Source organism: Fibrella forsythiae, from assembly GCF_017353175.1.
GTDB lineage: Bacteria > Bacteroidota > Bacteroidia > Cytophagales > Spirosomataceae > Fibrella > Fibrella forsythiae.
In genome coordinates this window covers 403,701-634,386 of the sequence record NZ_JAFMYW010000002.1, presented here as the reverse complement: position 1 = coordinate 634,386, position 230,686 = coordinate 403,701, and the positions used below count along the sequence as shown (strand labels likewise).

The window sequence follows — 230,686 nt, the reverse complement described above, 5'->3', positions numbered from 1 at the left end:
AGCCATCCCGACCTGATCGAAACCTTGATTGGTCAGGGCTATCGCCTCCGAACAGTATGAGTCTACGGAGCCGAATTGTGCTGGCAGTAGCGGCTGTTTTCGCCATCGTGAGCGCCGTGGCCGGTAGTCTGATGCTGAGCCGCGCCGAACGTAGCCTGCAAACGGCGTTTGATCGGGCCACCAGAACCCGCGCCAACTGGCTTTTATCGATGGTGAACACCGATCCTGTTATGCTGCCCCTGCCCGGTCTTCGCGAGCAGATGCGTGTAACAACGACCAACTACGGCCCCGCCCGCGAGTTGTTCCGAAGCCCCGACTTCCCCAACCCCGACGGATCGCCTCCTGTTAACCGCCGCCGTTCCCAACGGCCCGGAACGTACCCAGCCATGGCCGACAGCTACCGGATGGTTACCGTGGAGTCGTCGGCTGATCAATTTTCCGACAGCCACGTATCGCTGACCCTGGCCGTGCCCGACAGCAGCCTGCAACGCGATATCAAACAGCTCAGGTGGGTGTTTGGCCTTGGCTGGCTGGTGAGCCTGGTGCTGGCGTTAGGAGCCGGTTATGGGGCGGCCGGGTGGCTGTTACGGCCCATCAAAAACCTGGTTGGGCAAGCCGCCCAGATCGGGAAAGCTACCCGGATTGATCCGCTTTTACTGCCGCAAAGCCAGGACGAGCTCTACGAACTGACGGTTGCGCTGAATCGGATGCTGGATCGGATACGATACACGATCGATACCCAGCGACACTTCTTCGGAGCAGCAGCCCATGAACTACGCACCCCGCTGGCAATCATGAAAACCGGGCTGGAAGTTACGCTCAACAGTGGCCGGGTAGCGGCTGATATGTACCCTTTTCTGGATGGTCAACTGGATGAGGTTCGTCGACTGGCCAGGCTGATCGACGAGTTTCTGACACTTAGCCGCCCTGACGAGTCTCCCCCCATCATTCAGTTCACCGAAACACAACTCGATGAGCATCTGGCCACTTGCGCCCGTCAGTTGGCCACCATTGCCGCTGATTACGAGGTAGCAACGGAGATCAGTACACAAACAGGCCCCGGTCTGCTTGTCCTTACGGATGCCGTCAAGCTGGATCACATTCTGTTGAACCTGCTCGAAAACGCCATAAAATACGCCGTTGCCGGCAGTACTGTGGCAGTGCTCGTCGACGGCACGCAGCCTTCGGCAGCTGTTATCCGGATTCAGAATAAAACATCTCGCGAGAACGGCCCGACCATCGAATTAACAGCCCCCTATTTCCAGGCCGACCCGCTGAAGGAAGGGCATGGACTGGGTCTTTGGATAAGTCATCGATTAACAACCTTGCTGGGCGGCCAGCTAACGCTTAGCTGGCAACAATTTAGGTTCACCAGCGAACTACGTATTCCAATACCAACGAATCAGCCCGATAGGGCTACACTCAACTAACAAGCGAAAGCTCTTTATTGCGTTCTTCTGCTTGCGCTCTCCAACGTCTTCATGACCCTGGCATGGTGTAGTTATTTTAAAACTTCGCCAACGCGGCCATGCTACCGCTATTGGACTAGCAACTGGCCAGAGGAAATGGCGCAGGTCGTGATGATGCCCGTTAGTTACCGGGCAAGGCAATTAGCACCAAAAGAACGTAAACGATTGTTGTTGATTGGTTTCGCCGTATTGCCGGTAAGAGGCGTACTGTATTATTCACAAAAGCGCCCAACCATGAAACATGGTTGGGCGCTTTTGTGGCAGAACGGTTTGTTAGAATAACCGCCCCAAGAATATCAGCACAACGGCGCCACCAAAAGCAATGAGCAGATTCATGACCAGGCCGTCATTGTCGGGGTCGTTGCCAAGTCGCCGAGCAATAAAACCACCAACTAAGCCACCAACAATACCAAGAATGATATTGATTAATGCACTGTTGTGGCTACCCATGAAACGGCTGGCCAAATAGCCAGCAACGCCGCCGATAATAATTGAATACAGGAATCCCATGACAATAGTTAGTTAAGTGAAAAGGGAGAAAACATTTAAGTAATAACGCCCAAGGTATAACTAACGGCTCAAAATATTGAGCGAATGGCCGCGCAAATCGGGTGACCGTTTTTGATAAAACAGTCATTATAATATGATTCTTTCTATATAAGATTCGTATTTTCTTCGACCAGATCAGTAAGCAATTCTATATATAAACTAGTTTATGTACACGAAACAACGGCTCCCGCTTCTATGGGTAACACTCCTGATTACGTTGCTGGTTGGGTGCAAAAAAACGGTTGATCCTGCCGTAGTAACGCCGTCTCTCTCCCTGGTTGGCAACTGGAAGATAACCGCCGTTACCTTCACTCCGGGCTGGGTTCAATACACCAACGCCACACCCATCACCGATTATGTTGCTCACCTGAAAGGGAAAGGCGAAACCTGCCTGACCGACATCACGGTATCGTTTACCAGCGCGGGCGTTTACTCAACCAATGCAGGTAGTACCGCTTCTTGTAGCTATGCAGCCGACTCGCAGATCATTCTGAACTACCTGTTCAGTGAAGGATCAACCTTCAGCGAAACCGATACGCAGGCTACACTCTACAGTAAGAACAAGGCGAGTTCAATACCCGTCACGAAATCGGGCACCAGCCAATTGCTGACGATTCAGTTTCAGAGTGATGAAGACCTGAGTAGTAACAAAATCAAGACCACATACTCGGTTACGATGGTCAGGCAGTAGCAGTCGATAGTGGCCCGGGCAAATGAACAGCGCCACTATCGACTTCTATTTATTTCAATTCGGCATCAATACGCTATCAATAGCGTGCACGGTACCGTTGGTGGCCTGAATGTCGGCAGTTGTTACCATGGCCGAACCGCCTTTGGCATCGGTCAGCATAACAGCTTTGCCTTCCTTGCGTACTGTCAGCGTACCGCCGCCTACGGTTTTCAGCTTTTGGCCGTCTTTCAGATCTGAAGCCATTACGTTGCCCGAAACCACGTGATAGGCCAAAATACCCGCCAATTTATTCTTGTTGGCCGCCTGAGTCAGGCTCTGCAACGCCCCTGCCGGTAGTTTGCTGAAAGCCGCGTTTGATGGCGCAAAAACCGTGTACGGTCCGGGTCCTTTCGCCTGATCGGCCAGACCTGAGGCTACGAGCGCCGTTTGAAGCGTAGAAAAATCGCTGGCTCCCGCCAGGTTATCCGCTAAATTCTTGTCAGTCGCTTTCGACTCGCCACCGCCAGTTGGGCGGGTCACAGATGAAGAACCCATAACGGTGGGCGTGGTGCCTGCCGAGGCGGGCCGGGCAGATGTGTCTACTTGTGCGTAGGCCGTGCTTCCTACTGCCAGTAAAGCTACCAGCAGCGTTTGGTTTAGTTGCGTTTTCATACGAAAGGTATTTAAAACCTATTGATATTATAGATTACAACTCTGCATACAGCCCGATTGTTAGTTACCCATCACACAAATCAGACAATTATTACTAACTGATAATCAGCCTTTTTGACCTAAAACAGGTCTGGCGTCATCTAACCGCAGGTTGTTTAGTAATTCTGGGCAGAAATCCATATGATTGCGCCAGGCCTTTTCTGATTATCCGTGTTCACCACCACGACCTCGCAGCAACTTTCACAAATTGCCCTTTCGCTCGTACCGGGCGTTGGTGGCATATTAATTCGTCAGCTTATCAGTTACGGCGGATCAGCCGAAGCGGTGTTGGCCTCGCCTATCGCCCGGTTGTTAAAAATTCCCGGCGTGGGCGAGGTGACGGCCCGTGCCATCAAGCAACCAGGTGTTGTCACCGCTGCCGAGGCGGTGATCCGTCGGTTAGATAAGTTGGGAGCCAGGGCCCTATTCTATACCGATGCCGATTACCCAACCCGCCTCAGAACGCTGTACGATGCTCCTGCACTGCTATACCAGCTAGGAAACGCTAATCTGAATGCACCGCGTACACTTGCGCTGGTTGGTACCCGTCAGGCCACCGAGTATGGGCGGCGAACTACCGAAGAGATTGTGCAGGCCATGCAGCCTTATGGTGTTTCGATCATTAGTGGATTGGCCTATGGCATCGATATCGCGGCCCATCGCGCCAGCCTTCAGGCGGGTTTACCAACCGTGGGTGTTATGGCCAGCGGCCTCGACGTGATTTACCCATCTGTACACAGCCGTACGGCCCAGGAGATGCAGGCAGCAGGCGGTTTACTGACTGAACACGTACCTGGCATTAAGCCCGACCCGCGTTTTTTCCCGGCCCGGAATCGCATCATCGCGGGTCTGAGCGATGCCGTTATTATTGTTGAAGCCGCTGCCAAAGGTGGTGCGTTAATTTCTGCCGAATACGCCAATAATTACAACCGCGATGTGTTTGCGGTGCCGGGCCAGCTTTCGCAGCAGTTCTCGGCAGGCTGCAATAAGCTCATTCGCGAGAACAAAGCACAAATTTACACCAGCCCCACTGACCTGATCGAAGCCATGAACTGGGATCAGGACCCCGCTGCCATGACTCCAGGTAAATCCTCCGCTTCTATTCCGTTACCGCTCGATTTCACCGCGCAGGAAAGTCAGGTGGTAGCCTTGTTGCGGCAGCACCCGGGTATGCACATCGACGAGGTAAGCTGGCAATCACAAATCAGCATGGGCGCGCTGGCCTCGCTCCTGCTCAGCCTCGAATTCCGTGGGTACGTTCGTTCGTTGCCGGGGAAACGTTATGAGGTAGTCTAAGAGCGTGGCACATCCGGGATTCTGCCGTACTTTTGCGGCTCGATTGATACAGGCAATCACGGCCTGCGAATCGGTTAAATCCAGCGAATCCCCGTTCAGATGCTAAGTGAACAAGAAGTAAATAGACGCCAGAAACGCGAAGAATTGATGCGGATGGGTATTGACCCCTACCCAGCCGAGTTATTCGACGTTACCCACACCATCACTACCCTCCGCGACGCCTTTGCCAACAAAGCAGGCCAGGATACACAGGGGGGGTACGAATCACACCTTGATTTTGCGGGCGATGACACCTACGGACAGGTACGTCTGGCTGGTCGGCTGATGGTTTTTCGTATCAGCGGCAGTGCCTCATTTGCCGAGATGCAGGATAGCACCGGGCGGATACAGCTCTATTTCCGCCGCGACGATATTTGCCCCGGCGATGACAAAACGATGTATAATACGGTGTTCAAGAAGTTACTTGACATTGGCGACATTGTGGGCGTGGAAGGAAATATGTTCACCACACAAACCGGTGAGCTGTCGCTCTATGTGCGTTCGTTTAAACTGCTAACTAAATCGCTGCGGCCATTGCCCGTCGTGAAAGAAGTAGTGAATGAGCAAACGGGCGAAAAGGAAACCTACGACGCCTTCACTGATCCTGAACTACGCTACCGTCAGCGGTACGTTGATCTGATCGTGAATCCGCAGGTACGTGAGGTGTTCATCAAACGCAGTAAGCTGGTTAACTCCATCCGGCAGTATTTGAGCGGAAAAGGCTACCTGGAGGTTGAAACGCCTATTCTGCAACCCATTCATGGTGGCGCAACGGCACGCCCTTTCCAGACGCACCACAACACGCTCGATATGACGCTGTATCTGCGTATCGCCAACGAGCTGTACCTGAAGCGGCTGATCGTAGGCGGCTATGACGGGGTGTTCGAGTTTGCCAAGGACTTCCGCAATGAAGGCATGGACCGGACCCATAACCCCGAGTTCACGCAGGTGGAATTCTACGTAGCCTATAAAGACTACAACTGGATGATGGACACTATTGAAGAAATGGTGGAAAAAGTTGCCATCGATGTGGCTGGCACAACCAAGGTGACGGTGGGTGAGAACATTATCGATTTCAAACGTCCCTGGAAGCGCCTGACCATGTTTGAGGCCATTCAGGTATACACTGGCGTTGATGTATCGGCAATGGGCGAAGATGAGCTACGGCAAACCGCCGAAAGCCGGGGCATCAAAACCGATCAGTCGATGGGTAAATCGAAACTGATCGATGAACTGTTTGGCGAGGCCTGCGAGCCAAACCTGATCCAGCCTACGTTCATTACAGATTACCCCGTGGAAATGTCACCGCTGACGAAGAAGCATCGGAGCAAAGCCGGTTTGGTAGAGCGTTTCGAGGCAATCTGTAACGGCAAAGAGATTGCCAATGCCTACTCGGAGCTAAACGACCCGATTGATCAGCGTGCCCGGTTTGAAGAGCAGCTCGAACTAGCCAAACGGGGTGACGACGAAGCCATGGCTATGGACGAAGATTTCCTGCGCGCCCTGGAATACGGTATGCCACCAACCGCCGGCGTTGGTCTGGGCATCGATCGGCTGGCGATGATCATGACAAACCAACCCAGTATTCAGGAAGTGCTGTTCTTCCCGCAGATGCGCCCTGAAAAGAAAGAAGATTTATCGACCGAAGCGGACTTTGCAGCGGCGGGCGTTCCCGAAGCCTGGATTCCGGCGTTGCAGAAACTGGGTTACCTGACCATTGCCCAACTGCATGCTGCCAGCCCCAACAAATTGTTCAACGATCTGGGCGGCGTTCGTAAGAAACTAAAGATGAACGACGTACCTATGCCATCCATCGCTGACGTACACAGCTGGACAGGACACTAAGACTGTTTACTGATGCTACGTGACGTACCTAAGCAGTACAACAGAAGACAGTAAACTGAAAACAGTAAACTTTAAAAATAAAATGCCCCGACTTTTCAGCCGGGGCATTTTATTTTTTCTATCTGACCAACGGTCTGACGAATTAGATCTTGCTGACCTTAACGGCGTTGAGGCCTTTTTTGCCATCAACTACTTCAAATTGAACCCGGTCATTCTCACGAATCGTCACACCGTTCAAGCCGGTAATATGAACGAAAATTTCACGACCATTGGCGTCATCAACGATAAAGCCGAAGCCTTTGCTCTCGTTGAAGAACTTAACCACACCTGTTTGCATAAATTTGGTATAAATTGAATATGTGACTAACCCAGTGCGGGCTCCTCACATGCATGAAGCGCAAAGTAAGTCAATAAGTTTCAGAAGAATGACAGGTATTGTCAGCAAAAGTCTCCATTGACGATAATTTTTATGTAAATGGTTCGTAAAAGGCGAACAAAGCTCACTTATTAGCGTTATGTTTACTCTTCTTCAGGACAACAGACACATGGACCAGAGCTTAAACAGAATGAAATATTTCGTTGAGCAACAAGCTTTTGGCGTATGCGCCCGGCTTGGCGAACGAATGAACATTTCGGCCAGCAGCATCCGGTTGTATTTTATTTACACCTCCTGCCTGACGCTCGGCTCGCCGATTATCCTGTACCTGATTGCCGCCTTCTGGCTGGAAATGCGCACACACATTCGCCGCAACGCAAACCCAACTTTTTGGGATCTATAAGCAGTTAAGGGTTGATAAATCAGTCGGAGGCCTGGCTTTGCCGATACACCAACTGGTATATCGGCAAAGCCAGGCCTCCGACTGATTTATCAACCCTTAATTTTTCCTCTTGTAGAGCGGTACCGTGCTGCACGGTTCGCCATAGAGCAAGCTTTGCACAACAGGAGCCAATACGCGGGTTAATTCAACGTATGCTGCAGTAGGCACTGGCACCTTGCTACACCCTTTTACCACAACTTTTGCCCCTCGATACGCTTCCGGGTCTATATTTCTGATTGCATCGAAATACAGCTTCTCGCTCAGATCCTGTATCGTACCGAACACGATTGCGTTGGCGTAGGGCTGCAACTGCAACGTTAGCAGCATGTAAGCCCAGGTGGGAATAATAGCGTCTTCGGTACAGGTGATGGCTACATTCCGGCCGGTATACTGGCTCCAGTCATGCTCTTTCAGGAACGCCCGAAAGTCTTTCTCTTTCAGGATCATGCCCATAAACAGGTTATCTTTAAGATCATAAACAACCCGTTCGCCGGGATGATAATAGTCTTCCAGATCAAGCGTGACCAGGCCGCTGTTGGCCACACGGTTTACAATAACGTCCGTTTCCATGCCTACAGAACGGCGAGCGACAGATCGAGGTTCAGCGTCTACAGGCTGATCAGCCCTATTTTCATCTCCGTGTCTTTCTCCAGGTTGAACGAGGCGTCCTCAAACGTTGGTGGCCCCATCAGCATCGTGATCTTCGAGAAACCAAATGGTTCTTCGGGCCTTCCCCCTAGCATGTCCATCTGCTTATTATTGTTCAGATCCTGGTAGAGGCGGGCGGCATACGTACCTGCGGGCAAATTAGTAAACGTAATCACTATGGGCCCCTCAGTAGGTACCGTCATAGCTGTGTCTATGTCGGCTTTGCCCATAAAATTTTCGGCTTTGGTCATCAGGCCGACCCGAATGGTGCCCTTCCGCTCCAGGAGGTTACCGACATTGATAGTCAGTGTATAGGTTTTGGCCTGGGCCTGAGCGGCAACATTTGACCCAAGCAGAGCAGCTAGAGAGAGGGTGAGTACGAGCGTTTTCATCGTGGTTATGTGCGTTTGATTTCGATTGAGCCAAAGGTATTTCCAGGGCTGCGATACCTGCAAGCTGATGGGACAAACTGCACGACTTTGGGGCGAATGGGAATATGCTGAGTAGATTCCCTAATTGGCTCTACATTTACCTAAATCTCGACTTAACCTGATGGCAAACCTAAATACCACTGTAAATAAATCACACCGCTACGATGCCATTGTCATTGGCTCGGGCATGAGTGGCGGCTGGGCAGCAAAAGAACTGTGCGAAAAAGGCCTGAAAACGCTTGTACTGGAAAAAGGCCGGATGGTCAACCATGTAGAAGACTACCCGACCATGATGCAGGATCACTGGGATATGGACCATCGCGGCGGCCTGAATTACGAAGACCAGCAGAAGTACCACATTCAGACCCGTAGTGGTTTCGTTGGTGAAAGCACCAAACACTTTTTCACCAATGACCTCAACGACCCGTATGAAGAAACCAAACGGTTCGACTGGATTCGGGGCAACCACGTGGGCGGGCGATCAATCACCTGGGGCAAACATTGCTACCGCTGGAGCGACCTTGATTTTACGGCCAATGCCCGCGAAGGCATTGCCATCGACTGGCCAATCCGCTATAAAGACATTTCACCCTGGTATGCATACGTCGAAAAATTCGTAGGCATCAGCGGCGAAAAACTGGGGCTCGATCACCTGCCCGACGGCGAGTTTCTGCCACCAATGGACCTCAACTGCCTGGAGAAACACTTCAAGCAGGAAGTGATGAAAAAATACGGCAACCGCCCCGTTACCTGCGGCCGTGTTGCTCACCTGACAGAGCCACAGCCCTGGCACCTTGAACTGGGCCGGGGCCAATGTCAGAACCGGAACCGTTGCTCACGCGGGTGCCCGTACGGTGCTTATTTCAGTAGCAACGCCGCTACCCTACCCGCCGCCAATCGGACAAACAACCTGGCTGTTCGGCCTAATTCGGTGGCACATTCGCTGATTTACGATGAAAAGACAGGCCGCGCCACCGGGGTACGTGTCGTTGATTCGGAAACGAAGGCGATGACGGAGTTCTACGCCAGTCTGATCTTCTGCTGCGCGTCGAGCATGGCCACCACCCAGATCCTGCTCAACTCAACGTCGACCCGATTCCCCAACGGACTGGGTAACGATAGCGGAGAATTGGGCCATAACATCATGGATCACCACTACCATGTGGGTGCTATGGGCTCATATGATGGTTTCGAGGATCAGTATTACAAGGGCCGCAAACCGGCAGGGTTGTTTATTCCCAGGTACGTTAACCTCGACGAGAAATCGAAGAACCCGAACTTCCTGCGCGGCTACGACTACCAGGGTGCCGGTGCGGGGCGTAGCAACTGGAGCGCAGGGGTAAATGAACAAGGCGTTGGGGCCGCCTTTAAAGAGTCGCTGTTTAAACCGGGCGGCTGGGGCATGGGCCTGATGGGATTCGGCGAAGTGCTGCCCTACCACGATAACAAAGTGACACTCCACCCCGACAGGAAAGATCAGTGGGGCCTGCCAATTCTGGTGTTCGATGCCGAGTTCAAACAAAATGAATTAAGCATGCGGAAGCAGATTATGGCCGATGCCGCCGAGATGCTTGAGGTGGCCGGCATGAAAAACATCACCACCTTCGATTATTCGGGCGGTATTGGCGTGGGGGTGCATGAAATGGGTACCGCACGGATGGGTCGCGACCCTAAAACGTCGGTACTTAATGGGAATAACCAGATTCACAGCGTACCTAACGTATTCGTAACCGACGGAGCGTGCATGACCTCCTCATCCTGCGTGAACCCGTCGATCACCTACATGGCGCTGACAGCCCGCGCGGTTGATTTTGCCACCAAACCTCAGAACAAGACAGCGCTATGAACCGCCGCAACGCCCTCAAAACCTCAGCCCTGTTTATGGGCTATACCGTATCCGCAGCAGCGCTGACCGAAACGTTCATAGCCTGCGCCAAGGAAGCGCACCTCGATTGGAAACCGATTTTTCTGACCAACAATCAGGCGAACACCATTGCCGAGATCACCGAAACCATTCTGCCCAAAACCACTACGCCCGGCGCTAAAGAGCTGGGCGTTCCGCAGTTTGTTGACAAGATGCTGAAGGAATTACTGAGCGAAGCCGATCAGAAAGACTTTCTTGCTGGTCTGGACACACTGGAAGACCGTTGTAAGTCAGCGAATGGCCAATCGTTTGTCGATTGTACGCCCGCCCAGCGCGAGGCCTTCTTACTAACGCTGGATAAAGAGGCAGCTCCGTTTCCACCTTCATTGTGGGGCATCACGTTAAAACCCGCTGGCCCACCCGCTTTCTACCGCCGCCTGAAAAGCCTGACGCTGCTGGGCTATTATACCAGCGAGAAGATCGGCAAGGAGGTGTTGGCCTACGACCCGGTGCCTGGCCCCTTTATTGCCTGTATGCCGTTAAATGGGCAAAACGCCTGGAATGAGTAAGAGGATTTTGAATTTATGATATCGGATTTGGGATTTATTGCTTATGCCAGCGCAAACTCCGGCGTAAGCAACAAATCCCAAATCCGATATCATAAATCCAAAATTTGTTTCCCCCTACGTTATGAACAATGATGATAGTTTCCCTTCCATCAGCCCCGGCATGGCTCGGGAACGGTTTCTGATAAAAGACGAAGCATGGGAACAGCGCTTCAGGCCTGATTTCAACCAGTTTATTATTGCGCCTTTCGAATTTGCACGGCCTGTCATCAAGCTCCCCGTTCCACCGGGCCGGACCGGCAATCACGCGCTGTTTCTACTGACAGGCGGGCAGGTTGAACTCAGCGTTGGCCATCGGGCATATACCCTTTCTGCCCAGCAGGTAACTGTGATTCCGGCCGGGCAAATTTTTTCAATAACTGCTATCCGGGAAGATACCACCGGATTCATGTGTTTTTTCAGCAATGACTTGCTGATCAGCACCATTCAGGATATAAGTTACAATTTCCTGAAATTGACTACCAGTTCATTGACTGAATTATCGGCTCAGCAAACAGGTTTTCTTACCGGCCTGATGGGTCGGCTGGTAATTGACTATTCCGAATCGGGAGCTAGTCGGACAGATATCATCCGGCCTTATCTGCTAGCAGTATTGAGCGAAATTAACCGGGCCTATGCCGGCACGGTAGCTGCTAAAACAGATGCAGGCGACCGACTTGTTCAGGGTTTTATACATTTGCTCGAGAAGTATATTCGACAAAAAGCCCAGGTCACCGACTATGCCGATCTATTGCATGTCAGCCCCAACCATCTCAACAAAGTAATCAAACTAAGAACGGGGCAATCACCATCTGTCTGGATCGATGAGCGTCGTGTACTCGAAGCCAAAGTCCTGCTTTTTCAGTCAACGCTGACAATCGGGCAGATCGCCGCTGAACTTGGCTTCACCGATCAATCGAGTTTCGGCAGATTATTCCGTAAGTATGCCGACGTAAGCCCGGCTCAATTCCGAAAAATGATTGATTCTGCCCAATCTTTGCCGGGTATGGCCTAACCAGCGTAGAGATGAAGCCCTGAACTTTGCTGCTGAAATTCAGGAATAATAGCCTATGGTTTACTCAATTACCCTGCTGATTCACAGCTATCTGCGATGGTTGGTGTTGGTCAGCCTATTAGCAGTACTGGCTAGCGCATATGCTGGTTTGTGGCGGCCACGCCCCTACCGCCCTACCGATCAGCTACTACGCGTGGTAGCTACGTTTATTGCGCATACGCAACTGCTTGTTGGCACGTACCTCTACACCATCAGCCCCATTATCCGCTACTACTGGCAGTATCGCCCAAGTTTCAGTAAAGCCCCTCAGTTTTCGTTTTTTGGGCTCATTCATCTTAGCCTGATGCTGACGGCCGTCATTCTCATAACGATCGGTTCGAGCAAAGCGAAGCGCCAAACCGATGCTCAACAACAGCTTAAAACTACGGCTATCTATTTTACCATTGGCCTCTTACTCATTCTACTGGCAGTACCCTGGCCATTCTCACCCCTGGCCAACCGCCCCTGGTTCCGCCCTTTTTAAAGGCGGCAAATCGTAGCACTATTAACCCATTACACTGATGAACCTGTTCAACTCACCAAAAATTCGGCTCCGCCTGATAGGCTTTGCCGAAGGACTTTCTTTCCTGATTCTTGTCTTTATCGCCGTGCCGCTAAAACGCATTGGTGGCCATCCTGAAGCCGTTCAGGTAGTTGGCCCTATCCATGGGCTACTGTTCGTCATGTACGTGCTCACCGTTGTTCAGGCCAAAGCGGAATATAACTGGCCGCTGGGCAAAACGCTGTTGGCTCTCCTTGCATCGGTTATTCCGGGCGGTACATTTTATGCCGACCATAAAATCTTTCGAAACCTTCAGGCGGAAACTGACTGATTATTCCATTGCGAGACACAACTCGCCAAACAAGCCATTTCTCGTTTAAAGTGTCTCATCAGGAGATAGGGCGCTTTAATTTACCCGCTGCTTCGGCGTGGTGGTCATGAACTCTTTGAGGTAGTAGGGCTCAAACGTGACCAGCTCTTCGAAGTCACCGGTAGCGTATGCTTTCACGGCCAACGTACCCACTGTACGTGCCGAGGGACGTACCTGAGTAGTCGGAAATATTGCGTTCGCATGCGTCAGTACGGATCGTGCTTTATCAGCACCGTCACCGAAGAAAACTACAGGAGTTCTGGCAAGCAGATCGGCAAAAGACGTTTCATCGAGCACTGTGGCCGAGGTAGCCCGTACTTCGTTTCCTTCCTGATTATAAAACGCACAGTACACCTCCATGCGGCGGGCGTCGATCATGGGGCAGAATAGCGTATCCGGCGGGTAGAACGGACGTACCTGCTCGGTCATGGCAGCTAACGTGTTTATGCCGATGAGCGGTTCATCGAGGGCCATGCATAACCCCTTGGCCGTTGACACGCCAATGCGCAAACCCGTGTACGACCCCGGCCCTTTGGCTACAGCAATGGCCGATACGTCTGCAAGCGCATGGCCGGCATGAGTAACTACATCCTGCACCAACGTAGTCAGGCGCGAGGAGGCTGTGCGTTCAGTAAAGAGTTCGTAACAACCCAGCAAGGTCCCATCGAGTTGATGCAGCGCTACGGAACAAACGGTTGTAGAGGTGTCGAGGGAGAGAATCATTTTGGGGGAATGGAGGGAAAGGGAGGAAAGGGAGAACGGAGGAGAGGGAGGAAGGGGTTGCTGACGACAGTGTTTTGCTCTGCGTCAGCAACCCCTTCCTCCCTCTCCTCCGTTCTCCCCTTCCTCCTCTATTTGCTTCCTTTCAAAATGCGCTCATACTTGTTCATGTCTTTGAACAGATCGAGCGCCGTTTTGATGTCTGTGTCGGTGGTGAATGAGGCTTCTTTGATGCCTTTCTGAAGGTAATAGTGGCCGGCAATTTCCTGTTCCAGCAAGGCCCGAATTTCGGCCTGGAACGTCTTCATGTCGGCGTCTTTACTATGCGACATTTTCGACTTTAACGCCTGTAACTGATTCTGTATCTGGTCGAAATATTTTTCTTTTTTAGCCGACGCTTCCAGTACACCCAAATCTTTTTCAACCTGCGTGGTGTAGTCGTACTCTTTGTCGCCCGCCCATTTTACGAATTCCTGGTACTCGGCATCTGTCAGTTTAAACTCACGCGCCGGTTTAATGCTCGGATGGTCGTGTTTATACTTCACCGCATAATCGAAGATCAGGCCTTTGTTGGTTAGACTGATTGCGATTGGCGTTGGCGTTTGGGCTTCCGTCTGAATATCGGGCGTTACGCCGCCCCCATCATATACCGTCCGTCCGGCGCGTGTTTTGAAGGCGGTGCGGAGTGAATCAGCAATCTTACCGACGCTCCCATCGGCGTTGCGGTGGCTGTAGTCGATGGCCTGAATGCAGCGACCGCTGGGAATGTAGTACTTGGCCGTCGTTATCTTCATCCGGGTTCCGAACGAGAGCGGGCGGGTGGTTTGTACCAGTCCTTTACCGTAGCTACGCTGACCGATCAATACACCCCGGTCGTAATCCTGAATGACGCCCGAAACGATTTCCGCAGCTGATGCCGAGTGATTATTCGTCAGCACAACCACTGGCATTTCAGTATCAAGGGCGGGCGCCTGAGCAGCATATGATTTGTTCCATTCGGTCACCTTCCCTTTTGTGGTAACCACCTCTGAACCACGCGGAATGAAAATATTGGAAATATCGATGGATTGATCGAGCAAACCACCGGGGTTTTCGCGCAGGTCAAGTACCAGTTTTTTCATGCCCTTGCCTTTCAACTCCTGATAGGCGGCACGTACCTCCCGACCGGCAGCGGCCATAAAGTCTTTCAGATCAATATAACCCACCTCGTCGTTGAGCATCCCGTAATACGGCACGTTGGTCATTTTCACCACGTCGCGCATTACCGATATCTCAACCGGATCTTTCTGCCCAAACCGCTTCACCGTCAGCTTCACGGCTGTTCCGGTCTGCCCACGCAGGAGTTTTCCGGTATCGGCATCGCGGCGGGTTTTGATGTCAACGCCGTCGATCTTCAGAATTTCGTCGCCAATCTGCAAGCCCGATTTTTCGGCGGGTGTTCCTTCAAACAGCATCATCACGATGCTCTTATCCTGTCGCGTACCGATCGTGGCCCCGATGCCGTTGTACCGGCCCGTGGTCATGGTCATGTAATCTTCGATGTCATCTTCGGCATAGAAGTTCGTGTACGGATCGAGCGATTTAAGCATCGCATCGATACTCGTTTTGACCATCCGGTTGGGGTTCACCTCATCCACGTAATACATGTTCAGTTCTTTGAACATGGTGGCGTAGATATCAAGGTTACGCGCGATCTCGAAAAACCGATCGTCGCGCGTGAAGGCGGTCAACCCACCCGCAACAAGCAGAGCTGAAGTGCCAAGTATCAGTTTCTTATATAGACGCATAAGGAAAAGTTTTCAACTAACAATATACGATGAATATCGAATAAAGGCCAGGCGAAACACTAGTACGCCCGATGTCCTCCTTCGTTAGTCAGCGCGTATTAGTCATTCGTTTAAGAGCCAATTTCATGCCTTTTTCTATCTCTTCAAACGAAATTTTAGTCTTCGCGGTATAGAGAAATACAATCTGCGCCACCGGCCCGGCAATTTGCTGATTATCAACCTTCGTTTCGCCCCTCGGCACTAACCGATGCTTATGCAGTCGGTACGCTTCCTTCACACGTCGACGCACCGCATTTCGATCTACTGCCTTCTTAAACGCCCGTTTAGGCACGCTGAACAGCACCTGTGGTAACGTACCTGATTCGACAGGGATAGCCATACCTGGCTCAGCCTGTTCCGTTTCAGCTACGTTGCTAAGTCCCTGCCGAAAGTACAGCACCCGAAATGGGTAATGGTAAAAGGTCAATGGGGCATCACCGACTGGTTTTTCAGCAGGTAACGTACCTGGCTTTTCCCGGTGGAAAAGCCTGTCGATGACCTTCCTGCTGGTCAGGTGCTCAGATTTTGGAAAAGTGTGGCGCATACGTTGTCGACAAAAATAACACAGCAAGATGGTCTTCATCATTTTCACCAGTCTATTCCTGCTTCAATCGAGATTTATCGACGAACATACCATTATGTAAGAATAAGCAATCGTTATCAACCAATTCAGATATATTTTTACTTATTTTCTGACCACATTCACATCTGCCTATGAAAAGCAACGTCTCTACGAAAAATCCGGCTTCAGCAACTGGCACATTTGCAGCGATCTTTCCTGAATTTGCCCCTTACCCTGATCTGATCCTCCAACTATGCACTTTGTTAAAACGGCACATTCTGCGCCCTGGTCAGCTACTGGTAACGGCTGGTGACCAAAATGACCGGTTCTACTTCATTGCCAGTGGAATGGTCCGGGGCGTATATCATAACGATACCGATGACAGTACCATCACTTCCTGGTTCGAGACAGAGGGTGGTTATGTGGCCATCCCACACAGCTATTTCAAAAACGAGCCCTCTTTAGAGAGCATAGAAGCACTGGAAACGGGTATTGCTTTCTCCGTATCGCGCGCCGACCTACAACACCTTCAGGTTACAAATCCGGCAATGGGTATGGTGGGGCGGGCCATCCTTGTCCGGTATATGGTTCAGATGGAACATCAATTACGTGCCCTACGCATGACAACGGCGAAGCAACGGGTTGATTATTTTCGAGTACACTTCCCTACCATATACAAAAGAGCTCCGCTGAGACACATCGCCTCTTTTCTGAGCATGACGCCTCAAACACTAAGCAAAATCAGGAATATCCGTGAGTGACCCCATGTTATGGGTACGTTCAGGACGCGCAAACCGGGGAGACGCTAATCGGCGCTACTATCAAAATGGGTTTCAGGCCAACCGGGACGTCAACCAACCGGTATGGCTTTTTTAGTTTGTCTGCACCTGCGGCAGACTTCCTACTGGTATCGTGTGTAGGTTACCAATCGAAACGGCTGCATCGGCGGGCGTCTTCAGCAGGGCCTATCACCGTTCGGTTAGTGCCCAACGTAGCGGAACTCGATGCCGTGACCGTTAAGCAGTCGACTGGCAAAGACACTTACGATGACGCAACGATGGAGCGGTTTGTAGTGCCGCTCGACATCGTTAAAAAAGCCCCGGCGCTGCTGGGCAGTAAACCCCGATTGACTCAGTTGTTTCGCGGAGCATCCGAACTTTCCTCTCTTGATTTATTATGTCTTGCCTGTAACACATACATACTCTCAATACGAAACGAATTGGTTTCTTCTCTCAGGCCAACCGGTATTTACCCGGTGATGCGAAGAGATAGGGAAGGGAGATGCCATTAAAAAAGCCGCTGCTGATGATCAGAGCGGCTTTTTTAATGGCGGGTGAGAGTCGGGCATTCTACCAATATCCTGGCATGACGCAACTCTTCGCCGAGCGCGGTAAAAAGGCGAGCTGAGATCATGTTTGCAACTCCTGTTTACATAATCCGTATTTCTTCGCATAGATTAAGTCACTACTTCATCTAGATTCAGCCGGGCTAATTCCTACACCTGTATACTTGTCATAAGTAAACCCCGCAACAGTTTGGCGACCGAAGGCGGGGTTTACGAGTCTTAGTTCACACTAAAACCAATATGAAGGTATGAAAAATTTACCTTTCTCGCTACTCATGGTAGTGGCACTACTGGCAGTATTTAGCTGTCAGGATGCAAATATTATTACCTAGGATAAAGAGCCTGCTGCGATTCGGATGGTGGATGGTCGAATTAGCTTCCCAACACATGAGGCGTTCAGGGAGACTATTCAGAAGTTAGCGAAAGGGCAAAACAACAAAGGGGAAAACAGCCTTGACGCTTTCGAGGCAACGTTCCCTGGCTTCGTCTCAATGAGAACAGCCTATGATCAACTTACTGAAAAAGATGTCGAACAAATAATCGGTAAGGAGAGGATGGATTACTATTCCAATTTTGTAACAGAAACCGGTGAAGGAGAAGAACGGGAAATAACCTGTGTGATTGGCGATCCCATTCTGGCTACTGTGGTTAATCAGAAAGGGTGGTTACAAATTGGAACCGATTTGTACAAATTTAAATACGATAAGCTTGTACTATTGACAAGCAGCTCTTCTGCTCGTGTGGCCCAGGTTGATGCAGGTTCAGAATCAGGCTCTGACATGATTTTAGGTAAGGTTATCCGTAGATCCCAACCCCTTGGAAATAACGCTCGCTTGGCATCCAGCGACTACTGTTTAGACGAATACTGGATCAGCAACGGTTTGTTAGGCAGTCAGAAAAGACGGATGGCTGGTGTAATCGAATATACGGAGTACTTCCATCCGAATGGCTTATTCTACTCAGACGTTGATCTGTATGTGAAGCACCAAAAACGGGTGTTGGGGGTCTCGTGGTGGGAGGTTAATGCCCCTCAATTAGGCATTAACTGGTCAATTACGATGGATAACTTTAGTCAGCCAAGCTATACAGAAACAGGATCTGTATCGTCCGACAATGATGGATTGATCCGAATATCGTATCCATCATTCTGCGTCACGGGTCCCAACGGTAGTACGGATTGTGGGCGAGTATTCTCCAGAATTTCCACTGGCAATTGGGTACTCTGTTCAGATGGTATCCGACGTCAGTGCTATTTATCGAAGTAATAGCAAAAAAGTAAGCTCCTGAATGGTCGCCCAGGAGCTTACTTTTCAAAAAAATCGCTCTATGAAAACACTTGTTCTTATCATCACCACTACGCTACTGCTGACGAATACTGGTTGGTCGCAAACCCAAAAGGGGATATTGACCGTCGGTGCTAACGTAGCCAGCGGAATTTGGCGTATAGAAACGGCTACACGTACCAGTGTTCACTTAACCCCAAGTGTAGGCTACTTCCTTCGTGATAATTTACTTGTTGGGTTTAGCCTACCTCTTGAGAACACCACCCTGACCTTTTCCAAATCGGCTTCGTTGACTGGTATTGCCAACATCGAGGGCAATACAGTTGGGCTATCATTATTTACCAGACGTTATCTGTCATCAACTCGCTTCAAGCCATTTATTCATGCTGAAGTCAGCTACAATGTAAATTCTTCGCGCTATACGTACCTGCAGGGTCTACCTGAACGATCTGAATCGGGCCAGTTTTTCAGGACAGGTATAGGTGGAGGTGGGGCCTATTTTATAACAGATCGATTCAGTTTGGAAGCAACAGCGACACTTGCTATTGCTAACCTGAATGTCGCTATCCGCAACCAGAAACTCGACCCTTCAAACCGGTATGTAGCCATAGGGATAGGTGGAAACTGGTATGTTGGCAACGGAAAAAAGTGAGTCTTCTTTTTCAACTCAGTTATGTTTCTCGTCAAAAATGCGACCTGGCTATACTGGCTGTTACTACTGGCTTCGCCAGGGTTTTCGCAACAGACCCTCACGGTCGGCGGGTTCGTAGCTGACTCGTCGACGGGAGAACGTCTGGTGGGCGCGGTAGTACGTCCGGAGCAGGCGGGGCGAGGAACCACAACCAACGCCCAGGGTTATTTTACACTGATCGTTCGGCCCAATCAGCAACTCAACGTTTCGTTTATAGGCTACGAGTCGGCCCGGTTCAACGTCGACTCACTACGGAATGGTACCACGATCCTGCTCAGACCAGTCGCTCAAAACCTGGCTCAGGTTACTGTTACGGAGTCCCGTTGGCGTGACCAGGCTATTGGCATTACCACGATACCGATCCGGCAATTGCGTCAGGTGCCAATGCTCTTTGGCGAAAGCGACTTGATGAAAGCCCTTGCCTTCACGCCGGGTGTCACGGTGGGTAATGAAGGCACGTCGGGTTTGCTGGTGCGGGGTGGCTCACCCGACCAAAACCTGATTCTTCTCGATGACGTACCTCTCTACAATCAATCGCACCTGTTTGGGCTGGTATCGACCTTCAACCCCGATGCCGTTAAGAACGTTACGCTGTATAAAGGAGCTTTCCCCGCCCGGTTTGGCGGGCGTCTCTCGTCGGTGGTTGACGTGACCATGCGCGACGGCAACACGCAGGATCACAAGCGGGAAGTAAGCGTTGGCCTCATCAGTTCACGATTTCTGTTTGAAGGGCCATTAAGCAAAAAAACCGCCCTGCGCCCTACCTACATGGTTTCGGCCCGAAGCTCGTATCTGACGCTATTCCTTTTGCCCGTCATTATTGCCTACAACCAGGGCAAGGCCGATAACTATGCCAATTATTGGCTGTACGATATCAACGCTAAACTAACGCTGCCGCTTAGTGCAACGCGGCGACTGAGTGTAAGCCTGTTCAGAGGACACGATTATTTTTACGGTTGGGACGGTGGCAACACCGAACGCTCTAAATTCCAACTCGATTGGGGCAACACCACCGCCACTGTGCGGTATCATCAGGCAATGCAGGGCAACCTGTTTCTGACAGGGATGGTAGGCTATTCAAACTACCAGTATCAGAGCGGCTATACGAACTATGCCATTGAGAATAGGCAACAAAACCTTGTCAATGAGTTTGTGATTGGTTCGTCGGTGCGCGACTGGATTGCCCGTGGCGGGTTAGATTGGCATATACGCGCTGACCTCGAACTGAACACCGGGTTTGAAACTACCATTCACAGGTACGTTCCCTCTGCGCTGCGCACTACATTTACAGTTGGAGAACGCATTCGGCAAGTGACTAATTCACCCATCGATGCCTTCGAGCAAGCCATTTATGTGGACACAAAGTGGCAGCCCAGTCGTAAGCTGACCCTTCAGCCCGGCCTGCGGCTGGTTGGCTACCGGGTAGGCTCCAGTATTTACCCATCGGCCGAACCCCGACTGGCCCTCAACTGGAACACCACAGATAAGTTGGCGCTAAAAGCAGGCTACAGCACCATGCGGCAATTTGTGCACCTGCTAAGCAGTAATGCGGTGGGGTTACCCAACGATATCTGGGTGCCCGCCACTATCACCGTCCCCCCACAACGCGCCAGTCAGCTAACGGTTGGTTTGGCCACGTCGCTTGGTAAAGCCGAAACATGGCAGCTGAGCGTTGAGGGGTATTACAAGTGGCTGAACAACCTCATCGACCTTTCGACGGGCGCCAATTTACTGGGTACGTTTGATGCCACCTGGGAGCAAGCTATAGAGCGTAACGGGCGTGGGTTGGTGCGCGGGCTGGAAGTGATGCTGCACAAGCCCGGCGGGCGGCTCAACGGCTGGCTGGCCTACACCTATGCGCGGAGCGACCGGCAGTTTGCCACCATCAACGATGGGCGATGGTTCCGCGCCAACTTCGACCGGCGGCATGTAGGCAACGTAGTGCTGAACTACCAGCTTAAGCCCCGTGTGGCAGCGTCGGTGGCCTGGCAATACCAGTCGGGGCAACCCGCTACCGTGCCGGTTGCTCTGGTGCGCGACCCGGCCAATGCCTTCTATCCGAATTACGTGTACGGCGACCGAAACAATTTTCAGTCGTCGGCCTTTCACCGGCTTGACCTCAGCGTTGCCTTCACGAAGCAAACCCGCAAACAACGTACCCGAACCTGGACATGGGGAGTTATCAATGCCTACAACCGCCAAAATCCGCTCTTCTTAACCGTCAGCAGCAGTGGCATCTACCCACCTTTTACTCCGGATGACGACCTCTTCTTTCAGAAACCTATCGGTTACCGCTCCGCATTGACGCAGCAATCGCTGTTTCCTGTATTGCCTTATCTGGCCTATTCCCTGAAGCTATGATCCGGCTATTCCTGTTGCTGTTCACTTTTGCCGGGCTACTTTTTTCGTGCTCACGCGATCTGGGCATTGAGCTACCTCATGAGGGCAACCGGCTGGTTATCATGGCCGTGTTGTCGGCCGATGACTCGGTGAAGGTTTTGATGGATCATACGTACCCGCCTACCGGTGAGCAGCTATTCGACGAGGGCGTGACCAATGCCCGTGTGTTGCTATACGAAAATGACCGCCTGCTAGACACCCTCCAGCGAATCACAAAAAACAGATACGCAGCAAAGGGCACCATTCGGCCAGTCATTGGAAAAGCTTACCGGGTTAGAGTAGAAGCGCCCGGCTACCCGCCGGTAGAAAGTCAACCAGAAACCATTCCCCCCTTTCCCGACCTGAAAACAGCAGTGATTGAGAAAAAAGGTGGTGAATACGAAGTAACGGTAGCCATACAGGATGCACCAGCCGTGATTAATCAGTACGAACTTCGCCTGGTTAGTTATTACAAAGAGTGGGAAACGGCGATCAACCTTCGTAACCTGCTCCGCCCCGACGATGTGAGCGATAATTGTAGCTTCCGGGGTAATCTCAACACGTTTTATTACCGGGATATATGTTTTGAGAATGGGTTGCTAACTACGCGCTACGGGTCGTCTCTGCGAGGCACCCCCCAGGGAAGACCTCCCATTCCGCCAGATTCACTGTTTATCAAAGGCAACGAAGCCAATCCGGTGGCAGATCGGGCGATAGTCCGACTACGTACCGTCAATGAATCGTATCTGAACTACTATCGCTATTCACCGTTTGCTGACATTAGTCAGGCGTTTGTCATACCAACTTCACGTTACTCGAATGTAGTTGGGGGGTACGGTATCGTGCTCAGTTACGCTGAACGGGTAGTTGTATTGGCTGTTCCATAGCTTGAATCTGCCCCGGAAAGAGCCTCTTTCAACAACGTTCAACCGGGCAACCTTAGCATTAAAAAAAGCCGCTGCTGATGATCAGAGCGGCTCTTTTAATGACGTATAAGGGTCAGGCACTACATCTTGAAGCGAGCGCCTTTTTTCTCGTCAGAAACGGTCAGTTTCCAACGACCTTTGGCCCGGCGACGAGCAATTACATTCTGCCCGTTAGGCGTTGACATCCGCTCACGGAATCCGTGTTTGTTCCGACGCTTGCGGTTCGACGGTTGGTAGGTTCTTTTCATTGTATACTTGCGACTAAAATGCCTGTTCCTGAATTGAGTCCGCAAAATTAACAGAATCAATCCAAACGGCAAAACGGAATCTGTTTACTGTTTGCAGTTTACTGTCTTCTGTTGCCCCGCTAAAGCAACATAACGTGCCCCGGCAGCGCCACAGAAGACAGTAAACTGCAAACAGTAAACAGAATGAGTTAAACTATTCTCAGTTATGCGGTTAATTTTGCACCCGATACCTCCTGCTTCAGTTATTCTTCAGTTACCCCATGTTCAAAAGAACCAAGATTGTTGCCACCGTTGGCCCTGCCTCTGAAACCAAAGAACAACTTCTGGCATTAGCCCACGCGGGTGTCAATGTGTTCCGGCTTAATTTCTCGCACGGTACGCACGAAGATCACCTCGAACGCCTGAACCGCATTCGTGAAATCAATGCCGAGTACAATATGAACCTGTGTGTCCTCCAGGATTTGCAGGGGCCAAAAATTCGGATTGGCGCGGTTGAAGACCCTAAAAACGGGGTTCAGATCATTGCCGGTCAGCAATTGGTGTTCACCAACGAAGAAATGATCGGTACGGCCAACCGCGTCAGCACGCCATACAAAGGTATGTACCGCGATGTTCGGCCGGGCGAGCGTATCCTGCTCGACGATGGCAAACTGGAAGTGAAAGTAATTGGCGTCGACGGTACCGACGTAGTTACTGAAGTGGTTTACGGCGGACCAATGAAGTCGAAGAAAGGCGTGAACCTGCCCAACACGAAAGTGTCGATGCCATCGGTAACTGATAAAGACTGGGCCGACCTTGACTTTGGTCTGGAACACGATGTGGAGTGGATTGCCCTTTCTTTTGTTCGGGAAGCGCAGGAAATTCTGGAGATTAAAGATTATATCAAGTCGAAAGGCAAGCTGGCGCGCGTGGTGGCGAAGATCGAAAAGCCTGAAGCCATCGTTAACATCGACGCGATCATTGAAGCCACCGACGCGATCATGGTTGCCCGGGGTGACCTCGGCGTTGAACTGCCCGCCGAAGAGGTGCCGATGATTCAGAAGATGCTGGTCGAGAAGTGTAACCGCGCCGCTAAACCGGTGATCGTAGCAACGCAAATGCTCGAAAGTATGATCGATGCGCCCCGCCCAACCCGCGCCGAAATCAACGACGTAGCCAACTCGGTCATGGACGGTGCGGATGCGGTAATGCTGTCGGCCGAGACGGCATCGGGTAGCTACCCTGTGCTGGCCGTTGAAAACATGTCGGCCACGATTCGGAACGTAGAAGCCAACACCGACAAGATTTATTACCGCTACCACACGCAGGTAAATGACCACCCAAGCGAAAACGTCCTGAACGACAATGTGGTAATGAGCGCCTGCCGGTTGGCCCGTGATACGCACGCCAAGGCCGTAATCGGTATCACAACGTCAGGCTACACCGCCGTTCGGTTGTCGCACCACCGGCCAAAGGCATCGATCTACGTGTTCTCTCCAGATGCCCGCCTCCGCAACGTACTGGGCTTGTATTGGGGTGTTCAGGTAATTCCGTTCGAGCCTGATCCGCAAATCACGGTTGACCAGACGGTTGAAGCCATCAAGCAGACGCTGATTGCCCGTGGTTCGCTGGAATCGGGGGATATTTTCGTGAATACGCTGAGCATGCCACTCTCGCAGCAGCGAAAAACCAACACGGTTAAGTTGAGCGTAGTTGACTAATAATCAACGGTTTTACATATAGGAGGACGAATCGTCGTAGGCGAGTTCGTCCTCTTTTTTTGTTATCCCCTTTGCGGCCAGCAGACTGAAGACCTCCGGCACGCGCCGTCGGGCAATGATCAACTCAGCGTTATCGGTCATAACTACCCGGTTCGACTCGCCAGTGGCGTAATAGGCTATCGAGTTTACGTTAATGAGCGCACTCTTGTGCAACCGCACAAAAGCTGGCCACTGATCTTCAAACCATTTCAGATTCCGACATGATAAAATAACTTCCCCGTCGACCTGATGGACATGGGAGTAATTAGACTCACCAATGAGGTAAGCAACGTTCTCAGGCTCAAACGTTTGTTCGCCACGTTTGTAGGGTACGCGCTTCATCAATTTACTGGCTCACAATGTGTTATAGATATATTTATCTACAACACAGTCTAAAATGATGCCAAACTGAATTGAGCGACCGTTTAAAGTTTAATAAATCATCCAGGCGGTAACTGCACGAACAGATTAACGCAAAGATGGATCTTAATTTATTGATTAACAACAACTTATCTACACATACATTACAAGAGCGTATGGCATTGATCTGGTCGGTTCAGGTACCTTTGCGGCTGTGGCACGGGAGATGCTGTAGAGCCAAAACGGACGCTAGTTAGCAACAGTAACAATTACCCGTTGGTAGCGTGTCAGGGCGGGCGTTCCCTGGTCGGTTACCTCCAGAATAAGGTGAATGGTTTGTCCAGCCAAGGCATTGCCAGGTACGTTGACCAACGCCTTGGCCTGATCGGCCTGGTTGATTGTCACGTTCTCTTTATACGTACCTGCTTCTTCGTACTGCCACCAGCGGTAAGCGAGCTTATCCTTGTCGGGATCGGTGGCTGAACCGCTTAACGTCACCTGCTGGCCGGGTTTCGCCCGCAGGTCGTGCGGGTGATTGAGCGTTACGGCTGGCGCATGGTTGGCTTCTTTGTAAGGCTTTACACACCAATCGGCACGGGCGGCGAAGTCGTTTTGCAATACCGGAATCCAGCGCGTTTGTGGGTAGGCCGTCTCTTGTTTTTTGGTATACGGATCGTAATCGGTTACCGTCTTACCATCTTCCCAGCGGTAAGGATTCGTGGCCGATCTCACCATACGGCCACCCCAGCCTCCGTACGATACGTCTTCCATACTGCGCAGGCCAACGTCGATCAGGTAGAAATAGGCGGGTGAATCGCCTTCCGAAATAAAATCGTACTGGCTCAGTTTGTATTTCTGCGCTTCGGCCAGGTCGCCGTGCGTATGTTCGGGGTCGCCGGCAATTTTCTGCCCGTCGCCCCATAGAAAATACGACGATAGCAACGGACCATGACCAAACTTGATGTAGTCGGCAAACCATGCCCCCTTCAGGTACGTCTGCAGTTCGGTCGGTACAACGCGTGGCCACAGGTAGGCGAAACTCCAGAATTGGTCGGAGTTATAGAGCACCCGGATGCGCGGCCAGTTGGGCGCTACGTATTTCTGGTACGTAGCATCCTGATCAAGCACGGCATAGATAATGGCCTTGTCCGATACTTTTTTCTGGATAGCCGCCCAGTTCGCGCTGGTTTTATACTGATCTTCAATGGATTTTAAGGCCCGCGCTACCGTGTTGGTACCACCCCATATTTGCAGGTACACCGGACTGGGGTCGTTATCGAGCAGGATTTTTTTGATCAGGTTAGAGCCGTCGGTATCGTGGTTCATTTCGCCCTCGAAATCGATGTTTCCTACCCGAACCAGATTTTTCAGGTACGTTGGCGATGGGTAGCCGCTGGCGTGTTTAATGAGGTTGGGGTACACCTGAGCGTACTTATCGATATACGTTTCCATCCAGGTGGTGCCTGGCCAGCGCAGGTCGGTTCGCTCGCCGTAGCGTTTGGCGGTGTTTTCCATTTCAGAGGTAAACCGGGTGCCTTTACCATCGCCTTTGTAATGCCACTGCGAACTGCTGTAGACCAGCCCTACAAGGTTAAACTCATTGCTGTATAGCAACATACGAATAAACGTATCCACGTCATCGACCTCACCATCTGTCGTCACGATGGTACGCGCCTTGGCTGATGGTTGCTTCTTCTGCGCGAAAATCGGCTGCCCAAGCAGTAGCAGAATACTGGCTGCACATACTAATAGCTTCATAGAATACTGGTCTCGGGGTTTCAGATTGGAGAGTGATGGCATGGCTGATCGCTTTTGTGTAGCCCAATCCTAAAAAGGATTAATTGGGAAGTACCTGTACGATGACCCGCTTGTATCGGGTCAAGGCGGGCGTGCCTTTGTCTGTTACTTTAAGAATGAAATGGATGGTGTGTGGTACTGTAACAACGGGAGCCGTTACGGGCAGATCGTACAAATTAGACGCGTAGGGCCGAAAACTGATGCGCGCCGGGTACGTTCCGGCTTCCGGGTACTGGTACCACAGATAACTCATCGAATCTCCATCGGGATCAGTAGTTCCGGCGGCGTTCAGGTGAAAGAGCTCGCCCGAATGTACGGTCAGGTTATCGGGATGGGCCAGTGCGGGTTTGGGCGGGTGATTGGCTTCGGCATACGATTTTGTGCACCAGTCTATGCGGGCAGCAAAATCGTGCTGAAAATCTGGCCGCCAGCGCCAGATCGTGGCCAGAATGCTTTTGGCGCCCGGCAAATCGGCGGGCTCGGCATACGATTTTCGGGGCAGCGCATCGGTATATACCGAATCGGCAGCGTTGGTCCAGATGGGGCGGGTTTCAAGTTCGTCGGCGGGGAAATCGGGGCGTACAAACCGACCACGTGGAGGGAGCATCGTAGGCTTGTACAAAGTGTAACGGCCACCCCAGCCGCCGTAATCCGGGTGCTCAGGTACGTTCAGGCCATTCGGGATCAAGCCCAGAAACGTGGGGGTGTCGCCTTCCATACCGTAGGCTACATCTGGATACATCGCCCCCATTGGCCCGTGCCCCTGCTGAATGTGTCTGGCCAGCCACTCGTTACTGATCAGCTCGGCGTGGGTGCCCGCTTCAGTGGTGTTGATGCCGCGCCAGGTAGCCTGTTCGTAGCCATAGCCGGGGCTGCATATAAAGAAAATGCCTGGAAACGTTTTCCGTATCCAGGGGCCCGAATCGTCCTGATCAGAGACGGTGTAGACCCGTAACTTACGGTACAACCGCTCTGCTTTCTCGGCTGGGTACGTTTTCCTGATCGTCCAGAGGGCTTGCGCCAGCGTGTTGGGTCCACCCCAGACCGATACCCATAGCGGACGCTCGTCGGGCTTTTCCAGCGCCTTGATGATCCAGTTGGAGCCTTCCGAATCGCGGCCCTCTCCTACGCCGGCCATGCCGTATATAGGTAACCCCTTTTTGATCGTAGTGGTAAGCGCCTGCGCTGTTGGGAAGCCGGGTTCGTGTTTCAGCAAGTTGGGCTGAACCTTGCCATAGGCCGCCACGATGGCGTGAATGGTTTCGGGGGCAACCCGCGTTTTCTGATGAATGGAGGTTGTGGCAATCAGCCCTTCAATGTCCCATTGATTGGCGTAGGTCAGAAAACGCACCAGCGACTGCGCATCATCGGGGTCAGCTTCAATATCCGTCAGCACCAGCACCCGCACCCGCTCAGGTACGTTCGGTTTTGGCTGCGCAATGAGCGAAAGTGACGAGAAGAAACCAAGTAATAAAAAGCTACGTCTGATGAGAAGCTGGGTCATAGTGGTAGTAAATAACATATGTCTTGCAGACTTGTAGTAGGTTGCTTTCGCACGTATCCGACAGTCCCGGTGTAAGCAAACCGGCTCTCGAAGCCGATGAATCATAAACGTTTCAATACGCTTTCGATACAGCGACCTGCCAACCTTCATACCCGTTGGCAGCAGCCTTGTTGGTCGTTGGCTCTATGGCCGATTTGTCAGTAGCAATACGCTCTAAATGAGCTAAATCATGGAAAATGCCCGCTTTTAAGCCAGCCAGGTACGCGGCTCCCTGTGCCGAAACGTCGGGCATGCCTCTATTGATGACCGGTTTTTCCAACAGATCGGCCAGGAATTGGAGCACGAATCCGTTGGAGGTCAGGCCACCGTTGACCATTAGTTCGGCCAGCGGAATGCCTGTATCCTGTTCCATCGCAACCACCACGTCTTTGATCTGGTATGGAATCGATTCCAGCGCCGCCCTGACGAGGTGGCTTTTGGTGGTTCCAAAGGTCATGCCGGCGATCGACGCCTTCCGTTCCATTTGCCAGTGCGGCGCACCCAGCCCACTAAACGCCGGAATGAGGTATACACCGCCGTTGTCGGGTACGTTGCGGGCCATCGCTTCCGTTTCGCGACTCTCGGCAAACAGTTCCAGGCTGTTTTTGAGCCATTCGATGGTAGCCCCGCAGGTGACAATAACGCCCTCCAGCGCATAATCGACCCGTTCTTCGGTGCTCCAGCAGATGGTAGAAACCATGCCATGACCAGATTCTTTCAACTCGGGGCCAATGTTCATGATAATAGAGCAGCCTGTTCCCAGTGTGGCTTTAGCCGTTCCTGTTGAGAAGCACCCTTCACCAAAGGCGGCCGCGTGGGAATCGCCGATCATGGCTGTCAGTTGCACGGCGTGGTCGAACAGGCCGTTGAAAGTTGATTCGCCGAAGAGCGCAGCCGATGGTGTTGGCTCGGGTAAGTTTAGTTTTGATAAGCCAAAACGAGCCAGCAACTCCTGATCCCAACGGAGGGTTTGCAGGTTGAAGAATAGCGTGCGCGAGGCATTGGTGTAGTCGGTCCGGTAGCACGCGCCGTTTGTCAGCCGGTACAACAGCCAGGTATCGACAGTTCCAAAAAAGGCGTCGTTGGCCTCAATGGCGGCCTGCACGGATGGCACGTTTTCGTTCAACCAGATGAGTTTGGTGCCTGAAAAATAAGGATCGATAAACAGGCCGGTTTTCTGGCGGACCATCGGTTCCAGCCCATCGGCTTTCAGGCGTTCGCAAATAGCGATGGAGCGTTTGCACTGCCAGACAATGGCGTTGTGCAACGGTTTACCGGCCCGGTTCCAGACCACAAACGTTTCGCGTTGGTTCGAGATACCGCTCACAGCGACACTACGCAGATTACCGCCGGATGCCGCAAAGTCACCCAGACACTTGCCCACAGACGTCAGCACGTTGCGGTAAATTTCTTCGGGGTCCTGCTCAACGTACCCATCCCCCCAATACTGCGTTTTCAGCGGCTCCGACGCGCGGGCAACAACCTGACCGTCGACGTTGAAAATCAGCGTTTTGGTACTGCTCGTTCCCTGATCGATGGCGAGAATCATACTTAGCTATTTTTTGATTATGGAGACAGAGGTTACTGGTCGGCCATTCGATACCTTTTTGTCATTCCCCATCTCCTACTCGCTCTTCGAATTCGATTTATCAATGATGACGGCCAGCAGAATGACGAAGCCTTTCACCACCTGCTGCCAGAACGGCGATACGTTGAGCAGCACCAACCCGTTGTTCAGTACGCCGATAATAACGGCGCCCTGCACCGTGCCCAGGATGCTGCCCCGCCCACCCGACAGCGACGTGCCGCCGATGACCACTGCCGCAATGGAATCCAGTTCATAGCTGGTACCGGCGTTGGGCTGCGCCGAATCGAGCCGCGAGGTGACCAGCAACCCACCCACGGCAGCCAAGGCCCCGGCAATAGTGTAGACGATTATTTTAATACGCTCAACGTTAACGCCCGACAGTCGGGCGGCGCTTTCGCTACCGCCAATGGCGTAGATGTAGCGCCCCAAACGGGTTTTGTTGGTGACCAGAACAGCTACTGCCACAATGATGACCGACAGCCAGACTGGCACCGGAATACCCAGAAACCAGCCCGTTCCCAGGTACGTAAATGATTCGCCCAAACCGGTGATCGGGAAACCTTCAGTCCAGAGCATAGTTAGGCCACGCGCAATGGTGAGCATGGCCAGTGTGGCCACGAAGGGCGGCAGCCTGAAGCGGGTGATGGCCCAGCCATTGAACCAGCCCAACGCCGAACCCGTGGTTATACCAGCCAGCATAGCCCCCAGCACCGTAAAACCGATGTACAGGTTGGCATCTGGAAGCTGAATTCCGTTCCGCAGCAGTCCAGCCGTAATGGCACCCGACAAGGCCAGCACCGACCCAACCGACAAATCGATCCCGGCGGTAAGTACTACCAGTGTCATGCCGGTAGAGATACAGACGTTGACCGAAATCTGGCGCATCACGTTCCAGAAATTAGCACCGGTCAGGAATTTATCGGATAGCAGACTGATGCCCAGGCACAGCACGAACAGGGCGATCAGCGATTGAAATTTGACCAAAGCTGGCCGATACGGTTGCAGGGTAAGAGGCATGAGAAAGAAGATTATGGGAGGAACGAGAGAAAGGAGGAATGGAGGAAAGGGGGATCGAAGGGCAAATGTGTGCTTGATACAACCAGGTGATTATGTGAAGCCCTTTCCTTCTTTTTCTCCATTCCTCCTTTCACGTCGAGAGGGCAGCTTTTAAAATGGCGTCTTCGGTAGCATCGGCAATGGGTAGTTCGGCGGTAAGGCGCCCTTCGCTCATGACCAGAATGCGGTCGGCGATGGTTAGCAGTTCGGGAATTTCCGACGAGACGACGATGACCCCCACACCGTCGGCGGCCAGCAGCTCGATGAGTTTATAGATTTCATTTTTGGCGTTGATATCGATTCCGCGCGTGGGTTCGTCGAGCATCAGCAGGCGGGGGTTTGTGGCCAGCCATTTCGACAGTACCACTTTCTGCTGATTACCGCCACTCAAGTTCCGGGTCAGTTGCTTCTCCGACGGCGTTTTAATGCGCAGATCGGCCATGTATTTCCGGGCCAGCGTAGTCTCTTTAGCGTTGTTGAGCAGGCCGCCGCGTTCAATGTGTTCCAGCGCCGTAAGGCTAATGTTCTCCTGCACATCCATGCCCAGCACCAGGCCGTCGCGCTTACGATCTTCGGGCACAAGCGCCATGCCTGCCTGAATGGCCGTGGCCGGGTTGCGTATAGGCACCTGTTGGCCGCCTAGCCAGATCGTGCCCTGGGTACGTTGCGGATGCAGACCAAACAGCGTCTCGAGCAGTTCGGTACGTCCAGCTCCCATTAGGCCAAAAATACCAACCACTTCCCCATGCCTAACCGTAAACGACAGGCTTTTGAGCTGTAGCTCTTCGCTACGAAACGGGTGAGTCAGGCAGATCGAATCAGCCGAAAACAGAGGTTGACGACCGTTCGGAGCCGCCGACAAACTGCTCGAACGGCGGATGAGCTGTACCTCACGGCCCACCATTTTATGGATCAGACTATCGTGGTTGATGGCCTGCATCGCGCCCGATTCAATGGATCTACCATCACGCAGCACCACGTAGCGATCGGCGATAACAAACAGTTCATCCAGCTTATGCGAGATGTACACGATCGCTTTTCCCTGTTGCCGTAACTCGTTGATGATTCGAAATAGCACTGCTACTTCACTCTCCGTAATGGCCGACGTTGGTTCGTCCATGATGATCACCTCCGATTCTTCGAGCAACGCTTTGGCGATTTCGACCACCTGCTGCTGCCCTACTTTCAGATCGGCCACGATCGTGTCGGGGTCGAGCGGGAGTTTCAGTTCGTCGAGCAGTTGCCGGGTACGTTGCCGCATGGCTTTCTGGTCGAGCGTGCCCCAGCGGGTGGTCAGTTCGCGGCCCAGGAAAATATTTTCGGTAATGGTCAGGTACGGAATCAGGTTCAACTCCTGGTGGATGATACTGATGCCACAGGCCTGCGCGTCGCGAATAGAGGCAAACCGCACGGGCTGTCCTTTGTAGCGAATCTGCCCTTCATACTCGGCATATACGCCCGAGAGGATCTTCATCAGCGTCGATTTGCCCGCGCCGTTTTCCCCAATAACGGCGGTTACCTGCCCCGCCTCGAACGACAGGCAAACCGCATCGAGCGCCGTAACGCCAGCAAATCGTTTGGTAACATGATCGGCAACCAGCATGAGGTGGATTGGTAGATTGGTTAATTGGTTAATTGGTTAATTGGTGGCTGGCACCTGTTCAAAGGATCTATCGTCATCCATTAATCAACTAGAGCGCAGTCCGAATCGGTATCACCGTCAAGTCATTCGTGTGCAGATGCGCCTGATTCAACTCCAAGGCCCCAATGAAACTCAGTTTTGTGCCGGGTTTGGCGCTGGCTTTCAGGCCGGGTATTACCTGCTTACGAATGATATCGTTCAGTTCAGCCGATACGTTGTTCAGGTCGGTCGTATTATCAAATTCGGTGATATTGATCAAGCCCGATGCATCGCGCGCGGCGTTGCCGAAGACGAACTCAGTGGCCAGATGGATGGGCTCACCGGTTGGTAATGTCACCGTCACGTCATTGTCGCTGGTGGCTGTAACGGTGCCCTCGCCTTTGATTAGAAAATAGCGGATGTTGCCAATGCCCATCGCGTGCGAATGCGCAGCAAATGCCTTGTCTTTATCTGTTTTCAAGCTGATCAGCAACGTACCCAGATCTGTGGCCATGCCGGGAGCGGCGGGCAGCAGTTTGCTGGTCCAGAACGAGCGGGCGTATTGCGGAGCCTGGAACGCACCTGCAGCCGCCGTACCTGCGGCTTTTATGTCGCTTAGCTTTCTGATATACAATGAATTATAGGCGATAAACCCGAACAGGGCCAGTTCAATAGCATAAAGCAACGGCCTGGGAAGTAGCGGTTTCCGGGCCATTTTCCGGCGGTCAGTGGTTGGGTTCATGGCCGGGTGAGAGTTAGGTAATCGGCAATATTTTTCTGGGTCACTAATTCAACAGCCACCGGCACGCGCTGGGCAAAATCGCGTTTTCCTTTGATGTACGCGTCGGCGTAGCGGGCGGCAGTTTGGGCCATTACCTGTGGCGACTGCATGCCCGTTGCTTTGATCTTCCGGTCTCGAATCGAATTCATCACATCGTCGGCCCCATCAAAGCCATACACGCCCACATCACTGGCTTTTCCGGCGGCAACCAGGGCCTGATACGCGCCCATCGCCATGGCATCATTACCGCAAAAAACCGCGTTGATATCGGGGTGAGCCTGTAACATAGATTCGAGCACGTCCATTGCTTTGTTGCGGTCGAAATCGGCGCTTTGCTGGGCAACCATTTTCAGGCCGGGATAACGATCCACCACGCTATGAAAGCCTTTCGAGCGGTTCCAGGTGTTGTTGTCGCCCACCAGCCCCAGAATTTCAACGTAGGTCCCTTTCTTATTCAGCCCTTTCACAAAATCTTCACCGATGGCCACGCAACCCGAATAATTATCGGACAGAATCTGGGCAGTTGCCGCGCCTGATGCGTTCACCTCCCGGTCCATGCAGAAGACGGGCAGTCCGGCTTCTTTCGCTTTCATCACGTTCACAATCGACCCGTCGGAATCAGTTGGATTCAGCAGAATGGCGTTGAATCCCGACACAATGGCGTTCTCTACATGATCGGCCTCCAGCGCCGTATTATTCTGCGAATCGAAGATCTTTGTTTCGTACCCCAGCAATTTCGCCTCTGCCGCTGCCGACTCCGCCAGCACCACAAACCACGGATTATTCAGCGTTGAAACGATCACCGCCATTTTCTTCGGTGTATTCACAGAATCACTGGCGGAGTGGCACGCGCTGAACAACACGATACAGCAGAAGAGCCCGAGTGCCCCTGGGGGCGGTACTACCTTTCGGAACGTCAGTTGCAGGAGGTGTAAGAGAGAGTTCATGAGTATAGGAGATGGATCACTTCTTCGGTTGCTCTGGCTTCGCCCCCGCCCTACAGGATGCTACGCCGACGTATCACGGATGCACGGTCAGTATCACTCGCTGGTAGCGCGTCAGGGCGGGCGTTTCCTTGTTGGTGGTGGCCAGAATACCATGCACGGTTTCGGGCGTATCAACTTGGGAAGCTTTAGCTAAGGCATTCAGGCTGCATTTGGACGTACTCCCGAACGTTCGGGAGTACGTCCAGTTAAGCGTTAAGTCTTTTGCGTTGGGATCGGTAGCGACTTCGGCACTCAGCACTGCGCCCTGCCTGCTTCAGACCGGTCATTGGCATCCTGGTGGGGTTTGGCACACCAGTCTACGCAGGCAGCGAAACCGTGCTGATTTCATGACTGGTTATTTAGTAAAGCCAGCGCCCTGTCAGCAATACCCGATTCAGACAGGCCGTAGTGGTCCATGATCTCTGTCTGCGAACCAGTCACGGTGTATTCATCAGGAATACCCATGATCCGGAATGGATTTCGATAGCCGTTGCTCATCAGGAACGACGCGCATGCTTCGCCCAAACCACCAAAAATGCTGTGTTCTTCAACCGTAACAATCGGGCTGCCTTTGGCCGCAACCCTTGCCAGCAACTCATAATCGAGCGGCTTGATCGTGTGCATACTGACCACCGACGCCTGAATACCGTGCACGTTGTCGAGGTGCCGCGCTGCCTGCAACGCCGGGTATACTGTTTCGCCCGTGGCGATGAGAACGAGATCGTCTCCCTGGCGTACCAACCGGCCCTTTCCAAGTTCAAACGGGCAGTTGGCTTCGGTCAGCAGTGGCATCGGCTTTTTGCCGAAGCGGATATAAATGGGTGTATCCAGTTCAGCCGCCTGCCGAATGGCCTGCTCCGATTCAAAATTATCGGCGGGAGCTACGATGGTCAGGTTGTTTACCGCCCGAAGTGCCGCAAAATCGTGCAGGCTGTGATGCGTTGACCCCAGCGCGCCGTAGCTAACCCCCGCGCTGATGCCCACCAGCCGAACGGGGTTATTGGAATACGCCACGTCGGTTTTAATCTGCTCGAACGAGCGCGCCGTCAGAAAGCAGGCTGGCGAAACGGCGAATACGTTCTTACCCGTTGAGGCCAGCCCGGCCGCAACACCAACCAGGTTCTGCTCGGCAATGCCGACCTCGATCAACTGCTTCGGGTAGTTCTGCGCGAACGGAACGAGCTTTCCCGAGCCCCGCGAATCGCTGGTCACTACGAGCAGGTTTCGATTCGTCGCGGCCAGTTTCTGCAACGTACCTGAAAAAACATCCAGATTCGCCAGGTACGTTGCTGATGTTGTCGTTATAACGTCTCCCATTGTTTTAAGTAGTTGGAGTAATTGCTTTCGCTTGCATAGCTCCCTTTAGGGCGGGGGTTATGCTAGCGAAAGCAACTAGATTAATTCACTCATCGCCTGTTCGTACTGTGCCGGGTTTGGCACGCCGTGGTGCCATTTCAGCTGGTTTTCCATGAAGCTGACGCCCTTCCCTTTTACGGTATGGGCAATGATCAGGCTCGGCTTACCGGCTTGAAAAGGCAGCGCATCGAACGCGGCTTGCAGGGCGTCGAAATCGTGACCGTCAACGTGGCGCACCGCCCAGCCGAAGGCGTCAAACTTATCGTCGAGCGGGTCCGTGTTACAGACGTCGGCCGTAGGACCGGATATTTGGAGTGTGTTTTTATCGACAATGGCGCAGAGGTTGTCCAGCTTGTAGTGCGACGCCAGCAGGGCGGCCTCCCAGTTTGAGCCTTCGGGCAATTCACCATCGCCCAGTAGCGTAAAGACCCGAAAATCGAGGTCGTCGAGTTTGGCCGATATGGCCGTGCCAACGCTCAGCGATAGCCCGTGCCCCAGCGAGCCGGTATTTTGCTCTACGCCATTGATTTTCTTCGTTGGGTGGCCGATGTAGTGTGACTTGTACTGGCAGAGCGTTTCCAGATCCGATTCGGGGAAGAACCCCTGATCGGCTAACACCACATAGAGTGCCTCGACCGTGTGGCCTTTGCTCTGAATATACCGATCACGCGTGGGCGACTTTGCCGTTTCGGGACTGACGTTCAACACGTTGTTGTACAGCACATTCAATACATCAATACATGACAGACTGCCGCCCGTGTGCCCGGCATTAGCCCCTACAATGTATTTCAGAATCTTCCGTCGGTACTCCACCGACTTTCGAACTAACTCGTTGGTATTCATGAGGTACTGTTCCGAAAAATAAACCAGAACCAGACAATTTGCGTCCGGATACAGGTAGTGAAATGGCACATATCCGATAACAGTAAGGAGCCTGTCCCGTCACTACTATCTGCTTACCCGTATGTGGCTGTGTGTATCGTGCCTGTCTGGCTGGCCTTACCTATTGACAGGGTTATTGTTTGGCCTTTATGAATCCCTGAAGCTGCAGCCAATCGGCAAACCGGTCAATCCAGGTGTCGGTGGGCAGGTTGTGTTTGTCCATACCAAACCCATGACCGCCTTTTTCATACAAATGCAGTTCGGCGGGGCGTTTGGCAGCTAGCCACTGGCTATACAGTTCCACGCTGTGTGGCGCCAAACTCAGTTGGTCATCTGAAGCACAGGCCACAAACAGGGGCGGCGCATCGGCGGCTACCGTACCGCGCAGACTGGCCGGCATATACGCGTAAACGGGTGCCACAAAAGCCGGGCGGTTTTCGGGCGTATAGCCAAAAGCGGCTGAAGCCGTAACGGTGCCGCCCGCCGAAAACCCCATAATCCCGATTTTGTCAGGAGCAACGCCCAATTCGGCGGCGTGCTGGCGAACGTAGGCAATGGCGGCCTTTCCATCAGCCACCGACAGGGGGATAGTGGCTTTATTTTCGGCGTCCCATTCGGCTTTACGCGGGCCGTTGATGCCTGCCATCATGTCGGCAAACGGGTCGTCGGTATTGATATGTGCGGTCCTGTATTTCAATACAAAAGCCGTGATGCCGCGTTTTGCCAACCAGGTAGCGGCATCATTACCTTCGCTGTTGATCGATAGAAAATGAAAGCCGCCTCCCGGACAAATAATAACCGATGCCCCCGTAGCAAGGGCCGGGTCAGCCGGAAAAACGGTCAGCGTCGGATTAACCACGTTGAAGACCGTCATCAGGTTGATGGCGTTTTTATTATTCCGTTTTTCCTCCCATTTCCAGGATTCTGAACCGGGGGCAGGCCCATTGTAGAGCCGGATTTCTTTCTGTTGCGCCTGCGCCATCCCCGCCAGCAGCAGCAGTATACCTATTAGCTGTTTCATCTCCGTTTCCTGTCCGATCAATGCTGATGTACCTCCCAGCCCATGTAGTTCTCCATCGCTTCTTTCAGGACATCAGCCGTTTTCGATGCGTTCATCACCACGTGGTGCTCAAACCCGTTGCGGCAAACGTACTGCATCAGGCCCTGCAGGTTATCGATCTGCGCTACCGCCCGGTTGCCGAAGGTGTTAAGGGCGTCATCGGTCAGGCGGCCTTCACCAATGTAGGCTTTCATAATGCCCTTTGAATCGTCGGTGCTGATACGCCCGTAGGTGAGGGCACTGGCCGGGGTACGTCCCGCCAGGGCACCGTAGGTGTTTTCTTCGCCAACTGTTGTTCCCAGAATCGGGGCGGTGCTGATTTCAATATCGGGCAGGAACGACTTGGCCCAGTTGCCGCAGTGGAACAGCACACATTTGTCGTCGTCGGCGGCGTAATTGTTGTTCCAATCGACCAGTGCGCTTGGCGAACCCGAAGCCAGTTGCATGGCGTACATGCTCAGCGTACCGGTCACATCTACCTCGCAGGCGCTGGGCAGCATATTCTCGCTCATGATACTCATGCTCGTGCAGACGTTGCAGCCGTAATTCTGTTGCAGTGAGGTCCAGCACTGAATAGCCGTAGCATCAAGGGCGTGTTCAAGCATGAAGTCATTGAGTACCACGTCGAGCTTGGCAATCTGTACCAGTTTATCATCGGGTGTGCGTCCGGTGGGCGTATAAGCCCGAATGGCGTCGAGCCGGTCTTTTACCGGCTGATCAGCGGCGGTTAGTTTGTTGGCAACGCCCAGAATATGCGAGAGGTCGACGGTAACGACCGAAATACCATTGCGTTGCAGGATTTTCTCGCTGTAGCGAACCGTATTAAACGCGCCCGGACGTGCTCCAATGGCTCCGATCCGCACATTGCGCAGGCCTTTCACGACCCGGCAAATGCCCATGAAGTTTTTGAGGTCCGCTGCAAAGCTGGGGTCCGACGGATGAACAACGTGTTTGGTCGTCAGTGAATACTTGATGCCGAACTGGTAAAGGTTGTTACAGACTGATATTTTGCCACACCACGCATCGCGCCGCCGGGCCACATCCATGCGGTTCAGGTCGTCGGGATAGGCCTGAATGAGTACGGGTACGTCTAAGTGGGCTAGTTTCAGCGTTTCGGCCACGCCTTTTTCGTCGCCGAAGTTGGGCAGTACCACGAGTATACCCATGATCTCATCGGCATGCCGGCGAAATAGCTCAGCGCATTTCTGTGCTTCCTGAAACGTTTCAACACCACCGAGTTTGGTAGCAGCCTCATCGAGCATTATGGGTTTGATGCCCACTTTCCCGAAGGCGTCAAGCAAATCGGACCGGCATTCGCCTACCAACTTATCGGGGAAGAAATCGCGATTCCCAATAATGACCCCCATCGAGATAGGGCCCGTTGTTCTCACATTCATATGCGCTCAATTGGCTATTGATTAGGGCTTCAGTACGTGGCGGCGGTACGCCCGGGCAAGCCCCGACAGTTTCGTTTGTTTTTCAAAAACCGACTTCAGACCTATCCAGGCTGACGATTACCTGTTGTCGTGGCCAGATAAATGCTATAAGTACAGTTAATTCATTGCAAATGTAAAGTTTTCTTCAATAAATGAAAGCAAATGAAAATAATAGAAATAAATAATAAATATAGTGCGCAGTATGTCTATCACCGTCCCGGCGCTACACCTTGACTGGCCTCTCTTTATCCGTCGCGTATCTTCTGGGCATCATCAGCCATTGAAAGGCATTTTGACGCCCTTTCAGCTGAAAATCAATACCCTCGTTTCGCTCACCGTAGAAATATTTCGTCGATATGACGAGTAAATCTCCCATTCAGGCCTTTTAACGGCAAACAGTATCTTTCTATTTATGAAACGTAGAGAAGCCATTCAACGAGCGGCCCTGATGATGGGGGGCGTGCTGTCGGCTCCTACCCTGGCCGGGGCCATGGGGCGGGTAATTAACACAGGTCCGGGTGTAGCTGTCTCGCCCGAGCAGGAAGCTTTGCTGGCCGAGGTTGCCGATGTGATTATACCCACCACTACCACGCCGGGAGCCAAGGCGGCCGGTGCCGAAAAATTCATCGTTCGCGTCATGCGCGACTGTTACCCTCAGGCAGATCAGGAACAATTCTATACCGGGCTGGCCAAGCTGGATGGTGATAGCAAAACCAAGTTTGGTAAAGGTTTTGCCGCGCTCGACCCGGCTCAAAAAATTGACATGGTCAGGCAGACAATGACTACCGACAAACCATTTTTCCTGCGCATGAAAGAGCTGACCACCACCGGCTACTTCACGTCTGAAATTGGTGCAACCAAAGCCCTCGAATACCTGCCCATTCCCGGCCAGTTCAACGGCTGTATGCCCATGAAACCCGGCCAGAAGACCTGGGCGATCTAAAAAAACCGTTTACTGTTCACGGTTTGCTGTTGCGCTGCTTAGGCACGTGTTGTTGAATTAGCAGCGCAACAGCAAACCGTAAACAGTAAACAGACAACTCACTTCAGACATGTACTTAAACATTGATTCTATAAAAGACCAGACCTACGATGCCATTGTCATAGGGTCGGGCATTTCCGGCGGTTGGGCCTCTAAAGAACTGACCGAAAAAGGGTTACGGGTATTGATGCTCGAAAAAGGGCACCAGCTCGAACACGTCACCGACTACGAATACGCCATGAAAGACCCGTGGCAGACAAAGTATAACGGTCGCCTGACGATGGATCAGAAAGAGTCGCACCCAAAACTGGCGCGCGATTACCCGTATAACGAGATGACCCAGAACTACTGGATGAAAGATACCGACTCGCTCTACAAAGAAGAAAAGCGATTCGATTGGTATCGGCCAAACATCGTGGGCGGTAAATCTATTATGTGGGGGCGGCAAAGTTACCGGCTGAGCGACATCGACTTCGAAGCCAACCTCAAAGACGGCATTGCCGTTGACTGGCCTATCCGGTATAAAGATGTGGCTCCCTGGTATTCGTACGTCGAGAAATTCGTGGGCATTTCGGGTGAAAAGCTAAACCTGCCACAGTTGCCCGACAGTGAGTTTTTGCCGCCAATGGAGATGTACTGCGTGGAAAAAGAGGTGCGGAAACGGATCGAGAAAAACTTCCCCGGCCGTACCATGACCATCGGCCGGGTGGCCAACCTCTCGAAGGCGGGTCAGGCGCAGACGGGCGTTGGCCGGGCGCAGTGCCAGTACCGAAACAAATGTTCGCTGGGCTGTCCGTTCGGGGCGTATTTCAGCACCCAGTCCTGCACACTCCCGCCAGCAGCCAAAACGGGTCTGCTCACGCTTCGTCCCGATTCGGTGGTGACCGAGATCATGTACGACGAGAACAAGAAAAAAGCAACGGGTGTGCGGGTCACCGATGCCGTTACACTTCAGAGCAAAGAGTATTATGCCGGCATCGTGTTTGTGTGTGGCAGTACGCTGGGGTCAACGGCTGTGTTGCTGAACTCCAGGTCGAACCGTTTTCCAACCGGTATGGGCAACGACTCGGGCGAACTGGGCCATAACCTGATGGATCATCATTTCCGCATTGGTGCCTCGGGCGACTGGGACGGTGATCTCGACAAATACTACATCGGCCGGCGGGCGAACGGCATTTACGTGCCCCGTTACCGGAACATCGGCTCCGACAAACGCGATTACCTGCGCGGATTCGGCTACCAGGGCGGCGGCAGTCGGCAGGGATGGCAGCGTAACGTGGCCGAGATGAGCTTTGGCGCCGATTACAAAGAAGAACTGACCAAACCCGGTCCGTGGACAATGGGACTGGGTGGTTTTGGCGAAACGTTGCCGTATCATGAAAACCACATGTACCTCGACAAGACCGAGAAAGACAAGTGGGGTATGCCGCTTGTGGTATTCAACGCCGAGCTGAAAGAAAACGAGCGCAAAATGCGGATCGACATGATGAACGACGCTCAGGAAATGCTGGAGAAGTCGGGCGTGAAGAACGTGAAATCATACGATAGGGGCTCGTACCTCGGCATGGCGATTCACGAAATGGGCACCGCCCGTATGGGTCGCGACCCAAAAACATCGGTCGTTAACGGAAACAACCAGCTTCATGCGGTGAAAAACGTGTTCGTGACAGACGGGGCCTGTATGACCTCGGCGTCGTGCGTGAACCCATCACTGACCTACATGGCCCTAACCGCCCGCGCCGCCGATTTCGCCGTGAAGGAAATGAAGAAGAAAAACATTTGATCGTCTGCCGGTCTTCTTACTAAAAAAGGGACGTACCTGCGCAGGTACGTCCCTTTTTTTTGACGTTTCATCGTATATGTAGCAACTTATACAAAAGAGGTAGGGTAAGGTACACCACAGGGTTCCTTTTTTTGACTTGAATCAAGATAGACCAATTATGAAGCTAGTGGTTCTTTTCAGCCTGATCATCGCCGGCACAGTAGCCAATGCCCAGACAGCCATACCCGCACTAAGTGATGATCCTGTTTTTCGTATCATGCTTCCCCGCCGGATCGTGTATCCGGCCGTAGCAGAACACGCCGGGGTTTATGCCAAAGTGTATGCTGGTTTTCGTATCGACCAGAGAGGGCACGTTCAGGATGTCAGTATTCTGAACCCTACTAAAATAGGGTATGGTTTTGAGCATGAGGTCATCAAGAAGGTAAAGAAGCTTCCGCCATTAGATTCGAAATATGAAGGCAGTTACGCCCTTCCGGTAGCCTTTGCCTTACCCGACTATGGCAATGGCGCCAAGGTAACGAGCCCATCCAATACCTTACCGGACATGTATCTCAGAAATCGGATTCTACTGGCCGAAATAAAGATTGTGGGGAATGTGATGCCAACGGAAAAAGGGCACGAACTGGCTCCCTATACCTTAGGCACCGTTCCGCTAACCAACCGATAACCAGCCTGTTGCTCCGTTCGCAGAAGGCAGAACCAAACAAGGCAAGGCCAATGATTGCGAATTGTAATGCAAATGCTGTATAATGGGTCGACGAAATGCTTTCTACGCCAGATGAGTTGATAGCTTGTATCAGTAGTTGTTCCCATGCCCCTTACTCCCCTGCTTGTTGGCGTCGATGTTGGCACCACGAATCTGAAAGTCCTTGCCATTGACCCCAACACAATGGAACTCGTGGCCCACGCGGCCCGGCCCGTTGAAACAGACGTACCCAAACCCGGCTACGCCGAACAGAACGCCGAGGCTATCTGGCAACTCCTGCTGGACTGTATGGGCGAGCTTACAGCTGAAATAACTACCGCAGGCCGTACCATTGGCGCGCTCTGTTTCAGTACGGCCATGCACAGCATACTGGCGGTTGATGAGGCGGGTACTCCACTCACGGCCGCACTGATCTGGTCAGATAACCGGGCGAGTCAGGAGGCGGCGGTGCTGCGGAAAGAGGATGGCGATCTGTACAAGACGATTGGCGTACCTGTTCACCCCATGCTGCCCCTGTGCAAGCTCGTGTGGTTTGGCCGCCACCAGCCCCGTCTGCTGAAACGCGCTGCCCGTTGGCTCTCGCTGAAAGAATACCTATGGTGGAAACTGACGGGGCATTACGAAATCGATTACGCTATGGCTAGCGCAACGGGCCTGTTCGATAGCCGAAAAGCCGCCTGGCATCGTCCTGCGCTGAAACTGGCGGGTATCAACACCGGCCAACTGAGCACGCCCGTCAACACCACACATACGGTGCCCTATGCTGCCCTGCCGGGGAACGTAGTGCCTGGTTTGCCGCCGGGTACGTTGCTGGTCATTGGTGCGTCAGATGGGTGCCTGGCCAATCTGGGGGCTGGAGCCGTAGAACCGGGCATTACCACCATCACCATTGGCACCAGCGGCGCCGTTCGGCGAACCAGTGTGCGGCCAATCAGAGACGCGCAAAGCCGCCTGTTTTCCTATCCGCTCTACAAACACGAGGCGAGATCAACGACGACTCATCCTGATAAAACGGACGCAGACTTAACAGACTGGTATGTGGTAGGCGGCCCCACCAACAACGGAGCCAATGTGCTGGAGTGGCTGTCGGAGAAACTGGCAAAGCAGGACGTACCCAGCGTTCTGGCCAGTGCAGCCACGGTGCCCCCCGGCTCAGAGGGGCTGGTCTTTCTCCCTTACCTGCAAGGCGAACGCGCTCCGCTGTGGAATGCTACCGCCCGCGGAAGCTACCGCAACCTCGACTGGCAGCATACACAGGCTCATATGGTCAGGGCGGCGCTGGAAGGCGTCATGTTCAACCTGCGGCAGATCGAGTTGTTGCTTGCCCGCCATGCCGGCCCAACACGCGTCATTCATGCCAACGGCGGCTTTGCCCAGTCTGCCTTTTGGGTGCAGATGATGGCCGATGTGTTTGGCGTACCAGTTCGGCTCAATGCCAGTAACGAGAGTGGTGCCATCGGTGCCGTATTGCTGGCGCGACTGGCCCTATCTTTGGGTACCGGCGAACCTGTATCTTTGAGCGACTTAACTCGTCAGATAGCTTTCGGACAAACATTTCAACCCGATTCTGAACGGCATACACTATACACCCAATCGTTCAAGGCCTTTCAGGCGCTGCTTGATATGGTGTAGTGCCGCTGCGGCGGACCGTTTCGACACTACCCTACCGAACGATGGACTTTCTAAATACGCTACTCTTACTGGCTGTTGGCCTGGCTGGGGGCATTGGCCTCACTACCCTATTTCGCACTAAACAGATTGCGCCGGTTACCGATGTTCGTCACGAATCGACGTTGCTGCTGGAACGGATCGAGAAGGTGTTCAAGGTGGTTATGGCAGAGGGGTATTTCTCGGAGATCTACAACTATCAGGACCAGAAGAAAATCCTGTACATGTTCAACGACCCCAAAAAAGCCATGATCATCGCCAAATCGAAGGTGCTGGTGGGTTTCGATTTCCAGAAAGTCCGGTTCCGGTTACCCGAAGCAGCGGAGGGCCACACCGGCAATAAAACCCTGATCGTTGAGTCATTTCCTGAGCCGGAAATTCTGTCGGTGGACACTGATTATAAGTTCTACGATATTCAGGCGGGCATTCTGAATCATTTCGACAGCGAAACGTACACAAGCATTCTGGAAGACGCCAAACAGGCCATGCATAGCCGCGCCCTGCAAAGCGACCTGCCCCGCATTGCCAACAACCAGATTCAGTACATGATGTACCAGCTTGCCGGCTCTATGGGCTGGAGTCTGCAACTCCCTGAAGGCGACCAACGGCGGATCGAGGCCCTGGAACAGGGAAAACCACTGGCTTTGGATGCACCCAAATTACCCTGAAACCACCCGAAGGATAGATAGGTAGGGGCGCCCCTCGTAGTCGCCCGTTTTCGGCCACGACAGTGGCCGCATAATTTTGGTGATGTTATAGCTTATTTCACTGATGAAAACGGGGAAAGCGATGCCTGCAATAACATATACCGATACGCACAACCATCCATGAAGCCAGCCATCGTTGGGGCGGTCCTGGCGGCCCGAAAGCGGGCGGTCACTGTGGCCCATCCTAACATATACACCATCTGCTTTGTTGCCCTGCTATCCGCATGCCAGCCGAAGACACGGCATACGGCCGAGCTAATACCCGCTTTTTATCATTGGAAAGCAACATTCGCCCCTACCCTGGCTGAGCGGGCAACGCTGGATTCACTGGACGTTAAGACGTTGTATATCCGCTTTTTCGATGTGGATTGGGATAGGACCAAACGTACCGCTATTCCAAAAGCAACTATTCATTTCCGGCAACGGCCCGACCCAGGAATGCGAATAGTGCCGGTGGTTTATATTACCAACCGAACGATGGCCAATCTGGCACCTGCCAACGTACCTGAGCTGGCCGAAAACCTGACGAAAAAAATCAGACAACTAGCTGACCAGCAAAGCATTCACATTAATGAAATCCAGATCGACTGTGACTGGACACGAACAACGCGCGGTACTTATTTCAGCCTGCTGAAGGCAATTTCGCAAAAAGCCAGTCTGCCCTTATCGGCTACGATCAGGCTGCATCAGGTAAAGTTCGCGGCGCAAACAGGCGTGCCACCCGTGAATCGGGGTATGCTCATGGCGTATAACACCGGCGACTGGAAACTGACGGATACCCGAAATTCCATCCTCGATCTGCGCGACCTGAAAGCCTACGCTGATTACCTGCCGGGCTATCCACTCCCCCTCGACATAGCCCTGCCACTTTTCCGATGGACCGTCGTGTACCGAAATGGACGCTTTTTAACACTGCTCAACAACGTTGATCAAACGGTGGTCCGGGCTATTCCGGGTTTACAACAACAGGCCGACACGGCCAGGTACGTTGCCACTCGCGATACGATGGCATTGGGCATGAATTTGCGGCGTGGCGATCTGCTTCGCACCGAATTTTGCTCGCAAACTAACTTAAAAGCCGCTGGCGACCTGCTGGTAACACAATTACCCGATCAGAAACGTACTTTTACCCTCTACCATCTCGACTCGGCCGCTTTGCACCCATATGCCCATGATGATCTCAAAACGCTTCTCCACCATCCGTAGAGTTTCGCTGTTACTTGCCATTCTGATTGGTTTTGCCTGTGGCCCCGGTGCCGAGGAGATGGGAGAATTTTTTAGCCTGTTCCAGCCCGGGTCCGCCACCTATTCTTCTGCCGACAGCCGGTATATTTTCACCCCTCAACTTTACAATGCCGGCCTTTTTGGCGTCGATGATGCGCCCGACTCGGCCTCGGCAAAGGCCAATACAGACGCCTGGGTCATTTACCTGGGCGCTGGCTATCCGTCTAAACTCGTAGGCAACGCCCTGGCCGATACGTCGGCAAACAACCCCCTGATCAGCCAACTGAAGGGGGCCAAACCAGAGGCGGCAACGTACCTGCGCTTTGCCTACACAGCACAGCAGGCATCGGGCAATGGGTCGCCCTGGGGTGAAGCGCAGCCCGATACAGTACAACTAGCCCGGCTGGCAGCACAGGCCCGGACAGCGACCCTGGCCACAAACGATCTGTTTTTAAAGGAACGCTATGCCTTTCAGGCGGTAAAGCTGGCCGACGAAGCGGGTCTCTTCAGCCAGAGTCGCGACAATTACGAACAGTTGGTGGCCACCTTGCCCAGGCAGTCGTTCATCAGCGGCTGGGCAAGGTGCCGGCTGGCGGGTGCGTTGCTTTCGCTGGGACAGAACAACCGGTCCGTATTTGAGTTTGCGCAGGTATTTGCCAACTGCCCCACCCGGCGGCTGGCCGCCGAACGGAGCCTGCGTCATCACGGTTTACGCTTTTCCGATGAAGCACTTGCCTTTGCCAAAACAGATGCCGAACGAGTGGCCGTTTTGGCCATCTGTGCCATCCAGCCAAAACAGGATGCGCTTCCATTACTGGAAAAAATGGTTGATTTGGATCCAAAGAATCCACTCATCGAACTGGTTCTGGCGCGGGAAATCAATCGTAACGAATATTATTTCGCCGCAAAACAATTTCCCGGTTACGTGGAAAATGACGAAACCCGGGCCGATTCGGTGGCTTTCGAGACCCGCCGGAAGAACGTACCTGAGTACGCCGGCAAACTGTTATCGTTCACCGAAAAAGCCGCTAAAAACCCCGCGTTGGGTAACCCAGCCTATTACCTGACGGCCGCCGCCTATCTCCAGTACCTCAGCGGCGACTACACTTCAGCCAAAACCACGCTCGATCAGGCCGCGCAACAGCCAACGGCCAACCAGACGCTTAAACAACAGATGGCCCTGCAACAAATGCTTCTGCTCGCTGCCCAACCCGGCCTTCCCGATGCTGCTACCGAGACGGCGCTGATCAGCTACCTGACGCAGTTTAAGCAGGCGAGCGTGCCAGACACAACGGAACCATACAATACCAACTTCCGCTTCACCAACGCCATTCAGACGGTAGGCAAACAAGTAGCCAGCCGATATACAGCAACTGACGATGGCCAAAAATCGTCGGGCTGGTTATCGGGTTGTAGTCAGAAAAAAACAGGCGATAGTGCCCAGATGGCCCAGACCGGCCCCCGGCAGGCAAAAGCATTTCTGATGCGGCTGATTACGACCGGCAACAGCAGCGCGGGCTATTCGCTCTACGACTTCGATGCCCAGATGGCCCTGGAAGATTCAACCTCCCTGCGCACCGCCCGAAACCTGGCTGACTATGTGGTCAATCCGGGTAGTGAATTTGACGAGCGGCTGGTAAAACTGGCGGGTATCGATACCGATTATGCGTACCAACTGCTTGGGCGCCGGGCAATGGCCGAGGAGAATTACCAGGCAGCGGCAGCGGCATTTGCCAACGTGAAACCGGCTGTCTGGCAACGTGAAGCTGTTCGAAACAACTTTGCCATAGACCCATTCAGTGTGAATATGCCGGGTGAAGGGAAACCTCGCAACCCATATACGCCCGCTCAGTTTGCCAGCAAAATGGCTGATCTGCTTAAGCAGGCCATATCGCAGCGCAACGCCGACCAGCGCGCACAGGCCTGGTATACACTGGGTTGCGGTGCCTACAACCTGACTTATTACGGCAACGCCTGGTTTATGCAGCACCGGTTCCGCAGTAGCGCCGAACCATATACCTACCGCTACGGGGCAACTGAAGTAGCGAAACTGGATCATTTCTGGAATGACCCATACTACACCGCGAAAACAGCACAGGTGTATTTCTCGCAAGCGGCCAAACAAGCTAAAAGCCAGGAGTTGGCAGCCAAAGCTACGTACATGGCTGCCCGCTGCGAAGCCAGCGCATTGCTAACGCGGCGCGTTGTAGAAGCCGCTAAAACAGGTGGGTACGTTGCCGACGATGATTCGGTGTTTAACGCAAAAATGCGCGGGCTGGCTGCTTCCGACTATGCTACGTTCCTTAAAACCTATCAGACTCGTTACCGCCAGACCCAGTTTGCGCAGCAGATGCAAACCCGTTGTGCACTATACAGAGATTTTATGGCGGGAGAATGAACTCAAGGCTTGGGAAAGAGGCTTAAGCGCGACCTTTCCGCCCTACAAGAGGCGAAAGCTCATGCGGTGGTGCGGAGTAGTGCCGTATTCGCGAATGGCGGCGCGGTGGAAAGCAGTGGGGTACCCTACATTTTGCGCCCAACCGTAGGCTGGGTACGTTAGGCCAAGCCGTTCCATCAATTCATCACGGTGCGTTTTAGCCAACACCGAGGCGGCGGCAATGCTCAGATACAATGAATCGCCTTTGATAATGCAGGTATGCGGCACCATCGGATAGGGCGTAAACCGATTACCATCTACCAGTAAATGCTCGGGCCGGATGGCCAGCGCGTCGGTGGCCCGGTGCATAGCCAGGAAACTGGCCTTCAGGATATTGAGCTGATCGATATCGGCGGGCGACACTTCAGCAATGGCCCATGCAATGGCCTCGCGCCGAATATCGACCTGGAGTTTATCTCGCTGGCGGTAACTTAGCTGCTTCGAATCGGTTAGAACAGGGTGTCGGTAATCGGACGGTAGTATGACCGCTGCAGCCACAACAGGCCCCGCCAGACAGCCCCGTCCTACCTCGTCGAGGCCCGCTTCAAGAACATTAGGAGTATAATAGGATGCAAGCATAAAAAAGATGTCTTCCGTCTTCTGTTGGGCTGCCAAAATGTAGCCGCTCAACAACAGCCGGAAAGCTGAAAATAATAAACGGAAAACATAAGGCCTTTTTCAATCTTCCAGACTGTTTCCCAGCACGGTGTTTTTCAGGAATAGTGCCACTAGCAGGAAGGAGATCCCCCAGTAGATATAGGGTCGATACTGGTCCTGTATGTCTTCGTAGGTCTGCACCCGAACGGGTGCCCGTTCCAGTTTATCGATGCGGGCAAACACCTGGCGAAGTTGGCCGGCGTCGTTGGCCCGGAAAAATCCACCCTGACCCACAGAAGCAATTGTTTTCAGAATTCCCTCGTCAAACTGCGTGGCAATACCGAGCGTATCGGCCAGGCGGGTACGTTTGCCGACGGCGATGGTATATATTTTCACCCCAAAATTCTGGGCCAGCCGCGCCACCGTCAGTGGATCCAGGTTACCCGCCGTGTTATCTCCGTCGCTCAGGAGGATCAGTACTTTGCTTTTGGCGGGCGAGTCGCGGAGGCGATTGATACTCCGGGCCAGCGCGTCGCCAATGGCCGTTCCCGTGGTGCGGATCATGTTGGGATTCAGTTCCCGAATATATTGCAGCAAGAGGGTATAGTCGGTCGTAAGCGGACAAAGTGAGTAAGCCTCGCCGGCAAAAACGACCAGTCCGATCCGGTCGTTGCGCCGTCCGTTCACGAATGCCTGCGCTACCTGCCGGGCGGCGGCCAGCCGGTTTGGCCGCAGGTCGGTTTCTGTCATCGACGACGAAATATCCAGCGCCAGTACAATGTCGATTCCGTCTGATTGTTCCTCCCGAAGTTGGCGAACAATCTGTGGCCTTGCCAGAGCAATAAGAAGAAAACTAAATGATAGCCAGACACTTAACGGCAACAAAAATCGTAGTGTGCTAACCACGCGCATCCAGATATCGGGGCGCGGCCCAACTATACCCGCCATTGACACCCGTAACTGCTGATGGTAACGCCGCCCGAGTATCCCACGAAATACGAACAGGCTTACCGACAACGGAATGAGCCACAACGCCCATTGGTTATCGTAGTGGAACGACCGGAGGGTTTGGGGTAGTAACCAGTGAATTGCGTACCAGGGCATGAGGAATGGAATGTGCTTTAGACAAGCGTCCGGCTTTCAGCACTCGACCACAAAAATACTGGTAAAGTCAGCCATTCGTGTGTGTAAATCAAGTGAAAACGCAGTTAGTCAAGTCAATCATACGTTTCATGTAGCTACAACTTTGACTACATTACTAACAGATAGAAATAGACTTAAGATACTGTACGTAAGGCTCTGACACAGTGCTTTATTACTTTGACCTACCGTTTAATCAATTTGAGCCATTGGTTAAGAGACCGCTACACTATGCTTTTTGTTAGTCCAGCTAATCTGGCCAGTAAAAAAAGTCATACCTGACCTACTCAATTATTCAATCATCTGAATATAAATTCATTTATACCGTCTATCCGGAAAAAGAAGGCCCATACTTACTCAATACCCGGTATCTTCTGCTTCTACTCTCAACGATAACTACTCAAACCCAAGCATCGGCAGCAACTTGAAATAGTGCAATTTTTTGAATTCACCAAAAATGATAAAAATATAAATTAACATAGTAGTAATTAAAATATTGCAAGAAGGAGACTTTGATATATTCCTAGATAGTCAACTACATTTGTCCTGCTCATCAATCTGGCTGATGGCAAACGATCCACACAGACTATTATAAATCAATGACTTCACTTCGTTTACTTAGCTTACCAAGGCAGTGGCCACTCAAAAAGCCACCGGTAAGCCCCCGCTATTAGAAACGGTATACCTAACTCCAGGTTCCGTTTATACATCACCCCATTTCTGCGCTAATATCGGCATAGTCCTACTTGCCAGAGAAAGGCTGTAACCCAGACTGCATGCATACGCACGCATAGATCCCATATTGCCTATTTGTTCTATCTACTTAGTATATGAAATTGTCAATATGTACTCTTTTGTGTTTTTTATCAGGCACAGGCTGCATGGCTCAACAACAGGCTATCACGATTGACCAAACCGGTAGCAGCAACGCCGTTCAGAGCAGTCAACGGGGCTATGACACGAAGGTCAGCTTACAGCAAACTGGTGCAGCCAATAGCCTGGTAACAGATCAGCAGGGCATTACAAACAAATTGGCAGCTACCCAGACGGGCACCGGCAACCGGATATCGGCATGGCAGCGTCTGTCTACCAACGCCGCTGAAGTTAGCCAGACGGGGGTTGGCTCAGAGGCGTATATCCGCCAGGGAGGTACCGATAACCAGGCAATTCTTCAACAGGCGGGGGCCGGTCACTATGCCGATGTCAATCAATCGGGCCAGGCTTCCCGACTTCAGCTTAACCAACTTGGGGGCAACGGCAACAGGTATGCTGGTAGCCAGGAGGGCAACGACAATCAAATTGATTTAAGTCAAACAGGCTCTGGCAACGCACTGATAATCAACCAATCAGGCATATCAGGCCGTATTGACGGACCAGGGCAGCTTGGCAGCAGTAATCAGTTGCATATCAGTGTGTCGGCCAGTCAGGTGTCGGTACAGGTAAATCAAACAGGATTTGGTAACACAGGTAATTTCAGACAACAATGATCACGGTACTACCAACTATGCTAACGGGCATTGCGCTGCTGACAACTACGGTTGTTTTTGGGCAGGCACAACCCAGCCAGGAAAAACCTACGAGTGACAACCCAGCTGTCTCGACGCCGAAGAATGGCAACTCATCGGTTGTCATTCGGCAGTCGGGCAGTGGCAATCGGGCCGTTGTTCACCAATCTGCCAACGGCACCACAACGGAAACTGTTGTGTCGCACGGTGGCACCAACAGCGTAGAGGTCAGCCACGACGGCCATTCAAAGGTGGTGATTGACCAGCGGGAGGCAGCGCCACAGCGCAAGCCACAGCCCGATTCGACAAAGCGAAAAAACTAACATCAACATACAAGACCACAGGTACGTCCTGTAGCGGAGCGGGCCATTGGCACTGCTCTACCCACGCCCCTAGCTGAGTGTTTACCGGAAATCGCCCCACGCCCCGGCCTATTTGGCTTCATGCGCAGCAAAACTGCTGATAATAAGCAAGTTATTGAGTGACTCACAGACTCTAGTATGAAAAGACTAATCCTTACCGGCGCAACAGTCATTGGTTTCGCCACAGCCTCGTTAGCCCAGAATAATTCGACGGTAAACCAGGTGGGCAATGCCCAAACGGCGGTGTCTACCCAGCAGGGCAATCTTCAGAATGCCAACATCCAGCAGAATCAGGGCACAGGGGGAGCCACCAACTACGGCAATTACGCGGGCACCTTTCAGGGGACAACTGGCGCGCCCAACACAGTCACGAACAGCAGTCGGGTAAACCAGAACGGGAGCGGTACCAATGCGTCGCAGGGAAACCGGGCAGGCATTACACAGACTGGCGGCAACCATGATGCCGAAATCAACCAGAATGCCGGCCTCAACGGCGTTAGCGGCGTATCAACATCGCAGGCTACGCTGCAGAATGCTGCCGGCACAGGCAACCTGGGGGGTATTCTGCAACAGGGCAACGGCAACGCATCTGCGATCAACCAGAACAACGGAAGTACCAGCAACGAGGGGGTCATTTACCAGAACGGGACCACAAACACAGCTACCTCGATCAGCCAGTCGAACAACTCAGACAACAACACGGGCACGATCTACCAGGGCTTTACCGACCCGGCCAACCCGGTTGCCGGTGCGGCTAACAACCGGGCAGCCATCAGCCAGGACGGTGATGCGGGCGCAGGCCTGAGCCAGGGTAACGAGGCCACCGTCAGGCAGTTGGGAACCGATCACCGGGCAACGGTGAATCAGTTGGGAACCGGGATCGGAAACAGCATCGACAATGATGCGTTTGTGAATCAGGCCGGATCGGCTAATACGGCGACGGTAAATCAGAGCGGTAACAGCATCGACAACCTGGCCAACGTAACGCAGAGTGGTTCAGGCAATGAATCGCTGGTTGATCAGATCAATAACGCAATCAGCAACGATGCCTTTGTTACCCAGACAGGTACGTCTGGTTTTGCCAGTGTACTTCAGACAATGGGGTCGTCCTTTGCATCATCCACGATTACGCAGGGCGGTAACGGCAACATGGCGTATACCGAGCAGTTCAAGGGGACCAATGTGGATGGTTTTCCTCCAAGCGAGTATGGCAATGATGCCCGCATTTATCAAAATCTGGTAACGGCGGGTGGTGATAACTGTGCCTTTATCCGACAGGGCACGGCTGGTGCTACCACAGGATCGAATGACAATGGTGCCTCTATCACTCAGGAGGGAAGTTTCAACGAAGCGCGGCTGCAACAGACGGGTAATTACGGCGATGCTACCATTACCCAAAACGGCGGTAGCTCTGCCAGTTCCAACAAGCTACGGGCTGCTTCGGGTGCTGAAGATTCATTTGCCCTTCAGGCTGGCAACAACAACGTGCTGAAAGTAATGCAGACGGCCTCCGGGGCTCCGGGAGCTGGCAACAACGCCAATCTGTCGCAGACAGGTAATAACAACAACAGCACGATTACGCAAAGCAATTAAGCCAGTTCCAGTTCATACCATTTCTAACAGTTCACAGCTTTCACCATGAAAAAACTAATCCTTACCGGCGCGGCACTGGTTGCTTTCGCGGCGGCCTCTTTTGCGCAGAATAATTCAACGGTCAACCAGTCGGGCAATGCTCAAACGGGCGTTTCAACCCAGAATGGCAACCAGCAAACGGCAAACATTCAGCAGGTTGGCACCGTGTCGGGAGCAAACCAGAACTTCGGCAACTACGCAGGTACGTTCCAGGGAACAGCGGGTTCACCAAATACTTCTGGCCCGAACACCGCCAACATCAATCAGAACGGCGGAGCCAATGGTGGTTCACAGGGGAACAGAGCTGCAAGCACGCAGTCGGGAAACAACCAGTTGAGCACGATCAACCAGAACGGAGGCGCTAACGGAGCCAGCGGCGGCGGAACAACTGGTGCGGCTAGTCTGGGAAGCAAAGCGGGCGATGGCAACTTTGCAGGTACGTTGCAAACCGGAGCCTACGGAACGGCTACAGTCAACCAGAACAATGGGAGCCAGAACAACCTCGGCGAAGTATACCAGAATGGAAGTGGCGCTAGCGCTGCCGAGCAAAACCAGGGCACCGTCAATCAGTCGAACACCTCATCGGGTAATACAGGATCGGTGTATCAGGGGTTTGTAGCACCCGGCACCATGAGTTCAGCCGTAAAAGGCAACCAGGCAACCATCAATCAGGGACGTACGGCGGCGAGTGACCCAAACTACACGGTTGGGGTTGCGGCCGAGTCGATCAATAACCGGGCAGCCATCCAGCAAACGGCCGACGGCAACAATGGCCGGATCAGCCAGGGCGCTACCGGCGACGTTGACAGTGACGGAGCCATTTCGGCCGGGCGATCGGCTGGCAGCCAGGCGCAGTTAACTCAGTCGGGGGCCAACAACACCGGCACGATCGATCAGGGTGTTGAATCAGGCAACGCAATTGGCAGCCAGGCAACGCTCAACCAAAGTGGCACCAACAACAAAGGTGAAATTGTTCAGGCTGGCCTCAACTACGCCGTTGACAATGGAAGCACTGCCACAATCATTCAGGAAGGAACGAACGCCGGAAGAACCATTGATGCAGGTCGGGCAGCCGACGTAGGGGCCGGTATCTACCAGGGCTTTGTGGGCACCACGACCGGCAACACCGCTTCGATTCACCAGACAGCGAACAGCAACGACAGCGAAGCCCGTATCTATCAGGCATTTGGCGGCAACGCTACCTCAGCCGGAGATCAGGGTACGATCATGCAGGGGGGCCTTAACAACTTTGCCCAGATCGTGCAAAGCAGTACGCCCTACACCGGCGCTGCCGCAACGGGGTCGGGTAACCAGGGATTCATCACCCAGGTTGACGGAACCTCCGAAAACGACGCCCGTATGGATCAGGGCCGTTCGGAAGACGGTACGGGTGCTACGGCAACAGATAACGTAGGCCGGATTAACCAGAGTGGCAACAACAGTAATGCAGCCATTTCTCAGGGCCGTATCTATTTTGTTGATGCCGATGGCAATGATGTCCAGCTCGGCGCTCAGGACGCATCGGAGACCAACCTGGCCTTAGGCAACAGTTCGGTTCGCAACGACGCGCGGATTGACCAGGTAGGCGGTACGGCGCAGAACGCGAATATTTCGCAGAGCGGAACGGACAATGACGCGACGATTACCCAGACCGACGGGTCAATGAAAAGAGGTGTAATTGTGCAAACAGGCGGTTCGGCCAATGCCAGAGCTACCATCACGCAAAACGAAAACGTGACGAACAACAACGCCAGCATTTATCAGATTGGCGGTACAGACGTAAACGGGTCGGGCATTGGTAATGATGCCGGCATTACTCAGGGCGGCGGCTCTTTCAATGAGGCCCATGTTCGTCAGGGTGCGCAAAGTGGCCCGGTTTCCAACGACAACACGGCCACAATGACGCAGAATGGCAACTACAACGAAGCTCGCCTGCGCCAGACAAACAGCAACAATATGGCAACTGTGATGCAAACGGGAGGCAGCAGTTCAGCCATCACGAACCGGCTCCGGGCTGCTACGGCTGTTGAAGACTCCTTCGCGATCCAGAACGGTATTGGCAATACGCTCAACGTCATGCAGACCAGCACAACAGCGGCTAACAATGCCAACGTGTCGCAGGTAGGAAACGGCAATAGCGGTACTGTTACACAGCAGAACTGATCGTACACGACGACTAATTCACACAACCCATAATACAGTTTACCATGAAAAAGGTAATTCTTACCGGTGCCGCATTTGTTGCGTTTGCCACGGCTTCGTTTGCCCAAAACTCATCGACGGTTAACCAGAATGGTGATCAGCAAACGGCCGTTGCCACGCAGTATGGCAATGGGCAAACGTCGACCATCCAGCAGGATAAGCAGGGCAATACCAACATTGGCAACTTCGCGGCAACCATCCAGGGAACGGCTGGAACGCCCAATACGAATGGCAATACAGCTACGGTATTGCAGAATAACAACTCGCAACGGAACCGAGGCGGTATTTCACAGCAGTCTGGCACCGGAGCTGGTGGCAACAGCGCCCAGATTAGCCAGAGCAACTTTAGCGGTGGTACAACGGGACCCGCCGTTACGGCTGGTTCATCGGCAGCCGATGTTCGCGCCAATAACGGGAACTACGCAGGCATTTTGCAGGAAGGGAATGGCAACAGTGGGGTTCAGGTAAATCAGAACAACCAGAGCCGGGCCAACTTCGGTGAGATCTACCAGTACGGCAACAACAATTCGAACACACAGATCAATCAGAATGGTGATGGTGCCCGGCTCTCTGACCGTAATGATGCAACCGTTCGTCAGGGAGCTTCGGGAACACCAGCCAATGACAACCGGGCACTGGTAAACCAGAACGCCGGAGCGGATGGAGCGTCGGCCAATAACATGGCCACCGTTGATCAGTTGAGTAACAGCCATGAAGCGACTATCAACCAATCGAACAACAGTGCCCAGAACGTAGCTGGTATCACTCAGCAGGGAGGGACTGGCCCAGGATCTGCGGCTACTATTAATCAGATTGGTACGGGCGGCAATGGCAGCAGCAGCAACTACGCGTCGGTTGGGCAGACAGGCGATTTTCACCTTGCCACCGTCAATCAGCTCGCCGGTTCAGGCGGGGCTAGTCTCGAGAATGACGTGTTTGTCAATCAGACTGGTAGCACGAATACGGCTGCCGTTGATCAGAACAACAACAGTACGTACAACCTGGCAACGGTAAACCAGAGCGGGATGGGCGATTTCGCCACGGTAACGCAGTCAGACCGCAGCCAGTATAACGAGGCGACGATCAGACAGAATGGTGACGGAGCAGGAGGACGCCATAACAACGCTACCATCACTCAGGTCAATGCCGGTTCTGACGGGGGTATGATAGCTGGCTCGGGTGGCAACGATGCCACGATCAGCCAGAATATTGCTGGTGCAGCCGTTGGTAACTTCACCCGCGCTGATGGATCGACGACGAACTTCTCGGGTAGTACCAGTGGGGTAGGCTCAAACAACACGGCTGTTATCGAGCAAGGTAGCGCGGGTTATGCACCTGGCACTGACGACAATATGGCAACCATTGTTCAACAGAACAGCGATAACCAGGCTCGGCTTCGTCAACTGGGGAATATGAACAAGGCGGGCATTGAGCAACTGGGCAACGGTAACCTGGTAAACGGGACTGCCGGCGGAACATTTGCGCTGCAGCAGGGAACGGGCAACACGCTCGACATCATGCAGTCGAACGGCGGTACAACGGCGGCTATCAATACAGCCAGCGTAAGCCAGATGGGATCGGGCAATACGGCCAGTATACTGCAGGTCAAGCCCTAGACAGGTTCAGTTCAGGCGAGTCTGGCAGGTACGTCCGGTGACTGTAGCTGCCAGACTTCCGGCTTGTTTTTTTCACTAGTAACTCGAACATGTCATGAAGAAAATCATACTGACAGGCACAGCCCTGATGGCCTTTGCCGCCGCAGGTCTGGCCCAGAGTAATAATGCCACACTAAACCAGAATGGCACGGGTCAAACCGGTCGCCAGCAACAGACAGGAACGTACCTGAACGCCAACATTCAGCAGGTACAGGGGTCAGGTGCGGCTTCCAATACGGGGAACTTCGCCGGCACAACCCAGAACACAAGCGGCCAGGGCGGTACGGCCGTTACAACGGCCAACATAAACCAGCTGACGGGCTCCAATCAGAACTGGGCGGGCGTCAATCAATCGATGGGCCGGGGAAGCACAGCCACGATCAATCAAAGCACAAAAAGCGGTGGCAGTGGTGCCGGTGGCAACGTGGCGGCAGGTACATCGCAGGCATCGGTAGAGGCGCTCGGTGGCAACTACGGCACGGTGAACCAGACCGGCAATACCCATACAGCAGTGGTAAACCAGAACGGCAACGGCACCAATGCCAGCACGGGCAACTTCGCCGATGTGTTGCAGGATGGAACCAGCCAGAACGCAACGACAAATCAGAACGCAGGCACGTTGGGCACCAGCGCCAATAACGAGGCAACCACCCGGCAATACGGTCTCAACAACGTAACTACAACCAACCAGAATGATAACAGCGCGGGGAACAGAGCCTTTGTGAACCAGTATGGGGCCGATGGTGCCGATGCCGGAACAACGGTGACGGCCAATACGGCGGTTATCAATCAATCTGGTTTGGGAGCGGTGTCGAGCACCAACAACACGGCCACGATCAACCAGGGACTGTCGTCGAACGGCGACGAAGGCAACGGAGCCGTAACCACCCAGCGAGGCAACCATAACGAGGTAACCGTTGACCAGATTGGCGACAACAACAGTGCGGGGGTCACCGCTACGCCGATCATTCAGGTTGGGAATGACAACATCACTCACGTTCGGCAAACAGGCGACAGGAACCAGGCCGATGAAATTGAAGCCTACGGCAACAACAACCTCACGAACGTTGACCAGGTAGGTAACCGCAACCAGGCCTTCTCGCGCATGACCCCAACCAACGGTGTCGGCAACAACAATAACAACGTGAAGATCGAGCAGACGGGTAACCTCAACCGGGGCGTGTTTGAACTGCGGGCCACCAATACAGCTGGTCAGCCTGCTTCGCCAAACTTCGTTATCGACCAGGACGGGGCAAACAACTACGCCCGAATGCAGGTACGTGGTGTGGCAGGAACGGAAGCTGGCGCACCCGGCGAAAACAACAAAGTAACCATTGCCCAGACTACGCCACTGGCGGCGGTAGCAACGGCCGGCCAGATCTTCAACGGTGAGATCGACGGCAGTGGCAACGTCGTAAACGTTCAGCAAACGGGTACATCAGCCGCGGCGAATATGGCCAACACGATCGGTTCTGAAAGCAGCCCTACCACAGTTGGTTCACGTGGCCTGGTTGTTAAGGGTTACCAGAACACGGTTGACCTGACACAAAACGGAACGGTGAACAGCATCAACATGTCGATCGATAATAGTGCCACCGGAGCAGGAGCAACCGGTAACCAGGTCACGATTGCGCAAACCGGCCGGTCGAACGAGGTAGGTCTGGGATCAGGCCCAACGGCGGTTGGCAGCGGTGTAGCGGGTAACCAGCGGGGGCTTGTGGTAACGGGCGATGCCAACAAAGTGGTTATCTCACAAAATGGTGGCGATGCCGTGCGGGCTACGCAGGATGGGAACGATGACCTGAAAGTTACCCAGCAAGGCGGTAACACGTCGGCAGCAGCGCAGAGCAACCGGGTGCTGATCAATCAGGGCGGGGGCACGGGCAAACAGGTGGCCGATATTACGCAGACCGGCGAAGGCAACTTCGTTTTCGGTACAGGCGGTGTCAACACGTTTGCTACGCAGTCGGGCGCAGGCATCAACACGGCCACAGTGAACCAGACAGTGGTTGGTAGCGGCGGCGTAAACAATGCGTTTCTGAACCAGAACGGCATAGGTAACACGCTGACGATCACGCAAATGAAACCTTAATTCGAGTGGCTACCTGAACATACCTGGCCTGTACGAATCTCGAGCAGGGGGCTCGTCGGGCCAGGTAGCTTTATCTTCTTTACATTGAACGATCATGAACAAAGTCTATTTCTTCAGCCTGCTTATTAGCCTGCCGGGGGGCGTTATGGCCCAGTCGTCTGAAGCATACTGGCGGCCGGGCATTACCCCTACCAGCGCCCAGGCACTTGCTGCCCTCAGCACCGGCACCGGCGGAACAGGCAATGCCGGCACAGCGGCCGTTGTCATTCAGAATGGCGCCAGCAATCGGTTCAGTTTCGATGGTGCCGCCGGTAACACCGGCAACCAGATCACCTTCAATCAACAGGGCAGCAACAACCAGCTCGATTTCGCGCTGACGGGCAGTAACAACACCTTCACGTTCGACCAGCTGGGCAATAACAATGTGCTGAACCTCCAGAACTTCAGCACCAGTGGCACCAAACTCGACATTCAGCAAACAGGCAATAACAACCAGTTGGAGAGTAACGGCTCCCCTTTTGCCGACTCCACCATTCCGCTTAAAATCACGCAGTCGGGTGGTATGCGTTTGCTGATCAGCAGTAGTACCGGCAACCCCGCCGGTTTCTCATCCGGCCAGAAGCAATGAGCCGCCTGGTTATTCTGGGTACGTTGATGATGCTACTATCCGTACACGTAGCCGTTGCCCAGCAGGACCCCGACGTACCTGGCCTGGAAGATCTGAACGAGGTGCTTCGGGAAGAAGCTAACATTGAGCAGAGCAGCAAAACCACCAGTCTGTTACTAGACAACACACGGAGCAAAGTGGGGCGGGATTTTTACGAAATCTTTTATCGCGCTTTTAATGAAGCGGCTCCTGCTACACCTGTGCTGCAATCGCAACCGCCCCTGGCCAACCCAAACGATACGGCCCGCGTGGCGGTGGAAAAGCCCCTTGAATTTGAGCTTGACCTTTTCCTGATCACGATTGATGAACTCCCGGCCAATTCGGGCACGGGCAGCATCATTTCGGTAACCATCAACGACGAGGTTGTTTTCCAGCAATTCATTCAAAATCGCCTCGATAGCATCGAGGAGTTTGCGTTACTAACCGCGCTTGGCGTTCGGCAGTACGTAGACACCTATGCCGAAACCCAGCGCCAACTCGAGAATGAGGACCAGCGCGGCTCTGGCATGTATTGACACCCAAACAACGTGGTATTATGAAACTGAAACTCTCCTTTTTATCCGGGTTACTGCTCTGGCTTGCGGTGACCTCAACGGCCCGTGGTCAGGCGTTGATCTACCGCCCTGTCAATCCCTCATTTGGCGGAAACACCTTCAATTACCAGTGGATGCTGAGTTCGGCACAGGCGCAGGACAAGACCAAAGATCCCGCTCTGGCGCGCACCACTACAAACCGCACCACAACCACCTCGTCGCTCGACAGTTTTTCGCAGAGCCTGCAAAGTCAGATTCTCAGCCGGATCACCCGTGATCTGCTCGACAAGCAGTTTGGTGAACAGGAATTGAAAGAGGGCTTGTATCAACTGGGCGATTTCCAGGTCGAAATTCGGAACGCAACCGATGGCGTACTGATCCGGATTGTAGATGGTAAAGGCGGCGAAACCACAATTACGGTCCCATTCTTTTAACCCGCCGGGGAGTAGCTCACACTGGTCGGCAGGTCATTGATTTGACCCATTCAATGGGTCGGTATTGACCGGTCTGTGCTGACTTTCGCAGCCTACTCCCGCTTATATCTCCATGAAGATCTATTCATATCGTATTGCCGGCTTTCTGGCAATCGGGGCTGCTATGTGCCTGATGCAGAGCTGCGCCCCCTATTTTCACCAGCCAACGGCACCGGGAAAAGCGCGCCTTGGCGAGGAAACGGCCTTTACCGCCGACCTGCGCAACCTGCCACCAGCCCGCGAAAAAATCGTGGCGGCGGTCTACAAATTCCGGGACCAGACCGGGCAGTATAAGCAGTCGGAAACGGGCACGAGTTTTTCCACGGCCATTTCGCAGGGAACGACCAACATTCTGCTGAAAGCGCTGGAAGAAAGCAACTGGTTTACACCCATCGAGCGCGAAAACGTAGCGAACCTGTTGAATGAGCGGAAGATCGTTCGGTCGAGTGTGGCGCAGTATAAGGAAGGCGAAAACCTGCCGCCGCTGTTATTTGCCGGCATCATTCTGGAAGGCGGCATCATCAGTTACGATGCCAACATCATTACGGGTGGTGGTGGTCTACGCTATTTCGCGGCGGGCGGCTCTACCCAATACCGGCAGGATCGGGTTACGGTTTATCTCCGGGCGGTGGCCACGCGGTCGGGCAAGATTCTGAAAACGGTGTACACGTCTAAAACGATCCTCTCGCAATCGATCGATGGTGGGTTGTTCAGGTACGTTACGTTCAAACGGTTGCTGGAAGCCGAAACCGGTTTTTCAACCAACGAACCTGCCCAGATGGCGGTGACGGAGGCCATTGAAAAAGCGGTACAATCGCTGATTATGGAAGGGGTTCGGGATAACCTGTGGGCTCCCGCCGAAAAGTCGGCCGCTCAGATGAAGAACCTGGTGACGGCCTACGAGCAGGAGAAAACCCAGATGAGCGACGTTGACGTTTATGGCGTGAAGCGGTCGGCCATCGATGCGCCTTTCGTGACCATTCAGCCCCAGGTAACGGCCACGCGACTCTACAGCGATTTCGCCAGACGCTCCGTTCAGGCTGGCTACGGACTGGCCCTTGATTTTCACCTGACCCCCAAGATTGGGCTTCAGGCGGCAGTGGGAACGGGGCGTTTCCTCAACCCCGACCAGTTTAACCAGGCCTACAGCAGTGCAGATATAAACCTGTTGTTCAAGCCATTACCCTTCCAGCGTATCACCCCTGTGTTTGTGCTCGGCGGTGGCGTGGTGGCCTCGCAGTTGAATGGTAGCCCGTTTAGCCTGGCGGGCCGACGTTTCGCCAAGCTGAATGGTGGCGTGGGGCTCCAGTTTATGACCAGCCGCGCCCTTGGTGTCAGGGCTATGGTTGACTACAACCAGTTGCTCAACGACCAGCTCGATGGGCGCACCGCCGGTCAATTCAATGACTATTATCTGCGTGGCACACTGGGGCTGACGTTCCACCTCGGCCGGTTCAACCGGACTCAACCCGTCAAGAAACCATAAACGACCGTGAAACACTTTATCCTCCTTCTATCCCTCTGTCTGGGCCTGTTGGGCCTGTGGAGTTGCACCGAAGATACCTTTGTTGATCCGCTCCAACTGGCTACCGTTCGGGGGCAGGTGCTGGTTAACGCTACCCGCCAGCCCGTTCGTGCCGCGCTGGTGCGCATCAGTCCGGGCGGACGAATCACCGAAACCGACTCAACTGGTAACTTCCGATTCGATAGCGTGCTGGCTGGCAAATACACCATCTCGGTAACGAAAGAGCCTTACCGTACCGAAGTGGCCACGGTCGATGCCGATGTTCAGCTTGTGTCGCAGGTGACACTCCTGCTCGTCGAAGACAAATCGCAGAACAGACCGCCAACCCCGCCCACGTCGGCTACCCCCACGTCGGGCACGGTGAACGTACCTACCACGCTGGTCTTGAAATGGAAAGCCACTGACCCAAATCGGGACACTCTTCGCTACGACGTAAGCCTGTTTCGGGAAGGCAGCACGACCCCCAGCCAGTCGTTCACCGGCCTGCTGGCCGATTCGGTGCAGGTAAGCAATCTGGATTATAATACCACATACATTTGGCAGGTGACCGTCAAAGATGGGGTCAATACCGTCAACAGCGCATTGTTTTCTTTCCGAACGATGGCCTACCCCGACTTGCCCTACCTGTTCGTGAGGCGGGTGAACGGGCAATTCCAGATCTTCTCAACGGGCCCCGGGCAGGCCGAAGCACGGCAGCTTACCCAGACCGGCAGCAACTGGCGGCCAGTGGCCAGTCCGAACCGGCAGCAGATCGCTTTTATCTCGAATCGTGATACGGAGTTGTACCTATATATAATGGGTATTGATGGAAGCAACACGCGCCAGGTCAGCAACGTACCCATCGCAGGTTTGTCGGCCACTGACCTGTCATTTTGCTGGTCGCCGGACGGAACGCAATTACTATTCCCCTCAAATGAACGCCTGTATGCTGTTCGGACCGACGGCACCGGACTACGAACCGTAGCAACGGCCCCCACCGGCCGGTTCTTCGCTGGCTGCGACTGGACGAGCCAGGGCAATCAGATTGTGGCCCGCACCACGGCAGGCTTCTACGACAATGAGATTCTGGTGTTTCCGGCGGGCGGCGGTACAGCGCCTTCCGTGCTTAGCCGCCGTAGTAACCGCGTTGGGAATCCCGTTTTTTCGCCCGATGGCACGCGGCTGCTCCTGTCGATAGACCTGGGTACGTTCCAGAATGAACAGGGTCGCCAGTTGGATGCGCGTATGTTTTTGCTCGAACTGGCCAGCGGCGCGCTAACCGACCTATCATCGGTTCGTACGGAGAATCAGGGCCAGACGACCAAGCCAACAGGCACTAACGATCTGGAACCCAGGTTCAGCCCCAACGGCGCGCGGGTCATTTTCACCAATACAGATAACACCAATACTGGTGCCCGTACCGTCCAGGTGATGGATATAGACGGGCGTAACCGACAACAGGCTATTCAGCAGGGAGAAATGCCTTACTGGCGATAGTCTGTATTTGAATACCACGTTCAATGTAACCGGAAAGCTCTCTGCCATTGGCCGGGAGCTTTTTCCGTTTGCCGGTTACGCCTGTGTCTATAGCGCCATTCGAGGCATTGGACTAACGTCCTGACCAACGAATTCGTGTTGCTGGTACTTAAAATAGCCAGCCATGGCAATCATGGCGGCGTTATCGGTGCAGTACTCGAACTTCGGGATGAATACCTGCCACCCCTGTTTGGCCCCCAGTTCGAGCAGGCTGTTGCGCAGGCCGGCATTAGCCGATACCCCCCCCGCAATGGCAACCTGGCGAATCCCCGTTTCGCGCATGGCTTTCGTTAGTTTTTTCAACAACATCTGAACCAGCGTATGCTGAATACTGGCGCAGATGTCGTTCAGATTATCGGCCACAAACGTCGGGCTTTTGCGCGTCTGATCGCGGAGGAAATACATAATGGCCGTTTTGATGCCGCTGAATGAGAAGTCCAGTTCCGGCATATCGGTCAGCGGAAACGGGTAGGCCAGCGGATTACCCAGTTTCGCGTACTTGTCGATCAACGGGCCACCGGGGTATGGTAATCCCAGCAGTTTAGCCGATTTATCGAACGCTTCCCCAACGGCATCGTCCTGCGTTTGGCCAATGACGTGCATATCGAGTGGGGCATCTACCCGTACCAGTTGCGTATGTCCACCACTGACCGTCAGGCAAATGAATGGAAATTCAGGTACGTTCTGTTCCGGTGAATCTTTAATAAAATGAGCCAGAACGTGCGCCTGCATGTGATTTACCTCGATAAGCGGGATGTTCAGACCCAGGGCAAACGCTTTGGCAAACGACGCTCCTACCAGCAAGGACCCCAACAGACCCGGCCCACGGGTGAAAGCGATAGCCGATAGGTCGGTTTTAGCTACCTTTGCCTCTGCCAGTGCCTGTTCAACAACCAGTACAATATGTTGCTGATGCGCACGCGACGCCAGTTCGGGCACAACCCCGCCGTATCGTTCGTGAATGAGTTGGGCAGCAATGATATTCGACAGAATTTGGCCGTCGGTCAGAACCGAGGCCGACGTTTCGTCGCAGGATGATTCAATAGCAAGCAGTGTCATTGCTGCAAAATTACACCCTTTTATCGCACCGCAGCAGGAACCGTATATGTCTCAAACCATTGCCCAGATTGCCTTAGTTGTTGCTGACTACGATGAAGCCATCCGTTTCTACGTAGACAAACTGAATTTCACACTAGTTGAAGACACCCCACTCAGCGAGACAAAACGCTGGGTACGTGTGGCTCCCCCCGGTTCACTGACCGGGTCAACGGGCTGCCAGTTACTGTTCGCCAAAGCGGCTGACGATGAGCAGCGCAGCCGGGTTGGCAACCAGACGGGCGGGCGTGTTTTCCTGTTTTTAAACACCAACGATTTCTGGGGCGACTTTGACCGGCTATCTCAACAGGGCGTCAGGATTGTGCGTGAACCCGTTGTACAACCCTACGGAACGGTAGCCGTTTTTGCCGACTTGTATGGCAACCTCTGGGACCTGATCGGGCCAACGCCACCGAATACAAATTGAGGCTCGAAAATGTGTAACGAAAACACCACTTTTACCGTTTAAAAGGCAGTTCCCTAAACCGTGAGGCCCGTTTTTGGTCGAAACAGAAACGACAACCGGGCCAGCCCCACCATTACTCCCCCGAATGCGGTCATTTGTTAACATACTCCTGAAAACGTTGCTGCTGGTTATGCTGGCTTTTGTGACGCTTTGGGTGATGTTGCAGTTGCCGCCCGTGCAGACCTACATTGTACAGCGCGCCGCCAAGTGGGCTACCGAGAAGCTGGGTATGCAGGTTGCCATTGGGCAGGCGTCGATCAAATGGTTCGATACGCTGACCCTTGAAGACGTCAGGATCCGTGATTTCCAGAACCGACCCATGATTCAGATCGGGCGACTGGAAGTAGATTATAATCTGGGCAATTTCGTTGATTTTACTACGCTGCCCGAGTGGTTGACCGGCCTGTTTCTGAGGCCGGGTACCCAACTTCGCAAGCCAACCAGCGCTACGCACCTGGATGAGGTTGTTTTGTACAAACCCAACGTACAGTTGGTATACAGCCCCAAAACGGGCGACCTGAATCTCGACGATTTCATCGGCGCTATTGAGCGGCTCACCTCCGACCCGGCCACGATCAACGTGCATAGCGACATGCACGCGCCATTCACCATTGGCAAAGTGGCCGTTGTGGACGGGTTCTTTTCGATGGACGACCCGCGCGAGGCGTACATGAAAAACCCGAAAGACTTCGACTATAACCACCTCCGGTTATCGGCGATCAACGGGGACGTCAAGGATTTTCTGGTGCTGGGCGATACCATTGCCCTCGACGTGACCAAACTCCGCACCATTGACCGGCAAACCGGCCTGACGGTGAAGCGGATGGATACCAAGTTCATGTATTCATCGAGGAAAATGGAATTCGCCAACCTGTACATGTCGGTGAATAACTCGGTCATTCGCGATTACGTAGCCTTTCTCTACAACACCCAGAGCGACATGGGTGATTTCAACACGAAAGTGGCGATAAGGGCCAATTTCGGCAATACCATTATTCGCTCGGCTGATCTGGGTGCTTTCAGCGAATATATCCGTAATCTGAACGAAACCTGGTTTTTAACCGGCAACCTTCGGGGGCGGGTGGTTGACCTGAGTCTGGTGAATTCCAATCTCCGCTTTGGCCCGCAGGGCCGTAGCCGACTGGTGGGCGATCTGGCCTTTAAGGGACTGCCCGATATGGACCACCTGCTGGTGGATCTGCATTTCCAGCCTTCGCTGGTGACCATGGCCGACATTCGGCAGTATTATCCTGATCCTGCGTTCAACCAGACCATGGCCAAGGTGGGTACGTTGGCGTTCAACGCCAATTTCACGGGCGCTTTCGACGATTTCACGACCAAGGGTCAGTTTAGTTCGGCGCTGGGCCGGGTGGCCGGAAAGTTGAAGCTGAAACTCGCCGATCAGCCCGATCAGACAACCTACGAAGCCGATCTGACCGCCGATAATTTCCAGGTGGGTGAGCTTATCAACCAGCCAGGTACGTTGCAGGCTATTGACGGGCACGGTTATTTGAAAGGTCGTGGTACAGACATCAGCCGAGCGCAGGCCGACATTGACGGCCAGTTCGCCCGCTTTGGCTTTGGCGGCTACGACTACAAAAATCTGGTGGTGCGGGGTAACCTGCAAAAAGCTTATTTCGACGGCCACGTGGCCCTGCGCGACCCGAACGCCAAACTGAACCTGGATGGCGAATTCGATCTGCGAGGGCCCAGCAATAAATTTGACGTACGCGGCACGGTGCAGCAGGCCGACATGCGGGCGCTGGGCTATACCCGTGATTCGCTGACGATCAGCACCTACATTAATGCGGTGCTCGAGGGTAATTCTGTTGATCAGTTGAGTGGTACGGCCAATTTCCGCGATGCGTTTTTAACGCTGAACAGACGCAATCTGGCCATTGATGCACTGACTGTCGAATCAACGATCGAAGGGAGCGAGAATCGTTACCTGAACATCGACTCCGATTTCCTGTCGGCACGGTTGCAGGGAAACTACCAGCCAAACAAAACAATCGCCGATCTGACCCGGCTGGCCGACGAGTATACCCAATACTTCGCGGGTGATGCTGCCGGCAGAAAGGCCTACTACGCCGACAAGCTCGTTCGGTCGCTTCGGCAGAAGCCGCAGCCATACCATATCGATTACCTGATGACCGTTCGGAATGCAGCGCCGATGCTGACCTTCCTGAACATGCCTGCTTATATAGCCACCGGTACCCGACTGGTGGGCCGCTATAATTCAGACAACACGCAGTTTATCACCGCCAACATAACCACCGATTCGTTGCGAGTGGCCGATTACGCATTCGGCACAACCGAACTGGACCTGACCACGTCTAAATTTACGACCTCCGAAGAGGTGCTGGCCTCGGCGATTATATCATCGACCCGGCAGAAATTGGGCGGCCTGGCACCTACAGAGAATCTGGCGGTAGAAGCGTCCTGGGATCAGGATCATATCGATTTCACGAGCAGCGTTGACCAGACAGGTACGTCGAATCGGGCCGATCTGAATGGTGAGCTCAGTTTCAAAGGCGACGCCATTGACCTTACCTTCCGGCAGTCGAAACTACGCTTGCTGGACACCGACTGGACGTTGAATCCTGAAAGCCTGGTCAGGATGGTGGGCAACGAGTTTACGCTTCAGAACGTGACGGTCTTCAACCAGAACCAGTTTATCACTGCCACCGGAAAAGTCTCTACAGATACGTCGGCCCGGCTCGATCTGGCAGCGCGCGACTTCCAGCTGAGCTCACTTAATCCGGTGCTGAACACCAAACTCGGCGGCGTGCTGAACGGTGCCGTGCAATTGCGCGATCTGTATAAAGCGGCTATCATAGAAAGTCAGTTGAACGTGACGGGTCTGGCCTACGAAGATGCCATTATTGGCGATGTAGTGGGTTCCGGCGCGTATGACCCGATAGCCCAGCGGGTGAACGTAGACGCCCGGCTCATTCGCGATCGAACTGACGCATTTACGCTGAAAGGTACGTACACACCGGGTCTGAAAACGAACTCGCTGGCCCTCCGCGCGCTGTTCAATAATACCGAGTTAAGACTGGTAGCGCCGTTTACCAAAGGCATTTTCTCAAACTTTGGCGGTACACTCGTTGGGCAGGTCGACGTAAAAGGTACTCCCCAGGCACCTGTTCTGACTGGCTCGGTAGCTATTCAGAAAGGGCGAACCACGTTTGATTACCTGAAAGCCGATCTGTTTTTCGATAACACCATTTATTTCGGCGACAACGAAATCGTGACGCGCCGTATGGTGCTGCGCGATGCCGACGGAAACACAGCCGTGATTCGCGGGGGCGTTTACCACGACAATTTCAAGTTCTTCCAGCTTGGTTTCGATGCTGATCTGCAGAAATTCCGCATCATGAACACCACTGCCAAAGACAATGATCTGTTCTACGGTCAGGCAGTGATAACGGGCAAAGCCGAACTCTTCGGCCCGCTCGACAACCTCACGGTGCAGGCTGATATGCAAAGCAACAAGGGCACCCGCATCTATATTCCCCTCGACGGGGCGGCCTCGGTCAACCAGCAGGATTATATTCAGTTTGCCAGCCGCCAGGCCGCCATTAAAGATAGCTCACGACAGTCTGTTGACCTGTCGGGGATCAAGATGGATTTCAAGTTCGATATTACGCCGGATGCGCTTTGCGAAGTGCAGTTCGACCGGCAGTCGGGTGATATCATACGTACCTACGGCGAAGGGCGGATTGCCATGAAGGTGGATACCAAGGGCGATTTTACCATGACAGGTACGTATGGTATTACGCAGGGAGACTACACCTTTACGTTTCAGAACCTGCTGAACAAGAAATTTCAGATTCGACCAAACAGCCGCATCACCTGGACGGGTGACCCATACGGTGCCCTGATCGACGTAACGGCTGCCTACACCCAGTTTACAGCACTGGGTGCGCTATTGCCAACGTCAGGTACGTCGTCGAACATAACGAATAATTCGCCCGACCGCACCCGCCGCTACCCGGTCGATCTGCTCATTCGGTTAACCGGTCAGCTTACTACGCCCGACGTTGGGTTCGACCTGAAAGTGAAAGAATACCCGGCCTCGTCGGAGTTCAGACAGGCGGTAACGGCGTTTGAGAACCGGCTGCAAAGCAACGATCAGGAATTAACTAAACAGGTTAGTAGCCTATTGATTTTCAACCAGTTGATTCCGGAAGGATCAAACCTATTCAGCCAGGATGTATCGGGCGGGGTCGGCAATGCACTGGGCGAGATTGTCTCGAACCGGCTGAGTCAGCTCTTCTCGAACGTGGACGAGAAGCTGAACGTCGGTGTATCATTGGGGAATGTGCTGGGGTCAGCCACCGGTACACAGGCAAGCGATAACCTGTTGAACAACCTGCAATTGCGCGTCTCCTACCGCCTGCTCAACGACCGGTTGCGCGTAAGCCGCGATGGTGGTTTTACGTATGGACAAAGCCAGGCAAGTGCGGCAAGCCTGCTTGGCGAATGGACGCTGGAATACTGGCTCACGCCCGACGGACGGCTACGCGCCAAGATGTATAACCGCAATCAGCAAAGTGCGTTGGGTACGTTGAGCCTCAGTTCGGCCACGCTAACTACCAGCGGCGGCGTGAGTATGCTCTATACCCGGTCGTTCAATCGCCTGCTCTTCGGCGGTCCAAAATCAGTGAAACCGGGTGTACCCGTTCCTGAGCAGCCCGCTCCGCCTACAACGGGTACACAACCCTTGGCAACGCCACCCGCTACGGCCGGCCTTTCAGGCGATAAGTAAGCAGGTACGTTGCTGGCTAGTAGTCATAGTCTTTGAGTATCGAAGCTTTCTTCTAAGATTTTGCTTAAGGTTGCTTTCGCCTAGCCCTTCGACAAGCTCAGGGTGACAAGAAACTCAAGCATATTAGCCTAAACAGGTTGATGCCTGATGTGCCCCCTGAGCTTGTCGGAGGGCCTAGAGCACGGAGCAGCATTTCTGCTATTAAGCAACTTTACACTTTATACGAAAGGTCCTTCAGCCTTACAAAGATTATTCCCTGCCCACCGTTACCCGAACGGTGCCAATTCGGGTACCTTGCGCAGATTCTATGACAAACGAGTAGGGGCCCATTTCGAATACATCACCCACGTTGGGCAGGTCTTCGTTGATCGACAGGATCAGACCACCCAGCGTTTCATAGTCGCCTTCGGGCAGTTCCCAATCGTATTTTTCGTTCAGATCGTCGATCTCGTGGCGGGCCGACAGCAGGTACGTTCGGTCGTCGAGTTGCTGCTCCACCCAGTCTTCGTTGACGTCGTATTCGTCCTGAATCTCGCCAAAAATCTGCTCCACAATATCTTCAACGGTAATCATCCCCGCCGTTCCGCCAAACTCATCGACTACAAGAGCAATGCTCTTTCGCTCAGACAGAAAGCGCAGCAGCATGTCCTGGGCGGGCATGGTTTCGGGAACCGTCAAAATAGGCAGCAAGATATCGTTAATCTGTTGTGGCTTTGTAAACAGTCCCAGCGCATGGCAATAGCCAATCACGTCGTCGATGCTATCCCGATAGACCAGAATTTTGGAGTGGCCACTTTGCTGGAAGACCAGCCGCAATTCATCGATCGTATCGTTGGAAGCAACGGCGGCAATTTCAGTTCGGGGTACCAGACAATCACGTACCCGTACATCGCGAAAACCGATGGCGTTGTTGAAGATTTTGGCATCTACCTGCCCGTCTTCTTCCGCCTCAGATGGGCTTTGATTCAGATGCTGAAGGTAGTTATTCAGGTCGGTAAGCCCAAAAACGGGGCGCAGTTCGGCCACGTTTTGCCGCAATATGTGCTTGTTGAACATCCGCGCCGCACCAACCAGCACCCGAACCAGGGGGGCAATTCCCTGATAAATGACCCAGAGCGGAACCGCCAGTTTCTCCAGAAACGCGTCGGGATGAATGAGCGCCAGGCTTTTGGGCAGGTAATCGGCGAAGGGGAGGAAAATAAGCGTGAGAATCAGCGTTTCGATGGCCAGCAGCGCAATCGGGCTGTCGAAATCGGCAGGAAGCAGCGCCTCCAATACCGGGTTCAGTACGGTTACACCCAACACGGCATACAGCACCAGAAAGAGGGTATTGCCGGTCAGGGTAGTGCCAACAAACAGGATAGGATTTTTCAGGAAGCGCGATACCAGCTTTTCGCCCAGCGGTCCCTGTTTACTGTGCAGATCGAAATATAGTCGGTTTACCGATGTATAGGCCGTTTCGACCGCAGCAAAAATGCCGGTGGCAACCAGCGCAAAAAGGGCACCTATCAGCAGCGAATATGTCATGTACTTACTTCTTCCCTTTTTTTTGAGCGTCCTGCTTTCGCTTATCGATCATCTGCTTGATCGTAGGCGACACGTCTTTGTTTTTCTGCTGATCGCGCACCCGGAAAAACTGAAAAGCGAACAGGAAAACAACTGCCAGCAACAACAGATCGTAACTGCCCGTAAAACCTACCCGCCGGATCTCGAGTATCCAGAGAAGCAGCGCACCAATGAAGGCACAGATGAACAGTGTGTCGCGTAGTTTCATGTCAGTTAACAGTTACCAATGAGCAGTTATCAATGATGTACCTGGAGGCGTTGCAAGATAGCTGGGTTCGTTACTAACTGAGGTTTACTGATAACTGATAGCCGTTTTTTTACGGTCTTCTTTTTGTGCTTTCCCTTCCATCTTACCGTTCTCCCGGTAACGACGAACGATGGCCATGATAAAGCCAACCACCATTACCAGTGTACCGATCCAAAGCAGATTGATCAACGGCTTTTCAGAGGCTTTCATCACGATGTAGTCGCGCTGGGTCTGGTTGGCAGCGAAAGTAAACTTACCCGTTTTAGGATCAATTGTCTTTAGTTGAAGGCGAACACCGAGATCGTCGGAAATGTCGGCGGGGCTGGCAATGGCGCCGTCACGAATCACGAACGCAGGTTGCATCATCACCTCACGATCTTTGTAAAGCACACGTACCTGGGCTTTCACGCCCACGTCGGATGGCTTCATATCGATCCCTTCCACCTCATTTGTCTTCACTACATTGTCCAGGATCGCTACATAATCATTCAGAAAAAATGTGTCGCGAATGGCGATGGAGTACGTCTCGGTTTTGTCCCAGATGGTTTCAGCATTCGGGTCTGGTACAGATGATACAAAGGTGTACAGATCGCGACCTGCTTTGTGTCGAATATCAGGCGAAGCTAGTGTACCCATCCGCTCATTGACCTGAGCGCGGGGATAAAGCGAGAATATTTTTCCGCTCGGCTCGCGGTACTCTACTTCATAATAGACATTCTCCGGATACAGGGCAATGGTGTCGCCTTTCTTATGATAGAGCTTTCCATTGGCAGACAGGTCTTCTTGCGCAACACCACGGAAGTCACCTTCGATGACCTCAACTGCCTTACGGGGAACGTACCCAGGCATATCCCGCACTTCTACCCGCTGCCCACGGTAGGTCAGTTGGTACCCATCCATCCGCTCCGACTGATTGAGCCAGAGCAGTACGTTCTCTTTATTCTCTTTGTTATCGTTTTTGGTAAATTCTTCTGACTTCGAGATCATCAAACCACTATTATTGATCGATGTTATTTTCGAGTAGCCCGACGAGAATAGAATACCAATCAGCATCAGGGCCATTCCCATGTGCGCTACTGCCCCGCCCGACAGACGGTAGTTACCTTGTATGACGCCCAACAGAATAGCCCCGTTAGCCATCATGGCGAATACCGATGCAGTCAGGAATACCATATACACCGGGTTTTTCACCTCACCAAAACCAATAATGGCCGCACTGATCAGCAACGTCAGCACAAGTGGCGTCATCAGCGTGTTGAAATTACCTTTACCTGCCTTGCGCCACCAGATGTACTGACCAACGCCACTGAGTACGGCAACGACGCTGAAGAACCAAATCTGGAACTTATTATAGTGCGCAACCTGATTTGTCGGCATGGCCAGGTTTGAAGCCTTCCCAAACAACTCGGCTACTTTATTGTACACGGGTATCGACGTGGTGGAGATGACCTGAAAGCCAGCCAAACAGAGTACGATAGCCCCTAAAAAGAGCCAGAGTTCTTTGTTATAGATTGATAATTCCTGCTCATCACTGGGAATCAGCTTCCACTTTACCGCCATCAGCGCCACCGCGATCACAACGAATGCCAGCAGATACACCAGCAACTGGCCAGACAGCCCAAGGTCAGTAAATGAGTGGACAGATGCGTTGCCCAGAATTCCCGAACGTGACAGGAAAGTAGAGTAAAGAATGAAAATAAACTGCGCCACAGTCAGAATGATAGCCGTTTTTAGGCCAGCCGAGCTGCGTTTGGCTGTCAGCATCGTATGCATAGCTGCCACCATGATCAGCCAGGGAACATACACGGCATTTTCAACGGGATCCCAGTTCCAGTAGCCACCGAAGTTCAGCGTTTCGTAGGCCCAGTAGCCACCCATCATGATTCCTACGCCTAATACAACGGCACCAACCAGCATCCAGGGCTGCGCAGGCCGAATCCAGTTTAGAGGCTGATTACGCCACAGGCCGGCAATACAATAAGCGAACGGCACCAGCGACAGCGCAAAGCCGAGGAACAGCGTTGGCGGGTGAATCACCATCCAGTAGTTCTGCAACAACGGGTTCAGCCCTTTACCATCCGACGGAACAAAGTTGGGGTTCATGGTAAACACCGGCGCGTCGGGCATAGACTCTTTGAGCAGCAAAAACGGCGATGAGCCAATTTTCACGTCGCCCAGCACTACACCAAGAATCATCGACGTCAGGAATGCCTGCACCAGTGCAAAAACGGTGAGCATGGGCCCCTCCCATTTCGAGCCAGCGGTGCGGGTCAGGATAATGCCCAATACCGCGTTCCAGAACATCCAGAGCAGGAAGCTCCCCTCCTGCCCTTCCCAGAAGCACGAAATCATATACTGCACGGGCAGCGCCAGCGACGAGTGGCTCCAGGCATACTGGTACTCGAACCGGTGGTTATAAATAATAGAGAACAGGCAGGCAACGACGCTCACCACGGCAACACCATGCACATAGAACGCTCCGCGAGCCAGCCGTTTCCAGTGGTTTTCTTCAGCCGCTTCGTGGGCCAGTGTCATTTTAAGATACGAAAACGTGGCTACCAGTGCCGTAACAAACGACAGGATAACAAACAAATGACCCGCATTACCAACGGTGAAATCTTTCATAACATGTTAACTAATAAGCAAGTCATAGACCTAGAGTTGCTCCCTGTTGCGTATCCTTCTTCTCGTCATCAATCCAGCCATCCAATCGGCCAGATTTCAGCTCAATCACCAACTGCTCGTCCCAACGAGCCTGATATAACTCAACAGCTTTGTCACGTACCTGGGCCAGCTCATTGATCGATAATGACTCCATGGCTGCTTCGATTTCCTGTAAACTCATAGCTGTGCTGTCTTGGCTTCGTGCTCGGTCACCTCCAGTTTGCCATCCTGGTATTTCGATGGGCACTTGAGCAGAATTTTGTTCGTCTGGAAATGATCACCCTGCATGGCACCGATCACCACGATTTGCTCTGAGCGGTCAAAATCCTGCGGCTTGGGGCTGTTATACACGCATTTCTGTACGTGATTTTCATTATCGACGAGCGTAAACTCGAAGTGGTTCGGGTCAAGTTGCGGCTGGTAAAAAAGCCCCTCCGCTTTACCTGAAGCATCTTTTTTCAGTTTACCAACTACATGTACCATGTCTTCGTCGCCGTCTTTGGCCATGGCCAATGCTTTGCCAAAGGTCACGTACGAGCTTGAATCACCATACGATGTTACCACGATGCCGATGGCCACTGCGATAACGATGATACCAATAATGTGTGAAAGTTTCATGAGTTAATAAGTAGTGCCAGGTACGTTCGTTACCGGCTGGCGTTGGTTGTCGTTTTTGCCGCGTTTGCCCGGCTGTCGTTAACCTCCCGTTCCAGCTTTCCAATCTTGTTATCGAGGCGGACGAGGTAAATAATAATGCCAAAAAATACCGCCGCAATGACGGTCACCACCACCCATATCTTTCCGTCGGCCCGAAGTTTATCGGCCATCTCAACGGTTTCCTGAGCCATACTATTCTGGGCGATCAGCAGTAGCGATAGTAACAGGCTAAAGCGAGGTAAAAACGAGCGAATCATGCAGTTGGTCAGAGGCTATGCCTCTCTAAATTTTAACAAAGATACGGTGTGATTTATTCCAATAGTCTGTAAACCTTATAGACGGTCCGCCGCTACGGTCTGTTTCAAGACCTGTCAGGTTTACAGACCAACTACTCTTCCATGACCAGTTGGAGGCGGCGGAGACGTACGCGGAGTTGGGTGATCCAGACGCCCAACAGCGTAAACCCGATAATGGCTGGGTAAAACACCATGCGCATCTGGCTGTTCATGTCATACTTGCCAAATGCCGGGTTTCCCCCGTTGCCCGGGTGCAGCGAATCGGTTTGGCGGGGCAGAATGAAAATCAGCGGAATGAACACAGCGAACGCCAGGATATTGTATACCGCCGAGATACGAGCCCGACGTTGTTCGTCATCAAACGCGCCGCGCAATACCAGATACGCAATGTAGAGCAACATACTAACAGCTACTCCGTTTAGTTTGGGATCGTTTGGCCAGGGTTCGCCCCAGGTATAATTGGCCCAGATTGAGCCGGTAGCACAGCCAAGGATACCAAACAGGATTGCCGTGTTGGCAAATTCCACGGAGACCATATCGTCGCCCAGGTCGCCTTTCCGCAAATAACGAACCGCAAACACCAGTGAGGTGAGCATGAGGGTGATCATGCCGAACCAAAGTGGTACGTGGAAATACACGTTCCGAATGCTTTCGTTCAGAATCGGCTGACGGGGCGTTGGCCCAATCAATCCCCAGAAAATGGTATACGTCAGAATGATGACCGCCAGGGCCTTCCACCAGTTTGTTTTCATATTTTTTATGGTCTTCTGTCCTCTGTTGCGTTGCGATACCAATGTCAGGGACGTTAGCAGAGCAACAGAAGACAGAAAACTGAGGACTTTTTGTTAGCTCTTCCACAAAAACGGGAAGAGCAGGTAAGAAAGTGCCAGGACAATGGCGTCAATGGCAAGAATCGTCATTAATTCATCACTACTCGCCGACCGGTCCAGTCCGTCCATTGCATTCTTGGCTACTTTCAACAACAAGAGTAGCAGCGGCAGCATGACCGGAAAGCTTAGAATAGCCATCAACGTAGCGGAGTTTTCGGCTTTGGCGGCTATGCCTGCTACCAGGGTCAACGAAGCCGCAAACCCGATCGCCCCAAGCAATAGGCTACCTATATATAAGGGTACATCCTCAACGGGACTTCCCAGCACAAAGGCGTAGACCGAAAAACCCAGTAACGCCAGCACCAGCATCAGCCCCGTGTTGTAGATGATCTTCGCTACGATGATCTGCTGCGGACTGGCAAGCGTGTAATAATACAGTTGCCGCCCCGCCCGCTCCTGCACAAACGTTTTGGCAATGGCATTAACCGCCGTAAATAACTGAATAAGCCAGAAGAGCGTGTTCCAGACTATGGGCGCCAGTTGCCCGCGCCGGGCGTTGAAACTCAGGTAACAGACAAACACCGCCCCCACAATGTAGAGCAGCATGCCGTTGAGGGCATACCGTTGCCGCCATTCCAGCCGAAACTCCTTGCCGACCAACGCCCCAATTTGCACTAACGATTCACGCATAGAACGGCAAAAATACGCCACAATGCCCAAACGGCCCCTACTTTTGCGGCCATGATGCCCGACATGCTTACACTACTTACGCTTTGCTTTTTTTCCTTTTTAGCCGGTTTCATTGACTCTATCGTTGGTGGCGGTGGCCTGGTTCAAACGCCCGCCATTCTGTTCAGTCTACCTCAATTTCCCATTCCTGTCTTACTCGGTACTACCAAGGTTCCCAGCGCTGTAGGTACGTTGCTGAGTGCAGTTCAGTATAGCCGCCGGGTCAGTATTCAATGGTCATTGCTGGTGCCGATGGCCATAATGGCCTTTGCCGCCGCCCTGACTGGTTCCTGGACGCTGACCCACGTACCCAACACCTTCATGCGGCCACTGGCGCTGGTCATTCTGGTAGTTATGTTCATTTACACACTGCTCAAACCTGATTTCGGCCAACACATAGCGCGAATCATCAGCCGCCGGCAGCAAGTGATCAGAATGATTGCGATGGCCCTCGTTATCGGCTTTTACGACGGATTTTTCGGCCCGGGAACGGGTAGCTTTCTGGTGCTTGGGCTGGTCAGTCTGCTTGGATTCGACTTTCTGCGGGCGAGTGCTCACGCTAAATGGGTCAACCTGGCTACAAACATGGCAAGCCTCACCTTTTTTGCGAGCAAAGGCATGGTACTCTTCAGCGTTGCTCTTCCAATGGCCCTTGCCAACCTGGCAGGATCGTTTGTTGGGGTTAGGCTGGCCTTGTTGAAAGGCAATAGTTTCATACGGGTCTTCTTTTTATGTGTCATTGCCGCTACCATCCTTCGCTTTGCTTTCGACCTGTTATCGAATAGCTGACAGGAGGCTGTCCCATCATCATCCACGTATAGCTCAGGAACCTGCGTTAATCTCTTTAATCCGTGTTCGGGTAAAAGCGCAATTTCTCCATCATCGTCTGTCGGCAGCATGATTTAAATCATGAAAAGGCGTGACTCAATTTTCTTGATTTCTCAACTTTTCGCCGTAATCTTGCGTTTGTTTAAATGAAGTCTAAATAAAGACACTATGAGCAATCGTACTGTTGCCGATCTAAAACCCGGCGAACGCGCCCGCATCAAGTCATTCAATGACCAGTGGGCTTCGATCAAGTTGCTCGAAATGGGTTGCTTACCCGGCGAGGAAGTTTGTTTGCATTGCAAAGCCCCCATGGGCGACCCAATCTGCCTGAACGTATCAGGCTACTGCCTGTCGATGCGCCGGGCTGAAGCCGCCACTATTATTGTTGAGTAGAACGGCCCATCGGGTCGAGTGTTACCTTGGAAACGTCGCCCGTATTAGCTTTAGTTGGTAACCCCAACGCCGGTAAATCTTCCCTCTTCAATCAGTTAACAGGTCTGCGTCAGAAAACCGGCAACTTTCCCGGTGTGACGATGGACAAAAAATCGGGCACTGCCGTTCTGGCGCCTCAGCTTGAGGCCACCGTAGTTGACCTGCCGGGCGTCTATTCGATCTATCCCAAATCGCCCGACGAACAAATCGTTACCGATATTCTGGCTAACCCTGCTCATCCCGATTATCCGGATGTGGCCGTGGTTGTACTCGACGCCTCAAACCTGCGCCGTAATCTGCTGCTGTTCACGCAGATCATGGATTTGCGCGTACCCGTGGTGCTGGTTCTGAACATGCTCGATGTGGCTCGTCAGCAACAGCAGGAGGTCAATGCCGTTCGGCTGTCGATGCGGCTGGGTATTCCCGTGGTGCGCGTCAATGCGCGTACAGGTGAAGGCGTAGACCTACTCAGGAAGGCCATTATTCAGCAACTGGAAGAGCCCGTTCTGGCAGAGACCTTGTTCTTCGACCCGCAAACTGACCCCGTTCTAGCCGAATCGGTTAGCGACACTAAAACAGGATTGCTGGAAGACACCAAGCAGCAGTATGGACTCACGAATAATTACCTTGCCCTACAATACGTCATTCAACACGACGGATTTACGTTTCTGAACAGCCGGCAGCGAGAGGGCCTGGACAGGCTTATCGCCAAATACGAATTCAGCGAACCTGCCTTTCAGGTACGTGAAACCATCCGTCGATACGAACTTATTGCCGGTGTGGTTACCGACGCCGTTACGGATACCCGTCCTGTTGGTCAGCCCACCTGGAGTCAGCGAATCGACCGGGTATTACTGCACCCTATCTGGGGGTACGTCATTTTTACCTTTATTCTGCTACTTGTCTTTCAGGCCATTTTCGCGTGGGCTACCCCATTCATGGATGCCATCGATGAAAGTGTGGCCTGGCTCAATGGTACGCTGAAACAACAGTTGCCCGGCGGCCCTTTAACCGATCTGCTAACGGATGGAATTCTGGTTGGAATAGGTGGAATCCTGGTTTTTATTCCGCAAATCGGTCTGCTCTTCCTGCTGATCTCGTTGCTCGAGGAATCGGGCTATATGTCGCGGGTGATGGTGCTGATGGATCGTATCATGCGCAAATTCGGGCTGAATGGCCGAAGTGTAGTGCCGTTAATTTCGGGCGTGGCCTGTGCCGTTCCCGCTATCATGGCCACCCGCGCCATTGGTTCCCGTCGCGACCGGCTTATTACGATTCTGGTTACGCCCCTGATGAGCTGCTCGGCCCGCCTGCCTATCTACACCATTCTGATTGCGCTGGTTGTGCCCGATCAGCGGGTGCTGGGCCTGTTCAACATGCAGGGCCTGGCGCTGATGAGCCTGTACTTGCTGGGATTGCTATCAGCATTGGCCGCAGCCTGGGTCTTCAAAAAGCTATTGAAAACAAAAGAGCGTAGCCTGTTCGTGATGGAACTACCTACGTTCAAATGGCCCCGCTGGAACCACGTTGGTCTCACGGTTTGGGAGAGTGTTCGCTCGTTTGTTTGGGAAGCAGGCCGCGTTATTCTGGCTATCTCTATTGTTCTGTGGGTTCTTTCCAGCTATGGTCCCGGCAATGGAATGGACGAAGCAGAAGCTCAGGTACGTTCCTCACTGGCGGGTAAACCTTCCGATCAGATCGAGAATGCCGTTGCTGCCCAGCGCCTTGAATCATCCTATGCGGGTCATTTCGGCCATTTCATTGAACCGGCTATCAAACCGCTGGGCTATGACTGGAAGATCGGCGTGGCGCTGTTGGCCTCCTTCGCCGCCAGAGAAGTCTTCGTCGGTACCATGTCGACGATCTACAGCCTCGGTGCGGGCGACACCGGCGACGATACAACTATTCGCCAACGCCTCAAAGCCGAGCGAAACGCCGAAACAGGCGGGCCCATGTACACGCCCGCCGTAGCCTGGTCGCTGCTGGTTTTCTATGTGTTCGCCATGATGTGTATGAGTACCATTGCCACCACCTACCGGGAAACCAAAGGCTGGAAATGGCCCATGGTGCAATTAGGCTACATGAGCGTACTAGCCTACGTATCGGCCCTGATTACGTACCTGGCGCTGCGGTAATCGACAGTTCATTCATACTAAAAAGGGCCAGACTGCTACAGTCTGGCCCTTTTTAGTATGAATGAACAACGCGCTAGAACAGCAGTCCTTTCGCGATGAGTGGATAAATAAAATGGTAGATGATGTAGGCAAACAACGCTACAGTGGCACCGCCCAAGGCTGCGGTCTGCCCCAAATCAGCCGATGACTTCGAATTAGATTGGCTCATTCGCCACTCTCGCTGTGTGTAGTTACCCATTTTCAGTGTCCGTTTAGAATATGTTATCTGTTGCAACACAAAATTGATGCCCAGCTGGCAACCCTATTAGCGCGGAACTACGCTATCGGATCAGGGGTATCTACGCAGCTGATTTAACGGCATTTATGGTCGGTATGGCAACAACTAGTTCTATTATACGGTCTACTCACTAAATAGATTACTGCCTATATCTTCATTTGCCAGTGTAGAATTCATTCTACAAATAGTATGGTTTTTTGTGTAATAATTACCACGCCCAGTGCAGGCTTTCTACTACGTCTGAAGCAGTTAAACCAATTTGCCCACGTACCTGAGCGGCCTTGTCACCGGCCATCCCATGCGCGAATACACCCAACACAGCTGCTTCTACGGGGTCATATCCCTGAGCCAACAGAGCGGTAAGCAAGCCGGTCAACACATCGCCGGTTCCGCCCGTACTCATTCCGGGGTTCCCCGTCGAGTTGAAATGCACTTCTCCGTTGGGCAACGCCACAGCCGTATGAGCCCCTTTCAGCACCACTACCACTTGCTGGCGCTGGGCAAACTCACGCAGCAGTTCAAGTTTGTCGTAATCATTCTGCCAGCGTTGGGTAAGGCGTTCGAACTCCTTCGGATGGGGCGTTAGAATACTATTTTCCGGCAGGAGCCCGATCAGGTCTTTGTTGGCAGACAGCAAATTCAACGCATCGGCATCAACAACCACCGGCTTGCTGAAGTTAGTCAGTACTTCGCGCAGAAAACGGGCTGTTTCAGGCGCTTTACCTATACCCGGCCCCACGCCAATGGCGGCGTAATCGGCCAATGAAGGCCCATCCACATCGCTTGGGCCGGTCAGTAGCCGGTCGTCTACGTCGGGGCGGCACATAGCTTCAGGCACGGCAGTTTGCATCACAACGTACCCACACCCAGGCGTTTGCACGGTCAGTAACCCCACCCCCGATCGTAGACAGGCTTTCGCAGCCAGTACACCTGCACCAATTTTACCGTAGCTACCCACCAGCAACAGCGCGTGGCCAAAGGAACCTTTGTTGGAAAAACGCTCACGGCGACGAAGGAGTAAACGGGCTTCTGCTTCTGTTGTATAATAATAAGGAGTAGGTGCCTGATCGATAAAGCGTTGATTCAACCCGATATCGACCATATGCCATTCGCCAACCGAGCGGGCGTTACCGGGCAACAACAGCGCCAGTTTAGGCAGGTCGAACGTAACCGTATGATCGGGCCAGATTGTCACATCGTCGGATTGGTTAGGCTGATTAGCCTGCAGACCACTGGCAATATCGACCGAAATTACCTGCGCCGGTGCCCGGTTGATTCGCTCAATCACCATCTTCACCAGCCCTTCGGCCGGTCGGGAAATACCCGAACCCAGAATAGCGTCAATGACTACATCCCGCTGCCGAAGCGTAGGCATATCACCCGGGTTTTCGACGTAATGCGGATTAATAAGCAGTTTCAGCCGACGGTGATTGTGCGCAAAATCGTCGGATTCGCGGGGGGCATATCGAACAACAAATACCTCAACGATGTAGTTGGCCTGAAGCAGTAATCGGGCAATTGCCAGTCCGTCTCCTCCGTTATTACCAAGGCCACAAAACACTTTTACGGGCGTGAACGCATCATAACGGCTCATGAACCAATCCACGAAAGCCTGCGAGGCACGCTCCATCAGTTGGATGGGTGCTATCGGTTCATATGTAATAGTGGCCTGATCAAGTTGACGAATCTGTTCAACGTTAAGGATTTTCATGCTGATTAAGGGGGCTGTCTTCAGCAAAACTATTTTCTTACAACGAATTAAGTACTATCTTTGCGGCTCGATTTTGAAAAAATATCCTGACGATATACAATACGGTCATGAGTGAGCTGATTAAATTAGTGGAAGCCGACAACGCCCAACGGCGTGCCGACATCCCCGTGTTTCGCGCCGGCGACACGGTAAACGTACACGTTAAGATTCGCGAAGGTAGCAAAGAGCGTATCCAGGTTTTCACCGGTACGGTTATTCAGCGTCGCAACCCAAACACCAACGGCGAAACCTTCACGGTTCGCAAAATTTCGAATGGTGTGGGTGTTGAGCGTATCTTCCCAGTGCTGTCGCCAAACGTCGATAAAGTCGAGGTAGTCCGTCTGGGCAAAGTACGCCGCGCCCGGTTGTTCTACCTCCGTGGTCGTCAGGGCAAAGCCGCACGTGTAAAAGAGCGGATTATCCGGAAACCAGCCCCAGTAGCTGCCGCATAACATTTTTAGTTCAGGCTAAACAAAGAAAGGTTGCTCATGGGCAACCTTTCTTTGTTTAGCCTGAACTAAAAGGAGTTTACTGTTTAGAGTTTGCCCGCACCGGCGGACCGGTTTACTGTTGCGCTGCTAAGGCACGTAACGACAGGCCAGCAACGCAACAGTAAACCAGTCCGCCGGTGCGGGCAAACTCTAAACAGTAAACTATTACCTATGCTCTTCGCCAAATACCAGGGAACCGGCAATGATTTTATTTTAATCGACGACCGTAACAACACGTTTCCTACGCACAACCAGTCGCTGGTAGCCCAACTTTGCCACCGCCGCTTCGGCATTGGCGCAGACGGGCTCATCCTGCTTCAGAGCCACTCAGACTATGACTTCCGGATGGTTTATTTCAATGCCGACGGGGCCGAAGGCAGCATGTGTGGAAACGGAGGTCGGTGTATCGTTCGCTTCGCGCATGACTTGGGCATTTTCAAAACGCACACCCGGTTCCTGGCCGTTGATGGGGAACATCTGGCCGAAGTTGACGGCGAAGAAGTTCGCCTGAAGATGAGCGACGTACCCGGAATGGTTCATCAGACTGGCTATACGTTTCTTAATACAGGCTCGCCACATGTTGTCAAATTCCTTGATGGCCTATCGGCCTATGATGTCGTAAACGAGGGCCGGCAGCTACGCAATGATTCGGCTTTTGCGCCGGGTGGCACCAACGTGAACTTTACGGAGCGGGTAAAGGAAAACGGCCTGTTTGTACGTACCTACGAGCGGGGCGTTGAAGACGAAACCTATTCCTGCGGCACGGGTGTAACGGCGGCAGCACTGGTCGCTTATCAGCAACACCAACTAACCAGCCCGATTTCTATTCGTACGATCGGCGGGAACCTGCGGGTGGCTTTCATGCCTCAGCCCGACGGCTCGTTCACGGACATTTATCTCATAGGACCCGCGCAACGCGTATTCGGCGGCAACATAACTCTTTAATCAGTTTACTGTTTACCGTTTACAGTCTTCTGTTGCGTTGCTTAGGCATGTTACGCTGATGTAGCGAAGCAACAGAAAACAGTAAACGGTAAACAGTAAACTAAAAAAATGATTACATACAGTAAAAATGACTGGTTTCCGGCCATCTGGCACTTCCATGCCAGCCCAACCGCCTTTTCGCTTTTCAGACGTCTATTCTGGGTAGCCCTCTACGTAACGGGGGTCACCTTTCTGGAACTATGGGTCGTTGACCTGCGACTGAAGGACACACCCACCGAATTCCTGTCGACGATGGGTATTCTGCTTAGCCTGCTGCTCCTTTTCAGGACCAATACCGCCTACGATCGATTCTATGAGGGACGCAAAGCCTGGGGGACGTTGGTCAATAACAGCCGCAATCTGGCTGCTTACCTGAATGCAGTTATTCCCACGGAGCGCACGGAAGATCGACTCTTCTACACGAAGATGATCGCCAATTTCGCCTTTTCGCTGGAAAATCACCTCCGAAACGACATCAAATCAGATGGCCTGGAAGCGGCTGGTATCGGTGAGCTAAGTGAGCTGACGCACTATGACCACGTACCCAACGGCGTTGTTGCCCAGCTTCAGGTTCGCACGGAACGCCTGTACCGCGAAGGACTGTTCACGGATGCGCACTTGATCAACCTGAGCACCATGTTGCTCGTCTTTCTGGACGTAGCCGGTATCTGCGAACGCATCAAAAGCACACCCATTCCGTTTTCATACAGCTTTTTCATCAAGGTGTTTATCCTGATGTACATTTTCGTCATGCCTTTCATCATTATTGATGAATATGGCTACCTGACCATTCCCGCCGTTGTGGCCGTATCGTATATCCTGGTAGGTCTGGAACTGATCGGTGAAGAGATTCAAAATCCGTTTGGCATAGAGCGCAATAACCTCCCCCTGAACCAGATAGCAACAAACATCCGCCTGAACGTGCACGAGCTGATGCAGTTCTACATTCCCCACGAAGAAAAACAGGCCGCAAAATCCAAGTTCGTGATCGTCACATAGAAGGAGTTTTCTGTTTACTGTTGCGCTGCAGAGGCACGTAACGATAGGTCAGCAGCGCAACAGTAAACTCCTTTTTTTTATTCGCTTTCCACCAGTCCACCGTGCAGATGATAGATCGTTTTTTGCGCAAATTCGGGCTGACGTAATAGGTCTTTAGCAGCCACGCGGCTACGTACGCCGTTGGTGCACAGCACGATAACAGGATCGAAAGGGAGTAACTCGGCCCGGCGGGTACGTATGTCGGCCAGAGGTACGTTCACACCACCCACGTTGAATTCATCGAATTCCCAGTCGTCGCGCACATCAACAACTACCGCGTTGGGCTGCTGGCGTAGCTCTGCCAGTTCAGCGAGCGAAATATCAGTATAAGCTGGGTACGTCATCGTACCAGCAACACGTGTTAACCTGGCTGTGTTCGGGGTAGCGCCACATCATTCAGCTGTATCATTAGGAAATTATTAACCGATTTTCAGTAAACGGTCTGTAACGACACGGTTTGATAACAGCCTGAAAATACTCACGCAATAGCCTCCCGATAGTTTTGTGGTCAATCAACCATATCCCTATCGTCATGAATGTACGTATACTTCATTTGCTGGTCAGGCCCCTGCTGAGTTGCTGTTTGCTTCTCTTGCTAGCGGGCTCTCTGCTGGCGCAGACTACCGTTACCGGCAAAGTTACTTCTGCTGATGATCAACAGGTTATGCCGGGCGTCTCTATCGTCATTAAAGGAACAACCGTTGGCACAACCACCCGCGCCGACGGCACGTATACGCTAAACGTACCTGGCCAGAACCAGACGCTGACGTTCTCGTTTATTGGCTTCGAAACGCAGGAAGTGGCCGCTGGCAACCGCTCGTCCATCGATGTGTCGTTGAAGGCGGCAGCATCAACGCTTAACGAAGTGGTCATAACGGCCCTTGGTATCAAGAAAGACGTTCGCAACATCGGCGTGTCTATTCAGTCGGTGGATGGCGCACAACTCGTCAAGGCTCGTGAACCCAACGCGGTCAATTCGCTGGTTGGGAAGGTGGCGGGCCTGACCATCGGGGCGTCAGCCGAACTGCTTCGTCGACCAAACATTGTGTTGCGGGGTAATACGGATGTTCTCTTCGTGGTCGATGGCGTACCCATCAATTCAGATACCTGGAACATCAGCGCCGACGACATCGAGACCTATTCGGTACTGAAAGGTGCATCGGCCTCTGCGCTGTACGGTTTCCGGGGAAAGAACGGGGCCATTCTGATCACCACGAAGCGCGGCACCAAAGACAAGCGTGGCTTTGCCGTTGAGGTGAACACCAGCCAGATGGTCGACAATGGCTTTCTGGCCATTCCGAACGTGCAGGATGAATACGGTCCCGGCGATCACGGCGTCTATGAGTTCGTTGACGGTAAAGGCGGTGGAAAAAATGACGGCGACTACGATATCTGGGGCCCCCGTTTTGAAGGCCAGCTGATTCCGCAGTATGACAGCCCGGTTGACCCGGTGACCGGCAAACGGGTAGGTACGCCCTGGGTAGCACGCGGTAAAGATAACCTCAAGCGGTTCCTGCAAGCCGGCATTCTGTCGACCAACAACATTGCCGTATCAGCATCAGGCGAAAAATATGACCTGCGGTTTTCGGTATCGCACAACTACCAGCGCGGGCTGGTGCCCAACACGCAGCTAAACAGCACCACGTTTAAGATCAACACGGGCTATAATTTCACGAATCGGTTACGGTTTGAAGGCGACATTCAGGTGAACCGCCAGTATACGCCCAATATTCCCGACGTGGATTATGGACCTAACTCGATGATCTACAACATCGTTCTCTGGGGTGGTGCCGACTGGGACGTTGACCAGCTAAAAAATTACTGGCAACCGGGCAAAGAAGGTACGCAGCAGATCTATGCCGAATATCAGCGGTACAACAACCCCTGGTTCACGGCTAAAGAGTGGCTGCGTGGTCATTACAAAACCGACATCGTTGGCCAAACATCACTTAAGTATACCATTGCCGATGGCCTCGACCTGACACTACGTACCCAGGTGTCGACCTGGAATCTGCTCCGGACCGAGAAACTGCCTTATTCAGCTACTACCTATGGTCGCGAGGAAGGGAAAGGCGATTACCGCGAAGACCGCCGCAACCTGATCGACAGCAACACCGATTTATTGCTGAAATACAACAAGCGGATCAATTCGCGGCTGAACGTGAATGCCGTGGCCGGGGGCAATATGCGGGTGTACAATTACAATTCGAACTACACCTCGACCAACTACCTGAACGTACCTGGCGTGTATAACTTCGCCAACTCGCTCAACCCGGTCATTGCCTCGAACTTCACCGCCGACATGCGTGTGCTGTCGGCCTATTACTCGGCTGACTTCACGTTCAGCGATGTCGTGACGCTGTCAACAACAGGCCGGATGGATAAACTGTCGACCCTGCCTGCCGGCAACAACACGTTCTTCTACCCATCGGCGGCCCTGAGCACGGTCGTATCCGATTATGTGGCGTTGCCCAGGGCGATCTCGTTCCTGAAACTGCGGGCATCGTATGCCAACGTGAAAGACGGCCTAACTGCCCCAACCATTGGCGTACCGAACTGGTCGCTGGGCTACGGCCAGCAATATGCCTCATCGTATGACGGGCCAACTTACCAGAACTCAGCCGTTTATAGCACACCGTTGACGGTAAGTAACACCTCAACGGCCTACTACACCAACGCGCTGAACAACCCGAACATCAAGCCCAACAGCACGTCGCAGGTTGAAGCCGGGGTAGACGCCCGTTTTCTGAACAACCGTCTCGCCTTCGACGCCGCCTATTTCATCAGCGACGACGGCCCGCGGATTTTCAACCTGCCAATCTCAGAAACAACGGGTTATTCATCGCTGCTTGTCAATGGCATCAAAACGCAGAAAACAGGCGTTGAACTATCGTTGACCGGTAAAGTGCTGACCAACCCGACCGGGCTGAACTGGAGCGTGCTGGCCAACTGGTCGACCTATAAGGAAGCCTTTAAGGAGTTCTATCCGGGCGTAACGGCGCTGAATACCTTTTTCAAAGTCGGTGACCGTACTGATAAATACTATACGACCACGTTCGTGCGCGCCCCCGATGGCCAGATCATCAACGACGCGGGCGGCCGGCCATTGCGTACGCCTGTGGCGCAGTATGTTGGCAACATCAATCCTGATTGGGTGTGGGGCCTGAACAACCGCTTCAGCTACAAAGATGTCACCTTCAGCTTCCAGTTCGACGGTCGTGTTGGCGGTGTTATTTCCGACTATGTTCAGCAGAAGTCTTACGCCGGTGGCCGGATCATCAACACCGTTCAGGGCGAGATGGGCATTGCCCGCCTGAACGATACCAAAGGTATCAAGTCCTATGTGGGTGAAGGCGTTCAGGTGAGCAACGGAGCCAGCATCAACTACGATACAGACGGTAACGTTACGAATTACGCTGAATTGCAGTTCACCCCCAATACTACCAAGGCGTTTCTGCAAGATTACATTGCCAGGCGCTACGGCTTCGATGGCGGCAACATCATCAGCCGTTCGTTTGCCAAACTGCGCGAAGTGGTCGTTGGCTACAACCTGCCCCAGAAAGCCATCAGCCGACTGGGTATCAGACAGGCGTCGATCTCGTTTGTGGGCCGAAATCTGCTCTACTTCGCCGCCCGGACAGACATCGACATGGATCAGTTTACAAGTGGCGGCCGGTCTGACCTGCAGACCCCTACCACCCGTCGCTACGGTGTAAATATTAACCTGACGTTTTAAAACATACCCCACCCCTAGCCTCTCCCCTTAACCAAGGGGAGGGGGATAATGCTCTGCTGATTGGCGAAGCTACTCCAGCGTACAACTCCCCTCCCCTGAAATACAGGGGAGGGGCCGGGGGTGGGGCCAAACCTCCCAACATAATGAAACCGTATCATTTCCTCCTCCTTATTTTCGCTATTGCGCTGCTGGTATCGGCCTGCGAAAAGCCGTTTAACGAACTCGAAAAAGACCCGAACCGGGCCGTTAACGCCCCTGCCTCGCTGGTTCTGAAGGGTATTCTGAACGACATGTACGACAGCCAGAATAGTCCATCGGGTTTTTCGGGCGTTACGTATTCACCCTGGGGGAGCGAGCAGCGTTACAACCAGTTTTATTGCTCGAACTACAACTACTACGCAACGAACGAATACGCCTGGACCACCACGAACCTGAATTTCTTTACACTGAAAGACGTGGTAAAGATGGAAGCCGAAGCCAAACGGGCAGGCGCTGCCGATGTGAATCCGTACTCGGCACTGGGCAAATTCTTCCGGGCCTATTTCTACGAAAACATGACCCGTCGTGTGGGCGACGTACCCCTGACCGACGCCCTGAAGGATCAGGCCAACCTGACGCCCAAATACGACTCGCAGAAGTCCGTATATATCCAGATCCTGAAGTGGCTGGATGATGCCAATACCGACATGGCCACGATCATTGCCAGAGGTGATAACACACTGGCCGGCGACTTTTACCTGGGTAACAACCTGCGTCAGTGGCAGAAAGTCATCAACACCTACCGTATTCGGGTGCTGATCAGCCTGAGCAAAAAAGAAGCAGACCCGGATCTGGCCATCAAGCAGAAATTTGCCGACATAGTTGGTAACCCGGCCAAGTACCCATTAATGACGGGTATGAGCGATAACCTGCAATACATCCATAACAGCACCCAGAACAAGTATCCGCGCAACCAGGATAATTTCGGGCAAAATGCCACGCGCGAAAACATGGCCAAAACCTACATCGACCTGCTGGCTGACCGTAAAGACCCGCGCCTATTTGTGGTGGCCGAGCCAGCAGCGGCAAAGCTGGCCACGGGCCTGAAGCCTACTGACTTCGCCGCGTTTGCGGGGGCTTCATCGGGCGAAGATTTGCAGGACATGTCGACGAAAGCACTGAAGGGCGAGTACTCGTTCCAGAACCGGAAGCACTATTACACAACGTACCTGGGCGAGCCTGTCTTTATTATCGGTTATCCTGAGTTGATGTTCAACCTGGCCGAAGGCATCAACCGGGGCTGGGCCTCGGCCAACGCCGATACGTATTATCAGCAGGGTATTGCTGCCTCGATGGGCTTTTATGGCCTGAAAGACGGCGACAACACGGTGACGTTCTCGCGCGATGGCGGCATTTTTAATTTCGATAATTACACGATAAAGGTGAGCCTGAGCGATTACCTGGCGCAGGCTTCGGTGAAATACGCAGGCAATAACGCCACGGGACTGAACCAGATCCTGACGCAGAAATACATCGCCTTTTTCCAGAATTCGGGGCTCGAAGCTTTCTATAACCAGCGCCGCACGGGCGTACCTGCCTTCCTGACGGGCGTGGGCACCGGCAACAGCACCCGGATTCCGAAACGGTGGCTGTACCCCTCGAACGAGCGAACCACTAATGGCGACAACCTGAAGGCCTCGCTCACCAGCCAATTCGGTGGAAATGATGATATAAACGCTACCATGTGGCTTTTACAATAACTCACTTAGTTGGGCCCTGTAAAACGGCTTCGTTTTGCAGGGCTTTCTGTATCCATGCGCCTTTACATTCTCATTGCCAGCCTGTTCGTCTGCACCGCTGCTGCTGCACAACCGGCCCAAAACCTCATTCTTGTCACGCTCGATGGCGTGCGCTGGCAGGAGGTTTTCAACGGAGCCGACTCCACGCTGCTGTTCGATCCGGCATATAGCCGCGATACGGCCAGTGCCCGCAGCCAGTTCTGGGCAGGCAGCGCTATTGAGCGACGGAAACGGCTTCTTCCTTTTCTATGGAACACCATCGGCCAGCAGGGGCAGTTGTACGGAAACCGCCAGCAAGGGAATCGCATGAACGTATCAAATCCGCACTGGTTCAGCTATCCGGGCTACAATGAAATCCTGAGTGGCTACGCCGATGACCGGATCAAATCAAACGATAAGATCGACAATCCCAACGTGACGGTGCTGGAGTTTCTGAACCAGCAGCCGGGCTTTGCCGGAAAAGTGGCGGTGTTCTCATCATGGGACGTCATTGAAGCGGCGGTCAACGAAAAGCGGAGCGGCATCTATGCCAGTTCGGCCAATGAACCAGGCAACCCCGTCACGGCCACCGATTCGCTCCTGAGCGACCTCACGGCACTGTATCCCCGCGAGTTTGGCAATGGTGTTCGGGCCGATTTCCTGACCTATTTCTCGGCCCGCCAGTATGTTAAGCAGAAACAGCCCCGCGTTCTCTTTCTCTCATTCGACGAAACCGACGATCTCGCCCACGCCGGGCGCTACTTGGATCATCTGCGCATGGTACAGTCGATTGATACGTACCTGGGCAACCTATGGCAGTTGATTCAGTCGATGCCACAATATGCCGGTAAAACGGCCCTCCTTATCACCACCGATCATGGCCGGGGCCATACACCCAAAGCCCGCTGGAAAGACCACGGCACCAAAACACCCGATTCGTACCAGATTTGGCTAGCGGCATTAGGCACCGGTATTCAGCCAGCAGGCGAGCAGAAAGATGGGCCGTTGCTCTTTCAGAGTCAGATAGCCGCCACCATTGCCCGCCTGCTGGGGTTCGATTTCAAAGCCGACCACCCGGTTGGTGCGGCCATCGGCACCAGTACGGGCGCCAACCGCTGATTCAGTTTGTATTAACCTGCTTTATTATGCCTTCTCCCTCCTACCCGATACTTGTTGAGCTCTTTGCCCAACGCGGACAAGACGCCTACTATGGCGAACCCGTTTCTCAGCTGGAACACGCACTCCAATGCGCTCAACTGGCCGAAGAAGCCAAGGCCGACAAGGCGGTTGTGCTTGCCGCTCTGCTTCATGATATTGGCCACCTGCTGCCATCAGACAATGCCGCCGACCACATGGACGAATACGGACGGGTTGATCATGAACAACTGGGTGCCGATTTCCTGCGCGAACAGGGTTTTCCAGAGAAAATGGCTCAACTGATTGAAAACCACGTCAACGCAAAACGGTATCTGGTTGCCACTGACCAGGCGTATGCGGCCCGACTGTCGGAAGCCAGTGTTCAGACATTGCTTATGCAGGGCGGCCCCATGAATCCGCTGGAAGTCAGCACGTTTGCGCTACACCCTTATTTCAAGGAGATTATCCAACTGCGGCTTTGGGACGAACAAGCCAAGATTCCCGGATTGCCCACGCCCGACCTAACGTATTTTCTGTCACGCAACGTTTAACACGTTCCCAGGCAACATCGAGAAAACCTAGCTAACTAGCAACAGGCTGACTACTCAACTGATCGCGGACGGTCATCAAGGCGAAGCCAAGTAAGTTCGTGCCTTTCCATACGAGGTCAATACAGGCCGATTGCCATGTATGGGCGTCGAAACCACGTACCTGCCGACCCAGTTTCTTGGCTTCTCCCGGTGTTTTGGCCATCAGAATTCGGTCGCGAGTAACCTCATCGCTGAACAAGCGCGCTTTTTCAGCCATCATCCAGTGTTCAGCCGTGGCGTAATCGATTCCATCAACCGTAAACGTCGACGGCCACCACTGGCTGAAGCAACCTTTCCCGACACTTCCATCCCGTTCGGGTTGGTGTCCCCAGAAAAGAAGGTACTTGAGCGGTTTCTTCAAAACTTGCTCAGCAAGCAACCAATTGAGAGTATACATCATATGTTTTTGTGCAGTTGTTCCCTGATCTGAGCCAGTGTTTGTTTGCGTACTAATTGTCCGTCGAGAAAGACGGTTTGTAGCAGACCGGTTTGTTCTTCGGCCCAGGTACGTTGGTCTTGCATCACCAATCGGCCATTCTCTTCCGTGACACACAGCAACCCTTTGGCCGATTTCTTGGTGCCGTTGTCTGTTTTAGGATCTTTAAAGATATCGCGCCCTTCGCCGTTAACCTGCCCGTAAGTAGCCTTGACAGCAAACCCGAACGTATCGCGGGTAACGTATTCGTAGGTGAACGAGCCAATGCCCAGCACCACGTTGAACGAGGCAAAGCCTTTCTGTTTCAGCTGTTCCAGGATGAGCCCTTGCCGCTCGATGGTGATACTATCGCCGTAGATCAGGCCAATGTGGCCGTCGAGCAGTTTGTAGCCTTTCCCGGTGATTGTGCCGCCAAACGTTTCCCACATGCACTCGATTGCCCCTTTAAACGCCGGACTACCGGGCTCGGCGTCTGGATCGCCACAGATAATTTTAACCGGATCACCCGAATCGGGCCGAATGACAACCTTACCGTTCCGGGCCAGAATATCCGCTTTCAACTGAGGCAGGAACTCGGTAATGACCCGCCAGAAATCCCAGGTGTCGGAAACGATCGAAACCACGCCCGCCGGATAGACGGTGGTGATCAGCCGACGGAATGTGTCAATTTCGCTGTCTTTCAACCCCATACACATGACGCTGTGCTCGGTGGCCGGCACCGATCCGCCAACCAGTTCGAGGTCGGCGTTGGCATCGTAATACGCTTCCAGGAAATCGATGGCCGGTACAGAATCCGTGCCGGTGAAGCTGAGCAGGTGACCCGCCCCACTCATGATGGCATCTTCAACACCCGACATGCCGCGCATGGAAAAGTCGTGCCCCTGCCAGCTTACGAAGTCGCGATTACCAACTGTTTCATCGGCGTACTGATCGAACACGCGGCGGTAGGTCAGGGCGGTGGTGGCGGAGGTACATGGTTTCCAGAGCACACACGATATCAGCGTTTCAAGGTAGTTGGTGAGCCAGAAGAATTCGGGTTTAGTGTTCTTCATTGTCAGCATCGCCACTTTCAGCGGAACGCGCGTTCCTTCGGCTACGGCTTTTATTTCCAGCGGCAAATAACCCAAATCATGCAGAGCGCCGATATGTGCTACATCAATGGCACCCTGCCCCAGCGATGTATCCATCCGGCGTTGGTACTGAGCCAGCACTTCCGCCTTTGGTCGACGAAAGAAACCGTCGTTCCACTGATCGATCAGGTATTCCTGCACGAAATACTGAAGGCCGAAGAACACCACCTCATCGGTACCCGCCACACGACTGCTGCGGGGCGTCAGGTTGCTGTACACTAATTCTGTCCCATCGGGATATTGGCGGCGATGGTCAGCTTTATAAAAATCAATGAGTGTTAACGGGTTGGTTCTCATGGCTATAGATGATTAAAGCGTGATCAGGTTTTTCAGGGCAAGTTGTGTAAACGTATCGGTATCGGGCAGCGTCGAGAAGCTATCGGTGGCATACACATGGTCTAGCGTATTGGTCAGCGGGGCGAGACCTTTACTAAAAATGCCGTGCGACACTGCCAGCGAAACCCGCTCTGGATTTAGTTTCCGAAGCTCAGCGGCCAACCCGACGAAGGTTCCTCCCCCATCGCAGATATCATCTACGATCAGGCATTGCCGCCCAGTCAGGTCGTCGGCAAATACCCGGAAGCCAGTCAGCGTCCCCGTTCTGACGTCGCGTTCCTTATCGCATACCACTACGGGCACGCCACCCAGTGCAGCAGCCAGTTTATGAATTTTCTTCAGCGCCCCCGCATCGGGCGAAACCAAACAAAGTTTTTCCGGGGCGAAACGCGCCAAGACCTCCCCAACAAACGTCTGATTACCAATAACCTGACTATTGTTCAGTAAAGCGGGCGTAACGTCTGAATGTGGGTCATACACATACACCTGTTCGTAGTGCTGGGCGTTGATCAGATCAGCATATACCCGAACGCTCAGGGGCTCGCCCGGAACCATCAGCCGGTCTTGCCGGGCTGCCGGAAAATAGGGCAGCATCAGCAACAATTGCTTATACCCCGCCCGCCGAAGCGCATCGGTTGCCAGTAGTAGCTGCATAAAATCAGCGGCGGTTGTTACCCGTTGGGAAATCAGAACCGGCTCAGGTACGTTGCCAGCAACCGGCAGATCAAGCTTAATATGTGGCTCACCTCCACTGAATGTGAACGCGGTGAAGGCAATGGGCGTGGCGTCGGTTGGCGAAAATCCGGGTGACAGGTGTAACGCGAGCATATCCTTTTTGTGTAAATTCTACGCAAACGTAATTCATTTGTTTTCAATCACAAAGTATTTTGCGTACTATTTACACAAACACAACTAGCCGGTAATTGTCTCACTTGATATCAAACAGAATGCCTTCCTGCCTAGCCAGTTCGTATCGGTGGCGATCAAATGAGTACAAGGTGGCAGGTCGGCCTTTTTCCAGCGCGCTTTTTTCGGGTAATTCAGTCAGGATACCGAAGCTGAGAAACTTCTTACGGAAATTCCGGCGGTCGAAGGGTTTGTTCAGTATGGTCGCATACAGGCGTTCCAGATCACCAAAGGGAAATTTTTCGTCTAACAAATTCAGGCCGATAGGCTCGTAAGTCAGCTTTCCACGAAGGCGTTTCAGGGCCATTTCCAACATACTGGCGTGGTCGAAGGCCAACGCGGGGAGCTCGTCTATCGGGAACCAGTCAACCTCCTGAGCGTCGGTACTGGCCTTGATATCAAAATCGGTCGGGCGCACCAGTCCCATGTAGGCCACGCTTACGACACGCTGCCGGGGGTCGCGCTGCACCTCACCAAACGTAAAAAGCTGTTCCAGAAAACGTAGCTGAATGCCGGTTTCTTCATGCAATTCCCGCTGAACAGCCGTTTCCAGGTTTTCATCGGGCAATACAAAGCCGCCCGGCAAGGCCCACTGCCCTTCATAGGGCGGGTATTTCCGGTTGATAAGCGCCACGAACAGCTGCCCATCCCGGTAGCCAAACACAACGGCGTCGACGGTCAGTTTAAGAGCGTTATCAGGTACGTTCATAAGGCTTTCAGGTATAGGTCAGGTACGTTAACAGGTGGCTAATGGCCGCTTCCGGCAAAGAAACGGAAGTTTAAGAGCGGCTCAGCTAAACACATGCTGGTTTCTTCGTAAATTGGTTCGCTCCTTTACTTCATCCCGACAAATGGCACTCTATTCCCTTCAAATCAACGGCCAAACCTACCGCGCCGATGTCGATCCTGATACCCCGCTCTTGTGGGTTCTACGCGACAATCTGGGTCTGGTTGGCACAAAATATGGCTGCGGCATTGCTCAATGTGGTGCCTGTACCGTTCACCTCAACGGCGAAGCAACCCGCGCCTGTGTACTGCCCGTTTCGACGATCGGCAAGGCTAAAATAACCACGATCGAAGGGCTGTCGGCTACGGGAACCCACCCGGTGCAAAAAGCCTGGGACGCGGTCGACGTACCGCAGTGTGGCTATTGCCAGGCGGGGCAGATCATGACGGCAGCGGCTTTCCTGAAGAAAACGCCCAAGCCCACCACTGCCCAGATCGATGAAGCCATGAGCGGCAACATTTGCCGGTGCGGCACTTATCACCGTATCCGGGAAGCCGTGAAAATGGCGTCAAACGCTACAGCATCAACCGCTAAAGGGTCTACCAAAACGAAATAGCCATGCAGACTTTATCGAACGCAAGCCGCCGGAACTTCCTGAAAGTAGCCGCCGCAGCCGGGGGTGGTTTATTTCTCGGTTTTAACTGGTTTGAGGCCAATGCGGCTACCGCAGTAGATGCTGCAACTACTGATCTATCGCTGGCTGGCAACGTACCTGGTGCGGTGCCGGGAGTTGGTTTCAACAGCTACCTGTCCATCAATCCGCAGGGAATCATAACGATCATGTCGCCAAACCCCGAAGTGGGTCAGGGTATCAAAACGGCATTTCCGATCGTCGTTGCCGAAGAATTAGACGTTGACTGGAAGAATGTGATTGTTGAGCAGGCACCGCTCGACACGAAGAAATTTGAACGGCAGGTGGCCGGCGGTAGTGGCTCGATTCCCCACTCCTGGACGCGCCTCCGCAAGGCAGGCGCTACGGCCCGGCAGATGCTGATGGAAGCCGCCGCCAAGCGCTGGAACGTACCTGTCACCGAGTGTACAACTGGGACTGGTTTTGTCAGGCACACCGCCAGCAACCGGCAACTCAGCTACGGCGAACTGGCTACCGAGGCCGCGCAGCTCCCTGTTCCAGCAGACGTTAAACTCAAAGACAGGAAAGATTTCAAGCTGATCGGGCAGTCGGTCAAAAACGTCGATAATGCGGGTATTATCACGGGGAAGCCGCTGTTTGGCCTTGATTTTTACCGCGAAGGCATGCTCTTCGCCATGCTTCAGCGCCCCGCTTTTGGCTATACGTTGAAGTCGTTCAACGAAGCGGCCATCAAAGCAATGCCGGGTATTGTTGATGTACTGACGTTTGATAACAACGTGGCGATTGTGGGTAAATCGACCTGGCAGGTTCGGAAAGCGAAAGAGGCGCTGAAGATCGACTGGACAAAAACCGACGCCACTGAAAGTACCGATGACCATAACCGGATTTTTGGTGAGCTATTGAAATCCGATAAGGCCACCGTCCGCCGGAAAGACGGCGATGTTGACACGGCCTTTAAAGGGGCCGCGAAGGTAGTGACGGCCGAATACCAGTGTCCCTTTCTGCCGCACAACCCGATGGAGCCGATGAACTTCTTCGCCCACGTCCGCCCCGACGGGGCGGAACTGGTTGGCCCCACCCAAACACCCGAACTGGCTCGTAACGAAGCCGCCAAACTGCTTGGCCTGTCGCCCGATAAAGTAACGGTGCAACTGACGCGCATGGGCGGCGGTTTCGGTCGGCGACTCAAAGCGGATTATGCCATTGAAGCCGTTCAGGTATCGAAACGGGTGAATGCACCAGTGAAAGTGATCTGGACCCGCGAAGACGATATGACGGGCGGTAGTTACCGGCCAGCCGTACGGTACCGGTTCGAAGCCGCGCTGGATGCACAGGGTAACATGATTGGCTACAAGCTACGTGGTGCGAGCATCAACGCAGGCAGCTCAACGCGGGAAGACAACTTCCCCGCCGGAGCCGTTGATAACCTGCTCATCGACAGCATCGACCATAAATCAGCGATTACCACAGGACCGTGGCGCGCGCCCATTACCAACTTCCTGGCCTTCGCCGAACAGTCGTTTCTCGACGAAGTAGCGCAGGCGGCTGGTAAAGACCCCGTTCAGTTCCGCCTCGACCTGCTCGATAAAGCCAAAACCAAACCCGCCGGCGCCGTTAAATACGACATCGACCGGATGAAAGCCGTGATCAACATGGCCGTTGAGAAGTCGGGCTGGGGCACGAAGAAAGGAGCCGATGGGCGCCCTGTGTCGCAGGGGTTCAGCGTCTATTTCTCGCACCGGTCGTATGTGGCGCAGGTGGGCGAAGTGGTGATGCAGAAAGATAAGCCCGTGGTGCAGAAAGTAGTCGCCGTGGCCGACTGTGGCATTGTCATCAACCAGAGCGGGTCGCGGCAGCAGGTGACGGGCTGTATCGTCGACGGCATTGGGCACGCCATGTATGGCAACATGACATTCAAAGACGGGATACCCGAGCAAAGCAACTTCAGCAACTACCGGATGATTCGCCTGAACGAGATTCCCGACGTAGAGGTCCATTTCGTTGATAATGGCTTCGACCCAACGGGCCTCGGCGAACCGTCGCTCCCGCCCGCTGGTGCCGCCGTTGCCAACGCTATTTTCAAAGCCACCGGCAAACGCGTTCGCAACCAGCCGTTTATCGAAGACGCTGCGTTGAAGAGTGTTTTATAGAAACAGTTTACAGTTTGCTGTTTGCAGTCTTCTGTTGCGCTGCCAGGTCACGTTATTGTACATTAGCAACGCAACAGAAACCTGCAAACAGCAAACTGTAAACTGTTTTTTTCTTCCATGAGATCACCCGCTTTTCTTCGGCATCCGGCAGCCTTCGTTGTTTTTGGGTCTGTGGTTGCTTTTTGCACCTATACCTGCATGTATGCCTTTCGGAAGGGTATAACGGCGGTGTCGTTCGAGGGTATGGCCTACGCCGGCATCAGCTACAAAAGCTGGCTGGTGATTGCGCAGGTGTTCGGCTATGCCATGTCGAAGCGCATTGGCGTGAAAGTGGTTTCTGAAATGACCCCGGCACGGCGGGTCGTCAGTATTTTGAGCTTCGTGGCCTTTGCCCTGCTCGCCCTGCTGGGTTTTGCGGTGGTGCCCGCCCCCTGGAACATCGTTTTCCTTTTCCTGAACGGCCTGCCATTGGGTATGGTCTACGGCACGGTGATTGGCTTTCTGGAAGGGCGACGCCAGACCGACGCGCTCGTAGCGGGACTTACGGCTTCGTTCATTTTCGCGTCAGGCTTCGTGAAAACGGTGGCGCTTACCCTTCGTCGCGACTGGGGCGTTACAGAATACTGGCTGCCGTTCGTTACGGGTTTGCTGTTCGTACTGCCCATGCTGGTGTCGCTCTACGCGCTATCATTACTGCCGCCGCCGACTGCCGAAGACCGGGCCCTGCGCACCACCCGGCAACCGATGGACGCCGACGAACGAAATACCTTTCTACGTACATTCTCGACCGGACTGATTCCGTTCATCGTTTCCTACGTGCTGCTGACGGCCTTCCGCGACTTCCGCGACAATTTCGGGCCAGAGATCATCAAGTCGCTGGGTATTACCGATCCGGCCGTATTTGCACAGACCGAAACCATCGTTGCGCTGGGTATTCTGCTCCTGATGGGCAGCATTCAGCTTGTCCGCGATAATACCCGCGCCTTTCAGCTCATCAACGTAGTCATGATTGGCTCGGTGGCCATGATCGGGTTAAGTACGTGGCTGTTTCAGCAGGGTATGCTGTCGCCGGGTATCTGGTACACGCTGATGGGATTGGGGCTGTATGGAGCCTACGTGCCCTGCAACGGCCTTTTTTTCGAGCGGTTTGTGGCCTCGTTCAGGTACGTCAGCACGGTTGGTTTCATCGTGACCCTCGCCGATTTCTATGGCTATCTGGGCAGTGTAGGTGTGCTGCTCTACAAAAATTTCGGGCAGAGCAACGTCAGCTATCTCGACTTTTTCATCTACGGCGCCTACGCGCTGTCCATCACCTATGCGCTGCTAATGGCCATTTCGTACCGCGCTTTCTGGCGGATGGGTAAAGAAAGGCAGGTCGCGATTAGTGTGTAGCGAGGTGCTATTGTATGTTGCTTCGCGCTGTAGGTCCTTCGACTAGGCGTCCCCGACAGGCTCAGGGCCTACAGCGCGAAGCAACTCGCACAATAAACTTTACACCCCAAACCGCTTTACCGATTGCTCGGCGTAGCCAGCGCTGGAGGACATGCCTTTTCCGCCAATGCCGGTAATGATGTGGATATAGTCGTTGACGGAATGCTCGAAAATCTCGTCGGGCGTTTGGGCGTAGAAACCGGCCCACCGTCGGTTGATCCGATCAACCGGGAAGGTGACGATGCGGCGGGCTTCGGCCAGAATCAGGTCGTCGATGGCGTCGTGCGTATCGAAACCCAGATCATCGACCTGCGTGGCGGGGGCATATTCGTGCGAATCACCGATGATCATGGAACCGTCGGCCGCCTGTTTAAACAGCACGTGAATTCCCCATTTTTTCAGTTCGGCAAGATGCGTCGGCGTTTGGGTACCGGCGAACGATGGACATTCGACAAAGGCCTCGTAGCGGCGAATGGTCAGGCCGGTCAGGATGTTGCCGGGCATGGCTACCTGCGGCATCGGAACAGTTTGCAGCATCTGTAACTTACTGACGACCAAACCACTTTCAGCGAAAATTTCCGGAAAGAGCATCCGAAACTCACTACCGCTACAGATCAGTACCTGTTGCGCCTGATACCGCGTTTTGTCGGCCAGCGTAATAATAGCGCCGTTGTAGTTCGACTGGCAATCCGTCACGGCAGCGTTGGCCAGGTACGTTACGCCGTACTTCGTCTGAACGTACTTAATCAACTGGTGGATCATCCGGTCGGGTTCTACACTCACTTCATCGGGAAACAGCAGTGCCCCGCGCACATAGTCAGGCTGTAACATCGGGTAGCGATCCAGCGTCTGCGCTTTCGACAGCAGTTCGCAGGGGTAATTGTCGGCTCGTCGGCGGTCATACAGTTCATGCGCCAGCATCCATTCATCGTTGTCCGAAGCGATATACACCGAGCCATTTTGTCGAACCGTAATGTCGTGCTCGGCCTGAATCTCGCGGTAGATGTCCAGACTGCGCCGCCCGTACTCGAACCACCGTCCCGACAATCCGGATGGCACTACCTGCCCGAAATTCCGGACGGTTGCGCTTTGGGGGCGATTGTCTTTGTCGAGCAGCAGCACCCGTTTTCCTGCCCGCGCCGCATGATACGCGTGGAACGTACCCAGCGCACCGGCACCAATGATGATGAGGTCGTAGAAAGCCATAAATGGTGAAGGGTTAGGGAGGAATAATCAACAATGTATGATGTAAAGTCGGCGGACCGATTCTACATCATACATTGTTCAGTAGAGAAGGCAACTCCGCCAGTGAGCCAATGAGACGGTCGTGCGGGTACGTGATGAGTTGATCGATGGAATGGGTGCCGTTGGTAACGCCGAGGTTCAGGCCTACACCCGCAGCCTGACCACTCAGCAAATCAGAAGGGGTGTCGCCAATGTTGACCACCGCTTTCAAATCTGTGACGCCCAGCAGTTGCATGGCTTTCTGAATCATTAGCGGTGCGGGGCGGCCGTGCGGCACTTCGTCCGACGCAATCGACGCCTGAATAATCGTTTGTGGCGTGCCAACGTACCTGGCGTCAAGGCCATCCAGCCAGCCGAGTTTACCCAGAATAATATCCGTCACTTTCCGGTAGAAACCCGTCGTCAATGCAATGGCAATGCCTTGTTCACGCAGGAAAGCGAAGGTTTCCAGACAGCCGGCAGTGGGCGTAATATCGTGGGTCAGGTAATGATTTTCCAGCACTTCCGTAAACCGCTGGTACGAAACGTCGACGTGCGTTTTGAGTTGGTTGCTGTCGGGGCCAAGCAGTTCACCCCAGAGTGTTTCAAACACGTGGCGTTTGGAAAGGCCCTGCATGGCCAGAATACGCTCGGCACTAACCGTCAATCCGGTTTGAGAAGCGGCTTGGGCAAAGCACTGTTCTACTTCATGCTGGTCGGTCACGGTGGTACCAGCCATGTCGAAAACGACGAGTTTATAAGCGTTCATGGTAAGGAAAGGCTGCTCGATCGAGTCAGGATCAACCGAGCCCAAACCTACGCAAACTGCATGTCAGGTACGTTACGGAGTTGTTAAATTCGAGGGTTCGGTTTCTACGTTTGGTAACGTACCTACATGAATGAGCTCATAGACGATTCGTTGGCCAACTCCTCGGCGTGTTCCTTACCCAGATACTTATCAATCATATTATGAGCCAGGTACAGCAGCGGCGTGAGCAGAATAGCCGTCGTGGCTTTGTAGAGGTAGTTGATGATACCAACGGCGATCACCTGCGCAATAGACCAGTTGCCGAACACATAGAACGCGATGCCCAGCACCACGAACGAATCGATCAGCTGCGATACCAGCGTTGAACCCGTGGCCCGCAGCCAGATCTTTTTGCTGCCTGTAATGCCACGCAGGTACTGAAACACCGACGCGTCGAGAATCTGCCCGATCAGGAAAGCCGTGAGCGAACCGATGATAATGCCCAAGCCCTGACGGAAAATCATCTGAAAGGCGTTGTTGATATTGATCGGATTGCCCGCGCCATCCTTCGCGTTCACGTCGAGCCAGAACTGGGCAGGCGGCAGGGTCGTTACGGCATAGATAATCAGGAAGCTGTAGGCCACGAAGCCGGCCGTCAGGAACGAGATACGCCGAACGCCCGCCTTGCCGAAATATTCATTGATAATATCGGACGTGATAAAGACAAATGGCCAGATAACAGCCCCGGCGGTGAGGTTAAAATCCAGGATAAAGTCGCCAAACAGGTGAATCTGGGCGGGTTTTAACCCAAGTGTGGTTTCGCCCGAAAATATCTTGACGCCTATAATTTCGGCAATGATGGCATTGACCAGAAAGACCGCACTCAGGAAAATGTACAGGTTAGTTCGCTTATTGGTAAACGAATAGGATGGCATAGATGCTGTTGATTTGTGAGAGACCGGCCCGCCGGTGCGGCAAGCTCTTCCGGTCTGGCAGACCGGTCTCCCTCGCGTCAGCAATATACAAACCGCCTTTGTTCACTCGGCCCCAATCGCACAAACTTCAGTTATAACCTGTACACTAAATAAGCTTTGGGAGTAGTCAGCGGGTTTCACGGCCACAAATCACCACGGACTAATACCCGTCTCGGGCGCATTGTCATCACTATAGAACTGGCCTGTTGGTCCATCGGGACCCAATAGGGCTGCTTTGACAACTCTGGCAGCGGCATCGGGCACACTTCCGGGGCCGGAGTGACCATTAAAATCGGTGGCGGTGTAGCCCGGGTCAACGGCATTCACTTTAAACGGTGTATCACGCAGCTCATGAGCCAGCACGATAGTGTAGGCGTTGAGGGCTGCTTTAGACGCTACATAAAAGACCGGCTTTACTGCGTAATATTTCCAGGCAGGATCGCTATGCAAGGTTAGTGACCCCAGCCCCGAGGTAACGTTAACGATCCTGGGCTCCGGCGATTGCTTCAGTAAATCCAGGAAGGCCTGCGTTACATCAATGACGCCGAAAAAATTGGTTTCGAACACCTGCTTTGCCACACTGCTGGCAGTGCTTACCGCCGGTTGTGGCGGACCGCCGCCACTGATACCGGCGTTGTTGATCAGCACGTCGAGCACAGCGGTTTTCTGCCCAAGCGTTTCGCGCGCCGCCTTTATCGAGGCCGGATTATCTACGTCTATCACGATCGGCTCAATGTCGGTAAAGCCTTCGGCTTTTAGCTGGTCGGCTGCCTGCTGCCCTTTCTGCTCATCACGGCTACCCAGATAAACAAAGTATCCCTGTTGCACTAATTGCCGGGCGGTTTCAAAGCCAATGCTCTTGTTGGCTCCTGTAATCAATACTGTTTTCATGTGTCAGCTAGTTTATGAAGGCAAAACTACCGCGCCTCAATCCAGTTGTTGAGACACATTTTACGGCACTACTGGTACATTTCGCGGATCGAGGCCCGATACTCTGCGGGTGTTATGCCGGTTTCGCGCTTAAAGAAGCGATTGAAGTAGGACGCGTCAGAAAAGCCAAGGTCAAAGGCAATTTCCTTCAACGGCTGTTGGGTATGAAACAGCAACCGCCGGGCTTCCAGCACCAGGCGCTCATGAATGTGCGTCATGGCCGATTTACCACTCTGGGCTTTCACCACCTCGCTCAGATATCCGGCCGACACGTTGAGCAATGACGCATACTCACTCACCTGGTGCAGAGCCCGAAAATGTTCGTCAATCTTAGCCTGATAGCTGGTTAACAGAAGCTTATCCGTCGATAACGGTTTGTTGTCAAACTGCTCCGTGTACAGTCGGCTCAGGTACGTCAGCAGCACCGTCAGGTAGGCCGTCAGCATGCGCTGTTGCCATTCGTTGGGGCGGCGATACTCCGTTGCTATCTTTCCCAGCATATCCTCGACAAAATCAATGTCGACCATCGAAAGCCGTAATTCATGGCCGCGATGCGGGTTTTGAATGATGGGAAGTTTGCTTAACGCTGCGTTTTCCTGAACGGCCAGAAACTCTTTCGTGAACGCAATGCCCGTGCTCCATAGCTGCCTGAACTCTTCTTTCACAATAAGATCGCCGGGAGCTGAAAAGTAAATGGTATTGTCTTGCAGCACATAAGGCGTCATGTCTATCCACTGACGGGTGCCAGCCCGCCGGATAAAAACAAACAGGTAATGATCTTTTCGATGCGGAATGAGCAGTTCTGCCTGATTGGGCAGATCGCCTTCATACTGATAAACTTTAAACTGTTTGTTCGCTGTTGCCTCGTCTGGTTCTAACGAATAAATGGGCACTGGCTGGCGGTCGTTGAGTATGTTCATGATTTACGGCATTTCAAGCCTTTAGTGTGTTGCTTCGCGAGCCTGTCGGAGGGCACAACTCGCGAAGCAACAAAGGTTCAGACTCTTCTTATTCACTCCGTAATACCTCAAGCGGCGGACGGCTCACTACATCGCGGCTGTTGAACAGACCAATGAGCATGGTCAGGCCGGTAACGGTGCCAACGACAGCCAGTAACGGCCAAACGCTGGGCACATAAGGCATCTCGAACACGTATTTGGCCAGCACCCACGTACCCAGCACCGATAAGATGATGCCGGATAGCGATGCCAGCAGCCCCAGTAAACTGTATTCAACCAGGGTGATGCGCAGAATCTGGCTGCGGCTGGCACCGAGTGTCCGCAGCAATACGCTCTCCTGCATGCGCTGGTACTTGCTGATCACCACCGAACTACTCAGGACCAACAGACCCGTCAGGATGCTGAACAGGGCCATGAACCGGATCACAAACGAGATTTTGCTCAGAATATCGTCCAGCGTCTTCAGGATCAGGCCGAGGTCGATAGCCGATACGTTGGGGAATTTGGTGACCAGTGCGCGCTGAAACGTGGCCGATGTTGCGGTGTTGGGTACGCGGGTCATCAGCACGCTGAACTGCGGTGCCTGCTCCAGTACGCCATTGGGAAACACAACCAGGAAGTTGGTCTGAACCCGGTTCCAGTCTACCGTCCGGGTGCCGCCGACGGTGGTTTCGATGGGTGCACCCTGTACATTGAAGGTCAGTTTATCGCCTACTTTCAGGTGCAGACGTTTCATGAAATCATCTTCAAATGAAACAGCCGGAACGCCATCGACCATCATAGGCGCTTTGCCTGAACTGAGTTTTTCCGACGAGATCAGCGAGTCACGGTAGGTAACGCGGTATTCGCGGTTCAGCGCCCACTCAGGAATATGCAGCGAGGTATCCTTTCGAATGGCCGCCATACCCCGCCCTTTGATGCTTTCGAGGCGCATGGTCACGATGGGCACCTGCTGCATCACGGGTAGTCCCGATTGCTTCACCAGGTCGCGTACGCCCGTTGTTTGCTCCCGCTGAATATCGAACAGCACCATATTGGGTTGCTGCCCGCTCGCCGAGAATTGCACTCGACCCAGCAACAGGGTTTGCGTCAGATACAGCGTCGTGATCAGGAACGCACCTAAGCCAATGGATACCAGCAGAATCAGCGTCTGGTTTTGGGGACGATAGAGATTCGCCAGGCTCTGTCGCCACACAAAGCTCCATGAACGCGGGAAGAATCGGCGAACCACGGCCATCAGCGCCAGACCCATACCCGTCAGCACCAGAAAACTCACGGCCATACCGGCGGTGAAACCACCCGCTAATTTCCAGTCGCGGGTTTGCCAGTAAGCGAAGCCAAACACAAACAGGGCAATCAGGCCAAAAACGACCCATCGCAATGGATCACGCCCCGACACGTCGGCTTCCAGTGAGGCGCGCAGCGTACGCAGGGGGGATATTTTCCGAATCAACAACAGCGGCAGGGCAGCGAACAACAGGGCGATCAGCAAACCGGTGATGATGCCCTGCCCGATGGCCGGCCACGAAATGGCAACGCTTACTTCAACGGGTAGGAACGAGCCAAAGACAAGCGGCATCACCCATTGCAGCAATGACCCCAGCGCGGCACCCAGAATGGCACCGCCCAGACCCATAACAGCGGTTTGCACCAGAAAGATCAGGAACGCCTGCCAGCCACTGGCACCCAGCGTGCGCAGGATCGCTACCGACGTAATCTTCTCTTTTACATAGAGTTGCACCGCGCTAGCCACCCCCACACAACCCAACAGCAGCGCCACGAACGAGACCAGGTTCAGAAAGCGGGTAAGATCGGCGAAGGCGCGGCCCGTCTGGCGTTTGCGGTTTTCGACGGTGTCGCTGCTCAGTCCGGCTTTGTCAAGGGTGGGTTCGAGGCGTTTCACCAGCGCAGGTACGTCGGTGGTTTTTGCGAACTTGTAATAGTATTTGTAGTTGACACGGCTGCCTTTCTGCACTAGTCCGGTCTGGTTCAGGTACGTTGCCGGCACAAACACCGTAGGGGCCACCGCTGCCGTAGCCGCCGTAGCGCCGGGCGTTTTCAGCACGCGCCCGGCCACCCGAAACGTTACCTCACCCACTCGTACCGAGTCGCCCACGTTGGCACCGAACTGCACGAGCAACGCATCATCGACCAGGGCAACCCGTTCACTATTCGTCCGGAACTGCGCAATGGCCGAAGCGGGCTGCACTTCCCACGTGCCATAATACGGAAAACGCCCTTCCAGCGCTTTTACCTGCGCCAGCCGAACCCCGCCTGATCGCGGAAAGAGTACCATCGAGGCAAAGGCCGTTTCGCTACTTCGCTCACTGCCAATCCCCTGCAACAGGTTTTTTGTTTTCTGTGATGGTGCCGCTGACGCCGTTACGGTGAGGTCGGCTCCCAGTAACTCCTGCGCCTGTTCATCGATGCTTCGGGCCAGGTTATCCCCAAACGAGTTAATGGCCACCAGGGCGGCAATGCCCAGCACAATGGCCGACATAAACAACAATAGCCGCGACCGGCTCCGCCGACTATCACGCCAGGCAGTATTTAAGATGAAGTTCATAAAAGAAGGGGAGGAAAGGGGGAAGGAAGAAAGGGAGGAGGGGGAGTTGGCTGTTTCAGCTTTTCTCCATCCTCCTTTCTCCCTTTCCTCCTTCCTCCTTTTCTCCATTCCCCCTTTCCTCTACCACATGCCCGCCCCGAATGCGGATCATGCGCTGGGTTTTGGCGGCCAGTTCCAGATCATGGGTGACGATAACGAGTGTTGTGCCGGCTTCGCGGTTCAGGTCGAACAGCAGGTTTTCGACGGTGATGCTGGTGTCTTCGTCGAGGTTACCGGTGGGCTCATCGGCGAACAGAATAGCCGGGCGGTTCGAGAAGGCCCGCGCCAGCGACACGCGCTGCTGCTCCCCGCCCGACAGTTGCAGCGGATAATGGTGACTGCGATCGGCCAGGCCAACCCGGCCCAGCAAGTCGCGGGCAATGCGCTCGGCGCCGCGTGTGCCCCGCAGTTCGAGCGGTACCATCACGTTTTCGAGCGCCGTCAGGGTCGGCAACAACTGGAAGTTCTGAAAGATAAACCCAACGTGCTGGTTGCGTACTGCCGCCCGCTGGTCTTCGTTCAGGTTGTCGAGCTGTACACCATTCAGCCACACGCTGCCCGACGAGGCGCGGTCGAGCCCCGCACAGAGGCCCAACAGTGTGGTTTTACCGCTACCACTCGGGCCAACAATGGCAAAGCTATCACCGGCTTGTAAGTCAAAAGAAACATCGTGTAGAACGGTCAGGGTCTGACCTGCACTCTGGTAGGTCTTCGTCAGGTGGTCAACGCGTAAACTCATAGATCAGGTTGTATCAGGTACGTCGGGCAACGGGCTACGTACCTAGCCATAACCACACTGCCTCTATTTTCGTCACGACAACAAAGCAGAAAAGGGCGGATCGGTTTTAATACGGTATCATCGGCAAATTGTGCATTCTACCTCTGCCAAACAGAATCCTGTTTATCTTGTCAACTCTGTCAACGAAAAACTGATCCACACGACTATCTCTTCCATACACGATGCACGAATACGTTTTGCTGGCCCTGGGTTTCCTGCTGACCATGGCCCTGCTGGCCACGCTGGCCAACCGGCTCCAGATTCCTACGCCTATCTTTCTGGTCGTGGGCGGGTTGCTCGTCAGCCTCATACCGGGTGTACCACGCATTAATCTCGAGCCTGACCTTATTTTCCTGGTTTTCCTTCCGCCGCTGCTTTACGAAGCAGCCTGGTTTACATCGTGGCGCGAGTTGTGGCGCTGGCGGCGTATTGTGCTGGTGCTGGCATTTGGCCTGGTTGTGCTGACCGCCACCGCCGTTGCCTATACGGCCTATTGGTTCATTCCAGGTTTCACGCTCGCGTTGGGTTTTCTGCTGGGCGGCATTATATCGCCACCCGACGCCGTGGCAGCCACCTCGGTATTACGTGGGGTAGACGTACCCAAAAGCAGTATCAATATTCTGGAAGGCGAAAGCCTGATCAATGATGCGGCCAGTTTGATCGTGCTTCAGTTTGCCCTGAACAGCATCGAGACAGGTACGTTCGTTTGGCAAAAGGTGGCCCTTTCGTTTGTGCTGGTCACGCTGATTGGCGCTGGTGTCGGGCTGGCCGTAGCGCTGGTTTTTTACTGCCTGCACCGCTGGTTACCGCTTCAGTTGCGCATCAGTGTATTGCTTACGTTTCTGGCACCCTACGCCATGTACCTGGCCGCCGAACAGTGCCAAGGGTCGGGGGTGATCGCCGTAGTAAGCGGCGGGTTGTTTCTGTCTGCCAAAAGTCACCGCCTCTTCAACCACTCCGAACGCCTCCAGAACACGTCGATGTGGGCAACCGTTATTTTCGTTATCAACGGCGTTGTGTTCATGGTCATCGGCCTTGAATTGCCTGTTATTCTCGATGAGTTGAAAAGTGATTCGTTTTCGCTGGCTCAGTCAATCGGCTACGGACTTCTTATGTCAGCCCTGGTGATTGTGGTACGGCTGATCTTCTCCTTAGCGGCGTCGGCCTTCACCGACTTTGCCGGTCGATTCATTACGGTCGCCGTACGGAACGTGGGCTGGCGCGGCCCCATCGTGCTGGGTTGGGCGGGTATGCGCGGAGTAGTATCGCTGGCGGCGGCGCTGTCTGTCCCGCTATTGCTGGCCAATGGCACGCCGTTTCCGCACCGGCCGCTACTGCTGTTTATCACCTTCATCGTCATTCTGGTTACGCTGGTATTACAGGGCCTGACACTGCCCATGCTGGCTCGCTGGGTACGTCCCCAAGAGTTGCTCGAGCGGATACCGGAGGAAGAGCAGGAAGCGACCATAAAACGGCAGTTACAGGCGGTGGCTCTGGATGAGCTGACTCACCATTATTCAGCCGATCTTGAGACCAACCCGCTCCTGACCGACCTGAAACGGCGGCTGGAAGGCATCCTATTTGCTACGCAACTGTCTGACTCTAAAGCCGATCAGCAATTACTAACTACCTATCGGGAAGCGCGTGATCGAATGCATCAGGCCAAGCGCAATGAGTTGATGCGCCTTGGCCGACAGGGGGAGATCGATAAAGAGATTTTGATGAAAGCAGAAGCGCAGCTGGACCTGGAAGAAGAAAAAATGGATCACCCTATGCGCTGACTAGGCATGTTGACGTATAAACGGCAAGATGTACACCGATACATGTTCGTTATGTAGTCACAGAGCCAACTTAAGGCTACCTGTTATTTTCCTTATACGAGAACGCATAAAGTAAGTATTATAACTAAGTATATTTGCAGGATAATGACAATCAATCATTTCCTACAAATATGACACAGGCTTTTAAAAGCCCCATCAGGATGCTGGCTGTGCTGGCTGTAATAGGCTTGACTACCGGCTTTTCAGCACAAGGCGTTCGCCATGCTGACAAAAAAACAATCGAGATCAAAAACACCACCAAATTCAGTATCGACGAAATCTATATTTCGCCCGACGAGGAAGATCACTGGGGCAACGATATTCTCGATGACGACGAGATTCTGACCCCTGGTGAGATGATCGAAGTGGAGGTCGATTGCGGTAAATGGGATGTAAAGCTGGTGGCCGAAGATAATTCAGAATGCCAGGTTGAAGACGTTACCCTTTGCAAAGCAGACCGGTGGAATATTGTTGCCGATTGCCCTAAATAATACAGCGCGCTTTAGTCTAAAACGGTTTCTATGTATACATGGAAGCCGTTTTTTATGCGTGCAGGTCAATCAGTGGCTGGTCACAATCCAAACGTAAATTGGCATTCCGGCGTTTGTAAAGGCAACGACCATTAGTCATCATCACCATCATGCAGTTGATTGCCCGTTTTGCGCCCCTGCTAGGCCTCATTATCTGTCTGAGTTGCAACTCGAAAACAGAGAGTTCGAAAACCGAAACCGCCACTGCTGACACAGCCACCCCGGCAACGACTTCGGCCAAAAAGAAGGTAATCGTTTTCTTCGGAAACAGCCTTGCTGCAGGCTACGGCCTGGAAAACACCGCCGATGCGTTTCCGAATCGGATTGGGGCCCGTATCGATTCATTGGGGCTCCCCTACCGGGTAGTCAACGCCGGGCTGAGTGGCGAAACCACGGCCGGGGGCCGGAGCCGTGTGGGGTGGATATTGCGCCAGCCGGCCGATATTTTTGTGCTTGAGTTAGGCGGTAACGATGGACTGCGGGGTATTCCGCTGAAATCATCCCGCGAGAATCTCCAGGCCATTATCGACACCGTTCGGCTGAAAAACCCGTCTGCGCAGATAGTTATTGCCGGTATGCAGATTCCGCCAAATCTCGGCAAAGCATATACCACCGAATTCCGGACAATTTTCAGAGAACTGGCTATGAAAAACAAGGCCGTACTGATACCGTTTTTGCTTGAGAATGTGGGCGGTGACCCAAAACTCAATCAGGCAGACGGCATTCACCCCAACGTGGAAGGGCATCGTATCGTGGCCGAGAATGTCTGGAAAATCATTGGGCCGATGGTACAGAACTAAGGGAGTGTTATTGCGCTTTTTCCCAGATCAGGCGGGCAATTTCGGCCATACCCTTATCATTCGGGTGAGCCGCCACACCGGGATCGCTAAACTGCGACGCCCTGTATTCAGGCTTATTGACCAGATCACACAAACAGGCCAGTGGGTACCCTTTCTCAGCCGCCACCTTGCGTATGACTGCGTCTACATGAGGCTGATCCCAAAAACTGGTTGTACAGACAATTTTATGCGTAGTTGCCGAGTGATCAGCAATATAAGTTAGCAATTGACGGTAATACACTTCAAAATTACGGGTACTTACCTGGTTATCGTCGACATTTTCGGCGATTCGCACAACGGTCAAATCAGGCTTTTCGGAAAAAGAGTGATCGTATTCATTAAGGGTGATTTTCCAATAACTACTCTCAAAAAGATATCCTCCCGACAGCGTAACCTTCACAGAAGGAAGCCGTTGCTGTAGCTGATAGGTCAGAAGATGCACAAAATCTTTGTCTGGAGCCGACGCCGCCATACCGTGATTATACGGCCAGCCCACTGCAGCATCAGGACCTAACAGCATGATGCTATTGCCCATGATCACCACATTACTGTAGCTCAGATTGAAGGTGGCTGATTTTGACCGGGACACACGGCTGCCCGCTCGTATACGGGCAAGGTACGTACCTCCGTTTTTCAGCACAAACTGGCTGGCAGTAATCCATTGAGCGCCACCATCAGCTGAATACTCCAGAGTACCCTGACTGGGTATCGAGTCTGCCAGCAGCCGGATAAGTGTACCAATAGGCAAATTCCCATTGTCAGAACTGAACCGGGGCAGGGGGACCATCAGGCTATCATTTCTGGTAGACGGGGTCACTACCGTTGTCACATCGGGAGAAGAGCATGAGCAGGTAGTTGACGAAACCGTGCTCGTTGTCGATGACGGGCCAACTGTACCAGGATGAATGGGAATAACGGTTGAACTACAACCCTGCAAACCCGCCACGAAAAATCCGCAAACGGCCAGATACATGATCAGTAAAACGGAGTAAAACCACCTGATTTCCATAATTACAGCCAACACATCTATGAACCAGATCATCAACCGGATGGCAAAATAGTCATCCGGTTAGTTTCTATCATCTTATCGTAGTTTTTTCCCGGATCAAGCGGGTAGCGAAGTACATACATTATCATTTTTATCAATGACCATATTTGAATTTTATAAGTGGATTTTCTTATAAAACACTCGTGGTCTTCATACGTATAATTACTTAAATTACTTATAGCCAAAAACGACACTTATATTTGAGGCACCCACTACTACCCATCCATGTTATTTAACTCTCCTATCTTCCTATTTCTGTTTTTACCCCTTTTTTTATCGGTCTATTATTTAATTCCTTTAGTCTACAAAAACAGATCTACTGCACTAAGCTGGCGTAATGCCTGGCTTTTTGCCTCAAGCCTCCTCTTTTATGCCTGGGGAGAAGGCCCCATGGTGGGCGTACTACTTTTGTCGATCGTAACCAATTATACAGCCGGTTTACTGATAGCAGGCGGACACCGACAGACTGGTTTGTGGCTCTCCTTAACCGGTAGTTTATCACTACTCTTTTACTACAAATACGCCAATTTTGCCGTAGAAACCGCACAACACCTAATAGGGTGGCCAGGCTCATGGGCCAATACAGGACTCGTACTGTTGCCTATCGGTATCAGTTTCTACACATTTCAGGGTATATCATATGTCCTTGATGTGTACTGGGGTCGCATTGGCGTCAATCGAAACTTTATAGCTTACGGTACATACACGGCTATGTTTCCTCATCAGATAGCCGGGCCAATTGTTCGTTATGCAGACATTGCTCCCGAGCTATCGGAACGAAACCTATCCGTAAGCAGGCTGGTGTCTGGTATAGAGCGCTTCATTCTTGGATTGGCCAAAAAAATGTTACTGGCCAATACATTCGCTGAAGTGGCCGATACACTCTTCAACGCACCTGTCGGTAGCATTACGGTAGCCGCCGCCTGGCTGGGTATAGTTGCCTATACGCTACAGATCTATTTCGATTTTTCCGGCTACTCCGACATGGCTATCGGATTAGGCCGTCTTATTGGGTTTGATTTCAAAGAAAACTTCAATTACCCCTACACCGCTCGTTCTATTCAGGATTTTTGGCGGCGCTGGCATATATCCCTCTCCAGTTGGTTTCGTGACTACGTGTATGTGCCCCTGGGCGGAAGCAGAGGATCAACGACCAGGACGTATCGAAATCTCCTGATCGTCTTTTTTATCACAGGGCTATGGCACGGAGCCAGCTGGAATTTTATTATCTGGGGGTTATTTCATGGGGCTTTTTTACTGGCAGAGCGGGCCGGCCTGGGCCATCGGTTAAAGCAATGGCCCGCTGTAATTGGGCATAGCTACACGGTACTGGTAGTGCTGATTGGCTGGGTGTTGTTTCGGGCCAGCGATATTGGTGCGGCCATTGCTTATCTAGGCCGGTTGATCGGCTTGAACGGTTCCGAAACGAATTCGTATGTATACACCATACATCACTTCACCTCTACAACCATACTTGGCACTTTCATACTCGGCGCTCTTTTCACAACACCTGTTCACCTTATAGCGCAACGCTACCGTAATCAGACTTCCAACGGTGTATTCCAGGAAATTGGCTATGTGGTTGGTCTACTCTGCCTCTTCTTCCTGTCTATGATGAGTTTAGCTGCCAGTACGTACAACCCCTTTATTTATTTTCGCTTTTAATTAATGAAAAATCTTAAAAACAAAAGCCTGATAACCTGCTTTTGCTTCCTTATTTATTTACCAATAATTGATCAATTACTGGGTATCTCATCGTTTCGTACTATGGAAAACAGGCCGTCTTTTGTGGCAGAAAACGGGGCTATCCATTCAATGCGTACGCTGAAAAAAGCTGTTCGTCAGTTTGACGTTTACTATAAAACTAATTTTGGTATTCGGGACGGACTGGTTTTTTTACACAGTGTCCTGCATTACTATGTACTGAACGATTCACCTATACCGCAGCAAGTTATTTTCGGCAAACAGGGGTGGTTATATGTTGGGGATCATTATAATCGGGTGATGCAACAGCATCAAGGGCTATGGCCTCTATCGGTTGATTCGGCACAGGCAATTGCGCAGCATTTAGTAGCCGTTCAACAAAAATTAGCCGGTAAAGGGGCACAACTGTATATACTAATAGCTCCTGACTCGCATTCTATCTATCCAGAATATTTGCCTGACTATGTAGCCTCGGGTTATCATGCGCAAACGAAGGAACATTATCAGTGGACTGAGACGCCCCACGACGTACTTAGCCAAGTCATGCAAAAACATCTGTCGGTTCCTTTCCTCGACCTTCGGGATACCCTGTGCCGGGCAAAACAAAAAGCCGTTATTTACCGACAAACCGATACCCATTGGAGTAACTACGGAGCATTAATTGGTACGGCCTCAATTATTAACCGTATTCGACAGACATTCCCGTCTATACGTCCAGTGCAATGGAACGACTACGACATGCAAGTAATGCGTGGTGGAAGTGGGGATTTAGCGGCTCTCATGATGCTTCAGGGACAGGTAAAAGACCAGATATTTTATAGTATAGTGTCAAAACCCGCTTTTCGAACCGTTGCCGCTCAACAATCGGCAGAAAGACAGACGTCTGTCTTTCAGGGAAAGAACGCTGGTCAACCGTCGATGCTCCTGTTCGGGGACTCTTTCAGCGAATCAATGTTGGTTTACTTACCCGGTTATTTTAGCCGGACCTGTGCCGTACGCCAGCCAGCGCTCGACTGGCAGCGCATTGACCAGGAAAAACCGGATATTGTCATTGTAGAGATCGTTGAGCGAAACCTGCGCGATCTACGGAAACTGTAGCTCGTCAATACCTAACAGAATTCACCTGAATAAACGCAGGAACGGCTTTGCCGGAACACCGTCCGGTGCGCTGGCAAAGCCGTTCCTGCTTCTTAAGCCTTACTGCTATTGACCTTTGTAATATTTCTGAGCTTCCGGCAACAACTTCTGTAAGTCGGCAATCCGGCGTTCGTCAGAAGGGTGAGTAGACAGGAATTCAGGGGGCTTATTACCACCACCTGCTTTGGCCATACGGCCCCAAAAGCTGATCGCTTCAGCCGGGTTGTAGCCAGCCATTGCCATAAAAATCAGACCAAGTTTATCGGCTTCTGATTCCTGGGCGCGGCTGTGAGGCAGTTCCCGGCCCACCTGATAAGCGGCAGGTAAGGCTACCCCAACGGCCTGATATAAGATGGCTTTGGTAGCACTGGGATTTTGCTGAGCCCGCGAACCCGCAAACGCCTGCCCCGCCTGGATCAAACCGCTCGAAAGCAGGCCCTCGCTCATCCGTTCGCGTCCATGCTCGGCAATAGCATGCGAGATTTCGTGGCCCATTACGGCCGCCGCACCAGCTTCGTTTTGCGTATAGGGAAGAATACCCGTATAGAAGGCTACTTTACCCCCCGGCATACACCAGGCATTCACCTGCGGACTTTCAATGAGGGCGAACTCCCACTGATAGCCTGCCAGCCGCTCACCGTAGCCATTGCTGTTCATGTAACCTTCCATGGCCTGCCGCAAACGATTGCCTACCCGCTGCACCATCTCGGCCTGGCTACTGTTCCGAACTACCCGGCTTGTATCCAGAACTCCCTGATAGCTCTGGAAGCTCATTGGGAGCAACTCAGCATTAGACACCAGTGCAAGTTGTTTACGCCCCGACAACGGGACTGTCTGACAACCAACCAGTAACCCTAAGGCCACCATTCCTACAATTAATTTTTTCATCGTGTTCGTGAATTATGTTAGTGGGCCATTTCGCCCATGCGATACGTCCTAGAGTATACGTACCGCCGTAATCCCCCTTTTGTTTACTGCTTTTGACGAGCGGGCGGCGTTATGGTTTAGTTTTGTGGGCGCTCATATCAATCTAATGCCTGTTCTTAGACGAAGAGAGGCCATTTCAGTAACGCCCAAATAACTATGAAAATCATTGCCGTTGGCCGCAATTACGTAGAGCATATTCAGGAGTTGAACAATGAACAATCGGGTGATCCGGTTATTTTTTTGAAGCCTGAAACCGCTATACTCTATCGGAATGCCCCCTTCTTTTATCCCGATTTTTCCACCGACGTTCACCACGAAGTAGAGGTGTTGGTGAAAATAAATCGGGTGGGTAAAAACATCGAAGAGCGGTTTGCGCACAAATACTACGACGAAATTGGGCTGGGTATCGATTTTACTGCTCGCGACGTACAGAGCAAACTGAAAGCCAAAGGATTGCCCTGGGAACTGGCCAAGGCTTTCAACGGCTCGGCACCGATGTCGGAATTTATTCCAAAAACAGAATTCGACGACCTGCAAAATCTGAATTTCGGACTAACCATCAACGGCGAAACCCGGCAGGAAAGCAACACTAGCTTGATGCTGTTCAAAATCGATTTCCTGATCGCGTATGTCTCACGCTACTTCCTGCTTCAGAAAGGCGATGTCATTTTCACCGGCACACCCAAGGGCGTTGGCCCCGTGCAGATCGGCGACCGGCTGGTAGGTACGTTGGAAGGGCGTGAGATGTTCAATTTCGGAGTGAAGTAAGTGCCGTAGTTGTTTTGAAACCCAACACATTCTTCAGCATGTTATCGTTCATAGGTGAAACTGACAGATCATGAAACATACCATCCCATTGGAATTAGACGAATTGAACAGTGGGTTGATTCAGCATCTGAAAGAGATGTTCAGTAACTCTCGTCAAAAACGACTGACAATCATTGTTGATGACGAGGTAGACGAAACCGATTACTTACTTCAGTCGTCAGCAAACAGGAAGCGGCTATTACGTTCGATGGACAATGCTCGTCAGGGAAATGTAGTTTCGCCCGATCTAACGGCTTTCCGTAAAACGAGCCCTGATGCGTAAGCCCGTTTTTACGCCTGAAGCGTGGGAAGATTTTACTGACTGGGCGCGAACCGACCTGAAGATTGTACGAAAGATTATTGAGCTGCTGGATGACGCCGTTGAAACGCCATTCACTGGCATCGGCAAACCTGAGCCGCTCAAATACAACCTCCGTGGCTGTTGGTCGAGGAGAATTACGCAGGAGCACCGTCTGGTTTAAGAAGTAGCTGACGATACCATTGTTGTTCTTGCCTGTAAGTACCATTACTGATTGACGATTTGAACTTCCTCCGTTTTCTCCTGCTGTTCCTGTTGCCCACCCTGTTGGTTGGGCAGGCGCGCAAGCCATTACCTTCACTGGTGCAACCCGGCTATCTGCTCTTCCCAATCAACCCCGGCCAGGCGGGGTCGCTGTCTGGCGGCATGGGCGACCTGCGGGGCAACCATTTCCACGCCGGTTTAGACATCCGGACGGGTGGAACTGAAGGCCTGCCGGTACATGCCGCCGCCGATGGGTACGTGTCGCGTATTGCCGTGTTTACGGGGGGGTACGGAAACGTTATTTTCCTGAAGCATCCAAACGGACTAACTACCGTCTATGGCCACCTGAAAACGCTGAACGATACGCTGGGCACGTACCTGCGCGAAAACCAGTACGCCAAAAAGACCTTTGAGATAGACCTTCGGCCACAACCCAACGAATTTCCGGTAAAGAAAGGCGACGTCATTGCGCTGTCGGGAAATACGGGGGGCTCGGGCGGGCCACACCTGCACTTCGAGGTACGTGACCCTAACGACAATCTGATAAACCCACTCCTCTACGGTTTCCCCGAACTGTCAGACGATGTGCCGCCTTATTTCGAGCGTGTCGCCATCAGGACCATGACACCTGAGTCGCGGTTAAACGGTGAGTTTCAGCGGCAGACGTTCACGCCCGTTCGACGTGCTGACGGCTCGTACACGATTGCGCAACCCATTTCTGCCTCGGGCTTGTTGGGCCTTGAGTTACTGGCCTACGACAAAGCCAATGGCTCACCCTACCGCAATGGCCTGAACTGCGTGGAAATCCGGCTGGACGGCAATGAGGTGTTTGCCTACAATATGAACATGTTCCCGAACGAGCAGACGAGGTTCATCAACGTGCATATGAACTACGAGGCCGAGCAACTGAGCGGTCAGCGGTATCATCGTGGGTACGTTGCCGATGGCAATAAACTGTCCCTCTATCACTCGAATGCCTACCGGGGCAAGCTGCCGCTACTCGACCGTAAACCCCACGAGGTTACCATTACATTGTTCGATAACTACGAGCATTCGGCTGTTCTCCGGTTTATAATTCAGCCAGAACCCCTGTCTGAACCAGTACTGGCCCAGCCTATCCAGACCATCGCCATAGATAGTGGTCAGCTCAGTACACTCCCCGGCTTAACTCAGCCAGGGCAGCAGAACGTACCCAACGTAACGCTTACGCCCGACGATAACGTGCTGAAACTTGCGGTGCGCGGTCTGCCCGGCGTGCCGCCCAATGCGCTGCTGTTTACCGGGAAGAAAACAACCGAATTACCAGTTGCCTATACTCGTAATGGCAAGGCCGTCTACCTGATTGACCTGAACAAAACCATGCCCGACTCTGTGCAGATTGGCCGTGGTCGCCTGCCACTCAATTTCCGTCAGGCCGTTATTCCGGGACGTACCCAGGTGATTGACGCCGGCAACGTGAATCTTCGCTTCAACGCCGAGTCGCTGTTTGATACGCTGTATCTGTCGACCCGAACCTCATCAGGAAATATCCTGGAGATTAATCAGAATACGATTCCGCTAAATGATTTTATCGATGTTCGGTTTACGCCCACATCGCCGGTCAGCATTGACACGATGCGGACGAAGATGTATATGCTCTCCGGCGGTCGCCAGCGGTTCGTTGGGGGGAAATGGACCAATAATCGCATTGAATTCCGCACCCGTGAGTTGGGCAAATTTGGCTTACTTACCGACCTTACGCCACCTGTCATTCGGGTGGTGAGCGCAACGGGTAAGGGTATCAGCGCCCGCATCAGCGACGACCTATCGGGTATCGACCAGTTCCGCGTGTTCGTCAATGGCGAGTGGACGCTGATGCAGTACGACTACAAACGGGCGCTGATCTGGTCAGACAAACTGGATCCAGAGGCGGCGTTCGAGCCGGAGTCTGAGGTGATTATTCAGGTACGTGACCGATCGGGCAATGTAGGCGAAGTAGTAACAAAGATTGCGGCGGCACCTGCTCCGAAAGCAAAGCCGGTAAAGAAAGCGCCCGCAAAAAAACGCGGACGGAAACGCTAGGGTGAATATGTTTGCACTAAATTCCTGATTATGCCGCTATCCGTAGGCGACCTGGCGCCCGATTTCACCACCAAAGACCAGCATGGTAACCCACTAACGCTCTCCGACTACCGGGGCCGAAAGGTGGTGCTGTATTTTTACCCAAAAGATGACACACCGGGCTGTACGGCCCAGGCCTGTAGCCTGCGCGACAACTACGCCGACTTAAAAAAAGCTGGCTACGAAGTGCTGGGCGTAAGTATCGATTCTGAAAAAGCTCATTCCAAGTTTATAACCAAGTATGATCTCCCCTTCTCGCTGGTGGCCGACACCGACCAGTCGGTGGTGGAAGCCTACGGCGTCTGGCAGGAGAAATCAATGTATGGCCGAACTTACATGGGCACCGTTCGTAAAACCTTCATCATCGATGAAAACGGTTTGATTACCGATATCATCGAGAAAATAGATACAAAAAATCACGCAACGCAAATTTTGACATAGTTTACTGTTTACCGTTTACTGTCTTCTGTTGCTTCGCTAAGGCACCTGATTTTGGTTCAGCAGAGCAACAAAAGACAGTAAACGGTAAACAGTAAACTCCTTTTTTGAGACTATGGAAATACAACAACTTGAGCACATTGCTTCGCAGGTACGTCGCGACATTCTGCGGATGGTATCTGCCGTTAATTCAGGCCACCCCGGCGGTTCGCTGGGCTGCACCGACCTGTTTGTCGCCCTATATTTCGACGTGCTTCGCAAGAAGCTGGATGCTGATGGCAAACCGGTTTTCGAGATGGACGGTAAAGACGAAGACCTGTTCTTCCTCTCGAACGGCCACATTTCGCCCGTCTTCTATTCAGTACTGGCCCGTACGGGCTATTTCTCCGTATCTGAACTGGCTACGTTCCGCAAACTAGACAGCCGGTTGCAGGGGCACCCCACTACGGCCGAGCACCTGCCCGGCGTTCGTATCGCGTCTGGCTCATTGGGTCAGGGTTTGTCAGTTGCAGCTGGCGCTGCGTTTGCCAAGCGGCTGAACAAAGACGACAAGCACGTATATGTGCTGATGGGCGACGGCGAACAGCAGGAAGGTCAGGTTTGGGAAGCGGCTCAGTTTGCACCGAACAAAAAACTCGGCAACCTCACCGCCATCATCGACTACAACCTGGCGCAGATCGACGGCACCACCATGGGCGTCAACGATAACCGCGACCTGGCTGCGAAATACAAAGCCTTCGGCTGGAACGTGACCGAAATGCAGGGCAACGACATGGGCGATATCATCAAAACCCTGAAAGATGCCAAGCATGATCCGGAAGTTCCCACGCTGATTCTGATGCACACCCTGATGGGCTACGGCGTCGATTTCATGGCGGGTAACTACAAGTGGCACGGCACTGCCCTCAACGAAGAACAAATGGCCAACGCCCTCGGCCAACTGCCGGTGTATTCGGGCATGGAAGACTACTAAAAAGGAGTTTACAGTTTACTGTCTTCCGTCTTCTGTCGCTTCGCTTAGGTACATATCGTGACCTGGCAGCGCAACAGAAGACGGAAGACAGTAAACTGTAAACTGTTTTGTTATGCAGATCAAACGCCTCGTCATCGAAAATTTCAAGTCCATTGAACGGATCGAGCTCATTGAGCCCAACCCGTTCACGGTCTTTGTCGGCCCCAACGGCTCCGGCAAATCCAATATTTTCGAAGCGCTGGAGTTTGTTGCAACTGCATCAAGATTTAACCGTCCCCACGAAGCAGTTAGATTATTTGGTGGAGAAGATAAACTCTTTCGACGAGCAGAAGGGAACAACGAAGTTTTCTCGTATGAACTTCACTATGGTTATGGAGACAGTGAATTTATAACGATGAGCATGCCGTTTGGCAGTACTTTTCGTTTTGGAAGTCAATTCAATGCCCAGACAGACTCTAACTTAAAAAAGCCGGCAAACCCGATTCCTAAAGCTCTTTTATATCATTTTATTGAGCAGTTTAAGCGAGTTTTGGTGAATGCCCCTGACAGAAAAAAAAGTAGCCTTGAGTACCAAGATGGTGATTCTCTAAACTTTTCAGCTTCAAATCTTGAGCCGGTTCTAAAGCGTTTGCTTATAAATGAGAGTCTTAAAATAGAAATCTTTGACTGGCTTTCCCTATTTGTCCCAGGATTTAAAGCAGTTGAAATAGATGATCGTGATGAACTACACTGGTTTGAAGTGTCCAGTGACCGCTACTTTACTAAAGATCTGATCTCCGATGGAACGTATAATATTCTTGCGTTGCTAACTGCTGTATATCAAAGCGATGATCCACAATTCTTATGTATTGAGGAGCCTGAGAATGGTCTCAATCCAAAGGTAACAAGGGAATTGGTTCAGCTATTTCGGTTCGCTTGTGAAGAGTATGGCCATTACATCTGGCTGAATACGCAGTCGCAGTCGCTGGTGTCAGTGCTAACGCCTGAGGAAATTATTCTGGTGGATAAAGTAGATGGTGCAACGAAAACGAAGCAAGTAGCTGGCATGAATCTGCATGGCTTACCAATGGATGAAGCCTGGTTGTCAAACGCCCTTGGCGGTGGTATTCCATGGTGAAGATAGGAATCATCTGCGAAGGCGAATCAGAGAAGATTATTTTTGATTCACCCGACTTTAAGGCATTGATGAACAGCTACAAAATTGAGTTAGTGGACGTGGTTGTTGCAGGTAGCAAGACGCAGTACCGAGCGGACTTCCTGCCTAAGCATCGGCAGATACTGTTAGATAAAGGCGCGGAGCGAATTATTGCCCTCGTCGACTTAGATAACGATCAGTGCATCACATTAACTAAGGAAACCGTTCCGGCGTTTGACGACCAAACTGTGGTAGTAGCTGTTAAGGAGTTTGAAAATTGGTATCTCGCCGATACAGTAGCGCTGGGTACGTTCACAGGTACTGCTCAACCGGTCGAGAAACCAGAAGAGTACGTTGAGCCACTAGATGAGATTATCCGTCTGCTTGGCAAACGTTTTCCGAAGAGTAAACCCAGATTAGCCAACAATATGAAGCGTTGTGGCTTCACCATTGACCGTGCGGCGGGGCACCCTAACTGTCCGTCGGCGCGGTATTTTTTAAATAAATTGCAAACGATCGCTTCGGCGAATTAATGATAACATGAAAAAATTCGACTACACGGATAAGAAAGACACCCGGTCTGGCTTCGGCGCGGGAATTTACGAACTGGGCAAAACCAACCCGAATGTGGTAGCCCTCACTGCCGACCTGGCCGGCTCACTCAAGCTCGACGCCTTCATCAAGGATTTTCCGGATCGGTTTATCCAGTGCGGTATTGCCGAAGCAAACATGATCGGCGTATCGGCTGGTCTGACCATCGGCGGGCATATTCCGTTTGCCACTACGTTTGCCAACTTCGCTACGGGTCGCGTATATGACCAGATCCGGCAGTCAGTGGCGTATTCGGAGAAGAACGTGAAGATCTGCGCCTCCCACTCGGGCCTGACCCTGGGTGAAGATGGGGCTACTCACCAGATTCTGGAAGACCTGGGCATGATGAAGATGCTGCCCAACATGACGGTCATCAACACCTGCGATTACAACCAGACCAAAGCCGCCACCATCGCCATTGCCGAGCACGTTGGACCGGTTTACCTGCGTTTTGGCCGTCCGGTGTTGCCTGTGTTTACGCCCGCCGACCAGAAATTTGAGATTGGCAAAGCGTGGCACATGAACGAAGGCGATGCCTGTTCGGTATTCGTAACGGGTAACCTCGTTTGGGAAGCCGTACTGGCGGGCGAAATGCTGGCTGCTGAAGGCATCGAAATTGACCTGATCAACATTCACACCATTAAACCGTTAGATCAGGAAGCGATTCTGAACTCGGTGAAGAAAACGGGTTGTGCAGTTTCGGTTGAAGAACATAACATCTGGGGCGGGTTGGGCGAGAGTATCGCCCATGTACTGGCGCAGAATTTGCCCCGTCCTCAGGAGTTTATTGGCACAAAAGATACCTTTGGTGAAAGCGGTACGCCCGATCAGTTGTTAGAGAAGTACGGCCTGAAAGCCTCTTATATCGTAGACGCCGTGAAACGGGCAATCGCAAGAAAATAAGTTTACTGTCTTCTGTCTTCTGTTGCTCCGCTATACCAGTGTTAGGTACGTTAGGCGAAGCAACAAAAGACAGAAGACAGAAGACAGTAAACTGTTACCAATGACTGACCAGGAACTACTCGAAAAATACCGCGATCCGTCGAGCCGGAACTATGCCTTTAATCTGATGGTAAAAAAATACCAGCAGAAGATCTATTGGCATATCCGGAAGATGGTGATCGACCATGATGACGCCGACGATCTGGTTCAGGACACGTTTGTAAAGGTGTGGGCAAGTCTGGAACAGTTTCGGGGCGACAGTCAGTTATATACCTGGATCTACCGCATTGCCACTAACGAATGCCTTAACTTTCTGAACAAGAAGCGACGACGTTTCTTCCTGCCCATCGGCGACGTTGAAGGCGAGTTGATGGAAAAGCTGGAAAGTAACGCCGACTACGTAACATCGGGCAATGACCCAAGTGGCGAGGAAGTTCAGCTGGCGTTGCAGAAAGCGTTGCTTAAATTACCTGATAAACAGCGCCTTGTGTTTAACATGAAATACTTCGACGATATGAAGTACGAAGAGATTTCGGAAATTACAGGTACGTCGGTGGGAGCGTTGAAAGCGTCGTACCATCTGGCAGTGAAGAAGATTGAGGATTTTTTAACCAACCGTTAAACCCCGGCACGGGCTGAGCATCAAAGTAGTATGAACAGTAAACAACCAATACGGCTTGAGGAGATAGACGCGGGGCATCCCCTGCGCCAACATCCATTCGAAGCGGTAGGTGCTGGGGTGCCTGACGGCTATTTCGACACGCTGGCGTCGCGGGTACAGGCTCGGGCAGCCCTTGCCCATCCGCAACAAACTGGCCCGATTATTAGCTGGTCGTGGGGACGCACGATGGCCTCGCTGGCGGGCGCCGGGCTGGTTGCCACACTAGTGTGGCTTACCTGGCCGCAACGGCAGGATTCGATTGGTCGGGAAACCCTGAGTGGCGTAAGTGACGCGGCCATTGTAGCCTACCTTGATGAGCAGGGCTTGAACCCCGACGAAGTAACTGCCCTTCAGACAACCACCACAACTGACGAATCAGGATCGCTTCAGTACCTTGATATAAAATCTGATGCAATCCGGCAACACCTGGAATCACAGGATATCAGCGATGAACTCACGAACACCGGCTCTTAATTATTTTCTATAGAACACACCTATGAAACACCTATTATTGGTTCTTCTGCTGCTGACCGGATCGCTGGGGCGCGTTATGGCGCAGAACGACATTCAAAAAATTGAGTCGCAGAAGATTGGCTATATTACCAACCGGCTTAACCTGACTACCGAACAGGCCCCTCAGTTCTGGGCTATCTATAACGACTATAACGGTAAGAAAAAGGAACTGAACCGTAAGGTACGTCAGTTAACCGGCGAGAACTCGCGGCAAGGTATGGTAGCCAATGATGCGGCCGTTCTGTCTAATTTGAAAGAATTAAACGGTGCGAAGCAAAAACTCGGTGATCTCGACGATGAATATATGCCTCGTTTTCTGAAGGTTATCAGCCCAACTCAGTTACAGGAGTTATATAAAGCCGAACGTAACTTTAACCGAATGCTGCTCGAAAAACTGAACAGTAATCAAGACTAACCTGACCACATTTCATCCAGAATGGCCCCGGTTTCAGCAATGAGATCGGGGCCATTTTAGGTTTATACGCAGCTGAATCCGGAAAATCTTACCTTGCAGGAGCATCACGAGGCCAACCATTCCAAAGCAAAACAAAAAGTATTGTCATGTACCGCTCTTTTCCTGACAGACTAAACCGCTATGTATGAAACGCATCATCGAAAACAAGCATCCGCTGGCGATTCGCTGGTTTCACTGGGTTAACTTCCCCGTGCTGACCGTCATGATCTGGAGCGGGCTGCTCATCTACTGGGCCTATCATCCGTATAAAATCCAGGTGGGCAGCTTTACTCTGATCACGTTTTTTCCGGACTGGTTTTTCAAGGGCCTGCACATGAAACAACGATTGGCCGAAGGCATGTCGTGGCACTTTGCGCTGATGTGGCTATTCACGATCAACGGCATTCTATATGTTGGTTACACGCTGATTTCGGGCGAATGGCGCTACCTGTTTCCTAAACGCGGATCATTCAAAGAGGCCTGGCAAGTTGTATTACATGATCTGGGCATTCGGAAAGGGCCGTTGCCCGTCGAGAAATACAATGCCGCGCAACGCATTGCCTACAGCAGCATTATTGTCATGGGCGTTGGCTCGCTACTGACGGGCCTGGCCATTTACAAACCGACTCAGTTTTCATGGCTGACCACGTTGCTGGGCGGCTACGAAATAGCCCGGCTCCTCCACTTTGCTCTGACGATTGGGTACGTTCTGTTCTTCGTCGTCCACATTGCGCAGGTAGTGAAGGCTGGCTGGAACAATTTCCGGAGTATGATTACGGGATTTGATGTGGTAGACGAAAAAGTATAGATCGATGGAAACGAACGAACAAGAACCTCATATGCCCGAGCGCGAGGAGCTGACTACTGACCAGCAGATTCGTCGCCGAACCATCAAATCGTTTGCCTGGTTCGGCCTGGCCAGTCTAGTGCCCGTCGGCTTCTGGAAGTATGTGTCTTCGCAGCCCAAAGAAGGCAGTATTCCGGCACCACTACGGGCGATCCTGAACAGCAATGAACAGGTGGCTAACATGTATTTCTCAAACCAGCACCTGGCCCCCACCTTCGCCTTGGACGAAGCCGCCAAAAACGTTCGGATCAACGGTCGAGAAGGCCTTCGCAGCCCACTCGATCAGGCAACCTGGCAGCTTCAGATTCAGCAACCTGGCCGCGACAACCTGACGCTTAGCCTCGACGATGTTAAAACCTTGCCCAAGTTTGATCTGATCTTCGATTTCAAATGCGTGGAGGGCTGGAGTCAGGTGCAGCATTGGGGCGGGGCACGCCTTGCTGATCTGATCACGCACTACAAACTGGGCACCCGTACGGGCCAACCCGCTACAGGCGAAGCCGACTATTTCAATTACCTGGGCATGGAAACGCCCGACAAAGGCTATTACGTTGGCCTCGACATTGCCAGTGCCATGCACCCACAGGCGCTGCTTGCCTACGAAATGAACGGCGAGCCACTCGCCGACCTGCATGGTGCGCCGCTCCGACTGATTATTCCGGTGAAATACGGCGTAAAGAACCTGAAACGCATTGGCACCATGACCTTCGCCGACGAGCGCCCACGCGACTTCTGGGCCGAACGGGGTTATGATTACCACGTGGGCCTGTAGGTAGGTTGCCAGTCAGCTGCATTGTTCAGACAACAAACGTTATGAAACTCAACATTCTCTTCATCAGCAGCTTAGCCTTCTTGGCCCTAGCTGCTGGTAACGTACCCAACTCTACAGATACAACCACTCATCCAGTTGCCGTCATTGAGTTGTTTACCTCGCAGGGCTGTTCGAGTTGCCCGCCTGCCGACCGGCTGTTGATGGAAACGGCTACCAAGGCCGCCGCTGCCAACCAGCCGGTATATGCCCTGTCGTTCCATGTCGATTATTGGGATCGGCTTGGCTGGCGCGACCCATTCAGCGATGCCCGCTTTACAGCCCGGCAACGGCACTATGCCCAGCAGTTGGGCCTGAAAACGGTGTATACGCCACAGGCGATCCTGAACGGAAAGCAGGAATTTGTCGGGTCGAACCGGGATCAATTAACCAGTTTGCTGGCTGTTGCCCTTAAACAGCCTACTCCCGTCAGGATACGTGTTACAACCGCTCAAAAAGGGCAATCGGTAGTGGTTGATACGAAACTATCAGGTACGTTGGCAGGCGCAGTACTGAATGTGGCGCTGGTTAGCAATTTAGTACGTACGGCCGTTAATCGGGGCGAAAACACCGGAAAAATCCTGACGCATGCTAACGTAGTGCGTTCTTTTGTTACCGTTCGCGCTACGGAGTCGGGGCGGGTTCGTTTGCCCATGCCAGCTAATTTCGATCCGGCCAGCGCAGCCGTGATCACGTACCTGCAGAACGAGAAAACATTGGCTGTTCTGGGCGCCGAACGAACACCACTAAGCCTGTAAAGCACCCATTCGTAGTGTAAGCAGACACTTATTTCAGATTGACTGATAGGTACGTAACCGGTCAACGACGGTCACTACGTGGCTGATTGCCTGATCGATATCGGCATCGGCAGTAAATCGGCCAAGGCTAAAGCGGACGGAGCTATAGGCCAGTTCATCAGAAAGGCCCATTGCTTTTAGTACGTGCGACGGATCGGTGGATGCGGCCGTACAGGCAGAGCCGTTTGAAACGGCGATTTCGTTCAGGCTCATCAGCAGCGCCTCGCCGTCGACATTGGCAAACGCCAGATTACTTGTGTTGGGCAACCGATGCGCCCGAGTACCATTTACCTGTACGTCAGACAGACGAGCTGTTAGTCCCGATTCAAGCCGATCGCGCAGCCTAGCTACGCGCACTGCTTCCTCGGCCAATTGTGTCTGTGCCAGCTCAGCAGCTTTTCCCATCGCCACAATGCCAGGTACGTTCAACGTACCTGACCGACGAGCCCGTTCGTGACGGCCGCCGTCCTGTTGCGCAATGAGCGGTGTTTTTTGCCGAACAAACAATCCGCCAATGCCTTTGGGCGCGTAGAATTTGTGGCCCGAAAAACTAAGGAAGTCAACGGGGAGCCGGGCAAGGTCAATGGGCAGTTTACCCACAGCCTGTGTGGCATCTGTGTGCACCAGGATATTGCGTTGCCTGGCCAGCGCGGCAATTTCGGTGAGGGGCTGAATGACACCCGTTTCGTTGTTGGCGAGCATCATTGAAATCAGCAACGTACCTGGCCGAAGGGCCGTTTCAATCTGTTCGGGCGAAACCAGTCCCTCTGAATCAGGCGTCAGGTACGTTACCTCGGCGCCTAGTTGTTCCAGATGCAGGCAGGTATCCAGACCGGCCTTGTGCTCGGTGGCAACGGTAATGATGTGGTTACCTCGGTGGCTGTTTGCTTCAAACGCCCCTTTCAGCGCCAGGTTGATCGACTCAGTGGCACCGCTCGTGAACACCAGTTCGTTGGGTAGCGCACCAATCAGCGCAGCAACCTGCCTGCGTGCCTGTGCTACGGCCTCTTCGGCTTTCAGCCCAAATACGTGTGTTCGCGAGGCTGCATTCCCAAAATGCATGGTCAGGTAGGGCAACATCGCATCCAGTACACGCTGATCAACGGGGGTGGTGGCGTTATAATCCAGGTAGATCGGGTAAGTCATCTGAGCAGATATGGTTCGGCAGTGGCTATTTTCAGGATACATATCAGTTGCCCGAAAACGGCTGGTCTATTTCCTAACACGGAAAAGCCGCCCTACTGTTCAGTTGAGCGGCTTTTGTAGAAAAAGGCAGGATATTAATGGTGTTGAGATTAATAACGGGATACGTTCAGGCTCGAAAGGCCACCGTCGTAGCGGATGGTAATCTTTTTGGTCGAAGCGTTATAGTTTGGGCTCAGGTACGTGCTGCCCCCCACTTTAGCGAAATCATCATCGATCTCCGTTGAATTAAGGCCACCATCAGTCGTGATTTTAACACCTACCGATTTCGGCACTCTGATTTTCACCGACGCCATGCCCGACGAAATTTTCACGTCTGACTGAGCCGCTTTGTCACCCAGGCGAAGGTCGAGGCTGGCAGCACCGGCTTCTACTTTCAGCGTTTTCACGGCATAACGGGTCAGATCAAAATCGGCGGCACCGGCGCCGAAGTCCATCTGCATATCCCAAAGCGGGCCTTCGTTCAACTTAACAACCACTTCGCCAAAATCGGAGTCGCCGTCATTGTCGAACAGGCTGATGTTTCCGTTGCTGCCTTTCGCAGGCGATAACCGAACCGTTGGCACCTGAGCTACATTGCGGTCTATGCTCATGCTGTATAGGTTAATGGCTTTAGTGCGGGCGTCGATCAGCTTGGGCGTGGTATCGTCCATCCGAAATTTTGCCGCGCCACCTTCCAGCACAAATCGGGCCTCGGCAGGCGCTGGCGTGGGCATATCTTCCATAAATGCCCCCGACCGCAGGTGCCGGTTTTCCCGATCACTATCATCGTCGTCATCGTCGTCATCATCCATGTTCATCGACGGTGGATTGGGGGTATCTGGTGCGTCGGGCGGGCTTGGCGGAGATGGTGGTGAGGGTGGATCGAAACGCATCGAGAAATCATGCCTATTCCGATAGTGGTGATTTCGCCCAATGTAGCTGAAGAGCCAGAAAGGTAAGGCTACCGCCAGAAGGCCCGTGGCAACCACCGACATAACCGGCGTAGACGTTCTCAGCATAAGCGCTACACCGCCTAAAATGAGCAGAATAGGCCAAAGGGTACGGACGAAGTACCAGTCGGGCATTGGAAACAGGTTCCAGTTTCGGGCCAGAAACAACACGCCAAGCGTGATGAACGTTAGGCCCCAGAATAGGTTACGATGTGATTTCATGACGCTTAGCGTTAGCAGTTGGCAGTGGCAGTTGGCAGAGCTTCGCAACAGTTAACGTACCTGAGCGAAGCCCTGCCAACTGCCACTGCCAACCGTTAGCCGTTTATAACTGATTAATAGGCCGGTTAGGATCGTAGGGATCGTTGGACGGCGGTGTTGGTGGAGTTACCGGCGGCGTTGGATCGCTGTCGAGGTAGCTGGTCGACGAGTGATCTGCCCGACGATCACGATCTTTAAGAATCAGCCACGCACCGCCGCCAATCAATAACAAGGGCCACACATCGCTGAAATCGATGTCAGTGTAGCGTTCGAGCAGGGCGAAAACGCCGATGATGATCAGTACAGCCCCTCCGATGAGGTTGCCACGTTTTTGGTCAGTAGACGACATAGAAAAAGCAGGATTTGAGAAGATAGTTGATTGTGTTTGTGATGAGAAGCCAAACCGGCGTTCGGGTACCACGATCCACAAGATAATATACAGAATGAGTGCAGGTGCCGAAGGAATGAAGATTCCTGCCACAAACAGTACCCGGATCAGCGTCCGATCTATGTTGAAGTAATGGGCCAGTCCGGCCGCAACGCCCCCGATCTGTGCTTCGTCGAGGTATCGTTCCAAACGTTTTTCCATGTCAGTAGGTGTCTTCTGTTGAAGTACATACCAAACGTACGGGGTCGGTGATGAACGGCAAATGGAGTTGGTAAGAACGGGTGCCGGTTTTGATGAAGGGGCTTTTTTAACGTTAGTTGGTAATACATAGTAGCGGGCAATAGATTGTTTACAATTGAGTAAGGTATTGTTCTGTCCTTTTCCCGCTGATGGGCCTGTGTGGCCATTTATCAAAAGTGCTTCAGGTACGTTATCTGTTTGGTTGATCTTCAATCACTCAATCGGCCACTCCTATGCGTACACAGTTACTCTACTTACTTTTGCTGTCGGCAACGTACCTGGCCGAAGCCCAGCCAACCAGCCCTGATGTGGTGGTCGATTTCATTCGGGCCAATCCAACCCGGTCTGCACTCTACGTTATCCGTAATGACACGGTACAGATCCAGTTGCGTCCCGATCAGACAATGCCGTTGGCAAGCGCAGTCAAAACAATCATCGCCATCGAGTTTGCCCGGCAAGCCGCCGCCGGCAAAATCAATCCCGCCGAACGCATTCCCCTTACCGACCTGGATCTGTATTACCTGCCCAACACAGACGGCGGTGCACATCCCGGCTGGAAGCAGTGGCTGTCACAACGAAATCTGATCGAGAATGAGACGGTGGCCCTGCTCGACGTGGCCAAAGGCATGATTCAGTTCAGTTCAAACGCCAATACCGAATACCTGCTGGATAAATTGGGTACTGATACGGTCAACGCCAGCCTAAAGATGCTGCACCTACCTAACCACGACCCGCTATATCCGATCGTGTCGGCACTTTTTCTGTACTCCGTGCCACCCGCCAATTCGGCAAAGACCGTCGACGAGACACGCAGGTTATCAGCCAAAGCATATCGTGCCAAATGCCAGGCCATTCATAACCGCCTCAAGCAGGATAAGGATGGCTTGTTTAAACAGTCATTTATATTTCCCGACATGGCTTTGCAAAAAGTATGGTCAGACCGGCTACCTGGTTCAACGGTGCGTGATTATGCGTCGGTGATGCAAAAGATCAATTCACGCACTTATTTTCCTCCCGCCGTTCAGACCATACTTGACTCAATCATGGAGTGGCCATTCGCAGTGAATCCTGCCAACAAGGGCGTGTATACCCACCTGGGTATGAAAGGCGGCTCAACGGCCTTTGTGCTGACAAACGCTTTCTATGCCGAGACGCTAAAAGGTAATCGCATTTCGGCCGCCGTTTTTTTCAACAACCTCACCCCTGATGAATTCCAGTTACTGAGTAAGGAGTTCAACAACGTCACAATTCGCTGCATCGGCAAAGCGCAGTCGGCTGCAATGGCAACTGCGTTGGCGAAGTAGCTGGTCCGGCATTCCTGCAGACCAGCGTCGGCTACACGCTTTCAACCACTGCTCGAATGGCCGCCTCACTACTTTGAAAGCGTTCATATTCGCCGGGTATACTACTGGCCATAGGTACGTTCTCGCGCCGGAATTGCATCGGGCTTTCGGTTGTCACACTCCCGCTCAAGTGCAGCGCCGTTACACCCGTCCGGGCTAGCTGCACGGCGTTTCGTCCGTTCACGCCAGATCCGGCCATGATGGTTATTCGGCCAGCCGCCTGATTGGCCAGAGCCTCCAGTAAAGGCAATGCCTCGATTGCCCGGGGCTGCTGCCCTGATGTAAGTACGTTGGCTATACCGAGGTCGATCAACTCGTCGAGCGCTTTTTGGGCATCGCTGGTTAGGTCAAACGCGCGGTGGAAGGTGACAGGCAACGGGCTGGCACACTGAATCAGGTGGCGCGTGGTATCGCGATCGACGCGGCCATCGGGCAGTAACGTACCCAGCACCACGCCATCGGCCCCCGCCAACCGAGCCACCTCGATATCTGCTTCCATCACAGCGATTTCAGAAGCGGAATACACAAAATCGCCGCCCCGGGGTCGGATCATTACGAAGATTGGCAACGAAATGGCCGCCCGTACCTGACGCATCAGCCCCAGGCTGGGCGTCAACCCACCTTCGGCACGAGCCGAACACAGTTCAATTCGATTAGCTCCGGCCTGTTGCGCTGCCAGGCAGTCGTCAACAGAGTAAGCACAGACTTCAATGAGCATGGGTAATTGGTTAACTGGTTAGTTGGTTGACTGGTGGATTGGTTGGCTGGTTAGTTGGTTAACTGGTTAGTTGGTTAACTGGTTAGTTGGTTAACTGGTTAGTTGGTTGACTGGTTAGTTGGGGGGCTAGTTACTTGGTTAAGAGTCTAGTAATAGTAGCTGCCCTCAAAAAGGAATTGCCCAACTAGGTAACCAGCTCACCAGTCAACCAATTAACCAATTAACCAGCCAACCAATTAACCAGCCAACCAGTTAACCAGCCAACCAATCAACCAGCCAACCAACAGGTAGAACACCCGGCGTTTCCGGTTTCTATGGATACAAATAACCAACCAAAATCAATGCGTCTGTCAAGTCTTTGCCTCGCCTCGCTTCTGATTCTTTCCATAGCTGCCACACCGCCTAAAAAACAACGCGTTACGCTGAAACGGGAAACTGGCCGTGTGGCCGTGTTTGTGGATGGGCAGCTTTTTACGGCGTACATCTACCCCGGTGCCGACGTGCTGAAAAAACCGGTGCTTTACCCTATCCTGACAGCCACCGGCAACCCCATTACCCGTGGCTGGCCAATGGACCCGCGCCCGGGCGAACGTGTTGACCACCCGCACCACGTAGGTTTATGGTTCAATTATGGCGATGTAAATGGGTATGATCTATGGAATAACTCGTCGGCAGTTGATCCCAAAGGCATGTACGGTACGATCGTGAATACCAACATCGCGCGTTTAAATGAAGCAGGTGACCACGCCGAACTAACCGTCGAAGCCGATTGGCAGGATAGAGATGGTAAACCGATGCTGCACGAAACGACACAGTTTACGTTCTCCGCTGACGGGGCTACGCGCCGAATCGACCGGAGCACAACGCTCAAAGCTGTTGCTGGCGATGTCGTGTTCAAAGACAACAAAGAAGGTATGATTGGCCTGCGTGTAGCCCGTCAGCTGGAGCACCCGTCTACCAAGCCTGAGCTGTTTACTGATGCTTCGGGAAAAGCAACTGCCGTGGCTAAGCTCGATAATGAGGGCGTAACAGGTAAATACCACAGTGCTATGGGCATAGACGGTGATGCCGTCTGGGGAACCCGCGCTCCCTGGGTTACGCTCACAGGTACGTTGCCCAAGAATGAACCCGTCGCCGTAACGATTATCGACCATCCCGGCAACCCCGGCTATCCAACCTACTGGCATGCTCGCGGTTATGGCTTGTTTGCCGCTAATCCGATGGCACCAAGCGTTATGTCGAGCGGAAAAGATGCGCCGATGAACTATACGCTGAAAGCTGGTCAGTCGGTCACGTTTCGGCACCGGCTGCTCATCACCCCATCGGCAGAATCTGATCAGGCATTAAATAAGGAAGCGGCAACCTTTGCGAAATAAGCTATCGGATTTGGGATTGCGGATTTGGGATTTGCTCCGCTGGATATAATCCCGAACCTAAGCGGAGCAAATCCCAAATCCGCAATCCCAAATCCCAAATCCGATATCTGCGTACCTTTGCGTAATGTCGCTATTAACCGCCTCCAATTTACGGCGCGCCTACGGGCCGTTACCTGTACTGAATGAAGTAAGTCTGTCGGTAGCGGCGGGTGAAGTTGTTTCTATTGTAGGTGCTTCGGGAGCGGGCAAAAGTACCCTGCTCCATATACTCGGCACACTCGACCGGCCCGACTCCGGTACCGTTACCCTGGCTGGTCAGGACGTTTTTACGTTGAACGACACGCAACTGGCCAAGTTTCGCAACGAGCAGATCGGGTTCATCTTTCAGTTTCATAACCTGCTTCCCGAGTTTACGGCCCTGGAAAATGTATCGATTCCGGGTTTCATTGCCAACCGGAATGAGCGGGAGGTGCGGCAACGAGCCGAGCAGCTGCTGGCCAAACTGGGGCTAACCAGTCGGCAGGGGCATTTCCCATCGCAAATGTCGGGTGGGGAGCAGCAGCGGGTAGCAGTAGCCAGGGCACTAATCAACCAGCCTGCCGTTGTGTTTGCCGATGAACCCAGCGGCAACCTTGATTCGCGTAACGCCGAAGAACTCCATCAACTCTTTTTCGACCTGCGCGACGAGTTTGGCCAGACGTTCATCATCGTCACCCACAACGAACCATTGGCGGCCCTTGCCGACCGAACCATTACCCTTCGGGATGGGCAGGTCGTTTTGTAAAACCACTACTCATCCGTATTTCCCAGCCACTGTCTAAGTAGGTATCCTTAACGTACACATTGACGTTTGAGGATAATCGCTTACCTTAATCTGAGCTATTTTTAAATTTTATTTACATTCACTGCTTTGATAATTAGCTAGTTACACAAAGCCGATAAAATTTTTATCAGCACTTGAACTGAATAATGAAATTTCTGCTTTATACTTGTATCGAAAAGAAAAGTTTTTCATAACGTTGAGTAAATCAGAAAGCCAAGGGGGAATCTCGCTTGGCTTTTTTGTGTCTTGTCGGGTAGGGTTACTCACCCCGCTCATTGGCCTTCCAGGGGCCGTTCCTGGCACAGCTCGATCAGGACACCGTTGGTTGTTTTAGGGTGCAGAAAACACACCAGCTTATTGTCTGCACCAGGCTTAGGCGTTTCGTTGAGGAGCACAAAGCCCTCGGCTTTCAGGCGAGCCATTTCAGTCACGATATCGGTTACCTCAAACGCCAGGTGGTGAATGCCTTCGCCGCGCTTTTCCAGGTACGTTGCAATGGGACTATCAGGCCGGGTTGGCACCAGCAATTCGATTTTGGTTTGCCCGGAACCATTGTTGAACCGGAAAAAAGAAGTCATTACCCCCTCCGACGTAACTTCTTCCGATTTATAAGGCTGTGTATTGAACAGGCTCGCAAACAACGCGTTGGAAGCCGTCAGGTCACGAACGGCAATGCCGATATGTTCTACGTTAGTAAACATTGTCAGGAATATGAAAAGTGGAGAATAAGCGGAATCATCTGTTCGGTGCTGTCTCCATGAACTTTTCCCTGAGCCCAGACCGTTTTTACTGAAAGGAACGATACACGGTTATTGTTCCGCAGACATTTTACTCACTGATGCCATGGTAACGGTAACGGAACAAGCCAAAGATAAGATTGTTGAACTGCGCCGGAAAGACGGCCTTACCGATGACTTTGCCATTCGGGTGGCGGTACAGGGTGGCGGCTGTTCGGGCCTGATGTATGAACTCCAGTTCGATACAGCCCAGCAACCAACCGACCATATAGTTGAAGACAAGGGCATCAAGATATACGTAGATCGCAAAAGTCTGCTTTATCTGGCCGGCACTGAACTCGATTTTTCAGACGGACTGAACGGCAAAGGGTTTCAGTTTAAAAACCCGAATGCATCACGTACCTGCGGGTGCGGCGAGAGTTTTGCCGTGTAAATGAGACCGTTTACACTGTTTTTTATACCGAATAAGTGAAGTGACCGCCCTAAAGTTGTAATACGCAGGGCGGTCATTTATTTTTAGCAGGCCACTACTAGCTCTTACCCTGTCTTGGATCCGTACATGAAGTTATACATAGCCGTGGGGTCGGCAATGTTGTTGATGATGACCATGTTCATCATCCTCTTCGTGGCATTTTACCAAAACCGGCAGGTACGTCATCAGTTGGCGCTCAACGAACTCCGGGAAGCCTACCGCAAAGAACTGATGGAGGCAACCTTCAACGGACAGGAAGTGGAACGCCGCCGCCTGGCCCGTGATCTTCACGACGAAATCGGAACAATGCTGTCTGTTACCAAACTAAGTCTGAACCAGTTGGAACGTAAGCTGAGTGACACCGCCGAGAATAGTCTTCAGGTACAGAAAACGCGCTCGCTGCTCGATGAAACGATGAGCAATGTGCGGCGAATCAGCCGGAACCTGGTACCCACTACACTCGAACGGTTTGGCCTGCTGGCTGCCATTGAGGAACTGACCGAAAAAGCAACCGGGCCCGATGTATCGGTTTTGCTGGAGTCGCCCAATACGCTGGAGCGAATAGCGCCCGCCCAGGAATTGATGTTCTACCGGATTGCCCAGGAGTTGATCAACAATGCCATTAAACACGCCGGTGCAACACAGGTTGAGGTGCAGTTTGTCTACCTCGACGATTCGGTACGGATGTCGGTGCTCGACAATGGGCGCGGATTTGATTATGATGAAGCGGTGAAAGATCGACGGAGTGGCCTGGGACTACGTAATATCGAAAGTCGCCTGTCAGTAGTTGATGGGCATGTCACCTTTGATGTAGCACCGGGACGTGGTTCCCGCATTCACGTTCAAACACGCCTGCACACGGCTCCTTCAGAAGAAATAGTGAGTAGTTCAGGCAATGGAGAAAGACAATGGCAAAGATTAAACTAGCGCTTGTAGACGATCACAACCTGTTTCGGCGCGGTATTGCTTCGATTCTGGGGCAGGTGGCTGATTTTGAGCTGGTGCTTGAAGCCAGTAATGGCCAGGAATTTATCGACAAAATTCCCCGGCGTATGCCCGACGTTGTTTTGCTCGACCTACAAATGCCCGTTCTGGATGGCACCGCTACGGCCGACTACCTGCGCGAAAACTACCCCCTCATCAAGATCATTGTGCTGACCATGCACGATGAAGACCGGATGGTGTTGCACCTGCTCGAAAAAGGAGTGAGCGGTTACCTGCTGAAAGATTCTGATCCCGACGAGGTGGAAAAGGCAATTCGGAAGGTGATGGACGAAGGCGTGTACCTCAATGAGTTTGTTTCCCGGGCCATGCTTCGGAAAATGACCAATAAACCCGCCGTCGTGAAGCAGTCGGCGCTGTATAACAGCAAGATACTGCTGTCGGAACGCGAAAAAGAAGTCCTGAAACTGATCTGCGAAGGCATGTCGACGGCTGAGATCAGCGACAAGATTTTTCTGAGCCCACGTACTGTAGAGGGGCACCGACTACGGATTCTGGAAAAGACCGGCACTAAGAACACCGCCGGTATGGTAGCCTACGCCTTCAAGAATGACCTGGTGTAGGAATCGCTGAGTACCAATTGCAAATGCTCATCGAATGGATGAACTTTGTACAGGCTCATCTGCCCGTTCACGCCATTCATGCTTCGCCTTTCTGCCCTGCTTGCCTCATTTTGCTGGTTAGTTCTCCTCTCCTGCAATTCGCCGGAAACGGCCGCTCCCAACGTTGGCCTTGATTATATGCCACTAACTACGGGCCGGTTTGTCATATACGACGTAACAGAACAGCGCTACTCATTGACAGCCGCGCCCGTTACCAGTACCTATCAGCTAAAAGAAACGGTTGGGGTCAGTTATACGGATGTAACAGGACAACCCGCTTTCCGCCTGCAACGCTTCCGCCGCGCCAATGTACAGGCCCCCTGGCAAATCGACTCCCTCTGGACAGCCCGCGTTGACAGCCGCATGGCCATACGTACCGAAAACGGCGCCGACTTCGTCAAACTCATCTTCCCCCCTGCCGAACGCAGTCGCTGGAATGGCAATCTGTTCAATCAGTTTCAGGAAGATATCTATGAACTGCGGAATGTACATCAGCCTTATTCGGTTGGTACGCAGACATTTGCTGAGACAGCCACGGTGCTGCAACAAAACGACTCGACCCTCGTTTCACAAGACAAACGCGTTGAGGTATACGCCCGGCAAGTTGGCCTGGTGTATAAAGAAACGGTGCAACTTCAATTCTGCTCGTCAACTCCTTCCTGCGTAGGAAAAGCACAAATCGATTTTGGCGTTCGCCGGTATGTCCGGTTAGCTAGTTATGGAACAGAATAAGGCAACTCCGCTGCGAATTAAGTCCTTTTTACTAGGCCTTGCCCTGTTGTGTGGCGTTGCCCAAACGGCGCAGGCGCAGCGTGTTGGCCAATACCTGCTCCTGTTTCGAGACAAAGCAGGTACGCCCTTCCAGACTAATCAGCCCGAAAAATTTCTGTCGCCAAGGTCAGTGTTGAGGCGGCAGCGCCAGCGTATTTCCATTACCGAGCGTGATCTGCCTGTGTCACCCACGTATGTACAGGGGCTTCGAACCGCGGGGGCAAACGTGCTCTATACGTCGCGCTGGCTTAATGCGGCTCTGGTTGAGGCAAGTATGGCGCAGCTTTCGGCCCTACTGGCCCTGCCGTATGTACAGGGGCTGGAAACGGGCCGGGTGTTGAACAATGCCCGATTAACACCCGCTGACGGGCCACTAGCTACTGTACAACACGCCGACAAATTCGGGCAGTTGGCTACGGTACCAGCCTACGGCGCCTCGGATTTCCAATTACGGCAACTGGGCGTTGATAAGATGCACGACCAGGGTTATCATGGCGAGACTATGCTGGTGGCTATTCTCGATGCGGGCTTCCTGCGGGCCAATCGTGTTGCGTTTCTGTCCTCCCTTTTCTCGGAAAACCGCGTGCTGGCCACCTACGATTTTGCCGATCGGGAAGCCGACGTATATGATGACGACGAACATGGGCTGAACGTCTTATCGATCATGGCAGCCGAAGCACCAAACCAGTTGTACGGCCCTGCCTACAAGGCAACGTACCTACTGCTCCGTACGGAAGTAGCCGCCTCTGAAAACCCCGTTGAAGAGGCCTACTGGCTGTTTGGCGCCGAATATGCCGATAGTACCGGCGCTGATATAATCAACTCGTCGCTAGGCTATACCACCTTCGATAACCCTGCCGACAATCATTCATATGCCGACCTGACGGGCGCTAAAACGCTGGTTAGCCGGGCTGCCACCTGGGCTGCCGACGCGGGCATGGTTGTGGTTGTTTCGGCCGGTAATGAAGGCAACAGTTCATGGCGCACCATTGGCGCACCCGCCGATTCGCCCGGCGCGCTGAGTATCGGCGCCGTTGACCGGAATGGTGTGCTGGCCCGATTCAGTTCTGTGGGGCCAACGCCCGATGGCCAGTTAAAACCTGATCTGGTGGCGCTGGGGCAGGGCACCACGATAGGTACGTCGGTGGGCAGTATCAGCACCGGCAATGGCACGTCATTTTCGGGGCCGCTGGTTGCGGGGCTTGCTACGGGTTTCTGGCAGGCATATCCGGGTCTTTCGGCAACGCAGGTACGCAATCTGCTCCGACAGTCGGGCTCGCAGGCCGACCGGCCCGACACGCAGTATGGTTACGGTATTCCCAACTTCGAGCGGGCAGGTACGTATGCAAATGCACAGCAAACACTGGCCGTATTTCCAAATCCGTTCACCGAGGCGGCTCCCCTCACTATAACCCTGGCCGACAGTGAAGTAACGCAGCCCCTTTCGATCCGACTAACCGATTTAGCCGGACGAACCGTTTTTCTTCGTAATTACACCACTAGTCAAAACGGGCTATTGTCGATACAAGCCTCTGATTTACAGTCGGGTGTATATATTCTTTCGGTAACGACGCCAAACCACACGCGAACATTGCGGCTGTTGAAACGATAGATGCGGTAAATTCGCGGTCAATCTACCAGTCAACTGCCTTCGATGTTTTCATCACCCACCACTTCCCGCCTGTCAATTTCGTTAGATTCATTACCTTCCAGCCGGTGGAGTTATTTAATCGTTGGTCTGGCCATAAGCTTCGCCTGTTGGGTCAGTTTCATACAGCCACCCGATGGCGGCTACTTTACCACCGATGAGCAGTTCATTGCCGATTCGGGCGTGTTTATGCTCTTTGGCGCCACGCCCCGCTGCCTCGACTGGCCCGGCATTCCAATGGTGCTGGTTTTTTACCTGCTCGCGCTGGGGCAATGCCTGATCAATATCGTTACGGCCGCCAAGACCGGCGGCCTCACCGCAGCGGGCCTGTTCGAGGTAGTTGATAAAACGGCGTATGCTTACCTGCTTGACCGGGTTCCGCTCATTACGGCCGGCCGGCTGGTGCAGATTCTCCTGGTTGGGTCGCTATTGATCTGGTGTGTTCGCATCATCCATCGGTCCAGTTCCGCGCTGCTGCCACCCGTGCTTCGGTTGCCGCTGGTTATTATTCTCTGTCTCCAATTCGATGTATTTGTCAGCACTCCGGTTATCCGGCCCGAAGGGTTGAGTTACGCGCTGTTTGCCGTAGCCAGTCTTCTGATCCTGTTCAGCGAATTTCCGGCAGGGTCGTGGCGGAAACCAGCCCTTGTCTTACTGCTGATCGCCCTGCTCATTAGTCAGCGACTGCTGTTTATGTTCACCTTCCCATTCCTGCTGGGTGGCGTGTTGTTACGTATGGGCTGGAGCTGGCAACGCGCGGTCGGGCTGCTGGGAGCCTTGCTGTTATTCATGTTGCTGACAATGCCTTTTCTATGGACCGACTCGTTTGTGCTGCTCAAAGCATTTGCGGGGGGGATGCTCATGAAAGTCAGCGGCACACAAACCTCGTTTTTCAACTGGGGGTACGTTACCGGTATGGTGTTACCCGCGCCAACGGTCTGGCAGCTGGTGCTCATTCCGATCGGCGCGCTGGCTTTCTGGCGTTGGTACCCTAACAAGGGTATCGCCGCACTGCTGATCGGCAACCTCGTGCTGCTAACCGTCTCCATCTTCCACTCCTCAACCATCTACATCACGCATACCCTTCCCCTACGCACGATGAGCCTCTTCATGCTGGTATACGCGGGCTATGGCGTGTATCAGATCACCAGCCGCCGGTGGGTTCTGTACGGGTTGGCGGGCGCGCTGGCGTTATCCAACTTTATTGAAGGCCTTATGCTGGAAATCGATTTACTACGGCCTTCCATGCTGTGGCAAACGGCAGCTTTCCTGAGAACATTACCCGGTAACACTCCCGTTCTGATCAATCCGGAGTTTGATAATGTTATGCCCCGCAGCCGGCAGACATCGATTCGGGAGCTTAAACTATCGGAGGATGAATCGATTACCCAGGCAAAATACGATCGGCAGTTCCGTGGGCAGGTTAGTAATCCGCCACCCGTATCGTTGCGTACGTCGCTGTCGGAAGATGAACAACTGAATAGTCTGCAACGGCGGGTATTAGCCCAGTACACGCCTCCGGACAAATACCCGGACCTATCTTTTTTTGGCGATATCGTCGGGTTTGTCAATTACTACGTTGATCAGAAAGTGGCTATGGTCGACTTTGAAAAAGGCAAATACGCGTACCTGATTACCAAAGACGGAACCCTCACGTACCCACGCGTAGCGCAGTTCGACAAGCCATCGCATAGCGGACCTTTTTACGTGTATAAGACCCCCGCCACCCCGGTAACGCCCTGACGGAACGTACCTGCGTCAGCGCATCAGGTTGCTTCAGACTAAACATTTGCCAGCCGCCGGCCGTTGGTTTGTGCATAAGCCATTGAATGTATGCCTGCGTCTAAGACACCGATTTACAGTGCGTTACTTGCCAATATAGCCATCGCCGTTACCAAGTTTGTTGCCGCCAGCATAACGGGCAGTTCGGCCATGATCTCGGAGGGCATCCACTCCCTGGTCGACTCGCTGAATGAGGTGTTGCTACTTCTGGGTATTGAGCGCAGTAAGAAACCAGCCGACGACCGGCGACCATTTGGCTACGGGCGGGAGCTGTACTTCTGGGCATTCATTGTTTCTATCCTGATCTTCGGCGTGGGTGGTGGCGTATCGTTTTATGAAGGCATCACGCATTTACAGCACCCGGAAATCATTAAAGATCCGAAGTGGAATTACATCGTACTGGGCATCGCCTTCTTGCTCGATGGCTTCTCGCTCATCACCGCCCTGAAAGAGTTTAACCGGCAACGGGGCAGTCAGCCTTTTTGGGCGGCGGTGAAGCGGAGCAAAGACCCATCAACGTTTGTGGTTCTGTTTGAAGACGCCGCCGACGTGCTGGGTCTGATCGTGGCTTTCCTGGGCGTTTTTCTGGGGCACGAGCTGAACAATCCTTACTTCGATGGGGCCGCTTCAATCGTTATTGGCCTGATTCTGACCGCCGTGTCGGTAGTGCTGGCGCGCGAAAGCCGGGGCTTGCTGATGGGCGAAAGCGTGGAAGCAGAAAAGCTGAAGCAGATACTGGCCGTAGTGGAAAAAGACAAATCGGTTGGCCGGGTGTTGCGGTCACCATCTATCTACATGGGACCGGAAGAGGTTATTCTGATGCTGGTCGTTGATTTCAACAACGACCTCTCCACGACCGACATTAATCAGGCGATCATCCGAATTCGGGAAACTGTTCAGCAAGCGTTCCCAATCGTTAAGCAACTGTTCATCGAACCTGGCGAAGATTCGTCGCTGCTGTCGAAACCACAAAATGAAGTGCTGGCTTCATAACGGGTTGCAACCATTTTTTTTGACTTAGGTGAGATTGGTTCGTGCTATCGTGTACGGCTTTACGCGTGCTGGCCCCGCAGCGGCAGACTACTTGCAAACCCATACACGATAGCACGAAGTAAGCTCATTCCGGAGCAATGGCCCCTTCAAAACCGATCGTCATTGGTTTTTTCAACTCGTCGGCCTGGTGAATGCCATCAGGCTGGAGCAGTACGTTCCGGCATTTCACGTACAGGAAGCCGTTCACTTTTGAAACGGTAACCGCTCCGGCACCGTCGTTTCCCTTCCAGTCGCGTATTTCGGTTTTCGTAATGTCGGAGAAAGATACTTCTACTTGTTTCTGTTCAGGATTAGCTTTCTTGCCAACCTGATACGTACCTACGGCGGGCGTGTCGGTACCGAAATCCAGTGTCATCAGCCGGTTTTTACTTGGCTCAACAGCCGTAAAGGTGTGCATTGTCAACTGGAAACCGCCTTTAAAGGTGTAAGCTGTTTTTGCCGCATTGTCGACCATTGCCCGCACTTCACCGAAATTGTACCAGCCGTCGGGGCCGGCATAGACCGCACTTTTGGGGTTCGTGTACCGGTCGTCGCGAGCGGCAGAGGCCTTTCCCCAGGTATCATTTTTAACCGGAGCAGGCTGTTGAGCAAACGTAGTGAAGACCGTTAGCAGGTAAACTGCTACAAATAATGTGCGCTTCATAATGGTGTGTTTAGGCGGGCAAGGTAACAGATTATCAATAGCTTAACTAACCTCCTCCGGCAACACGAACCAGAATGCAGCCCCATCTGTAACGCCGGTATCCAGCCCGATCTGCCCGTTCATGCTCTGAATGAATTCACTTGAAATAGCCAACCCGAGACCCGTACCACTAGCCTGCCCATTCGATCCCGGTGCTTTGAAATAACGATCAAACACCCGGTCGCGGTGTTCGGGGCGAATGCCTGCACCGTGGTCACGTACCCGGAATTCGACCCCCTCGTTCAGTATCCGAGCCGACACGTCGATCCGGCTTTCGTCCGGAGAATGGCGTATGGCATTCGACAGGAAATTGACCAGCACCCACGATGCTTTGTCGGGGTCGGTACGTACGGGCGGTAACATGGCCGGCACATCAATGTGCAGTTCGATCTTCCGTTCTGCTGCCGATACGCGAAGGGCATTTACGGCGTAGCTGATTATGTCGGGGGGGGCTACCGGCTGCAGATTCAGCTGTATCTGCCCCGATTCTACCTGCGCCATGTTCAGTAGCTCGCCCGTAATGGCCAGCAGCCGGTTAGCATCATCGCGGACGTTCGTCAGTAGCTCTTTCTGCTCCTCGTTCAACGCACCGATTCGCTGATCATCAAGCAGCTTCAGGCTCATCTTGATGCTTGAAATTGGCGTTTTCAGCTCGTGCGACACCGTGGCAATGAAGTTTGTCTTGGCCAGGTCGAGTTCTTTAAAGGAGGTCACGTTTTTCAGCACGATAACGTACCCGGCCCGCACGGCCTGCGTATCGCCAGTTCGGATGATATCTACTGGCTGGGTCTGTCGGGAGAAATAGCTTTCCTTGTCACCGTCATAAATCTTCAGCAGGCTGGCCTCGCCGACGTCCTGGGTACGTTGGGGGGCAGGCATTACCTCCTGAATCAGAGTGCGCATCAGGTCATTACCCGCCGCAATATCGGGCGCGTATTTCCCCAGCAGTTCCGATTCGTCCAGGCCCAGCAATCGGCTGGCAACCTGATTCACAAAGAGGATGTACCGGTTCTGGTCGAGGCCAACAATGCCGTCAGACATGATCTGGATTAGCGTATCGATGCGTTTTTTCTCGAACAGGATACGCGCCAGATTCGAGTGTTCGTATTCATACAATTTCTCGGCCATCCGGTTGAACGACCGCGCCAGCTCGCCAAACTCGTCGCTCGACTGCACGTGCAACCGCTCCTCAAAATTACGGTTCGTCACCTGCTTGATTCCCTGCGTCAGCTCACGAAGGGGGCGGGCAATGTAGGCCGGGAAATTGATGGTGAACGACAACACAATCAGGAAGCAGACCGTACCCACTACGGCCAGCCAGACCAGCGCATCGTCGGCCGTTTGTTTGGCTACGTCGTTCTTCCGCACCATCGCCTGGCCGTTGATATCATCCAGTTGAAACAGCGTTTGCAGCATTCGTTGCTTTGCCGCCGAATCAGTGGCCCCTTTCCTGAACTGGTCAAACTCCCGACGCAGCGTAGCCGTTGCTTCAGCTTCGCCAACTTCCGTGATGTTCCCTTCCTGCTTTTTCAGATTCCGCTCAAAATCGGCAACGGCATCCGGTTCGGGCAGTCGGGGCAGAGCTCGCTGCATGCGGCTCGAGTACTCGAACGACACGTAGTTATCCTGCAAAATAGCCTGCGAGTCATTGGCCAGTTGGTTGAGGTAATAGCCTCCTAACCCGCCCATCAGCAGAATAATGGCGAACATAAAAGCCAGCGCGAGGAATATCTTGGATTGGAGGTTCATGGAAACAATAGGTTTGCAGCTTACTGTTTGCTGTCTTCTGTTGCGCTGCCAGCTAACAATATGTGACTGAGCAGCGCAACAGAAGACAGTAAACTGTAAACAGTAAACATTTTATGAAAGAATAATCAAATCGACGTCGGAGTCGGATAGTTTGTTGAGGAGGCGGTTGAAGGCGTTGGTTCTAAGGATAATCTGGATCAGGCTCAGGTGCGGTTTACCGATACAGACTGTCGTTACGTTTCGGGTCTCCACTTCTTCCATAATGCAATCTACGATGTTTCGGCCCTTCGACTGGATCACCTCAGCACCCAGTTCGGTGGCTAGTTTCAGGTTATTGATCAGGTGGCGCTGCACGTCGAGCTTGATTCGATCGGGACTTTCGGCGGGCGTCTGCACATACAACACGTACCAGCGCGAGTTGTAGTAACTGGCCAGTCGAGCCGTTTTGCGGATCACGCGCCGGGCGATCTCCGGGTTGCTGCTGATCGACGCCATGAACCGTTCGTGCCGTGAATTGCCCGACAGCGGCATGGTCATGTCTACTTTCCGTTCTACCTGACCGGCTACTTCCTTCAGGGCCAGTTCACGCAGTTGCAGGATTTTGTCGGACTGGAAGAAGTTGGCCAGCGCCGTTTTCACCTTCGCCTGGTCATAAATTTTACCTTCTTTCAACCGCGTGATCAGCTCGTCGGCGGTCAGGTCGATGTTCACCACTTCATCGGCAATCTGCAACACCCGGTCGGGTACGCGCTCGGTTACGTCGATGCCCGTTATGGCGTGAACCTCGTCATACAGGCTTTCGATATGCTGAATGTTCACCGCCGAGATCACGTTGACCCCCGCATCCAGAATCTCGATGACATCCTGCCAGCGTTTCTCGTTTTTCGAGCCGGGAATGTTCGTGTGGGCCAGCTCGTCCACGATCACCAGTTCGGGATGCACATTAATGATGGCCTGCACGTCCATTTCCTCGAGTTGGCGGCCTTTGTAAAACAGCGTTCGTCGGGGAATGGCCGGCAGCCCCGCCACCAATGCCTCGGTCTCGACCCGGCGATGTGTTTCAATGAAGCCAATCTTCACGTCGACCCCGTTGCGCAACAGGCTATGCGCTTCCTGCAACATCCGGTACGACTTACCCACGCCTGCGCTCATGCCAATATACACCTTGAACTTCCCCCGCCGCGACTCGCGGATGAGGTTCAGAAAGCGTTCAGCGTTTTGGTCGTTGGGGTTCATTGGTGAGCGTTGTAATAAATTAGATAGAGGGGCATAGAGTAGCTATCAATCAGCCTGTCGACGCATAACGGACGTCATCAAAAACAACGACAAGTAGGCCAGCATGTTGGCCATCAGCCCCAGTTGCCAGCGGTCTCCCGGACTGACAAATACCATCAGGACCGCCGCCAGCACGTTGACACGCACCACCACCAGCCGCGACACCATATGGATGTGCTGCAACTGGTCTACTCGCCGCTGCAACGACGGTGTCATCTTCTCTGGCAACTGGCTCATGATGGACAGCTCTGTCGGCACCGACACGTACATAAAGACAGCTCCCGACAGGAAAACCAGAACAGGCAGCCAGTCGGCATAGATCGGTCGCCCCAGAACGCCCTCGAAAATTCGTAGCGAAATAATGGCAGACACAGACACAGCTGTGAGTATATATAACGCCACCATGTTTGGAAGCGGCGTTTTTCGCCTTATTTCAACAGCCCGAATCAGAAGAGACCGCAATACATTCAGAAAGAATAAAGTAATAATCAGCAGGACAAACCATTCTCGTTTGGTTCCGTATTTGTCGGGCAGACCGTTGTTGGAAAAATGTATGGGTAATCGGGTAGGTAGGCGGTCATAAACCAGCACAACCGACAGCAGGGGTAAGCTGAGTAAGAGAACACCGAGCAACCGGTAGGCTAGTTTCATGACCGTTCAGGTTTAGGAATAGATCTGTCTGGGTATTAAAACGAAATGGCTAAACTGGTGGTCAGCGAGGTGTTGCTGGCACTCAGGCCGTTTGCGGCGCTGAAAATCGGGTCTTTACTGTCATACACTTTTCCTTCCAGGCGGAACAGCGCATTCGGCAGAATGGCGTAATCGTACCCCAACGAGTAACCGACTGTTTTGAAGCCGTTCAACGTACCCGTGCTGATGATCACACCATTCGAGTCGTTGTAATATTCTACGCGGCCATTGATATAGCTCCGGTCTGATGTTTTGTACCGGGCAATCACCACGGGCGAATACCAGACGTAGCTGCCGGTGCCTACGCGCTGATCAGAGCCGGTGCGCACAACCGGTTTCCGGTCAGCACCAATATCGAAGCCCAGAATCATCCCAAACCGCCCAGTCGGATTGATGATGGCGTAGAAGTTATTGAAGAAGCGGCTCTGTTTCAGCGAGTCGGGGCGGTCGCTGCCCAGGAAGCTGCTCCAGTTGAGGGTCAGCTTCGACGAGGGCCGATACTGTACCTGCGTGCTCAGGGATGGCCCGCTGTAGCCGTCCAGCTTTTTGATCCGCTGCCAGCCGTTGAGCACCGATCCCAGCACGGTCCATTTGCCGTTGGGGGTGTTGTAGGTCACTTTGGCCCCTGACAGGTAGTAGGGCGAGTTTTCGGCCAGCAGGCTCCGGGTCAAGGTCCAGCAGTCTTTCGAGATGGCGCTTTCGAAGCCGATGTGCGACGAGAAAATGCCCGCATCAAGCCACAGATCGCGGTTTTTCGACAGTTTCACTCCGGCATTGGCCTCAAAAATGTTCTGCACCAGCGTTTGCTCGGCGGCGTAGTTGTACTGCGCGTAGTTACCCACCTGCAAGGCCAGATTGCCCCGCACCCGGTCGCTGGTGTAAGCTGCTTTCACAAACGCCAGGTTGATATTCACTTCCCGATTGCGGCGGTGATTATACAAAAATCCGGGACGTTCCTGCGTCGTTTTCGGGGCCGTGAAGTCATGCGCATAATACGCTTCAACGTACCCGGACACGGTTAGCCCTGCATTGGGTGCCGTCTGGGTTGCAGCCTGAGTTGGCGCTGACGTAGCGGTGGTATCGGTGGTTTGAGCGGCGGCGTCCAGGTACGTTGCTGCCATTGCCACAGCGATTGTTGTTGAGAAAAGTGTCTTTTTTTTCATGGTAGTGGCCTGTTTATAAGGCCGTTGTTTTGTTGTACTCGAACTAGACTATTACTGATTTAAAAATTCTGAAATCGGACCCAGCGCCGCAGCCGGGAAGATGCAGAGGGCACCGATGATGATGATTACCGCCGTCAGCAATAAACCGAACGTCCAGGATTCTGTTGGTAGCACCCCAGCCGTTGGCGGCACGTAGCGCTTGGCCAGCAGGATACCACCAATCGCCAGTGGAGCCAGCAGGGGAATGTAGCGCCCGCCCAGCATCACCACCGCCGTCGACAGGTTCCAGAACGGGGTATTGTCAGCCAGCCCTTCGAAACCGGAACCGTTCCCACCGGCCGAGGAAACATACTCGTAGAGCATCGTGGTGAAGCCATGTGGTCCCCCATTACTTAACCAGCCAATGTCGGGGTTAGCGTTCTGGATGACGGCCGCAATAGCCGTGGCTCCCATATAGAGCAGCGGCAGCACCACGATGACGAACGAGGCAATCTGAATTTCAACGATACCTACCTTTTTGCCGAGCAGTTCGGGGGTACGGCCAATCATCAGGCTGCCGATAAAAATGGCCAGAATGATGTACAGGAACATATACAGAAAACCCGAACCGACGCCACCATAGAAGGCATCGACCTGCATGCCCAACAGCATGAACAGCCCGGAAAGCGGGGTGTAACTATCGTGCATGCTCGTCAGCGTGCCGGCGGGAATCACAATGTTGACGCCCGCATAGAACGCACTGGCAGCCACCCCAAATCGAGCCTCTTTCCCCTCCATATTGCCGGCCGGCGCTCCGGCCACCGACTGATCTATTCCCAGTGCGCTAATGGCCTTGTTACCGGCCAGTTCCTGTTGCATGATCGGGATCGTTAAGGCCAGCCAGCAACCCGTCATGATCGTAAACACGATGGTGCCCAGCTTCCGCCGATTCAGAAAATACCCGACGAAGCAAACAAACGCCATCGGCAGCAGAAAGACATTGATCAGGTGAATGATGTAGCTGACCATCGACGGATTCTCGAACGGATGAGCCGTGTTGGCCCCCATGAAACCTCCCCCGTTTGAGCCAAGGTGTTTGATGGGCAGCATCGCCGCCACGGGTCCGGTAGCCACCGTCTGCTCAATTCCCTCCAGCGTTTTGATCGCCGCGTAGGGCGAAAACGTCATCGGCACGCCCGTGTACAGCAACCCTACCGCACCGATCAGCGACAACGGCAGAAACACCCGCGTGATGGACCGGACAAAGTCCTGGTAGAAATTGCCGACGCTGTTGCTGGTTTCCTGTTTCAACGACCGTACGACCGCCACCCCCACTGCCAGACTGGTAGCCGCTGCCACAAATTGCAGGAACGTCAGCACCAGCAGCTGCGTGAAGTAGGTAGCCCCACTTTCGCCCGAATAATGTTGCAGGTTGGTGCTGGTCAGAAAGCTGATGGCCGTGTTGAGCGCCAGTGTCCAGTCCATCTGGCTAACACCGCCCTGATTCCAAATCGGGATGGCCGTTTGCGTCAGAAGCATCACAAATCCGTAGACCAGCCATACACCGTTGATCGAGAGTAATGCAACGGCATACTGCCGCCAGGTCATGGGTACGTTCGGGTCAATACCGCCGATTCGGTACAGCAGCCCATCGAACGTGTCGAACGGATCTGCTGATTTTTCTGGGCTGAACACCCGGCTCAGGTATCGGCCAACGGGAACCGCGAGCCCGACTGCCAGAGCAAAAAGAAGGACAAAGCCTATAAGTTGAGTAATCATTAGCCTGATTATCAAACTGATGCGATTGGCTGCCAGTCAGTGTCAACCCCAGTTGCACCAACCGGCAGCAATCGACTTTATTTAAGCGCGTCAAGCGCCACGTTGAGTGCTAGCACATTCACTGTCGATGGACCGAATAGGCCCAACAGCGGTCCCTTAGTTTGCTCATCGATCAGTTGATTCAGACGGTCGTCTGTGATACCGCGCACTTTAGCAATGCGACGTACCTGAATTTTAGCAGCGGCTGGCGACAGGTCAGGATCAAGTCCGGAGCCCGAGGCCGTAACGAGTTCAGCCGGGATGTCGGTCTTCTGCACGCCGGGGTTATGCACCAGGAAGGTATCGATGCGCGCCTGTACCGTTTTCAGGTAGTCGGGGTTCGAGGGTCCTTTGTTCGAGCCAGCCGAACCGGCCGCGTTATAGTCTACGGCTGACGGGCGGGAGTTGAAATACCGGTCTTCGGTAAACTTCTGCCCAATTCGGGCGTAGCCGACAACTTTACCGTTCACCGTAACCGTTTCGCCGGCCCCTCCGCCCGGAGCCAGTTTAGCAATACCAGCCACCACAAGTGGATAAATAACGGAGAGCAGAATAAGCATAGCCACCGTTAAGCGGATGGCTGGAGATATGTGATTTTTCATGTTGTTGTTGGTTTACCTCACCCCCGGCCCCTCTCAGCAGGAGAGGGGCCGGGGGTGAGGTAATTTTTTAGACAAAGAGCCCCACGACTAAATCGAGTAGTTTGATCCCTACGAAAGGCGCGACCAGGCCGCCGAAGCCGTAGATAAACAGGTTGCGACGCAGCAGGGCCGAGGCACCGATGGGCTTGTACTCAACCCCGCGAAGGGCTAGCGGAATCAGCATCGGAATGATGATCGCATTGAAAATAACGGCCGATAAGATCGCCGATTCGGGGCTGTGCAGTTTCATCACGTTGATGGCCTGCAGGGCCGGAATGCTCCCCACAAACAGCGCGGGCACAATGGCGAAGTATTTGGCCACGTCGTTGGCAATGGAGAAGGTCGTTAACGTACCCCGCGTAATAAGGAGTTGTTTCCCGATCTCAACCACTTCGATCAGCTTGGTGGGGTCATTGTCCAGGTCGACCATGTTGCCGGCTTCTTTAGCCGCCTGCGTACCTGAGTTCATCGCTACCCCTACATCAGCCTGCGCCAGTGCGGGGGCATCGTTGGTACCGTCGCCCATCATCGCCACCAGTTTACCGCCGGTTTGCTCGGTACGGATATACTGCATTTTGTCTTCCGGCTTGGCCTCGGCAATGAAATCATCGACGCCAGCCTTCTCAGCAATGAACCGGGCCGTCAGCGGATTGTCACCTGTGACCATCACCGTTTTCACACCCATCTTACGCAGCCGGTCAAACCGTTCGGCAATACCGGGTTTGATGATGTCCTGCAATTCCACGACACCCATCACCTGCTCGTTTTCCGTCACCACCAGCGGCGTACCGCCGTTACCGGCAATCTCTTTGGCTTTCTGTTCCGTTTCGGTCGGAAAGGCATTCCCCGCCTTCGTCACAATCGTCCGGATCGAGTCCACGGCGCCTTTACGAATCCGCAGCGAACCACCATCCCGCGCGGCATCAGGCATGTCGATACCCGACGAGCGTGTTTCAGCCGTGAACTTGATCATCGTTGACCCAGTCGTACTCAGGTTGCGCGTTACGTCCGTTCCAGCCAGTTCCACGATCGACTTGCCTTCGGGCGTTTCGTCGGCCAGCGAACTCAGCGCCGAGGCCCGGATCATCTCGGCCTGATCGATACCCGGTGCGGCATAGAAGTGGGTGGCCTTCCGGTTACCAATCGTGATCGTACCCGTTTTGTCGAGCAGCAGCGTGTCAATATCACCCGCCGTTTCAACCGCACGGCCCGACTTGGCAATGACGTTGGCGCGAAGAGCACGGTCCATGCCCGCAATACCGATGGCCGACAGTAGCCCGCCGATGGTCGTTGGTATCAGGCAGACAAACAGCGAGATCAGCGCAGCTACCGTGATGGGCGTGTTGGCGTAGTCGGCAAAGGGTTTCAGAGCCACGCAAACGATGATGAAGATGAGCGTAAAGCCCGCCAGCAGAATCGTCAGCGCAATTTCGTTCGGCGTTTTCTGCCGCGACGCCCCTTCAACCAGTGCGATCATCTTGTCGAGGAACGACTCACCGGGCTGGGTGGTCACGATCACCTTGATCTTGTCTGACAGCACCTTCGTCCCACCCGTCACCGACGATTTATCACCGCCCGCTTCCCGGATCACCGGGGCCGATTCGCCCGTAATGGCCGACTCGTCGATGGTGGCCAGGCCTTCAATAATCTCCCCGTCGGAGGGGATAATGTCACCAGCTTCGCAGAGAAAAATATCGCCCTTTTTCAGTTGTGCCGATGAGATCAGCTGCACCTCATTGAGGGTCATTTCGCCTACTTCCCGAATTACCTTGGCGGGGGTTTCCTGCCGTGTTTTCCGGAGCGACTCGGCCTGGGCTTTACCCCGAGCTTCGGCGATTGCCTCGGCGAAGTTGGCGAACAGCACCGTGAGCAGCAGAATAGCCGTAATCACAATGTTATAGGCCAGTGTGCCCTGTGTTTTATCGCCCGAGAGGGCGATGTAGATCGTCACGGCCAGCATGATCAGCGTACCGATTTCGACCGTAAACATCACCGGATTCTTGATCAGGATAGCCGGATTCAGTTTAGTAAACGACTGTTTTATTGCCGTCCCCACCAGTTCACCCTGGAACAGTGAAGGTTGTTGCTTTGCCATTTTTTTGTGTGTAACCTCACCCCCGGCCCCTCTCCTTCACAAGGAGAGGGAGGTGCTCGGCCCAGTATTCGGAATAAGCCTATCGCTTACTTTTCACAAGGGCAGCAGAGTCCATTCAGCCTATTGCATAGGCCACAAGCGGAGCTTTGCTCCCCTCTCCCAACGTGGGAGAGGGGCCGGGGGTGAGGGGTTATTTAAGTGAGAAATACTCGGCCAGTGGACCCAGCGCCAGTGCGGGGAAGAACGACAGGGCCGTGATGATGATGATAACCGCGAAAGTCATCAGTCCAAACGTGGGCGTATCGGTCGGCAACGTACCTGCGCTTTGAGGAACGAACTTCTTGTCGGCCAGCAGACCGGCAATCGCTACCGGACCAATGATGGGAATGAACCGCCCGAAGATCAGGACAATGCCCGTGCTGAAGTTCCAGAAGAAGTTATTGTCGCCCAGCCCTTCGAAGCCCGACCCGTTGTTGGCGTTGGCCGAGGTGAACTCGTAGAGCATCTCCGTGAACCCATGATAACCCGGGTTATTCAGCCAGGCCGACGGTTTCACCGACCAGTCGGCGTTGGGGTAGTTGACCGTGAGCCAGGCTGCAATGGCCACACCGCCTTTCACCAGCAGGGTACTGAGCAGGGCCACCATCGAAGCAATCTTGATCTCCCGCGCCTCTACTTTCCGGCCGAACAACTCCGGCGTGCGCCCCACCATCAGGCCCGAGATAAAGACGGCGATGATCAGGTAATAGTAGTAGTTCAGGAAGCCGACGCCGCAACCGCCGTAGAACGCGTTGGTCATCATGCCCAGCAGTTGCATGGTGCCCGATAAGGCCATCGACGAGTCGTGCATGGAGTTGACCGACCCCGTTGAAATGATTGTGGTTACGATACTCCAGTAGGCCGACGACAGCGGACCAAACCGGACCTCCTTGCCTTCCATGGCCCCTGTTGGCTGCATCACGCCAAGTTTGGCAATGGCCGGGTTACCGTGAAACTCCGTAATCAGCGTCGGGATCACGAGTAGCAGGAAACCGCTGGTCATCACGCCGAATACGATCCACGAAAACCGTTTGCGGTTGATCATGTAGCCCAGCGCGAAGAGCATGACAATGGGCAGCATCACCTGACCAATCAGCTCAACCATGTTGGTCAGGTAGTTCGGGTTTTCGAGCGGGTGTGCCGAGTTGGCCCCGAAATACCCACCACCGTTGGTACCCAGGTGCTTGATGGCAATCAGCCCCGCCGCTGGTCCGCGCGACACGTTGACGGTATCGCCCTGCATCGAGATGAACTGATCTTTCCCGTCGAAACTGGCGGGGGCACCATTGAACGCCAGAATCAGCGCCACCACAAGCGAAGCGGGCAACAGGATGCGCGTGATCGCCTTGGTGAAGTATACGTAGAAGTTACCCGACAGATTCGTTTTTTCGGGTAAAAACGCCCGTACTACCAGCACCAGCGCGGCAATGCCCGTTGCGGCCGACACAAACATCAGGAAGTTGATCACCCCAAGCTGCGTCAGGTACGTTAGTCCCGATTCGCCCGAGTAGTGCTGCAAATCGCAGTTGACCATGAAGCTGATCGCCGTGTTAAAGGCCAGATCGGAGGTCATCGAGGGGTTACCATCGGGGTTCAGCGGCAGGCCTCCCTGCGCGATCAGCATCACAAAGGCGTAGACGAACCAGACGGCGTTGATGGTCAACAGGGCCACCAGGTTTTCTTTCCAGGTCATGTCCCGCGAGGCGTCGACACCCCCGATTCGGAAGATGAAGCGCTCAACCGGAGCCATGAAGTCGAGGGCGTTGGGCTCACCCCTGAAGATCCGGCCGACGACCTTTCCAAGCGGAATAGCCAGCAGCAGGGTGATCAGGTACGTTACCACAACGCCAAGTAATTCGGTATTCATAATGATGGAGTCATTTGTGGTCATTATGCTGCGCCGTCATCAGGCGGTGCAGTCAATGACCTCTTTTTAAAATTTCTCCGGTCGGATCAGCACGTACAGCATGTAGGCGAAGACCAGGAGTGAGATGATGAACAGGATAGTAAGCATGGCTATATTTTTTCAAACCATTCGATGGCTTTGTAGAAAACGGCGAAGCAGAGAAAAGCGGTGAGAAGCAGAAGCAGTGACGTACCCATGAGGTCAGTTGATTAATTTGATTACGGTCAGGGTATGCCAAAAAATGATCCAGATGAGCCGACAACACAAACTATCCACTCTAACTTCCTATTAACCAATACATTGAAATAATCTATATGATTTATTGGCAAACTCGGTAAGCGCTCATTTTTCCATTTTGGAAACGCTTTCTTATCATTTTGAAAAAATGATTAGCTGGAACCCCTCTAGTTGAGTTATCTGCCTGTTGGCACGATCTTCGAGTGAAGGTGGCTGATGATACGTGTATATTGCGTGGTGCTAGTGGCTTCGCGCCGCCAACAACAAAAACCCGCTATCCAACCCAAAACCATTACCCCCCTTGAGTACCCACTCCTCTCGTAACATTGACCGCATGACAGCGGCGGGCCTCCTAGTGGCGGTCGGCATCGTATTTGGCGATATCGGCACGTCGCCGCTGTATACCTATCGCGCCATTATTGAAGACCGGGTTGTTGATGAAACCCTGGCGCTGGGTGGCGTATCTGCCATTTTCTGGACGCTTACCTTTCAGACCACCCTCAAATACGTACTGCTCACCCTCCGCGCCGATAACAACGGTGAAGGCGGCATCTTTTCGCTCTATACGCTCATCCGGCGGTATGCCAAATGGCTGCTGTTTCCGGCCATTGCGGGCGGTAGCTTCCTGATCGCCGACAGCATCATTACCCCACCCATTTCCGTATCATCAGCCATCGAGGGTCTGCTGCCGCTCTACCCCGACCTGCCCACGGTGCCTATCGTACTGACCATCATCTTCCTGCTCTTCGCGGCGCAGCAGGCGGGTACCGATAAGCTGGGCAAGGCGTTTGGTCCGATCATGACCATCTGGTTTACCATGATTGGCCTGATGGGCGCGCTGCAACTGGCTAAAAACCCCGGCGTGATCCGGGCGCTCAACCCCGTTTACGCCTACGACATGATCGTGAATTACCCCGAAGGCTTCTGGCTGCTGGGCGGCGTCTTCCTCTGCTCAACCGGGGCTGAAGCGCTCTACTCCGACATGGGGCATGTGGGGCGGCGAAACGTCCAGGTGTCGTGGTTCTACGTCAAGATCTGCCTGATTCTCTGCTACCTCGGCCAGGCGGCGTGGCTGCTCGACCATATGGGGAAACCGCTGGGGAACCTCAACTCCTTCTTCGGCCTGGTGCCCGACTGGTTCATGCTGCCCAGCATCGGCATTGCCACGCTGGCCACTATCATTGCCTCGCAGGCGCTCATCAGCGGTACGTTTACGCTCGTATCCGAGGCGTTCCGGCTGACGCTACTGCCCAAAATGCGCATCGTCTTCCCGTCCGACGCGCGGGGCCAAGTCTACATTCCGGCGTTCAACTGGCTATTGATGGCGGGCTGTTTCATTGTGGTGCTTCACTTCCGCGAGTCGAAAAATATGGAGGCGGCGTTTGGCCTGTCGGTGAACCTGACCATGCTGACCACGACCGTGTTGCTGGGCATGTACCTCTACGCTAAAAAGCGGGTCAATGGCCTGATCGTGCTGAGCCTGCTACTCATTTATTTCTTCATCGAAGGCGGATTCCTGATCGCCAACCTGCGGAAGTTCACGCATGGCGGCTGGGTGTCGCTCCTGCTGGGTATGATCATGATCACGGTGATGTTGGTCTGGCACAACGGCAGCCGCATCAAACGGCGACTCACCCAGTTCGTCAGCCTGCGCGATCACCTGCCCATCCTACGGCAACTGAGCAACGACAACGACGTACCCAAATACGCCACCAACCTGGTGTACCTGACGGCTTCGTCGCAGCACCAGCTTGTTGAAGAGCACATTCTGGATTCTATTCTGGAAGGCATGCCCAAACGTGCCGACGTGTACTGGCTCATTCACATCGAATTGGTCGACGACCCGTATACGACCGAGTACGTGGTCGATATTCTGGAGGCGGAAGACGTGGTGCGGATCACCTTCAAGCTAGGATTCCGGGTGCAGCCGCGCATCAACCTGCTGTTCCGGAAGGTGGTGGAAGAAATGGTGCGCTGCCACGAGATCACGATCAAGCCCAAGTACCGGCCGCTGAAACCGAACCCCAACGCGATCGGCGATTTCCGGTTCATCGTCATCAACCGGTTCCTGTCGTACGAAAACGAACTGAGCCTGCTCGAAACGTTCATCATGAACGGCTATTTCGCCCTGAAACGCATCAGCCTCGCCGACGAAAGCGCCTACGGCCTCGACAGCCAGAACGTTGCTACTGAACAAATCCCGCTGGTTGTCAACGCCGCCAATCCCATCCGCCTACGCCGCGTAAAAGGCAAAGGCGACATAGACGAACCGTTAGACGGACTGAATATGGTTGCGGATGTGTAGCAGCATTGTTTACAAATATGTTATAAACACTATCAATATCTCACATGTCTTTTCGAAAGACCTATTCAAGCCTGCGTGTATTTCTGTGACCAGCAGTTTTGAATTTCTGGTGACTTTACTATAGAGAGCTTTTCTATAGGAATTAAACCTTTGTTACTCTTCTTTACCAAGCACTTCGTGAATTTGAGCCGCTAACTCCGGTATTTTATTTTTTAGCACATCCCAAACAATTGAATAGTTTACTCCAATATAGTCATGAATTAATCTATCTCTCATACCAGCCATATTCTTCCACTGAATAAAGCTCCATTTCAATTTAAAATCAACAGGTATCTTTTTTGTTGCTTCGCCAATAATTTCCAGACTGCGAACAACAGCGCGCTTTAATGTTTCATCTTCTAAAAATTTATCCTACGATAAATCACTGCTTATAGAAAGTATATATTCACATTCTTCAGAAATATGTTTCAAGAATTCAATGGGATCTTTATACATAGATAATATCATTTAGGATTTTAGGGCCAATATATCTACTCAACCCTTTCTTTGTCACCAATTCAATTTTTTCATTTTTAAATAAGCTTTCAAAAACGTCATAAACAGACATAAAATTGTCAAAACTCTCTTTATCTGGTTCAAAATCAATTAGCAAATCTATATCACTCTCATCCGTTTGCTCATTTCGAGTATAGGAACCAAAAAGCCCAATAGTGGCAACACCATAAGTCGACAAAACAGGTTTACTGCTTTTTAAAATAGCTAATATATTTTCTTTCGTTGTCATTAATAACCACTTGTTTATCCGCAAAAACTATTGCGACCTTCAGTCATTCAAAATCAATATTGACCTCTAAATATACAAAGCTGATGTGCGTAAATACAAGGCTCAAACTTAACTATATGAACATCTTACACATATCATGATTCTTAGATTCTGTGTATGATAACTTTCTTCTAATTCCATATATCATTCATCTCGGTCAGGATAATTGGCTTGCCGTCGGTGACGACTATGGTGTGTTCGTGCTGGGCCATGAAACCACCTTTATCGCCCACCATTGTCCAGCCGTCCCGGGTCGTTTCCGCGTAGGTCGACGTTGTGGAAATGAAGGTTTCAATGGCTACTACCGAGTTCTTCTTGAATCGAGCCAGATTAAATCGGTCTCGAAAATTGGCTATTTCGCTGGGTTCTTCGTGCAGGCTTCGCCCAATGCCGTGGCCCGTCAGGTTTTTAATCACCCGGTAGCCGCGTTTCTTCGCTTCGGTTTCAATCAGCGAACCAACGTCGGCAATGCGAACGCCGCCTTTTATAGCATGAATGGCCCGGTGTAAAATCTGCTTCGACGCGTCGATGAGTTTCTGATGCTGATGTACATCCGTTCCCAGCACAAACGAACCGCCATTGTCTGACCAGAAGCCGTCCAGCTCTGCCGATACGTCGATATTGATCAGGTCGCCTTCGTTCAGGATTCGTTTGTCGGAAGGGATACCGTGGCAGAATTCGTTGTTCACGCTGATGCAGGTCCAGCCCGGAAAGCCGTACGTCATGTAGGGAGCCGATTTGGCGCCCAGGTCGTTCAGGATCTGACCGCCATAGTTGTCCAGTTCCCTGGTGGTCATGCCCGGCCTGGCGAAATTCCTCATTTCCTTCAACGTGAGGGCAACGGCTTCGCTGGCCTTCCGCATTCCCACTAATTCCGACTCTTTCGTGATCGACATGTTTTTCGTTTCGCTGAACCGTACAGTTGATGTTTTGCTTTCCAACCCAACCGCTAACTCTCAAATATACGAGTCGCGCCTTCGGAAAGACAATGGATTGAATAACCGCGTGCTTGTGCAGGTACGTACCTGACCGATGCGAGGCTTTCTGAAAATATAGCCGGCCAACTACTTCAGTTCTTTTACAGCATAGCGTCGGCAGAAAAAGCGCGGGCTATTCGAGTTTTCTCAAGGCAGCTCGGCAGTTTGAGTACGCTGAACCTGACGGGGCAAAACTGATTACCGGCTATACTTCCAGTGCGCCACGGAAGGCTCTGGCAGCGTAATACGACTGGACACCGTTATGGTACACAAAGACCTGCCCATAGCGTAAATCACCATAGAGAGCACCACCCTGTTTTCTGATTGCGGCCGGGGTTTTTAGCCAGCTCGACGTTTTGGCATCGAATGTACCCAGGCACTGCAAGGCCCGGTACTGGTCTTCGTTTAACAGGGTAATACCCATATCGGTGGCCATGTCAACCGCGTTGTGCGCTGGCCGGTTTTCTTTTCTCGCTTCCCAGCCCTCACGGTCGTAACAACAGCTTCGGCGGCCTTGCGGGCTTTCGGCCGAGCAATCAACAAACAGGTATTCTCCTAGCTGCCCGTCATGCCCTAGTACATCCGGTTCACCACCGGTTCGCTCCATTTCATACAGCGACCACAGTTTATCGGGGTTGGCTTCCAGCTTTACCTGTATCGGTGCCCAATCGAGCCCCTTGTGGCGATTCGTGTTCCTCTCAAAACGGGTTTTCAGGATATTCAATAACTCGTCGCGTTGTTCGGCCGACAACGGGGTAGTAACAGACATGGTCATAGTCGTTAGTGTCTAAAGATCTTTTCCAGCTTACGTCCTTTGGCCAATTCATCTACCAGTTTATCCAGGTAACGTACCTGCCTCGTTAACGGATTGTCAATGTCCTGTATCCGATAGCCGCAGATTGTGCCGGTGATCAGGCTGGCATTTGGGTTTACAGACGCCCGTTGGAAGAACATGTCGAAGGTTGTTTTTTCGGCAATGTGCTGTTGCAGTGCATGGTCATCATAGCCGGTCAGCCACTGAATTACCTGATGCAATTCGGCTATTGTTCGCCCCTTCTTCTCAACTTTTACTACATAATGTGGATAAACAGACGCGAACGTCAAGTTGGCCATGCGCTCATCATGATTACTGGTCGTGTTCATAGCAGGCTGATTTCATTAGTTGTTAGTGCTTTATGATCAGATTGATTGGAGTGCCAATGAGAATGGCCAGCCCGAAAAAGTAAGCATGCCCAGCTTATATAAGGCGAAGCCTTTTACAGAGCTTACTGGTTTTTCCTGGCGAAAAACTGGCCAATTACCCAGCTAAAGTAGGGTACGCCGAGTGCTCCTTCCAGTTTCTCGACTTGTATATGCGTCAGTTCCTGAAAAATCAGGAATACAGAAAACAGGAGCATCATCATTCTCTGCACAAAACATAGCAGGATCAGAATTTCGTAGAAGTTGTAGTCATATTTCCGAAAGAAGAGTTGCGCCCAAAAATCGATAAACGTTCCCAACGTATACCTACTTAGTTGTATTAAATCAGGTGTAGTTGGCGATCAGTTTACCCGTACCTACCGGCCGCCAATATACCAGATTTGGCCGGACAGACGGCAATACCGTATGGCGGTCTGTTACCATTTATAGAGGTAGGCCGGAGCGGTTCTGAGCAGGTGAACGCCTGGTGTACCGGAGGCCGTTGAACGAGCCCCGAGCGTACCTGGAGTTGAGTAACCGGGTGCCCTATGTGTTCAGGTACGTATTTACAAAACGCAGGGCCGGTCTGGGTACGTGACGATATGTTGTCACGTACCCAGACCGGCCCTGCGTTATTCGTATGAGTTACTGATACTGGATATACAACGGCTTAGGGTTCAGCGACAGCACTTCCGATGGCTCCATCAGGTGCGGCACTTTGTGCTTCGACCGCAGATCAACCTTTTTCATGTCGTTGTGGTAAAACAGCTTGAAGCCCGTGTACTGTACGGGTTCGGTCTGAATGTAGTCATGGTAGGTATCGCGTTTGAGCGACGGCGGTCCCCAGCCGTCCATGTTCATAACGATCTGTACGTTCGGATCAAGCTTGATATTCTTGTAGTTGGTCACCATGCGGCGCGTAAACCGGTGCACCACCAGCACTTTAGGTGGTACTTTCTTGTCGCGAACGATTTTGCTCAGGAACTGCGTCGCCTCATTGATATCGGCGGCGTCGTAGGTACCGATTTTCGAGCCGGGTTTGGCGCCGCTCGTACGTAAGGCAAACTCAGGGTCGATGCCAAGGTGCACGTAGGGCAATTCGAGGTAGGGTTTCAGGAATTCCATTTCGGGACCCAGCGGCGCGTGGCCAACCTGAATATCGAGGAAGCAGATGGCATCGTGCTCGCCCGCCCAGCGAATAACCTTCCGGATGGTTTTATCCGACATACGCATGCTGTAGTGGCCGTTCTTACCGGGAGCACCCTGCGCCGAAATCGCCACCAGGTGCAGTGCTTTCTGAATCGGTGTTTTGGCCGAATCCTGCTCTACCCAGGGAATAGCCTGTTTATCAAGCATCCGCAGCATTTCGTCCTTCGGGTATTCGCCCAGAACACCCATCTTTTTTGAATGTGGGTTGCCATAATAGGCCAAAATACGCTTACCGGGCAGGATGGCACCGGTAATCTTGGGGCCAATCATCCCCAGCGAATCGAGGGGCGACAGCTTCCTGCCAGCGGCGGCGGTGGTGTCGGTAGCGGCTGAATCGGCGGCCGATGTGGTGGTGGGTGAATCGGCTGAGGCTGATTCTGTTGACGTGGTAACGGTGCTATCGCTGGTAGAACCGGTCTGGTCTTTGCCGGCTTTCGACTGGCACCCCTGCCCCAGCCAAAGGGCTGAAAACACAAGTACGGGTAAGGCTAATTTCATCATGGGGTGAAAATTACGAACACCTACTGATTAATCAGGTAGGTCAAGCGGGTAAAGTGACTACTATTTTTGACAACGGTATTTACGGTTAAATCAGGTCACGTCTGAGTTCAGCAAAATAGGCGGCTGTATGCAGCAACCGACTACCATACCAGCTGAAGAGTTCGCCATCGACCAGGCGCACCCGGGCATTCAGACAATGGGCCTGCAACTCAGCCAGATGCTTCTGCCTGAACGGGTACGGCTCTGACGACAGAAAGACCAGGTCAGGGTTCGCCTCTTTCAGGTCAGTCTCAGTTACAACCGGGTAACGTACCCACCGCGCACCCGACTGAGACGGGGCTGTAAATGCATTTCTAAAGCCGGCTTCGGTGAGCATGGCATCGATAAACGTGTCGCTGGCGGCTACCATGTAGGGTTTGCGCCAGATTAGGTACGCTACCGACGGGCCCTCTGGAGAAACAACAGACCGGAGCGTGGCAAAAGACGCGCCAATCTGCCCGGCCAGATTATCCGCTTCGGCTGGCCGACCAACCAGCGCCCCTACTTCACGAATCATATTGAGAGCGTCGGGCAGGGTTTTTATATCCGTACAATGAACGGGGGCTATCTCCCGCAGGGCTACCACGTCGGCTTCGGTATTCTCTTCATAATTCGCCAGAATCAGGGTTGGCTTCAACGCCGCCACTGCACTGACCGTCACATTCTTCGTACCGCCAACCCGTGGTTTATCGGCTACTTTTTCGGCCGGTTGTGTGCAGAATTTGGTGATACCAACTACTTCATCAGTCAAACCAAGTGCGAACAGCAGTTCGGTTTGAGAAGGCACCAGGGATACGATGCGGTGTTGAGGTTGAGCAGTAACAGACATGAGCAACTAAGCGGTCTTCAGGTCGTAAATGTAGGCACTTCGAACCAAACTGACCCGGCGACTATCTGCGCGGAGGCATGCTCAAAAGGCTGGTTGTCTACACATACCTACAACTCATCGGCAGACAGCCAGCCTTTTGCGTCAGCGTCATGCAACGTTCTTTACAAATGCGCTACTTTACACTATGAAACTACGCCACTACGCCATACTCGCTGCCACTTCGCTCCTGTCCGGAGCGGCATTGGCACAAACCAGTGCCCCTGCTTCGGGCACCATTGCCTACGAAACCATGCGCCGTACTGACCTCTCGAACATGCGAATCAACATCAACGGGCAGGAAGTAAGGCCGGGCGGCGCCATGCCGGATGGCCGTACCTTCAACCCACCCGAAACGGTAGAAGGTACCGAAAGCTACCGGTTTGCCGGCCAGTGGGCCATGCGCGAACCGATGGATCGCCGCAATATGATGCAGATGCGTTTTCAGGGTGGCGGCCCGGGTGGCCCCGGCAGTGGCGACGGTAATGGCGGCGGTGGTGGTGGCCAGCAGGGGCCAACGGCCGAGCAACGCCAGCGCATGGAACGGTTTCGGAACATGCGCCCGCCAATTGAAGAAACAACCCATACGAACCTGGCCACCGGAAAAACATACACGATCACGGCTCTGACGGTAGATTCAACCCGCAAAGACTATTACCAGTCTGAGCAGCTCGTTTCGCGCCCGGCCGACTGGGAAGTATCGGGCAAGACAAAGAAGATTCTGGGTTACAACTGCCAGAAAGCAACCTGCACCGTTAAAGACCAGCCCTGCACCATCTGGTTTACAACTGAGTTGCCGTTCACGTTTTCGCCCGCTCCGAATTTCACGCCCGACAAAGGAGTGGTACTGTTGATCGAAAGTGACGACCTGCTGTATCGTGCCACGAAAGTAGCGGCCGGGACGGTAGATGAAGCCAGCCTGAAACCGAGCACCACCGCAAAGCCGGTTACGAAAGAAGAACTCGGCGAAATCCGCCGGAAAGCCATGGCTACCTTCCGGCAGCAGAGTGGCATGCAGTTCCAGCAACGAAATTAATTTACAGCAACAATCCGGCAATGGCGTGAGGCCCTACACAGCGTCTCACGCCATTCACGTTTACAGGCAATCCATTTTTCAGTTACGCTCACTTCGTCATTTAGTTTCCCACCTCATGCTCAAACAGTTACTAATTTTCTTTCTTCTACTTCCGATACCTCTGCTGGCTCAACGCGCCTCGACCGCCAAAGTCGGCGTCATTAAGGGGATTGTCGTTGACTCTACCACGCAGAAAGCCTTGCTGGAAGCCAACGTATCGCTACTCAACGGGCGGGATTCTTCCTTCGTGCAGTTGCAATCGACAGGCGGTGAGGGAGATTTTACGATGACAGGGATCGCGCCAGGTACGTATCGACTGCTGATTTCTTTCGTCGGTTATAAAACCAAGACCGTTCGCGTTACCATCACGCCTGAAAAGCCAGAGGTTATCATCGGTACAGTGCTGGTTCAGCCGCAGGCACAGAATCTGGGTGAGGTGGTCATCGTTCAGGAGCGCCCGCCCGTGAGTGTACGTGGCGATACGGTGGCGTTCAACGCGGCATCGTTCAAAACGCAGCCCAATGCGCAGGTCGAAGACCTGATCAAGAAATTACCGGGAATGGAAGTAGACCGCGACGGCAACGTAAAAGCACAGGGGCAGGACGTGAAGCGGATCTTCGTGGATGGAAAACCTTTCTTCGGCAACGACCCGAAGATGGCAACCCGCAACCTGCCCGCCGACATGATTGACCGGGTTGAAGTATTCGACCGGCAGTCGGAGCAGTCGCAGTTTTCGGGTGTCGATGACGGCGAACGCGACCGGACGATCAACCTGGTTACCAAACGAGATCGGCGGCGGGGCGTGTTCGGGCAGGAATCGGTCGGCTACGGAACCGACGACCGCTACCAGGCCCGGATCAGCGTAAACCGCTTCAACAACGGGCAGCAGCTTTCGGCCATTGGGCAGCTAAATAACACTAACCAGCAGGGCTTTACCGGCGAAGGCCTGGGTGGCGGCGGTGGTCAGGGCGGGGGCGGTAATGCCGGCCGGGGTGGCACCACGGGCACCGGACAAACGCAGGGCAGTGGCCTCTCCGGGCCGTCTGGCATTACACGGGCGGGTGCGGCGGGCCTGAACTTCTCGGATGCGCTGGGCACCAGGATCGACCTCAGCAGCAGCTATTTCTTCAACCAGACCAACGCGCTAAACCAGCAGCAGAGCCGCCGCGAAACAACGTTACCGTCGGCAACGGTTGGTGGCGAACGTACCCAGAACTTCACCGACCGCAGTAACGGCAGTATGTCGTTATACAACTCGCACCGGTTCAATGTGCAGTTCAATTACCGCCTCGATTCGGCCAACTCGATCCGGGTGATTCCCAACTTCACCTACTCGCTCAGCAACAATAACACCGATAGCCAATCGAGCACGGTAGATGGGCTGAACCAGCCACTGAATAGTAGCAAAAGTTTGTTCAACAGCGATGGTAAAAGCCTGTCGGGCAACAACACGTTTCTGTGGATGCACAAGTTCAGGCGGCGGGGGCGCACGTTCTCGGTTAACCTGATCACGTCAGTCAATGACAACACAACCAACAGCCTGAACCAGTCAGAAAACCGGTTTTTCCGGTCAACCAGCGCATCGCCCGGGAGCAACACACTGACCACGCCGGGAACATCTACCCTAACGAACCCCAGCAGCAGTTCGGCTTTCCCCACGATCATCAACCAGCAGGCCCGCCAGCTAACCAATTCGCTAACCAATAACCTGACGCTGTCGTATACCGAACCCCTCTCATTGGCGAAGACGATTGAATTCCGGTATAACCTGAGCCTGTCGAACAATGAGTCAGACAAGCGTACGAATGATTTCAACCAGGAAACCGGGCAGTATGACCGCCCAAACATACTGCTGACCAACAACTTCAATAACACGTTTATAACCAACCGCGTAGGTACGTCGTATCAGTATCGGCGGCTTAAATACCAGTATACGTTCGGCTTTGATGTACAGAACGCCAGCCTACAATCAGATAACCTGACCCGCGACACCACACTGGCCAAGAACTTCCAGAACATTCTGCCAAATGGCCGTTTTCAGTACACATTTGCCCAGGGGCGCACGTTCACTGCCGATTACCGCACGCGGGTAAATGCACCGTCGGTAACCCAACTACAACCAATTATCGACAACAGCAACCCGCTGTACATCCGGTCGGGTAATCCAACGCTGCGGCCAGAATACACACATTCGCTGAACATCAATTACCGTACGTTCGACCGGACTACATACAAAAACTTTCAGGCATCATTGGGGCTGACCAGCACGTATAACCGGATTGTCAACGCAACGACCATTACGCCATCGGGCGCCCAGACATCGCAGCCAATTAACACGGATGGTTACTACTCGCTCTTTGCCTTTACCAGTTTCGGGAAACCAATGAACTGGGGTGAGCAGCAAGTAAACTTTAACTGGACCACCAGCATTAACGGATCGAGGGGCATTGGCTTTGTGAATGGCCAGCCAAACACATTGGTAAACGTGAATATTGGTCAGGGATTGAGCCTGAACACGAACATCAATGAAAAGACCGATTTGAACCTGTCGGGTAACGTTACGTACTCCATTGCGACCTACTCCATTCAGCCGCAACAGAATACCCGTTACCTAACTAACATTGCAAACCTGCGGGCCTTCCACCGGATCGGCAATCGGTTTTTCATTCAGACCGACGCCTATTACAGTGGCAATGCAGGTCGGGCGGCAGGCTACAACCAGCATTTTGTGCTGCTCAACGCCAGCATTGGGCAATTCCTGTTCAAGCAGAAACAGGGTGAATTACGGATTACGGGCTTCGACCTGCTGAATCAGAACCGCAGTATTACCCGTAATACCACAGAAACCTACGTTGAAGATACCCAGAGCCTGGTACTGCGCCAGTACTTCATGCTCACCTTCAACTACTCGATCCGCTACTTCGCCGCAATGCGGGCAACACCGTAGAGATTTAGGATTGGGGATTTCGGATTGGGGATTGTTGCTGACGCAAGCGTACTCATGCGTCAGCAACAATCTCCAATCCGAAATCCCCAATCCTAAATCATTTGTAACATTCGCCTGATCTCCCTGTTGGGTTGATACCGCTTGGCTGCTTACTCAACCAGCAAGCGTTCTTTCAACTATGACTGTTACGTTTCCGACTCTCTCGGATCAGCTATCAGCCACTACCCCTTTATTCAACGACTGCCGGCCAACGGCTGACCGGCGAGTGTCGGTAGTGGTTCCGGTTCGTAATGAAGCGGATGGAATCTCATTGACGCTCGACGCTTTACGCAATCAGCTTTCGCTTGCCGGGCAACGCCTCGATCCGTCGCTGTACGAAGTGCTTGTGTTAACCAACAACTGCACCGATGACTCCTACGAGCAGGTACGTCGGTACCAGCAACAGCATCCTTCGTTTGCTTTATGCGTAACTGACATTACACTTCCACCCGAATCGGCCCATATTGGTACTGTGCGGCGAATGCTAATGGACGAAGCCTGTCGACGGCTTCAGGAGGCCGGGCATCCGCATGGTATCATCGCTTCTACCGATGGCGATACACTCGTTGACCCCTACTGGATCAGTCAGATTTCGCGTGAGATAGACGCCGGTACTGATGCGGTGGGCGGTCGGATTCTCACGTACCCGGAACAGGGGCCGGCCCGTTTGCCTCATCTTCGCGATGCAACCTATCGCCATTTGCTGGCCCAGGCCGAATCAAGAATTGACCCCTGCCCGCATGATCCGTGGCCACGGCACTTCCAGCATTTTGGAGCCAGTTTGGCCGTTACCTGTCAGGCTTATCTGCAGGCAGGCCGTTTGCCTGTTGTTCGGTATCTGGAAGATGACGCTTTTGTGAAGGCCTTGCAACGGATCGACGCCCGTGTGCGCAAAAGTCCGGCGGTTCGGGTATACACGTCGGCCCGGTTACAGGGGCGCGTTGAGGTGGGTCTATCATGGCAACTACAGCAATGGGCCAACCAGAGCCATACCGGATTCTGTCAGCGAGTTGAAGACCCGCAGTTGTCGCTGTCGCGCTATCAACTTCGCAACGACCTTCGCGCCGTCTGGACTCAGCGCCATTTGCCCGGCAACCTGACCCGGCTTGCCCCATTGGCCCGTCAGCTTGGCCTATCGACTGGCTGGCTGCTAAGTCAGCTGGCCTTAAGCACCTACTTTGGCCAGTGCTGGGAAGCAATCGATGCACAGTTCAACTCGCTTCTCGAAACCACCGAACCAGCTACTGTGCCTATCACAGAAGCCATCAGTTGGCTACGTACCTGGGTAGGCGCCAAATGATGTTGGAGTCGGGGTTTTGCATGTCGGTTTCTTCTAACCAAAGCGTACTCATGCCGCACCGGCAACCTATTCAGCTACGTCCGGAGGCCCCTACGCCACCTTCTCTACACGCGCTCAAACAGGTCTAGCCGGTATTTCTCTTCGCGCTGCCCGTGCAGGTGGCGCAGAGGCTGGCCACTGCCTGTTTTTTCCAGAAATGTTTCGTGCACCTGATCGCCCGTGAGCGGGTAGTCAGGTACGGGGGGGGTCCAGTGAACAAGCAGTAATTGCCCCCCGGGCTGCAGATGATCAATCATCTGTTGCTGCGCTTTCTTCAGGTCATTCATCGACCAGTAGTAACCCACTTCCGACACCACGATGAGGTCAAACGGCTCATCGGGGAAATCGGCGGGAATCATCCGGTTCTCGATACGTACCTGGGGCGATCCTGCCAGCCGTTGCCTGGCCTGACGCAGGGCCACTTCGCTAACGTCTACGGATAATAAGCTACGACAGCGCGTTGCCAGCTGATGGGTTAGTACACCGATCGAGCAGCCGATCTCGAACCCTGAGTCGTACAACTGTTTGGGCAGTGCAGCAACGGTTGCGGCGTATTTATCTCGTTCGTAAGGGCTGGTCGTAAATTGCCACGGGTCTTCATTGGCCCCGTATACGTCATCAAAATACTGGGGTGTCAGGGTGTTTTTAGGCGTGCTCATGCAGGTAAAGGCTTTTCCAGGAAGAGTTCATAAGGAGTATCGAAATGCCGTAATAGTTCGGGCGACAGGTAAAACGCCGATGGGTCGTCATCGATCAGGCGCGTTACCTGCGACCGATGGGCGGCAATGGCCTGCTTCTTTTCGGCAACGACCTCGCTGATATCTACGCTCACTGCCATCCGCTCGTTACTGCGCGGTAAGTCGTCGGGGCGGCCTAATTCCCAAAGCCAGATCAGGTATTCCAGCACCCGGGGCGGCTTCGGCAGTTGGGCCACTGCGCCACCCAGCAACTGATACGTGGCGCGATGATCGGGATGGGGGTCACGCTCGAACGGCACCAGCACTGTAGTGGGTTCGTATGAAGTCAGAATGGAAACCAACTCGTCGACGGCCTCATCGAAGCCGGGCGCGCCCGCTACAGGTACGTGCCGATCGGGCAGACGCAGAAACGTGGCTGCCTTCTCTGAAACGCCTAATTCGCGCAGTGCCTCCAGCGCTTCGTCTTCCCGAAGATCGCGCAGGCGGGGAGCTGGGTACGTTGCCGAGTTCGGGTGCGACAATGTTCCGTCGCTAATAAATACAACGTGTACCGCAAAGCCCGCCCGACGCAGTAATGCCAGCGTTCCGCCACAACCCAGCGATTCATCATCGGGATGAGGCGCCAGCACCAGCGTTCGGCCCAGCGAACGGGCATCGATCGGTACCGGCCCGTTGCGCAATACGTTAGCCAGGCTCGGCGGTAACGGCAGGGTGCCATTCTGTGTAGTTGAGTGCTCAGGTCCAGAGGTCATGAGAAGGAGTTTGTTGTTGACTGACGTACTGCCCGATATCGGCCAGCGTGGCGTCGGGGGCAGGTTGGCGGAGGTACATGGTCAGGTCACGGTGAATGCGTTCAAAAGCCAGCGGCCGCAACAATCCCCTCGCTCCTACCGACCGTTCGGCCAGCCGCATCACATCCAGACAGATCGCTTCAATGGCCGTGCGGGTCATATTGGCATAAGCCACAGTCTTACTGGCCAGTTCTGCCGTCAGATCGGGGCGATGGGTTCCAGCCCTGAGCCAGGCATCATTATTGGCACCCGCCTGCGCCAGCCATAAATTGCCTGATTCGATCCGAATCGCCATTTCGGCGAGGCGCGTTTTCTGGAATGGATCGTCGGTCCGGTTCATCGAGCGCAGGAGATCGCGGGTGGCATCGAGCATCGCTTCGGCGCCACCCAGTTGTACAGCAGCAAACCGAATGGCCCCGCCACTGAAATACGGTTGCCGGAAGTAGTCGCCGGGTTTCCCCAGCAGATCATCGTCAGTGATGATAACGCCCGTAAAGTCGATCTTGAAACTGGCCGATGCCCGCATACCGAGCGGTGTCCAGAACTGGTCATCAATGTTGGTTTCATCAACGGCCGCAGCGGGGAGAATACACATCTGCCAGCCACGCGCCTGTCCATCTACGATCAGCTCGCCGGTGATCAGTGGCCGGTCGATCCAGTTGGCGCCGGAACAGAACGTCTTACAGCCTTTCAGTTCATATCGGCCTTTACCGAGTGCGTGTATACTGACTCCATCGCCTGCCTGCGTATTCCAGACACTAAACAGCGTTTGCCGGCGGAGCACATCACTGAACCACCGTTCCTGCTGTTGCGATGTGCCATATACCTGTGCCAGCAGCAAGGCATTGATATGGCCTTCATACACTCGCCCAACAGCCAGATTAGCTGATCCAACCCGTTTCAGTAGTGCCAGTAGATCGGCCGTATTAGCCTGTTGGCCATCCAGAGGCTGATCGGGCAGCGTAACGGCCAGCAATCCTGCGTTGCCCAGTTCCAGAAAAGCCTGTTCAGGAAACTGGCCTTCCTGGTCGGTTTCAGGTGCCAGTTCGGCAATTGTCTGAAGCACCTTTGCCAGCGCATTGGGGTGATCTTGCCAATGGGAAATTGAAGTGTGTTCGTCAGTAAGCATTTCGTGTTGCCGTATCAATACGTAACCGGTTGCCAGCACGATCTGCTTAAAACATAGAGTAAACGGGCAACGGAGAATAAGATGATGAAGGTCATGCCCACTTTTTTCAGTAAAGCTGCTTAAACGCCTATCTTTGCGCCCCCACATTACGTTTCCGACTGTTGCGCCTTCTTTTCAATACCAGTTCAGCCCGCGGTCAATCTGTAGCTGGTCTACTGATCGCCTTACCGATTGCTATCTGGCTGTGGGCGTTGCTGCGATATGCCGTTGATGTGGTATACAATGACGATTATGCCCTGCTCACATTTATTGCCCGGTGGCATAACCCGGCGGTGTCATGGTCAGATCGGTTTGCCGATTTAGTGGCGCTTCATAACACCCACCGGATCATTTATGACCGCCTGGTGAGTCTGGCAAGCTACTACCTGACCGGCCAGATCAACTTTGTGCTCATGATCTGGCTGGGGAATCTGGCGCTCGGCGGTATATGCTGGCAACTATGGCGGGGCTTCAGGCAGCTTGGGCTACCAGCCTGGTATTTTCTGCCTATTCCGTGCTGGCTTTTCAGCATGCAGTCGCACGAAAATATGTTCTGGAGTATGGCGGCTCTGCAGAACTTCACGGTCATCTGGTTTGTACAGGAAGCCCTCCATCAGGTTCATAAGCGAGCGCCTCTAGGCTGGCCACTTCTATTAAGCATCGGGGCCGCTCTCACCAGCGGTAATGGCGTTCTTGCGTTTCTGATTGGCGCCATACTACTAGTTAGTCAGCAACGCCGTGACCGCACCCTGTGGGTATGGCTGAGTTATACGGTGGTGGCGCTCATTCTGCTGCTGGTGATCTTTCCCGCAGCTCACGAGCGCACACCGCTCCTGGGTTGGGTACCGAATCTTTTCGTGGTGCTGGGAAGCGCCTTTACTAACGAGACAACCACAACAATACCATTGGCTGGCGGAGCGCTCCTGACAACCGCTATCGGTATAACGGCACTTTTCCGGGTAACTCGGTTCGGAGCCGTTGGACGCCGTCTTCGGCAGCTTCCCGGCTTGCCGGAATGGCTGGCCTTTGGGTTGTTTGTAATTGCCACGGCTCTGCTGTTGGCCATGCATCGCCTGCCAGATGAGCTCCTGCGCGACCGCTATAAACTGTATGCGCACCTAATGCTGAGCCTGGTTTACCTGGTAGGGCTGGCTGTTGCCGGCCCTCGATTAAAAGTTGGCTGGGCACTAACCGGCACGCTGCTGGCAGTTGTGATGAACGCCATCGCTTTCCATGCCTGCCTGCCCAAAATCATAGGCGGTTTTCAGCAACGCCAGGCCGACGCGTTCAACTTCCGCACAAACGCAACCACGCTGGCGATCCCTTATCTCCGTTCCTATACAGACAGTTTACTGACAAGTACGCAGCAACAGCATATTTATACTCTTCCCAATCCTATCAAGCCGCCGGCAGCCTGGTCTGTTACACCCTCAACTGATTCCCTGCTCATCAGTAGTTTTCAGGACGACTTCATCCACAATTCGTTTCTGGGCGAGCATCCCTGCTACATAGAGATCGACAATCAGACCGTCGCGCATACGTTAGCAACTGGAACCGACAAGGGCATGTATATCACAATCAGTGATAAGCAACAGCATACATACCTGTTTCCAGCTTCGCCGGGGAAAGGCAGTATCCGGGATTTTGTTACTGGCCAAGGCCTGTTCAAACCTGGTTTCGCCGTCTCATTTCTTTCCAGTCGGCTAAAACCGGGGCTTTATCAGGTCAAACTACTCCGTATTACACCTAACGGTTACCAACAATTAGGGGCCGGACAACCGTTGGATATCCAGTCGGTATACTGAACGAACCAAAGGCTCTTTCGTACTACTAAAGTGCGTAATTTTGTCGCCCTGGCATTTTTTAGCCCGTTTCGTTTCTCAGATCCATACTGTTTTCAACGTGAATAGAATCAGTTAGTCCGTTTTTATATCATGATCAGTTTATACAATATAAAAGCGATTATCAAGCGATTTTTTCAGCCCTCTCCCACGGTTATCCGTGAATTTGATCTGGAAACGCTGCCCTGGATTGATCAGCCGAACGCCGATATCGATGGATTTGCCCGTCAATTTGCCAGCAGGTACACCGACTTGCCTTACGATATGGCGGAGAAGCTGCACTTCTGGAAAGAAAATGGCTATGTGGTGCTCGACAAGGTTATTGCCCCGGAATGGGCAGATCAACTCTGGCGCGAAACGGAAGAGCTGATCGCCAACAGCGAACAATACAAAGTCAATATTCGGGTCGACCTGCCCGACTATCAGCACGCCCCGGTTCAGGAAGCGCGGGCATTACCGAAATCAGTACTGGGTGGTAAATTCATAAAGTTTATGGATTTCCACAATGCATCGATTATCGGCAAGAAGATCATGCTGCATCATAGCATTGTCACGTTTCTGGAGGCCGTCTTCGGTGAGCGGGTGGTGGCCATGCAAAGCCTGCTGTTCAAGTTCGGTAGCCAGCAAGCCACCCATCAGGATTTTGCCTACGTGGTTTCTGAGATCCCCAGTCACCTGGCCGCCGCCTGGATTGCGCTCGAAGACGTTCAGATAGATGCCGGGCCGCTCTATTACTACCCAGGCTCGCACAAGCTCAAAAAATTCGATTTTGGTAACGGGATTTTCTTTAATGGTAACTCTACCCACAACCCTAACGATTTTGCCCGCTATCTGGACGAAGCCTGCCAGAAAGCCGGCATTGAGCGCAAAACGCTGCTGATCAAAAAAGGAGACGTTTTGCTTTGGCACGCGTCGCTGGCGCACGGCGGTGATCCAATCCGCAATGCCGATATGACCCGTAAGTCGTACGTCTGTCATTATTCATCGGTTAGTGCGTACAAGCACCACCGGCATCGGGCGGCAGATGAACCCAAACGCTATTCACTGAATGGAGCCGACGTGTTTCTGAACCCGTCACTCCCCGACCAGGAAGACATCTTTCGGGCGGGAGAAACAATGTAGCCAGGTACGTTAGTCTGAAAAATGGCAAGGGGATAGTCTCAGCAGGCGTGCTGAGACCATCCCCTTGTTTACGTTGGCCCAAGTGAATGGAAGCGCTACTCAGCACTCAATACGCGCGGACCAACGGTATTGATTGCCGATACATACACGTCGCTGGTAATGCCAACCGACAGAAAGGCCTGCTGCATGCCCTGCCCTACGCGCTGAGCCGTTTCAGCATCGCGGCTCAACGCAAACATCGATGGGCCGGAGCCGGAAATACTACAGCCTAACGCGCCATTGTCGAGGGCCGCCTGTTTCACTTCATTGAATTCAGGAATCAGAATTGACCGAACCGGCTCGATAATGACATCGACCATAGAACGGCCAATAAGGTCATAATCAGGTTTGGTCAGTCCGGCAATCAGCCCCGCCACGTTGCCCATCTGGGTGATCGCGTTTTTTAGCGACACTTCATTTTTCAGAATGAAACGGGCGTCTTTCGTATTCACCTCTACATCAGGATGTACCAGGGTGGCAAACAGGCTGGCGGGTGTTTCAATCTTGATGACGTCGAGCGGCGAGTAACACCGAACAACGACAAAACCACCCAACAGCGACGGCCCTACGTTATCGGCGTGGGCAGAGCCACAAGCAACACGCTCACCCTCCATAGCAAACGGCAGCAGGTCGATCGTCTCCAGCGGGCGCCCAAGCAGTTCATTGGCGGCAAATACACCGGCTACGGCACTGGCAGCGCTGGAACCCAGACCACTACCCAGCGGCATGTGTTTGGTCAGCACCATCTCAAAACCAACGTCGGTGCGGCCAATTTTTTTCAGAAATACCTGAATGGCAATACCAGCCGTATTCCGGGCAGCCTCGCGCGGCAGTCGGCCATCGTCGCCAATGATGTCGATGATACGAACGCCGGGCTCGTCAGAAAAGCGAAGTAGCACTTCGTCGCCGGGCTGGTCAACGGCGAAGCCAAATATATCGAAGCCACAGGCCACATTGGCCACAGTAGCGGGGGCAAATACACGTATTTCGTTCACGGAAAGAGGCAATTAGAGGCGCAAGGTACGAATTAGTCGTAAGTCAATAGTCGTAAGTCGATAGTGGCGCTGCTATATCCCAATTTGGTGATACGGCAGCGCCACTATCGACTTACGACTATTGACTTACGACTTGCGACCTACCAGAACCGGATGTATAGTACTGACAGCAGCATGAAGATGATCACGATCAGCAGAATGCTGGTTGGGTTCAGTTTGAACATCGTTGCATCGATCTCGAAGGCTTTTGGGTTCACCTTCGGACCGGCCAGGCTGATCAGCACCATGGCCAGTACTGTGAACACGAATGACCAACCCATACAGATCAGGAATGGAATTTCCATATTGCCTGAATCGCTGTTGAAAAAGGCCGTGTACAGAATGGTCTCGTTACCAAACAGGCTTGGCGCGTAGTTGTTGAACAGTACTGCCAGCGCAAAGCCAAGCAACACCCCTACGATAGCCGCCGTACCGGTAGTACGTTTCCAGAAGAAGCCCAGGATAAACAGGGCGAAAATGCCGGGGCTAACGTACCCGGTATATTTTTGAATGAACGTAAAGCCACCCTCGCCACCAATGCCGAGCGCATCCCCCCAGGCCAGGGCAATAGAGATGACCATAGCTGCTACGATTGTTAACCGACCAATCCAGACAAGCTTCTTCTCCGGTGCTGTTTTATCAACGTACTTGTGGTAGATATCGAGCGTAAAGATGGTTGAAATAGAGTTGGCTTTACCGGCCAGCGACGCCACAATAGCGGCGGTCAGCGCGGCAACCGACAGGCCTTTCAGACCACTGGGCAGGAACGTCAACACCGCCGAATAAGCGTTGTCGGCCATTACTTTTCCGTTGGTTGTCATCTCGGCCTGCAGACCACCGTTTTTGTAGATAACATAGGCGGCAATACCCGGCACCATGACGACCAGTGGCATGAAGATTTTCAGGATAGCGGCAAACAGGATACCGGTACGCGCCGTTTTCAGGTCAGCACCAAGCGCCCGCTGGGTGATGTACTGGTTACAGCCCCAGTAGTTCAGGTTCACAATCCACTGACCGGCCAGGTACATGCTGATGCCCGGCAGCGTGAGGTATTTGTTCACGTCGGCCTGCGAGGTGTTGGGACCCGGTTTCTCGAAAATCATGTGGAAGTGATCATCCGCATTGGCGATCATCGCACTGAAACCATCGATGGCACCGCTGCCCACACCCAGTACTTCCGACACTTTAGTCAGCGCCAGGTACGTTGTTACCAGCCCACCAATGATCAGCACCAGCACCTGAATTACGTCGGTGAAACCAATTACCTTCATGCCACCCAGTGTGATGATGATGGCGAATATGCTCAGCGCGATAATGATCGGGTGAAACAAATCGGTGCCGACCAGATTCGACAGGGCCAGAGCGCCAAGAAACAGAATCGACGTCAGGTTAACGAATACGTACAGAAACAGCCAGAAAACGGCCATAATCAGACTCACCGTTTCGTTGTAGCGCGTGCTGAGGAACTGCGGCATCGTGAAGATGTGGTTCTTCAGGTAGATGGGTATGAACCAGACCGCTACAATGATCAGCGCAATGGCAGCCAGCCATTCGTAGGCAGCAATAGCTACACCCAGCGTATACCCACTACCCGACATCCCGATAAACTGCTCGGCAGAGATGTTGGAGGCAATCAACGATGCCCCGATGGCCCACCAGGTCAGCGACCCTTCGGCCAGGAAAAAGTCTTTTGTATCAAGGGCGTGGGTTTTCTTTTGTTTATAGATCCAGTACCCGTAGGACGACACGCCGACGAAGTAGAGGAGAAAAACAATGTAATCCGTTGTAACGAGTTGATTCATGGAAAAGGAAATTCGGAAGTTTATAGCATTAAAAGTAGAACAAGTAGGGTCAAAAATAAGCGAATAGGGAGGATAACTCCTGTTTGTTATATTCTCCTTTGTGTACTATTCTGTCATTCAAAGGCAAGCCAGTGACATTTTACCCCTACAACTTCCTGAATATGCGCCTTGACCGCATCGGTATGCATTCTCAAAACCTCCGCAGGTGATTATGGGTTAATGGGAACGGCCCTATCCAAGGCTACACAAAATGGTATGAATCTTCTTGAATTAGCGCAAGACCCGGCCAGCGTGGCTAAGGCCGCCAAACTGGTTTACGTCAGCGATACTATGCCGGGACTTACCCGCCATGCTCGTGGAGATCAGTACGAGTACCTCGACCCGAAAGGCCAGCCTGTTGATGACGAGGCCACCCTGGAACGTATCCGAAAAATGGCCTTGCCCCCCGCCTATCAAAACGTCTGGATTTGTCCCAAACCAAACGGGCATTTGCAGGCAACCGGCATTGATACGAAAGGCCGCAAACAGTACCGCTACCACGCCAACTGGAATGCCATTCGAAGCGAAACCAAGTTTTACCGGATGATTGCCTTTGGCGAGAAACTGCCCCTGCTTCGTGAGCGAATTCACAAAGACCTTAACCGCCGCCAGCTAGACCATGACAAAGTGATTGCCATTGCCCTGAGCGTGATGGAACAGACATTGATTCGGGTAGGTAACGCGGCGTACGAGAAAGAGTACGGATCGTACGGCCTGACAACACTTAAAAACCGACATGTAACAACCAGCACCAGCGATGTGCGTTTCAGCTTCAAAGGTAAAAAAGGCATTTACCACGATATTACGCTGCACGATAAACGCCTGGCCAAACTGGTAAAAGCCTGCCGTGAGATTCCGGGCAAGGAGCTTTTCCAGTACTTTGATGAAGATGGCAATCGCCACGGCATCGACTCGGGCATGGTGAACACGTACCTGCAGGAGACCATGGGCGATGAGTTCTCAGCCAAGGATTTCCGCACCTGGGCGGGCACCACCAATGCGCTACGCCTACTGGTTGAACTGGAGCCCTGCCAGACAGATAAAGACGCCAAAAAGAACGTCAATACTGTACTCGACGAAGTAGCGCACCGGCTGGGCAATACGCGCACTGTTTGCCGGAAACATTACGTTCACCCGCAGATTCTGGACGCCTACGAATGCCAGGACCTGAACCCGTACATCGAAAAACGCAACCGCTTCCGCCAAACCAGCCCCCACGGCCTCGACGGCGTAGAAAAGCTCCTTCTGGCTTTTCTGCATGATCAGGTGAAGAGTACTTAAGAATTACGAATGGCTCCGCATAGGTAACGTACCTGAGCGGAGCCATTCGTAATTCTTAAGTACTCTTTACTGCTGTTTCGCCCCCAAGAAAGTCTGGCTAATGGTGCTGCTTAGGCGGAGGAGTTCAATTTCGGCAGCTTTGGCATTAAACTCGGCATCGAACAAACGAGCCTGAGCGGTTACCGAACTGCGCTGGACGTCGCGAAACTCAACAGGCGTTGAATTACCTACACGGTAGCGGTCGTAGGCGATATCGATGTTTTCGAGGGCGATTTTGTAGTTCTGAACCTCTACGTTCAGTAGTGCCAGGCTGTTCTGGTATTGCGTAAAGGTCTGCGCCACAGCCTGATCAAGTACCACTTTCTGGTCGGACTGCTGATATTCGGCAGCCAGCGCGTTGGCGCGGGCATTGGCTTCGAGGCGGCGGAGGTTACCCCCATTAAAGATTGGAACAACAGCCGTAACGCCATAGGTCAATCCCCGGTTACGGCCCTGTGCCACACCAAAACCACCTTCGTTATCAATAAATGTAAAGTTATAGCCCGTTTGCAGGTTGAGCGTAGGCTGGCGCTGAGCCCGTGCCAGCCGAATGCCAATATCGGCCACACGTCGGTTCAGCGCGGCCGCCACCAGAAGCGGATTATTGCTCGCCATCTGCTGGCGGATCTGGTCGATGCTCACCGTTGGATTAACGAGGATTGTATCCCGAACAGCGAAATCGGTCAGTGGATCACGAACGATCAGTGTATTCAGCAATACCTTGGCTGACCGCAGGCTCTGTTCCTGCGTTAGCAGGGTTACGCTATCCGCGTTGTAATCGACCTGGGCTGTCAGATAATCTACTTTCGAGCGTGTACCTACTTCATAGTTTGCCTTTGCCAGTTCGAGCCGGTCGCGGGAGATATCGAGCGCCTGCCGGAACGAGAGCAGTTGTTGCAGTTGCCGCACCACATCGTAATAAGCCGTGGCTACATTGGCGATGGTCTGCTCAACGCTGGCTCGTGTGTTTACCTCACTAATGCGCACCAGCTCGCCAAAGCGTTCGTAGGTGGCAAAGTTGGCCAGCCCGTTGAATACCGTCCAGTTCAGGTTTACCCCCGCCGTGGTTGTCCGGTTAAAAATGCCGTTCAGGGTTTGCGGAGGACGGATGTTATCGACAAACGTTTGATTGACGTTTTGTTTGCTGCCGTTAGTGCTTACGTTGCCCGTAATTAGCGGGTAGAACCCTGCGTTGGCCGGAATACGTTCGTTGCGGGCAATCTGTTCCTGCGTTTGCAGGCCCTTGATCTGATAGTTGTTTGCCAGCGCAGCCGCAATGGCGTCGGCCAGAAGAAGTTGCTCACCCTGTTGCGTTATATAGGCATTTCGCAGCGCCCGTTGTACAGGGTTTTGGAACGGCTTCTGCTGGGCAATTGAAACGGTTATTGAAAACGAAAAGAAGAGTGTAACTAAGAGGCGCATCGAGCGATACTGGTTAAATGAAGAAGTGGTACTTTATAGCTTCGCTGACATTATAGCTTCGCTGTCAGTAGAGTCATTACGCTACGCCGTCATTGATTGTCATTCTTCCTGAAACAGCAAATGACAGCGTGGCGTAATGACTACTATTGACAATTAATGTAAAAGTAGAGCAAAAAGCATTGCCTGTTGCTGTTCTAAGCATTGGCTAACGTACCTGATTCTGGTAAGTTTGTTCAATCTGTCATCAAACTCTCCATGCGTAGAACCTCTATTTGTCTTTGCCTGGTCGCTATCATTCTGTTAGCAGCCTGTTCATCACGCCGCTCTGTCGACTTTATCTTCACCAATGCTACCGTTTACACGGCCGATTCGGCCTTTACCGTAACTCAGGCCTTTGCTGTTGATAAAGGCAATTTCGTAGCTACCGGAACTTCTGAATCCATCCTGAACGATTATCGCTCCGACAGCATCATCGATTTGCACGGTCAACCCGTTTATCCTGGCTTTTACGATCCGCACGCCCACTTTCTCGGGCTCGGGCAAATGCTGTCACAAGCCGATCTCGTTGGCGCAACATCCTATCAGGAAATCGTAACCCGCCTGAAAGACTATCATGCCAAACACCCGGATGCCCTCTGGATTATTGGCCGCGGCTGGGATCAGAACGACTGGCCTGCCAGCGACTCACCCGTACGCGGTTTCCCGACCAATAAACTACTGAACGATGCCTTTCCGAACATTCCCGTAGCCCTGACCCGCATTGACGGCCATGCACTGCTGGTAAATGATAAAGCACTTAAACTGGCCCGGGTTACTGGTTCAACCGCCATGCCGGGTGGCGAAGTGGTACTGGCAGGCTCACAGCCGACAGGCGTATTGGTGGATAACGCCATGCAGGTAATCCGGCGCGTTATTCCCCAGCCCGACGAAGCTGCCAAAACCGGGATGCTACAGGCTGCCGAAAAAGTATGCCTCGAACTAGGTCTGACCACGGTGTCTGATGCCGGGTTAAACCGCACTGACATTGAGCTGGTAGATAAGCTACATCACGAGAAAAAGCTCAACATCCGCGATTACGCCATGATTAGCCTGGGCGAAGCAAACCTGGATTATTACCTGAAGCGTGGCCCCTACCAAACCGATCGTCTGACGGTCAAGTCGTTCAAACTGTATGCTGACGGGGCGCTGGGGTCGCGCGGTGCCTGCCTGCGAAAACCTTATTCTGACCGACCCGAGACTAGCGGTTTTCTGCTCTTGAGCCCTTCTGAACTGGACCGGGTAACGAAGCTGATCGCCAATAGTGGTTTCCAGGCCAACACGCACTGCATTGGCGACTCGGCGAATCACCTGATGTTGAGCATCTACGGAACGTACCTGAAGACAAAAAATGATCGCCGCTGGCGCATTGAACACGCACAGGTTGTTTCGCCGGAAGACGTGCAATTGTTTGGTCGCTACTCCATTATTCCATCCGTGCAGCCCACCCACGCCACCTCCGATATGTACTGGGCTGGCGAGCGGCTGGGGGCCGTTCGGGTAAAGAGCGCCTATGCCTTCAGGGATCTGATGAAGCAGAACGGCTACATCACCTTCGGCAGCGATTTCCCCGTCGAATACGTCAATCCGTTATTTGGTTTCCATGCGGCCGTAGCCCGGCAGGATGCCAAAAACTTTCCGAAAGGCGGCTACCAGCCCGAGAACGCCGTTTCGCGTAAAGAAGCACTTCTGGCTATGACCCGATGGGCTGCCTACGCCTGTTTTGAAGACAGCCTGCGGGGCAGCATTGCCCCCGGCAAACAGGCCGATTTCGTTATTCTCGATAAAGACATTATGAAAGCGCCCAATGAGCAGTTACGTGGCGTGAAAGTGCGCCAGACCTGGATTGGTGGCGAACGGCTGTTCAACGCAACGAACTAATGACGAGTAATACCGACAATCCACACGACCGTTATGTCAGGGAAACCTTCTCGCAAGTCGACATTCTGGCCGATTTCCTGAACGTGTAGCTATCAAACGCTCCGTAACCAGCTAGACTTTTCATCGCTGGAACGGGCGTTTGATAGCTATACGGATGAATCCCTCAGCGAGCATTTCGCTGATCTGGTTTTTACAGCCCGCCTGAACGATCGGGCCGTGCGGATTGCGGTGCTACCTGAACACAAAAGCTACACCGAGCCATACATTCATTTTCAGTTGAATCGGTATATGCTTACGGTATGGGATACACAGCTTTCGGAGAAGAAACCAGTACTCCCTATTATTCCGGTAGTGGTTTACCACGGCAGACGGCGCTGGCAGAAGCGCGATATGCGGGCTTATTTCGAGCTCTTGCCAGAAACCGTTGCCCCCCCTACGTACCTGACTTTGATTATGTATGATAGACCTATCGACGATACTGGACAGGTTACCTAGTTTCAAGACAGACTATGCCCGATTAACCGGTGTTTTGTTACAGAACAGTCGACAACGACGTTTACTGGAAAAATCGCTCTCATTCAATCGCCGACGGGATTAACCGGCTGCTGGCCGATGAACGGGGCGAATATTTTTTCCGAACGTCACTTATCTATCTGACCTGGGTGACCGCCTTGACAAAAGCAGAAGTAGTGGTTATCTTTTAGAACGTTTCTAGACAAGCAAACAACTACAGTATGTCGCTTTACGAACAACTTATTCAGGAAGGTGTACTGAAAGGTATCGAGCCAGGTATTGAGCAAGCAAACCGTAAGGCTGTAATAGCAATGTTGAAACTGAAGATGGAAGCCAGCCTCATTGCAACAGCCCTGGAGTTACCGGTTGACAAGGTTAACATATACATTACCCAGCTTAAAAACGAGCGAGAATAGACAGTACTCCCATCATCAAAAAGGGCCTCTCTTCTCAGATTGGCCCTTTTTGCTACAAGCTACCCTACCATTGCCTGCGCTTCTGTCAACGCCTCGGCATAAGGTTGATAGAGATGCCTTCCAGGTACGTTACCCATGGCTAGATCAGTACCCAGGGGAGCAGCGTCCCACAGGCCAGCACGGTGCCAGGGCGTGAGTTGATCCCAATCGGGGCGGTCGATAATTGGGTAGAGGCAGACGCCCTCGAGTGGTATACCTGCCTGCCGGGCCTTTACACACTCGCGGGCAATCATTCGTGTCCAGGCGGGGCGGTCAATGCCGGGGTGGCTGGTTTCGCTGAGCACGATCGGTTTGCGGTAGCGTTTGTACACTTCCAAAAAAAGCTGATGTAAGGGCCTGAATCGCGGATCACGCCCTTCATTTCCCCACGGCAACAACTGGTAGCTGGGCAACTCCCATTGGTTGTTATAATAGAAATTTACGCCAACGATATCGACCATATCGGGTCGGCCACCCAGTTCGGGATGCAAACGCCCCAGAAGCATATCGACGGCCTGGTACTGATTGTCGTGAGCCCGTTTTGCGTTGACGATTTCAGACCGGTTAGCGTTGAGCGGCGGCACCATATTGACCAGTGGTTCGGTTGTCATGACCACAATGTTCGGGTCTATTTCCCGCATGGCTGCAATGCCTTCGATATACGCCCGAATCAACCCGATCTTGACCTCGAAGCCCTGTTTTGTACAATAGGGCGAGGTACCGCATACATCGCCGCCAAGCCACGAAATAAAACTCACTTCATTGATGGGCGTTACAATCAGAGGTCCGTCTGGGTATGTTTCGCGATAAACCGGCACAAATGCACGGCAGATAGCGGCGAAACGCCGGGCAAACATCGGGTGAAGGGGTGTCAGGTCATCGGGGTAACCAAAGTGGCAGATATCCCAGATTTGCTGAATCCCCAATGCGTTACCACGCTGAAGCATGTGCCTTACCGACGACCAGTCATAGACATAAGCCCGTTGTTCAACCTGACTCCAGCGGATACCCTCTCGGACGGTACGGATATTGACGTTGGCAATATCCTGATAATCATCGTCAAGCCGGTCGAGGTGGCCGGTGAGGGGTAAAAAATCGACGCGGTTGCCGAAGGCATTTTGCTGGTCGGTACATTCATAACCAGCCCACCAAAAGGTATTGAACCGGTTTGTTGGGGGGCGTAAACTTGGTAAACGTTCAGTGTTCATGAGTGGGAAGGTAACGGTAGCAGAACTAACATTACTTCCCGGTTAGCTGCTTAAAACTAGCAAACGGCTTTTCATTGCTTGTAATCTGATGCTTCTAAACGCACGGTAAAGTAACTGACCGGTTCCGCGAGCACCAGGCATGGCGGGCAATAGCGGTAGTCGTACGTCATCGATAATCGCTGTTCATATTACAAACTCTCTGTCTTTCGCTACATACAGGGCCCACTACGTCTAATCACTACATGTTACCCCTGTTCGTGCCTGCAGACGGCAACACGAATTCATCGATAAATGAGTACATCATGAAACAGACTAATTGGGTACTGTCGAGGCTCTATGCCAATGATTACCTTAACAGACTTTCTTCATTCGACAGACTACGGTATATTTCCCTGTTCCACATCACCCACTTTGGCCTTACCGTGTCGGTATTTGTTATTGCCACCAACGCCTTTTTCCTGAAACCAGACAGAGCCTTCCAGATTTCCCTGTCACTTATCACTTTTCTACCAACGGTGTGGCTCATTTATAAGCTTAAGGTCAACTTAGCTTGCTGGGCATTCCTGAGCACGCTATACATCAATGCCATTTGGTGGTTATACGTCCGCCTGACCACCCACATTGATAGCCACATCGAACTTAATTTTATTCTGATCGGCTTCTTTTCCGTTATCCTGATGGATGGAAAAACGTCATCTATAATCAACCTATTTCTAGGGATCAATTACCTGTTAACCAGGCTAGCAGCCTTTCACTTTATCGAAACTCCCTTTGAGCTTGGTCAACTCATTAATGGTGGGGCAGTTTTCGGCGCGCTGGCCTACGTCGGGTATGCTGTAAAAAGTACCGTCCTGCAAATGCAACTGGCAGTCAGGGAACAGAATACAGAGTTATTGCGAATGAATTCGACGAAAGATAAACTTTTCACGATCATTGGCCATGACCTACTCAGCCCAATCGCCGGGTTAAAAACGCAACTCAACACGCTTCAGGCTGGCTATACGTCGCCCCTTCGGTTTGGCCAGCGTACCGATCAACTCATACAACTGGTTGATGGCGTGTATCAAACCCTCAACAACCTCTTGCAATGGGCCATGTTACAACGCAATCGTACCAGAACCCAACCCAGCCCGCTGGATCTATCAACAGTAGCTCAATTTGTTCTGAACCTGTATCTGGTCAATATTGAGAGCAAAGGGCTTACCGTGACAACAAAACTTGACACAGCCAGAGCCTGTGTCGATGAGCATCAACTGTCGGCTATTATGCGTAATCTGCTACACAATGCCATCAAATTCACCCACCCGGGAGGAACGATCCAGATCTCAACACGAACACACAACAACCGCTCCTTTTTCATTATTCAGGATTCGGGTGTAGGTATGCCTATTCATGGCGTTGGTAACCAGCCAGATGGGGTAGTAACCAGCCAGTATGGCACCAACGGCGAAAAAGGAACGGGGCTCGGACTCGAATTGTGCCGGGAATTCGTGAAACTCAATGGAGGTAGCCTGGTTATCGAAAGTGCCCCAGGCCGAGGGGCAACCATCACGATCGATTTTCCGCTGCAGGCTGACTAGATCAAACGGCAAAAGCGAACTATTCTGTGCCGTTCGATCTGACCTCCTCAACTAATTTATAAAATATACTGGCTCAGGTCGCGGTTCTTGACCAGACCAGACAGGCGCTCCTGCACCAGTTCCTTCGTGACTTCTACCGTTGATCCCGATGGGATACTATCCGGAATGTCGTACATGAATTCATTGAGCAACTGACTCAGCACCGTTTGCAGGCGACGTGCTCCAATATTTTCTACTTCAGCGTTCACATCGAAGGCAATTCTGGCCATCTCGCGCATCGACTCGTCGGTGAAGATCAACGTAACGCCCTCGGCGGCCAGCATAGCTTCGTACTGCTTGGTTAATGCATTTTTCGGCTCGCGGAGAATCTGGTAAAAATCATCCTCCGACAGGCTCTGGAGCTCTACCCGAATTGGAAAACGTCCCTGCAATTCAGGAATCAGGTCCGACGGTTTGGCTACGTGAAACGCCCCTGCTGCCACGAACAGGATATGGTCGGTTTGCACTACACCATATTTCGTGTTTACTGATGAGCCTTCCACAATCGGCAGCAGATCGCGTTGAACGCCTTCACGGCTGACGTCGGGGCCACCTGAACCACCCGACCGGCTGGCGGCGATCTTGTCAATTTCGTCGATGAAAATAATCCCCGTATTCTGCGCTTTCTGAATGGCTTCTTCCTTTACCTCATCCATATCAATGAGTTTGGCGGCTTCTTCGTCGAGCATGATCTTGCGGGCTTCGGCGATGGTTACTTTACGCTTTTTGCCTTTTTTGGGCATCATGCCACCAATCATTTCCTGAATGTTCATCATCGACAATTCATCGATCGAACCGCCCATTACGCCGATATTGGGAGTCGACTGCTGGTGTACGTCGATGTCGATCTTACGATCGTCTAACTCGCCCGACTGGATTTTCTTACGGAACCGTTCGCGGGTACGTTCATTGAGTTCAGCATCAGAATCAGGCACCCCGTCGCTATTTTCCGTGCTGAAACCGACCAGATTACCGCCGTTGGCACCCTTCACGGGAGGAATCAGGATATCCAGGATAAGGTCTTCAACAATTTGCTGGGCACGTACCTGAACGGCTTCTTTTTTGGCCGTTCTGACCATATTGACGGCCTGCTCGACCAGGTCGCGCACCATACTTTCTACATCGCGACCAACGTACCCAACCTCGGTAAACTTCGAGGCTTCCACTTTCACAAAAGGAGCGTCGGCGAGTTTGGCCAGTCGACGGGCGATCTCGGTTTTACCGACGCCCGTGGCACCGATCATCAGAATATTGTTGGGTGTAATCTCGCGTTGCATGTCGGCAGGGGCATTCATCCGCCGCCAACGGTTTCGCAGGGCAATCGCCACGTTGCGCTTGGCCTCATGCTGGCCGATAATGTATTGATTCAGTTCGGCAACAATCTGCCGGGGTGTAAGGTCACGAATGAGTTCAGACATGCGAAAGTAAAGAGGCGGGAGTTAAAGGGGAAGGCGCTTCCGTCTACGACTCTTATTATTAAAATAACACCGTAACCGGCAAATGGTGCAAAAAACAGTTACCAATGAACAGTTATTAGTTATCAGTGGCTACGCTAACGACCGTAGGCCACAGTTAAATAACCTTACTCACGGATAACTGTTCATTGATAACTGTCAACTGTTCATTGCCTATGTGTTTTCATACTTCCTTAGTAGCCGATGCGACTGCGCTTGAAGCCCGATTCGACGCGACCATGCCGCCTGCAATTGACTTTGCACCAACGTATCATATCAACGCATACAGCTTTCCGGCCTATCCGGTTCTTACCCATCAGCAACCCGATCAGTTCAGGGCCATCCGCTGGGGATTGATTCCGCACTGGGTGAAATCGAAAGCAGACGCGGATAAACTACGTACCCAGACCATCAACGCCCGGTCGGAAACGATCTACGAGAAACCGTCGTTCCGGCAGGCAGCCAAACAGGCAAAACGCTGCCTTATTCCTGTCACGGGTTTCTTCGAATGGCACACCAACGGCAAGATGAAGTACCCCTTTTACCTCACCACCGACCAACCCATCACCAGCATTGCCGGCCTGTGGGACGAATGGGCCGACCCGGACAGCGGCGAAATTATCACCACATTTTCGCTCCTGACTACCGATGCAAATTCGCTGCTGGCGGCGGTGCACAATGAGAAAAAACGAATGCCCTGCGTGCTCACACCCGACGCCGAACGTACCTGGCTACACGAGGACCTGACTGAACGCGATGCCCTGCATTTGCTGTCGACAACGTACCCAGCCAAACAAATGCACAGCCAGTCGATCAGTAAACGCATTACGTCGCGGACAGAATCGACCAACGTACCCGAGGTATTGGCGCCATTCACCTATCCGGAACTGAGCAATGCAAGCGGTTTGGTGGCCTAAAATGACCGCTCATCCAACTAATGGGCCACTCCGTAAAGAATGGATTCAATGTGTAGATCAGGCTATTCGTCGGCACAAACCGGCTTTACCTTTGCAGTTTCGCCCGTTTCCGCGCAACACACAAGCCGCTTTCCTATCTATTTAGTTATGTGATTAGTAGCCTGTTGCCTCTACTCGACGTTACAACCAACTTTCATGAAAAAGAGAATACTTACTGCATTACTTGGGATTTGTTTAGGTACCCTTCATCTGCAAAACGCCCGGGCGCAGACACAACCATCATCAACAACACCCGCCAGCGGAACAACGGCCCCGGTAGCTGCTGAGCCTACGGTTATTGGCCTGCCATCGGCAGGGTCGCCAATCTCCGGCCTTCCCGGGGTTGATACAACCATTACCGACAGCACAAGGCGGCAGGCTGTCTCAGCAGCTCCGGCCAGTATGAGCACTGGAACGACCGCGCTGCCAATGAGTACTACGGGCGCTCCGGCTACCGTTGGCACACCAACAGGAACCATGTCGACAACTGGTTTGCCGCCTGCTACGCCAGCCAGTCCGGGCTTTGGTAACGGTCAGCCACAGCAGGCACCGCCAACCCAGGGTGTAGCTGGTCCGGAAGATGTTCCTCGTGGCAATGGCAGGGTATCTGGCATTGTGCTCGACTCATTAACCAAGCAACCCGTCGAGTTCGCGTCGGTTGCGCTGGTCAATATCGCGACCAACCGCCCCATTGATGGTGCGGTCTGCGATGCCCAAGGCAAGTTCACGATGACCCGGGTGGCCTCAGGTACGTTCCGATTGCTGGTATCTTTTGTTGGCTATCGCAATCAGATTGTACCCCGCGTTGTGGTCGAGGCTCGTGGAGCCGACGTCAATCTGGGCTCAATTTCGCTGGCGCCTGAAGTTCGCAACCTGAAAGAAGTGGTTGTGACGGGGCAGGCTGCCATCGTTGAAGAAAAAGTTGACCGGTTGGTCTACAACGCCGAGCGTGATTTGACATCGAAAGGTGGTGACGCCACGGATATCATGCGCAAAGTTCCCTTGCTCACCGTCGATCTCGATGGCAACGTTAGCTTACGGGGTAGCAGCAATGTACGTGTGTTGATTAATAACAAACCCAGTACGATTGTCGCCAGCAGCGTGGCCGATGCGTTGAAGCAGATTCCGGCCGACATGATCAAGAGCGTAGAGGTGATTACCAGCCCCTCGGCTAAGTACGATGCGGAAGGTTCAGCCGGTATCATCAACATCATCACCAAGAAAAACAACCTCCAGGGCTTTACCCTAAACCTCGACTCGGGCGTGGGGAACCGAGGGGCTAACCTGGGCTTGCAGGGCAACTTGCGTACCGGTAAAATGGGCTTCTCACTGAACGGTTTTGGCCGGGCCAACTATAATGTGCGGGGTAGTTTCGAGAATCGCCAGAGAACCGGCAACGTATCAACCACCCAAACAGCCAATACTCTGAACCAGGGTTTGTTTGGCCAGTATCAACTGGGCTGGGATTACGACATCAACAAAACGACGGCCCTGACAGCCAGCGTTCGCTATGGGGCACGGAACCAGATGAATTTCCAGAATAACCTGACCACTATCAGCAGTAATGTATTATCAAATTCAGTTATTGGGACGGGCGTACGTGATGTCGATGTCAAGGACTTATCGGGTACTGTAGATGTGAACCTTGATTTCACCAAAACGTATAAGCCTCAACAGGAATTGAGTATTCTGACGCTGTTCAGCCAGAACAACCGGACAAACAATTTCGTCGCCAACATTCTGGATCCCGCTACCAGTCAGAGCATTCTGAGCCGCGAGCGAAATGATAACACAAGCCGCAATCAGGAGTCAACGTTCCAGGTTGATTACCAAACCCCGCTTAAAACGAATCAACTGCTGGAGATGGGTGGTAAGGGTATTTTACGTCAGGTACGCAGCGACTACGCTTACCTGATAGCTTCCGGCGAAAATGGCGCTTACTCAAACAACCCCAATCGTCAGCCCAACGGGCTCGACTATGACCAGGACGTGGTAGCTGGCTACATCTCATATACGATGACGACCCTCAGTAAATATACGCTGAAGATCGGGACGCGTTATGAGCATACGGCTATCAACGCACGGCTACGCACGACTACAGGCGAAGATGCCCTGCTAAATCGTCGGCTGGATTCGATTCCGAACTACAGCAACCTAGTACCAAGCATCAACATCTCGAAGGCCCTGAAAAGTGGCAAGACAATAAAACTGGCCTATAACCGTCGGCTACAACGGCCGGGCATTCAATTCCTGAATCCCAACGTCAACGCCGCCAACCCGTTAAATATCGTGGTGGGTAACCCATCACTGAGCCCCGAACTAACCGATAATGTTGAGTTCAGCACCAGTACCAACATTAAATCGGTTTACCTGAACATATCGCTGTTCTCACGCTTCACCAACAACTCGATTGAGAGCGTGCGTGACACACTCAACCAGAATTTTGGCGACGTTACCAATCCAGTTTATCAACAGGTATTGCGGACTACTTACGCAAACATTGGTCAGCAAAACTCGTACGGGATCAACCTGTTTGGTAACGCTACGCTATTCTCTAAGCTCCAGTTAGGCGGCGGCGGCGACGTCTATTATTCGACCTTAACAAATAATAGCCCCAACTTGGCGCTTCGGGCCAGCAACTCCGGCTTCGTGGTTTCGGGACGGCTCTTTGCCAGTTTACAACTAAAAAACAACTGGGGCGTTCAGGCCAATATGTTTGCCCGAGGTCGCCAGATCCTGCTACAAGGCTATCAGGGCGGGTTCATGTTCTACAGCTTCGGTGTGCGGCATGAATTTGATGAGAAGCGGGGTAGCTTCGGTATTGCTGGCGAAAACATTTTCAACCACCCCTTTACCCAGCGGTCTGAGTCGAGTTCGGTGGTATTCTCGCAGGAAAGCATTCAGAACCTGTTCAACGCGGGTATCCGAGCGACGTTCAGCTACCGGTTTGGTAAACTTAGCTTCGACGGGGGAAACCGCCGCAAACGGTCGGTTAACAACGATGACGTGAAAGACGGCGGTGGCGGCGACAACGGTGGCCAGCAGCAACCAGCTGCCACGCCGGCAACAACTACACCAGCCGGAGGCGGCGGCCGTCGGCCAAGGTAGTTCCTGAAAAAGCTACTCCTCAATGAAGAACGGGCTTTGCTCACTAACACTCGTGTTGGTCAGTAAAGCCCGTTCTTCGTTGGGAGTACATCAGTTGCAGGTTCACCCGCAACTGATAGGCGATACTTCGCTACGTCCGTAGATTATTTTGCAAAAACGCTACTTCTGGCAATTAATAAGCACTACCTACGGGCACCAGTTCATGAAAATTTGCCGATTTCGTTGTGTCTCCCCACTACAAGTCTGCATTTGATGGCTTTGGTTGCTATCTTGTTTGCCAGATCAACCAATTGACCCCACTAGTATGAAACAACGTCAGTCGCTCAATGGCATGAACCAGACTCAGAGTACTGCTTCAGCCGGTTTCTCATTCAACGACTATCAGACCGATAATTTCTTCGACGAAATGTTTGGGGCAAACGGGAAGGTTCGTCATGGGTACGTTCCTTTCCGGAAACGGGTAGAGCAACTGACCCGGCACGATATGACCAGCCGCCAACAGGCTGCTGATCGGGCCTTGATGAGCATGGGAATTACCTTCAACGTTTATTCTGAAGGCGAAGGCACCGAACGGATTATGCCCATCGATATCATTCCGCGCATTATTGAAGCGGCCGAGTGGGACCAGATGGAGAAGGGCCTGATTCAGCGAATCAAGGCGCTGAACATGTTCATTCATGACATTTATAATGAACAGCGGGTATTGAATGACGGTGTTGTACCGCGCGAACTGATTGAATCGAGTAAGTGCTTTCTGACCCCCTGCCTGGGAGTTCGGCCTCCGAAAGATATCTGGTGCCACATTACCGGTACTGACCTGATCCGCGGCGATGATGGCGAGTTTATGGTACTGGAAGACAACCTGCGCTGTCCGTCGGGGGTATCATATATGCTGGAAAACCGTGAACTGACCAAGCAGACGTTTCCCGAAGTGCTGGCCAACACGGGCGTCCGGCCCGTATCAGATTACCCCACGCGGCTACTGCAAATGCTTCAGCATATTGCCGACCGGCCCAACCCAACGGTAGTAGTATTGACGCCCGGCGTCTATAATTCGGCCTATTTCGAACATTCGTACCTGGCCCAGCAAATGGGCGTCGAACTAGTGGATGCGCGCGATCTGGTGGTATCGGGTGGGTACGTTAAGATGCGCACAACGAAGGGCTTCCAGATCGTTGACGTTATCTATCGCCGTATCGACGATACGTTCCTGGACCCGAAAACCTTTAATCCTGATTCGCTGATTGGTGTACCGGGCATTTTCGAGGTATTCAAAAAGGGGCGCGTCGCACTGGCCAATGCACCCGGTACCGGCGTGGCCGACGACAAAGTGGTGTATGCCTACATACCCAGGATCATCGAGTATTACCTGGGTGAAAAACCACTGATTCAAAATGTAAAAACGTACATCTGTGGTGAAGATGAAGACCGGCAGTATGTGCTTGATAACATTGCCGATCTGGTAGTGAAAGAAGCCAACGAAGCGGGCGGTTACGGCATGTTGATCGGCCCTAAAGCCACCAAGAAGGATCATGACCTGTTCCGGAAGAAAATCAAGGAGAACCCGCGTAATTACATTGCCCAGCCGACTATCTCGCTATCCCGCGTTCCCTGCCTCATCGACGGGCAGGCGGAAGGGCGTCACGTTGACCTACGGCCCTATATCCTATACGGCGATCAGATCAACGTCATTCCCGGTGGCCTCACCCGCGTAGCCCTTCGCAAAGGATCACTGGTCGTGAACTCCTCGCAGGGCGGCGGCGGTAAAGACACCTGGGTGCTGTACTGAGCTGCACCTGCTTTACGCTTTTATTACACATAAAAAGCTGCTTTATCTGGGCAAATCCGCGTTTGGAGTCGCCTGGATAAAGCAGCTTTTTGCGTGATTGCCTGCCTGAACGCTTAACAAAGAATCGCAGCTTCTACCCTTTGCCGACCAAAGCCACTCATAAACGGCGTCAATCATACAAACTGTCCTGATCAGTCAAAACTGGCTGTATTCGACGATAGCCGGTAAACCTACTTAGCCATTTCATGCACTCCATTCGGTTGGTAACCCTGTAAGTGGTGCCAATTCGCTCATAATGCGTATAACGTTCTACACAACAAGTTAGGTAATTCCCTTGCCAAACATATCAACATCTGATTGACAGGCGGTTAGCTCATCACATCGCTATGGCATGATTTTTTACCATTTGCCCGGAGCTATATGCCATGTTGTTCGGTACCGACTTACTCTGTGTTGCCCCTTTTCGGCCAAAAACACCCGTTCACAGGCGAGGCTATTTGGCGTACAGACCCAACCCATTTGTATGAGTTCTATTTCTATCTGGATCATCTGCTTCTTATCCATTGCGGGGGTCATCCTTCGGCCTTTCAAAACGCCCGAATTTCTTTGGGCGGTATTGGGTGCCGTTATGCTGCTTGTATCAGGCTTGATCACACCCGCAGAAAGCCTGTTGGGCGTTGCTAAAGGAACGGACGTGTACCTGTTCCTGACGGGGATGATGTTGCTGGCAGAAACTGCCCGGTCAGAAAAACTATTCGATTGGCTGGCGGCTCATGCAACCAGGCGCGCCAGAGGGTCAGCCAGTCGTCTTTTTGGCCTGATTTACCTGGTGGGTATCGTCGTTACGGCCTTTCTGTCTAATGACGCCACGGCTGTGGTTCTTACACCTGCCGTAGCCGCAGCCGTCAGATCAGCCAAAGTCAACAACCCATTGCCCTACCTGTACATCTGCGCTTTCATTGCAAACGCAGCTTCGTTCGTCCTGCCAATATCCAATCCAGCCAATCTGGTCATCTACGGCACTCATTTACCGCCCCTGCTTTCCTGGCTGGCTCAGTATACCCTACCCTCGGTCGTATCTATCGCGGCTACCTATGGGATACTGCGGTTTACACAACGGACAGCGCTGACTGAATCGATCGAACCAGTTATTACCATTCCAGCCCTGTTGCCTGGCGGGAGGCTGGCTATCATAGGCATCGGTGTTACGGCACTTGTTCTCCTCATTGCATCGTCGCTTGATATTCCGTTGGGGCTACCGACGGCGGTTACCGGTATACTCACATCAGTACTGGTACTGATTCGAGCCAAGAAGAATCCCTGGGCGGTGATTAAAGATGTCTCCTGGTCGGTACTCCCTCTGGTAGCAGGGTTGTTTGTCCTGGTTGAAGCGTTGACAAAAACGGGACTTATCCAGGAATTAACGGCGCTGCTGCAAACCAGCACGGCACGTTCTGTTAGTGCAACGACCTGGAGCAGTGGCATCGGGGTAGCTCTGGCCTGTAACCTGGTCAATAACCTACCAGCCGGTCTGATTGCAGGTACGGTAGTGCAGGCCGGACACGTACCTGAGGTGATTAAAAGTGCCATCCTGATTGGCATCGACCTCGGGCCCAATTTATCGGTTACGGGATCACTGGCCACGATATTGTGGCTGGTCGCCTTGCGGCGGGAAGGGCTGAAGGTAAGCGCCTACACCTTTCTTAAACTTGGCGCGCTGGTGATGACCATTCCCCTGCTAATTACCCTGATGACGATCTGGCTCTATCACCTTTATATCTAATGGGCTCTCTACCAACAGCTAGTCGACGAGGTTGTTGACCAGGGCATCTCGGTGCTTAAGACAAATTAATCTTTTCTTCATCACGTCCTTAACTCAAGCTGATAGCTTCGCTCTCAAGACAAATTCCGTCACGCTAAAAATCAAGCTCTATCGGGTCTCTAACTGACCAGCCCTTTTGCTTCGCCAGCCGAACAGACGCTACAGCTTTAAACCGTCGACGATCACTCATCGGTTAGTACACGCTTATCCAATTCTATTAATTCTCAACTGTTTATGAACTCAGCTTTTACTACTAGTTTACTGGATGCACCGGCGATTCGCGGGCACCATGTTGCTTCGGCCTCACTTCAAATGGCGTCTGTCATCACTTCTTCGCTTCCTGAGCTATGGTAGACGTACAGCCTAGAATACCGACGCCCAAAGCGAGCCCAACCAGTCTTCGCGCCCTGGATGCGGCTAACTTTTTCCTAGCCGATGTCCGCGATGGACTGGGGCCGTACCTGGCCATCTATCTACTGACTACCCTTCACTGGACCGCTCAGGATATTGGCATTGCCATGTCAGTGATGGGTATTGCCACCGTGGTAACCCAAACACCCGCCGGGGCGCTGGTTGACCGTACGCGGCGGAAGCGGATTTATTCTATTGTTGCGTCACTACTGATCGCCACGGCGGCTTTACTGACCATCACCTGGCCCCGCTACGGCGTTATTCTGGGGGGACAAGCTATGATGGGTGTTGCTGCGGCCTGGTTTACGCCTGCCATTGCGGCCCTGACCCTGGGGATGGTTGGCCCTAAAGCCCTCGACGCACGGGTGGGGCGTAATGAGACGCTTAACCATGCCGGAAACGTTTTTGCCGCCGTTATGGCCGGCCTGATTGGTTACTACCTGCGCACGGAAGGCATATTCGTCTTGTTGGCGGTAATGTCTTTGTTGAGCAGTGTTTCCATCTGGAAGATTCGGGAGAAGGATATTGATCACCAGCTGGCGCGGGGCAAAGGATCAGAAGACGAAAAGGAGCCTGACGATACCAAACCTACAGGCCTCCGGGCCATTCTGAGCAATCGCTCAATCCTGTTTTTTGCCCTGGCCTGCGTTTTGTTCCATTTCGCCAACGCGGCCATGCTGCCGCTGTTAGGTCAGCGGCTGGCTCAGGGCACCAGCGCTGGTGCATCGTCAGCCTACATGTCGGCCTGCATTATCGTGGCGCAGTTCGTGATGATACCTACAAGCTATTTCACCGGAAAACTAGCGCCAAAGGGACGCAAGCGACTGCTGCTCATTGCCTTTGCGGTATTGCCCATTCGCGGCTTGCTCTACACCTTAACCGTTGACCCAACATTGCTGGTCGCCATTCAGCTCCTGGATGGCATCGGCGCGGGCATCTTCGGCGTATTGGCCATCCTGATCGTGTCAGATTTGACCACTGGTACAGGTTTATTCAATACCACGCAAGGAGCCATCGCTACGGCAGTTGGCCTGGGGTCGTCGCTCAGCAATGCCTTTGCGGGCAGTTTATTACAGCGAACGAGCTACAATGTTGCGTTTCTGACGCTGGCAGCCATTGCCGTTGTTGCGCTGGTAGTACTCTGGTCTTTAGTGCCGGAAACGAGTCGGCAGGGACGTCAGGTTACGTCCGAAACCTAGCTTCTTTTTCGCCGTCAACGCCTCGGCGCGGCCTGCGCAAGCCTGACTAACCCGTTTCCACCGTGGATTGGATATACGCTTTACCCAACTGGTTGTTTTTTATTTTTTGTTGCGGAACAACGCTCTTGTTTTCGCTGGCTGGCCTGGTAGGGCTTCGTCCGTGGGTAAAATCCCACGTTACCTCCTACCCTGAACACAATGACCTGGTGAGTTATTTCCTTGGATCTTCCGGCGTCGTTTACGGTATATTGCTAGGGCTGGTGGCTGCTGGTGTATGGAGTAATTTCCAGGCTCTGTCGGCGCAGGTAGATAACGAAGCAACCATTACAGCCGCCCTGTATCAGGACATGGCTACCTACCCCCCGGCCTATCGCCAGATTTATCAGCAGGAACTGAAAGAGTACGTGCGGTCGGTCATTCACCAGGACTGGCCTGCTCATAATCGAGGTGAAGTGCCTCAGGAAAGCAGTAAAGTGTTGCGTTCGTTCAAAAACCACCTGTTCGACTTTGTGCCTCCCACGCCCCGGCTTCGGGTTGTTCATGAAGAGGCCATCAATCAACTCAACGAACTGCTGATTGCCCATCGCCTGCGACTGCGGGGTGATCAGGCTAATTTACCCACCTTACTATGGTGGGTAATTGTGCTGGGGGCGTTGATCAACGTGGCCATTTCCTGGTTTTTTGTCTCCGATGACATCGTTCATCAAGTGGCGTTAACGGCGCTGATCGCCCTGCTCCTGGGCTCACTTTTATTTCTGACGGCCGCCATGGACAATCCATTTCGGGGCGGCTTCAGCGTAGATGCCAGCGCCTTTGAGTCGGTACTCTACGAAATGGTCAATTACTAACCGGTGGTACGCTGGCGTATAGCCCGTTTTTACCTATACCTTTTTTATCCTGGATACGCTCCTGATTTAACATCATGCTTACACAACGTTCTTATCTACCCTGGGTCAGCACTTTTGGCCTCTTGCTCGTGGCTACGCTGAGCGGCTGCTTATCAAACAGACAGGCCATGTCTACGCTGAAGCGAGTCGCCAGCGACAACTGCCATATTGACTCCAGTGGCACGTCGGGCTATGTATTTCACCCCACCAATCTGGTGCCGGGTTCAGCAGACGATTCGTTACTCCGGCGACGCTACGGCGATCGTGGTCTTCGTATGGCGCAGGCGGTAGGACTTACCAACCTGTTGGTACAAATGACTCAGCTTGAACAGCACCAACAGACAGATCAGCCAACCTCTCTCCGGTATCTGGCTTTGCGGCAGAAACTGACGGATCAGCTTCAACTGGCCAACTTCGATATCGCCACCGCAGCGGCGCTGGTCGATTGCGACAGCAAACGGGCTACGTTGACGGCTACCCTACTCACCCGCCGGGAAAACAGTCGCGAAAAGCGCATGACAATTAGTGCCATCACTATTGGGGCTGTAGCCGTTATCGGGGCCAGCCTGCTGAATTTGCACGAGCAGCATCTAACTGCAGACTGGTTTCATATTGCCGGTGGCGTAGGTGAAGGCGGACTGGGCGTGCTGGCGTTACGACAAAAACCGCCCCGAGCCGAGTACAGTCACCCACGCAATCCACTGCGCGAAATCTGGACTCATACCGGTACATCAACCGTTTTCCCCCCGCTGGTCTGGTATTACCTCACAAAACCCCAGACGGACAACAGTCAATCGCTGGCCGACGCCCTGCACAGTCGCTGGGAGTTACTGGTTTCGCTGGATGAAAAGGCGGGCAACTCCAGGAAACACAAGCACCGGGAGATCGCCTATTTTGGCGACGGCGATACATACACCGCCGAAGAATTAACCGTCCGGGCAGCCATGCTTGGCCAGCTGGAAACCGAGCTACGGCTTATGAACAACGACCTGACCATTCTGCTCAATGAGATTGTCAGACCATCGGTGAAACGGTAAAATGGCAGACCAACCGGCGTCGGCAAGGGGCAGTTAGAATTAATAGTATCTTAAGCCTATCCTCATCTGTGGGCGGCAACTTTGGTTTGTTAACCATAGAAAACTAATGAAACGAACCCTTTTGTCCGTCGCCATCCTGGTGACCATGCTCACAGCCAGCTGTAGCAAAAACGCATTAATTCCGGAGCAGACGCAGGCCGTCGAAAGCAGCGTTCTTTTCGGGGCCCGGGCGGGAGCCAGTTTGGTGGGCCTACCCACGGCAACCCTACCCGCAAACGTAAAGTCTTACCTGGACCAGAACGTTTCAGGTTACACGCTGATCAAAGTGGAGAAGATGAGCCAGCCGGGTGCAACAACCTACTGGGGAACGAAGGTAACGGTGCTGCAAAATGGCGTACCTGTCGATTATTTCTTCGACACCAACGGCGCCTTGACTACCCGCCCCGCTGGCCCTCGTGGCGAAGTCATTACGCGGCTAACTGCCGCTCAATTACCGGCTTCAGTCAGCAGTTACCTGGGAAAAACCTACGCAGGTTATCAATTGGTGTTGGCCGAGTCAATGCAAATCAACGGATCGGTCCAGGAGTATCGGGTGCAGATTTTGTCGAACAACCAGCGGGTTGACGTTCATTTCGACGGCTCAGGTAATTTTCGCGATGCGCACACCGCACCCGGCAGCCTGACCACGACACATTCCGTCAGCTATCTCTCGCGCACGAACCTGCCAGATGCGGTAAAAACGGCGCTGAGCAGTACCTATTCCACCTACACCTACGGATGGGCCGAACAGCATGTACACGATGGAACCACCACCTATGATGTCAAGCTGTTCAGCAACAATCAGCCTGTTGTCCTGCACTTCAATACGAGCGGCGCATTGGTAACACCAGTGGGCCCAGCGGGACCAGCCATTGGCGGCCCGGCATCGGGCACCGCCGTTGGTGGGCCAACTCCGCCGGTATCAGGTACGCTCGTGGGTGGTCCTGTAGGGCCAGCGCCTAAGCCAGGTGGTCCGAGCACACCGGTCTCGGGCACAATGACGTCGGTAGCGCCGGCCAACCATCAGTTGATTCTGGATGCCACCCAGTTGCCGTCGGCCATCACAACGTACCTGCAAACCAACTTTAGTGGGTATACCTACCTGGTAGCGGACCTGCATACGCCGCCAATGAGTACAACGGGCCAGTACATGATCGATATAGCCGTTGGGCAGCAACTGTACAAACTCCGTTTCTCGGCTACCGGCGAACTGCTGATGGCTGAAGCCAGAGGCTAGTTGTTCACCCAGGGTACCAGTCAGGTCTATCTCCAGCGGGAGGTTGGCCTGGCTGGCTTTTGAAGCGTATCTCCACCCGGAAAAAGCCTTCTTCTGCCGCCACGGTGATGATTCCCCCCATGAGCCGAACCACCTGATGGCTAATCCATAAACCTAGCCCATACCCATCCTGCCGGGCATCGGCCTGATAAAACTCGCGGGCAAGTCGGCTTGGGTCAGGCACGGCAGAAACCGTTTGGTTGGCGATCGACCAGACAATGGTTTCATCTTGCTGAAGGATAGTAAGGTCAAGCTGAGTGTTGGGTGTTGCGTATTTAACCGCGTTATCCAGCAGGTTCAACAGCACATTGGTCAGTTTATCCTGGTCAGCCAGAATCGTTAGTGACAACGCCGTATCATCAAACCGGACCGCCAGATACAACTGTCGCTGGTTAATCGGGGCATGATATCGTTCGGTGAGCAGCAAGGTCAAATCATCCAGTTCAATACGCTCAGCTCTGAGTTGTAACGTACCTGCCCGGAGCTGGCTCATGGCCAGTAGATCATCAACTAAACGACTTAACCGGCGTAGCTCAGCCAGGTGACTGGCCAGAAAAAGCCGTTCGCGGTCGCTGATCGTTTCTCGCTGAGCCACCTCCATTTCGGTACGCAGAATACTCAAAGGGGTCCGTAGTTCGTGTGAAGCAGCTGCAAAAAAATTATGCTGGGTATCAACAGCCTGACGAATCCGGGCCAGCATGTCGTTGATGGTCTCAGCCAGTTCCTGCAATTCATCGCCCGTCTTGGGGGTGGGTATAGGCGTTACCTGTTCCGCCCGGTTGACGGAACGGGCGGAGTCGATGATCGTACGCAAGGGCCGAAGCAGCCAGCCACTGAGCCACCAGGCACCTAGCCCCGACAAAGTCATGCTCATCAGCAACGTAACGGTAAGCAGCCAGCCAATCTGTTGCAACTGCCGGGCCAGCGGTCGGTTGCTACGCCCAACAACTGTGGTTAGCTGGCCATACCCGTCAGTGGTCTGGCGAACAAAGCGAGCGAGTTGAAAGGTGTCTGACGGGGCAGTTGCCCTACCTGACGGCCCCGCACCCTGGCCAGGAAATCGGGGGGATATGTACAACCGCTTTTTGAATCGACCGGTGGTGTACCAGAGCAACAGCACTTCACCCCGCTCTGGTAGCGGAATAACCAGCGGATAAATAGACGTTCGCTCCGACAGGCTGGCTGCCCGCTGGGTCAACGACCGAATATCCTGCTGAATCAGCACCTCTTTGACCCGGTTGAATACGTAAAGGGCCGCCCCGGCAAATCCCAAAAAGAAGGTGACGCCGAACACCAGCCCTATTTTCAGACGAATGCTACGGACCGGACGCAATACAGACATAAAAACAGGTGGGTGCTGGTTGAATACCGATTAGTTAATCTCGAGAGAGCCCCGTAGCCGATAGCCGACCCCAACGACCGTCTCGAGCAGTGGCGTGGCGTAGCCCCGATCAATCTTTTTACGGAGCTGATGAATGTATACCTCCACCACATTACTACCCCGGTCAAAGTCGGATTCCCAGACTTTTTCGGTCAGTTGAGCTTTGGTGATTACCCGGCCGGCATGGCGCATCAGTTGTTCCAGCAACTGATACTCGCGGGGCGTTAACGCAATAAGCTGCCCGGCCCGGCTGACCTGACGGCTAGCCAAATCCATGAGTAGGTCGCCCACGCGCCAAACGGCCACCCGACTACCCGCCTGACCACGTTGTACGGTGCGGATACGAGCCAGCAGCTCATCCAGTTCAAAGGGTTTTCGAAGGTAATCAACCGCGCCCAGATCCAGCCCCCGCACTACGTGTTGAGACTGGTTCAGCGCACTTAAAATCATAACCGGCACATTAATACCAAATTCCCGCAGGGTGCGTAGTACATCGAAGCCAGTCGTTCCGGGTAACATCAGATCCAGCAGGATCAAGTCATACCCACCCACGGCTGCCTGCTCAAGTCCAACGGCAGCTGAGAGGGCGGTATCCACCGAATAACCAGCCTGACGAAGGCCTTTTTGCAAGTGAATGACTAGTTTTTCTTCGTCGTCGATCAATAGGATTTTCATCAGAGCGCAAAAGTTTGTCCACGTATTGTCAAGGCAGTAGGATGTAGCACTGGGAGACCCGTTTGATTGACGAAACCGTCTGTTGTCCGTTCATAACCAGCAACGCCCAGCCGCTGAACCCCCTCGAGCAGCGAACTGATCTGTTCCGCCTGGTGGGGTTTAAGTTCAACCAGATATTTGTCAGTAAGCAGAGCGACCAACTGGCCGTTTTCGTCGTGCCTATCCCCAACCAGCCGACCTTCTGTCTGTACTAATCGGCCAGATTGGGGCGGCGGCGGCGGCAGATTCCACAGTTGCAGCAAAGCGCCGGACCTGACGTTACGTACCTGATTTAACCGATAGGCCAGCACAACCGACCCAACAGCCTCAGCCGGGTGGCCGAAGCCAGCCCTGGGATGTTCTGGTCTACCGTGGCCCGGTTCTACATCGACAGTTACCAATTGTCCGACACCAGCTAGTTGTCGAACTTTAGCGGCTGTATGGGGCGGGAAAAAAAGGTGAATTTCAGTCGCTCCTGTGCGTAGCCGAAGCCCATCGTAGTCGCCAATTCGATTGGACAGATAACCCAGCACCCGCCCCGATATAAAGGAAGGAGACTGGGCCAGCGCGCTTGCCGAGCAGAAGCCCAGAAAAATGAGGGAAAGAAAAAAGAGTAGCGGTTTTTTCATATTGGCGAGATCGGTTGACAGCTGGACTATGAACCTTTACTAACCAATAGTAGGGGGAGAAAGTAAGGCGGAACTTAGGATTAGATTAATTTTTCTTAATCAGCCTGGTGGAGCCGGGCGACTAAGCCCTGATTAACGATCCAGGATGACCCGTTCATACTAAGCTGAGCCCGTCAGCGTATATATATTCGCCGTAAGCAGTCCGTATAGGTCGGTAGACCGATTAGCGGGCGTACTTTCGTTGACGAATATCAACCTGAGTATTTTGCTTGTGAATCGTCTACTGCTTTTGTTTTTAACCTGTCTGGCTACGCTACCAGGCGTTGCACAGAAAAAAAACGCGTCCTTCCAATACGCCATGCAGCGTGCTGCCTCGCCCATTCGGGTTGATGGAGTAGCCGACGAAGCAGGCTGGCAGCAGACACAGGTGGCTGGCGATTTTCGCATGGTGTTGCCCATGGACACCAGCCGGGCCAGAGTACAGACGGAAGTGCGCATGACCTACGACGAACAGAATATCTACGTGGTAGCCGTCTGTTATTTTCCGAAAGGCCAGCCCTATATGGTCGAATCACTTCGGCGTGACTGGAACTTTGGCCGAAATGATAACTTCTTTCTGATGCTCGACACATTCGACGATCAGACCAACGGCTTTGCGTTCGGCGTAAACGCCGCTGGTGCGCAATGGGATGGGCTGATGTACGATGGCAATAAGGTCAACCTAAGTTGGGATAACAAATGGACGTCGGCGGTGAAAAACTACGACGACCGGTACGTGTTTGAAGCCGCTATTCCGTTCAAAACCATTCGCTACAAGAAAGGCGTTGGCCGATGGGGCCTCAATTTCAGTCGGCAAGATCTGGCCAGCACCGAAAAATCGGCCTGGACACCCATTCCGCGTCAGTTCCCTACGGCGTCGCTTGCCTATACAGGTACGTTGGTGTGGGACCAGCCACCACCAGCCGCCGGGCCCAATGTGTCGCTGATTCCGTATGCGCTGGCTAGCAGCGTTCGTGATTTCAACAACCCGGAGGTTAATGTTACGCAGGCAGCGTTTGGGGGCGATGCCAAGATCGCGCTCACCTCATCGATCAACATGGACCTGACGATCAACCCCGACTTTTCGCAGGTTGAGGTTGACCGGCAGGTGACCAATCTGGATCGGTTCGAGTTGTTCTTCCCCGAACGTCGGCAGTTTTTCCTCGAAAATGGCGACCTCTTTGCCAACTTCGGCTACGCTACCATCCGGCCGTTTTTCAGCCGGCGCATTGGCCTGGGCGTGCCCATACGGTATGGCGCGCGGGTAAGTGGCAAACTCAACAAAGACTGGCGAATTGGGCTGATGCAGATGCAGACGGGCGACGTACCCGCCACAGCCCTGCCCCGCCAGAACTTCACCGTGGCGGCTCTGCAACGGCGCGTAGGTGCCCGATCCAACATTGGGTTATTGTTTGTCAACAAACAATCGCTCGACTACATACCCAAAGATGGTGCAACGGCTTATTCACAATACAACCGAAATATTGGCGCGGAGTATAATTTACTGTCAGCCGATAATTTATGGACGGGAAAGCTGCTGTACCTGCAATCGTTTTCGCCGGGAAGTGCGCCTAACAACAACGTGCTGGCGGGAAATCTGCAATTCAACAACCGACGCTGGCTGATCAGCGGACAGCACGAATATGTGGGTGAAAACTATAACCCCGAAGTTGGGTACGTTCCCCGGCGCGGCTACCAGAAACTGAACCTGATGGCCGGTTATCTCTTTTTTCCCACAGGTACGTCGATCCTGAGTCATGGGCCAACGGTGAGCAGCACTACGTTTATGAATATGGGCCTGTCGCGGCAGCTCGACAACGAACATTGGGTATCGTACGGCCTAACGTTTCGTAACCGCATCACCTTCAACGCCTGGACAGCCACCGATTTTGTGCGGCTGCTAACTGACCTCGACCCCACCAACTCGGGGAAAGCCCAACTGAAGGCAGGTACGTTGCACCACTGGCAGGCCTGGGGCACCGAGTTTATTTCGCAACCGCAGAAGTTGCTCACCTATGGGTTCACCTCGCGCTACGGTGGCTTTTATGACAACGGCACCCGCCTGAACCTCACCGCCGACCTGGGCTACCGGATACAGCCCTTTGCCAGCCTGGCCCTCAGCGCCAATTACAACCGGATCAACCTCCCCTATCTGTCGGGCCTTACTCAGTTCTGGCTCGTTGGTCCCCGCCTCGACCTGACCATGACGAACAAGCTGTTTCTGACGGCCTTCATGCAGTATAACGAGCAGATCAAAAACGTGAACCTGAACACGCGACTCCAGTGGCGGTACAAACCCGCCTCTGACCTGTTCATCGTATACACAGACAATTACTTTCCTGACAATTTCGCCGTAAAAACCCGCGCCCTGGTCATGAAGCTGACCTACTGGTGGAACGTATAGTTAGTTAGTCCTTTTTGGTGGATTTTCAGTCGGCGTAGCCCCCGCCGTCATGCTGCATTGCGGCCAGCCAGACTCCCATTTTCGCGCGCTACTGTCTCCAGGCAATACTGTCTGTCATGACCGCACGCCCTACCGGTTAATTACTCATTACCCAAAATCGGGCAACAGCACTTAAACTAGTAACAGTAAGATAATATTACACTTGACTCATATAAAGAATAAACAGTATTATGCTAAGCCTAAACCACATAGCGGTGAATCCTCCCGGTATAAGTAAACGTCTAGATCAATCCGAGTACCTTTCCCATCACCTGTTTTAAGTCGTGTATTATCATTCGTTTAAATACCTAATTCCCTGTTTTCAATACGCAGTGTACCCAGACCTTTGCACCAAAAACCAAAATCTGTTATGACCCATCTCTATGTTCATCGCTTTCCGTTACTGGCTTCGGTTGGGTGGAAAGTGCTCTTTTGCTTCCTGCTGGCTGTTATAATGCAGCCTGCTCATGGAAAAAACCGCCTGCCGACCCTGGGCATGCAGGTCGCTTCATCGCCCCAAACCGTGCAGGCCGACATAACCATTACCGGCCGTGTAACAGATGCCACAACCAACGAAGCGCTGGCCGGCTGTACAGTTGTCTTGAAAGGAACCCAGAAAGGAGCTACCACCGACGCCAACGGCGACTATCGGATTGTGATACCCAATGGCCCAGCTACCCTCGTTTTTGGCTTTATCGGCTTCGAGTCGCAGGAAGTAAGCGTTGGCAATCAGACGGTTATCAACGTTTCGCTGAAATCGTCGGCATCCGATCTGTCGCAGGTTGTGGTCATCGGCTACGGCACCAGTACCAAAAAAGATGCTACCGGTTCGGTCAAATCACTGAAAAGCACTGACTTCAACCGGGGTATCATCAACTCGCCGGAGCAGCTTCTGCAGGGCAAAGTGGCGGGTGTAAATGTGACAGCGGCCAGCGGCGAACCCGGCGGACGGCAGAATATCACCGTTCGGGGGCCGGGTGGCGTCAGAACGGGTAGCACGCCCCTCTTCGTACTCGACGGCATTCCGCTCGATAACTCCAGCACGGGCGGGGCAACTAATCCGCTCAACTTCCTGAATCCACAGGACATTGAAGCCATCGACGTGCTAAAAGATGCGTCGGCAACAGCCATTTACGGGGCGCGTGGGGCCAACGGCGTTATTCTGATCACCACCAAGAAAGGCAAAGCAGGTGCCGGAACGCTGACCCTGTCTACAAACGTGGGCCTCTCGAACATAGCCCACCCCATAGCCCTATTTTCGGCAGAGGAATACAAAAAGCAGGTAGCCGCCGTTGGGGGCGTGGTAGACGACCAGAAAGCCTCGACCGACTGGCAGAAGGAAATCAGCCGCCAGGCCGTTACGCAAGACCATAATCTGTCGTTCAGCGGTGGAGCAGAAAAGCTTACCTACTACGGCTCAGTAGGCGTGCAGAATCAGCAGGGTATTCTGAAAAACAGTCAGTTGAATCGGTATACAGGTCGCTTCAATGCCTCGCAGAAATTTCTGGAAGACCGGCTCACGCTGGACGTGAACCTGACAGCCTCACAAACGGAGAATACACGTCCGCCCATCGAAAGCATTATCGGTGCGGCGCTGTCGGCTAACCCAACGTACCCAGCCCGCGATGCTACTGGTGCGCCCGCCCGTTATCAGGCGTTTACGAATCCGTTGCTCTCACTGGATCTACAGAAAGACGTCACCACCATCAATCGGGTAGTGGCCAGTGTGTCGCCCTCGTTCAAGATCACCAAAAGCCTGACGTATAAGCTTAATCTGGGCGTTGACAACTCAAGTTCGACCCGTGATCAGCAGAGCTTTGCCAGCCTCATTCCCCAACAGGATGGCCGCCTGGATGCAACGTACCAGAACAACCGGAACGTACTGATCGAAAACTACTTCACCTATACGCTGAATCTCGACAAGCACAGCCTGTCGGCGCTGGCAGGTCATTCGTTCCAGAAGTTTTCACTGACGGGCCGCAACTGGAGCATTAACAAATTCCCGCTGTCGCCCATCGAGCCCGCCAACAACCCCAGCCTTGGGCAAGATCTGACGCTGGCCAACAACCGGCCGGGCGGCTATGCCATCGAGAACGAGCTCCAATCGTTTTTTGGGCGGGTAAACTACCAGTTCAACAACCGCTACCTGCTCACGGCAACCGTCCGGGCCGACGGATCGAGTAAGTTCGGGGCCAATAACAAATACGGTGTCTTCCCGTCGTTCTCGGCCGGATGGCGCATATCGGAGGAGGCGTTTATGAAATCGGGGCCGTTCACTGATCTGAAGCTACGTGCAGGTTGGGGACAAACCGGTAACCAGGAAATACCGTCGAAGATCACCCAGGCGTTGTTTACCTCCAGCACCTCGGCGGCCACCAGTTATCCACTCGATGGCTCGGCCAACTTCCCGGCCGGTACCACCTACACCCGCCTGGCCAACCCGGACATTCAGTGGGAATTGTCGACCCAAACCGACCTGGGTCTCGATTTTGGGCTGTTCAACGGCGCGCTGACCGGTACAGTCGATTACTTCCGGAAGGTATCGGGTAAGATTCTGCTCGAAGTCATTCCAGCCGATCCCATCCAGCCCGCGTCGACCTACTGGACCAACGTACCTGACATGACCATCACCAACCAGGGCGTTGAGCTGGACCTCAACTACCGCTACGCCAGCACAGCCGGCTTCCGGTTCGACGTAGGCGGCAACATCACGTTCATTAAGAACGTCGTTCAGAATTCACCGTATTCGGTCATCACCTCGGGGTCTGCATCGGGAGCTGGATTGACTTCAGCCACGGTGAACGGCTACGTGAACGGCCAGCCCATCGGTACGTTCTTCCTGCGTGAATACATCGGCATCGACGACAAGGGCCTCAGCAGATACCGCGATTTGGATGGCGACGGCATTGGTGGTTCCGACAAAGACCGCATTGCGGCTGGTAGTGCCTTACCCACCCAGCAGTACAACCTCAATTTCGGATTCGGCTACAAGGGCTTCGATCTGGTAGCGAACATCAACGGCGTATCGGGCAACAAGCTATACGACAACACAGCCAACGCCTACTTCTTCAAGGCCCGTTTGGTGAAAGGGCTGAACGGCCCGTCGGAAGCTATTGGTGAACCAAATGAGTCGATCAACAACGCGGCGCCTGTATCGACCCGATTTCTGAAAGATGGGGCGTTCACCCGGCTCAACAACTTGTCGCTCAGCTATAATGTCGATGTGCAGAAACTGGGCATCAACCGGTGGGTAAAGGGTATCCGGGTGTCGGCAACGGGGCAAAACCTGTTTGTGATTACCAAGTACAACGGCTATGACCCCGAAGTGAATACCGACCGCACCGTCAACGGCATTTCGTCATACGGCATCGATTACTTGAGTTACCCAAAAGCACGTTCCTTCCTGTTCGGTCTCAATCTCACGTTTTAACAGTACCCCACCCCCGGCCCCTCCCCTTAAACAAGGGGAGGGGCCGGGGGTGGGGTCAACCCACATAACCAATGAAAAAGTCACTTATTCTCACGCTGACCTGTTTTGGCCTCCTGGTGCTGAACGGCTGTTCTGATCTCACCGAGAACGTTTTAGACGAATCGTCGGCAACGGGCCTGACCGACAAACAGGCGGCCGACGGCAACCTGGCCCCGGTCTACGCCCGCCTACCTGATATATTCCTGCACACCAACTACTTCGCCATTCAGGAAATATCGTCTGACGAGGCCATTTTGCCTTATCGGGGTGGTACCGACTGGGGGGATAACGGCATCTATATCGCCCTGCACCAGCACACCTCGACCAGCACTGACCCAAACATCCGCAACACCTGGAACTTGCTGACGCAGGGAATTTCGCGCTCGATTACGGCACTCAGCGCGCTCCCGACCATCAACGACCCCAACGTGAAAGTCTACATAGCCGAAGCGCGGGGTATGCGGGCCTACTACAACATGGTGATGCTCGACCTGTTTGGTGTGGTGTTCCTGAAAGAAAATCCGCAGGCGATTTCAGACGTGTTGCGGGGCGAAGCAGCCCTCAACTACCTGAAAGCAGAGCTGCTAGCTGCCGAACCCGATCTGCTTACCACCGTTGGCCCTGGCCGCCTCACCAAAGGTGGCGCATGGGGACTGCTAGCGCGCCTGTACCTTAATTCCGCTGTCTACCGCGACCGCTATGCTACGCAGTTTACGTTCAAACCCGAAGACATGGACAAGGTGACGGAGTATTGTGATAAGATCATCAACTCGGGCCAATACCAACTCTCGCGGGATTATTTCTCGATCTTCAATTCCGACAACCACGATAACAAGGAGTTGATCTTTGCGGTTGATCAGCGGGCCGAGTTGAACGGCACGAATCGTCTGGCGTACTTCTCCATCTCGGGCGACCAGTATCCGCTGCCTGCTTTTCCGGCAGCCAACGGTACCGACGGCCCCGCCATCACACCCGATTTTTACCGGAGCTGGGTAAACGCCTACACCGCCGACCCAGCCAGTGCTGATCCGCGTTTCTTCAAGCAAAACTGGACCATACCAGCCGACTCTTGCATTACAGAAGCCAATTTCAACATGAACCGGGGTATCCTGCGCGGACAACAGTATGGCCTGGTGCGGGTAAACGGTGCGTTCGTCAAGTGCGGATCAAACTTCCGTGTGGGTAAGCTGTTCAACGTGTCGCGCAACCGGCCGACCCTACCGGTTACCTTCACCGAACAGGTCAATTACACCGTGGCAGGCAGCGATTACAACACCGGCTACCGGGTGCTGAAATACGAGTTCAGCCGTAAATCAACATCGGGTCGGAACCTCGGCGATGCTGACATCCCGATTGTTCGACTAGCCGATGTCTACCTGATGCGCGCTGAAGCCAAACTGCGCAAAAGCAACGACGCAGCGGGCGCACTGGCCGACGTGAACTTCGTTCGGGCGTCACGCACGGCAACAACGCCCCCCCCTGCCCTGACCAGCATGAACCTGGATCTGCTACTCCGCGAACGTGGTTTTGAGCTGTACTGGGAAATGGCTCGCCGGACCGACCAGATTCGCTTTGGCAAATACGAAGGCACCTGGACCGAAAAAACGGATTCAAATCCGCAAAAGCGCCTTTTCCCTATTCCGCAAACCGCCATCGATGGAGCGTCTAACTTACCGGGCTATTTAGTCCAAAACCCTGGTTATTAACTACATTAGTTAATAGCGTCGCCCCCCGTCAGAATGATGGCTTCCTTTAAGGTAGTCCATCATTCTGACGGGGGGCGACGCTATTAAAGCCAATTGGGTCTAATTTTATAATCGATCTATTGCCTACATCACTCTTCATGCTTACTCGACTCGTTCCTGTCTCTTTTCTTCTCCTGGTTTTATCGTGCGCTGGCCCGGCCCAATACCGACACGCATCTGATAAACGAACGCTGGCCACACCCACTAAGGCAAACGTGCCCCTGGTCATGCCTTACAACCGGTTAATCGATGCCGCCGGAACGGCCGTATCCTTTGGTGATCCCAAACTCGAAAACCACGCGCTTGACCTTACGCCGCTGCCGGGCAGCAATCAGCTCGTGATCGAAGATCGGTACGGCATGGCTGTGCTGGATCGAACTACACAAACGATCACGTACCGCTGGAGCCTGAGCGACGCATCTGCTACGAAGGGCCTGATGAGCACGTTTTCGGGTATCGAAGCGTTTGTGGTCAACGGGCAAACGTACCTGGCGTGGGGCGCGTCGGAACGTGAGAATGGTAAATCGGGCGTGGTCATCGCCGCCTGGACGAATGGCAAAGTGGGCAAGGTTGAGTTGCTCCAGTTTGCTCCCGTAGCGCCTTCCCCCTTATCGCTACCCAACGATGTGGCCGTGCAGGTAGAAGGCGGTGAGCACTTTCTGTATGTGGCGCTGAATGGCAATAACCAACTGGCAAAGGTTCGCTTTTCGGACCGAAGCACCGTCTGGACCGCACCGACCGGCGTAGCTCCCTATGGTATTGCCCTGAACAACGGACGGGCTTTTGTGACCAACTGGGCCGGCCCGCAGCCAACTAACGTACCTGACGCAACCGGAAAAACTGAAACGGCAGGCGTACCCTGGGGGCAAGCCTATATTGACCCACGCACCGGCGCAATAGCCAAAGGAACCGTCTCGGTCATTGATCTGGCAACGGGCCGCGTAGACTCAGAGATACCCGTTGGTCTGCACCCAAATGCCATTTTAGCAAGCCGTGACCAGAAACGACTGTACGTGGCCAACGGAAATAGCGACCATATTTCGGTGATCGATGCACAAACCCGGCAGGTAACTGACTCCATTACCGTGGGGCTGTTCAGCACCACCAATGCGTATATCGGCAGTACCCCCAATGCCCTGGCACTCGATTCAACGGGAAGAAACCTGTACGTTGCCAATGGGCTCGATAACGCCGTGGCGGTGGTTGACCTCAGCAGCAACCGGCATCAGGTTCGCGGATACGTGCCAACGCAAGCGTATCCTGGTGGTCTGTTCCTAAGCCAGCATTCATTATATGTAACTAATTTAGAAGGCATTGGCGCACGGGCTGGCACCTCCGGCGAATCGGGAGCGCTCCCCGCCTCGGCCCGGAAAGTCGATGTGGCTTATAACTCACACCGGCAGTTAGCGACGGTATCCATCATCCCGTTGCCAACCCAGTCTGAGTTGGGTACGTACACAGAACGGGTTCGGAAACTAAGCCTGCAGTTCAGGTTGAGCGTATCGGAGCAATTGCCCCGCCCCAACGCCAAACCCCGTCCCGTTCCAGAGCGCATCGGTGAGCCGTCGGTGTTTCAGCACGTGGTCTACATCATCAAAGAAAACCGCACCTACGATCAGGTGCTGGGCGATATGCCCGCCGGGCGCGGCATGCCGTCGCTCTGCATCTTCGGCGATAGCATTACGCCCAATCAGCACCAACTGGCGCGCGATTATGTGCTGCTCGACAACTATTACGCGTCGGGCAAGTCGTCGGCCGAAGGGCACAGTTGGGTCGATGCGGGCATCGTGACGGATTACACCGAAAAGAGCGTGCGCGGCTGGTTCCGGTCATACCCGCACGTGCTGTACGATGCGCTGGTGTACAACCAGAAGGGTATGATCTGGAATAACGCCCTCGATCATGGCAAAACCGTTCGTATCTACGGCGAAGCCTGCACCTGCGAATACGACAAAGCACGATACGACTGGAACAAGCTCTACAACATGCGGCAAACAGGGCAGCCGTTTTCCTTTACCAACACCACCACCATCTCGCGGGTACGTCCCATTCTGGCAAACGATTTCCCCGGCTGCGACGATGAAAACATCAACGATCAGATGCGGGCCGACGCCTTCATTCGGGAACTGCAGCAACTGGAGGCCAAACCCGGCGATCAGCTACCCAACCTGATGGTGATGTCGCTCCCCAACGACCACACCTCCGGCATGAGCCCGAAGTTTCCAACGCCCCGCGCGATGGTGGCCGATAATGATTTGGCCGTAGGGCGCATTGTAGAGGCGATTCAGAAAAGCAAATTTGCCGCCAACACGGTCATTTTTATTACCGAAGACGACTCACAATCGGGCTGGGATCACATTTCGGCTTACCGCACAACTGGGTACGTGATCAGTCCGTATTCGAAGCTGGGACGTACGGTGACGACCAACTACAACCAGACATCGATGCTGCGCACCATTGAGCAGATCCTGGGCCTCCCACCCCTCAACGTCATCGACGCTACGGCCCTGCCCATGTTCGACTGCTTCGCCGACAAACCTCAGCCAACGGCCTACACGGCCATACCCAACCGTATTCCGCTCAACGAGATGAATAAGCCGCTGACAGCCTTACGCGGCAAAGCCCTGCGCTACGCCAAAGAATCGGTTGAAGAAGCGGAAGAAGGCATCGATACCGGCGAAGACGAATTGAACAATCAAATTCTCTGGTTCTGGGCCAAGGGCAATACGCTGTATCCCCGCACTCGTGAGCAGCAAGCTCCCAAATAAGCTACATTCAGCACGCTAGATACAATAGGCATTTTCCCGAAAGAGCCAAGCTTAAGCAAGCTTGGCTCTTTCGGGAAAATGCCTATTTTTTTTGATACTAATAACATATAACAACTAGAAATATACCTATAGTATTAAAGTATATTTATTTAGTAAAATTTATTCATATGAATCAATAACGTATAGGTAATAAAGTGACCTTAAATTTAAGTATTTTAATAAATGGTCAGTATACGGCTGGCAAAAGCTCATTTTATATCGGATTAATACTACAAAATTAAAAAAATCTATGCGAACACTATTTACAAGCGGAGTATCTGGCCCACGGCAGCTGGATCACTCATCACCGGGATGGCTTGCAAAAAGTCACCTGTGCGTTTTATGGGTATTACTACTACTATCTTCGTTAAGTACATTTGCCCAGACCAAAATTTCAGGTCGCGTGATCGACGAGCAGCAGGCCGGTCTGCCTGGTGTGAGCGTAGTTCTGAAAGGCACAACGCAGGGGTCGGTAACCGATGCTACGGGTAACTTCTCGATAAACGCGCCGAACAGAAACGGTTCACTTGTTTTTTCTTACATCGGATTTGTAACGCAGGAGATACCGATCAACAACCAATCGGCCATCAATGTAACGTTGGCTGCCGATACAAAAGCACTGAACGAAGTAGTGGTGGTAGGTTATGGCGTTCAGCGAAAAGAGACTATTACAGGGTCTGTTGTAGCCGTCAAAGGTGGCGATCTGGTGAAATCACCAACTACCAACCTCTCAAACTCACTGGCTGGCCGCCTGCCGGGTGTAACTGCCGTAAACCGCAGTGGTGAACCCGGTTACGATGGTTCGTCAATCCGGATTCGCGGTACAAACACACTGGGCAACAACAGTGCGCTGATAGTGGTAGACGGTATTCCCAACCGTGCGGGTGGTCTTGACCGGATTAACCCCGCCGATATTGAAACAATTTCAGTCCTGAAAGACGCCTCGGCCGCCATTTACGGGTCACGGGCAGCCAACGGGGTTATTCTGATCACTACCAAGCGGGGCAAAACCGGTAAGCCGCAGCTCTCGTACTCGTTTAACCAGGGATTCTCTCAGCCAACGGTTATTCCCACCTTGGCCAACGCCGCTGAGTATACCTCCATGCTTAACGATCTGGACGTATATACCCTGCCCGTGGCGGAATGGGCGGCAGCCACCAAAGCTTACCAGACAACCGGTTCATACACCCGGCCGAATGGTACGATTCGGAATGCCCCCTATTCGCCGACCGACATCACCAAATACAACGATGGGTCTGACCCCTGGGGGCACCCCAACACCGACTGGTACGGCGCTACGCTGAAAAACTGGTCGCCGCAAAACCAGCACAACCTGCAGCTACAGGGCGGTACCGAAGATTTCAAGTACATCGCCTCGCTGGGTTATCAGAATCAGGATGCCTTCTACAAGCAGTCGGCCACGGGCTACAAGCAGTATGACCTGCGGATAAACATTGATGCCAACATCAACAAGTACCTGCACCTGAGCTTGGGCATTTTGGGCCGTGAAGAATTCCGGTACTACCCAACGCGGGGTGCCGGGGCGATCTTCCGGATGCAGATGCGCGGCAAGCCAAACCAGCCTGCTTTCTGGCCCGACGGACGCCCTGGACCTGACATTGAAAACGGCGAAAACCCCGTAGTCATTACCACCAACGCAACGGGTTACGACCGCGACAAGCGCGATTACGTTCAGACCAATGGGCAGCTTGATTTTAAAGTGCCGGGTATTGAGGGCCTGAAAATTACGGGTACGGCTGCTGTGGATAAGCTAAACCAGAACAACAAGCGTTGGGAAACCCCCTGGACACTGTATCAGAAAGGCTCGGGCGTTGATGCTAACGGAAACCCGAACCTGATTGCCAGCGTACGCGGCCCAGCCGAACCCCGCCTGACCCTGGGTAACAACACGCAGCTGAACATCCTGCTGGGTGGTTTGCTTACCTACGAACGCAAGGTTGGGGATCATGGCTTTACGTTTCTGGCCGGTGTAAACCGCGAAACTATCTCGAGCGACAACTTCAATGCCTTCCGCCGTTACTTTATTTCGCCCGCAATCGACCAGATCTTTGCCGGTGGCGATCTCAGCAAAGACAATGGAGGCGGGGCTTCCGAACGCGCTCGCTTGAACTACTTCGGTCGCCTGGCCTACAATTACAAAGACAAGTACCTGGTTGAGCTTCTGGGTCGTTACGATGGCTCTGACATCTTCCCGGAGGCAACACGGTATGGTTTCTTTCCTGGTGTAATGGCCGGCTGGGTTATCTCAGAAGAGAACTTCCTGAAGACCTCGGCTCCGGTCCTGAACTACCTGAAACTGCGGGCTTCATATGGGCAGCTGGGGAATGACCAGATTGCCACCTATCAGTATCTGAGTACCTACGGGTTTAATACCTACATCATCAATGACGGGCAGCAGAAAACATTGGCAGAAAGCCGCATTCCAAACACAAATATTACGTGGGAGGTGGCCAACAACGCCGACATTGGTCTGGAAGGGCAGCTGTTTGGGGGTAAAATCAGCTTCGAGTTTGATTACTTCAATAACTACAGGACCTCGATTCTGACCGCACGTAATGCCTCGGTTCCCCGCACCACCGGCCTGACCCTGCCGCCCGAAAATATCGGTAAAGTACGTAACCAGGGCTTCGATGGTCAGATTGGTTACAACGGCCGCAAAGGCGACTTCAAGTACACCGTGAGCGTAAACGGTGGCTATGCACAGAACAAAATTGAGTTCTGGGATGAAGCCCCCGGTGCCCCTGATTGGCAGCGCACGACGGGTAAGCCGATCAACGCCTACATGGCTTACCAGTATGCCGGTGTGTTCAGAGATCAGGCCGACATCGACGCCACCCTCAGCAAACTTGATTACTCCGCGATTTCCAAGAATATACGGCCGGGCGACATGAAGTACGAGGATTACAACGGCGACAACAAAATCACGCCAGATGACCGGGTACGTGGTAACCGCACCAACCTACCCCTCTTCCAGGGTGGGATGAACCTGACAGCCGCGTACCGTAACTTCGACTTGACCATTCTGTTCCAGGGTTCAGCCGGGGCACAGCAGTACATCAGCCTTGGCGAATCGGGCAGCATTGGTAACTACCTGAAGGAGTTCTACACCAACCGCTGGACGGTAGACAACCCAAGCAGCGTACACCCACGTATTGCCGAACGGAGCGATCAGTACTATTCAGGTGGCAATACCTACTGGCTGCGTTCAGCCGACTACATCCGTCTGAAAAACCTTGAGCTGGGCTACACCCTGCCCGCCGCAATTGGCCAGAAAGTAGGCCTTAGCAGCCTTCGGGTATACGTGAACGCCCTGAACTTGTGGACTATCGTGAACAAACTGGGTTCATACGACCCTGAAGCCGATAACTCGACCGGACAATACTACCCACAATCGCGCATCATCAACACGGGCGTGGCCCTTCGTTTTTAATCATTCAGTAACCATGATACGAAAATTTAAAACCATAGGTCTCACACTTCTCATAGCTTCCGTGGCTGTGACAGGGTGTAACGACGAGTTTGTGAATACTCAGCCACTCGATCAGGTGAGTGGAGTCGCGGTCTGGGGAGATGCCTCGCTGGCCGAAGCCTTTGTAACAGGTATCTACGCGGGCTTGGGGCAGGGCGGTTTCAATGAGCAGCAACTTGCTTCGCTGACCGACGAAACCATGTTTACGCACCCCGGCCGGGGCATTACCACCATTACCGAGGCACGTAGTAACCCCGCCGATCAGGGCTGGATTAACGAGACCTACGAGTGGAATAACATGTACCTCCGCATTCGGGCGGCTAACCTGGCGCTGCAGAACCTGGCGAAACCGGGCTTTGCCAATACCAACAACATCGTAGATCGCCTGGTAGGCGAAGCCAAGTTTCTGCGGGCCTACTACTACCACCAACTGGTGCGGTACTATGGTGGCGTTCCGCTCATAGATAAGCCGTACGATCTGGGTCAGGCCGACTACACCATTGCCCGGAACACAATGGAAGAATGTATCAATTTCATTGTGAAGGATTGTGACGAGGCTGCCGCCCTGCTGAAAGGTAAATCGCTGGCCAAAGGGCGTGCCAACGAAGCCAGTGCCCTGGCCCTGAAAGCCCGGATACTGACCTACGCCGCCTCTGACCTGTATGACGTAACAACCGCCAAACAGAAATCGACGGCCCACGCAGCCTTCTCGAAACCTGAACTGTTCGGGTACGTATCCACCAACCGCACCGAGCGGTGGCAGAAAGCCAAAGATGCAGCCAAGGCTGTATTGGACCTGACGGCCTACGGATCACAGCTGAACCTGTCGGCTCCGGTGAGCAAAGAGCAGGGCATGGCAAACTACATGAACATTGCCCTCTCGCGAAATGGAGGCGAAAAGGACGTTCTTTTCTCCCGTTCATTCTTCAACGGGAAGCAGGAAGCGGGTGGTCAGCAGGGCCTTTTCAACGGGCCAAACGGGTATCACAACTGGGCCGGGAACACCCCGATTTCGCTGCTCGTCGACGACTATGAAATGATGGATGGTTCGAAATTTAGCTGGAGCGATCCGGCCAAAGCTGCCGCACCATACACCAACCGTGACCCGCGTTTCTACAGCTCGATCCTGTATGATGGTGCTCCCTGGAAACCACGTACCGCCGATGTAGCCTCTAAAGACCCCGCCAACCAGATTCAGACAGGTACGTACGAAGTAATTTCGGGGGGCAATAAAGTAGTAAACCCTGGTCTGGATACGCGTAAAAGCTCGGTTGAAGACTGGAACGGCAGCTGGACCGGCTACTACATGCGTAAGTTCATTGATCCGGACCCCGCCATTGTAGATCAGAACACCTATCAGCAAGTTCCGTGGCCGTTTTTCCGCTATACCGAAGCCCTCTTCAACTATGCCGAAGCCTGCATTGAACTGGGTCAAGATGCCGAAGCCCGTAACTGGCTGAACAAAGTACGTTTCCGCGCGGGTATGCCGGCGATCACCGAGTCGGGCGCAGCCCTGAAAGAGCGGTATCGCAACGAACGCCGCGTTGAAATGGTGTTTGAGGAACAGCGCTACCACGATGCCCGCCGCTGGATGATTGCCCCTACCACCCTGGGACGCAAAGCCAACTACATTAACATCACGGGCACCCTGAAGCCAGGCAAAACGGTGACGATCTACAAGTATGACCCAGCCAACTATGACTATACCTACAAGGTAGTTGAGGCTGACCCCGGTAAAGAAAACCGCTCGTGGCTGGATAAAATGTACTACATGCCCATCAACCGCGACGAGATGAACCGGAACAACAAACTGCTGCAGAATCCGGGTTACTAAGCAATGTAAAATACCGGGAGTGACAAGCCTAAAAGTCGGGTTTACTCCTTATCTTCAACTGATGCCAGCGTAACCTACGCTGGCATCAGTCTTTTTAACACTTGTGTGTTTATTTACCATGAACGTAGCCCTGTTTGTTGGCGCCTTTGGTCTGCTTGCCACTACCGCCTGCCTGGCGCAATCCACGGGCGTGATTCGGGTGAAGGGCAGCGAACAGGCCGTTTCGTACCGTGACCGGTATCAGTATGATCAGTTCAGAAACGGCACCGTAGCCTTTCTGAACGGCACCACAGTCGACGCCCGGTTCAATTACCACGTTATCTTAGGCGAAATGCACTTTATCACGGCGCGCGGCGATACCATGGCCCTGACCGAAGAGCCCATTGTGCGGCTTGTCGAGATCATCAACCCATCACCTGCCCCTGATTCACCACGTACTGCACTGTTTCTGTATGACCAGAGGCGAGGTTACACCGAAATTGTTGCCGACTATGACGGCATCAAACTGGCCGCAAAACAGGGTCTGAGAACCACCAAACGGGAGAAAATGAGCGCCTATGGCCAATCGACAGGTGCAGGTGCCATTACTACGTACCAGTTCTACTCCGGGGGCAACATGGGCGTTAGTAAACTTGATGCCAAGGGCGACCTGCTGTTTAGCAAAGAGACCACCTATTTTTTCGTTGATAAGAACAACCGACTGTACCCAGCCACCAAAGCCAACCTGATAAAACTTTACGGCAACCACCGTCAGCAGATTGCAACGTACCTGGAAACTGACCCCGTCGATTTCAGCCGGAACGACCAATTGACCCGACTCCTTGCGTACTGTAGTAAACTGATGTAAATCAGCCGATTTTTGTCGTGTATTTCTGTTTCCCATTCCATGATAATCCTTTTCCGACCCGTATCCGCCGCCCTTCTTTTTACCGCATGCTTATCTGTTCTGAGTTGCCAGGACAAACCATCAACCAGCGAATCGGCCACCGCAACGGAAGCAACCACTCCCACCGGACCGCCATTATTTACGCTGCTCTCGCCCGACCAGACCGGCATTACCTTCGCCAATAACCTCGCCGAAGGCTTGAATACCAACGTATTGATGTACGAATACTTCTACAATGGTGGGGGCGTAGCTGTTGGCGATTTGAACGGTGATGGACTAGACGACATTTACTTTAGTGGCAACATGGTACCCAACCAGTTGTACCTCAATAAGGGGAATCGCGACGGCAAACCCATGACGTTTGCCGACGTTACCGCGGCAGCGGGCGTGGCCGGACGCGAAGGCCCCTGGCGCACCGGCGTTTCTATGGCCGACGTGAATGGCGACGGACGACTAGACCTTTTTCTGTGCTACTCGGGCAGTGTTCGACCCGAAAACCGAACCCCGCAACTCCTCATCAACGACGGCCCCGACGCGCAGGGCATTCCCCATTTCACCGACCAGACCGCGCAGTTCGGATTGAATAATCCGTCACAGAGCACGCAGGGTACCTTTTTCGACTACGACCGCGATGGAGATCTGGACCTGTTTCTTCTGAACCACAACCCTAAATCGCTGCCTGTACTTGACAAGGCCAGTACGGCGGCGTTACGCAAACAGACGAACCCGGAGATCGGTATGCGCCTGTTTCGGAATACCCGAAACCACTTCGAGGACGTTACCGGCGAATCGGGGCTGAGCAGTTCGGTGCTGAGTTACGGACTCGGCGTGGGCGTGTCGGACCTGAATGCCGATGGATGGCCCGACCTGTACATTTCTAATGACTACGCCGTTCCCGACTACCTATATCTCAATAACCACGACGGTACGTTTCGGGATGCGCTCAGAACCAGCGTTGGCCATACGTCTAACTTCTCGATGGGTAATGCCGTATCGGACGTCAATAACGATGCCCGTCCCGATATTCTGACGCTGGACATGCTGCCCGAAGATAACCGGCGGCAGAAACTGCTGATGGCCCCCGATAACTACGAGAAATACGCACTCAGCGTTGAATCGGGCTTTCATCACCAGATCATGCGTAACATGCTCCAGATCAGCAATGGCGATGGCACCTACCGCGAAACCGGGCAACTGTCGGGCATTTCAAACACCGACTGGAGTTGGGCGCCCCTCCTGGCAGACTACGACAACGACGGCTGGAAAGACCTGTATGTGACCAATGGGTACGTTCGCGATTACACCAATCAGGATTTTTTAAAGTATATGGCCGATTTCATGCAAAACCGGCCCTCAAACCCACAGCGCGAAGACATTCTTGAACTGGTACATCGAATGCCTTCGTCGAACGTGGCCAACTATGCGTTCCGGAATCGGGGTGAACGGGACGGTAACGTTACTTTCGAGAACGCCGGGCAGGCTTGGGGACTGACGCAGGTATCGAACAGCACCGGGGCTGCCTATGCTGACCTCGATAACGACGGCGACCTCGACCTGGTTGTCAACAACACGAACCAGCCTGCCTATATCTTCCGAAATGGAACTGACAAAAAGCGTCATTTCATTAGCCTTAAACTGATCGGCAGCGGGGCCAATACGCAGGGCGTTGGAGCCAAAGTGACCCTTTCGCGAAAAGGAAACAAACAGTATGCCGAACAGATGCCGACGCAGGGGTACCAGTCGAGCGTGTCGCCCCGGTTGCATTTTGGCCTGGGCAGCGAAACCAGCATCGACTCGTTATTGGTTGTCTGGCCAACGGGTAAACAGCAACTACTGACCAACGTCAAAGCCGACCAGTTGCTAACCGTGCGAGAAACCGATGCGAAGGCAACGTACCTGGCTCCGGCCCCCGCCACTACGCTCTTCCGGGCCACGAAGTCACCGCTGGCCTACGCGCATCCGACCACGACGATCAACGATTTTAAACGGCAGCCATTGCTGGTCAATGCTTTATCCTTCAGTGGCCCCTGCCTGGTGAAAGCCGACGTGAATGGCGACGGTCGTGAAGACTTGTTTGTCGGCGGGAGCAACGGGCAGGCGGGCGCGATTTATACGCAGCAGGCGTCGGGCCAGTTCAGCCGCCTGCCCCAACCCGCTTTCGACGCTGATACTGCCTCGGCCAACACCGACGCGGCCTTCTTCGACGCCAATGGCGACAGTTTTCCTGACCTCTATGTATGCAGTGGCGGTTACGGCAATTTCCAGCCCGACGACCCACGCTTGCAGGATCGGCTGTATCTGAACGATGGAAAAGGGCATTTCACCAAAAGCCCCACCGCCCTGCCCCCCATGCGAACCAGTACCAGTTGCGTGCGGGTTGCCGATGTAAATGGCGATAATCGGCCCGACCTGTTCGTTGGCGGTCGGGTTATTCCAGGTCGCTATCCCGAAACGCCGCGAAGCTACTTGCTGATTAATAAGGGCAACGTACCTGGCGGCCCACCCAAATTTACCGACCAGACAGCCCAGCTAGCCCCCATGCTAGCCACTATTGGTATGGTCACCGACGCCGCCTGGATAGATCTCAACGGCGACCGCAAACCCGAACTCGTTGTTGTTGGCGAATGGATGCCCGTTACGGTGCTGGGTTTAGTAAATGGTGGGCAACTGACCGATCAGACAACGGCTTTTCTGGGCAAGGAATACCGGGGCTGGTGGAACAAACTGCTGGTCGATGACCTGAACGGCGACGGCCGCCCCGATCTGGTGGTAGGCAATCAGGGCCTGAACACCCAGTGCCGCGCCAGTGACCGAGAACCCGCCGAACTGGTTTACAAGGACTTCGACAACAACGGCAAAATAGATCCGGTCCTGTGTCTGTACGTGCAGGGTAAGAGCTACCCCCACGCCACCCGCGACGAACTGCTCGACCAGCTAAGCATGCTTCGGCAGCGGTTCACCAGCTACGACACCTACGCCAACGCTACCCTGACCGACGTGTTCACCAACGATGAACTCCGCGACGCCAAACGCCTGATAGCTAATGAGTTTCGAACCATGTCGTTCCTGAGCAGTTCGACTGGCAAGTACGCAGCCGCCGCCCTGCCAACCGCCGCGCAGCTAGCACCCATTTTTACGATCACCGCCCTGGATTACGACCACGACGGTACGAAAGACCTACTGCTATGCGGCAATACAACGCAGGCTCGCCTTCGCTTCGGTAGGTCTGACGCCAACAGTGGTACGTTGCTGCGGGGCAATGGCCGGGGTGGGTTTATAAGTATCCCCCCCGCGCAGGCTGGCTTCGGTTTAACAGGCGATGTGCGCAGCGTGCTGGCAGTAGGCAACACGCTGCTGATCGGCATCAACCAACAAGCTGTTCGCGCTTATCAGCCCGTCAAGCCGTAGTACATGGGGAGTTCTGGAAAGATCGTTTTCGCGCGGTGACTTCGTCTTCGCACCGGTGGCCCTTCGACCGCAGCGGCAGCAACAACGCGAAAGCAATATATCCGAAAAACAAAGAAGCCCGAACCGTGCTGTTCGGGCTTCTTTGTAACAATCTATATCACCTAGCGACGTCCGCCACCACGAGAACTACCGCCGCCACCGAAGGAGCGACCACCGCCGAAGCTACCGCCACCGCCATACGAGCGGCCGCTGCTGTAGCTTCCGCCGCCACCGAATGAGCGCGATTGATAAGACGGGGCGCTGCCCATGCTTTGGGTACGTCCTGACGGGGCACTCATCCGACCGCCGTTGTAGACGTTGCCATAACTACCGGCGCCACGACTACTGTAACCGCTATAGCCACCGTTTCCGAATGCCTGACGCGCGGCTCCTACAAACCCACGGTTGCCATAGGTAACGTACCCACGTCCGCCCACAATCCGGTTGTTGTAATACGTGTTAAACCGATTATACAGGTGCGGGTAGTTATAATAACCCCGGTTGAAGAACCAGTTAGAGAACCCGTATGAGGGCAATCCGTAGAACAGCAGGTTGCCGCCCAATCCATAAGCGAAGCCTGTACCAAAGCCGTAGCCGTACGATGGATACCACACGGGCGAACCATACCAATACGGGTAACCGAACCAGTATGAATACGGATTGGCGTAATAATTAGGTGAGTTGGCAGGCCAGGCGGGGCTGGGATTAATGCCGCTGGTGTTGTAGCCATTTGCCCGGGCATACTCCTGACCAGCCTGCTGCAATTCCTGACGAGCCTGTGGATCCTGATTCAGTTGATTCTGATAATCGGCCAGTTCCTGCTGATTCTGGGCTTCTACTTTTGTGTGCAGATCCGCCAATTGCTGCGTAATACCTTGCGGGTCATTCTGGTAATCGCTACCAAGTTTAGCGGTCTGGTCAAGATTTTGGGTCAGCGTAGACAGCACATCGGGCATAGTGATCAGTTGCCGAAAAGCCGACTGAGTAGCGCCATCCAGCGGGGCAATCAGTTTTTCGAACGACTGATTAGCCTGCTGATTCAGATTGTCAGCCTGTACCAGGTCATCATGATGGTGACGATAGACCTTCCAGGTCGATTCCTGTAAACTGGCCGGCATCGATTTGGTGATCACCCCTACAGTGGTCTGATCGGCTCCGGCGGGCAGCAGGGCCAGTGCGTGCTGAATGTCGGGAAAACGGGCCAGTTCATAGAACCACCCCTGCTTTGTTTGGCCATACGACTGGATCAGCCGTTCAAAGGCATCCCGGCTATTGTCTTGTTGCTGAACGAGTTTATCCAGCACCTTGGGTTGCTGACTAGCCAGCAGCGCGGCGCGGCGAACATCATCGCGGTAGGCAGCAAGCGACGTGAACAATGACGGATTATTATCGGCAGCAGCGGCAGGCTGATTGCCGTACGAGGGTGTCTGCGCAAGCGTGGGTTGCCATTGGGCAAACAGCAATCCCAAACCCAGCGTCAGTGCTTTAGCGGTTGGGAACTTAGTAAGCGCGTTCATTTTCGAATCTTGATTTAACGTGATCGTGGGTGAACCCGTTTCAACATCCCTAGCGACATTTTCAGCACTTGAAATGACTGGCCGGGCGACCATATTAATAACAAGAATACGCCCGAAGTTAGTGTATAGCGTGGTTAATCGTTGGTTAAAAAAAGCAGAGGCAATACTGATTACAACCCATGAGCCAACAATCTGTTTATCAATATCTTAATCACATAACATTAGCCAAAATGAACACAATTTTCACTTAGTTTAACATACAGGTTTTCATGCGAAATTTAGCTTTTAGAACTGCTTCGCTAGTCGAAGGGCACGACTAGCGAAGCATAAAGGCAACCAACGTATCTAGCCTGGCTACCTGATCCTTGTCGGTAATCTCATTGGTTAGCTTCCTTCTTTGTAAAGTTGGTAAATGTTTTTCCGTTGAAGCGGTAAACGCCGCCGGAGGTACCGAACCATAATTCGCCTCGTTTATCTTCCAGAATGCTCTGCACAAACCGGTTACCAAGCCCTTCTGCGATTGAATAATTGGTGAATGAGTTACCATCGTATTTCCGAACGCCATCGCCATCCAGTCCAAACCAGATATTACCCACCCTGTCTTCGCAAAAACTCCAGACCAGTTTAGGCGAAAACCGGGGATTAGCCGCAATCGATGCTTTTGGTAGCGGAAAGCTAATGAAGGTTTTCCCGTCATAACGGGATACGCCGCCCAACGTGCCGAACCACAGGTTGCCTTTGCTGTCTTTCAGCATGCTCCAGATATCATTGTCGCTTAGCCCATCTTTCACGGTGAAGGTCCTAAAGGTTTTTCCGTCGTAGCGGCCATCGCCATCATTGGTGGCAAACCAGATCGTCCCAGCGGCGAGTTGTTCGATTCCGCCCACCACCTCACCGCTAAATCCTTCTTTCGGCGTGAAATACGTCAGCGTTTTCCCATCGTACCGGCAGGCGCCGTCGCCCTGCCTACCAAACCGGATGTTTCCGTCTTTATCCTGAAACATGCGCCGGATGTACTCGCTTACCTGCGACTGGATAAACGCTTTCGACGGATCGCCTACCCAGTTTACGGGCGTCGTCGACGGAAGTAACGCACCACTTTTCGACGGGGTACTAGTCGGCTGCTCATTACAGGCCGTAACGGCAACGAACACAAGCAGCAATATGCCTGATCGTATAACGGCAGGAGGTTAAGGAGTCAGGAAGAAAAAGGAGGAGCTAATTTGAATCTTCCAGGCTAATTTTTAGACATTGAGCTGCACGTCGAGGCGATAGCCGACGCCATGGACCGCAGCGATTTTAACGGTGGTATCGCTGCTCAACAGTTTTCGCAGGCGCGAGATGAACACGTCGAGGCTACGGCCCACGGTAACGCCTTCATCTTCCCACACCTGTTTTAGAATCTGGTCGCGTTCCAGCACCTGGTTCGGATGATTGGCCAGCAGGCGCAGTAGCTTGGCTTCGCGGTAGGTCAGGTTGTGCTGCTCGGGGCCGGACGTTAATGTCTGGCTATCCAGGTTAAGGCACGACTGCCCGAAACGAAGCTGATTGGGAATTACGGTGGGGACTTCGGGGCTCAACGCTATGGCCGTTGAACGTACCTGACTGGCCTGCCGCCAGGCGATAACCAGAACACCCGCAAACAAGCCACCAACAGCCAGAAACGGCCAGAACGGGGTCTGTCTCTCAACCGGTGCCGACCCGTCGAACGTTAGTTGCAGCGTATAACAGCCATCAATCGTTGATCGGCCGGTGCACGCAACAACGGGTGTACTACCAAGCAGATCATTGACTGAATAGCCTAGCTGTACCTGTTTTGTGGCGCAGTCGAGCACGGCTACATCATACGTACCCGAGACCTTATGCCGTTGTAACGATTCGTGAAGCAATGCCGGTAGCCTGTCGTACTTGAACGAGCGCCCCACGGCCAGCCGGAACGTCTGTGTATTTACCTGCTCAACCGCCGGAATACGCGAACTGGAATCGCCTGACGCGCGTAGCAGCAGATCGGCCGTGCGGCGTAAGGCCAGATTGATCTTCTCTGAACGTCTTTTACCCGTTTCCGTGCTAGCGTCGGCAGGTACGTTGCTGGTAAACTGCAAAAAAAGCAATCCCAGCAGCAGCAGAAAACCGCTGCCTGCTACCAGCCGGATCACCAGCGGCGATTGTGGATTATGGCCTGTGAAGTGCGAAAACATCTAACACTTGTCGGCTGGCAAACAGTGCGACAGCCAGTTAAGTCCCTGCATTTTCAGCACCTGCTTTCCCCGGCAACCAGTTGATCCATCGGCAGGGCAGTTGACGGGTTCAACGATCAGTTCATCGCCAAGCTGCGCGTTTGGCCAGATCTCGTCGACCTGGAGCGAATAAACGGTCTCCGTCTGGTTGGCCGGCCATTGCCGAACAACAGCTCCTGCCCGGCGTAATGACACCCGAAACGCAACCGGCTTATGATTCGCCGACTGCGGATCACCGGTAACAATGGCCAGCACACCTGTCTTATTTAGCCAGAACGTGCTATAATCGACCCGATGACCGTTCAAGGTCAGGGCATTACAACTCTCGATTGGGCCAGTTGGGCTTTCGTGCGCAATGCCCAGGCCGTTCATCAGCAACAATGCGCCAAGCAACAGACCGAATTTGATTGAGTTTTTCATGATATATCTGTTTGGCTGGTAGATGCCGGCTTTTCCAACTGCAATTAACAACCTTCCTGCAACGCTTTCAGCAAAATAGGGTCCACTTTTTTTAGTTTAATAACCTGTTTTCCAGCATAATCACCTGATTGTGCCCCGGAACGGCCCATCGGCTTAACGATCAACTCATCGCCAAGTTGAGCTGACGGCCAAATCTCCTTTAGCTGAATCGATTCAACCGTTTCTGCGGCATCAGTCGGCCACTGCTTCACCACCGATCCATTCCGCCAGAGCGATACCTGAAAAGGAATCGCTTTCCGCTTCAGGGCTTGTTCGTTAGCGACTTCACCACGAAGCCAGGAACCCGGCCACAACTCGGCTGTCTGAAAGGCGGCGTCAGTATTTTGTTTGGCTGAGCCACCTTGCAGCAACAACGACTGATAGGGCATCGCCCGATCATCCAGCACTTTCAGATCACCCTCGATGACACTCAACACCCCGGGGTGATCAAGCGTGAATAGCTGATAATTGATTGGGCGACCATTGACGGTCAGCGACGTTTTGACAGGCGTCGTTTTAGTTATACTCCGCCCAATGAGCAGGCACAACGGGCAAAGCAGCAAAAGGGCTAGCAGCAGTTTCGTTTTCATTTTATGTGTTTTGTTTAGTTTGGCTCACGGTCTTGTTTATGCTTCCACTAGTTGACTTTGGATCTCGTAATCGCTACTGCACCAGAATCTCGTTATGCGGCAGGGCATAGCGGGTATCGGCCGTCAACAAAACAATTTGGTCGCCTTTCTTACAATGGGCCAGTACATTCTGTACCAGTACTTCCCGATATGTCTCCTGCGAAAACAGGTGCAACGTACCTGTGGCGTTATCACGTATAGCCACTTTAAAGTCGATCGGGTCAACGGCTTTGCTTTCCGTAGGGGATAGCGCTACCGTTCGAACCGTCAACGTACCTGAGGCATCAGCCGCTAGTTTGCATTTGCCGGCTGGCGAATACGTATCGACAACCATTCTGTCGCCAACAAAAGCGGCCGAACAGTTGGTAAACGGTTGCTGCGCCTGAGCAAACGTACCCAGACAGACACTGGCGATAAGCGAGAGGAAGAACGTGCGTTGTTTCATGGCTTTTATATTTGGCGTACCAACGAAACAAAGCTACCTCACCGGTCAGCAGTCGGTGGTTAAGGGCCAGTAAAACATTGTAAACGAAATGTAAAAGTTTAGAAATAGTCGTTTCCTGACGACGTACCCGTACCCACTGCGCGAACAGGTACTGATTCAGCAACTGGCATAATTCGTGCAAACAGGCCGTAACACGGATTTAAGCGATGTTACGGCCTGTTTGCGTGAGTAACTTGCGAGTCAACGTACCCACTTACCACATAGCTTCTTCCCCTCTCAATGCGTACGATCCTTTTCTGCTTACTCAGCCTCCTCTTCTCTCCCACCTTCGCCCAGAAAACAACGCCGCCAACATCGGGCATTTCGGCAGCAACGTTTGCGGCGCCTCCATCGAACTACGGCATTCGGTGTTGGTGGTGGTGGCTCAACGGCAACGTGACCAAAGAAGCCATCACCCGCGATCTGGAAGCGATGAAAGCAAAGGGGTTCAGCGGCGCCTGCATTTTCGACGCGGGCGGGGCCGAGCAGCGGGGCAACGCGCAGGTACCGGAAGGCCCGCTGTTTGGATCGCCCGCCTGGCGCGAGTTGTACCTGCATGCGGTTCGGGAAGCGAGTCGGCTGGGATTGGTGCTGAGCATGAGCATTCAGAGCGGCTGGAATCTCGGCGGGCCGGACGTTACGCCGGTTGAAGCGGCCAAACAATTGACCTGGTCGGAGGTGACGGTGAAAGGACCAATGACGTACCGGGAAACCCTGCCGCAACCAACGACCAAGGATGGCCTTTACAACGACATCACGGTGCTGGCCTTCCCCAAAAATGCGACGAAGCACGAGCCAATCAAGGATTTGCAGGCGAAAGCAGGCACGATCGAACTGGGCGGTTCAGCCCCCGACACGCGCTTCCTGCTGACCGACGTACCTGCCAAAGAAGGCGATACCGATGCGTTGCCCAAAACGATTCAGAACGTATCGGCCAGCATGAACGCGCAGGGCGTATTGACCTGGCAGGTTCCGGCGGGCGAGTGGACGATCATGCGCTTTGGCTTCACGCCTACGGGTGCAGACGTGTCGACATCGAGCGGAAAATGGCAGGGCCGCGTGCTCGATCCACTCAACCCGAAAACATTTAACCGGTATTGGGATACGAACGTGGAGCCGTTGCTCAAGCTGATCGGCCCCATGGCGGGCAAAACCCTGAAATACCTCCAGACCGATAGTTGGGAAGCAGGTGGCTGTAACTGGACCGAAGCCTTCGCGCAGGAATTTCGCAAGCGCCGGGGCTACGACATTATCCCCTACCTGCCCGTTGTGGCCGGAAAAATTGTGGGTAGCCGCGACGAGAGCAACCGGTTTCTGGCCGACCTCCGCAAAACCATCAGTGACTGCGTGGCCGAGAATCACTACGCCGTTTTTGCCCAACGCTCGGCCAAGTACGGCATTGGCCTGCAACCCGAATCGGCGGGGCCACACGCGGGACCGTTCGACGGGCTGAAAAACTACGGCTACAGCGACATCATGATGAGTGAATTCTGGGCACCATCGCCGCACCGGCCAACGCCTGTTAACCGCTTTTTCGTGAAACAGGCCGCCAGCGCCGCGCATATCTACAACAAGCCGCTGGTGGGTGCCGAGTCGTTCACCACGATCGGGCCGCACTGGAACGACGTGATCTGGTCGGCCATGAAATCGAGCGCCGACCACGAATTTTGCGCCGGGCTGAACCTGGTGTATCTGCACACGTTCACCTGCTCGCCGAAAGAAATGGGCTTGCCGGGGCAGGAATATTTTGCCGGTACGCACTTCAATCCGAACGTGACCTGGTGGGATTATTCGACCGGCTTCGTTCAGTATCTTACCCGCTGTCAGTACATGCTGCAACAGGGACAATCGGTGGCCGATGTGCTGTATTATTACGGCGACCACGTACCTAATATTGCCCGCCAGAAAGCCGACGATCCGGGCCATGCGCTACCCGAGTTCGATTACGATGTGATCAACGAAGATCGGCTACAGGTGCTGAGCGTAAAAAATGGCCGGATCATGTTGCCCCACGGCCTGTCGTACCGCGTGCTGGTCTTGCCCGACCATCAGGTGCTGTCGCTGGTA

At 53.2% G+C, this 230,686-nt stretch carries 196 protein-coding genes and 2 pseudogenes (2 of these 198 only partly in view); 109 read left to right on the top strand and 89 right to left on the bottom strand.

Going from position 1 to position 230,686, the window contains the following annotated elements; genetic code table 11:
* Positions 1-60 carry the 3' end of a response regulator transcription factor gene (locus J2I46_RS08655; RefSeq protein WP_207328603.1) on the top strand. The gene continues 621 nt to the left of window position 1, outside the view, so only the last 60 of its 681 coding nucleotides appear in the window; its start codon lies beyond the left edge, outside the window; the stop codon is at positions 58-60.
* Complete coding sequence (locus J2I46_RS08650) at positions 57-1,430, top strand: sensor histidine kinase (protein WP_207328602.1); 1,374 nt, start codon at positions 57-59, stop codon at positions 1,428-1,430. Before J2I46_RS08655 ends, J2I46_RS08650 begins: the two co-directional genes overlap by 4 nt.
* A gap of 312 nt (positions 1,431-1,742) precedes the next feature.
* Here J2I46_RS08650 and J2I46_RS08645 read toward each other — a convergent pair whose 3' ends face one another.
* Positions 1,743-1,979 (bottom strand): GlsB/YeaQ/YmgE family stress response membrane protein, encoded by a 237-nt coding sequence (locus tag J2I46_RS08645; protein ID WP_207328601.1) that lies wholly within the window; start codon positions 1,977-1,979, stop codon positions 1,743-1,745.
* Positions 1,980-2,184: 205 nt separating this feature from the next.
* On the opposite strand from J2I46_RS08645, the gene J2I46_RS08640 reads away from it, so the two are divergent.
* Positions 2,185-2,709: a hypothetical protein gene (locus tag J2I46_RS08640; protein ID WP_207328600.1), complete on the top strand. Its 525-nt coding sequence runs from the start codon at positions 2,185-2,187 to the stop codon at positions 2,707-2,709.
* Between the two features lie 54 nt (positions 2,710-2,763).
* Here the strand turns inward: J2I46_RS08640 and J2I46_RS08635 are convergent, their stop codons facing one another.
* Positions 2,764-3,360 (bottom strand): fasciclin domain-containing protein, encoded by a 597-nt coding sequence (locus J2I46_RS08635; RefSeq protein ID WP_207328599.1) that lies wholly within the window; start codon positions 3,358-3,360, stop codon positions 2,764-2,766.
* A 210-nt stretch (positions 3,361-3,570) separates the two neighbouring features.
* On the opposite strand from J2I46_RS08635, the gene dprA reads away from it, so the two are divergent.
* Both dprA and lysS read left to right on the top strand, forming a co-directional pair.
* Positions 3,571-4,695 (top strand): DNA-processing protein DprA, encoded by a 1,125-nt coding sequence (dprA, locus tag J2I46_RS08630; RefSeq protein WP_207328598.1) that lies wholly within the window; start codon positions 3,571-3,573, stop codon positions 4,693-4,695.
* Between the two features lie 99 nt (positions 4,696-4,794).
* A complete protein-coding gene (gene lysS / locus J2I46_RS08625) occupies positions 4,795-6,579 on the top strand; it encodes a lysine--tRNA ligase (RefSeq protein ID WP_207328597.1) in 1,785 nt (594 codons plus the stop codon).
* A 142-nt stretch (positions 6,580-6,721) separates the two neighbouring features.
* Here lysS and J2I46_RS08620 read toward each other — a convergent pair whose 3' ends face one another.
* Positions 6,722-6,916, bottom strand: a complete 195-nt coding sequence (locus tag J2I46_RS08620) for a cold-shock protein (RefSeq protein WP_085410498.1) — start codon at positions 6,914-6,916, stop codon at positions 6,722-6,724.
* Positions 6,917-7,145: 229 nt separating this feature from the next.
* Here J2I46_RS08620 and J2I46_RS08615 point away from each other — a divergent pair, with 229 nt between their 5' ends.
* On the top strand, positions 7,146-7,358 hold the full coding sequence (locus J2I46_RS08615) for a PspC domain-containing protein (RefSeq protein WP_229379659.1): 213 nt from the start codon (positions 7,146-7,148) through the stop codon (positions 7,356-7,358).
* Between the two features lie 96 nt (positions 7,359-7,454).
* Here the strand turns inward: J2I46_RS08615 and J2I46_RS08610 are convergent, their stop codons facing one another.
* The gene (locus J2I46_RS08610) at positions 7,455-7,967 is read right to left on the bottom strand and encodes a DUF2480 family protein (RefSeq protein ID WP_207328596.1); all 513 of its coding nucleotides are present in this window, start codon (positions 7,965-7,967) and stop codon (positions 7,455-7,457) included.
* A gap of 38 nt (positions 7,968-8,005) precedes the next feature.
* Complete coding sequence (locus J2I46_RS08605) at positions 8,006-8,437, bottom strand: DUF2141 domain-containing protein (RefSeq protein WP_207328595.1); 432 nt, start codon at positions 8,435-8,437, stop codon at positions 8,006-8,008.
* Between the two features lie 160 nt (positions 8,438-8,597).
* Between J2I46_RS08605 and J2I46_RS08600 the strand changes: the two genes are divergently transcribed.
* From J2I46_RS08600 to J2I46_RS08580, 5 genes are all read left to right on the top strand, one after another.
* The gene (locus J2I46_RS08600; RefSeq protein ID WP_207328594.1) at positions 8,598-10,322 is read left to right on the top strand and encodes a GMC oxidoreductase; all 1,725 of its coding nucleotides are present in this window, start codon (positions 8,598-8,600) and stop codon (positions 10,320-10,322) included.
* Positions 10,319-10,909, top strand: coding sequence for a gluconate 2-dehydrogenase subunit 3 family protein (locus J2I46_RS08595; protein WP_207328593.1), 591 nt, complete (start codon positions 10,319-10,321; stop codon positions 10,907-10,909). The genes J2I46_RS08600 and J2I46_RS08595 overlap by 4 nt, the downstream gene beginning before the upstream one ends.
* A gap of 121 nt (positions 10,910-11,030) precedes the next feature.
* Positions 11,031-11,960: a helix-turn-helix domain-containing protein gene (locus J2I46_RS08590; protein WP_207328592.1), complete on the top strand. Its 930-nt coding sequence runs from the start codon at positions 11,031-11,033 to the stop codon at positions 11,958-11,960.
* Positions 11,961-12,015: 55 nt separating this feature from the next.
* The gene (locus J2I46_RS08585) at positions 12,016-12,483 is read left to right on the top strand and encodes a hypothetical protein (RefSeq protein WP_207328591.1); all 468 of its coding nucleotides are present in this window, start codon (positions 12,016-12,018) and stop codon (positions 12,481-12,483) included.
* 37 nt (positions 12,484-12,520) lie between these two features.
* On the top strand, positions 12,521-12,832 hold the full coding sequence (locus tag J2I46_RS08580; protein ID WP_207328590.1) for a DUF3817 domain-containing protein: 312 nt from the start codon (positions 12,521-12,523) through the stop codon (positions 12,830-12,832).
* A 75-nt stretch (positions 12,833-12,907) separates the two neighbouring features.
* Here J2I46_RS08580 and tsaB read toward each other — a convergent pair whose 3' ends face one another.
* The 3 genes from tsaB to J2I46_RS08565 all read right to left on the bottom strand — a co-directional run bounded on the left by tsaB (position 12,908) and on the right by J2I46_RS08565 (position 15,961).
* The gene (gene tsaB / locus J2I46_RS08575; protein WP_207328589.1) at positions 12,908-13,594 is read right to left on the bottom strand and encodes a tRNA (adenosine(37)-N6)-threonylcarbamoyltransferase complex dimerization subunit type 1 TsaB; all 687 of its coding nucleotides are present in this window, start codon (positions 13,592-13,594) and stop codon (positions 12,908-12,910) included.
* Between the two features lie 128 nt (positions 13,595-13,722).
* Complete coding sequence (locus J2I46_RS08570) at positions 13,723-15,378, bottom strand: S41 family peptidase (RefSeq protein ID WP_207328588.1); 1,656 nt, start codon at positions 15,376-15,378, stop codon at positions 13,723-13,725.
* Positions 15,379-15,466: 88 nt separating this feature from the next.
* Positions 15,467-15,961, bottom strand: coding sequence for a ribonuclease P protein component (locus J2I46_RS08565; RefSeq protein ID WP_207328587.1), 495 nt, complete (start codon positions 15,959-15,961; stop codon positions 15,467-15,469).
* Between the two features lie 170 nt (positions 15,962-16,131).
* Between J2I46_RS08565 and J2I46_RS08560 the strand changes: the two genes are divergently transcribed.
* From J2I46_RS08560 to J2I46_RS08535, 6 genes are all read left to right on the top strand, one after another.
* Positions 16,132-16,740, top strand: coding sequence for a Crp/Fnr family transcriptional regulator (locus tag J2I46_RS08560; RefSeq protein WP_207328586.1), 609 nt, complete (start codon positions 16,132-16,134; stop codon positions 16,738-16,740).
* Positions 16,737-17,270, top strand: coding sequence for a carboxypeptidase-like regulatory domain-containing protein (locus J2I46_RS08555; protein WP_207328585.1), 534 nt, complete (start codon positions 16,737-16,739; stop codon positions 17,268-17,270). Before J2I46_RS08560 ends, J2I46_RS08555 begins: the two co-directional genes overlap by 4 nt.
* Before the next feature lie 545 nt (positions 17,271-17,815).
* Positions 17,816-18,589, top strand: a complete 774-nt coding sequence (locus J2I46_RS08550) for a hypothetical protein (RefSeq protein ID WP_207328584.1) — start codon at positions 17,816-17,818, stop codon at positions 18,587-18,589.
* Between the two features lie 22 nt (positions 18,590-18,611).
* The gene (locus tag J2I46_RS08545) at positions 18,612-19,259 is read left to right on the top strand and encodes a hypothetical protein (protein WP_207328583.1); all 648 of its coding nucleotides are present in this window, start codon (positions 18,612-18,614) and stop codon (positions 19,257-19,259) included.
* A 21-nt stretch (positions 19,260-19,280) separates the two neighbouring features.
* Positions 19,281-21,659, top strand: a complete 2,379-nt coding sequence (locus J2I46_RS08540; RefSeq protein WP_207328582.1) for a TonB-dependent receptor — start codon at positions 19,281-19,283, stop codon at positions 21,657-21,659.
* Positions 21,656-22,564, top strand: coding sequence for a DUF4249 domain-containing protein (locus J2I46_RS08535; protein ID WP_207328581.1), 909 nt, complete (start codon positions 21,656-21,658; stop codon positions 22,562-22,564). Before J2I46_RS08540 ends, J2I46_RS08535 begins: the two co-directional genes overlap by 4 nt.
* Before the next feature lie 119 nt (positions 22,565-22,683).
* Here J2I46_RS08535 and rpmH read toward each other — a convergent pair whose 3' ends face one another.
* On the bottom strand, positions 22,684-22,851 hold the full coding sequence (gene rpmH, locus J2I46_RS08530) for a 50S ribosomal protein L34 (protein WP_207328580.1): 168 nt from the start codon (positions 22,849-22,851) through the stop codon (positions 22,684-22,686).
* 260 nt (positions 22,852-23,111) lie between these two features.
* On the opposite strand from rpmH, the gene pyk reads away from it, so the two are divergent.
* Complete coding sequence (gene pyk / locus J2I46_RS08525; RefSeq protein WP_207328579.1) at positions 23,112-24,551, top strand: pyruvate kinase; 1,440 nt, start codon at positions 23,112-23,114, stop codon at positions 24,549-24,551.
* 12 nt (positions 24,552-24,563) lie between these two features.
* On the opposite strand, the gene J2I46_RS08520 is transcribed toward pyk, so the two are convergent.
* The 13 genes from J2I46_RS08520 to J2I46_RS08460 form a co-directional block, all read right to left on the bottom strand.
* Positions 24,564-24,932 (bottom strand): LytR/AlgR family response regulator transcription factor, encoded by a 369-nt coding sequence (locus tag J2I46_RS08520; protein WP_207328578.1) that lies wholly within the window; start codon positions 24,930-24,932, stop codon positions 24,564-24,566.
* A gap of 267 nt (positions 24,933-25,199) precedes the next feature.
* Positions 25,200-26,708, bottom strand: a complete 1,509-nt coding sequence (locus tag J2I46_RS08515; protein WP_207328577.1) for a DUF1593 domain-containing protein — start codon at positions 26,706-26,708, stop codon at positions 25,200-25,202.
* Between the two features lie 79 nt (positions 26,709-26,787).
* A complete protein-coding gene (locus tag J2I46_RS08510; protein ID WP_207328576.1) occupies positions 26,788-28,251 on the bottom strand; it encodes a nucleoside hydrolase-like domain-containing protein in 1,464 nt (487 codons plus the stop codon).
* Positions 28,252-28,363: 112 nt separating this feature from the next.
* Positions 28,364-29,839: an FGGY family carbohydrate kinase gene (locus tag J2I46_RS08505; protein ID WP_207328575.1), complete on the bottom strand. Its 1,476-nt coding sequence runs from the start codon at positions 29,837-29,839 to the stop codon at positions 28,364-28,366.
* 75 nt (positions 29,840-29,914) lie between these two features.
* A complete protein-coding gene (locus J2I46_RS08500; RefSeq protein ID WP_207328574.1) occupies positions 29,915-30,895 on the bottom strand; it encodes an ABC transporter permease in 981 nt (326 codons plus the stop codon).
* A 130-nt stretch (positions 30,896-31,025) separates the two neighbouring features.
* Complete coding sequence (locus J2I46_RS08495) at positions 31,026-32,537, bottom strand: sugar ABC transporter ATP-binding protein (RefSeq protein WP_207328573.1); 1,512 nt, start codon at positions 32,535-32,537, stop codon at positions 31,026-31,028.
* 88 nt (positions 32,538-32,625) lie between these two features.
* Entirely contained in the window at positions 32,626-33,297 is a 672-nt protein-coding gene (locus J2I46_RS08490; protein WP_229379658.1) for a DUF2291 domain-containing protein, read from the bottom strand.
* A complete protein-coding gene (locus tag J2I46_RS08485) occupies positions 33,294-34,283 on the bottom strand; it encodes a D-ribose ABC transporter substrate-binding protein (RefSeq protein WP_207328572.1) in 990 nt (329 codons plus the stop codon). The genes J2I46_RS08490 and J2I46_RS08485 overlap by 4 nt, the downstream gene beginning before the upstream one ends.
* A gap of 73 nt (positions 34,284-34,356) precedes the next feature.
* Complete coding sequence (locus J2I46_RS08480) at positions 34,357-34,581, bottom strand: hypothetical protein (protein ID WP_207328571.1); 225 nt, start codon at positions 34,579-34,581, stop codon at positions 34,357-34,359.
* A gap of 86 nt (positions 34,582-34,667) precedes the next feature.
* Positions 34,668-35,639 (bottom strand): transketolase family protein, encoded by a 972-nt coding sequence (locus J2I46_RS08475; protein ID WP_207328570.1) that lies wholly within the window; start codon positions 35,637-35,639, stop codon positions 34,668-34,670.
* A 75-nt stretch (positions 35,640-35,714) separates the two neighbouring features.
* Complete coding sequence (locus tag J2I46_RS08470; RefSeq protein ID WP_207328569.1) at positions 35,715-36,521, bottom strand: transketolase; 807 nt, start codon at positions 36,519-36,521, stop codon at positions 35,715-35,717.
* A gap of 172 nt (positions 36,522-36,693) precedes the next feature.
* The gene (locus J2I46_RS08465; RefSeq protein ID WP_207328568.1) at positions 36,694-37,581 is read right to left on the bottom strand and encodes an alpha/beta hydrolase; all 888 of its coding nucleotides are present in this window, start codon (positions 37,579-37,581) and stop codon (positions 36,694-36,696) included.
* 17 nt (positions 37,582-37,598) lie between these two features.
* Positions 37,599-39,017, bottom strand: coding sequence for an L-fucose/L-arabinose isomerase family protein (locus J2I46_RS08460; RefSeq protein ID WP_207328567.1), 1,419 nt, complete (start codon positions 39,015-39,017; stop codon positions 37,599-37,601).
* Positions 39,018-39,468: 451 nt separating this feature from the next.
* Here J2I46_RS08460 and J2I46_RS08455 point away from each other — a divergent pair, with 451 nt between their 5' ends.
* The 7 genes from J2I46_RS08455 (at position 39,469) to J2I46_RS08425 (ending at position 48,524) form a co-directional block, all read left to right on the top strand.
* A complete protein-coding gene (locus J2I46_RS08455; RefSeq protein WP_207328566.1) occupies positions 39,469-39,999 on the top strand; it encodes a gluconate 2-dehydrogenase subunit 3 family protein in 531 nt (176 codons plus the stop codon).
* Between the two features lie 109 nt (positions 40,000-40,108).
* Entirely contained in the window at positions 40,109-41,821 is a 1,713-nt protein-coding gene (locus tag J2I46_RS08450) for a GMC oxidoreductase (protein ID WP_207328565.1), read from the top strand.
* A gap of 157 nt (positions 41,822-41,978) precedes the next feature.
* The gene (locus J2I46_RS08445) at positions 41,979-42,488 is read left to right on the top strand and encodes an energy transducer TonB (RefSeq protein ID WP_207328564.1); all 510 of its coding nucleotides are present in this window, start codon (positions 41,979-41,981) and stop codon (positions 42,486-42,488) included.
* A gap of 144 nt (positions 42,489-42,632) precedes the next feature.
* Positions 42,633-44,159 carry a gluconokinase gene (locus J2I46_RS08440; protein WP_207328563.1) on the top strand — a complete coding sequence of 509 codons (1,527 nt, stop codon included), beginning with the start codon at positions 42,633-42,635 and terminating at the stop codon, positions 44,157-44,159.
* Positions 44,160-44,200: 41 nt separating this feature from the next.
* Positions 44,201-44,863 (top strand): DUF4230 domain-containing protein, encoded by a 663-nt coding sequence (locus tag J2I46_RS08435; protein WP_207328562.1) that lies wholly within the window; start codon positions 44,201-44,203, stop codon positions 44,861-44,863.
* 159 nt (positions 44,864-45,022) lie between these two features.
* Entirely contained in the window at positions 45,023-46,108 is a 1,086-nt protein-coding gene (locus tag J2I46_RS08430; protein WP_207328561.1) for a hypothetical protein, read from the top strand.
* Complete coding sequence (locus J2I46_RS08425) at positions 46,074-48,524, top strand: hypothetical protein (RefSeq protein ID WP_207328560.1); 2,451 nt, start codon at positions 46,074-46,076, stop codon at positions 48,522-48,524. The genes J2I46_RS08430 and J2I46_RS08425 overlap by 35 nt, the downstream gene beginning before the upstream one ends.
* Positions 48,525-48,566: 42 nt before the next feature.
* Here J2I46_RS08425 and rnhB read toward each other — a convergent pair whose 3' ends face one another.
* Together rnhB and J2I46_RS08415 are read right to left on the bottom strand one after the other, a co-directional pair.
* Entirely contained in the window at positions 48,567-49,142 is a 576-nt protein-coding gene (rnhB, locus tag J2I46_RS08420) for a ribonuclease HII (RefSeq protein ID WP_207328559.1), read from the bottom strand.
* Positions 49,143-49,241: 99 nt separating this feature from the next.
* A complete protein-coding gene (locus tag J2I46_RS08415; protein WP_207328558.1) occupies positions 49,242-50,264 on the bottom strand; it encodes a vWA domain-containing protein in 1,023 nt (340 codons plus the stop codon).
* 917 nt (positions 50,265-51,181) lie between these two features.
* Between J2I46_RS08415 and J2I46_RS08410 the strand changes: the two genes are divergently transcribed.
* The 11 genes from J2I46_RS08410 (at position 51,182) to J2I46_RS08360 (ending at position 64,422) form a co-directional block, all read left to right on the top strand.
* A complete protein-coding gene (locus J2I46_RS08410) occupies positions 51,182-51,787 on the top strand; it encodes a hypothetical protein (protein WP_207328557.1) in 606 nt (201 codons plus the stop codon).
* Positions 51,784-52,128, top strand: coding sequence for a hypothetical protein (locus J2I46_RS08405; protein WP_207328556.1), 345 nt, complete (start codon positions 51,784-51,786; stop codon positions 52,126-52,128). Before J2I46_RS08410 ends, J2I46_RS08405 begins: the two co-directional genes overlap by 4 nt.
* 177 nt (positions 52,129-52,305) lie before the next feature.
* Positions 52,306-53,760 carry a beta strand repeat-containing protein gene (locus J2I46_RS08400; RefSeq protein ID WP_207328555.1) on the top strand — a complete coding sequence of 485 codons (1,455 nt, stop codon included), beginning with the start codon at positions 52,306-52,308 and terminating at the stop codon, positions 53,758-53,760.
* A gap of 45 nt (positions 53,761-53,805) precedes the next feature.
* Positions 53,806-55,962, top strand: coding sequence for a beta strand repeat-containing protein (locus J2I46_RS08395; RefSeq protein WP_207328554.1), 2,157 nt, complete (start codon positions 53,806-53,808; stop codon positions 55,960-55,962).
* A 44-nt stretch (positions 55,963-56,006) separates the two neighbouring features.
* Positions 56,007-57,617 carry a beta strand repeat-containing protein gene (locus J2I46_RS08390; RefSeq protein WP_207328553.1) on the top strand — a complete coding sequence of 537 codons (1,611 nt, stop codon included), beginning with the start codon at positions 56,007-56,009 and terminating at the stop codon, positions 57,615-57,617.
* Between the two features lie 94 nt (positions 57,618-57,711).
* Positions 57,712-59,748, top strand: a complete 2,037-nt coding sequence (locus J2I46_RS08385; protein ID WP_207328552.1) for a beta strand repeat-containing protein — start codon at positions 57,712-57,714, stop codon at positions 59,746-59,748.
* 94 nt (positions 59,749-59,842) lie between these two features.
* Positions 59,843-60,376: a hypothetical protein gene (locus J2I46_RS08380; protein WP_207328551.1), complete on the top strand. Its 534-nt coding sequence runs from the start codon at positions 59,843-59,845 to the stop codon at positions 60,374-60,376.
* The gene (locus J2I46_RS08375; RefSeq protein WP_229379657.1) at positions 60,373-60,930 is read left to right on the top strand and encodes a CsgE family curli-type amyloid fiber assembly protein; all 558 of its coding nucleotides are present in this window, start codon (positions 60,373-60,375) and stop codon (positions 60,928-60,930) included. Before J2I46_RS08380 ends, J2I46_RS08375 begins: the two co-directional genes overlap by 4 nt.
* 20 nt (positions 60,931-60,950) lie before the next feature.
* A complete protein-coding gene (locus J2I46_RS08370; RefSeq protein WP_207328550.1) occupies positions 60,951-61,382 on the top strand; it encodes a curli production assembly/transport component CsgF in 432 nt (143 codons plus the stop codon).
* Between the two features lie 112 nt (positions 61,383-61,494).
* Positions 61,495-62,907 carry a CsgG/HfaB family protein gene (locus J2I46_RS08365; protein WP_207328549.1) on the top strand — a complete coding sequence of 471 codons (1,413 nt, stop codon included), beginning with the start codon at positions 61,495-61,497 and terminating at the stop codon, positions 62,905-62,907.
* 6 nt (positions 62,908-62,913) lie between these two features.
* The gene (locus tag J2I46_RS08360) at positions 62,914-64,422 is read left to right on the top strand and encodes a carboxypeptidase regulatory-like domain-containing protein (protein ID WP_207328548.1); all 1,509 of its coding nucleotides are present in this window, start codon (positions 62,914-62,916) and stop codon (positions 64,420-64,422) included.
* An 87-nt stretch (positions 64,423-64,509) separates the two neighbouring features.
* On the opposite strand, the gene tsaD is transcribed toward J2I46_RS08360, so the two are convergent.
* On the bottom strand, positions 64,510-65,520 hold the full coding sequence (tsaD, locus tag J2I46_RS08355) for a tRNA (adenosine(37)-N6)-threonylcarbamoyltransferase complex transferase subunit TsaD (RefSeq protein ID WP_207328547.1): 1,011 nt from the start codon (positions 65,518-65,520) through the stop codon (positions 64,510-64,512).
* 46 nt (positions 65,521-65,566) lie between these two features.
* On the opposite strand from tsaD, the gene J2I46_RS08350 reads away from it, so the two are divergent.
* Both J2I46_RS08350 and J2I46_RS08345 read left to right on the top strand, forming a co-directional pair.
* Positions 65,567-65,983, top strand: a complete 417-nt coding sequence (locus J2I46_RS08350; protein ID WP_207328546.1) for a VOC family protein — start codon at positions 65,567-65,569, stop codon at positions 65,981-65,983.
* Positions 65,984-66,107: 124 nt separating this feature from the next.
* On the top strand, positions 66,108-70,796 hold the full coding sequence (locus tag J2I46_RS08345) for a translocation/assembly module TamB domain-containing protein (RefSeq protein ID WP_207328545.1): 4,689 nt from the start codon (positions 66,108-66,110) through the stop codon (positions 70,794-70,796).
* Positions 70,797-71,045: 249 nt separating this feature from the next.
* On the opposite strand, the gene J2I46_RS08340 is transcribed toward J2I46_RS08345, so the two are convergent.
* The 8 genes from J2I46_RS08340 to J2I46_RS08305 form a co-directional block, all read right to left on the bottom strand.
* Positions 71,046-72,323: a hemolysin family protein gene (locus tag J2I46_RS08340; RefSeq protein ID WP_207328544.1), complete on the bottom strand. Its 1,278-nt coding sequence runs from the start codon at positions 72,321-72,323 to the stop codon at positions 71,046-71,048.
* Positions 72,324-72,327: 4 nt separating this feature from the next.
* Complete coding sequence (locus J2I46_RS08335; protein ID WP_207328543.1) at positions 72,328-72,570, bottom strand: hypothetical protein; 243 nt, start codon at positions 72,568-72,570, stop codon at positions 72,328-72,330.
* Between the two features lie 84 nt (positions 72,571-72,654).
* Positions 72,655-75,234, bottom strand: coding sequence for a cytochrome c biogenesis protein CcsA (gene ccsA, locus J2I46_RS08330; RefSeq protein ID WP_207328542.1), 2,580 nt, complete (start codon positions 75,232-75,234; stop codon positions 72,655-72,657).
* 22 nt (positions 75,235-75,256) lie between these two features.
* Positions 75,257-75,454: a hypothetical protein gene (locus tag J2I46_RS08325; protein WP_207328541.1), complete on the bottom strand. Its 198-nt coding sequence runs from the start codon at positions 75,452-75,454 to the stop codon at positions 75,257-75,259.
* Positions 75,451-75,891: a cytochrome c maturation protein CcmE domain-containing protein gene (locus J2I46_RS08320; RefSeq protein ID WP_207328540.1), complete on the bottom strand. Its 441-nt coding sequence runs from the start codon at positions 75,889-75,891 to the stop codon at positions 75,451-75,453. Before J2I46_RS08320 ends, J2I46_RS08325 begins: the two co-directional genes overlap by 4 nt.
* Before the next feature lie 29 nt (positions 75,892-75,920).
* Positions 75,921-76,187, bottom strand: coding sequence for a CcmD family protein (locus J2I46_RS08315; protein WP_207328539.1), 267 nt, complete (start codon positions 76,185-76,187; stop codon positions 75,921-75,923).
* Positions 76,188-76,318: 131 nt separating this feature from the next.
* Positions 76,319-77,038, bottom strand: a complete 720-nt coding sequence (ccsA, locus tag J2I46_RS08310) for a cytochrome c biogenesis protein CcsA (protein WP_207329146.1) — start codon at positions 77,036-77,038, stop codon at positions 76,319-76,321.
* A gap of 33 nt (positions 77,039-77,071) precedes the next feature.
* Positions 77,072-77,746, bottom strand: a complete 675-nt coding sequence (locus J2I46_RS08305) for a heme exporter protein CcmB (protein ID WP_207328538.1) — start codon at positions 77,744-77,746, stop codon at positions 77,072-77,074.
* 63 nt (positions 77,747-77,809) lie between these two features.
* Here J2I46_RS08305 and J2I46_RS08300 point away from each other — a divergent pair, with 63 nt between their 5' ends.
* The 3 genes from J2I46_RS08300 (at position 77,810) to feoB (ending at position 81,180) form a co-directional block, all read left to right on the top strand.
* A complete protein-coding gene (locus J2I46_RS08300) occupies positions 77,810-78,574 on the top strand; it encodes a sulfite exporter TauE/SafE family protein (protein WP_207328537.1) in 765 nt (254 codons plus the stop codon).
* A 207-nt stretch (positions 78,575-78,781) separates the two neighbouring features.
* Complete coding sequence (locus J2I46_RS08295; protein WP_085410544.1) at positions 78,782-79,006, top strand: FeoA family protein; 225 nt, start codon at positions 78,782-78,784, stop codon at positions 79,004-79,006.
* A 26-nt stretch (positions 79,007-79,032) separates the two neighbouring features.
* Complete coding sequence (gene feoB, locus J2I46_RS08290; protein WP_207328536.1) at positions 79,033-81,180, top strand: ferrous iron transport protein B; 2,148 nt, start codon at positions 79,033-79,035, stop codon at positions 81,178-81,180.
* 73 nt (positions 81,181-81,253) lie between these two features.
* Here feoB and J2I46_RS33160 read toward each other — a convergent pair whose 3' ends face one another.
* Positions 81,254-81,388, bottom strand: coding sequence for a hypothetical protein (locus J2I46_RS33160; RefSeq protein ID WP_262898014.1), 135 nt, complete (start codon positions 81,386-81,388; stop codon positions 81,254-81,256).
* 277 nt (positions 81,389-81,665) lie between these two features.
* The gene (locus J2I46_RS08285; protein WP_207328535.1) at positions 81,666-83,168 is read right to left on the bottom strand and encodes an NAD(P)H-hydrate dehydratase; all 1,503 of its coding nucleotides are present in this window, start codon (positions 83,166-83,168) and stop codon (positions 81,666-81,668) included.
* A 107-nt stretch (positions 83,169-83,275) separates the two neighbouring features.
* Here J2I46_RS08285 and rplS point away from each other — a divergent pair, with 107 nt between their 5' ends.
* The 3 genes from rplS to J2I46_RS08270 all read left to right on the top strand — a co-directional run bounded on the left by rplS (position 83,276) and on the right by J2I46_RS08270 (position 85,681).
* Entirely contained in the window at positions 83,276-83,659 is a 384-nt protein-coding gene (gene rplS / locus J2I46_RS08280; RefSeq protein ID WP_085410548.1) for a 50S ribosomal protein L19, read from the top strand.
* A 210-nt stretch (positions 83,660-83,869) separates the two neighbouring features.
* On the top strand, positions 83,870-84,643 hold the full coding sequence (gene dapF / locus J2I46_RS08275) for a diaminopimelate epimerase (RefSeq protein ID WP_207328534.1): 774 nt from the start codon (positions 83,870-83,872) through the stop codon (positions 84,641-84,643).
* A gap of 108 nt (positions 84,644-84,751) precedes the next feature.
* Entirely contained in the window at positions 84,752-85,681 is a 930-nt protein-coding gene (locus J2I46_RS08270; protein WP_207328533.1) for a bestrophin family protein, read from the top strand.
* 77 nt (positions 85,682-85,758) lie between these two features.
* On the opposite strand, the gene J2I46_RS08265 is transcribed toward J2I46_RS08270, so the two are convergent.
* Entirely contained in the window at positions 85,759-86,064 is a 306-nt protein-coding gene (locus J2I46_RS08265; protein WP_207328532.1) for a rhodanese-like domain-containing protein, read from the bottom strand.
* A 188-nt stretch (positions 86,065-86,252) separates the two neighbouring features.
* Between J2I46_RS08265 and J2I46_RS08260 the strand changes: the two genes are divergently transcribed.
* The 4 genes from J2I46_RS08260 (at position 86,253) to J2I46_RS08245 (ending at position 92,901) form a co-directional block, all read left to right on the top strand.
* Entirely contained in the window at positions 86,253-89,456 is a 3,204-nt protein-coding gene (locus J2I46_RS08260; protein WP_207328531.1) for a SusC/RagA family TonB-linked outer membrane protein, read from the top strand.
* 143 nt (positions 89,457-89,599) lie between these two features.
* Positions 89,600-91,195, top strand: coding sequence for a SusD/RagB family nutrient-binding outer membrane lipoprotein (locus J2I46_RS08255; RefSeq protein WP_207328530.1), 1,596 nt, complete (start codon positions 89,600-89,602; stop codon positions 91,193-91,195).
* Between the two features lie 54 nt (positions 91,196-91,249).
* The gene (locus J2I46_RS08250; RefSeq protein ID WP_207328529.1) at positions 91,250-92,332 is read left to right on the top strand and encodes an alkaline phosphatase family protein; all 1,083 of its coding nucleotides are present in this window, start codon (positions 91,250-91,252) and stop codon (positions 92,330-92,332) included.
* A 26-nt stretch (positions 92,333-92,358) separates the two neighbouring features.
* The gene (locus J2I46_RS08245) at positions 92,359-92,901 is read left to right on the top strand and encodes an HD domain-containing protein (RefSeq protein ID WP_207328528.1); all 543 of its coding nucleotides are present in this window, start codon (positions 92,359-92,361) and stop codon (positions 92,899-92,901) included.
* A 31-nt stretch (positions 92,902-92,932) separates the two neighbouring features.
* On the opposite strand, the gene ybiA is transcribed toward J2I46_RS08245, so the two are convergent.
* The 4 genes from ybiA to J2I46_RS08225 form a co-directional block, all read right to left on the bottom strand.
* Positions 92,933-93,340, bottom strand: a complete 408-nt coding sequence (gene ybiA / locus J2I46_RS08240; RefSeq protein WP_207328527.1) for a riboflavin biosynthesis intermediates N-glycosidase — start codon at positions 93,338-93,340, stop codon at positions 92,933-92,935.
* Positions 93,337-94,803 (bottom strand): nicotinate phosphoribosyltransferase, encoded by a 1,467-nt coding sequence (locus tag J2I46_RS08235; RefSeq protein WP_207328526.1) that lies wholly within the window; start codon positions 94,801-94,803, stop codon positions 93,337-93,339. Before J2I46_RS08235 ends, ybiA begins: the two co-directional genes overlap by 4 nt.
* 12 nt (positions 94,804-94,815) lie before the next feature.
* On the bottom strand, positions 94,816-95,670 hold the full coding sequence (gene prs / locus J2I46_RS08230; RefSeq protein WP_207328525.1) for a ribose-phosphate diphosphokinase: 855 nt from the start codon (positions 95,668-95,670) through the stop codon (positions 94,816-94,818).
* A gap of 100 nt (positions 95,671-95,770) precedes the next feature.
* A complete protein-coding gene (locus J2I46_RS08225) occupies positions 95,771-96,457 on the bottom strand; it encodes an NUDIX hydrolase (RefSeq protein ID WP_207328524.1) in 687 nt (228 codons plus the stop codon).
* A 142-nt stretch (positions 96,458-96,599) separates the two neighbouring features.
* On the opposite strand from J2I46_RS08225, the gene J2I46_RS08220 reads away from it, so the two are divergent.
* From J2I46_RS08220 to J2I46_RS08210, 3 genes are all read left to right on the top strand, one after another.
* Positions 96,600-97,091: a (2Fe-2S)-binding protein gene (locus J2I46_RS08220; RefSeq protein ID WP_207328523.1), complete on the top strand. Its 492-nt coding sequence runs from the start codon at positions 96,600-96,602 to the stop codon at positions 97,089-97,091.
* A 2-nt stretch (positions 97,092-97,093) separates the two neighbouring features.
* On the top strand, positions 97,094-99,277 hold the full coding sequence (locus tag J2I46_RS08215) for a xanthine dehydrogenase family protein molybdopterin-binding subunit (RefSeq protein ID WP_207328522.1): 2,184 nt from the start codon (positions 97,094-97,096) through the stop codon (positions 99,275-99,277).
* Positions 99,278-99,394: 117 nt separating this feature from the next.
* A complete protein-coding gene (locus tag J2I46_RS08210) occupies positions 99,395-100,669 on the top strand; it encodes a DUF5690 family protein (protein WP_207328521.1) in 1,275 nt (424 codons plus the stop codon).
* Between the two features lie 99 nt (positions 100,670-100,768).
* Here J2I46_RS08210 and J2I46_RS08205 read toward each other — a convergent pair whose 3' ends face one another.
* From J2I46_RS08205 to J2I46_RS08175, 7 genes are all read right to left on the bottom strand, one after another.
* The gene (locus J2I46_RS08205; RefSeq protein WP_207328520.1) at positions 100,769-101,914 is read right to left on the bottom strand and encodes a TIGR03364 family FAD-dependent oxidoreductase; all 1,146 of its coding nucleotides are present in this window, start codon (positions 101,912-101,914) and stop codon (positions 100,769-100,771) included.
* A 67-nt stretch (positions 101,915-101,981) separates the two neighbouring features.
* Positions 101,982-102,701: an HAD family hydrolase gene (locus tag J2I46_RS08200; RefSeq protein ID WP_207328519.1), complete on the bottom strand. Its 720-nt coding sequence runs from the start codon at positions 102,699-102,701 to the stop codon at positions 101,982-101,984.
* 122 nt (positions 102,702-102,823) lie between these two features.
* The gene (locus J2I46_RS08195) at positions 102,824-103,615 is read right to left on the bottom strand and encodes a queuosine precursor transporter (RefSeq protein ID WP_207328518.1); all 792 of its coding nucleotides are present in this window, start codon (positions 103,613-103,615) and stop codon (positions 102,824-102,826) included.
* 189 nt (positions 103,616-103,804) lie between these two features.
* Positions 103,805-104,545 carry an SDR family oxidoreductase gene (locus J2I46_RS08190; protein ID WP_207328517.1) on the bottom strand — a complete coding sequence of 247 codons (741 nt, stop codon included), beginning with the start codon at positions 104,543-104,545 and terminating at the stop codon, positions 103,805-103,807.
* A gap of 68 nt (positions 104,546-104,613) precedes the next feature.
* Positions 104,614-105,504: a helix-turn-helix domain-containing protein gene (locus J2I46_RS08185; RefSeq protein ID WP_207328516.1), complete on the bottom strand. Its 891-nt coding sequence runs from the start codon at positions 105,502-105,504 to the stop codon at positions 104,614-104,616.
* Between the two features lie 88 nt (positions 105,505-105,592).
* Positions 105,593-108,109, bottom strand: coding sequence for an ABC transporter permease (locus J2I46_RS08180; RefSeq protein ID WP_207328515.1), 2,517 nt, complete (start codon positions 108,107-108,109; stop codon positions 105,593-105,595).
* A 55-nt stretch (positions 108,110-108,164) separates the two neighbouring features.
* On the bottom strand, positions 108,165-108,887 hold the full coding sequence (locus tag J2I46_RS08175) for an ABC transporter ATP-binding protein (RefSeq protein ID WP_207328514.1): 723 nt from the start codon (positions 108,885-108,887) through the stop codon (positions 108,165-108,167).
* 221 nt (positions 108,888-109,108) lie between these two features.
* Here J2I46_RS08175 and J2I46_RS08170 point away from each other — a divergent pair, with 221 nt between their 5' ends.
* From J2I46_RS08170 to J2I46_RS08160, 3 genes are all read left to right on the top strand, one after another.
* Positions 109,109-110,707 (top strand): Na+/H+ antiporter, encoded by a 1,599-nt coding sequence (locus J2I46_RS08170; protein ID WP_207328513.1) that lies wholly within the window; start codon positions 109,109-109,111, stop codon positions 110,705-110,707.
* A 170-nt stretch (positions 110,708-110,877) separates the two neighbouring features.
* Positions 110,878-111,237: a hypothetical protein gene (locus tag J2I46_RS08165; RefSeq protein WP_207328512.1), complete on the top strand. Its 360-nt coding sequence runs from the start codon at positions 110,878-110,880 to the stop codon at positions 111,235-111,237.
* 149 nt (positions 111,238-111,386) lie between these two features.
* Complete coding sequence (locus J2I46_RS08160; RefSeq protein ID WP_207328511.1) at positions 111,387-112,076, top strand: arylesterase; 690 nt, start codon at positions 111,387-111,389, stop codon at positions 112,074-112,076.
* Positions 112,077-112,083: 7 nt separating this feature from the next.
* Here J2I46_RS08160 and J2I46_RS08155 read toward each other — a convergent pair whose 3' ends face one another.
* Complete coding sequence (locus J2I46_RS08155) at positions 112,084-113,157, bottom strand: SGNH/GDSL hydrolase family protein (protein ID WP_207328510.1); 1,074 nt, start codon at positions 113,155-113,157, stop codon at positions 112,084-112,086.
* A gap of 231 nt (positions 113,158-113,388) precedes the next feature.
* On the opposite strand from J2I46_RS08155, the gene J2I46_RS08150 reads away from it, so the two are divergent.
* Together J2I46_RS08150 and J2I46_RS08145 are read left to right on the top strand one after the other, a co-directional pair.
* On the top strand, positions 113,389-114,828 hold the full coding sequence (locus J2I46_RS08150; protein ID WP_207328509.1) for an MBOAT family O-acyltransferase: 1,440 nt from the start codon (positions 113,389-113,391) through the stop codon (positions 114,826-114,828).
* Positions 114,829-114,831: 3 nt separating this feature from the next.
* Positions 114,832-115,965, top strand: a complete 1,134-nt coding sequence (locus J2I46_RS08145; RefSeq protein WP_207328508.1) for an alginate O-acetyltransferase AlgX-related protein — start codon at positions 114,832-114,834, stop codon at positions 115,963-115,965.
* Between the two features lie 105 nt (positions 115,966-116,070).
* Here J2I46_RS08145 and J2I46_RS08140 read toward each other — a convergent pair whose 3' ends face one another.
* Positions 116,071-116,892, bottom strand: coding sequence for a M48 family metallopeptidase (locus J2I46_RS08140; RefSeq protein WP_207328507.1), 822 nt, complete (start codon positions 116,890-116,892; stop codon positions 116,071-116,073).
* 195 nt (positions 116,893-117,087) lie between these two features.
* Here J2I46_RS08140 and J2I46_RS08135 point away from each other — a divergent pair, with 195 nt between their 5' ends.
* The 15 genes from J2I46_RS08135 to J2I46_RS08065 all read left to right on the top strand — a co-directional run bounded on the left by J2I46_RS08135 (position 117,088) and on the right by J2I46_RS08065 (position 128,481).
* A complete protein-coding gene (locus J2I46_RS08135; protein WP_207328506.1) occupies positions 117,088-117,699 on the top strand; it encodes a fumarylacetoacetate hydrolase family protein in 612 nt (203 codons plus the stop codon).
* 70 nt (positions 117,700-117,769) lie between these two features.
* The gene (locus J2I46_RS08130; protein WP_207328505.1) at positions 117,770-118,021 is read left to right on the top strand and encodes a type II toxin-antitoxin system Phd/YefM family antitoxin; all 252 of its coding nucleotides are present in this window, start codon (positions 117,770-117,772) and stop codon (positions 118,019-118,021) included.
* Positions 118,014-118,220 (top strand): Txe/YoeB family addiction module toxin, encoded by a 207-nt coding sequence (locus tag J2I46_RS08125; RefSeq protein WP_207328504.1) that lies wholly within the window; start codon positions 118,014-118,016, stop codon positions 118,218-118,220. Before J2I46_RS08130 ends, J2I46_RS08125 begins: the two co-directional genes overlap by 8 nt.
* A gap of 50 nt (positions 118,221-118,270) precedes the next feature.
* A complete protein-coding gene (locus J2I46_RS08120) occupies positions 118,271-120,322 on the top strand; it encodes a M23 family metallopeptidase (protein ID WP_374758081.1) in 2,052 nt (683 codons plus the stop codon).
* A gap of 30 nt (positions 120,323-120,352) precedes the next feature.
* Complete coding sequence (gene bcp / locus J2I46_RS08115; protein ID WP_207328503.1) at positions 120,353-120,802, top strand: thioredoxin-dependent thiol peroxidase; 450 nt, start codon at positions 120,353-120,355, stop codon at positions 120,800-120,802.
* 112 nt (positions 120,803-120,914) lie between these two features.
* Positions 120,915-121,772: a transketolase gene (locus J2I46_RS08110; protein WP_207328502.1), complete on the top strand. Its 858-nt coding sequence runs from the start codon at positions 120,915-120,917 to the stop codon at positions 121,770-121,772.
* Between the two features lie 112 nt (positions 121,773-121,884).
* A complete protein-coding gene (locus J2I46_RS08105) occupies positions 121,885-122,889 on the top strand; it encodes an AAA family ATPase (RefSeq protein ID WP_207328501.1) in 1,005 nt (334 codons plus the stop codon).
* On the top strand, positions 122,883-123,440 hold the full coding sequence (locus J2I46_RS08100) for a hypothetical protein (RefSeq protein ID WP_207328500.1): 558 nt from the start codon (positions 122,883-122,885) through the stop codon (positions 123,438-123,440). Before J2I46_RS08105 ends, J2I46_RS08100 begins: the two co-directional genes overlap by 7 nt.
* A gap of 7 nt (positions 123,441-123,447) precedes the next feature.
* Positions 123,448-124,401, top strand: a complete 954-nt coding sequence (locus J2I46_RS08095) for a transketolase family protein (RefSeq protein ID WP_207328499.1) — start codon at positions 123,448-123,450, stop codon at positions 124,399-124,401.
* Between the two features lie 100 nt (positions 124,402-124,501).
* Positions 124,502-125,062: an RNA polymerase sigma factor gene (locus J2I46_RS08090; protein WP_207328498.1), complete on the top strand. Its 561-nt coding sequence runs from the start codon at positions 124,502-124,504 to the stop codon at positions 125,060-125,062.
* A gap of 30 nt (positions 125,063-125,092) precedes the next feature.
* Positions 125,093-125,575: a hypothetical protein gene (locus J2I46_RS08085; RefSeq protein ID WP_207328497.1), complete on the top strand. Its 483-nt coding sequence runs from the start codon at positions 125,093-125,095 to the stop codon at positions 125,573-125,575.
* 22 nt (positions 125,576-125,597) lie between these two features.
* On the top strand, positions 125,598-126,029 hold the full coding sequence (locus tag J2I46_RS08080) for a hypothetical protein (protein WP_207328496.1): 432 nt from the start codon (positions 125,598-125,600) through the stop codon (positions 126,027-126,029).
* Positions 126,030-126,213: 184 nt separating this feature from the next.
* The gene (locus tag J2I46_RS08075; protein WP_207328495.1) at positions 126,214-126,876 is read left to right on the top strand and encodes a cytochrome b/b6 domain-containing protein; all 663 of its coding nucleotides are present in this window, start codon (positions 126,214-126,216) and stop codon (positions 126,874-126,876) included.
* 4 nt (positions 126,877-126,880) lie between these two features.
* Positions 126,881-127,687, top strand: a complete 807-nt coding sequence (locus J2I46_RS08070) for a molybdopterin-dependent oxidoreductase (protein ID WP_207328494.1) — start codon at positions 126,881-126,883, stop codon at positions 127,685-127,687.
* Positions 127,688-127,728: 41 nt separating this feature from the next.
* On the top strand, positions 127,729-128,481 hold the full coding sequence (locus tag J2I46_RS08065) for a DUF1223 domain-containing protein (protein WP_207328493.1): 753 nt from the start codon (positions 127,729-127,731) through the stop codon (positions 128,479-128,481).
* A gap of 33 nt (positions 128,482-128,514) precedes the next feature.
* Here J2I46_RS08065 and J2I46_RS08060 read toward each other — a convergent pair whose 3' ends face one another.
* From J2I46_RS08060 to J2I46_RS08050, 3 genes are all read right to left on the bottom strand, one after another.
* Positions 128,515-129,666, bottom strand: coding sequence for a cysteine desulfurase family protein (locus tag J2I46_RS08060; RefSeq protein ID WP_207328492.1), 1,152 nt, complete (start codon positions 129,664-129,666; stop codon positions 128,515-128,517).
* A gap of 149 nt (positions 129,667-129,815) precedes the next feature.
* Entirely contained in the window at positions 129,816-130,877 is a 1,062-nt protein-coding gene (locus J2I46_RS08055) for a toast rack family protein (protein WP_207328491.1), read from the bottom strand.
* Between the two features lie 103 nt (positions 130,878-130,980).
* The gene (locus J2I46_RS08050; protein ID WP_207328490.1) at positions 130,981-131,505 is read right to left on the bottom strand and encodes a PspC domain-containing protein; all 525 of its coding nucleotides are present in this window, start codon (positions 131,503-131,505) and stop codon (positions 130,981-130,983) included.
* Positions 131,506-131,777: 272 nt separating this feature from the next.
* Between J2I46_RS08050 and J2I46_RS08045 the strand changes: the two genes are divergently transcribed.
* The gene (locus tag J2I46_RS08045) at positions 131,778-132,848 is read left to right on the top strand and encodes a serine hydrolase (protein WP_207328489.1); all 1,071 of its coding nucleotides are present in this window, start codon (positions 131,778-131,780) and stop codon (positions 132,846-132,848) included.
* A 31-nt stretch (positions 132,849-132,879) separates the two neighbouring features.
* Here J2I46_RS08045 and J2I46_RS08040 read toward each other — a convergent pair whose 3' ends face one another.
* Positions 132,880-133,605, bottom strand: a complete 726-nt coding sequence (locus J2I46_RS08040; protein WP_207328488.1) for a copper homeostasis protein CutC — start codon at positions 133,603-133,605, stop codon at positions 132,880-132,882.
* Between the two features lie 341 nt (positions 133,606-133,946).
* On the opposite strand from J2I46_RS08040, the gene J2I46_RS08035 reads away from it, so the two are divergent.
* Positions 133,947-134,981 (top strand): DUF6807 domain-containing protein, encoded by a 1,035-nt coding sequence (locus J2I46_RS08035; RefSeq protein WP_207328487.1) that lies wholly within the window; start codon positions 133,947-133,949, stop codon positions 134,979-134,981.
* 124 nt (positions 134,982-135,105) lie between these two features.
* On the top strand, positions 135,106-135,765 hold the full coding sequence (locus J2I46_RS08030; protein ID WP_207328486.1) for an ABC transporter ATP-binding protein: 660 nt from the start codon (positions 135,106-135,108) through the stop codon (positions 135,763-135,765).
* A gap of 311 nt (positions 135,766-136,076) precedes the next feature.
* Here the strand turns inward: J2I46_RS08030 and mce are convergent, their stop codons facing one another.
* Positions 136,077-136,505 (bottom strand): methylmalonyl-CoA epimerase, encoded by a 429-nt coding sequence (gene mce, locus J2I46_RS08025; RefSeq protein WP_207328485.1) that lies wholly within the window; start codon positions 136,503-136,505, stop codon positions 136,077-136,079.
* Positions 136,506-136,647: 142 nt separating this feature from the next.
* Between mce and J2I46_RS08020 the strand changes: the two genes are divergently transcribed.
* The 7 genes from J2I46_RS08020 (at position 136,648) to J2I46_RS07990 (ending at position 143,811) form a co-directional block, all read left to right on the top strand.
* On the top strand, positions 136,648-136,974 hold the full coding sequence (locus J2I46_RS08020) for a HesB/IscA family protein (RefSeq protein ID WP_207328484.1): 327 nt from the start codon (positions 136,648-136,650) through the stop codon (positions 136,972-136,974).
* Positions 136,975-137,100: 126 nt separating this feature from the next.
* A complete protein-coding gene (locus J2I46_RS08015) occupies positions 137,101-137,940 on the top strand; it encodes a sensor histidine kinase (RefSeq protein WP_207328483.1) in 840 nt (279 codons plus the stop codon).
* Positions 137,922-138,578: a response regulator transcription factor gene (locus J2I46_RS08010; RefSeq protein ID WP_207328482.1), complete on the top strand. Its 657-nt coding sequence runs from the start codon at positions 137,922-137,924 to the stop codon at positions 138,576-138,578. The genes J2I46_RS08015 and J2I46_RS08010 overlap by 19 nt, the downstream gene beginning before the upstream one ends.
* Positions 138,579-138,656: 78 nt before the next feature.
* Positions 138,657-139,349 (top strand): hypothetical protein, encoded by a 693-nt coding sequence (locus tag J2I46_RS08005; protein ID WP_207328481.1) that lies wholly within the window; start codon positions 138,657-138,659, stop codon positions 139,347-139,349.
* A complete protein-coding gene (locus tag J2I46_RS08000; RefSeq protein ID WP_207328480.1) occupies positions 139,336-141,000 on the top strand; it encodes a S8 family serine peptidase in 1,665 nt (554 codons plus the stop codon). The genes J2I46_RS08005 and J2I46_RS08000 overlap by 14 nt, the downstream gene beginning before the upstream one ends.
* Before the next feature lie 42 nt (positions 141,001-141,042).
* Positions 141,043-142,779, top strand: a complete 1,737-nt coding sequence (locus J2I46_RS07995; protein ID WP_207328479.1) for a hypothetical protein — start codon at positions 141,043-141,045, stop codon at positions 142,777-142,779.
* A gap of 90 nt (positions 142,780-142,869) precedes the next feature.
* The gene (locus tag J2I46_RS07990; protein WP_207328478.1) at positions 142,870-143,811 is read left to right on the top strand and encodes a cation diffusion facilitator family transporter; all 942 of its coding nucleotides are present in this window, start codon (positions 142,870-142,872) and stop codon (positions 143,809-143,811) included.
* 124 nt (positions 143,812-143,935) lie between these two features.
* Here the strand turns inward: J2I46_RS07990 and J2I46_RS07985 are convergent, their stop codons facing one another.
* The 10 genes from J2I46_RS07985 to J2I46_RS07940 all read right to left on the bottom strand — a co-directional run bounded on the left by J2I46_RS07985 (position 143,936) and on the right by J2I46_RS07940 (position 156,016).
* A complete protein-coding gene (locus J2I46_RS07985; protein ID WP_207328477.1) occupies positions 143,936-144,514 on the bottom strand; it encodes a hypothetical protein in 579 nt (192 codons plus the stop codon).
* A gap of 42 nt (positions 144,515-144,556) precedes the next feature.
* Positions 144,557-146,302, bottom strand: a complete 1,746-nt coding sequence (locus J2I46_RS07980; RefSeq protein ID WP_207328476.1) for a sensor histidine kinase — start codon at positions 146,300-146,302, stop codon at positions 144,557-144,559.
* 111 nt (positions 146,303-146,413) lie between these two features.
* Positions 146,414-147,538 carry a sensor protein KdpD gene (locus J2I46_RS07975; RefSeq protein ID WP_207328475.1) on the bottom strand — a complete coding sequence of 375 codons (1,125 nt, stop codon included), beginning with the start codon at positions 147,536-147,538 and terminating at the stop codon, positions 146,414-146,416.
* Between the two features lie 45 nt (positions 147,539-147,583).
* Entirely contained in the window at positions 147,584-148,228 is a 645-nt protein-coding gene (locus J2I46_RS07970) for a DUF1648 domain-containing protein (protein ID WP_207328474.1), read from the bottom strand.
* A 35-nt stretch (positions 148,229-148,263) separates the two neighbouring features.
* A complete protein-coding gene (locus tag J2I46_RS07965; protein ID WP_207328473.1) occupies positions 148,264-149,430 on the bottom strand; it encodes a porin in 1,167 nt (388 codons plus the stop codon).
* A gap of 51 nt (positions 149,431-149,481) precedes the next feature.
* Positions 149,482-151,188, bottom strand: a complete 1,707-nt coding sequence (gene kdpA, locus J2I46_RS07960; protein WP_207328472.1) for a potassium-transporting ATPase subunit KdpA — start codon at positions 151,186-151,188, stop codon at positions 149,482-149,484.
* 77 nt (positions 151,189-151,265) lie between these two features.
* Positions 151,266-151,829: a K(+)-transporting ATPase subunit C gene (locus J2I46_RS07955; protein WP_207328471.1), complete on the bottom strand. Its 564-nt coding sequence runs from the start codon at positions 151,827-151,829 to the stop codon at positions 151,266-151,268.
* Positions 151,830-151,896: 67 nt separating this feature from the next.
* A complete protein-coding gene (gene kdpB / locus J2I46_RS07950) occupies positions 151,897-153,963 on the bottom strand; it encodes a potassium-transporting ATPase subunit KdpB (protein ID WP_207328470.1) in 2,067 nt (688 codons plus the stop codon).
* A gap of 190 nt (positions 153,964-154,153) precedes the next feature.
* The gene (gene kdpA, locus J2I46_RS07945) at positions 154,154-155,869 is read right to left on the bottom strand and encodes a potassium-transporting ATPase subunit KdpA (RefSeq protein WP_207328469.1); all 1,716 of its coding nucleotides are present in this window, start codon (positions 155,867-155,869) and stop codon (positions 154,154-154,156) included.
* A gap of 66 nt (positions 155,870-155,935) precedes the next feature.
* Positions 155,936-156,016 carry a potassium-transporting ATPase subunit F gene (locus J2I46_RS07940; RefSeq protein WP_207329144.1) on the bottom strand — a complete coding sequence of 27 codons (81 nt, stop codon included), beginning with the start codon at positions 156,014-156,016 and terminating at the stop codon, positions 155,936-155,938.
* A gap of 463 nt (positions 156,017-156,479) precedes the next feature.
* Here J2I46_RS07940 and J2I46_RS07935 point away from each other — a divergent pair, with 463 nt between their 5' ends.
* Entirely contained in the window at positions 156,480-158,450 is a 1,971-nt protein-coding gene (locus J2I46_RS07935) for a KUP/HAK/KT family potassium transporter (protein WP_207329143.1), read from the top strand.
* Between the two features lie 153 nt (positions 158,451-158,603).
* Here the strand turns inward: J2I46_RS07935 and J2I46_RS33485 are convergent.
* The 8 genes and pseudogenes from J2I46_RS33485 to J2I46_RS07895 form a co-directional block, all read right to left on the bottom strand.
* Positions 158,604-158,849, bottom strand: a pseudogene (locus J2I46_RS33485) (HepT-like ribonuclease domain-containing protein); the annotation flags it as partial.
* A gap of 88 nt (positions 158,850-158,937) precedes the next feature.
* A complete protein-coding gene (locus J2I46_RS07925; RefSeq protein ID WP_207328468.1) occupies positions 158,938-159,234 on the bottom strand; it encodes a nucleotidyltransferase family protein in 297 nt (98 codons plus the stop codon).
* Positions 159,235-159,404: 170 nt separating this feature from the next.
* Entirely contained in the window at positions 159,405-160,169 is a 765-nt protein-coding gene (gene map / locus J2I46_RS07920; protein ID WP_207328467.1) for a type I methionyl aminopeptidase, read from the bottom strand.
* Between the two features lie 286 nt (positions 160,170-160,455).
* Positions 160,456-161,025, bottom strand: coding sequence for a DUF4256 domain-containing protein (locus J2I46_RS07915; protein ID WP_207328466.1), 570 nt, complete (start codon positions 161,023-161,025; stop codon positions 160,456-160,458).
* Positions 161,026-161,030: 5 nt separating this feature from the next.
* Complete coding sequence (locus J2I46_RS07910; protein ID WP_207328465.1) at positions 161,031-161,393, bottom strand: DUF2200 domain-containing protein; 363 nt, start codon at positions 161,391-161,393, stop codon at positions 161,031-161,033.
* Positions 161,394-161,515: 122 nt separating this feature from the next.
* Positions 161,516-161,749 (bottom strand): hypothetical protein, encoded by a 234-nt coding sequence (locus J2I46_RS07905; protein WP_207328464.1) that lies wholly within the window; start codon positions 161,747-161,749, stop codon positions 161,516-161,518.
* Positions 161,750-162,074: 325 nt separating this feature from the next.
* Positions 162,075-163,139 carry a hypothetical protein gene (locus J2I46_RS07900; protein WP_207328463.1) on the bottom strand — a complete coding sequence of 355 codons (1,065 nt, stop codon included), beginning with the start codon at positions 163,137-163,139 and terminating at the stop codon, positions 162,075-162,077.
* A gap of 85 nt (positions 163,140-163,224) precedes the next feature.
* Complete coding sequence (locus tag J2I46_RS07895; RefSeq protein WP_207328462.1) at positions 163,225-164,007, bottom strand: ABC transporter substrate-binding protein; 783 nt, start codon at positions 164,005-164,007, stop codon at positions 163,225-163,227.
* 184 nt (positions 164,008-164,191) lie between these two features.
* Here J2I46_RS07895 and J2I46_RS07890 point away from each other — a divergent pair, with 184 nt between their 5' ends.
* The 3 genes from J2I46_RS07890 to J2I46_RS07880 all read left to right on the top strand — a co-directional run bounded on the left by J2I46_RS07890 (position 164,192) and on the right by J2I46_RS07880 (position 169,404).
* Positions 164,192-165,079 (top strand): GLPGLI family protein, encoded by an 888-nt coding sequence (locus J2I46_RS07890; RefSeq protein WP_207328461.1) that lies wholly within the window; start codon positions 164,192-164,194, stop codon positions 165,077-165,079.
* Positions 165,080-165,194: 115 nt separating this feature from the next.
* Positions 165,195-168,065: a TonB-dependent receptor gene (locus J2I46_RS07885; protein ID WP_207328460.1), complete on the top strand. Its 2,871-nt coding sequence runs from the start codon at positions 165,195-165,197 to the stop codon at positions 168,063-168,065.
* 178 nt (positions 168,066-168,243) lie between these two features.
* Positions 168,244-169,404, top strand: a complete 1,161-nt coding sequence (locus J2I46_RS07880) for a glycosyltransferase (protein ID WP_207328459.1) — start codon at positions 168,244-168,246, stop codon at positions 169,402-169,404.
* 104 nt (positions 169,405-169,508) lie between these two features.
* Here J2I46_RS07880 and J2I46_RS07875 read toward each other — a convergent pair whose 3' ends face one another.
* The 3 genes from J2I46_RS07875 to J2I46_RS07865 are packed head-to-tail and all read right to left on the bottom strand — an operon-like array spanning position 169,509 to position 172,061.
* On the bottom strand, positions 169,509-170,102 hold the full coding sequence (locus J2I46_RS07875) for a class I SAM-dependent methyltransferase (RefSeq protein ID WP_207328458.1): 594 nt from the start codon (positions 170,100-170,102) through the stop codon (positions 169,509-169,511).
* Positions 170,099-170,893: a PIG-L deacetylase family protein gene (locus tag J2I46_RS07870; RefSeq protein WP_207328457.1), complete on the bottom strand. Its 795-nt coding sequence runs from the start codon at positions 170,891-170,893 to the stop codon at positions 170,099-170,101. Before J2I46_RS07870 ends, J2I46_RS07875 begins: the two co-directional genes overlap by 4 nt.
* The gene (locus tag J2I46_RS07865) at positions 170,877-172,061 is read right to left on the bottom strand and encodes an acyl-CoA dehydrogenase family protein (RefSeq protein ID WP_207328456.1); all 1,185 of its coding nucleotides are present in this window, start codon (positions 172,059-172,061) and stop codon (positions 170,877-170,879) included. The genes J2I46_RS07870 and J2I46_RS07865 overlap by 17 nt, the downstream gene beginning before the upstream one ends.
* A gap of 161 nt (positions 172,062-172,222) precedes the next feature.
* Between J2I46_RS07865 and J2I46_RS07860 the strand changes: the two genes are divergently transcribed.
* Positions 172,223-173,905 carry a hypothetical protein gene (locus J2I46_RS07860; protein WP_207328455.1) on the top strand — a complete coding sequence of 561 codons (1,683 nt, stop codon included), beginning with the start codon at positions 172,223-172,225 and terminating at the stop codon, positions 173,903-173,905.
* A gap of 129 nt (positions 173,906-174,034) precedes the next feature.
* A complete protein-coding gene (locus tag J2I46_RS07855) occupies positions 174,035-175,063 on the top strand; it encodes a phytanoyl-CoA dioxygenase family protein (protein WP_207328454.1) in 1,029 nt (342 codons plus the stop codon).
* Between the two features lie 95 nt (positions 175,064-175,158).
* On the opposite strand, the gene J2I46_RS07850 is transcribed toward J2I46_RS07855, so the two are convergent.
* On the bottom strand, positions 175,159-176,097 hold the full coding sequence (locus tag J2I46_RS07850) for a homoserine kinase (protein WP_207328453.1): 939 nt from the start codon (positions 176,095-176,097) through the stop codon (positions 175,159-175,161).
* 140 nt (positions 176,098-176,237) lie between these two features.
* A complete protein-coding gene (locus J2I46_RS07845) occupies positions 176,238-177,938 on the bottom strand; it encodes a sodium:solute symporter family transporter (RefSeq protein WP_207328452.1) in 1,701 nt (566 codons plus the stop codon).
* Positions 177,939-178,193: 255 nt separating this feature from the next.
* Between J2I46_RS07845 and J2I46_RS07840 the strand changes: the two genes are divergently transcribed.
* A complete protein-coding gene (locus tag J2I46_RS07840) occupies positions 178,194-179,258 on the top strand; it encodes a DNA topoisomerase IB (RefSeq protein ID WP_207328451.1) in 1,065 nt (354 codons plus the stop codon).
* A 66-nt stretch (positions 179,259-179,324) separates the two neighbouring features.
* Here the strand turns inward: J2I46_RS07840 and J2I46_RS07835 are convergent, their stop codons facing one another.
* Complete coding sequence (locus tag J2I46_RS07835) at positions 179,325-180,719, bottom strand: TolC family protein (RefSeq protein WP_207328450.1); 1,395 nt, start codon at positions 180,717-180,719, stop codon at positions 179,325-179,327.
* A 255-nt stretch (positions 180,720-180,974) separates the two neighbouring features.
* Here J2I46_RS07835 and J2I46_RS07830 point away from each other — a divergent pair, with 255 nt between their 5' ends.
* The 3 genes and pseudogenes from J2I46_RS07830 to J2I46_RS07820 all read left to right on the top strand — a co-directional run bounded on the left by J2I46_RS07830 (position 180,975) and on the right by J2I46_RS07820 (position 183,565).
* Positions 180,975-182,636 (top strand): amidohydrolase, encoded by a 1,662-nt coding sequence (locus J2I46_RS07830; RefSeq protein ID WP_207328449.1) that lies wholly within the window; start codon positions 180,975-180,977, stop codon positions 182,634-182,636.
* 108 nt (positions 182,637-182,744) lie between these two features.
* Positions 182,745-183,131: pseudogene (locus tag J2I46_RS07825) on the top strand (Rpn family recombination-promoting nuclease/putative transposase); the annotation flags it as partial.
* A gap of 239 nt (positions 183,132-183,370) precedes the next feature.
* On the top strand, positions 183,371-183,565 hold the full coding sequence (locus J2I46_RS07820; protein WP_207328448.1) for a hypothetical protein: 195 nt from the start codon (positions 183,371-183,373) through the stop codon (positions 183,563-183,565).
* Between the two features lie 59 nt (positions 183,566-183,624).
* Here the strand turns inward: J2I46_RS07820 and J2I46_RS07815 are convergent, their stop codons facing one another.
* Positions 183,625-184,812 carry an amine oxidase gene (locus tag J2I46_RS07815; protein ID WP_207328447.1) on the bottom strand — a complete coding sequence of 396 codons (1,188 nt, stop codon included), beginning with the start codon at positions 184,810-184,812 and terminating at the stop codon, positions 183,625-183,627.
* A gap of 302 nt (positions 184,813-185,114) precedes the next feature.
* Here J2I46_RS07815 and J2I46_RS07810 point away from each other — a divergent pair, with 302 nt between their 5' ends.
* On the top strand, positions 185,115-186,392 hold the full coding sequence (locus J2I46_RS07810; RefSeq protein ID WP_207328446.1) for a sensor histidine kinase: 1,278 nt from the start codon (positions 185,115-185,117) through the stop codon (positions 186,390-186,392).
* 56 nt (positions 186,393-186,448) lie between these two features.
* Here J2I46_RS07810 and hslU read toward each other — a convergent pair whose 3' ends face one another.
* Positions 186,449-187,849: an ATP-dependent protease ATPase subunit HslU gene (gene hslU / locus J2I46_RS07805; RefSeq protein ID WP_207328445.1), complete on the bottom strand. Its 1,401-nt coding sequence runs from the start codon at positions 187,847-187,849 to the stop codon at positions 186,449-186,451.
* 212 nt (positions 187,850-188,061) lie between these two features.
* Between hslU and J2I46_RS07800 the strand changes: the two genes are divergently transcribed.
* The 8 genes from J2I46_RS07800 to J2I46_RS07765 all read left to right on the top strand — a co-directional run bounded on the left by J2I46_RS07800 (position 188,062) and on the right by J2I46_RS07765 (position 200,370).
* Positions 188,062-188,802 carry an SOS response-associated peptidase gene (locus tag J2I46_RS07800; protein ID WP_207328444.1) on the top strand — a complete coding sequence of 247 codons (741 nt, stop codon included), beginning with the start codon at positions 188,062-188,064 and terminating at the stop codon, positions 188,800-188,802.
* 195 nt (positions 188,803-188,997) lie between these two features.
* Positions 188,998-191,949, top strand: coding sequence for a TonB-dependent receptor (locus J2I46_RS07795; protein WP_229379652.1), 2,952 nt, complete (start codon positions 188,998-189,000; stop codon positions 191,947-191,949).
* 304 nt (positions 191,950-192,253) lie between these two features.
* Entirely contained in the window at positions 192,254-193,738 is a 1,485-nt protein-coding gene (locus J2I46_RS07790) for a circularly permuted type 2 ATP-grasp protein (protein WP_207328443.1), read from the top strand.
* Positions 193,739-194,261: 523 nt separating this feature from the next.
* The gene (locus J2I46_RS07785) at positions 194,262-195,521 is read left to right on the top strand and encodes an arsenic transporter (protein WP_207328442.1); all 1,260 of its coding nucleotides are present in this window, start codon (positions 194,262-194,264) and stop codon (positions 195,519-195,521) included.
* 386 nt (positions 195,522-195,907) lie between these two features.
* On the top strand, positions 195,908-197,170 hold the full coding sequence (locus tag J2I46_RS07780; RefSeq protein WP_207328441.1) for an MFS transporter: 1,263 nt from the start codon (positions 195,908-195,910) through the stop codon (positions 197,168-197,170).
* A gap of 62 nt (positions 197,171-197,232) precedes the next feature.
* Positions 197,233-198,018 carry a bestrophin-like domain gene (locus J2I46_RS07775; protein WP_207328440.1) on the top strand — a complete coding sequence of 262 codons (786 nt, stop codon included), beginning with the start codon at positions 197,233-197,235 and terminating at the stop codon, positions 198,016-198,018.
* Between the two features lie 74 nt (positions 198,019-198,092).
* On the top strand, positions 198,093-199,094 hold the full coding sequence (locus tag J2I46_RS07770; protein ID WP_229379651.1) for a hypothetical protein: 1,002 nt from the start codon (positions 198,093-198,095) through the stop codon (positions 199,092-199,094).
* A 106-nt stretch (positions 199,095-199,200) separates the two neighbouring features.
* Complete coding sequence (locus J2I46_RS07765; RefSeq protein ID WP_207328439.1) at positions 199,201-200,370, top strand: PepSY-like domain-containing protein; 1,170 nt, start codon at positions 199,201-199,203, stop codon at positions 200,368-200,370.
* 4 nt (positions 200,371-200,374) lie between these two features.
* Here J2I46_RS07765 and J2I46_RS07760 read toward each other — a convergent pair whose 3' ends face one another.
* From J2I46_RS07760 to J2I46_RS07750, 3 genes are read right to left on the bottom strand one after another with little or no spacing between them, the layout of a single operon-like run.
* Positions 200,375-201,751 carry a sensor histidine kinase gene (locus J2I46_RS07760; protein ID WP_207328438.1) on the bottom strand — a complete coding sequence of 459 codons (1,377 nt, stop codon included), beginning with the start codon at positions 201,749-201,751 and terminating at the stop codon, positions 200,375-200,377.
* Positions 201,752-201,781: 30 nt separating this feature from the next.
* Positions 201,782-202,465, bottom strand: a complete 684-nt coding sequence (locus J2I46_RS07755) for a response regulator transcription factor (RefSeq protein WP_207328437.1) — start codon at positions 202,463-202,465, stop codon at positions 201,782-201,784.
* A complete protein-coding gene (locus J2I46_RS07750; RefSeq protein ID WP_207328436.1) occupies positions 202,465-203,133 on the bottom strand; it encodes a hypothetical protein in 669 nt (222 codons plus the stop codon). The genes J2I46_RS07755 and J2I46_RS07750 overlap by 1 nt, the downstream gene beginning before the upstream one ends.
* A gap of 358 nt (positions 203,134-203,491) precedes the next feature.
* Between J2I46_RS07750 and J2I46_RS07745 the strand changes: the two genes are divergently transcribed.
* The 8 genes from J2I46_RS07745 to J2I46_RS07710 all read left to right on the top strand — a co-directional run bounded on the left by J2I46_RS07745 (position 203,492) and on the right by J2I46_RS07710 (position 223,254).
* Positions 203,492-205,576 carry a carbohydrate binding family 9 domain-containing protein gene (locus J2I46_RS07745; RefSeq protein WP_207328435.1) on the top strand — a complete coding sequence of 695 codons (2,085 nt, stop codon included), beginning with the start codon at positions 203,492-203,494 and terminating at the stop codon, positions 205,574-205,576.
* A 535-nt stretch (positions 205,577-206,111) separates the two neighbouring features.
* A complete protein-coding gene (locus J2I46_RS07740; RefSeq protein WP_229379697.1) occupies positions 206,112-209,045 on the top strand; it encodes a SusC/RagA family TonB-linked outer membrane protein in 2,934 nt (977 codons plus the stop codon).
* Between the two features lie 71 nt (positions 209,046-209,116).
* Positions 209,117-210,790 (top strand): RagB/SusD family nutrient uptake outer membrane protein, encoded by a 1,674-nt coding sequence (locus J2I46_RS07735; protein ID WP_207328434.1) that lies wholly within the window; start codon positions 209,117-209,119, stop codon positions 210,788-210,790.
* A gap of 137 nt (positions 210,791-210,927) precedes the next feature.
* A complete protein-coding gene (locus tag J2I46_RS07730; protein ID WP_207328433.1) occupies positions 210,928-213,597 on the top strand; it encodes a bifunctional YncE family protein/alkaline phosphatase family protein in 2,670 nt (889 codons plus the stop codon).
* A gap of 289 nt (positions 213,598-213,886) precedes the next feature.
* Positions 213,887-217,087 carry a SusC/RagA family TonB-linked outer membrane protein gene (locus J2I46_RS07725; protein ID WP_207328432.1) on the top strand — a complete coding sequence of 1,067 codons (3,201 nt, stop codon included), beginning with the start codon at positions 213,887-213,889 and terminating at the stop codon, positions 217,085-217,087.
* A 13-nt stretch (positions 217,088-217,100) separates the two neighbouring features.
* Positions 217,101-218,960, top strand: a complete 1,860-nt coding sequence (locus tag J2I46_RS07720) for a RagB/SusD family nutrient uptake outer membrane protein (protein WP_207328431.1) — start codon at positions 217,101-217,103, stop codon at positions 218,958-218,960.
* A gap of 118 nt (positions 218,961-219,078) precedes the next feature.
* On the top strand, positions 219,079-219,807 hold the full coding sequence (locus J2I46_RS07715; protein ID WP_207328430.1) for a hypothetical protein: 729 nt from the start codon (positions 219,079-219,081) through the stop codon (positions 219,805-219,807).
* A gap of 39 nt (positions 219,808-219,846) precedes the next feature.
* On the top strand, positions 219,847-223,254 hold the full coding sequence (locus J2I46_RS07710) for a VCBS repeat-containing protein (RefSeq protein ID WP_207328429.1): 3,408 nt from the start codon (positions 219,847-219,849) through the stop codon (positions 223,252-223,254).
* A 161-nt stretch (positions 223,255-223,415) separates the two neighbouring features.
* Here J2I46_RS07710 and J2I46_RS07705 read toward each other — a convergent pair whose 3' ends face one another.
* From J2I46_RS07705 to J2I46_RS07680, 6 genes are all read right to left on the bottom strand, one after another.
* Positions 223,416-224,810 (bottom strand): DUF3300 domain-containing protein, encoded by a 1,395-nt coding sequence (locus J2I46_RS07705; RefSeq protein ID WP_207328428.1) that lies wholly within the window; start codon positions 224,808-224,810, stop codon positions 223,416-223,418.
* 377 nt (positions 224,811-225,187) lie between these two features.
* A complete protein-coding gene (locus J2I46_RS33155) occupies positions 225,188-225,964 on the bottom strand; it encodes a ligand-binding sensor domain-containing protein (protein WP_207328427.1) in 777 nt (258 codons plus the stop codon).
* A gap of 90 nt (positions 225,965-226,054) precedes the next feature.
* A complete protein-coding gene (locus J2I46_RS07695) occupies positions 226,055-227,008 on the bottom strand; it encodes a winged helix-turn-helix domain-containing protein (RefSeq protein ID WP_207328426.1) in 954 nt (317 codons plus the stop codon).
* Positions 227,009-227,467, bottom strand: a complete 459-nt coding sequence (locus tag J2I46_RS07690; RefSeq protein WP_207328425.1) for a hypothetical protein — start codon at positions 227,465-227,467, stop codon at positions 227,009-227,011. It abuts the gene before it with no gap.
* Between the two features lie 44 nt (positions 227,468-227,511).
* A complete protein-coding gene (locus J2I46_RS07685; RefSeq protein ID WP_207328424.1) occupies positions 227,512-228,096 on the bottom strand; it encodes a hypothetical protein in 585 nt (194 codons plus the stop codon).
* A 73-nt stretch (positions 228,097-228,169) separates the two neighbouring features.
* Positions 228,170-228,580, bottom strand: a complete 411-nt coding sequence (locus J2I46_RS07680; protein ID WP_207328423.1) for a hypothetical protein — start codon at positions 228,578-228,580, stop codon at positions 228,170-228,172.
* A 279-nt stretch (positions 228,581-228,859) separates the two neighbouring features.
* Here J2I46_RS07680 and J2I46_RS07675 point away from each other — a divergent pair, with 279 nt between their 5' ends.
* Positions 228,860-230,686: the 5' portion of a glycosyl hydrolase gene (locus tag J2I46_RS07675; RefSeq protein WP_207328422.1), read on the top strand. The gene runs 1,047 nt beyond the window's last position; 1,827 of the gene's 2,874 nt are visible here — the first part of the coding sequence; its start codon is at positions 228,860-228,862; its stop codon lies off the right edge, out of view.

Coding starts and splice junctions, on each gene's coding strand:
- J2I46_RS08650 (WP_207328602.1), top strand. CDS start 57: ATGAGTCTACGGAGCCGAATTGTGCTGGCAGTAGCGGCTGTTTTCGCC.
- J2I46_RS08645 (WP_207328601.1), bottom strand. CDS start 1,979: ATGGGATTCCTGTATTCAATTATTATCGGCGGCGTTGCTGGCTATTTG.
- J2I46_RS08640 (WP_207328600.1), top strand. CDS start 2,185: ATGTACACGAAACAACGGCTCCCGCTTCTATGGGTAACACTCCTGATT.
- J2I46_RS08635 (WP_207328599.1), bottom strand. CDS start 3,360: ATGAAAACGCAACTAAACCAAACGCTGCTGGTAGCTTTACTGGCAGTA.
- lysS (WP_207328597.1), top strand. CDS start 4,795: ATGCTAAGTGAACAAGAAGTAAATAGACGCCAGAAACGCGAAGAATTG.
- J2I46_RS08620 (WP_085410498.1), bottom strand. CDS start 6,916: ATGCAAACAGGTGTGGTTAAGTTCTTCAACGAGAGCAAAGGCTTCGGC.
- J2I46_RS08615 (WP_229379659.1), top strand. CDS start 7,146: ATGAAATATTTCGTTGAGCAACAAGCTTTTGGCGTATGCGCCCGGCTT.
- J2I46_RS08610 (WP_207328596.1), bottom strand. CDS start 7,967: ATGGAAACGGACGTTATTGTAAACCGTGTGGCCAACAGCGGCCTGGTC.
- J2I46_RS08605 (WP_207328595.1), bottom strand. CDS start 8,437: ATGAAAACGCTCGTACTCACCCTCTCTCTAGCTGCTCTGCTTGGGTCA.
- J2I46_RS08600 (WP_207328594.1), top strand. CDS start 8,598: ATGGCAAACCTAAATACCACTGTAAATAAATCACACCGCTACGATGCC.
- J2I46_RS08595 (WP_207328593.1), top strand. CDS start 10,319: ATGAACCGCCGCAACGCCCTCAAAACCTCAGCCCTGTTTATGGGCTAT.
- J2I46_RS08590 (WP_207328592.1), top strand. CDS start 11,031: ATGAACAATGATGATAGTTTCCCTTCCATCAGCCCCGGCATGGCTCGG.
- J2I46_RS08585 (WP_207328591.1), top strand. CDS start 12,016: ATGGTTTACTCAATTACCCTGCTGATTCACAGCTATCTGCGATGGTTG.
- J2I46_RS08580 (WP_207328590.1), top strand. CDS start 12,521: ATGAACCTGTTCAACTCACCAAAAATTCGGCTCCGCCTGATAGGCTTT.
- tsaB (WP_207328589.1), bottom strand. CDS start 13,594: ATGATTCTCTCCCTCGACACCTCTACAACCGTTTGTTCCGTAGCGCTG.
- J2I46_RS08570 (WP_207328588.1), bottom strand. CDS start 15,378: ATGCGTCTATATAAGAAACTGATACTTGGCACTTCAGCTCTGCTTGTT.
- J2I46_RS08565 (WP_207328587.1), bottom strand. CDS start 15,961: ATGCGCCACACTTTTCCAAAATCTGAGCACCTGACCAGCAGGAAGGTC.
- J2I46_RS08560 (WP_207328586.1), top strand. CDS start 16,132: ATGAAAAGCAACGTCTCTACGAAAAATCCGGCTTCAGCAACTGGCACA.
- J2I46_RS08550 (WP_207328584.1), top strand. CDS start 17,816: ATGAGAACAGCCTATGATCAACTTACTGAAAAAGATGTCGAACAAATA.
- J2I46_RS08545 (WP_207328583.1), top strand. CDS start 18,612: ATGGTCGCCCAGGAGCTTACTTTTCAAAAAAATCGCTCTATGAAAACA.
- J2I46_RS08540 (WP_207328582.1), top strand. CDS start 19,281: ATGTTTCTCGTCAAAAATGCGACCTGGCTATACTGGCTGTTACTACTG.
- J2I46_RS08535 (WP_207328581.1), top strand. CDS start 21,656: ATGATCCGGCTATTCCTGTTGCTGTTCACTTTTGCCGGGCTACTTTTT.
- rpmH (WP_207328580.1), bottom strand. CDS start 22,851: ATGAAAAGAACCTACCAACCGTCGAACCGCAAGCGTCGGAACAAACAC.
- pyk (WP_207328579.1), top strand. CDS start 23,112: ATGTTCAAAAGAACCAAGATTGTTGCCACCGTTGGCCCTGCCTCTGAA.
- J2I46_RS08520 (WP_207328578.1), bottom strand. CDS start 24,932: ATGAAGCGCGTACCCTACAAACGTGGCGAACAAACGTTTGAGCCTGAG.
- J2I46_RS08515 (WP_207328577.1), bottom strand. CDS start 26,708: ATGAAGCTATTAGTATGTGCAGCCAGTATTCTGCTACTGCTTGGGCAG.
- J2I46_RS08510 (WP_207328576.1), bottom strand. CDS start 28,251: ATGACCCAGCTTCTCATCAGACGTAGCTTTTTATTACTTGGTTTCTTC.
- J2I46_RS08505 (WP_207328575.1), bottom strand. CDS start 29,839: ATGATTCTCGCCATCGATCAGGGAACGAGCAGTACCAAAACGCTGATT.
- J2I46_RS08500 (WP_207328574.1), bottom strand. CDS start 30,895: ATGCCTCTTACCCTGCAACCGTATCGGCCAGCTTTGGTCAAATTTCAA.
- J2I46_RS08495 (WP_207328573.1), bottom strand. CDS start 32,537: ATGCTGGTTGCCGATCATGTTACCAAACGATTTGCTGGCGTTACGGCG.
- J2I46_RS08490 (WP_229379658.1), bottom strand. CDS start 33,297: ATGAACCCAACCACTGACCGCCGGAAAATGGCCCGGAAACCGCTACTT.
- J2I46_RS08485 (WP_207328572.1), bottom strand. CDS start 34,283: ATGAACTCTCTCTTACACCTCCTGCAACTGACGTTCCGAAAGGTAGTA.
- J2I46_RS08475 (WP_207328570.1), bottom strand. CDS start 35,639: ATGGGAGACGTTATAACGACAACATCAGCAACGTACCTGGCGAATCTG.
- J2I46_RS08470 (WP_207328569.1), bottom strand. CDS start 36,521: ATGAATACCAACGAGTTAGTTCGAAAGTCGGTGGAGTACCGACGGAAG.
- J2I46_RS08465 (WP_207328568.1), bottom strand. CDS start 37,581: ATGAAACAGCTAATAGGTATACTGCTGCTGCTGGCGGGGATGGCGCAG.
- J2I46_RS08460 (WP_207328567.1), bottom strand. CDS start 39,017: ATGAATGTGAGAACAACGGGCCCTATCTCGATGGGGGTCATTATTGGG.
- J2I46_RS08455 (WP_207328566.1), top strand. CDS start 39,469: ATGAAACGTAGAGAAGCCATTCAACGAGCGGCCCTGATGATGGGGGGC.
- J2I46_RS08450 (WP_207328565.1), top strand. CDS start 40,109: ATGTACTTAAACATTGATTCTATAAAAGACCAGACCTACGATGCCATT.
- J2I46_RS08445 (WP_207328564.1), top strand. CDS start 41,979: ATGAAGCTAGTGGTTCTTTTCAGCCTGATCATCGCCGGCACAGTAGCC.
- J2I46_RS08440 (WP_207328563.1), top strand. CDS start 42,633: ATGCCCCTTACTCCCCTGCTTGTTGGCGTCGATGTTGGCACCACGAAT.
- J2I46_RS08435 (WP_207328562.1), top strand. CDS start 44,201: ATGGACTTTCTAAATACGCTACTCTTACTGGCTGTTGGCCTGGCTGGG.
- J2I46_RS08430 (WP_207328561.1), top strand. CDS start 45,023: ATGAAGCCAGCCATCGTTGGGGCGGTCCTGGCGGCCCGAAAGCGGGCG.
- J2I46_RS08425 (WP_207328560.1), top strand. CDS start 46,074: ATGATGATCTCAAAACGCTTCTCCACCATCCGTAGAGTTTCGCTGTTA.
- rnhB (WP_207328559.1), bottom strand. CDS start 49,142: ATGCTTGCATCCTATTATACTCCTAATGTTCTTGAAGCGGGCCTCGAC.
- J2I46_RS08415 (WP_207328558.1), bottom strand. CDS start 50,264: ATGCCCTGGTACGCAATTCACTGGTTACTACCCCAAACCCTCCGGTCG.
- J2I46_RS08410 (WP_207328557.1), top strand. CDS start 51,182: ATGGCTCAACAACAGGCTATCACGATTGACCAAACCGGTAGCAGCAAC.
- J2I46_RS08405 (WP_207328556.1), top strand. CDS start 51,784: ATGATCACGGTACTACCAACTATGCTAACGGGCATTGCGCTGCTGACA.
- J2I46_RS08400 (WP_207328555.1), top strand. CDS start 52,306: ATGAAAAGACTAATCCTTACCGGCGCAACAGTCATTGGTTTCGCCACA.
- J2I46_RS08395 (WP_207328554.1), top strand. CDS start 53,806: ATGAAAAAACTAATCCTTACCGGCGCGGCACTGGTTGCTTTCGCGGCG.
- J2I46_RS08390 (WP_207328553.1), top strand. CDS start 56,007: ATGAAAAAGGTAATTCTTACCGGTGCCGCATTTGTTGCGTTTGCCACG.
- J2I46_RS08385 (WP_207328552.1), top strand. CDS start 57,712: ATGAAGAAAATCATACTGACAGGCACAGCCCTGATGGCCTTTGCCGCC.
- J2I46_RS08380 (WP_207328551.1), top strand. CDS start 59,843: ATGAACAAAGTCTATTTCTTCAGCCTGCTTATTAGCCTGCCGGGGGGC.
- J2I46_RS08375 (WP_229379657.1), top strand. CDS start 60,373: ATGAGCCGCCTGGTTATTCTGGGTACGTTGATGATGCTACTATCCGTA.
- J2I46_RS08370 (WP_207328550.1), top strand. CDS start 60,951: ATGAAACTGAAACTCTCCTTTTTATCCGGGTTACTGCTCTGGCTTGCG.
- J2I46_RS08365 (WP_207328549.1), top strand. CDS start 61,495: ATGAAGATCTATTCATATCGTATTGCCGGCTTTCTGGCAATCGGGGCT.
- tsaD (WP_207328547.1), bottom strand. CDS start 65,520: ATGACACTGCTTGCTATTGAATCATCCTGCGACGAAACGTCGGCCTCG.
- J2I46_RS08350 (WP_207328546.1), top strand. CDS start 65,567: ATGTCTCAAACCATTGCCCAGATTGCCTTAGTTGTTGCTGACTACGAT.
- J2I46_RS08345 (WP_207328545.1), top strand. CDS start 66,108: ATGCGGTCATTTGTTAACATACTCCTGAAAACGTTGCTGCTGGTTATG.
- J2I46_RS08340 (WP_207328544.1), bottom strand. CDS start 72,323: ATGACATATTCGCTGCTGATAGGTGCCCTTTTTGCGCTGGTTGCCACC.
- J2I46_RS08335 (WP_207328543.1), bottom strand. CDS start 72,570: ATGAAACTACGCGACACACTGTTCATCTGTGCCTTCATTGGTGCGCTG.
- ccsA (WP_207328542.1), bottom strand. CDS start 75,234: ATGAAAGATTTCACCGTTGGTAATGCGGGTCATTTGTTTGTTATCCTG.
- J2I46_RS08325 (WP_207328541.1), bottom strand. CDS start 75,454: ATGAGTTTACAGGAAATCGAAGCAGCCATGGAGTCATTATCGATCAAT.
- J2I46_RS08320 (WP_207328540.1), bottom strand. CDS start 75,891: ATGAAACTTTCACACATTATTGGTATCATCGTTATCGCAGTGGCCATC.
- J2I46_RS08315 (WP_207328539.1), bottom strand. CDS start 76,187: ATGATTCGCTCGTTTTTACCTCGCTTTAGCCTGTTACTATCGCTACTG.
- J2I46_RS08305 (WP_207328538.1), bottom strand. CDS start 77,746: ATGCGTGAATCGTTAGTGCAAATTGGGGCGTTGGTCGGCAAGGAGTTT.
- J2I46_RS08300 (WP_207328537.1), top strand. CDS start 77,810: ATGCTTACACTACTTACGCTTTGCTTTTTTTCCTTTTTAGCCGGTTTC.
- J2I46_RS08295 (WP_085410544.1), top strand. CDS start 78,782: ATGAGCAATCGTACTGTTGCCGATCTAAAACCCGGCGAACGCGCCCGC.
- J2I46_RS33160 (WP_262898014.1), bottom strand. CDS start 81,388: ATGAGCCAATCTAATTCGAAGTCATCGGCTGATTTGGGGCAGACCGCA.
- J2I46_RS08285 (WP_207328535.1), bottom strand. CDS start 83,168: ATGAAAATCCTTAACGTTGAACAGATTCGTCAACTTGATCAGGCCACT.
- rplS (WP_085410548.1), top strand. CDS start 83,276: ATGAGTGAGCTGATTAAATTAGTGGAAGCCGACAACGCCCAACGGCGT.
- dapF (WP_207328534.1), top strand. CDS start 83,870: ATGCTCTTCGCCAAATACCAGGGAACCGGCAATGATTTTATTTTAATC.
- J2I46_RS08270 (WP_207328533.1), top strand. CDS start 84,752: ATGATTACATACAGTAAAAATGACTGGTTTCCGGCCATCTGGCACTTC.
- J2I46_RS08265 (WP_207328532.1), bottom strand. CDS start 86,064: ATGACGTACCCAGCTTATACTGATATTTCGCTCGCTGAACTGGCAGAG.
- J2I46_RS08260 (WP_207328531.1), top strand. CDS start 86,253: ATGAATGTACGTATACTTCATTTGCTGGTCAGGCCCCTGCTGAGTTGC.
- J2I46_RS08255 (WP_207328530.1), top strand. CDS start 89,600: ATGAAACCGTATCATTTCCTCCTCCTTATTTTCGCTATTGCGCTGCTG.
- J2I46_RS08250 (WP_207328529.1), top strand. CDS start 91,250: ATGCGCCTTTACATTCTCATTGCCAGCCTGTTCGTCTGCACCGCTGCT.
- J2I46_RS08245 (WP_207328528.1), top strand. CDS start 92,359: ATGCCTTCTCCCTCCTACCCGATACTTGTTGAGCTCTTTGCCCAACGC.
- ybiA (WP_207328527.1), bottom strand. CDS start 93,340: ATGATGTATACTCTCAATTGGTTGCTTGCTGAGCAAGTTTTGAAGAAA.
- J2I46_RS08235 (WP_207328526.1), bottom strand. CDS start 94,803: ATGAGAACCAACCCGTTAACACTCATTGATTTTTATAAAGCTGACCAT.
- prs (WP_207328525.1), bottom strand. CDS start 95,670: ATGCTCGCGTTACACCTGTCACCCGGATTTTCGCCAACCGACGCCACG.
- J2I46_RS08225 (WP_207328524.1), bottom strand. CDS start 96,457: ATGAACGTACCTGATAACGCTCTTAAACTGACCGTCGACGCCGTTGTG.
- J2I46_RS08220 (WP_207328523.1), top strand. CDS start 96,600: ATGGCACTCTATTCCCTTCAAATCAACGGCCAAACCTACCGCGCCGAT.
- J2I46_RS08215 (WP_207328522.1), top strand. CDS start 97,094: ATGCAGACTTTATCGAACGCAAGCCGCCGGAACTTCCTGAAAGTAGCC.
- J2I46_RS08210 (WP_207328521.1), top strand. CDS start 99,395: ATGAGATCACCCGCTTTTCTTCGGCATCCGGCAGCCTTCGTTGTTTTT.
- J2I46_RS08205 (WP_207328520.1), bottom strand. CDS start 101,914: ATGGCTTTCTACGACCTCATCATCATTGGTGCCGGTGCGCTGGGTACG.
- J2I46_RS08200 (WP_207328519.1), bottom strand. CDS start 102,701: ATGAACGCTTATAAACTCGTCGTTTTCGACATGGCTGGTACCACCGTG.
- J2I46_RS08195 (WP_207328518.1), bottom strand. CDS start 103,615: ATGCCATCCTATTCGTTTACCAATAAGCGAACTAACCTGTACATTTTC.
- J2I46_RS08190 (WP_207328517.1), bottom strand. CDS start 104,545: ATGAAAACAGTATTGATTACAGGAGCCAACAAGAGCATTGGCTTTGAA.
- J2I46_RS08185 (WP_207328516.1), bottom strand. CDS start 105,504: ATGAACATACTCAACGACCGCCAGCCAGTGCCCATTTATTCGTTAGAA.
- J2I46_RS08180 (WP_207328515.1), bottom strand. CDS start 108,109: ATGAACTTCATCTTAAATACTGCCTGGCGTGATAGTCGGCGGAGCCGG.
- J2I46_RS08175 (WP_207328514.1), bottom strand. CDS start 108,887: ATGAGTTTACGCGTTGACCACCTGACGAAGACCTACCAGAGTGCAGGT.
- J2I46_RS08170 (WP_207328513.1), top strand. CDS start 109,109: ATGCACGAATACGTTTTGCTGGCCCTGGGTTTCCTGCTGACCATGGCC.
- J2I46_RS08165 (WP_207328512.1), top strand. CDS start 110,878: ATGACACAGGCTTTTAAAAGCCCCATCAGGATGCTGGCTGTGCTGGCT.
- J2I46_RS08160 (WP_207328511.1), top strand. CDS start 111,387: ATGCAGTTGATTGCCCGTTTTGCGCCCCTGCTAGGCCTCATTATCTGT.
- J2I46_RS08155 (WP_207328510.1), bottom strand. CDS start 113,157: ATGATCTGGTTCATAGATGTGTTGGCTGTAATTATGGAAATCAGGTGG.
- J2I46_RS08150 (WP_207328509.1), top strand. CDS start 113,389: ATGTTATTTAACTCTCCTATCTTCCTATTTCTGTTTTTACCCCTTTTT.
- J2I46_RS08145 (WP_207328508.1), top strand. CDS start 114,832: ATGAAAAATCTTAAAAACAAAAGCCTGATAACCTGCTTTTGCTTCCTT.
- J2I46_RS08140 (WP_207328507.1), bottom strand. CDS start 116,892: ATGAAAAAATTAATTGTAGGAATGGTGGCCTTAGGGTTACTGGTTGGT.
- J2I46_RS08135 (WP_207328506.1), top strand. CDS start 117,088: ATGAAAATCATTGCCGTTGGCCGCAATTACGTAGAGCATATTCAGGAG.
- J2I46_RS08130 (WP_207328505.1), top strand. CDS start 117,770: ATGAAACATACCATCCCATTGGAATTAGACGAATTGAACAGTGGGTTG.
- J2I46_RS08125 (WP_207328504.1), top strand. CDS start 118,014: ATGCGTAAGCCCGTTTTTACGCCTGAAGCGTGGGAAGATTTTACTGAC.
- bcp (WP_207328503.1), top strand. CDS start 120,353: ATGCCGCTATCCGTAGGCGACCTGGCGCCCGATTTCACCACCAAAGAC.
- J2I46_RS08110 (WP_207328502.1), top strand. CDS start 120,915: ATGGAAATACAACAACTTGAGCACATTGCTTCGCAGGTACGTCGCGAC.
- J2I46_RS08105 (WP_207328501.1), top strand. CDS start 121,885: ATGCAGATCAAACGCCTCGTCATCGAAAATTTCAAGTCCATTGAACGG.
- J2I46_RS08100 (WP_207328500.1), top strand. CDS start 122,883: ATGGTGAAGATAGGAATCATCTGCGAAGGCGAATCAGAGAAGATTATT.
- J2I46_RS08095 (WP_207328499.1), top strand. CDS start 123,448: ATGAAAAAATTCGACTACACGGATAAGAAAGACACCCGGTCTGGCTTC.
- J2I46_RS08090 (WP_207328498.1), top strand. CDS start 124,502: ATGACTGACCAGGAACTACTCGAAAAATACCGCGATCCGTCGAGCCGG.
- J2I46_RS08085 (WP_207328497.1), top strand. CDS start 125,093: ATGAACAGTAAACAACCAATACGGCTTGAGGAGATAGACGCGGGGCAT.
- J2I46_RS08080 (WP_207328496.1), top strand. CDS start 125,598: ATGAAACACCTATTATTGGTTCTTCTGCTGCTGACCGGATCGCTGGGG.
- J2I46_RS08075 (WP_207328495.1), top strand. CDS start 126,214: ATGAAACGCATCATCGAAAACAAGCATCCGCTGGCGATTCGCTGGTTT.
- J2I46_RS08070 (WP_207328494.1), top strand. CDS start 126,881: ATGGAAACGAACGAACAAGAACCTCATATGCCCGAGCGCGAGGAGCTG.
- J2I46_RS08065 (WP_207328493.1), top strand. CDS start 127,729: ATGAAACTCAACATTCTCTTCATCAGCAGCTTAGCCTTCTTGGCCCTA.
- J2I46_RS08060 (WP_207328492.1), bottom strand. CDS start 129,666: ATGACTTACCCGATCTACCTGGATTATAACGCCACCACCCCCGTTGAT.
- J2I46_RS08055 (WP_207328491.1), bottom strand. CDS start 130,877: ATGAAATCACATCGTAACCTATTCTGGGGCCTAACGTTCATCACGCTT.
- J2I46_RS08050 (WP_207328490.1), bottom strand. CDS start 131,505: ATGGAAAAACGTTTGGAACGATACCTCGACGAAGCACAGATCGGGGGC.
- J2I46_RS08045 (WP_207328489.1), top strand. CDS start 131,778: ATGCGTACACAGTTACTCTACTTACTTTTGCTGTCGGCAACGTACCTG.
- J2I46_RS08040 (WP_207328488.1), bottom strand. CDS start 133,605: ATGCTCATTGAAGTCTGTGCTTACTCTGTTGACGACTGCCTGGCAGCG.
- J2I46_RS08035 (WP_207328487.1), top strand. CDS start 133,947: ATGCGTCTGTCAAGTCTTTGCCTCGCCTCGCTTCTGATTCTTTCCATA.
- J2I46_RS08030 (WP_207328486.1), top strand. CDS start 135,106: ATGTCGCTATTAACCGCCTCCAATTTACGGCGCGCCTACGGGCCGTTA.
- mce (WP_207328485.1), bottom strand. CDS start 136,505: ATGTTTACTAACGTAGAACATATCGGCATTGCCGTTCGTGACCTGACG.
- J2I46_RS08020 (WP_207328484.1), top strand. CDS start 136,648: ATGGTAACGGTAACGGAACAAGCCAAAGATAAGATTGTTGAACTGCGC.
- J2I46_RS08015 (WP_207328483.1), top strand. CDS start 137,101: ATGAAGTTATACATAGCCGTGGGGTCGGCAATGTTGTTGATGATGACC.
- J2I46_RS08010 (WP_207328482.1), top strand. CDS start 137,922: ATGGCAAAGATTAAACTAGCGCTTGTAGACGATCACAACCTGTTTCGG.
- J2I46_RS08005 (WP_207328481.1), top strand. CDS start 138,657: ATGCTTCGCCTTTCTGCCCTGCTTGCCTCATTTTGCTGGTTAGTTCTC.
- J2I46_RS08000 (WP_207328480.1), top strand. CDS start 139,336: ATGGAACAGAATAAGGCAACTCCGCTGCGAATTAAGTCCTTTTTACTA.
- J2I46_RS07995 (WP_207328479.1), top strand. CDS start 141,043: ATGTTTTCATCACCCACCACTTCCCGCCTGTCAATTTCGTTAGATTCA.
- J2I46_RS07990 (WP_207328478.1), top strand. CDS start 142,870: ATGCCTGCGTCTAAGACACCGATTTACAGTGCGTTACTTGCCAATATA.
- J2I46_RS07985 (WP_207328477.1), bottom strand. CDS start 144,514: ATGAAGCGCACATTATTTGTAGCAGTTTACCTGCTAACGGTCTTCACT.
- J2I46_RS07980 (WP_207328476.1), bottom strand. CDS start 146,302: ATGAACCTCCAATCCAAGATATTCCTCGCGCTGGCTTTTATGTTCGCC.
- J2I46_RS07975 (WP_207328475.1), bottom strand. CDS start 147,538: ATGAACCCCAACGACCAAAACGCTGAACGCTTTCTGAACCTCATCCGC.
- J2I46_RS07970 (WP_207328474.1), bottom strand. CDS start 148,228: ATGAAACTAGCCTACCGGTTGCTCGGTGTTCTCTTACTCAGCTTACCC.
- J2I46_RS07965 (WP_207328473.1), bottom strand. CDS start 149,430: ATGAAAAAAAAGACACTTTTCTCAACAACAATCGCTGTGGCAATGGCA.
- kdpA (WP_207328472.1), bottom strand. CDS start 151,188: ATGATTACTCAACTTATAGGCTTTGTCCTTCTTTTTGCTCTGGCAGTC.
- J2I46_RS07955 (WP_207328471.1), bottom strand. CDS start 151,829: ATGAAAAATCACATATCTCCAGCCATCCGCTTAACGGTGGCTATGCTT.
- kdpB (WP_207328470.1), bottom strand. CDS start 153,963: ATGGCAAAGCAACAACCTTCACTGTTCCAGGGTGAACTGGTGGGGACG.
- kdpA (WP_207328469.1), bottom strand. CDS start 155,869: ATGAATACCGAATTACTTGGCGTTGTGGTAACGTACCTGATCACCCTG.
- J2I46_RS07940 (WP_207329144.1), bottom strand. CDS start 156,016: ATGCTTACTATCCTGTTCATCATCTCACTCCTGGTCTTCGCCTACATG.
- J2I46_RS07935 (WP_207329143.1), top strand. CDS start 156,480: ATGACAGCGGCGGGCCTCCTAGTGGCGGTCGGCATCGTATTTGGCGAT.
- J2I46_RS07925 (WP_207328468.1), bottom strand. CDS start 159,234: ATGACAACGAAAGAAAATATATTAGCTATTTTAAAAAGCAGTAAACCT.
- map (WP_207328467.1), bottom strand. CDS start 160,169: ATGTCGATCACGAAAGAGTCGGAATTAGTGGGAATGCGGAAGGCCAGC.
- J2I46_RS07915 (WP_207328466.1), bottom strand. CDS start 161,025: ATGACCATGTCTGTTACTACCCCGTTGTCGGCCGAACAACGCGACGAG.
- J2I46_RS07910 (WP_207328465.1), bottom strand. CDS start 161,393: ATGAACACGACCAGTAATCATGATGAGCGCATGGCCAACTTGACGTTC.
- J2I46_RS07900 (WP_207328463.1), bottom strand. CDS start 163,139: ATGATGAAATTAGCCTTACCCGTACTTGTGTTTTCAGCCCTTTGGCTG.
- J2I46_RS07895 (WP_207328462.1), bottom strand. CDS start 164,007: ATGTCTGTTACTGCTCAACCTCAACACCGCATCGTATCCCTGGTGCCT.
- J2I46_RS07890 (WP_207328461.1), top strand. CDS start 164,192: ATGAAACTACGCCACTACGCCATACTCGCTGCCACTTCGCTCCTGTCC.
- J2I46_RS07885 (WP_207328460.1), top strand. CDS start 165,195: ATGCTCAAACAGTTACTAATTTTCTTTCTTCTACTTCCGATACCTCTG.
- J2I46_RS07880 (WP_207328459.1), top strand. CDS start 168,244: ATGACTGTTACGTTTCCGACTCTCTCGGATCAGCTATCAGCCACTACC.
- J2I46_RS07875 (WP_207328458.1), bottom strand. CDS start 170,102: ATGAGCACGCCTAAAAACACCCTGACACCCCAGTATTTTGATGACGTA.
- J2I46_RS07870 (WP_207328457.1), bottom strand. CDS start 170,893: ATGACCTCTGGACCTGAGCACTCAACTACACAGAATGGCACCCTGCCG.
- J2I46_RS07865 (WP_207328456.1), bottom strand. CDS start 172,061: ATGCTTACTGACGAACACACTTCAATTTCCCATTGGCAAGATCACCCC.
- J2I46_RS07855 (WP_207328454.1), top strand. CDS start 174,035: ATGATCAGTTTATACAATATAAAAGCGATTATCAAGCGATTTTTTCAG.
- J2I46_RS07845 (WP_207328452.1), bottom strand. CDS start 177,938: ATGAATCAACTCGTTACAACGGATTACATTGTTTTTCTCCTCTACTTC.
- J2I46_RS07840 (WP_207328451.1), top strand. CDS start 178,194: ATGAATCTTCTTGAATTAGCGCAAGACCCGGCCAGCGTGGCTAAGGCC.
- J2I46_RS07835 (WP_207328450.1), bottom strand. CDS start 180,719: ATGCGCCTCTTAGTTACACTCTTCTTTTCGTTTTCAATAACCGTTTCA.
- J2I46_RS07830 (WP_207328449.1), top strand. CDS start 180,975: ATGCGTAGAACCTCTATTTGTCTTTGCCTGGTCGCTATCATTCTGTTA.
- J2I46_RS07820 (WP_207328448.1), top strand. CDS start 183,371: ATGTCGCTTTACGAACAACTTATTCAGGAAGGTGTACTGAAAGGTATC.
- J2I46_RS07815 (WP_207328447.1), bottom strand. CDS start 184,812: ATGAACACTGAACGTTTACCAAGTTTACGCCCCCCAACAAACCGGTTC.
- J2I46_RS07810 (WP_207328446.1), top strand. CDS start 185,115: ATGAAACAGACTAATTGGGTACTGTCGAGGCTCTATGCCAATGATTAC.
- hslU (WP_207328445.1), bottom strand. CDS start 187,849: ATGTCTGAACTCATTCGTGACCTTACACCCCGGCAGATTGTTGCCGAA.
- J2I46_RS07800 (WP_207328444.1), top strand. CDS start 188,062: ATGTGTTTTCATACTTCCTTAGTAGCCGATGCGACTGCGCTTGAAGCC.
- J2I46_RS07795 (WP_229379652.1), top strand. CDS start 188,998: ATGAAAAAGAGAATACTTACTGCATTACTTGGGATTTGTTTAGGTACC.
- J2I46_RS07790 (WP_207328443.1), top strand. CDS start 192,254: ATGAAACAACGTCAGTCGCTCAATGGCATGAACCAGACTCAGAGTACT.
- J2I46_RS07785 (WP_207328442.1), top strand. CDS start 194,262: ATGAGTTCTATTTCTATCTGGATCATCTGCTTCTTATCCATTGCGGGG.
- J2I46_RS07780 (WP_207328441.1), top strand. CDS start 195,908: ATGGTAGACGTACAGCCTAGAATACCGACGCCCAAAGCGAGCCCAACC.
- J2I46_RS07770 (WP_229379651.1), top strand. CDS start 198,093: ATGCTTACACAACGTTCTTATCTACCCTGGGTCAGCACTTTTGGCCTC.
- J2I46_RS07765 (WP_207328439.1), top strand. CDS start 199,201: ATGAAACGAACCCTTTTGTCCGTCGCCATCCTGGTGACCATGCTCACA.
- J2I46_RS07760 (WP_207328438.1), bottom strand. CDS start 201,751: ATGTCTGTATTGCGTCCGGTCCGTAGCATTCGTCTGAAAATAGGGCTG.
- J2I46_RS07755 (WP_207328437.1), bottom strand. CDS start 202,465: ATGAAAATCCTATTGATCGACGACGAAGAAAAACTAGTCATTCACTTG.
- J2I46_RS07750 (WP_207328436.1), bottom strand. CDS start 203,133: ATGAAAAAACCGCTACTCTTTTTTCTTTCCCTCATTTTTCTGGGCTTC.
- J2I46_RS07745 (WP_207328435.1), top strand. CDS start 203,492: ATGCAGCGTGCTGCCTCGCCCATTCGGGTTGATGGAGTAGCCGACGAA.
- J2I46_RS07740 (WP_229379697.1), top strand. CDS start 206,112: ATGCAGGTCGCTTCATCGCCCCAAACCGTGCAGGCCGACATAACCATT.
- J2I46_RS07735 (WP_207328434.1), top strand. CDS start 209,117: ATGAAAAAGTCACTTATTCTCACGCTGACCTGTTTTGGCCTCCTGGTG.
- J2I46_RS07730 (WP_207328433.1), top strand. CDS start 210,928: ATGCTTACTCGACTCGTTCCTGTCTCTTTTCTTCTCCTGGTTTTATCG.
- J2I46_RS07725 (WP_207328432.1), top strand. CDS start 213,887: ATGCGAACACTATTTACAAGCGGAGTATCTGGCCCACGGCAGCTGGAT.
- J2I46_RS07720 (WP_207328431.1), top strand. CDS start 217,101: ATGATACGAAAATTTAAAACCATAGGTCTCACACTTCTCATAGCTTCC.
- J2I46_RS07715 (WP_207328430.1), top strand. CDS start 219,079: ATGAACGTAGCCCTGTTTGTTGGCGCCTTTGGTCTGCTTGCCACTACC.
- J2I46_RS07710 (WP_207328429.1), top strand. CDS start 219,847: ATGATAATCCTTTTCCGACCCGTATCCGCCGCCCTTCTTTTTACCGCA.
- J2I46_RS07705 (WP_207328428.1), bottom strand. CDS start 224,810: ATGAACGCGCTTACTAAGTTCCCAACCGCTAAAGCACTGACGCTGGGT.
- J2I46_RS07695 (WP_207328426.1), bottom strand. CDS start 227,008: ATGTTTTCGCACTTCACAGGCCATAATCCACAATCGCCGCTGGTGATC.
- J2I46_RS07690 (WP_207328425.1), bottom strand. CDS start 227,467: ATGAAAAACTCAATCAAATTCGGTCTGTTGCTTGGCGCATTGTTGCTG.
- J2I46_RS07685 (WP_207328424.1), bottom strand. CDS start 228,096: ATGAAAACGAAACTGCTGCTAGCCCTTTTGCTGCTTTGCCCGTTGTGC.
- J2I46_RS07680 (WP_207328423.1), bottom strand. CDS start 228,580: ATGAAACAACGCACGTTCTTCCTCTCGCTTATCGCCAGTGTCTGTCTG.